The organism is Brevibacillus sp. JNUCC-41, assembly GCF_014844095.1.
Lineage (GTDB): Bacteria > Bacillota > Bacilli > Bacillales > DSM-1321 > Peribacillus > Peribacillus aracenensis.
On the sequence record NZ_CP062163.1, the window covers coordinates 4,829,020 to 5,059,705 of the forward strand.

At 39.3% G+C, this 230,686-nt stretch carries 212 protein-coding genes, 11 pseudogenes and 3 riboswitches (2 of these 226 running past the window's edge); of the genes and pseudogenes, 56 read left to right on the forward strand and 167 right to left on the reverse strand.

The window, feature by feature from the left end:
- On the reverse strand, positions 1–7 hold the 5' portion of the coding sequence (locus JNUCC41_RS23310; protein WP_192205066.1) for a YkuS family protein. Its footprint begins 245 nt before the window's first position; only the first 7 of its 252 coding nucleotides appear in the window; the start codon lies at positions 5–7; the stop codon falls past the left edge of the window.
- Between the two features lie 98 nt (positions 8–105).
- On the opposite strand from JNUCC41_RS23310, the gene JNUCC41_RS23315 reads away from it, so the two are divergent.
- Positions 106–240: a YuzL family protein gene (locus JNUCC41_RS23315; protein WP_098369432.1), complete on the forward strand. Its 135-nt coding sequence runs from the start codon at positions 106–108 to the stop codon at positions 238–240.
- 124 nt (positions 241–364) lie between these two features.
- Here JNUCC41_RS23315 and JNUCC41_RS23320 read toward each other — a convergent pair whose 3' ends face one another.
- Complete coding sequence (locus JNUCC41_RS23320; RefSeq protein ID WP_192205067.1) at positions 365–529, reverse strand: hypothetical protein; 165 nt, start codon at positions 527–529, stop codon at positions 365–367.
- A 95-nt stretch (positions 530–624) separates the two neighbouring features.
- On the opposite strand from JNUCC41_RS23320, the gene JNUCC41_RS23325 reads away from it, so the two are divergent.
- Positions 625–816, forward strand: coding sequence for a hypothetical protein (locus tag JNUCC41_RS23325; protein WP_260286457.1), 192 nt, complete (start codon positions 625–627; stop codon positions 814–816).
- Between the two features lie 186 nt (positions 817–1,002).
- Here the strand turns inward: JNUCC41_RS23325 and JNUCC41_RS23330 are convergent, their stop codons facing one another.
- The 3 genes from JNUCC41_RS23330 to JNUCC41_RS23340 all read right to left on the reverse strand — a co-directional run bounded on the left by JNUCC41_RS23330 (position 1,003) and on the right by JNUCC41_RS23340 (position 3,668).
- The gene (locus JNUCC41_RS23330; RefSeq protein ID WP_192205068.1) at positions 1,003–1,941 is read right to left on the reverse strand and encodes a magnesium transporter CorA family protein; all 939 of its coding nucleotides are present in this window, start codon (positions 1,939–1,941) and stop codon (positions 1,003–1,005) included.
- A 310-nt stretch (positions 1,942–2,251) separates the two neighbouring features.
- Positions 2,252–2,524, reverse strand: a complete 273-nt coding sequence (locus tag JNUCC41_RS23335; RefSeq protein ID WP_192205069.1) for a hypothetical protein — start codon at positions 2,522–2,524, stop codon at positions 2,252–2,254.
- 61 nt (positions 2,525–2,585) lie between these two features.
- Positions 2,586–3,668 carry a nitric oxide synthase oxygenase gene (locus JNUCC41_RS23340; RefSeq protein ID WP_192205070.1) on the reverse strand — a complete coding sequence of 361 codons (1,083 nt, stop codon included), beginning with the start codon at positions 3,666–3,668 and terminating at the stop codon, positions 2,586–2,588.
- A 260-nt stretch (positions 3,669–3,928) separates the two neighbouring features.
- Between JNUCC41_RS23340 and JNUCC41_RS23345 the strand changes: the two genes are divergently transcribed.
- Both JNUCC41_RS23345 and JNUCC41_RS23350 read left to right on the forward strand, forming a co-directional pair.
- Positions 3,929–4,252: a catDE operon transcriptional regulator CatR gene (locus JNUCC41_RS23345; protein ID WP_048678030.1), complete on the forward strand. Its 324-nt coding sequence runs from the start codon at positions 3,929–3,931 to the stop codon at positions 4,250–4,252.
- 137 nt (positions 4,253–4,389) lie between these two features.
- The gene (locus JNUCC41_RS23350; protein WP_192205071.1) at positions 4,390–5,307 is read left to right on the forward strand and encodes an NAD(P)/FAD-dependent oxidoreductase; all 918 of its coding nucleotides are present in this window, start codon (positions 4,390–4,392) and stop codon (positions 5,305–5,307) included.
- A gap of 93 nt (positions 5,308–5,400) precedes the next feature.
- On the opposite strand, the gene JNUCC41_RS23355 is transcribed toward JNUCC41_RS23350, so the two are convergent.
- Positions 5,401–5,547, reverse strand: coding sequence for a lmo0937 family membrane protein (locus JNUCC41_RS23355; protein ID WP_192205072.1), 147 nt, complete (start codon positions 5,545–5,547; stop codon positions 5,401–5,403).
- A gap of 254 nt (positions 5,548–5,801) precedes the next feature.
- On the opposite strand from JNUCC41_RS23355, the gene JNUCC41_RS23360 reads away from it, so the two are divergent.
- A complete protein-coding gene (locus tag JNUCC41_RS23360; protein WP_192205073.1) occupies positions 5,802–6,122 on the forward strand; it encodes a DUF2680 domain-containing protein in 321 nt (106 codons plus the stop codon).
- Between the two features lie 169 nt (positions 6,123–6,291).
- On the forward strand, positions 6,292–8,265 hold the full coding sequence (locus JNUCC41_RS23365; protein WP_228467430.1) for a S9 family peptidase: 1,974 nt from the start codon (positions 6,292–6,294) through the stop codon (positions 8,263–8,265).
- Positions 8,266–8,305: 40 nt separating this feature from the next.
- Here JNUCC41_RS23365 and JNUCC41_RS23370 read toward each other — a convergent pair whose 3' ends face one another.
- From JNUCC41_RS23370 to JNUCC41_RS23400, 7 genes are all read right to left on the reverse strand, one after another.
- Positions 8,306–8,737 (reverse strand): CBS domain-containing protein, encoded by a 432-nt coding sequence (locus JNUCC41_RS23370; RefSeq protein WP_192205075.1) that lies wholly within the window; start codon positions 8,735–8,737, stop codon positions 8,306–8,308.
- Positions 8,738–8,816: 79 nt separating this feature from the next.
- Entirely contained in the window at positions 8,817–9,653 is an 837-nt protein-coding gene (locus JNUCC41_RS23375) for an MBL fold metallo-hydrolase (protein WP_192205076.1), read from the reverse strand.
- Between the two features lie 306 nt (positions 9,654–9,959).
- On the reverse strand, positions 9,960–10,940 hold the full coding sequence (locus JNUCC41_RS23380; protein WP_192205077.1) for an ABC transporter permease: 981 nt from the start codon (positions 10,938–10,940) through the stop codon (positions 9,960–9,962).
- A complete protein-coding gene (locus JNUCC41_RS23385; RefSeq protein ID WP_192205078.1) occupies positions 10,933–11,847 on the reverse strand; it encodes an ABC transporter ATP-binding protein in 915 nt (304 codons plus the stop codon). Before JNUCC41_RS23385 ends, JNUCC41_RS23380 begins: the two co-directional genes overlap by 8 nt.
- Positions 11,844–12,635 (reverse strand): SGNH/GDSL hydrolase family protein, encoded by a 792-nt coding sequence (locus JNUCC41_RS23390; RefSeq protein WP_192205079.1) that lies wholly within the window; start codon positions 12,633–12,635, stop codon positions 11,844–11,846. The genes JNUCC41_RS23385 and JNUCC41_RS23390 overlap by 4 nt, the downstream gene beginning before the upstream one ends.
- Before the next feature lie 356 nt (positions 12,636–12,991).
- Positions 12,992–14,239 (reverse strand): MFS transporter, encoded by a 1,248-nt coding sequence (locus JNUCC41_RS23395; RefSeq protein ID WP_192205080.1) that lies wholly within the window; start codon positions 14,237–14,239, stop codon positions 12,992–12,994.
- Between the two features lie 9 nt (positions 14,240–14,248).
- Positions 14,249–16,384: a PAS domain S-box protein gene (locus JNUCC41_RS23400; protein WP_192205081.1), complete on the reverse strand. Its 2,136-nt coding sequence runs from the start codon at positions 16,382–16,384 to the stop codon at positions 14,249–14,251.
- Positions 16,385–16,756: 372 nt separating this feature from the next.
- Here JNUCC41_RS23400 and JNUCC41_RS23405 point away from each other — a divergent pair, with 372 nt between their 5' ends.
- Positions 16,757–17,671, forward strand: coding sequence for a YitT family protein (locus JNUCC41_RS23405; protein ID WP_228467431.1), 915 nt, complete (start codon positions 16,757–16,759; stop codon positions 17,669–17,671).
- A gap of 85 nt (positions 17,672–17,756) precedes the next feature.
- Here JNUCC41_RS23405 and JNUCC41_RS23410 read toward each other — a convergent pair whose 3' ends face one another.
- The 4 genes from JNUCC41_RS23410 to JNUCC41_RS23425 form a co-directional block, all read right to left on the reverse strand.
- Positions 17,757–17,951, reverse strand: coding sequence for a cold-shock protein (locus JNUCC41_RS23410; protein WP_034307294.1), 195 nt, complete (start codon positions 17,949–17,951; stop codon positions 17,757–17,759).
- 848 nt (positions 17,952–18,799) lie between these two features.
- Complete coding sequence (locus JNUCC41_RS23415; RefSeq protein WP_192205082.1) at positions 18,800–19,006, reverse strand: cold-inducible protein YdjO-related protein; 207 nt, start codon at positions 19,004–19,006, stop codon at positions 18,800–18,802.
- 126 nt (positions 19,007–19,132) lie between these two features.
- The gene (gene recQ / locus JNUCC41_RS23420) at positions 19,133–21,262 is read right to left on the reverse strand and encodes a DNA helicase RecQ (protein WP_192205083.1); all 2,130 of its coding nucleotides are present in this window, start codon (positions 21,260–21,262) and stop codon (positions 19,133–19,135) included.
- 154 nt (positions 21,263–21,416) lie between these two features.
- Positions 21,417–22,268 (reverse strand): LysM peptidoglycan-binding domain-containing protein, encoded by an 852-nt coding sequence (locus JNUCC41_RS23425; RefSeq protein WP_192205084.1) that lies wholly within the window; start codon positions 22,266–22,268, stop codon positions 21,417–21,419.
- Between the two features lie 257 nt (positions 22,269–22,525).
- Here JNUCC41_RS23425 and JNUCC41_RS23430 point away from each other — a divergent pair, with 257 nt between their 5' ends.
- Genes JNUCC41_RS23430 through JNUCC41_RS23440 form a run of 3 tightly spaced genes read left to right on the forward strand, consistent with a single transcriptional unit; the run spans position 22,526 to position 23,609 of the window.
- Positions 22,526–22,759: a spore coat associated protein CotJA gene (locus JNUCC41_RS23430; RefSeq protein WP_048679115.1), complete on the forward strand. Its 234-nt coding sequence runs from the start codon at positions 22,526–22,528 to the stop codon at positions 22,757–22,759.
- The gene (locus JNUCC41_RS23435) at positions 22,760–23,026 is read left to right on the forward strand and encodes a spore coat protein CotJB (protein ID WP_192205085.1); all 267 of its coding nucleotides are present in this window, start codon (positions 22,760–22,762) and stop codon (positions 23,024–23,026) included.
- 13 nt (positions 23,027–23,039) lie between these two features.
- Positions 23,040–23,609 (forward strand): manganese catalase family protein, encoded by a 570-nt coding sequence (locus JNUCC41_RS23440; RefSeq protein WP_192205086.1) that lies wholly within the window; start codon positions 23,040–23,042, stop codon positions 23,607–23,609.
- A gap of 45 nt (positions 23,610–23,654) precedes the next feature.
- Here JNUCC41_RS23440 and JNUCC41_RS23445 read toward each other — a convergent pair whose 3' ends face one another.
- From JNUCC41_RS23445 to JNUCC41_RS23460, 4 genes are all read right to left on the reverse strand, one after another.
- On the reverse strand, positions 23,655–24,527 hold the full coding sequence (locus JNUCC41_RS23445) for a CvfB family protein (protein WP_192205087.1): 873 nt from the start codon (positions 24,525–24,527) through the stop codon (positions 23,655–23,657).
- Between the two features lie 121 nt (positions 24,528–24,648).
- A complete protein-coding gene (locus JNUCC41_RS23450) occupies positions 24,649–27,486 on the reverse strand; it encodes an ATP-binding protein (protein ID WP_192205088.1) in 2,838 nt (945 codons plus the stop codon).
- Positions 27,487–27,514: 28 nt separating this feature from the next.
- Positions 27,515–27,898 carry a response regulator transcription factor gene (locus tag JNUCC41_RS23455; protein WP_192205089.1) on the reverse strand — a complete coding sequence of 128 codons (384 nt, stop codon included), beginning with the start codon at positions 27,896–27,898 and terminating at the stop codon, positions 27,515–27,517.
- Between the two features lie 117 nt (positions 27,899–28,015).
- Positions 28,016–29,638, reverse strand: a complete 1,623-nt coding sequence (locus JNUCC41_RS23460) for a diguanylate cyclase (RefSeq protein ID WP_192205090.1) — start codon at positions 29,636–29,638, stop codon at positions 28,016–28,018.
- A gap of 313 nt (positions 29,639–29,951) precedes the next feature.
- Here JNUCC41_RS23460 and JNUCC41_RS23465 point away from each other — a divergent pair, with 313 nt between their 5' ends.
- Positions 29,952–31,142 carry an alanyl-tRNA editing protein gene (locus JNUCC41_RS23465; protein WP_192205091.1) on the forward strand — a complete coding sequence of 397 codons (1,191 nt, stop codon included), beginning with the start codon at positions 29,952–29,954 and terminating at the stop codon, positions 31,140–31,142.
- A gap of 369 nt (positions 31,143–31,511) precedes the next feature.
- Here JNUCC41_RS23465 and JNUCC41_RS23470 read toward each other — a convergent pair whose 3' ends face one another.
- Entirely contained in the window at positions 31,512–31,925 is a 414-nt protein-coding gene (locus JNUCC41_RS23470) for a hypothetical protein (RefSeq protein WP_192205092.1), read from the reverse strand.
- Positions 31,926–32,002: 77 nt separating this feature from the next.
- Entirely contained in the window at positions 32,003–32,194 is a 192-nt protein-coding gene (locus JNUCC41_RS23475) for a hypothetical protein (RefSeq protein ID WP_098369411.1), read from the reverse strand.
- Between the two features lie 141 nt (positions 32,195–32,335).
- Between JNUCC41_RS23475 and JNUCC41_RS23480 the strand changes: the two genes are divergently transcribed.
- Positions 32,336–32,857, forward strand: a complete 522-nt coding sequence (locus JNUCC41_RS23480) for a GNAT family N-acetyltransferase (RefSeq protein WP_192205093.1) — start codon at positions 32,336–32,338, stop codon at positions 32,855–32,857.
- A gap of 38 nt (positions 32,858–32,895) precedes the next feature.
- On the opposite strand, the gene JNUCC41_RS23485 is transcribed toward JNUCC41_RS23480, so the two are convergent.
- Entirely contained in the window at positions 32,896–35,145 is a 2,250-nt protein-coding gene (locus JNUCC41_RS23485; protein ID WP_428833999.1) for a HelD family protein, read from the reverse strand.
- A gap of 1,068 nt (positions 35,146–36,213) precedes the next feature.
- Between JNUCC41_RS23485 and JNUCC41_RS23495 the strand changes: the two genes are divergently transcribed.
- On the forward strand, positions 36,214–36,453 hold the full coding sequence (locus JNUCC41_RS23495) for a hypothetical protein (protein ID WP_192205095.1): 240 nt from the start codon (positions 36,214–36,216) through the stop codon (positions 36,451–36,453).
- A 396-nt stretch (positions 36,454–36,849) separates the two neighbouring features.
- On the opposite strand, the gene JNUCC41_RS23500 is transcribed toward JNUCC41_RS23495, so the two are convergent.
- Positions 36,850–37,251 carry an RDD family protein gene (locus tag JNUCC41_RS23500; protein ID WP_192205096.1) on the reverse strand — a complete coding sequence of 134 codons (402 nt, stop codon included), beginning with the start codon at positions 37,249–37,251 and terminating at the stop codon, positions 36,850–36,852.
- 343 nt (positions 37,252–37,594) lie between these two features.
- Here JNUCC41_RS23500 and JNUCC41_RS23505 point away from each other — a divergent pair, with 343 nt between their 5' ends.
- Positions 37,595–39,214, forward strand: coding sequence for an ABC-F family ATP-binding cassette domain-containing protein (locus JNUCC41_RS23505; RefSeq protein WP_192205097.1), 1,620 nt, complete (start codon positions 37,595–37,597; stop codon positions 39,212–39,214).
- Positions 39,215–39,816: 602 nt separating this feature from the next.
- On the opposite strand, the pseudogene JNUCC41_RS23510 reads toward JNUCC41_RS23505, so the two are convergent.
- From JNUCC41_RS23510 to JNUCC41_RS23525, 4 genes and pseudogenes are all read right to left on the reverse strand, one after another.
- Positions 39,817–40,147 (reverse strand): annotated as a pseudogene (locus JNUCC41_RS23510) (flotillin domain-containing protein); the annotation flags it as partial.
- A gap of 90 nt (positions 40,148–40,237) precedes the next feature.
- Positions 40,238–41,854 (reverse strand): FMN-binding glutamate synthase family protein, encoded by a 1,617-nt coding sequence (locus JNUCC41_RS23515; RefSeq protein ID WP_192205098.1) that lies wholly within the window; start codon positions 41,852–41,854, stop codon positions 40,238–40,240.
- 47 nt (positions 41,855–41,901) lie between these two features.
- Positions 41,902–42,519, reverse strand: a complete 618-nt coding sequence (locus tag JNUCC41_RS23520) for an NAD(P)H-binding protein (RefSeq protein WP_192205099.1) — start codon at positions 42,517–42,519, stop codon at positions 41,902–41,904.
- A 444-nt stretch (positions 42,520–42,963) separates the two neighbouring features.
- Positions 42,964–43,146: a YolD-like family protein gene (locus JNUCC41_RS23525; protein WP_076369858.1), complete on the reverse strand. Its 183-nt coding sequence runs from the start codon at positions 43,144–43,146 to the stop codon at positions 42,964–42,966.
- Positions 43,147–43,842: 696 nt separating this feature from the next.
- On the opposite strand from JNUCC41_RS23525, the gene JNUCC41_RS27190 reads away from it, so the two are divergent.
- The gene (locus tag JNUCC41_RS27190) at positions 43,843–45,231 is read left to right on the forward strand and encodes a M28 family peptidase (protein ID WP_192205100.1); all 1,389 of its coding nucleotides are present in this window, start codon (positions 43,843–43,845) and stop codon (positions 45,229–45,231) included.
- Positions 45,232–45,752: 521 nt separating this feature from the next.
- Here the strand turns inward: JNUCC41_RS27190 and JNUCC41_RS23535 are convergent.
- From JNUCC41_RS23535 to JNUCC41_RS23550, 4 genes and pseudogenes are all read right to left on the reverse strand, one after another.
- A pseudogene (locus JNUCC41_RS23535) lies at positions 45,753–46,223 on the reverse strand (IS66 family transposase); the annotation flags it as partial.
- Positions 46,224–46,702: 479 nt separating this feature from the next.
- Entirely contained in the window at positions 46,703–47,974 is a 1,272-nt protein-coding gene (locus JNUCC41_RS23540; RefSeq protein WP_192205101.1) for a dicarboxylate/amino acid:cation symporter, read from the reverse strand.
- A gap of 130 nt (positions 47,975–48,104) precedes the next feature.
- Complete coding sequence (locus JNUCC41_RS23545) at positions 48,105–49,766, reverse strand: thiamine pyrophosphate-dependent enzyme (RefSeq protein ID WP_228467432.1); 1,662 nt, start codon at positions 49,764–49,766, stop codon at positions 48,105–48,107.
- Positions 49,767–49,825: 59 nt separating this feature from the next.
- Entirely contained in the window at positions 49,826–50,998 is a 1,173-nt protein-coding gene (locus tag JNUCC41_RS23550) for an LL-diaminopimelate aminotransferase (protein ID WP_192205102.1), read from the reverse strand.
- Between the two features lie 282 nt (positions 50,999–51,280).
- Between JNUCC41_RS23550 and JNUCC41_RS23555 the strand changes: the two genes are divergently transcribed.
- Positions 51,281–52,054, forward strand: coding sequence for an IclR family transcriptional regulator (locus JNUCC41_RS23555; RefSeq protein ID WP_192205103.1), 774 nt, complete (start codon positions 51,281–51,283; stop codon positions 52,052–52,054).
- 672 nt (positions 52,055–52,726) lie between these two features.
- Here JNUCC41_RS23555 and JNUCC41_RS23560 read toward each other — a convergent pair.
- From JNUCC41_RS23560 to JNUCC41_RS23600, 9 genes and pseudogenes are all read right to left on the reverse strand, one after another.
- Positions 52,727–53,125 (reverse strand): annotated as a pseudogene (locus tag JNUCC41_RS23560) (flotillin domain-containing protein); the annotation flags it as partial.
- A gap of 47 nt (positions 53,126–53,172) precedes the next feature.
- Entirely contained in the window at positions 53,173–54,471 is a 1,299-nt protein-coding gene (locus JNUCC41_RS23565; RefSeq protein WP_192205104.1) for a (Fe-S)-binding protein, read from the reverse strand.
- On the reverse strand, positions 54,468–55,868 hold the full coding sequence (locus tag JNUCC41_RS23570; protein ID WP_192208308.1) for an FAD-binding oxidoreductase: 1,401 nt from the start codon (positions 55,866–55,868) through the stop codon (positions 54,468–54,470). Before JNUCC41_RS23570 ends, JNUCC41_RS23565 begins: the two co-directional genes overlap by 4 nt.
- 118 nt (positions 55,869–55,986) lie before the next feature.
- The gene (locus JNUCC41_RS23575) at positions 55,987–56,514 is read right to left on the reverse strand and encodes a gamma carbonic anhydrase family protein (RefSeq protein WP_192205105.1); all 528 of its coding nucleotides are present in this window, start codon (positions 56,512–56,514) and stop codon (positions 55,987–55,989) included.
- A gap of 41 nt (positions 56,515–56,555) precedes the next feature.
- Positions 56,556–57,728, reverse strand: coding sequence for a CaiB/BaiF CoA transferase family protein (locus tag JNUCC41_RS23580; RefSeq protein ID WP_192205106.1), 1,173 nt, complete (start codon positions 57,726–57,728; stop codon positions 56,556–56,558).
- Between the two features lie 67 nt (positions 57,729–57,795).
- Complete coding sequence (locus JNUCC41_RS23585; protein ID WP_192205107.1) at positions 57,796–58,764, reverse strand: aminopeptidase; 969 nt, start codon at positions 58,762–58,764, stop codon at positions 57,796–57,798.
- A gap of 38 nt (positions 58,765–58,802) precedes the next feature.
- Positions 58,803–59,567, reverse strand: a complete 765-nt coding sequence (locus tag JNUCC41_RS23590) for an enoyl-CoA hydratase/isomerase family protein (RefSeq protein ID WP_192205108.1) — start codon at positions 59,565–59,567, stop codon at positions 58,803–58,805.
- Between the two features lie 15 nt (positions 59,568–59,582).
- Complete coding sequence (locus JNUCC41_RS23595; RefSeq protein ID WP_192205109.1) at positions 59,583–60,704, reverse strand: 2-keto-3-deoxygluconate permease; 1,122 nt, start codon at positions 60,702–60,704, stop codon at positions 59,583–59,585.
- Positions 60,705–61,047: 343 nt separating this feature from the next.
- Positions 61,048–62,832 carry a sigma-54 interaction domain-containing protein gene (locus JNUCC41_RS23600; protein ID WP_192205110.1) on the reverse strand — a complete coding sequence of 595 codons (1,785 nt, stop codon included), beginning with the start codon at positions 62,830–62,832 and terminating at the stop codon, positions 61,048–61,050.
- 146 nt (positions 62,833–62,978) lie between these two features.
- Here JNUCC41_RS23600 and JNUCC41_RS23605 point away from each other — a divergent pair, with 146 nt between their 5' ends.
- Positions 62,979–63,209 (forward strand): hypothetical protein, encoded by a 231-nt coding sequence (locus JNUCC41_RS23605; protein ID WP_192205111.1) that lies wholly within the window; start codon positions 62,979–62,981, stop codon positions 63,207–63,209.
- A gap of 159 nt (positions 63,210–63,368) precedes the next feature.
- Here JNUCC41_RS23605 and JNUCC41_RS23610 read toward each other — a convergent pair whose 3' ends face one another.
- The 4 genes and pseudogenes from JNUCC41_RS23610 to JNUCC41_RS23630 form a co-directional block, all read right to left on the reverse strand.
- On the reverse strand, positions 63,369–64,148 hold the full coding sequence (locus JNUCC41_RS23610) for an HNH endonuclease family protein (protein WP_192205112.1): 780 nt from the start codon (positions 64,146–64,148) through the stop codon (positions 63,369–63,371).
- Between the two features lie 186 nt (positions 64,149–64,334).
- A pseudogene (locus JNUCC41_RS27405) lies at positions 64,335–64,744 on the reverse strand (DUF262 domain-containing protein).
- A gap of 791 nt (positions 64,745–65,535) precedes the next feature.
- Complete coding sequence (locus JNUCC41_RS23625; protein WP_192205113.1) at positions 65,536–67,068, reverse strand: flotillin lipid rafts scaffold protein FloT; 1,533 nt, start codon at positions 67,066–67,068, stop codon at positions 65,536–65,538.
- 21 nt (positions 67,069–67,089) lie between these two features.
- Positions 67,090–67,608 carry an NfeD family membrane protein gene (locus JNUCC41_RS23630; protein WP_192205114.1) on the reverse strand — a complete coding sequence of 173 codons (519 nt, stop codon included), beginning with the start codon at positions 67,606–67,608 and terminating at the stop codon, positions 67,090–67,092.
- Positions 67,609–67,931: 323 nt separating this feature from the next.
- Here JNUCC41_RS23630 and JNUCC41_RS23635 point away from each other — a divergent pair, with 323 nt between their 5' ends.
- Positions 67,932–68,504 (forward strand): biotin transporter BioY, encoded by a 573-nt coding sequence (locus tag JNUCC41_RS23635; protein WP_228467433.1) that lies wholly within the window; start codon positions 67,932–67,934, stop codon positions 68,502–68,504.
- 284 nt (positions 68,505–68,788) lie between these two features.
- Here the strand turns inward: JNUCC41_RS23635 and JNUCC41_RS23640 are convergent, their stop codons facing one another.
- On the reverse strand, positions 68,789–69,274 hold the full coding sequence (locus tag JNUCC41_RS23640; protein WP_192205115.1) for a YusW family protein: 486 nt from the start codon (positions 69,272–69,274) through the stop codon (positions 68,789–68,791).
- 97 nt (positions 69,275–69,371) lie between these two features.
- Positions 69,372–70,016, reverse strand: a complete 645-nt coding sequence (gene trhA, locus JNUCC41_RS23645) for a PAQR family membrane homeostasis protein TrhA (protein ID WP_192205116.1) — start codon at positions 70,014–70,016, stop codon at positions 69,372–69,374.
- A gap of 159 nt (positions 70,017–70,175) precedes the next feature.
- Here trhA and JNUCC41_RS23650 point away from each other — a divergent pair, with 159 nt between their 5' ends.
- Positions 70,176–70,763: a DUF2087 domain-containing protein gene (locus JNUCC41_RS23650; RefSeq protein ID WP_192205117.1), complete on the forward strand. Its 588-nt coding sequence runs from the start codon at positions 70,176–70,178 to the stop codon at positions 70,761–70,763.
- Positions 70,764–70,824: 61 nt separating this feature from the next.
- Here the strand turns inward: JNUCC41_RS23650 and JNUCC41_RS23655 are convergent, their stop codons facing one another.
- From JNUCC41_RS23655 to JNUCC41_RS23665, 3 genes are all read right to left on the reverse strand, one after another.
- The gene (locus tag JNUCC41_RS23655; protein WP_228467434.1) at positions 70,825–71,424 is read right to left on the reverse strand and encodes a cell wall hydrolase; all 600 of its coding nucleotides are present in this window, start codon (positions 71,422–71,424) and stop codon (positions 70,825–70,827) included.
- Positions 71,425–71,531: 107 nt separating this feature from the next.
- Positions 71,532–72,107, reverse strand: a complete 576-nt coding sequence (locus JNUCC41_RS23660; protein ID WP_192205118.1) for a GNAT family N-acetyltransferase — start codon at positions 72,105–72,107, stop codon at positions 71,532–71,534.
- 39 nt (positions 72,108–72,146) lie between these two features.
- Positions 72,147–72,551 (reverse strand): secondary thiamine-phosphate synthase enzyme YjbQ, encoded by a 405-nt coding sequence (locus JNUCC41_RS23665; protein WP_192205119.1) that lies wholly within the window; start codon positions 72,549–72,551, stop codon positions 72,147–72,149.
- Between the two features lie 673 nt (positions 72,552–73,224).
- Between JNUCC41_RS23665 and JNUCC41_RS27490 the strand changes: the two are divergent.
- Positions 73,225–73,399, forward strand: a pseudogene (locus tag JNUCC41_RS27490) (IS5/IS1182 family transposase); the annotation flags it as partial.
- A gap of 164 nt (positions 73,400–73,563) precedes the next feature.
- Here the strand turns inward: JNUCC41_RS27490 and JNUCC41_RS23670 are convergent.
- From JNUCC41_RS23670 to JNUCC41_RS23720, 11 genes are all read right to left on the reverse strand, one after another.
- On the reverse strand, positions 73,564–75,456 hold the full coding sequence (locus JNUCC41_RS23670) for a PTS fructose transporter subunit IIABC (RefSeq protein ID WP_192205120.1): 1,893 nt from the start codon (positions 75,454–75,456) through the stop codon (positions 73,564–73,566).
- A 4-nt stretch (positions 75,457–75,460) separates the two neighbouring features.
- Positions 75,461–76,381, reverse strand: a complete 921-nt coding sequence (gene pfkB, locus JNUCC41_RS23675) for a 1-phosphofructokinase (RefSeq protein WP_192205121.1) — start codon at positions 76,379–76,381, stop codon at positions 75,461–75,463.
- A complete protein-coding gene (locus JNUCC41_RS23680; RefSeq protein WP_192205122.1) occupies positions 76,381–77,133 on the reverse strand; it encodes a DeoR/GlpR family DNA-binding transcription regulator in 753 nt (250 codons plus the stop codon). Before JNUCC41_RS23680 ends, pfkB begins: the two co-directional genes overlap by 1 nt.
- A 228-nt stretch (positions 77,134–77,361) precedes the next feature.
- Positions 77,362–78,630: a 2-oxoglutarate dehydrogenase complex dihydrolipoyllysine-residue succinyltransferase gene (odhB, locus tag JNUCC41_RS23685; RefSeq protein WP_192205123.1), complete on the reverse strand. Its 1,269-nt coding sequence runs from the start codon at positions 78,628–78,630 to the stop codon at positions 77,362–77,364.
- Between the two features lies 1 nt (position 78,631).
- Positions 78,632–81,484 carry a 2-oxoglutarate dehydrogenase E1 component gene (locus JNUCC41_RS23690; protein WP_192205124.1) on the reverse strand — a complete coding sequence of 951 codons (2,853 nt, stop codon included), beginning with the start codon at positions 81,482–81,484 and terminating at the stop codon, positions 78,632–78,634.
- Positions 81,485–81,861: 377 nt separating this feature from the next.
- Positions 81,862–82,632, reverse strand: coding sequence for a dioxygenase family protein (locus JNUCC41_RS23695; RefSeq protein ID WP_192205125.1), 771 nt, complete (start codon positions 82,630–82,632; stop codon positions 81,862–81,864).
- Positions 82,633–82,707: 75 nt separating this feature from the next.
- Positions 82,708–83,475, reverse strand: a complete 768-nt coding sequence (locus JNUCC41_RS23700) for a polysaccharide deacetylase family protein (RefSeq protein ID WP_192205126.1) — start codon at positions 83,473–83,475, stop codon at positions 82,708–82,710.
- A gap of 103 nt (positions 83,476–83,578) precedes the next feature.
- A complete protein-coding gene (gene metH / locus JNUCC41_RS23705; protein WP_192205127.1) occupies positions 83,579–87,028 on the reverse strand; it encodes a methionine synthase in 3,450 nt (1,149 codons plus the stop codon).
- The gene (locus tag JNUCC41_RS23710; RefSeq protein ID WP_192205128.1) at positions 87,021–88,868 is read right to left on the reverse strand and encodes a bifunctional homocysteine S-methyltransferase/methylenetetrahydrofolate reductase; all 1,848 of its coding nucleotides are present in this window, start codon (positions 88,866–88,868) and stop codon (positions 87,021–87,023) included. The genes metH and JNUCC41_RS23710 overlap by 8 nt, the downstream gene beginning before the upstream one ends.
- Before the next feature lie 103 nt (positions 88,869–88,971).
- A riboswitch (SAM riboswitch) is annotated at positions 88,972–89,070 on the reverse strand.
- Positions 89,071–89,181: 111 nt separating this feature from the next.
- On the reverse strand, positions 89,182–89,832 hold the full coding sequence (locus JNUCC41_RS23715; RefSeq protein ID WP_192205129.1) for an MOSC domain-containing protein: 651 nt from the start codon (positions 89,830–89,832) through the stop codon (positions 89,182–89,184).
- A 503-nt stretch (positions 89,833–90,335) separates the two neighbouring features.
- The gene (locus tag JNUCC41_RS23720) at positions 90,336–91,178 is read right to left on the reverse strand and encodes a non-homologous end joining protein Ku (RefSeq protein ID WP_192205130.1); all 843 of its coding nucleotides are present in this window, start codon (positions 91,176–91,178) and stop codon (positions 90,336–90,338) included.
- A 152-nt stretch (positions 91,179–91,330) separates the two neighbouring features.
- Between JNUCC41_RS23720 and ligD the strand changes: the two genes are divergently transcribed.
- Positions 91,331–93,178, forward strand: a complete 1,848-nt coding sequence (ligD, locus tag JNUCC41_RS23725; RefSeq protein ID WP_192205131.1) for a DNA ligase D — start codon at positions 91,331–91,333, stop codon at positions 93,176–93,178.
- A gap of 201 nt (positions 93,179–93,379) precedes the next feature.
- On the opposite strand, the gene dapF is transcribed toward ligD, so the two are convergent.
- From dapF to JNUCC41_RS23750, 5 genes are all read right to left on the reverse strand, one after another.
- Positions 93,380–94,366, reverse strand: a complete 987-nt coding sequence (dapF, locus tag JNUCC41_RS23730) for a diaminopimelate epimerase (RefSeq protein WP_192205132.1) — start codon at positions 94,364–94,366, stop codon at positions 93,380–93,382.
- A gap of 183 nt (positions 94,367–94,549) precedes the next feature.
- On the reverse strand, positions 94,550–95,851 hold the full coding sequence (locus JNUCC41_RS23735) for an NCS2 family permease (RefSeq protein WP_192205133.1): 1,302 nt from the start codon (positions 95,849–95,851) through the stop codon (positions 94,550–94,552).
- 156 nt (positions 95,852–96,007) lie between these two features.
- Positions 96,008–96,580 (reverse strand): beta-class carbonic anhydrase, encoded by a 573-nt coding sequence (locus JNUCC41_RS23740; RefSeq protein ID WP_192205134.1) that lies wholly within the window; start codon positions 96,578–96,580, stop codon positions 96,008–96,010.
- 89 nt (positions 96,581–96,669) lie between these two features.
- Positions 96,670–97,464 carry a hypothetical protein gene (locus tag JNUCC41_RS23745; RefSeq protein ID WP_192205135.1) on the reverse strand — a complete coding sequence of 265 codons (795 nt, stop codon included), beginning with the start codon at positions 97,462–97,464 and terminating at the stop codon, positions 96,670–96,672.
- A 226-nt stretch (positions 97,465–97,690) separates the two neighbouring features.
- Positions 97,691–98,011 (reverse strand): DUF4870 domain-containing protein, encoded by a 321-nt coding sequence (locus tag JNUCC41_RS23750; RefSeq protein WP_192205136.1) that lies wholly within the window; start codon positions 98,009–98,011, stop codon positions 97,691–97,693.
- A gap of 225 nt (positions 98,012–98,236) precedes the next feature.
- Between JNUCC41_RS23750 and JNUCC41_RS23755 the strand changes: the two genes are divergently transcribed.
- The 4 genes from JNUCC41_RS23755 to JNUCC41_RS23770 all read left to right on the forward strand — a co-directional run bounded on the left by JNUCC41_RS23755 (position 98,237) and on the right by JNUCC41_RS23770 (position 101,159).
- Positions 98,237–99,016: an undecaprenyl-diphosphate phosphatase gene (locus JNUCC41_RS23755; RefSeq protein WP_192208313.1), complete on the forward strand. Its 780-nt coding sequence runs from the start codon at positions 98,237–98,239 to the stop codon at positions 99,014–99,016.
- A 332-nt stretch (positions 99,017–99,348) separates the two neighbouring features.
- The gene (locus tag JNUCC41_RS23760) at positions 99,349–99,903 is read left to right on the forward strand and encodes a GNAT family N-acetyltransferase (RefSeq protein ID WP_192205137.1); all 555 of its coding nucleotides are present in this window, start codon (positions 99,349–99,351) and stop codon (positions 99,901–99,903) included.
- 205 nt (positions 99,904–100,108) lie between these two features.
- Positions 100,109–100,501, forward strand: coding sequence for a CidA/LrgA family protein (locus JNUCC41_RS23765; RefSeq protein ID WP_192205138.1), 393 nt, complete (start codon positions 100,109–100,111; stop codon positions 100,499–100,501).
- The gene (locus JNUCC41_RS23770; RefSeq protein WP_192205139.1) at positions 100,476–101,159 is read left to right on the forward strand and encodes an LrgB family protein; all 684 of its coding nucleotides are present in this window, start codon (positions 100,476–100,478) and stop codon (positions 101,157–101,159) included. The genes JNUCC41_RS23765 and JNUCC41_RS23770 overlap by 26 nt, the downstream gene beginning before the upstream one ends.
- 43 nt (positions 101,160–101,202) lie before the next feature.
- Here JNUCC41_RS23770 and JNUCC41_RS23775 read toward each other — a convergent pair whose 3' ends face one another.
- The gene (locus tag JNUCC41_RS23775; RefSeq protein ID WP_192205140.1) at positions 101,203–101,346 is read right to left on the reverse strand and encodes a DUF2639 domain-containing protein; all 144 of its coding nucleotides are present in this window, start codon (positions 101,344–101,346) and stop codon (positions 101,203–101,205) included.
- Positions 101,347–101,398: 52 nt separating this feature from the next.
- The gene (locus tag JNUCC41_RS23780) at positions 101,399–102,487 is read right to left on the reverse strand and encodes an undecaprenyldiphospho-muramoylpentapeptide beta-N-acetylglucosaminyltransferase (protein ID WP_342614020.1); all 1,089 of its coding nucleotides are present in this window, start codon (positions 102,485–102,487) and stop codon (positions 101,399–101,401) included.
- A 193-nt stretch (positions 102,488–102,680) separates the two neighbouring features.
- Here JNUCC41_RS23780 and JNUCC41_RS23785 point away from each other — a divergent pair, with 193 nt between their 5' ends.
- The 3 genes from JNUCC41_RS23785 (at position 102,681) to JNUCC41_RS23795 (ending at position 107,040) form a co-directional block, all read left to right on the forward strand.
- On the forward strand, positions 102,681–103,793 hold the full coding sequence (locus JNUCC41_RS23785; protein ID WP_228467435.1) for a mechanosensitive ion channel family protein: 1,113 nt from the start codon (positions 102,681–102,683) through the stop codon (positions 103,791–103,793).
- 300 nt (positions 103,794–104,093) lie between these two features.
- Positions 104,094–105,452 carry an IS1182 family transposase gene (locus JNUCC41_RS23790; RefSeq protein ID WP_192205142.1) on the forward strand — a complete coding sequence of 453 codons (1,359 nt, stop codon included), beginning with the start codon at positions 104,094–104,096 and terminating at the stop codon, positions 105,450–105,452.
- A gap of 232 nt (positions 105,453–105,684) precedes the next feature.
- The gene (locus tag JNUCC41_RS23795; RefSeq protein ID WP_192205143.1) at positions 105,685–107,040 is read left to right on the forward strand and encodes an MATE family efflux transporter; all 1,356 of its coding nucleotides are present in this window, start codon (positions 105,685–105,687) and stop codon (positions 107,038–107,040) included.
- Positions 107,041–107,104: 64 nt separating this feature from the next.
- Here the strand turns inward: JNUCC41_RS23795 and JNUCC41_RS23800 are convergent, their stop codons facing one another.
- Positions 107,105–107,878 carry an SDR family oxidoreductase gene (locus tag JNUCC41_RS23800; protein ID WP_192205144.1) on the reverse strand — a complete coding sequence of 258 codons (774 nt, stop codon included), beginning with the start codon at positions 107,876–107,878 and terminating at the stop codon, positions 107,105–107,107.
- A 159-nt stretch (positions 107,879–108,037) separates the two neighbouring features.
- Between JNUCC41_RS23800 and JNUCC41_RS23805 the strand changes: the two genes are divergently transcribed.
- Positions 108,038–108,505, forward strand: a complete 468-nt coding sequence (locus JNUCC41_RS23805; protein ID WP_192205145.1) for an Hsp20/alpha crystallin family protein — start codon at positions 108,038–108,040, stop codon at positions 108,503–108,505.
- A gap of 182 nt (positions 108,506–108,687) precedes the next feature.
- On the opposite strand, the gene JNUCC41_RS23810 is transcribed toward JNUCC41_RS23805, so the two are convergent.
- The 7 genes from JNUCC41_RS23810 to JNUCC41_RS23840 form a co-directional block, all read right to left on the reverse strand.
- Positions 108,688–110,021, reverse strand: a protein-coding gene (locus JNUCC41_RS23810; protein WP_192203596.1) for an IS3 family transposase whose coding sequence is annotated in 2 segments (ribosomal slippage) — positions 108,688–109,649 and positions 109,649–110,021 — 1,335 coding nt in all. Because the reading frame shifts where the segments join, the coding sequence is not laid out codon by codon here.
- A gap of 127 nt (positions 110,022–110,148) precedes the next feature.
- The gene (locus JNUCC41_RS23815) at positions 110,149–110,871 is read right to left on the reverse strand and encodes a CAP domain-containing protein (RefSeq protein WP_192205146.1); all 723 of its coding nucleotides are present in this window, start codon (positions 110,869–110,871) and stop codon (positions 110,149–110,151) included.
- 446 nt (positions 110,872–111,317) lie between these two features.
- The gene (locus JNUCC41_RS23820) at positions 111,318–111,755 is read right to left on the reverse strand and encodes a FixH family protein (RefSeq protein WP_192205147.1); all 438 of its coding nucleotides are present in this window, start codon (positions 111,753–111,755) and stop codon (positions 111,318–111,320) included.
- A gap of 19 nt (positions 111,756–111,774) precedes the next feature.
- Positions 111,775–113,190, reverse strand: coding sequence for a sensor histidine kinase (locus JNUCC41_RS23825; protein WP_192205148.1), 1,416 nt, complete (start codon positions 113,188–113,190; stop codon positions 111,775–111,777).
- Positions 113,187–113,873 carry a response regulator transcription factor gene (locus tag JNUCC41_RS23830; RefSeq protein ID WP_098369359.1) on the reverse strand — a complete coding sequence of 229 codons (687 nt, stop codon included), beginning with the start codon at positions 113,871–113,873 and terminating at the stop codon, positions 113,187–113,189. Before JNUCC41_RS23830 ends, JNUCC41_RS23825 begins: the two co-directional genes overlap by 4 nt.
- 5 nt (positions 113,874–113,878) lie before the next feature.
- Positions 113,879–114,841 carry a YncE family protein gene (locus tag JNUCC41_RS23835; RefSeq protein ID WP_192205149.1) on the reverse strand — a complete coding sequence of 321 codons (963 nt, stop codon included), beginning with the start codon at positions 114,839–114,841 and terminating at the stop codon, positions 113,879–113,881.
- 117 nt (positions 114,842–114,958) lie between these two features.
- Positions 114,959–115,228, reverse strand: coding sequence for a hypothetical protein (locus tag JNUCC41_RS23840; protein WP_192205150.1), 270 nt, complete (start codon positions 115,226–115,228; stop codon positions 114,959–114,961).
- Between the two features lie 109 nt (positions 115,229–115,337).
- On the opposite strand from JNUCC41_RS23840, the gene JNUCC41_RS23845 reads away from it, so the two are divergent.
- A complete protein-coding gene (locus tag JNUCC41_RS23845; RefSeq protein ID WP_076366082.1) occupies positions 115,338–115,580 on the forward strand; it encodes a DNA alkylation repair protein in 243 nt (80 codons plus the stop codon).
- A 57-nt stretch (positions 115,581–115,637) separates the two neighbouring features.
- On the opposite strand, the pseudogene JNUCC41_RS23850 reads toward JNUCC41_RS23845, so the two are convergent.
- From JNUCC41_RS23850 to JNUCC41_RS23880, 7 genes and pseudogenes are all read right to left on the reverse strand, one after another.
- Positions 115,638–115,784 (reverse strand): annotated as a pseudogene (locus JNUCC41_RS23850) (DUF2188 domain-containing protein); the annotation flags it as partial.
- A 66-nt stretch (positions 115,785–115,850) separates the two neighbouring features.
- Positions 115,851–116,777 carry a CobW family GTP-binding protein gene (locus JNUCC41_RS23855; RefSeq protein WP_192205151.1) on the reverse strand — a complete coding sequence of 309 codons (927 nt, stop codon included), beginning with the start codon at positions 116,775–116,777 and terminating at the stop codon, positions 115,851–115,853.
- Positions 116,778–117,214: 437 nt separating this feature from the next.
- Positions 117,215–117,748, reverse strand: coding sequence for a cupin domain-containing protein (locus JNUCC41_RS23860; RefSeq protein WP_048686713.1), 534 nt, complete (start codon positions 117,746–117,748; stop codon positions 117,215–117,217).
- A gap of 24 nt (positions 117,749–117,772) precedes the next feature.
- On the reverse strand, positions 117,773–118,402 hold the full coding sequence (locus tag JNUCC41_RS23865) for a methylthioribulose 1-phosphate dehydratase (RefSeq protein WP_192205152.1): 630 nt from the start codon (positions 118,400–118,402) through the stop codon (positions 117,773–117,775).
- Entirely contained in the window at positions 118,399–119,058 is a 660-nt protein-coding gene (locus JNUCC41_RS23870) for a 2-hydroxy-3-keto-5-methylthiopentenyl-1-phosphate phosphatase (RefSeq protein WP_192205153.1), read from the reverse strand. Before JNUCC41_RS23870 ends, JNUCC41_RS23865 begins: the two co-directional genes overlap by 4 nt.
- Before the next feature lie 5 nt (positions 119,059–119,063).
- Complete coding sequence (gene mtnW, locus JNUCC41_RS23875) at positions 119,064–120,296, reverse strand: 2,3-diketo-5-methylthiopentyl-1-phosphate enolase (protein ID WP_192205154.1); 1,233 nt, start codon at positions 120,294–120,296, stop codon at positions 119,064–119,066.
- A 105-nt stretch (positions 120,297–120,401) separates the two neighbouring features.
- A riboswitch (SAM riboswitch) is annotated at positions 120,402–120,552 on the reverse strand.
- Positions 120,553–120,685: 133 nt separating this feature from the next.
- Positions 120,686–121,858, reverse strand: a complete 1,173-nt coding sequence (locus JNUCC41_RS23880; protein WP_286182210.1) for a pyridoxal phosphate-dependent aminotransferase — start codon at positions 121,856–121,858, stop codon at positions 120,686–120,688.
- 99 nt (positions 121,859–121,957) lie between these two features.
- Between JNUCC41_RS23880 and JNUCC41_RS23885 the strand changes: the two genes are divergently transcribed.
- From JNUCC41_RS23885 to mtnA, 3 genes are all read left to right on the forward strand, one after another.
- Positions 121,958–122,740 (forward strand): carbon-nitrogen family hydrolase, encoded by a 783-nt coding sequence (locus JNUCC41_RS23885; protein WP_192205155.1) that lies wholly within the window; start codon positions 121,958–121,960, stop codon positions 122,738–122,740.
- 71 nt (positions 122,741–122,811) lie between these two features.
- Positions 122,812–122,965, forward strand: a riboswitch (SAM riboswitch).
- Between the two features lie 80 nt (positions 122,966–123,045).
- Positions 123,046–124,248, forward strand: a complete 1,203-nt coding sequence (mtnK, locus tag JNUCC41_RS23890; protein ID WP_192205156.1) for an S-methyl-5-thioribose kinase — start codon at positions 123,046–123,048, stop codon at positions 124,246–124,248.
- A 14-nt stretch (positions 124,249–124,262) separates the two neighbouring features.
- Positions 124,263–125,309, forward strand: coding sequence for an S-methyl-5-thioribose-1-phosphate isomerase (gene mtnA / locus JNUCC41_RS23895; RefSeq protein ID WP_192205157.1), 1,047 nt, complete (start codon positions 124,263–124,265; stop codon positions 125,307–125,309).
- 158 nt (positions 125,310–125,467) lie between these two features.
- On the opposite strand, the gene JNUCC41_RS23900 is transcribed toward mtnA, so the two are convergent.
- The 12 genes from JNUCC41_RS23900 to qoxA form a co-directional block, all read right to left on the reverse strand.
- Positions 125,468–126,355: an LCP family protein gene (locus JNUCC41_RS23900; protein WP_192205158.1), complete on the reverse strand. Its 888-nt coding sequence runs from the start codon at positions 126,353–126,355 to the stop codon at positions 125,468–125,470.
- Between the two features lie 116 nt (positions 126,356–126,471).
- Positions 126,472–127,929, reverse strand: a complete 1,458-nt coding sequence (locus JNUCC41_RS23905) for a lmo1851 family serine protease (RefSeq protein WP_228467436.1) — start codon at positions 127,927–127,929, stop codon at positions 126,472–126,474.
- 271 nt (positions 127,930–128,200) lie between these two features.
- Positions 128,201–128,905: a purine-nucleoside phosphorylase gene (deoD, locus tag JNUCC41_RS23910; protein WP_076366058.1), complete on the reverse strand. Its 705-nt coding sequence runs from the start codon at positions 128,903–128,905 to the stop codon at positions 128,201–128,203.
- A 232-nt stretch (positions 128,906–129,137) separates the two neighbouring features.
- A complete protein-coding gene (locus JNUCC41_RS23915; RefSeq protein ID WP_192205160.1) occupies positions 129,138–129,308 on the reverse strand; it encodes a YozD family protein in 171 nt (56 codons plus the stop codon).
- Between the two features lie 178 nt (positions 129,309–129,486).
- On the reverse strand, positions 129,487–130,194 hold the full coding sequence (locus tag JNUCC41_RS23920) for a hypothetical protein (protein WP_192205161.1): 708 nt from the start codon (positions 130,192–130,194) through the stop codon (positions 129,487–129,489).
- Positions 130,195–130,329: 135 nt separating this feature from the next.
- Positions 130,330–132,096, reverse strand: coding sequence for an ATP-binding protein (locus JNUCC41_RS23925; protein WP_192205162.1), 1,767 nt, complete (start codon positions 132,094–132,096; stop codon positions 130,330–130,332).
- 14 nt (positions 132,097–132,110) lie between these two features.
- Positions 132,111–132,353 carry a YozE family protein gene (locus tag JNUCC41_RS23930; RefSeq protein ID WP_192205163.1) on the reverse strand — a complete coding sequence of 81 codons (243 nt, stop codon included), beginning with the start codon at positions 132,351–132,353 and terminating at the stop codon, positions 132,111–132,113.
- A gap of 901 nt (positions 132,354–133,254) precedes the next feature.
- Positions 133,255–133,473, reverse strand: a complete 219-nt coding sequence (locus JNUCC41_RS23935; protein ID WP_192205164.1) for a hypothetical protein — start codon at positions 133,471–133,473, stop codon at positions 133,255–133,257.
- A gap of 137 nt (positions 133,474–133,610) precedes the next feature.
- The gene (gene qoxD / locus JNUCC41_RS23940) at positions 133,611–133,895 is read right to left on the reverse strand and encodes a cytochrome aa3 quinol oxidase subunit IV (RefSeq protein ID WP_192205165.1); all 285 of its coding nucleotides are present in this window, start codon (positions 133,893–133,895) and stop codon (positions 133,611–133,613) included.
- A gap of 2 nt (positions 133,896–133,897) precedes the next feature.
- Positions 133,898–134,494, reverse strand: a complete 597-nt coding sequence (gene qoxC, locus JNUCC41_RS23945; protein WP_098369342.1) for a cytochrome aa3 quinol oxidase subunit III — start codon at positions 134,492–134,494, stop codon at positions 133,898–133,900.
- On the reverse strand, positions 134,485–136,440 hold the full coding sequence (gene qoxB, locus JNUCC41_RS23950) for a cytochrome aa3 quinol oxidase subunit I (protein WP_192205166.1): 1,956 nt from the start codon (positions 136,438–136,440) through the stop codon (positions 134,485–134,487). Before qoxB ends, qoxC begins: the two co-directional genes overlap by 10 nt.
- 50 nt (positions 136,441–136,490) lie before the next feature.
- A complete protein-coding gene (gene qoxA / locus JNUCC41_RS23955; protein WP_192205167.1) occupies positions 136,491–137,432 on the reverse strand; it encodes a cytochrome aa3 quinol oxidase subunit II in 942 nt (313 codons plus the stop codon).
- A 195-nt stretch (positions 137,433–137,627) separates the two neighbouring features.
- Here qoxA and JNUCC41_RS27195 point away from each other — a divergent pair, with 195 nt between their 5' ends.
- A complete protein-coding gene (locus JNUCC41_RS27195) occupies positions 137,628–137,759 on the forward strand; it encodes a hypothetical protein (protein WP_286182211.1) in 132 nt (43 codons plus the stop codon).
- Positions 137,760–137,946: 187 nt separating this feature from the next.
- A complete protein-coding gene (locus JNUCC41_RS26970; protein WP_228467437.1) occupies positions 137,947–138,345 on the forward strand; it encodes an APC family permease in 399 nt (132 codons plus the stop codon).
- A 211-nt stretch (positions 138,346–138,556) separates the two neighbouring features.
- Here the strand turns inward: JNUCC41_RS26970 and JNUCC41_RS23965 are convergent, their stop codons facing one another.
- The 11 genes from JNUCC41_RS23965 to JNUCC41_RS24015 form a co-directional block, all read right to left on the reverse strand.
- On the reverse strand, positions 138,557–138,838 hold the full coding sequence (locus JNUCC41_RS23965) for a YokU family protein (protein WP_192205168.1): 282 nt from the start codon (positions 138,836–138,838) through the stop codon (positions 138,557–138,559).
- A 1-nt stretch (position 138,839) separates the two neighbouring features.
- Entirely contained in the window at positions 138,840–140,243 is a 1,404-nt protein-coding gene (gene ablA / locus JNUCC41_RS23970) for a lysine 2,3-aminomutase (RefSeq protein WP_192205169.1), read from the reverse strand.
- Between the two features lie 118 nt (positions 140,244–140,361).
- On the reverse strand, positions 140,362–141,741 hold the full coding sequence (locus JNUCC41_RS23975; protein WP_228467438.1) for a sigma-54 interaction domain-containing protein: 1,380 nt from the start codon (positions 141,739–141,741) through the stop codon (positions 140,362–140,364).
- 82 nt (positions 141,742–141,823) lie between these two features.
- Complete coding sequence (gene ablB, locus JNUCC41_RS23980) at positions 141,824–142,672, reverse strand: putative beta-lysine N-acetyltransferase (protein WP_192205170.1); 849 nt, start codon at positions 142,670–142,672, stop codon at positions 141,824–141,826.
- A gap of 78 nt (positions 142,673–142,750) precedes the next feature.
- Positions 142,751–144,022, reverse strand: coding sequence for a peptidase (locus tag JNUCC41_RS23985; RefSeq protein WP_192205171.1), 1,272 nt, complete (start codon positions 144,020–144,022; stop codon positions 142,751–142,753).
- Between the two features lie 9 nt (positions 144,023–144,031).
- Positions 144,032–144,697, reverse strand: a complete 666-nt coding sequence (locus JNUCC41_RS23990; protein ID WP_192205172.1) for a 3-oxoacid CoA-transferase subunit B — start codon at positions 144,695–144,697, stop codon at positions 144,032–144,034.
- Positions 144,664–145,353 carry a CoA transferase subunit A gene (locus tag JNUCC41_RS23995; protein WP_228467706.1) on the reverse strand — a complete coding sequence of 230 codons (690 nt, stop codon included), beginning with the start codon at positions 145,351–145,353 and terminating at the stop codon, positions 144,664–144,666. Before JNUCC41_RS23995 ends, JNUCC41_RS23990 begins: the two co-directional genes overlap by 34 nt.
- Positions 145,354–145,376: 23 nt before the next feature.
- A complete protein-coding gene (locus JNUCC41_RS24000) occupies positions 145,377–146,741 on the reverse strand; it encodes an aspartate aminotransferase family protein (protein ID WP_192205173.1) in 1,365 nt (454 codons plus the stop codon).
- A 182-nt stretch (positions 146,742–146,923) separates the two neighbouring features.
- The gene (locus JNUCC41_RS24005) at positions 146,924–147,253 is read right to left on the reverse strand and encodes a hypothetical protein (protein WP_076366028.1); all 330 of its coding nucleotides are present in this window, start codon (positions 147,251–147,253) and stop codon (positions 146,924–146,926) included.
- Positions 147,254–147,475: 222 nt separating this feature from the next.
- Complete coding sequence (locus tag JNUCC41_RS24010) at positions 147,476–148,450, reverse strand: S66 peptidase family protein (RefSeq protein ID WP_192205174.1); 975 nt, start codon at positions 148,448–148,450, stop codon at positions 147,476–147,478.
- 321 nt (positions 148,451–148,771) lie between these two features.
- Positions 148,772–148,930, reverse strand: a complete 159-nt coding sequence (locus tag JNUCC41_RS24015) for a YjcZ family sporulation protein (RefSeq protein WP_098369332.1) — start codon at positions 148,928–148,930, stop codon at positions 148,772–148,774.
- A 305-nt stretch (positions 148,931–149,235) separates the two neighbouring features.
- Here JNUCC41_RS24015 and JNUCC41_RS24020 point away from each other — a divergent pair, with 305 nt between their 5' ends.
- Positions 149,236–150,324, forward strand: a complete 1,089-nt coding sequence (locus JNUCC41_RS24020; protein WP_192205175.1) for an SGNH/GDSL hydrolase family protein — start codon at positions 149,236–149,238, stop codon at positions 150,322–150,324.
- Between the two features lie 54 nt (positions 150,325–150,378).
- On the opposite strand, the gene msrB is transcribed toward JNUCC41_RS24020, so the two are convergent.
- Both msrB and msrA read right to left on the reverse strand, forming a co-directional pair.
- Entirely contained in the window at positions 150,379–150,807 is a 429-nt protein-coding gene (msrB, locus tag JNUCC41_RS24025) for a peptide-methionine (R)-S-oxide reductase MsrB (RefSeq protein WP_192205176.1), read from the reverse strand.
- Positions 150,797–151,288, reverse strand: a complete 492-nt coding sequence (gene msrA / locus JNUCC41_RS24030; protein WP_430624080.1) for a peptide-methionine (S)-S-oxide reductase MsrA — start codon at positions 151,286–151,288, stop codon at positions 150,797–150,799. Before msrA ends, msrB begins: the two co-directional genes overlap by 11 nt.
- A 238-nt stretch (positions 151,289–151,526) precedes the next feature.
- Here msrA and JNUCC41_RS24035 point away from each other — a divergent pair, with 238 nt between their 5' ends.
- Positions 151,527–152,276, forward strand: coding sequence for a DUF4397 domain-containing protein (locus tag JNUCC41_RS24035; RefSeq protein WP_192205178.1), 750 nt, complete (start codon positions 151,527–151,529; stop codon positions 152,274–152,276).
- Between the two features lie 476 nt (positions 152,277–152,752).
- Here JNUCC41_RS24035 and JNUCC41_RS24040 read toward each other — a convergent pair.
- From JNUCC41_RS24040 to JNUCC41_RS24095, 12 genes and pseudogenes are all read right to left on the reverse strand, one after another.
- Positions 152,753–153,737 (reverse strand): annotated as a pseudogene (locus JNUCC41_RS24040) (helix-turn-helix domain-containing protein); the annotation flags it as partial.
- A 135-nt stretch (positions 153,738–153,872) separates the two neighbouring features.
- Positions 153,873–154,457: a YpmS family protein gene (locus tag JNUCC41_RS24045; RefSeq protein WP_192205179.1), complete on the reverse strand. Its 585-nt coding sequence runs from the start codon at positions 154,455–154,457 to the stop codon at positions 153,873–153,875.
- The gene (locus JNUCC41_RS24050; protein ID WP_192205180.1) at positions 154,454–155,296 is read right to left on the reverse strand and encodes an SGNH/GDSL hydrolase family protein; all 843 of its coding nucleotides are present in this window, start codon (positions 155,294–155,296) and stop codon (positions 154,454–154,456) included. The genes JNUCC41_RS24045 and JNUCC41_RS24050 overlap by 4 nt, the downstream gene beginning before the upstream one ends.
- A 295-nt stretch (positions 155,297–155,591) precedes the next feature.
- Positions 155,592–156,182 (reverse strand): SCO family protein, encoded by a 591-nt coding sequence (locus JNUCC41_RS24055; RefSeq protein WP_192205181.1) that lies wholly within the window; start codon positions 156,180–156,182, stop codon positions 155,592–155,594.
- 152 nt (positions 156,183–156,334) lie between these two features.
- Positions 156,335–157,177, reverse strand: coding sequence for a DegV family protein (locus JNUCC41_RS24060; RefSeq protein WP_192205182.1), 843 nt, complete (start codon positions 157,175–157,177; stop codon positions 156,335–156,337).
- 226 nt (positions 157,178–157,403) lie between these two features.
- Positions 157,404–157,667 carry a DUF2535 family protein gene (locus tag JNUCC41_RS24065; RefSeq protein ID WP_306804680.1) on the reverse strand — a complete coding sequence of 88 codons (264 nt, stop codon included), beginning with the start codon at positions 157,665–157,667 and terminating at the stop codon, positions 157,404–157,406.
- A 136-nt stretch (positions 157,668–157,803) separates the two neighbouring features.
- The gene (gene tatC / locus JNUCC41_RS24070) at positions 157,804–158,550 is read right to left on the reverse strand and encodes a twin-arginine translocase subunit TatC (RefSeq protein ID WP_192205183.1); all 747 of its coding nucleotides are present in this window, start codon (positions 158,548–158,550) and stop codon (positions 157,804–157,806) included.
- An 85-nt stretch (positions 158,551–158,635) separates the two neighbouring features.
- On the reverse strand, positions 158,636–158,827 hold the full coding sequence (tatA, locus tag JNUCC41_RS24075) for a twin-arginine translocase TatA/TatE family subunit (protein WP_192205184.1): 192 nt from the start codon (positions 158,825–158,827) through the stop codon (positions 158,636–158,638).
- Between the two features lie 194 nt (positions 158,828–159,021).
- A complete protein-coding gene (ilvA, locus tag JNUCC41_RS24080) occupies positions 159,022–160,290 on the reverse strand; it encodes a threonine ammonia-lyase IlvA (RefSeq protein WP_141994643.1) in 1,269 nt (422 codons plus the stop codon).
- Between the two features lie 152 nt (positions 160,291–160,442).
- A complete protein-coding gene (locus JNUCC41_RS24085; RefSeq protein ID WP_192205185.1) occupies positions 160,443–160,928 on the reverse strand; it encodes a dihydrofolate reductase in 486 nt (161 codons plus the stop codon).
- Entirely contained in the window at positions 160,925–161,719 is a 795-nt protein-coding gene (locus tag JNUCC41_RS24090; RefSeq protein ID WP_098369320.1) for a thymidylate synthase, read from the reverse strand. The genes JNUCC41_RS24085 and JNUCC41_RS24090 overlap by 4 nt, the downstream gene beginning before the upstream one ends.
- A gap of 57 nt (positions 161,720–161,776) precedes the next feature.
- Positions 161,777–162,487 carry an anthrax toxin lethal factor-related metalloendopeptidase gene (locus tag JNUCC41_RS24095; protein WP_192205186.1) on the reverse strand — a complete coding sequence of 237 codons (711 nt, stop codon included), beginning with the start codon at positions 162,485–162,487 and terminating at the stop codon, positions 161,777–161,779.
- Between the two features lie 223 nt (positions 162,488–162,710).
- Between JNUCC41_RS24095 and JNUCC41_RS24100 the strand changes: the two genes are divergently transcribed.
- The gene (locus JNUCC41_RS24100; RefSeq protein WP_192205187.1) at positions 162,711–162,953 is read left to right on the forward strand and encodes a hypothetical protein; all 243 of its coding nucleotides are present in this window, start codon (positions 162,711–162,713) and stop codon (positions 162,951–162,953) included.
- 263 nt (positions 162,954–163,216) lie between these two features.
- Positions 163,217–164,575, forward strand: coding sequence for an IS1182 family transposase (locus tag JNUCC41_RS24105; protein ID WP_192205188.1), 1,359 nt, complete (start codon positions 163,217–163,219; stop codon positions 164,573–164,575).
- Positions 164,576–164,724: 149 nt separating this feature from the next.
- Here JNUCC41_RS24105 and JNUCC41_RS24110 read toward each other — a convergent pair whose 3' ends face one another.
- The gene (locus JNUCC41_RS24110) at positions 164,725–165,492 is read right to left on the reverse strand and encodes a TerC family protein (protein ID WP_192205189.1); all 768 of its coding nucleotides are present in this window, start codon (positions 165,490–165,492) and stop codon (positions 164,725–164,727) included.
- Positions 165,493–165,696: 204 nt separating this feature from the next.
- Positions 165,697–166,314, reverse strand: a complete 618-nt coding sequence (locus JNUCC41_RS24115) for a YpjP family protein (RefSeq protein WP_192205190.1) — start codon at positions 166,312–166,314, stop codon at positions 165,697–165,699.
- Positions 166,315–166,750: 436 nt separating this feature from the next.
- On the opposite strand from JNUCC41_RS24115, the gene ggt reads away from it, so the two are divergent.
- Complete coding sequence (gene ggt, locus JNUCC41_RS24120) at positions 166,751–168,439, forward strand: gamma-glutamyltransferase (protein WP_228467439.1); 1,689 nt, start codon at positions 166,751–166,753, stop codon at positions 168,437–168,439.
- Here the strand turns inward: ggt and JNUCC41_RS24125 are convergent.
- The 9 genes from JNUCC41_RS24125 to JNUCC41_RS24165 form a co-directional block, all read right to left on the reverse strand.
- Entirely contained in the window at positions 168,427–169,218 is a 792-nt protein-coding gene (locus tag JNUCC41_RS24125) for a class I SAM-dependent methyltransferase (RefSeq protein WP_192205191.1), read from the reverse strand. The genes ggt and JNUCC41_RS24125 overlap by 13 nt on opposite strands.
- A 67-nt stretch (positions 169,219–169,285) precedes the next feature.
- Positions 169,286–169,723, reverse strand: a complete 438-nt coding sequence (locus tag JNUCC41_RS24130; protein WP_192205192.1) for a BrxA/BrxB family bacilliredoxin — start codon at positions 169,721–169,723, stop codon at positions 169,286–169,288.
- Positions 169,724–169,897: 174 nt separating this feature from the next.
- Positions 169,898–171,568 carry a dihydroxy-acid dehydratase gene (gene ilvD, locus JNUCC41_RS24135; RefSeq protein WP_192208319.1) on the reverse strand — a complete coding sequence of 557 codons (1,671 nt, stop codon included), beginning with the start codon at positions 171,566–171,568 and terminating at the stop codon, positions 169,898–169,900.
- A 358-nt stretch (positions 171,569–171,926) separates the two neighbouring features.
- On the reverse strand, positions 171,927–173,063 hold the full coding sequence (locus JNUCC41_RS24140) for a conserved virulence factor C family protein (protein WP_192205193.1): 1,137 nt from the start codon (positions 173,061–173,063) through the stop codon (positions 171,927–171,929).
- A 130-nt stretch (positions 173,064–173,193) separates the two neighbouring features.
- Positions 173,194–175,071 (reverse strand): ABC-F family ATP-binding cassette domain-containing protein, encoded by a 1,878-nt coding sequence (locus tag JNUCC41_RS24145; protein ID WP_192205194.1) that lies wholly within the window; start codon positions 175,069–175,071, stop codon positions 173,194–173,196.
- Entirely contained in the window at positions 175,068–175,712 is a 645-nt protein-coding gene (locus tag JNUCC41_RS24150) for an HD domain-containing protein (protein ID WP_192205195.1), read from the reverse strand. The genes JNUCC41_RS24145 and JNUCC41_RS24150 overlap by 4 nt, the downstream gene beginning before the upstream one ends.
- Positions 175,713–175,766: 54 nt before the next feature.
- Positions 175,767–176,612, reverse strand: coding sequence for a DegV family protein (locus tag JNUCC41_RS24155; protein WP_192205196.1), 846 nt, complete (start codon positions 176,610–176,612; stop codon positions 175,767–175,769).
- Between the two features lie 136 nt (positions 176,613–176,748).
- Positions 176,749–177,225 carry a glutathione peroxidase gene (locus JNUCC41_RS24160; RefSeq protein ID WP_192205197.1) on the reverse strand — a complete coding sequence of 159 codons (477 nt, stop codon included), beginning with the start codon at positions 177,223–177,225 and terminating at the stop codon, positions 176,749–176,751.
- Between the two features lie 77 nt (positions 177,226–177,302).
- Positions 177,303–177,836 (reverse strand): hypothetical protein, encoded by a 534-nt coding sequence (locus tag JNUCC41_RS24165; protein WP_192205198.1) that lies wholly within the window; start codon positions 177,834–177,836, stop codon positions 177,303–177,305.
- A gap of 168 nt (positions 177,837–178,004) precedes the next feature.
- On the opposite strand from JNUCC41_RS24165, the gene metA reads away from it, so the two are divergent.
- Complete coding sequence (gene metA / locus JNUCC41_RS24170; protein ID WP_192205199.1) at positions 178,005–178,913, forward strand: homoserine O-acetyltransferase MetA; 909 nt, start codon at positions 178,005–178,007, stop codon at positions 178,911–178,913.
- Between the two features lie 106 nt (positions 178,914–179,019).
- On the opposite strand, the gene JNUCC41_RS24175 is transcribed toward metA, so the two are convergent.
- The 4 genes from JNUCC41_RS24175 to JNUCC41_RS24190 form a co-directional block, all read right to left on the reverse strand.
- A complete protein-coding gene (locus tag JNUCC41_RS24175) occupies positions 179,020–179,715 on the reverse strand; it encodes an AIM24 family protein (protein ID WP_192205200.1) in 696 nt (231 codons plus the stop codon).
- Complete coding sequence (locus JNUCC41_RS24180) at positions 179,715–180,410, reverse strand: class I SAM-dependent methyltransferase (protein WP_192205201.1); 696 nt, start codon at positions 180,408–180,410, stop codon at positions 179,715–179,717. The genes JNUCC41_RS24175 and JNUCC41_RS24180 overlap by 1 nt, the downstream gene beginning before the upstream one ends.
- 181 nt (positions 180,411–180,591) lie before the next feature.
- Positions 180,592–181,020: a transcriptional regulator MntR gene (mntR, locus tag JNUCC41_RS24185; protein ID WP_192205202.1), complete on the reverse strand. Its 429-nt coding sequence runs from the start codon at positions 181,018–181,020 to the stop codon at positions 180,592–180,594.
- A 102-nt stretch (positions 181,021–181,122) separates the two neighbouring features.
- The gene (locus tag JNUCC41_RS24190) at positions 181,123–183,297 is read right to left on the reverse strand and encodes a DNA topoisomerase III (protein ID WP_192205203.1); all 2,175 of its coding nucleotides are present in this window, start codon (positions 183,295–183,297) and stop codon (positions 181,123–181,125) included.
- Positions 183,298–183,863: 566 nt separating this feature from the next.
- Here JNUCC41_RS24190 and JNUCC41_RS24195 point away from each other — a divergent pair.
- Complete coding sequence (locus JNUCC41_RS24195) at positions 183,864–184,484, forward strand: cell wall hydrolase (protein WP_228467440.1); 621 nt, start codon at positions 183,864–183,866, stop codon at positions 184,482–184,484.
- Between the two features lie 481 nt (positions 184,485–184,965).
- Here the strand turns inward: JNUCC41_RS24195 and JNUCC41_RS24200 are convergent, their stop codons facing one another.
- The gene (locus tag JNUCC41_RS24200) at positions 184,966–185,712 is read right to left on the reverse strand and encodes a polysaccharide deacetylase family protein (protein WP_192205205.1); all 747 of its coding nucleotides are present in this window, start codon (positions 185,710–185,712) and stop codon (positions 184,966–184,968) included.
- 325 nt (positions 185,713–186,037) lie between these two features.
- On the opposite strand from JNUCC41_RS24200, the pseudogene JNUCC41_RS26975 reads away from it, so the two are divergent.
- Positions 186,038–186,213: pseudogene (locus JNUCC41_RS26975) on the forward strand (IS110 family transposase); the annotation flags it as partial.
- 214 nt (positions 186,214–186,427) lie between these two features.
- On the opposite strand, the gene JNUCC41_RS24205 reads toward JNUCC41_RS26975, so the two are convergent.
- On the reverse strand, positions 186,428–187,138 hold the full coding sequence (locus tag JNUCC41_RS24205; RefSeq protein ID WP_192205206.1) for a DUF421 domain-containing protein: 711 nt from the start codon (positions 187,136–187,138) through the stop codon (positions 186,428–186,430).
- A gap of 538 nt (positions 187,139–187,676) precedes the next feature.
- Positions 187,677–187,838: pseudogene (locus JNUCC41_RS24210) on the reverse strand (cupin domain-containing protein); the annotation flags it as partial.
- Positions 187,839–188,062: 224 nt separating this feature from the next.
- On the opposite strand from JNUCC41_RS24210, the gene JNUCC41_RS24215 reads away from it, so the two are divergent.
- Both JNUCC41_RS24215 and JNUCC41_RS26980 read left to right on the forward strand, forming a co-directional pair.
- Positions 188,063–189,463: a cytochrome P450 gene (locus tag JNUCC41_RS24215; RefSeq protein WP_228467441.1), complete on the forward strand. Its 1,401-nt coding sequence runs from the start codon at positions 188,063–188,065 to the stop codon at positions 189,461–189,463.
- A gap of 87 nt (positions 189,464–189,550) precedes the next feature.
- A pseudogene (locus JNUCC41_RS26980) lies at positions 189,551–189,780 on the forward strand (3-hydroxyisobutyrate dehydrogenase); the annotation flags it as partial.
- A gap of 466 nt (positions 189,781–190,246) precedes the next feature.
- On the opposite strand, the gene JNUCC41_RS24220 reads toward JNUCC41_RS26980, so the two are convergent.
- Positions 190,247–191,101 (reverse strand): helix-turn-helix transcriptional regulator, encoded by an 855-nt coding sequence (locus JNUCC41_RS24220; RefSeq protein WP_192205208.1) that lies wholly within the window; start codon positions 191,099–191,101, stop codon positions 190,247–190,249.
- Between the two features lie 121 nt (positions 191,102–191,222).
- Here JNUCC41_RS24220 and fabF point away from each other — a divergent pair, with 121 nt between their 5' ends.
- Both fabF and JNUCC41_RS24230 read left to right on the forward strand, forming a co-directional pair.
- Positions 191,223–192,458: a beta-ketoacyl-ACP synthase II gene (fabF, locus tag JNUCC41_RS24225; RefSeq protein WP_192205209.1), complete on the forward strand. Its 1,236-nt coding sequence runs from the start codon at positions 191,223–191,225 to the stop codon at positions 192,456–192,458.
- Positions 192,459–192,738: 280 nt separating this feature from the next.
- Positions 192,739–193,260, forward strand: coding sequence for a hypothetical protein (locus tag JNUCC41_RS24230; RefSeq protein WP_192205210.1), 522 nt, complete (start codon positions 192,739–192,741; stop codon positions 193,258–193,260).
- Between the two features lie 347 nt (positions 193,261–193,607).
- Here JNUCC41_RS24230 and JNUCC41_RS24235 read toward each other — a convergent pair whose 3' ends face one another.
- Positions 193,608–194,468 carry a CPBP family intramembrane glutamic endopeptidase gene (locus JNUCC41_RS24235; RefSeq protein ID WP_192205211.1) on the reverse strand — a complete coding sequence of 287 codons (861 nt, stop codon included), beginning with the start codon at positions 194,466–194,468 and terminating at the stop codon, positions 193,608–193,610.
- A gap of 86 nt (positions 194,469–194,554) precedes the next feature.
- On the reverse strand, positions 194,555–195,112 hold the full coding sequence (locus JNUCC41_RS24240) for a hypothetical protein (protein WP_192205212.1): 558 nt from the start codon (positions 195,110–195,112) through the stop codon (positions 194,555–194,557).
- Between the two features lie 440 nt (positions 195,113–195,552).
- Here JNUCC41_RS24240 and arfA point away from each other — a divergent pair, with 440 nt between their 5' ends.
- On the forward strand, positions 195,553–195,690 hold the full coding sequence (gene arfA / locus JNUCC41_RS24245) for an alternative ribosome rescue factor ArfA (protein ID WP_192205213.1): 138 nt from the start codon (positions 195,553–195,555) through the stop codon (positions 195,688–195,690).
- A gap of 19 nt (positions 195,691–195,709) precedes the next feature.
- Here arfA and JNUCC41_RS24250 read toward each other — a convergent pair whose 3' ends face one another.
- The 7 genes from JNUCC41_RS24250 to JNUCC41_RS24280 form a co-directional block, all read right to left on the reverse strand.
- Positions 195,710–196,258, reverse strand: a complete 549-nt coding sequence (locus tag JNUCC41_RS24250; protein WP_228467442.1) for a hypothetical protein — start codon at positions 196,256–196,258, stop codon at positions 195,710–195,712.
- Between the two features lie 142 nt (positions 196,259–196,400).
- Entirely contained in the window at positions 196,401–196,628 is a 228-nt protein-coding gene (locus JNUCC41_RS24255) for a hypothetical protein (protein ID WP_192205214.1), read from the reverse strand.
- A 631-nt stretch (positions 196,629–197,259) separates the two neighbouring features.
- Positions 197,260–198,201 (reverse strand): sporulation protein, encoded by a 942-nt coding sequence (locus JNUCC41_RS24260; protein WP_192205215.1) that lies wholly within the window; start codon positions 198,199–198,201, stop codon positions 197,260–197,262.
- 403 nt (positions 198,202–198,604) lie between these two features.
- The gene (locus JNUCC41_RS24265) at positions 198,605–199,033 is read right to left on the reverse strand and encodes a MarR family winged helix-turn-helix transcriptional regulator (protein WP_192205216.1); all 429 of its coding nucleotides are present in this window, start codon (positions 199,031–199,033) and stop codon (positions 198,605–198,607) included.
- Between the two features lie 247 nt (positions 199,034–199,280).
- Complete coding sequence (locus tag JNUCC41_RS24270; protein ID WP_192205217.1) at positions 199,281–199,913, reverse strand: fumarylacetoacetate hydrolase family protein; 633 nt, start codon at positions 199,911–199,913, stop codon at positions 199,281–199,283.
- A gap of 590 nt (positions 199,914–200,503) precedes the next feature.
- Positions 200,504–201,733, reverse strand: a complete 1,230-nt coding sequence (locus tag JNUCC41_RS24275) for an NAD(P)/FAD-dependent oxidoreductase (RefSeq protein ID WP_192205218.1) — start codon at positions 201,731–201,733, stop codon at positions 200,504–200,506.
- Between the two features lie 548 nt (positions 201,734–202,281).
- A complete protein-coding gene (locus tag JNUCC41_RS24280) occupies positions 202,282–202,917 on the reverse strand; it encodes an FMN-dependent NADH-azoreductase (RefSeq protein ID WP_192205219.1) in 636 nt (211 codons plus the stop codon).
- Between the two features lie 239 nt (positions 202,918–203,156).
- Between JNUCC41_RS24280 and JNUCC41_RS24285 the strand changes: the two genes are divergently transcribed.
- Both JNUCC41_RS24285 and JNUCC41_RS24290 read left to right on the forward strand, forming a co-directional pair.
- Positions 203,157–203,975, forward strand: coding sequence for a histidinol-phosphatase (locus tag JNUCC41_RS24285; protein ID WP_192205220.1), 819 nt, complete (start codon positions 203,157–203,159; stop codon positions 203,973–203,975).
- A gap of 383 nt (positions 203,976–204,358) precedes the next feature.
- Positions 204,359–204,529 (forward strand): hypothetical protein, encoded by a 171-nt coding sequence (locus JNUCC41_RS24290; RefSeq protein WP_192205221.1) that lies wholly within the window; start codon positions 204,359–204,361, stop codon positions 204,527–204,529.
- Positions 204,530–204,906: 377 nt separating this feature from the next.
- On the opposite strand, the gene JNUCC41_RS24295 is transcribed toward JNUCC41_RS24290, so the two are convergent.
- Positions 204,907–205,896, reverse strand: a complete 990-nt coding sequence (locus JNUCC41_RS24295) for an MBL fold metallo-hydrolase (protein ID WP_192205222.1) — start codon at positions 205,894–205,896, stop codon at positions 204,907–204,909.
- 270 nt (positions 205,897–206,166) lie between these two features.
- On the opposite strand from JNUCC41_RS24295, the gene JNUCC41_RS24300 reads away from it, so the two are divergent.
- Both JNUCC41_RS24300 and JNUCC41_RS24305 read left to right on the forward strand, forming a co-directional pair.
- On the forward strand, positions 206,167–206,337 hold the full coding sequence (locus JNUCC41_RS24300) for a hypothetical protein (RefSeq protein ID WP_192205223.1): 171 nt from the start codon (positions 206,167–206,169) through the stop codon (positions 206,335–206,337).
- Positions 206,338–206,562: 225 nt separating this feature from the next.
- Positions 206,563–207,183: an NAD(P)-dependent oxidoreductase gene (locus JNUCC41_RS24305; protein ID WP_192205224.1), complete on the forward strand. Its 621-nt coding sequence runs from the start codon at positions 206,563–206,565 to the stop codon at positions 207,181–207,183.
- Between the two features lie 202 nt (positions 207,184–207,385).
- Here the strand turns inward: JNUCC41_RS24305 and JNUCC41_RS24310 are convergent, their stop codons facing one another.
- Positions 207,386–208,126, reverse strand: coding sequence for a VCBS repeat-containing protein (locus tag JNUCC41_RS24310; protein WP_228467707.1), 741 nt, complete (start codon positions 208,124–208,126; stop codon positions 207,386–207,388).
- A gap of 430 nt (positions 208,127–208,556) precedes the next feature.
- Between JNUCC41_RS24310 and JNUCC41_RS24315 the strand changes: the two genes are divergently transcribed.
- Both JNUCC41_RS24315 and JNUCC41_RS24320 read left to right on the forward strand, forming a co-directional pair.
- On the forward strand, positions 208,557–209,138 hold the full coding sequence (locus JNUCC41_RS24315) for a TetR/AcrR family transcriptional regulator (protein ID WP_192205226.1): 582 nt from the start codon (positions 208,557–208,559) through the stop codon (positions 209,136–209,138).
- A gap of 25 nt (positions 209,139–209,163) precedes the next feature.
- Positions 209,164–210,369 carry an MFS transporter gene (locus JNUCC41_RS24320; RefSeq protein ID WP_192205227.1) on the forward strand — a complete coding sequence of 402 codons (1,206 nt, stop codon included), beginning with the start codon at positions 209,164–209,166 and terminating at the stop codon, positions 210,367–210,369.
- A 174-nt stretch (positions 210,370–210,543) separates the two neighbouring features.
- On the opposite strand, the gene JNUCC41_RS24325 is transcribed toward JNUCC41_RS24320, so the two are convergent.
- The 10 genes and pseudogenes from JNUCC41_RS24325 to murQ form a co-directional block, all read right to left on the reverse strand.
- Positions 210,544–211,281: a GntR family transcriptional regulator gene (locus JNUCC41_RS24325; RefSeq protein WP_192205228.1), complete on the reverse strand. Its 738-nt coding sequence runs from the start codon at positions 211,279–211,281 to the stop codon at positions 210,544–210,546.
- A gap of 127 nt (positions 211,282–211,408) precedes the next feature.
- Positions 211,409–212,275, reverse strand: coding sequence for a MurR/RpiR family transcriptional regulator (locus JNUCC41_RS24330; RefSeq protein WP_192205229.1), 867 nt, complete (start codon positions 212,273–212,275; stop codon positions 211,409–211,411).
- A 25-nt stretch (positions 212,276–212,300) separates the two neighbouring features.
- The gene (locus JNUCC41_RS24335) at positions 212,301–213,197 is read right to left on the reverse strand and encodes an N-acetylglucosamine kinase (RefSeq protein ID WP_192205230.1); all 897 of its coding nucleotides are present in this window, start codon (positions 213,195–213,197) and stop codon (positions 212,301–212,303) included.
- Between the two features lie 34 nt (positions 213,198–213,231).
- Positions 213,232–214,341 (reverse strand): DUF871 domain-containing protein, encoded by a 1,110-nt coding sequence (locus tag JNUCC41_RS24340; protein ID WP_192205231.1) that lies wholly within the window; start codon positions 214,339–214,341, stop codon positions 213,232–213,234.
- Between the two features lie 15 nt (positions 214,342–214,356).
- A pseudogene (locus JNUCC41_RS24345) lies at positions 214,357–214,686 on the reverse strand (PTS lactose/cellobiose transporter subunit IIA).
- 71 nt (positions 214,687–214,757) lie between these two features.
- Entirely contained in the window at positions 214,758–216,104 is a 1,347-nt protein-coding gene (locus tag JNUCC41_RS24350) for a 6-phospho-beta-glucosidase (protein ID WP_192205232.1), read from the reverse strand.
- Positions 216,105–216,144: 40 nt separating this feature from the next.
- Complete coding sequence (locus JNUCC41_RS24355) at positions 216,145–216,429, reverse strand: hypothetical protein (RefSeq protein ID WP_192205233.1); 285 nt, start codon at positions 216,427–216,429, stop codon at positions 216,145–216,147.
- Between the two features lie 70 nt (positions 216,430–216,499).
- Complete coding sequence (locus tag JNUCC41_RS24360) at positions 216,500–217,789, reverse strand: PTS sugar transporter subunit IIC (RefSeq protein ID WP_192205234.1); 1,290 nt, start codon at positions 217,787–217,789, stop codon at positions 216,500–216,502.
- A 49-nt stretch (positions 217,790–217,838) separates the two neighbouring features.
- A complete protein-coding gene (locus JNUCC41_RS24365; RefSeq protein ID WP_061463755.1) occupies positions 217,839–218,144 on the reverse strand; it encodes a PTS sugar transporter subunit IIB in 306 nt (101 codons plus the stop codon).
- A gap of 40 nt (positions 218,145–218,184) precedes the next feature.
- Positions 218,185–219,069 carry an N-acetylmuramic acid 6-phosphate etherase gene (murQ, locus tag JNUCC41_RS24370; protein WP_192205235.1) on the reverse strand — a complete coding sequence of 295 codons (885 nt, stop codon included), beginning with the start codon at positions 219,067–219,069 and terminating at the stop codon, positions 218,185–218,187.
- Between the two features lie 328 nt (positions 219,070–219,397).
- Here murQ and JNUCC41_RS24375 point away from each other — a divergent pair, with 328 nt between their 5' ends.
- Both JNUCC41_RS24375 and anmK read left to right on the forward strand, forming a co-directional pair.
- The gene (locus JNUCC41_RS24375) at positions 219,398–221,008 is read left to right on the forward strand and encodes a glycoside hydrolase family 10-like protein (RefSeq protein WP_192208320.1); all 1,611 of its coding nucleotides are present in this window, start codon (positions 219,398–219,400) and stop codon (positions 221,006–221,008) included.
- Positions 221,009–221,170: 162 nt separating this feature from the next.
- Positions 221,171–222,331, forward strand: a complete 1,161-nt coding sequence (gene anmK, locus JNUCC41_RS24380; RefSeq protein WP_192205236.1) for an anhydro-N-acetylmuramic acid kinase AnmK — start codon at positions 221,171–221,173, stop codon at positions 222,329–222,331.
- A 319-nt stretch (positions 222,332–222,650) separates the two neighbouring features.
- On the opposite strand, the gene JNUCC41_RS24385 is transcribed toward anmK, so the two are convergent.
- The 6 genes from JNUCC41_RS24385 to JNUCC41_RS24410 all read right to left on the reverse strand — a co-directional run.
- Positions 222,651–224,090, reverse strand: a complete 1,440-nt coding sequence (locus JNUCC41_RS24385; protein WP_192205237.1) for an NAD-dependent succinate-semialdehyde dehydrogenase — start codon at positions 224,088–224,090, stop codon at positions 222,651–222,653.
- Entirely contained in the window at positions 224,087–225,475 is a 1,389-nt protein-coding gene (locus JNUCC41_RS24390; RefSeq protein ID WP_098370666.1) for a solute carrier family 23 protein, read from the reverse strand. Before JNUCC41_RS24390 ends, JNUCC41_RS24385 begins: the two co-directional genes overlap by 4 nt.
- Before the next feature lie 14 nt (positions 225,476–225,489).
- Positions 225,490–226,641, reverse strand: a complete 1,152-nt coding sequence (locus tag JNUCC41_RS24395) for an iron-containing alcohol dehydrogenase (protein ID WP_192205238.1) — start codon at positions 226,639–226,641, stop codon at positions 225,490–225,492.
- A 131-nt stretch (positions 226,642–226,772) separates the two neighbouring features.
- Positions 226,773–228,377 (reverse strand): sigma-54 interaction domain-containing protein, encoded by a 1,605-nt coding sequence (locus JNUCC41_RS24400; protein ID WP_192205239.1) that lies wholly within the window; start codon positions 228,375–228,377, stop codon positions 226,773–226,775.
- A 715-nt stretch (positions 228,378–229,092) separates the two neighbouring features.
- The gene (locus JNUCC41_RS24405) at positions 229,093–230,586 is read right to left on the reverse strand and encodes an aldehyde dehydrogenase family protein (protein ID WP_192205240.1); all 1,494 of its coding nucleotides are present in this window, start codon (positions 230,584–230,586) and stop codon (positions 229,093–229,095) included.
- 50 nt (positions 230,587–230,636) lie between these two features.
- On the reverse strand, positions 230,637–230,686 hold the final stretch of the coding sequence (locus JNUCC41_RS24410) for a PDR/VanB family oxidoreductase (RefSeq protein ID WP_228467443.1). Its footprint extends 916 nt past the window's final position; the window shows 50 of its 966 coding nt (coding positions 917–966); the start codon falls outside the window, past its right edge; it ends in the stop codon at positions 230,637–230,639.

Consider the following 230,686-nt stretch of genomic DNA (forward strand, 5'->3'; position numbering starts at 1 on the left):
TTGACATCAACACACACCTCCTCTACCTTCTAACCTGTCCTTTTCACCTTCAATATATGTATAGGATGCACAGGAAATAGGGAAAGTAATATCGAGGTGATAAACATGAATGGGAAAAACAAGAAAGATGCTTCACAAACTCGTTTAGGTTCTTCTCAGATAGAGGGGCAAGGTACCACTACGAAAGAAACCGGGGCCTTCACTCAACCTTCTTCACTTAAAAAGCAAAAACGCTCCTGATAAAAAAGAATTCTAAATCAATCATGGAACTCCGCCTTCATGATACGCAAAAAAACGCTTGGTTTAACCGCCAAGCGTTTTTCCTCTGAATGACCCTTTCTTTGCCATACATTCAATAAGGGTCTTATATATTTTGTTTTCTGATTTCCCTTTGAATTTTTAGATCATTCAATTGATCTCCATCAATTGTTTTTGAATCCATTTTTGCATTTTCGGCTTCACATGGGTTTAAATCACTTGCCCTTAAATTATTATTAGGCGCTGCTTGCTCGTTCCATTTGGTCATCATGATCTCCTCCTCAGTCCTTTATTCTTCCCAAACCTAAGAATATTCATGAATACACCCCATCATTTATTGCAAAGATAGGAATGGAGGTGGTTTTATTGGAACCAAACAAACCCGGCAATAAGAATGTACCGGATTTTAAAGAGTTGAACGATCGTATCATCAGAGAAGCATCACAGAGTCCCCGTTTAGTGATTCAAACAAATTTGGATGCAAAGAATGTAAAGGATGAGAACCCTTATGCGGATCGGATAAACAGTGAAGGATTTTCTGATTTTTTTGAGGAATAAAACAAACCACTTTGTACAATTTGGACGTTGATTTCCGCTCCAGGCACTCGCTTTCCGCGGGCTGTCCGGAGCCCCTCGGCGCCTTTGCGCCTGCGGGGTCTCGCACACCCTCTCCAATCAACTTTGTTTTAAAATATAAAATCCCTTTTTCTACATAATTAAACCGGCTTAATAAGCCGGTTAATTTTAAAAATATTTTTTCTTCCAAAAAATGAAAGCCGTCGTCCCAGCTAATGTGATGGCAATTAATAATGTAAAAATGAAAGCAAACCGATTATGTTCAAATGGTAGTTCGACATTCATTCCGTAAAAACTTGCCACCATCGTCGGAAGTGTTAAAATAATGGTCACTGAGGTTAGAAACTTCATGGCATTGTTGACATTATTGGAAATGATCGAAGCGAATGCATCCATCATACCGCTAAGAATGGATAGATACACTTCCGCCATTTCGATTGCCTGAGCATTTTCGATGATTACATCCTCTAGCAATTCTTTATCTTCTTCATACATTTTCAAATAATTAAAACGGAGGATCTTATCAAGTACTACTCGATTGGATTTCAATGATGTCGTAAAATAAACCAGGCTTTTTTCCAAAGCAAGGAAAGTGTATAATTCTTTATTTTTCATGGACTGATGCAATTCACGTTCCGCTTCATTAGTCATCTTGTTAATCTGTTTGAGGTAACGTAAGTAATAGGATGAAATCTCAAATAATAATTGTAACGCAAACCTGGTTTTCTTATTGGTGAAAAACCCTTTGATTTTATTGTTTTTGAAATTCGCCAATATCGGTGTTTCTTTCAAAGACACTGTAATGAAACAGTCTTTGGTAAAGATCATACCGATGGGGATCGTTTCAAAGATCGGTAAGTCGGCTTCGTCCCTGGTCAAATATGGGAAGTCGACAATAATTAAGACATTATCATCCTCTTTTTCAATTCGTGGCCTTTCCTCATCGTCCAGTGGGTCTTTCATGAAGTTAATCGGTAATTGCAAAGTCGTGCATATATAATCTATTTCAGCTTCTGTGGGCGCAACAATGTTCACCCAGGAACCTTTTGTCATTTCCTCGATATTGATTAGGTGACGGTTTTCATCCGTCTTGTAGATTTCAATCATTTCTTGACCTCCTCTTCTATAGAGAAAGCCTTATTTACCTTCTTCGAGCGGATACTCAGGGAGAATAACAGTCTCGACTTCTAGCATCATATCGGCTTCCTCTTTCTTTCTGGGTTCAGGATCATAAGAACTGCTGCTCACTTGTATCCACTTCCTTTCGATTCTTTAATCTTAATCCTTATTCATTTAAAGCACAATAAAGAATTTAATACCATGAATCCATCTGTGAAATTCGCAATTATCTGATTTTTATAATTTTAAAAATATAATAAAAAAAACGCTTGGGTATCCCCAAGCGAGTCTGTTTGCATTATCCATGCTTCGCATTATTATAATAGTGAACACCATACATGGCGCCTTCATCAACCATTTTATTATCGTCATGATCATATGGATCAGGGTGACCTGCCTTTTCAATTACGGGATCCAGCTCGGAAGCCTTCCTATTCCAAAAACCTACTGTTTTTGCTTTTGCATTGGACCATATGTCCTTCACTTTTCCTCTGTTCGCTTTATTCGATAAAAATGAGACTCCGGCAACTCCGACTCCTATTAATACAACGTTTTTTCCTAATGCCATCATTACCTTCCCCCTTATTTATTGACTTGCTATATCTATACCCCACGCCAGTTAATTTAAACCTTTATTTATATGGAGGAATTTGATAAAAGAAATTAGGTTTCATTATTTCATTGTTATATGGCTGATGAAAAACGTGTGTCGTCGCTGGGGACACCGGTGGTATCAACCAGGTCCAGTCCCCCGTTACTTTCCTGGCACAAGAGGCTTCTTTTTCCTCGAATTTCTTGAATTGTTTGGCTGCTGTATGGTGATCTACGATGCTGACTCCGTGTTTTTTATATGAATGAAGGACTGCTTCATTCAGTTCGATCAGGGCTCTATCTTTCCATAAATTCGAATCACGCTTAATATCCAAGCCCATCCTCTCCCCGATTGCCGGCAGCATATTGTAGCGTTCTTCGTCCGCAAGGTTCCTGGCACCGATTTCCGTTCCCATGTACCACCCATTAAATGGCGCAGCAGAATAAGTAATACCGCCAATTTCCAATCTCATGCCGGAAATGATTGGAACCGCATACCATTTGATTTGAAGATCTTTGAACCATTTTAGCTTAGGGTGGGTGATTTGGACTTCTTTAACGAGGCTTTCAGGTATATCATGAAAACTAGGGGGGTTACCGTCCAATTGGACTACAAGGGGTAAAATATCGAAAGGTCCGTTTTTCCCTTCCCATCCTAATGCCATACATTGCTTGGTGAATTCGATTGAACTTGAATCACCGATCACGCCATGTTCCGTCTCATATCCTGCATATCGAATGAGCTGATGATTCCAAATATCCACTTTTCGATCATGATCTTTCTGTTTGAAAATTGTAATCACAGGCCTGATGCTCCCATTATTCGTAGCATATTCGATATGCTCAAAGAGAGCCGATACTATTCCTTCTTCGCTTTGAATCATCCTTTTATCAATCACCCTCAGCGATTCCCAAAAAAAGCGCCCAATGCAACGATTGCTATTACGCCAAGCTAATTTAGCACCATATACCAATTCTTCATATGTATGTTCATATTTGCCTGTTTCATTTATTTCCTCGTTAATTTGTTCGATCCTGCCATTTATGTCCTCTTCCGTTTTCAATAATTCAGGATAACTTGTCCTGATAAAGGATACGGCCTCTTGCAGTAAATCATTCATCATTTCCACGGATCCTTCCATTTGCAAAACTTTGACTATAATATTAAAATAACATATTTTTCATGGTATCTCTAAAAAACACAATTTTTTAAAAGCGCATTTTTTTAAAATGTGGCAATTCAGAGGCGGATTACTTTTCATAATACTTAAAGTAAGTTCATAAATTTCTTATACTATAACATCTCTAGTAACTAAATAATTATCGGTAAAGTTGTTACATATGAGGTAAATGGATTATAATATATTAATAATGAGGTGATATGATGAATAATACGACACTTTGTCCACGATTTGAAAAAGGAATGCAAATCTTGAGTAAACGCTGGACTGGATTGATTGTCAATCAATTACTTAATGGCCCTCAACGGTTTTGTAATATTGAATCTGCATTCCCGATAAGCGGCAGGATTCTTTCTGAACGTTTAAAGGACTTGGAAATTGAAGGTATTGTTAAAAGGGACGTATATCCAGAGACACCGGTCAGGATTGAATATTCCTTAACTGAAAAAGGAAAGGCTCTTGCACCGGTAATGAACGAAATTCAAAATTGGGCACAAGAATGGCTTGAACCAATACAGAATCAATGACATAGGAATTAAAGGAAGGAGGAAGTTCCGCCAGCTGCGGACTCCCTCCTTTTTTGTTTAAGCGCCAGAGACTGGTGGTATATTTTTTACAGATAGAATAACACTAGGTTTATTCCAAATTTATGGGCGGTGAATTCATGAAACAAGCAGATTGCATTATTATTGGTGGAGGGATAGCCGGTATTCAGGCAGCCATCCAGCTCGGAAGATATAAACATGATATTATCGTCATTGATTCTGCTCAAGGCCGATCTTCCATTGCCAAGGCTTACCATAACATTCTTGGATGGCCTGATGGGGTAAGCGGCAAACAATTAAGGACGCTTGGCAGGCAGCACGCTGAAAAATTCGGTGTCGAATTCCTGGATGATACAGTGAAATCTCTTGAAAAAAAGCAGGACAAGTTTTTTATCCGAACAAAGAATGACATGGATTATGAAGCCAAAATGATTTTTCTTGGTACTGGCATTACTGATAACATTCCTCCAATCAAAAACATTTATCCGACCCTTGGGACATCCACATATATATGCCCTGATTGTGATGGGTATGAGATCATGGATAAGCAAACCGTTGTCATCGGAGGCGGAAATGCGGGAGCGGGCATGGCGCTTACTCTATTATATTGGTCAAAAGATATCATTTACGTAAATCATTCGAGAACAAGAATTGATGATGAGTATAGGGAAAAGTTAAAGGAAAATCAGATTCCTGTAATTGAAGAGGAAGTTTGTGAAGTTCATATTAATGCCAAACAGCAGTTGAAAGCCGTTCAATTAACATCCGGTAAAATAATCGAAGCTGAAAAAGCATTCACGGCATTTAAAGGTAACAAACTTAATAATGAGCTAGCCTTGCAATTAGGTGTGCAAGTAAATGAAAACAATCATGTGGTGATTCATCCACGGACTAAAGAAACGAATATTAAAGGAGTCTGGGCAGGCGGCGACCTCGTTGCCCATTCCGAACAAGTCACCATTTCGATGGGGGATGGCACCCAAGCAGCGATATGGATTCATAAAAGGCTGTTAGGCCAGCCACTTCCATACGATTGACAACCTGATGGAAAAACACAAGGCGACCTGTCCACCAGGCCGCCTTTTACATTGGTATTTATAAAGTTTTCCACGTTAGCCTTCCATACACATCTATATTCGATTCCTTCCCTTAAAAACTTTAACCAAAATGAGAATGACCGCAATGATAAGCAAGATATGTATAAATCCTGCAGCCACTTTAAAGACTAAACCAAGAACCCATAATAATAATATTATACCAATAATTGTCCAAATCATGATAATCCTCCTTCTTCCCTTCTTTAAATGATTTTTTATTAATAAGAAGCTACAACGAAATTTTTTGCTTACATTTAAATTACCCATATCTTTCTGTAACAAACCCTCACCCTATTTTTTACATAAAACTGTAAATGCTGTAAATGATAATAAAGAAATAAGGAATCTTCCATATTGAAAAACATCCACCATCAGGAAGAGACTTACAAGCTTTATAGGTACCGCAAAAATCAATTAGAAGGAGTCGTTCATTCATGAAAAAGTTTTTAGTCATCTGTCTAACAGCCTGTTCCCTGTTCTTGGTTAACCTGAATCATCCGGCTGCACAGGAAAATAAAGTAAAACAGGAAAGTGTCCAATTCACTGAAGCCCAAAAATCGGAAATCGCTAAGATCCAAAAGCAGATACTCGCTGACAAAAAGCTATTGATCGAAAAATATGTCGAGTATGGCGCTCTCTCGAAAGAAGAAGCAAATAAAATGGTTTCACATTTTGAAGAACATTATAAAATGATGGAAGAACATAATTTCCAAATTCCGCCGCACCTCCCACATGCTCGGCACATGCATAAGTAATTGTATGTTTTTTGCCTATATAGCCTAATAATCCGACCTGATGAATAGGCCGGATTATTTTCATTCTTTTGTCCTTGATAAATAAACATTACGCGTTTACCATTTACTAAAGGATTTATATTTCTCTTTAGCGAAATACATAACTATGAGAAATGAAAGGGTGAAAAGGATGAACAAAATAGGCATTACAGCAAGAGACTTATTTCACTTGAAATCAGTAACCGATCCAAAGCTATCCCCGGATGGCAGCATGGCGATTTATGTCCAAACCAGAATAGATGAAAAAACGGAAAAATACATTTCCAATCTGTATATGTTCAGCCTGATTACGAATGAAACTAAGCAATGGACGTTTGGGGATAATCGTGATACATCACCAGCCTGGTCCCCCGACGGCAAGCATATCGCCTTCATATCGGACAGATCAGGTAAAAAACAAGTTCACATTATTGGGAGCATTGGTGGGGAAGCTCGACAGCTGACACATTTCGTTAACGGCGTAACAAAGCCTATTTGGTCTCCTTGTTCCACAAAGTTGCTGCTTTCAACCGGTTTAAAGGTGGGCGAAAACCTTAATACGGTTAAGGAAAATGATTTGTCCAAAGAAGTTCATAGGTATGACCGTATTAAGTATAAATGGGATGGGAGAGGCTATTTTGATCAGTTATATCAGCAGCTGGTTATAGTAGGAATTTTTAAGGGAGATTCCACATTGCTAACAGAAAACAATATTGATCATCATCCGAATGCATGGTCCCCAGACGGACAGCATATTGCCTTCATAAGCGGAGATGCAGAAAGAAGTGATGATGAACTTTTTTCCGATATTTTCATCATGGAACTAGAAACGAAAGCTTTAGAGAAGATAACGGATGGCAAAGGTTTCTTTAGAGATCCGAAATGGTCACCAAATGGTGAATATCTATCATTCATTGGCCATAATAAAGAATTTGCCGGTGCCACCTTTTCAAATATCTGGTTATATTCCATATTCGATCAAACGACTCAGTGTTTGACCGATGGATGGGACGTCCAAATTGGAGATTCCGCAATTGGGGATTTCCAAATCGGAGCTGTCGACCCAGGTATCTTATGGACAAACGATAGCCAAGGCTTTTATTTTTTAATAAGCGATTACGGAAATACCGGAGTTTATTATGGTTCCATTGAAGGAGCCATGTATCCATCGATCCTTGACCCGCAGCATATATACGGCCTGACTATAGATCCCCAAAGCCATCGTGCTGTCGTGGCCATAAGTACACCTGTTCATCCCGGGAATCTCTTTGCTTATAACCTTACCAATGGCGATAAGAAACAAATCAGTTTTGTTAATGAGGATTTTTTGAAGGATAAACATTTGTCCATGGCTGAACCCATTACATTTCCATCTGTTGATGGACTTACCATTCACGGCTGGCTCATGAGACCGACTGATTTTAAAAGTAATCAAAAATATCCGCTCATTTTAGAAATCCACGGCGGTCCGCATATGATGTATGCCAATACATATGTTCATGAATTCCAGACCTTGGCTAATGAAGGGTATACTGTTTTGTTCACTAACCCGCGCGGAAGTGTTGGATATGGCCAAGATTTCGTAAATGCCTGCCGGGGCGATTATGGAGGCATGGATTATAAGGACTTAATGGCTGGAGTTGATCACGTTTTAGCTACGTATGATTTTATTCAGCATGAAGATTTAGGTGTATCCGGAGGAAGTTATGGAGGGTTCATGACAAATTGGATCATCGGACAAACCAACCGCTTTAAAGCCGCTGTGACTCAGCGTTGCATCAGTAACTGGCTAAGTTTTTATGGTGTCAGCGACATTGGTTATTATTTTACAGAGTGGGAAGTAGGCGGCGATATCGTTAACTCTGCTGAAAAATTATGGCAGCACTCTCCTTTAAAATATGTTTCCAATGTGAATACCCCTTTACTTTTACTTCACGGTGAAAAGGATTTCCGATGTCCCATTGAACAGAGCGAGCAATTTTTTGTCGCTTTAAAACGGCAAAAAAAAGAAGCAGTGCTTGTTTCATTCCCAGATGAAACTCACGAAGTATCCCGAAGCGGATCTCCAAAAATGCGCCTGCAACATGTTGAGGAAATCAAAGGATGGTTCAATAAGTATCTTTAAAAACAAAACTCTGTTAGCAAAAGCTAACAGAGTTTTGTTTTTAGTGTTGAATTTGGTCCCTGTCTTCGGAAATTGAACTTAAAGCATTTCCCGCCATTGAATTTGTCTGATGGTGTACAGCAAGATCACCTAATGCCACGACTCCCACCAGCTTGTCATTCTCAATGATAGGGAGCCTTCTGATTTGCTCGGTAGCCATTAACTCTTCAGCTTCCTCCACTGACATACCTGGCGTGCCTGTTACAAGGTTCGTGGAAATGACATCAGTAATTCTAGTTGAATTCGGCTTTTTCTCTGCCACACAGCGAATGACGATATCCCTGTCCGTGATGACACCAATTAAATGGTTATTCTCCAAAACAGGAATGACACCAACATCATCATTCTTCATTTTGACTGCTGCTTCATATATATTATCTTCCGCAGTGCAACAATTCACGTCTGTTGTCATGATATCTCTTAATGTAGTCACGGATATCCCTCCATTTTCATAAGTTGCTTGTTTATTTTTGACTTCTGAAGAGAAATTATTCATGAAACATGTTCATGTTTCATTCCACATATTTCCCATGGTCCGGCTTAGCTAATGAATCGAATTCCTTTGCAAGCTTTGATAAACCCATTTCCAGCTCATGCCCTTCAACAGGATACCCGTGCCCCGTTATGGCAACAGCCGGCTTCATACTTTCCAATAACTTTACAGATTCTTTTGCAGCCTCCCAATCGGTTGTCAAATACCGCGGTGGGCCTGCTATTTCTTTCTCCTGAGTGATGACCTTGTATAGTGAATCTTGCCTGACATTCACAAAAGCATCTCCAGCAATCAAACTTCGGTCACTATCACGGAAAAGTGAAATATGTCCTTTTGAATGGCCAGGAGTGTGAACCCATTTCCAATCACGAAGTCCGGGAACACTATGATCATCAGGCAATGGCTGAACTTTTTCATCAAGGTTGATTCCCTCATTCGGAAATATCCATGAAATTTTTGCGACCATCCCTCCTTCAACAGTAGGGTCCGGATGGGGGTAATCTTCCTGTCCCGTTAAATAAGGCATTTCTTTTATATGGGCATAAACTGGAACTCCCCAATGCTCCATTAACTCAATCAGTGCTCCAACATGATCGAAATGTCCATGTGTCAAAATAATGGCAGCAGGTGGATTTTGCGGTCCATATATTTCTTCAGCAGTTTTCTTTATTACCTCTGCTGAGCGTGGCATCCCTGCATCTATCAATACCCATTGATCATCTTTGGGTGACCCTACAAATATTACATTAACGATTTGGACGGACAGACAATATATATCCTCATTTATTTTCTGTACATCACCATTGGAGACTGAAGTCATTGGCATGAATTTTTTATTCAAATGATTATCATCCATTTATAATCCTCCTAATTTTGAACATTCTTTTTTAAAAGGATACCCTGTACAAGAAAATAAAAAACAACCTATTATTTATATAGGCTGTTTCAGACAGAAGACAAATTCAAAGTAAAAAGCGAGTTTGCCTTCTGTTTTTTCATTTTTAAAAATGAAGATGATTTCAGAAATCCGCTCGCTTTCCGCCGGGGGTCTCGGCTAGCCATTAAACCGATTCTTCTTTTGAAATCCGGTTCGGGGTGCGACACTTCCGGAAGCCCTTTTGTCAACAAACTGAAACATCCAATAATCTATATAGGCTGTTTCTCAGAATACATCCCTCCGGGTAAACACTGTAAAAGATACAATTAAAGCAAGAGCCCACCAAACGAGCAAGGTAATGACAGATGATAATAAAGTCATCCCTTCTATCGGTGGAGCCGTGCCGCTAATATAAGCGGTCAACTTCAAATTCACCATAAAGAAATACTTCGCTGATTCCCATGATGAAACCATATTGTTCAATATAGCCCCGGAAATTAATGCAGCCAGCATGATGCCCATGCCTGCAGGAGTGCTCCTTACTAAAACCGAAAGCATGAAAGAAAGAGTCCCTACAACAACCGCCACCAGCCAGACAAGTCCCAAATCCATCAATAGGAATTTCCATTGTTCAACTAACCTTACTTGACTGACATCTACATCAGCACCATTCAATTCAAATCCCGTTATTATGGGGGCCCCCCAGCCTTGGTACCCGAAAACGATTCCTGATAAAAGGTAAGACAATAAGGCTGTCATCGCCACGATAATCGAAACCGATAATAATAATGTTACATATTTGCTCAATAAGATTTTCCAGCGCTCCACTGGCCTTGTCAACAGAAGTTTGATCGTGCCTTGTCCATTTTCGGAAGAAACCAAATCACTGGCCACAATCATGATCAACAGCGGAATGAACAAATCAATTGCATTTTCCAAAAACATGCGTGTAAAAGTAGCTGCGCCTGGTTCTGAGGGATTAATATCATGATCGAGATAATATTGCTGCTGCTTCAGACTTACTTGCAGCTGTTCACGCCACTCATCCAGCATCCTATTCGAGCCCAACCGATTTTGAGTATCAATGATTTGCTGCTGAAGAGCCGCACGCCAATCATCAGTTCCCAACTTCTCCCGTTGCTCTTCCACTTGTTTGTATTGGGCATATGTAAACATCAACACTAAAATTCCAACGATAATACCGATTATGATCAGCCGTTTTTTTGCCAACATCTTCATCATTTCATTTTGGACCAATTTATTCAATGCCTGCACCTCCGACACCGGTAACTTGTAAAAACAACTCTTCCAATCCTGGGAGCTTTCGATTCATTTCATGCACCCTCACCCCTGCTTGGTTAAGTGCTGCATTCCATTCAGGCGTTTCGGATTCATCATAAGCTGTAATGATATATTTTTGATCTAAGGTAATATCGGTGAAGCGGCTAAGAATTTCCGCTCCCTTTTGAATAGGTTCCACCCGCCAAATTATCCGCTCCTGCTGGGATAATAAGCTTTCCACTGTATCCGTTTTAATAATTTCCCCGCCTTTAATAATTGCGACCCGGTCACAAAGTTGCTGTATTTCACCTAATAAGTGTGAGGAAACCAGCACACTCATACCCTTTTCTTCAGCCAGCTTCCTGATGAATTGTCGCATTTCACGGATTCCGGCAGGATCTAGACCGTTAGTCGGTTCATCCAATATTAATAGCTTAGGACTGTTCAGCATTGCCTGCGCGATTCCTAAACGCTGCCTCATACCTAACGAATAGGTCTTCACTTTATCGTGAATTCTTGCTTGCAGACCGACGAGTTCAACAACCTCGATCATTCTTGTTTCATCGACTTCAGGTAACATTCTTGCAAAGTGGAGTAAATTATCCCACCCACTCAAAAATGGATATAATTCTGGATTTTCAACGATGCAGCCCATTTGCTTCATGGCCTTCGTAAATTCCTGACGAACATCATAACCGCATATATGGATGGAACCCGAGGATGGCTTAATCAATCCGACCAACATGCGGATTGTCGTCGTCTTACCTGCCCCATTCGGTCCTAAAAAGCCGAAAACCTCACCTTCATTCAACTCAAAATCTATTCCTTTAATAATTTCCCGTTTGCCAATCTTTTTTCTCAATTCCCTAACAGACAATGTCACCTGTTTCATCGTTCCACATCCTCCCATTTTATTAAAGGAGCAACTCTATCAGCAATTAAACGATACCCTTTCTTATTAGGGTGAAAATTGTCCGAATACAAATACTCATTTACCGACAATTGAAATAAATCGAATGTTGGAACAAAAATTGCATTTTCATAATGAGCCACGACTTCCGCCGTTGCATTATTCCAGTCCCGTACGATGCGGTTCGTATCTATGTCTTTATCCAAATCTATAAATGGATTATACAGACCAAGTAACAAAATAGTAGCTGAATCATTGACTTTATTTATATCTTTAAAAATTTCATGTAAATTTCCCAAGAAATTCTTTTGTGAAACGGATATAGCTTCATGATCATATTCAAGCAGGGTCTGCCCTTTTTGAAATAAATCGTTCCCCCCGATTGTAACTAAAATAACATCAGCTGCCTGGATTTGGCGCTTAACTTCCGGTTGTTTCACTTGCTGCACCAATTCTTTAGACACTTGTCCATTAATTCCGAGGTTATGAATGATTGGTTTTCTTTTATATTGACTCTTCAACTCTTCAACAACAAGTCCAACATAGCCTTTGCCTGTTTCATCACCTGTGCCACGTGTTAATGAATCGCCTAATGCCAATACCGTAAAATCAGCAGGAAGGTCACTTTTAATGGGGGTTTCTTCAATTACTTCCATATCGGACGTTCCTTTTCCATAATGGTCCATCATCGCCCATCCTAGGCAAAATACAAAGAACAGGCTGATTAGGGCTGATACGATGGTAGTAGCTAACACTTTTGGTTTACTCAAAAACACTCACCCTTCCATTCATTCTCTATCTTCCATTAAATCATATTATTTCCAAAAATAAAAAAACGTTTACTTATGGATAACTTATCAAAAAAATAAAGGCAGAATGGGACATATGTATTCCCTTTCTGCCTTTTTGAATGACTGTTTAATCGATTCCTGACCCTTCACGTAAGTCCCTTTGATTTTGTCTACTCCCTTTTGACTTGAGACATGATGCCACGCACTAAAGAAGGCACTCGGGGGTCGCTAGTGATGAGAAATGAACAGTTGTTAATGCAGCCCTAGACCTGAGTTTTGCATGCCCACTTCAATTGAAATCATTTATGATCTTCCTTATTAGAACTGTTCACTCATCAATTTTCCATTATACCTATGGGTTTCCCCATTACTTTTACATTCTTTTCTACCTTCATGAGCCATATTGTAAGCAGGATCCCGATCAGTGTGAGTAATCCATAAAATAAATAGACTGAATATATCCCTGATTTTTCCAATATTATCCCGCCGCTGAAGGTACTGAACCAGTTCCCCAATCCGTTGCCAATGGCGGAATAAAGCGTTATTGCTGTTACTGTTATACGTGCTGGGACAACTTCCCTGATATATTGTAAAGCTGCTGGAATGAATAAGCCAAGTGAAAACCCTTGAATGATCGAAGTCACATATACGGTAGCCAAACTTGGTTCAGTGAAGTATAAACCCCAGCGGAGCAATGAAGCCGTGCCAGCCAGTAAGGTAATTGGCAGCAAGCCTATCTTATGGATCCAGGCACCTGCCATTCTCATAAAGGGGATTTCCGATAATACAGCTAATAGGAACGCGATGCCAATTCCTGTATATGTACCGCCTCTTGCCTCGACAAACAAACCATAGTATACATTATTTGCAAGATTAGGACCAAAAAGCAAGAACGTTATAGCAAGAAAGATAAGAAATCGTTTCATGGTAATCAATTCTTTCATACCACCAAAAAGTTTCACTTTCCCCCCTGGTGGTTCTTCGGGCAAACGAAGAGCCAGACCAGCCGCTATCAGCAGGCCGAAGAAAAAGGCATAAAATATAACGGAAGGACCCATGAAGGATTCAGATAACTTGCCCATTACAAAAACAGCCACACCGTAACCAAGTGATCCGAATAAACGGATTTTCCCATAATTCGATTTGATTTTTGTTGTATATTGAAGGGTGATGCTATCAGAAACTGGTATTATCGCACTTTGAAAGATGGCCAAAGCGATTGCGACGGATACGAAAAGGAAATAGTGTTCGAACAGCAAGTAGCCTAAACCGAATAGACCAGCAAGAAACGATGTCATTGCGAGTATTTTTGCTGGTCTCCCGCTCCAATCACAAACAATTCCCCAAAAAGGTTGAAAAACGATCATCACTATCGGTCCAACAGACATGATCGTCCCTATCTCAATACCTGATAAACCTGCCTCATTGGCCAAATAAACGCTTAATAGCGGTGTTAAACTTCCCACTGCAAAAAAAGAAAAAAGGTAAAATACCTTCAAGCTAATAATATTGACATGCTTTTGTTTTTCCAAATCCCGTTCCCCCACACAGACATCTTCTAAAAAGTTGATGATTTTTTTCATTGCTTCCTATTAGACATTAGGGAGCACGATATTAAAGACTGTTCCTTTATTGACTTCGCTCTCGACATAGACATTTCCAGAATGGCTTTCTATGATTTTAAAGCTGATCATGAGACCTAACCCATTACCAGATTTTTTCGTTGTGAAAAATGGTTCTCCCAATCTCTTAAGCTGCTCTGGCGGCATTCCAATTCCTGTGTCGGTTATGGATATATGCACATTATCCTCTTTAAGTTCAGTAATGACTTTTATGAATCCACCATCAGGCATAGCTTCCATACCATTTTTAATGAAGTTCAACATGACCTGTTTTAACCGATTCTCATCACAACGAACGAGGATTTCTTCGTCATTACATTCCGAAATCAGCGTGATGTTCTTCTTCCTGGCTTCAAACTCCGTCAAAGATACAACATTTTGAATGATCGACACAAGGTTCTTCGTTTCCAATATCAATGCCTGGGGTTTGGCCAATTGTAAGAACTCTTCAACTATCTCATTCACACGATTGATTTCATCCATGATTATTTCTAGATATTCTTGTTTATTTTCGTCCGTTTCATCCAATTGCAAAAATTCCGTATACCCTTTCATGGAGGTCAGCGGATTCCGTATTTCATGCGCCACCCCAGCAGCAAGCTGACCGACAGCGGCTAATTTATCCTGCCGATGGAGCATCTCTTCAGATTGTTTACGCTCAGTTATGTCATATCTCAGTGCCAAAAACTGAAACGGCTTTCCTTCTTCGCTGAAAAATGGAACAATCGTTGTATCGACCCAATATAAACTGCCATCTTTCGCCTTGTTTCTAATTTCACCTTTCCAAACTTTCCGGTCATGGACGGTCTTCCACATTTGTTCAAAGAATTCCTTTGAATGGTATCCGGAATTAACCATTCTATGGGTCTGGCCTATCAATTCACCTTTGCCATAACCTGAAACCTCCGAGAACTTTTCATTCACTTCAATAATGACTCCTTTATCATCGGTTATCGCCACAATCAAAGATTGGTTGATTGCATATTGCATATCTTCTAGTTCCTTGATTGACCCCTTTAAAGCATTTTCTGCTTTTTTACGAGCGGAAATGTCCGAACGGATGGAAATATATTGATATGGTTTCCCCTTTTTCATAAACGGAACGATAGTTGTATCCACCCAATACAGATTACCATCTTTAGCCCGATTGCATATTTCACCGTGCCATGTATTCCCTTGACTGATCGTTTGCCATAAGTCAGTGAAAAATTCTTTTGCGTGATAACCAGAATTGATTATCGAATGATTTTTTCCAATTAGTTCATGTTTTTCAAATTGTGATATTTCCAGGAATTTTTCGTTAACATATGTAATGATTCCTTTTGCATCCGTGATGGCGACGATTGCCGATTGATCTAAAGCATAACGGATATCACTCACAGTATTATCACTTTTTGCTAACCTACGGCCCACGATCGTACTTGAAGCTATCAAGCTAGCAAGGTTGAATATTGAAACGAAGCATGTAAGATAAAGCATAAATGGAGTGAGTGGAACAAATTCCTCCGTTTCATTTTTCACATTCATCGGTAACACTCTCACAAAAAGGTAATAGCCTTCAATGATTGCGCCACTCATCATGAGCGTACTGACTGGCTTTAGTGAAGATTGACTTAATTTGTTAAAATAAAATAATATTGCAAGCGCTGCTACAAATAATACAAAGATACTGAAAAGCGTACTGAGAACCGACAATGGGCTAAAGTGCAAGGAGTGATTTAAAGAAGATGTTCCCATTATATAATTAGATAAAATGGCCATCGTAAACATAAAGCCGCAAAATACGATTTGCAGCACTTGGGTTTTATACGATATGGCCAATAACCCAACCCCTGCGAGCGCTATCGCTAAAGCTAACGAAAAAATTATTGTAGAAAAGTTGGATGCTGCCATTCCTGAATTATCGAGGGTATATATGACCACAAAATTAAGCGTCCAGATTGCCACTCCCATAGAGCAGCTGCTCCCTATATATACCAGGCGTTTATATCTCTCTATCGTCAGTAATGTTGTCAATAAATCCAATGCCGTATAACACGCCATTATTATCAATAGTACTGCAATCATAAAGAGGACAGGATTTGATGCCACAATTGATTGTTCCATTTTTTTACTTGATCACCTCTAACGTTCTATTCTCCTATATTGTAATGTAAATTCATAGGACCTCAAAGGTTTTTTATTTCCTTACTCCTGTATATTTACACTCTGATTCTTTCGGCGCAACCCCTTCCTCAAGAAAATACAGGTTTTTTCATAAAATCAATTAAATGAGAAATACTATTGTTTTATATGGAGTAGAATATGAATACATGGTATTGACAAGCATTCACAACCCTGCTTCATCATTCCAGGGAATGATAAATAATACCAATAATTATTCAGGAATATAATAATTAGGAATGTTAATTTCTTTATTTAATTATACCTATAGGTTTATAATTAAATAGAACTTATATAGAGAGAAGGAGTGGGGGCATGATTATGTCAGACCTGGCAGGTGCAAGTACAACAGAAATTATGCAAAAGAAGACCCAGCATAAAAGATTAACACTTAGACAAATTTTACAGAGAGGTCTATTAATTACAATCGGTGCAGTTTTAATGGCTGTCGGCCTCGAGATTTTTTTAGTGCCGAATAACGTAATCGACGGGGGCATAACGGGTATTTCGATTATGTTATCTTACATCACTGGATGGAAGCTTGGAATCTTTCTTTTCATTTTGAATCTTCCTTTCTTTTTTATCGGTTATAAACAAATCGGAAAAACCTTCGCATTCTCTACCCTTTATGGAATTTTAGTCCTTTCCATTACCACTGCATTGCTTCATCATGTACCAGCTTTCACTCAGGATATCCTTCTAGCGTCCGCTTTCGGCGGTATGATTCTTGGAATTGGTGTTGGAATGGTCATTCGATATGGCGGCTCGTTGGATGGCACAGAAATACTTGCTATTCTCGCTAGCAAGAAGCTCCCTTTTTCCGTTGGGGAGATCGTCATGTTCTTTAATTTATTCATCCTTGGCAGTGCGGGCTTCGTATTCTCGTGGGATCGTGCCATGTACTCGATCATAGCCTACTTCGTGGCATATAAAACGATGGATATCGTCATCGCAGGTTTAGACGAATCTAAATTTGTTTGGATTATCAGTGATGAATTTAATGATATCGGCGAAGCGATAATGAATCGTCTTGGACGGGGCGTAACCTTTTTAGCTGGAGAAGGTGCTTATTCTGGTGATGATAAAAAAGTCATCTTTTGTGTAATAAACAGGCTTGAGGAAGCAAAACTTAAAGAGATAGTCAAAAGCTTCGATCCATCTGCATTTCTTGCCGTAGGGGATATCGCGGAAGTTCGAGGCGGTCGATTCAAGAAAAAAGATATCCACTAACCTCACCTGCTTTTTGCTTCATCCAATTGGCAAAAAGATAAAAAAAGCTGAAGGGAGAATCCCCTTCAGCTTTTTTTATCTAGCCTTAATAGTTCCTTGGATTGTTGATTGCTTGAAGCATTCTGGTGCCGGGTTTCATCTCGCTGCTACATAACGGACAAACATGTTCATCATTACTTGTAAAGTTATCGCGAATCCAACCTTTGCAATCTTCTGATGTACATTCCCACACCTTAGTTTCTTCAGGAATGATTTCTTCCGTATTATTTCTTCTATACATATATCTCACTCCTTAGAATTGAATTGACTCCGTCCTGCATAACAGATCACAAGCCATAAAGATAAAAGAAAGAATAGATGGCGTTTAATCTAAATTGTGAGTAAATAACCATTCGCAAATCTAAGTATGATTATTGTTTTCTTTCAAACAAACTTTTGAATGGTAAGAACTTGAGATTACGACATGAATTTTTCATATCTCAGTACCCATTATATCATATATATGCTTTTTTTATTTGAAGAAAAATTCTAAAAAAGAAATGATTCCCCAAAATGAAACACAGTCCCTGACTTACCCTTCGAGATAATCGAGACTGCGCTGTTCAAGAATCCATTCCATATGGTTCTTCCTGCTCGTTCAATGAACATTTCAAAGCGTATCGAGCATGAGAGTAATTTTTAATGCCAAAACCTAAAACAATGAAAGCCCTGCCTCTCTCCCATCCATACGGTTCCTAGACCGTGCCTGCGAGAATCAGATAAAAGCTTGTAAGTACATGTTTATTAATTAAAACCGTCCGTAATTCCAATTGGGTAGATTAAATTCCAAAAGACAAATGGTACATAGAAGTAAGTTAATGAAGAACAGAAATGGATCGAGGAAAATAATTACATGTAGTTCTTTTTTCTAGATGTGTTTAACTTGTTTCTACTTCATCATTAAAATGATGAAAAATTATTTTATTAATAAAAATGTTACTTTAAATTACCCTCCAGTGCTTTATTTCCATAACACTGAAACTTAATAATACCATAAATATTTTTATATGTAAAGCGTTATTCAAAATGAAATCACTCGTCATACTTCTTTCTTAAAATAAAAAATAAAGAGGCTATGATTCACCTCTTTTATTTAAACGCATTATACTCATTTTCAATTTTTGGAAGTTCCCTGACTTCCTCAATTAATTGACTTCCGCACATTGGGCAATCATAGTTTTCCGAAGCAAAATCTTTTCTCATCCAACCATTGCAATCTGCTGATCCACATGCATATACTATCGTATCTTCCATAACGATTTCTGGTTCCTCTGAATTCTTTTTACCAAAATACATGAGCAACCTCCTCTTTTTTATATAAAGACTCTGATTAAAGGCGCAAAATTCCTCCTTTTTATCATTCCTAGTATACGCAATAAACTAAATTCTTATTTATTCAATGAAAAAATTATCCAAAAAACCTTATCGCCTTTCGTTTTCCAACCCTGCTTTAACCAAGATCGCTTTAATCATGAAGTAGGAAATATGCTCAGGCAAGGCTTCTTTTAGCGGTTTCAATTTTTCAGAATCCAATTGTTTCGCAGTTTCCAAAACAAGATCAAACTCTTTATCCGAGAAAATCTCATCCCATTTGATATCCAAATGTTCTTCTGCACACTTTAATAAATGATTTTCAATTGAAACGGAAGACAGCCCTCTCAATGTTCCTATTTCCTTGATTGATTTGCCTTCCCGATATAAGCGGTAGCTTTCTAAATGAGATGGTTTAGTAGCTCGCTTTACCGTTTCCTTTGTAACCATAGTATTCGTTTCTATTTCAGGATGTGCCTGTACATACTGGGAAATACCTTGTAAGAACACAGATCCGAAGCGTTCAAATTTCTGCATCCCTACGCCTTTAACTTCCAGGAATTCCTCTTCTGTCCTCGGCAATTTGACAGCCATATCTTTCAAAGATGCATCGGAAAAAATAATGAATGGAGGTACATTTTCCTTACTTGCCAATTCTTTTCTTAACTGTCTTAAATCTTCGAACAACCCATGATCTGCACTGATGCTGCTTACTTTTTTCATTTCCTTACGCAGGACTTTTTTCTGTCCCAGTAACACTTCCCTGCCAGCATTGGTGACCTTGAGGACCGGAAACTGGCCGCCCGTCATTTCGATGTACTGTTTTGCAGTCAGGAAATCAATGAAATCACCTACATCCTTCGCAGATTGATCATTGATGATACCATAGGTTGAAAGCTTCTGGAATCCAAACTCTTCAATTTTCTTATTGCGTGATCCCGTAAGCACTTGGGAAATCATCGTTTTACCGAATCGCTCACCCATTCGCAACATGCATGAAAGGACCATCTGTGCCTGAGTAGTTACTTCAACAGAGTCACGTTTATCTGTACAATTTTCGCAATGACCGCAATCTTCCGGGTTTTCTTCTCCAAAGTATCGAAGGATGAAGGCTTGCAAGCACCCTTCTGTAAAACAATAATCCTTCATTCTGTTCAATTTCTTTAATTCCTGGGATTGCCACTCCTGCGAGGGATTAGATTGATCAATCAAGAAACGCTGTATCTGCATATCCTGAGGGGAATATAAGAGGATACATTCACTTTCCAATCCATCCCTCCCTGCACGGCCGGCTTCTTGATAATAACTCTCCATGTTCTTTGGAGTTTGGTAATGGATGACGTATCTGACATTCGACTTATCGATTCCCATCCCAAAGGCGGATGTTGCCACCATCAAGGGAACGTCATCCCGAATGAATTGGTCTTGCTGTTCCGACCGGTCTTGTTCATTCATGCCAGCATGGTATCGACCTGTTTTGAACCCGGCTTTAATAAGTTTGGCATACAAGGTATCGACTTCTTTCCTAGTGGCTGCATATATGATACCGGATTCACTTTTGTTTTTCTCTAAATAGCGCATTAAAAACCGTCCGCGATTTTCTTCTTTCACAACGGAAAAGAACAGGTTATCCCTGGAAAATCCCGTTGATACTGTATGCTGCACTGATATTCCTAGTGACTGACATATATCATCGGTCACATGCGGTGTGGCTGTTGCCGTTAATGCCAGGACAGTCGGAGCTGATGGCATGTTTTTCAATAAGGTTTTGATTTTTAAATAACTTGGTCTGAAGTCATGTCCCCATTGAGATATACAGTGGGCCTCATCAATGGCAACCAATGAAATTTCCACATTAAATAGATCCTGTTGAAATGCAGGATTTTCCAGCCGTTCAGGTGCAACATAAACTAGCTTATATCTCCCCTGCTTAATATCGTTCATTCTATTGGATGATTCTATCCCAGAAATGGAGCTATTAAGAAATGTGGCATCAATCCCATTTTGTTCGAGGGCATCTACTTGGTCCTTCATCAAGGAAATAAGTGGGGATATCACGAGTGTTACACCTGGTAACAGAAGGGCTGGAATTTGGTAACATATTGATTTACCTCCGCCAGTAGGCATGATTCCCGCCGTGTTTATTCCTTCTAAAACTTGTTCGATAATCTGTTCCTGACCTTTTCGGAATGATTCATAACCAAAGTATTCCTGTAAATAATCACGAGCTTTTTCCATCAATTTACTACTCCTCCAATTTTCCTTGTTAGGATTCATAAGGATCTATTTCTTTCATTGTACCTGCTTTTCCCTTGAACCAAAAGGACAAAAAAAGCAGACACATTATGTCTGTGTCTACTTTTTTCAATATATAAACATGTTTTGTATGGTTTAATTAATTCAGGATTTGAACTTTGACGTTTTTAACGCCCCAATTCACGGCATCTTTTTCGTTAGGTACAAAAATGTCCACTCTATTCCCTTTTATGGCACTGCCTGTATCAGCTGCGGTCGCGTAGCCATAACCCTCTACATAAACTTTAGATCCAAGCGGAATGACTGATGGGTCCACTGATATTACCTTTGCATCAGGATTAGCTTTCAGGTTAACTCCTGTGGCTGTAGTACCGCTGCAGCCTTGACAATCAGCCGTATAGGCAGTTGCCCTAACAGTGATTTCCTTTTTGATTCCTGCTTGATCGTTGGATTCATTGTTTGTGTCTGCTTTTTCAGATGATTCTGCTGGTTCCGATTGTTCAACCGGCTTTGTTTGTTCTGCTGGTTTCGATTGTTCCACTGGCTTTGATTGTTCTGCTGGCTTTGATTGTTCTGCTGGTGCAGCTTGCTTTGATTCCTGCGCTGGCCCTACACTCGCAGCTTCTACTTTATTAGCTGCAGGTTTAATGACCAGTTTCTGGCCAGGATGGATTGTATCTGAATTTAAACCGTTCCAAGATTTAATATCATTTACCGCTACATCATATTTGTCTGCAATTTCCGATAATGTGTCCCCTGACTTTACTTTATAATGCTCCTCTTGAGAAATATGTATGGTTTCTCCGGCATAAATCACGTCTGAAGACAAATTGTTCCAAGACTTAACATCTTCTATTGATACTTTATATGTTTGAGATATCCCCCATAATGTGTCTCCATCTTTCACTTTGACATCTTCTGCTTGTACCGGAATTGTAAATGCACCGGATATTGCAGCCGCTGCCGCTAACGATAAGATTGATTTTTTCATATGTTTGTTACCTCCTTGTGAGCTGCTTTATAAGCTATGAGTTAAATCTTAACATAGTATTCTTCTATACAAAGAACAAACAGATAAAGAATAGATGACAAACATCACAGCAAGATAACGGGACTATAACAAGATTTTATAATATTCTGAAAAAACATCATTTTCCAGATAATTTCCTTTCCAGGCCAGAGAAGTCATATTATGCATTATCCAGGCATAAAAATTAAAAGCTATATCTTTACAAAGGAGGTATTTTTTTGACTCGCGAAAAGACTTTTACATTAGTTAAGTCATATAAACCTTTCCATAGTAAATTCGATCCTTGTCCGCCTATTGGGAGAAAGTATTACAGGACACCTCCTAATTTGTATATTAATTTTCAACCGCCTAATATGGAGCAGTTCACACCGGAAGAAGCTTTGAAATACGGTACACTTTGGAAGTTCTTTTATGATTTTTATGATAATCCATATCGGGAAAGGGAGACGTAAATGAATAAGAACCTGGATGATGAATATTATCAGCTGCTTGAACAAATACAGGCTGCCGATTTCGTACTTGTCGAGTTGACTCTTTATTTGGATACACACCCTAACGACCAGCAGGCCTTACAGCAATTTAATCAATTTCATGAATATTCCAAACAGTTGAAATCAGTTTTTGAGCCTAAATATGGTCCATTATTGGGATTTGGAAACAGTCCAGGCGGTGAAAATAAATGGGAATGGGGCCAAGGCCCTTGGCCATGGCAGGTATAAGGAGAGATGAGCTATGTGGGTTTACGAAAAGAAGCTGCAATATCCAGTTAAAGTCAGGGACTGTAATCCTCGATTGGCTAAATTTTTAATAGAACAATACGGGGGTGCTGATGGTGAGTTGGCTGCAGCACTCCGATACTTAAATCAACGATATACAATTCCGGATAAAGTGATTGGCCTGCTGACGGATATCGGAACGGAAGAATTCGCTCATCTGGAAATGATTGCCACAATGATTTATAAACTTACAAAAGATGCCACACCACAGCAGATGGCAGCAGCCGGCCTAGGTGAACATTATGTCAATCATGATAGTGCTCTTTTTTATCAAAACGCGGCAGGAAGTCCGTGGACTGCCACATATATTCAAGCTAAAGGCGATCCGATTGCTGATTTATATGAAGATATTGCCGCTGAAGAAAAGGCCAGAGCAACCTACCAGTGGTTGATTGACATCTCGGATGATCCTGATATCAATGATTCACTCAGGTTTTTACGTGAAAGGGAAATTATCCATTCGATGAGGTTCAGGGAAGCTGTGGAGATTTTAAAAGAAGAAAAAGGTAAAAAGAAGTTCTTTTAATGAAATTCACATAAAAAAAGGCAGCGGAGAAAATCCGCTGCTTTTTCATTTTCTGTCTGAAGAATATGTCCATCCATCTTCCTGGTAAATCTTTTCTTCTTTCATCAGTTTGCCGAGAGCACGCTTGAACGCTCCCTTGCTCAAACCGAAGTGAAACTTAATATCATCAGGTGGCGTTTTGTCACCATAAGGCATTGCACCGCCGCGATTCATTAAGTAAGTGAAGATGACATCAGCATCTTCCCCCATTAAATCTTGTTTAAAGGGGATTAATGAAACGTTAAGCGTTCCATCTTCTTTACTATCAATGACGCGCCCTTCAACTAATTCACCAAGACGGGGCTCTTCCTTGCGTTCACTCTCGTGAATAAAACAGCGGTACCCTTCTTGTGAAATAAAGAAAGATCCAACCATAAGCAAACGATAGACATTTCCCTTAATACTGGTATTACGGACTCCTTTTAAAGGAGCTTTCACTGCAATCTCCTGAATTATATCTTCCGTTGCAAGTTTACCAAACAGGCGATCATGACGATCTGTCTTCAGGGATACAAATAAACGATCACCAACCTCGGGCCATAAGCGATCTATATTGGGAAGGTCATCCAGGGATACAAGAATATCTTTGGAAAGACCGATGTCCACAAAAACACCCAGTTTCCTTTTCACATTGACAACTTCCGCCCAGCCATATCGATCAATCTGAATTTCGGGTATCTTCATTGTCGCTGTTAGCCTTGCTTGTTTGTCATGGTAGATGAACACAGTTACTTCATCGCCAATCTCAAGTTCCGTTCCTTCATTCATTTCATTATGATGAAGTAAGACATCTTCTGAACCATCCGTTAAAAACCATCCAAAATCAGCCTTACGTTCCACTTCTAACTCTACAGCCATACCGGCCTGAATTTTTTGCATGAATAAAAATCCTCCTGTAACTTACCTTTACCTACAATTGTACCCAATTATTTATTTTTCCAACATATTTGAATTTATCATTTTTTTGGTGTTCTGTATACCTATTACGGTTTTTTATTTTTTAACCCTTCTTTTCTTCATGGAATACTTGCGGGATCAGAATCTGCCCTTGTTTACCGTTACTTAACAAGGTATGCATGATCACTTTGGATAATTGGCTCGGTTTATAAGGTTTAACTAAATAATCCTTCGCTCCCAAGGAAATTCCCTTCTCCCTTTCGTCAAGTGCAGTCGATACAAAAACGGGAATCTCATTCAAGTGAGCAGATCCTTTTAATTCCCTTAGGATCGTCCAGCCGTCCATCTCTCCCTCTTCAAGAAGGATATCCAGTACAATGGCATCCGGAGGTGAGGTTTTCAGTTTTTGAAATGCCTTTCTACCACTGTTGAAATAGCTAACGTGGAAGCCACTGTCCATCAATTCATATTTTAGCAGTTCCGCTAAGTTTATATCATCTTCAATGACCATGATTTCATGGTTAAGTTTTCTTGGCTGTCCTTCATGGTTCTGCCCCAATTCTTTCAGAGTTACTCTAGGTAAGGATATGGTAAATGTACTTCCATGTCCATAATTGGAAACCACCGAAACATTTCCGCCGTGTGACTTTATGATTTCATCAACAATGGCTAATCCAAGGCCCGTTCCTCCAATCCGCCTGCGATCTGAATTATCGACCCTATAAAATTTCTGGAATAAATGCGGCAGTGATTCTTTTGGGATGCCTAAACCCTCATCCTGGATATCTATGAAAAGCATATGGTTCCTGCTATATACTCGGACAGAGATCCCGCCCCCATCAGGAGAATATTTGATTGCATTGCTTAAAAGGTTTGAAAACGCTTGTTCGATTTTTAAGCGATCCCCTAGGATCATTAAATCCTTGGTTTCGATATTGAGCCGAATATCGTGCTGTGCTGTATTTATTTCCAAATGTTCAATTACCTTTTGAATTAATGGAATGATTTCCACATATTTTTTTTCATATATTTGTTTACCGGACTCCATTTTTTGAACATCCAGGAAATCATTGATAAGTGCGGTAAGCCTTTTTGCTTCATTGTAAATTGTCTGTAAATATTTTGTTTGTCTTTCGGGTTTCAATGGTTTGTTCAGCATCAATTCAGTAAAACCAAGGACGCTTGCAAGCGGTGTCCTTAATTCATGACTAACTGTACTGACAAATTCGGACTTCATTTGATCCACTTCATATTCTTTTGTAATATCACGATAAACCAAAATTGTGCCATAGCCTTCATCGCGATAATGCAGTGTTTCAAGATATACCTTTATGACCTGATTCGTCTCTTCCTTTTTAAATGTAAAACTTCGTTCTTCATAATTCACTCCCTCCGGATTATTAATCGCTTCATCCATTGCATGTAAAAACCTCTCCCCCTCCATTTGAGCAGCCATTTCAGCACTCCACGTTTCCCATGGCATGTCAATTATTTGCTCAGGAAAAGAACCTATTTTAAAAATATCGCAAAATGGCTGATTGACCTGAATGATCTTTCTTTCCTGATCAATCAATTGGATGCCTTCCTGAATCGTGTTCAGGATATCCTGATTCAGCTTCCTATTCTCTTCTGTCTGTTCGTAAAGCTTGATCTTGTCAAGCGACGTTGAAATTTGCTTAGCCAAGGTTTCGCATTCTTCCACTTCCTGATCGGTAAATGGTGTCCCGTACCTGCTGAAAACCATGATTGCATCCACTTCTTTAAACGTGGATAAAACGGGAAGATATAAATCATAACTGTAATTCTTATTTTCGTGATACCCTTTCTCAGCCACATCTTGTTCTCTCTTTATAGTGAAGGGTTTCTTCTCTTCAAGGAGACGATGATTCAAACCGCTGTGGATATTATTCCGGAATTGCCGTATTCCATTTTCCGATATTCCGAATGATGAGGAGACATCCTCATGTACTAAAGCAATCATCCCACGATCAGCAGAAATTAACCTGCTCATATTAAAGACAATGCTTTTTAGCACTTCCTTTTTATCTAAAGTCGATGATATACCATTGATCAGTTCATTTCTCCTCGTGAGCTTCTGCTCATTATCAGAGATGATTCCAAGTGTTACTTGAAGTTCATTTTGCTGGGCTTGAAGTTCATCCTGCTGTGCAAGCAGTTCTTCATTATGCGCCATCAATTCCTGCTCTTTTTCCTGAACGCTTGTAAACATTTTTTTGAATGCAATCGACAATACCCCTAGCTCATCCTTCCGGTTCTCCTTGACGGAAATAACAGCCTCCCGTCCGGCTGCAATTTCATTCGCCGCTATTGAAAAATCCGAAAGAGGTCTTCCTATGTTCCGGATGATCGATCTGACGATGAATAAGAAGATGAATAAGAAAATAAGAACGAACCCGACAAAGGCTCCTTGAATATAGGACTGCTCTTTCGTGAGATCCTTCACATTTTTATCGAGCCTTTCCGTTAAAGTGCCCGAGTATGATTTAATAGTACTGCGAAGACTCGTAATTTGTGCCGTAATTTCAGTACTATCCATTTTTTCAACCTCTAACTTCCCCCCTTTTTTTTCGGAATCAAATAAGGATGGAAGAACCCCACTAAAATAATATTCAGTAAAAGTCCCAAGCTCATTGGAGATATTCTTATCCTCTTTTGTATTGGCAATCTCCTTAAACGCTTCAATATTTTCCGTGATTGAAGTTTCCTCATTTAATGCTTTATCCTTTAATGCATCATTATTGAAAGCTATATATCCCTTAATATCTAAAAAGACGGTATTATATTGATCGAATATTTCATCCATCAGCAATTGTTTATCCACAATGCTTTGCCTCTGTTGGATATATTCAGCATTCAAAGACTGCAAAAAATAAAATAAAACCCCTGTTCCGACAATAAATAAAATGATGCAACCCGTCATTAAAGAAACTACTTGCCTAGAAAGGCTCTTAGTAAAGTAAGGATTCAGTTTCATGCAAAATGACCTCGATTTTTTCTATTAATTTTAACGGACTAAATGGTTTGGACATGAAATAATCCGCACCCGCTTCCAATATCCTTTCTTGTTCAAATTGTTGGCTTTTTGCAGATAACATCAAGATTTTCCCTTGGTTTTTAATTTCAGACGACTGGATTTTTTCAATGATTTCCAATCCGGTATATCCGGGCATCATATAATCAAGAATTATAAGGTCGTACGTATTGCTTTCGAGAAGCTGTATGGCCTCCATTCCATCCGCTGCTTTATCAACCTCATAATCTTCATCTTCTAAAGTGTCAACTACTAGCATACGTAACACTTCCTCATCTTCCGCTAATAAAATACGCTTCATCATTCATCCTCCTAATTAACCTTCATGCGATTGGTGACTTGACTCCTGAAGTGTTCATGCTCCATTTTGCAGATGGTATTCCATCGCAATATGTGACCGTAAAATCCCCTTGCCCAGTTAAATTAACTTCGTCAATAGACGTTCTATCCTAGCCTGAAGTTCCCTAATGCTAAATGGTTTCGTTACATAATCATCCGCACCAAGTTTCAAAGCATTTGCAATAGCATTTGTACTTTTCCTTCCAGTTAGCATTAAAACGGTGAAAAACTCAGCATTACTGCTTTGTTTCACATTTTGCAGCACTTCAATTCCATCCATGATGGGCATCACTCCATCCAGGATTAAAAAATGCCCTACATCTTCTTTTGCTCGATTGGATTTCAAAAATGATGGACCATCTTCATATACAGCGATATTCAAATCAAAATGCGGAATTTGTAGCGAATGCAAGGCTTTAGTTAAGATGGTCCGGATAATGAAATCATCATCGATAACGGACACATTGAGGGATTTCTTGTTATTTCCCGCTATTTGCATGCTTCCAACTCTTCCGCGACCTGAGCGTTTCGCTTCATATAAAGATGTGTCGGCTTCCTCCAATGCCTTCTTGGGCGTAACATCTTCATTATCAACCGTAAAAACACCCGCAGAAAATGTAACCGAAAATGTGTGACCATTCTGGTTGAATTTCTTTGCAGAAAAGTCCTTGATTAACTTTGTTAACTTGTGTTTAGCTTCATCATTCGATGTATCGGGGAAAATAATGATGAATTCCTCCCCTCCATACCGGCAAATCAAGTCCGAATTCCTTATATTGCTTTTCATGAATCGGGCAAACTCAGCCAGTACAAAGTCGCCCACCGAATGTCCATATTGATCATTCACCCTTTTAAAGTGATCTAGATCAATGATGCTTATCGAAAAATGACGCCCTGACCGCTTATAATCATTAAAATAGCGTGGCAGTGTATCTTCTAGGAATCTTCTATTATATACCTGTGTCAACTCATCAATAAGCACCGATTGATCAAAGATTTTCTTCCGCTGTATATGCCTTTCCATCTTTACGATAAACTCATCGATATCAATCGGCTTACCAATAAAATCATCCGCACCCATCTTGAATGCTTTTATCCGGGAATCTTTATCGTTCTGTATGCTGATCATGATCTTCGGTATGAAATATTTCTCGTTATGTAGATGAATCTCTTGAAGGATTTGAAAACCGTCCTTTGCAGGTAACTGAATATCAAGAATTAGGCAATCCGGCTGCATTTCAAAGTATTGATTTGTCGCTTTGACAGGGTCGGCGTTCGTTATGACCATCCATCCCTTATCCTCCAATAGATCTTTCAATAAAATCAACATGGAAATATCATCATCAATGATCTGGATGAGCGGGGCTTGTGAATCGCGGACAGGTTTTGCTTTTATTTCAACTTCATCAAAATGCTCATATTCATATGTATGTTCAATGAGCTCAAAAAGGAAATTCCTAAGTTCCGTCCGATTCCAGACCTGCTCACTATCTTCATCCATCCCTTCCAATAGCTGTTCGGTGATGGCCATAAGTCCACACAATTGCAGGGTACCAGCCGTTCCTTTGATTGAATGCAGAAAACGGAATATCTCTTGGGCAGGAATGGTCTCCTCTGCATCCAGCTCTAACCAATCAGATAGTTTGTTTTTTATATTTCCAAATAAGCTATTTTTGTATTTTTCCATATTTACAAGATTCACTTCTTATCACTTAACCCTTTCCACCTAAACGACCCTACGGTCATCCTACTCCCAACAATTTCAACAATGACTTTTTGACTACTAAAATCTGTTTAATTCACTTTAATTAGGTCTAAAGTATATGCTTTCAGGAATATTTTACATCATAAGGGTTAGTCTGATAAATAGAATATTGCCATCTTGCACAATTTATTTAAAATTTGTCATAAAGTTTACTTATTTACCTGGCTTTTTCTTCTAAATCCGCAATTTCATACTCAGGTATTTCGATGATATAATTTAATGATCAACAGAAAGGAAAAAGAAATCATTCATGACAAAAAAATTGTATTACACATCCACAAAGACTTCCCAATGGGCTACCAAAATTCAGGAGAGCTTTGAAGAAGATGGCTTTTATTACATCACTCTTGAAGAAACCGCTTTTTATCCCGAAGGGGGCGGTCAGCCTGCAGATACTGGTTTAATAGAAGGAATCACCGTTCTTGACGTTAAAAAAGGCAATGATGGAACGATTCTGCATAAGACGGAGAAAAGGCCAGATTCAGAAATCGTACACTGTGAACTTGATTGGTCCCGTCGCTTCGATCATATGCAACAGCATAGCGGTCAGCATTTACTCTCTGCTGTCTGCAGGGAACTGTTCGACTCTAATACGGTCAGCTTTCACCTTGGAAACGAATATTTAACGATCGATATAATGTCAGGAGTTCAATGGACTGAAGAACATACGGCTGCTGCTGAAAAGCTAGTTAATCAATATATCATCGAGAATCGCGAAATACTTATCTATTACGTGACAAACGAGCAATTACAGACACTTCCTGTCGTCAAAATGCCTAAAGTTTCAGAGAATATCCGTATTGTCGAGATTGAAGGGATTGAATATAACCCTTGCGGTGGAACCCATGTAGAGCGTACAGGTGAGATTGGCTTAATAAAAATTTTCAAAACGGAAAAGCAGAAAGAGCATACCCGTCTCTATTTTAAGTGCGGCTTCAGGGCATTGAACGATTATTCCGAAAGTCTAGGCATTCTTTCAGCACTATCGAATAAGTTCAATACCGGACGTACAGAGATTCTGAATAGGGTGGAGAAACTGGAGAATGACTATAAGCAGTTACTATCGGCAAATGAAAACTTAAAACTTGAAAATGCAAATTTTCTTGCTGACTCTCTGCTTGCAGAAAATGCAGGGGGATTCATCTCTCATATTTTCGAAGATAGATCAATGAAGGAACTTCTTTACCTTGCAGGTACGATTGTAAAAAAGGAAAAGGTTACCGTATTATTAGCATCACGTAAGGAGCAAAAGGTCATCCTTACGCACAGTGGGGCCATGCCCTTACACTGCGGACAATATTTCAGGGCCGAACTCGGTTCTTATAACGGGAAAGGCGGAGGGAACGAACAGACTGCACAAGCAGGTTTTGCGTCACAAAATGACTTAATTGAATTTTACCAATACACAGTTGAAAAATTAGGCCATAATCTTGGTGTATAAAACCTTTGCGTAGTGGTTGAAGACATTCGTGATGAACAAGGAAATCATGACTTCCAAGAACGATAAGAAAGAGGACAAATTAAGTCCTCTCTCGAGTTTGTAGACAAAAAGGGCTTTACCTAAAATTTCAAAACAAAGTTGGTTGGAACGGAAGGTGCGAGACTCCTGCGGGAAAAGCGCGTCGAGGGGAGACCCCGCAGGCGCAAGGCGCCGAGGAGGCTCCCGGACCGCCCGCGGAAAGCGAGTACCTGGAGTGGAAATCGACGTTCAGGATTTTATAAATAAACCCACATAAAAACTAGACAAACTTGATTTTACATCGAGTTTGTTTACAGTCTGAAGAGAGGACAAATTATGTCCCCTCTCTTTTTATTCTTCAATTTTCAATTTCACTAATCCGTGTTCTTCAATATGAAGATGATATTTTTCTTCAAGCTCCATGATACGTTTAAACGCTTCCTCCTGATTGTATTCATGTTTTTCCGACTCCTCGGCAAACTCTTTTCTAGCTAAATGGTAAGCAAGCTTATCCCTGAACACTCCTTCTTCATACTCATTTATGACTTCATGAAGTTGCTCCTCCAATTCCCTGCTTATATCATAAATTTCATGTTCCTTCACAAACTGGACACCTTCCATGCCGAAATCTTTGGCAAAGGAATTGAGATACTGTTCCACTTCACTGAACTCTTTATTATTTTCAGTATCGGAAGCAACCCAATATCCGTACTGAACCATTTTGAATAATGTCTCATACTGTTTCTTGGTAAAATTGATTTTCATGTCGATACTCCTTTTCCGGTTTCCTTACAACAAAAAGAATAAACCGCAATGGAACAAAAGTCCAATGCGGTTTATTCTCAATCCAATATTTCCGTTACTGAAAAATAAGCTGCTTTTTCCGTATCTACGACATAATGGCAATCGCCTTTAACTAAATTATAATAGCGGTGCTTTTGAATATTTGAAATCATTTGAGTTGAGTCATCGCCTTCAACCTCATGCTCTAGTTCTTTGCCACCCGGAAAATAAAAACTAACTTTCAATTTCATCTTTCTCATCCTTCCCCTCATCTGGTTGAATCACTCTTTTATTTCTTATCCTTTCTCATGCAGTTTTAAACATAAATAAAATGCCAATTCACTTTTTCCATGATATTCTAGGGAAAAATACGAAAATCAGAAGGTGTTTTCATGAAGATAAGGAAAGCCAAAGAAAAAGATGTAATTGGAATAGCAAATGTTCATATTAACAGCTGGAAAACGACTTATAAAGGAATCCTCCCGGACCAATATTTGTCCTCCATGAATCTGGAAGCCAAAAAGAAAAACTGGCTAAGAAATTTAAAGATGCTGCATAATGCCACCTTTGTAGCGGAAAACGCCAATGGGAAAATTATCGGTTTCGCTGCCGGCGGGCCTGAACAAACGAAGGATCCGCATATTCAAGGTGAAGTATATGCGATTTATTTTTTAAAAGAATATCAACGGCAGGGACTCGGCCGAAAAATGATAAAAGCGGTCATACATGAGCTTATTGAAATGGGACATAAGAATTTAATAATCTGGGCACTAAAGGATAATCCTTCATGCGGTTTTTACAAAGCCCTTGGCGGTCAAGTGATAGCTGAAAAAACCGTTAAAATGGCAGGCATCGAGCTCATCGAAGTCGGTTTCGGGTGGGAAGATATTCAGGATATCCTTTTGCATTTGTAAGCGTATCTCAAAGAGGGTGTTACACCCCACCCTCTCTTTCATGTCTCGATAAGGAAAGCATTTTTCTCATTACCTAAAAAATAAAGCCTGTGCAATGGCCTTGTCATTGTTACGTACAGCAATTTGATATCAAGTTCATTTCCATGGCAATACGCTTCTTCCAGGGATATTGCAAAAACGACATCGAATTCGAGACCTTTGGCTTGATAGGAAGGAACAATCAACGTTTTATCCTTAGGGATGTTTCCAGCTTCATCAATTAAATGAAAGCCTTGATGGAATCCCTTTAGTTTCTCGTTTGCCAGTTTGCAATCTTTCATCGTTTTAGCAATAACGGCAAACGTTTTAAATCCTTCTTCTTTAAGGCTTGCAATAAGTTCGATAAGTTCTTCTTCCCAACCTTCCTTTTCAATGGAAACGAATTCTGGATCTTTACCATGACGGACTACAGGTTCAACTTCCGGGAAATCATATGTTAACAACTGAAGTATTTCATTAGCTTGTTTCATTATTTCAACAGTAGTTCTGTAGCTTTTTTGTAATTCAGTATACGTTGCCCGAGGGAAAATACGACTGTGAACCTCTTCCCATGTTTGAAGTCCGCGGTATGAATGGATGCCTTGTGCAAGATCGCCTACAAGAGTGAACATATCGGTTTCCACTGCCGTCTTTAGTGCCTGTAACTGCATGAAGCTGTAATCCTGTGCCTCATCAATGACGACATTTTTTGCTTTGTTTTCTTTATCGACACCAAAAAGCCGCTCCTGAAGATATAACAATGCTCCTAAGTCCTCCAGCTCATAACTTTTAACAGAAAATAATTTATGATTATACTCACATAATACACTGGCATCTTCAACAGTAAGTTTACCGTTGCTGTAAGAGGCAAGACGCTCCGGATCTTCGTATAACTCCTTATAGTAATCCAAGAGATCTTTACTTTTGAATTGCTTAAAATACCCTTTTACGGAAGTACGGATCGCCTTTTGGATCTGACCAATCCTTTCCTCCTTTTTATCGAGGCATTTTGTAACAAAATCCTTACGAATGACTGGATCAATATTTCTATAGAGAGCTTTCTCAATTTTGGCATCATAAAGATCAACAACACGTTCAAGCATTATTTTCTTTTTCAATTTCACTTCATTTTGTAAAATGGCCTTCAGTTTGTCCAGCCTGCTGTATAATGGTAAATACCAATAATCCTCTTCCAATAATCTAATGAACTTCTTAGCGGAATAGAGGCGATATTTATCACAATAAAAATCAGCATTAGGATGGAAACCCTTGAAAATATCCTTTACATATTCGTCCAATATATATTTAAAGACAGGGGAGCCCTTCAGACCTGATATCCAGACCGCTGAATTAATTTCTTGATCATCCTTTTCCAGCAATCGAGTTAATTTATCATCCGCTACAAGCTTCACCTGCTTTCCTATCGCTGCCTGAACATATTCGGAAAATGTGAATTGTTTTACCTTTTCCACACCCAATTCAGGTAAAGCTTCAGATATGTAATCAATGAAAACCCGGCTCGGAGCAAGAATCATTAATTGGCGCGGATCGAACAGGTCTTTATAGTGATAAATGAAATAAGAGATCCTATGTAAAGCAATTGTAGTTTTACCACTGCCCGCTGCGCCTTGGACAATGATAGGTTTATTCAAATCTGCACGAATGATTTTATTTTGTTCTTCCTGGATCGTGGTAATGATATCTGTCAGTCGATTGCTGGAACTTTTGGAAAGGGATTCTTGCAATAATTCATCCGTCGTTGTCAAATCAATGTCCCTTATCTCCTCCAAGACACCTTCTTCGATCATTAGCTGTCTTTTTAAAGTGATATTCCCGCTGAATGTCTCTCCTTCGGCTTCATATTCTATTTCACCAATCCGTCCCTCATAATAGAGGTTTGCAATCGGCGATCGCCAATCGACGATGATCTGTTCCTGGCTTTCCCTCTGATAAAGCGATGTTTTTCCGAAATAAAGGACTTCGCCTATATCACTGTCATTCCTTTCGAAATCCACTCTTGCAAAATAAGGCTTTTTACTTGCTTTGCGTAAACTTTCAAGTTCGGTTTTGGACATCTCAAAAAAGTTGGCCGTCGTCAGTAACTGTGAATATAAGCCCGATTCAGACCAATCGGCATCGCCAAAAGCTTCTTGCATATTCCGCTGAAACTGATCTTTGCTTGTTTCTGATGTTTTGATGACTACATCGATATAACGTTTCGTAAAATCCAGCCGCTGCCGTTCCTGTTCAAAATCAGGGTGATTACCCAATGAAACCACCTCCCCTTCCTTATTTAGTTATCACACTCATTAAAATGCCGATGCTAAGACGAAATGGACATTTATACTATCAGAAAAGCCAATGGTTGACAAATCTGGAGACATAGAATGATATAGTTGAAATTTTACCTTCCCTGATACTTCATATAATTTGTAGAATGCGCTAATAATTCCAGATTGGATTTTGCTATAATATGTTGACTTATGAAGGAACATTCAAACTTCCAGTAGGAAAATCATTTAATGCTTTTTTTACCATTCTGGGAATGGGAAGTTTATTTCCATTTCATCAGTTGGATATCACATGATCCGATGCAATGACAATTATACTATCCTCTTTATACATAATGATATGCAATGAATTCATGTATATCAAAAAAACAACTGCCCCCCTCCCCTATCAAAACTGCTATAAGATTGCACAACAGTTATTGCATGTATTAGGGGGCAACCATACCACAGTTTTACTTGTTATTTTATTATTCATATATTAGGAAAGGCTTAATTCAGGCACTTTGGCAGCATTGGATTGATCATTAGTGTAGTTATGTATGTGATGCACGCTTTAATGACTTTTTCTTATCCATGAAAGCCGTCCCCTGAAAAGGAATTCAATCAAATAAAGTTGGCCGAGGTAAAAGGGGCGGACATCATAGAAAGCTACAATTTGTGCGGGTATAACTGCGACCGTGCATTAGGCATCATCATGGGTATGTTGGATTGGGATATCCCAATGGACTGGCGGGGGGTGACATACCTTTATTCGGCAAGGAATTTACTTCAAGATACATTTTTTTCAGATAGGGTCTGACTAAAAATATTATAATGTTTCTCCTACGGCTATAACTAATCAAGTCTCTGGCTTCAATAATGTATGGTCCTCATGATTCTCTGGAATGACCCAGCACTTCCATTAGGATAAAGTGCTCGATTATACTTTCTTCTACAATTGTCATCATCTCTTAACATAAATAACGCTAATTTAATATTTTTATTGGAAACTCCCATTATATACTTACATTACAATTAAATAATTTTTTTAAGAAAGTGGGTACTGTCATGGAAATGAATGAAAGACAACCAATGCTATCCCCTAAATTAATCCATGAACTTGAAATTTTATCAACCAAAACAAATATGCCTATCTCCGAAATATTGGAAATATCTGTAGTGTCACTGCTGGAAAAGGTGAATAATACTAAAGAACTGAATGTTGGACTTAATAATAAGGAAATGATCTTAAGAAATAAAATCATCATCAATCAAAATAAAGAGGTTTTGAATAACCAAAGCACTTGACCATATAGGTGAAGTGCTTTTTGCTTCCTAACTGCCACTGTTTTAATGGATAAATATTCTATCGTGGTTTCCAATATAATATTTATTAAAAATAGCCCTATAAAATATTCAGCAAAATCCCCTTCATATTTGATTAAGATACCATGTAGGGTTCCTGAAAAAATCATATCGGTTTGATAATTACGCATAAAAAAAAGCAGCTATTAGCTGCTTTTCAAAAGGATGGCTATCTAAATGTTAAACAAAGTGACTCCCGCATAGAAAAGTTCGAACAAGCGAGTGCCCTCCGTTCCAATCAACGTTTGAATTTTTAAAAACCCTCAAAAAACTATAGACAAACTTGATCCTCCAAGTTTGCCTACAGTCTGAAACAGCTATTAAACTCTTATCATTGAATCATGGTCTATTTGATGTCACGTATGTACCAGCTATGAAATCATGTATCGCTCTATGGTCTTTCCTTAGGCCGACCATGAATGCACTAACAATAAACCCTATCCCCAATGTAATGGCATAAACCAAAGCAGCAACTAAATACCTCAATAGCATTGTGCCGATTCCTAATTTTTTGCCGTCCATCCTTACTATGCGTATTCCCATAATCCGTTTACCTACTGTATAGCCATACCATAATATCGGGACAAGCAGCATGTAAAGAAAGTCGAAGAGCGTTGAATAGTTTTCATTTTCCCAATCTCCAGTAATCAACCCGAAAATTATCGCTAATGGTAAAGATACTATTATGCCATCCAATAATCCTGCTAAAAAACGTTTCCAAAAACCTACTGAATCACTCATTTATGATCCTCCTGTCGTGTTAGTTACAGTTACCTATATTACCAATTAAAAGGGTGATGCGTAACGAGTCTTTATACCTATAATCATTTTTGTTTAAAAAATAAAACATACTTTATACGCTACAATTTTAAAATAAAATTTAATCCTTGTGTAATTTTTGCCTATAAACGTTTGTTTTTGCTAATCTGCCTTTAATTTTCATAAGAAATAAGATACAATTTAAATGATGCACAGTTTAAAACATACAAGACCGTAAACTGCTGTTTGTGTGAATCAGCGTATAACTAATGAAACAAAGTGTTGGACACGTTGAAACAAAAGTATTTTGGAGGAATGTAAATAAATGATTACAGTAAATAATGTTGGTTTACGCTATGGCGATCGTAAACTGTTTGAAGATGTTAACATAAAGTTCACGCCTGGTAACTGCTATGGCCTGATTGGGGCGAATGGTGCGGGTAAATCCACTTTCTTAAAAATCCTTTCAGGTGAAATTGAAGCGCAATCCGGCGATGTCCATATGGGCCCTGGCGAACGCCTTGCCGTTCTAAAACAAGATCACTTCGCTTATGAAGAGGAAGAAGTCCTTAAAGTTGTCATTATGGGACATGAAAGATTATATGAAGTCATGCAAGAAAAAGATGCCATCTATATGAAGGAAAACTTCACGGATGAAGACGGAATGAAAGCGGCCGAACTTGAAGGTGAATTTGCCGAATTAAACGGATGGGAAGCCGAACCTGAAGCTTCAATCCTCTTAAAAGGCCTTGGCATTGCAGAAGACCTGCATACAAAGAAAATGGCTGAGTTGACTGGTGGCGACAAAGTTAAAGTATTGCTTGCCCAGGCACTATTCGGTAAACCGGATGTTTTATTACTGGATGAGCCTACCAACCACTTGGACTTAAAAGCGATCAAATGGCTGGAAGAGTTCTTGATCAACTTTGAAAACACTGTTATCGTAGTTTCCCATGACCGTTACTTCCTTAATAAAGTTTGTACACATATCGCGGATCTTGATTTCGGTAAAATCAAAATTTATATCGGGAACTATGACTTCTGGTATGAATCAAGCCAGCTTGCCCTTAAATTGACTCAAGATGCCAATAAGAAAAAGGAAGAAAAAATCAAAGAGCTACAAAATTTCATCGCGCGCTTCAGTGCCAATGCATCGAAATCGAGCCAGGCGACATCCCGTAAGAAATTATTGGATAAAATCAGCTTGGATGACATCGAGCCTTCTTCGCGCCGCTATCCATATGTCGGCTTTACACCTGATCGTGAAATCGGGAACGACCTGCTTCGTGTAGACGGACTCTCGAAAACGATCGATGGTGTAAAAATATTGGATAACGTCAGCTTCACGATGAATAAAGGCGACAAGATTGCATTTGTCGGTAAAGATGAGATTGCTAAAACAACAATGTTCAAAATCTTGGCAGGTGAAATTGAACCGGATAGCGGCTCATTCAAATGGGGCGTTACGACATCCCAGGCATACTTCCCTAAGGATAATGCTGAATTCTTTGAAGGTGTCGATTTAAATCTTGTCGATTGGCTCCGTCAGTATTCTCCTAATGACCAGAGCGAAAGCTTCCTGCGCGGTTTCTTAGGCAGAATGCTATTTTCTGGCGATGAAGTAACGAAAAAGGCAAGCGTACTTTCAGGGGGCGAAAAAGTCCGCTGTATGCTTTCCAAAATGATGTTAAGCGGATCGAACGTCCTAATGCTTGATGAACCTACCAACCATCTGGACTTAGAGTCGATTACGGCATTGAACAACGGTTTAATCAGCTTTAAAGGATCTATGATCTTCTCTTCTCATGACCATCAGTTCATCCAAACTATAGCGAACCGGATCATTGAACTTACACCAAAAGGTACAGTCGATAAGCAAATGAGTTATGATGAATACCTTGAAAATAGCGAATTGCAAAAGCAAGTAGCTGAAATGTACAAATAATGCTTTATGAAAGCACATCCTTAGTTGGATGTGCTTTTTTCGTTCCCGATTCTTCTGCTCCATTTATTAATGTATTGAAGGTATAAAAAACACGCTGCATTAAATATAATAATATTTCCCGAAAGATGGGCACTGAATAATTTCATTGATAAAAAGGTATATTGATAAGGAAGGAGTGAGTTAGAATTGGATGCTCATACAGTGAAAAATATTTTTGATGATACAGGATACCTTTTTTTATATGATAAATTCAGTTATCATTTTTATGTATCCGGATTGTTCGACTTAGTGGATCAAGAAAAAACGATCTCGGATTTTTTAAATTCCTATGGATTCGATGATAAAAATCCTCTTTTTTTTGACGACTTTTCCTTTCATTTTAATTGCTTTCATTATTCCCACCAAAAACAAAAGATGATAAATTACTTGAAAACCGAGTATGACGAACATATATGTTAAGTATAAAAGGCCAGATAAACTGATCCTGCCTTCTTTAAACGAGGACTATTCAAAAAAGGTAAGAGCATATAAGTGCTCTTACCTTTCTTCATTTTATTCTTCTCCGTTACTCTTCCTTGCCTGCTGCCCTATTCATGTTTTCCTCAGCATTTTCTTGTTTTATGGCTGGTAATGGTATATTGCGTTTCCCTGAGAAATTCTGAAAGAAAGTCTTTGACATCAATGCCCGAAGATGCCTTTAATGGCTCCTGCAATGTGGCCATTGAATCCGTTGCATACCCAGGCCCCGCCATTCGCACCGCTTCCAGCTGTATCCACTACAGTGATTTTGTCGATATTACTAAGCGGGCTTGCCGCTTGTTTTGCATCTTCCGGAAGCATTTTCAAGATCATATCCATGACGGCTGCCTAACCGAACTGTTCAAATGATTCGGCAATCTTCTGCTTGACTTCGACATCTGCCTCCCCTGTCATCGACCCAAGAATGGAACGAAGATGTCCCTCTTTGTAACAGGGTTAAAGAACTTATATATGGAATATGGAGTATCCATTAAACCCAACCCTTTATTTCTCCACTTTTTCCTTATTTCTTAACTTCTCCACTTTTTCGGGAGTGAGGGTGATGTCCCGGACAGGTGAAACTCTTCCCCATTCATCCTTGTGAACGATGTGTTTTCGTTCAAATTTGGTCGGAGTATCTATACCTGCGGCAGCTGCAAGGTTAAACAGCCCCTCGCGGAGTGAAATCACGTAATTGGCGACCCGGTATTGTTTTTCCTCAATAACCAGCCCTTCCTGCAACTTTGAATCAGTCGTGGCTACGCCGGCGGGGCAGTGGTTTGTATGACAGATTTCAGCCATGATACAGCCAACGCTTATCATAAAACCACGGGCAATATTGACCAAATCTGCCCCCATCGCTAAAGCGACTGCCACTTTATCTGGAGAAGTCAGCTTGCCGGATGCAATCAGCTTGACCCTGTTACGTACATCATATTTTTTTAACATCTCGTCTACAAGTGGCAAAGCTGACATAATTGGAAGTCCGACTGCATCAGCAAGCTCCTGATAGGTTGCCCCAGTTCCACCTTCTCCACCATCCACGGTGATAAAATCCGGCCCTTTACTTGTATCTCTCATGGTTTTCGTCATTTCCTCAAGTGCATCAAGATCCCCCACAACAATTTTGATACCGATTGGCTTTCCGCCTATATCCCTCATTCTTTCCACAAATTCGAACAATTCATTAAAATTCTTGAATTCATAGAACCGGTTAGGGCTGTTGATCGTTCGGCCAGGCTCTACCAGGCGGATTTGGGCAATTTCTTCAGTCACTTTTTGTCCTTCAATATGCCCACCTCTGATTTTGGCACCTTGTGCCAGCTTAATTTCAAATGCCTTTACTTGCTCGATTTCACTTTTCTTCTTGAATTCTTCCCAGGAGAACTCCCCACCTGGTGTCCTTACTCCAAACAGTCCCGGGCCGATCTGCATGATGATGTCGGGATTTCCGGAGAGATGGTATTTGGAAAGACCGCCTTCACCGGTATTCATCCATGTTCCTCCTGCAAGGCCTAATCCTCCCGACAGTGCAGTGATGGCATTCTCTCCGAGTGCACCGTAGCTCATTGCAGACTGTCCTATGAGCCCCTTTAATTTAAATGGATTCTGGCATGTATCCCCTCCGATTATGACAGCATCCTCGTCTCGTAAATAGTACGGTTCTATTTGTCTATCTTCCCGCTTCTCCTTTCGGGTCAATAGTCCTTCATCAACTACTTCATATACCTTTGTATTGATTTTTTGGCTATTATCTATTCTCAATTCTTCCCGGAGTTTGGGAAACATGCTATTACGAATATAGTATCCAGCTTCATTGAAGTCACGTTCCGATCCAAATCCGATTAGACGCTCCTTATATTTACCTGCTTTTACAACATCCTCGAATTCCTTTCTTGAGAAAGGGGTGCCTTCATTATTATTTTCAAATAAATACTGCCTAAGTTCAGGTCCTATTTGCTCTGTCATGTATCTAATTCTACCGATTAGGGGGAAATTCCTCAGGATTGAGTGTTGTTTTTGTGTATCATCCTTACGGTAAAAGTACGCTGCGGCCACAGCTGTCCCTAAAACGGCAGATCCTTTTAAAACTGTAGGAAGGTATTTTTTCAACTTGGACATTTTATCACCCTTTGTTTCTTATTTTTTGTGCAAGTTATTCGAGCTGTCTATAATCTTTGGAGTGCTTCATGAATCAGAATTTCTCCAGAAGTTACATTGATCGTTTTATTAAATACTTCTTTAGTATCCAGCGCTTCGACCAATACGGAAGCAATATCCTCTTTTGGGATCTCGTCTTTGTCATGCTCAATTGATAGTCCAGCTTCTACCTTACCTATTCCTGGCTTGTCCACAGGCATGCTTGTCCGTATAACCGTATATGTAAAATTTTCCTGTCTTAATAGCTCCTCTGAGTTGAAACGGATTGCACTAGCATCTCCCATTTCATTTGCTCGCATGGCGCTCATGAGAACAAAGCGCTTCACCCCATGTTTCTTGGCAGCCTCAACTGAGTCTATTACTGACTGATGGTCAACCAGTATTGGTTTGCCCTCCCCAGTCCGAGGGCTGGCGCTACTCAAGTAGATTACTGCTTCACAGTCCGAAAAAGCACTCGAAAATTTCCTTCTCTCCAAAGAGACCACTGCTGATGCTCCAAGTTTAACCATTTCTTCAACTTTATTTTCAGCACCCACTAGTGCTACCGGGTTATGGTGCCTGTCTGCCAGCTGTTTTACAACGTGCTCTCCCGTCATATCCTCTGTTCCTATTACAAGTACTCTCATTTTAATACCTCCCTGCTAGCTTCATACTATCTATTTACCACTTTAAAGTTTAATAAAACACTTAAGCTTCTTCTGCCGTATCGTTTATTTTAACGATACTTTGAAAGTTAATTATTAGGGAAATTCCCGTTTCATCAGTGGAAGCAATTATACTTTTTTTACTTATATTGAACGTATGTACTCAAGATTTTATTTCGTAAACCATAGAAGAAGCATGGAAAAATAAAAGAGACTGTCTTTTCAAGTAAGGATACTGCCATCTACAAAGAATAAAACTAAATTTATCAATTCAAAAATGAGGAGCCCTATTTTTTCAAAACTGAAAAATTACCAAATACAGGAATGCTAAATGACCCTTTAGCTTTCCATATATGAAAAAAGAACCTCTAGTAAAATACTAGAGATTCAGGATTAATAAATATATTGTAACTTTAATTAATTAAGTTAATATATTTCCATAATTCGAGATAAACGAATAGAGAAAATCTTTTGATTTTCATCCTTTAAGGAAAGGGTTTGTTCATGAAGGTTGAGTTTATGCAATTGACCCTTACATGTTTTTAATACTCCTTCTTTATAATAAATGATGGTCGTTATGCCCTTTTTTTTCAACGATTTCAAGATCATCTGATTATCTCCTTTCTGTCTTTTCAATTATTTATTAATATTTGTATGATAATTGGTGCAATACTATGAAATCAGTTAAGATACTTATATTATATACTGAAAATCGTAAGCGTTTTCATTATTGTTGTGAACAATTTGTGAAACTTTGAACATTAGCGTATTTTGGGAAAATTAGAATAGGCTAGGAAATGGTAAAATCCATGATAAAAAAATGAATATCAGGTGAATCTGCATTAAATTTTCGTCTAATTTGGATAAAATTTCAATTTTTGTATAGGTGGATATATTTAGTTAGAAGTTCTTGGTAAGTGTCCACTTGTGAAAACCATATTAGGTAAAGCTCATCAGCTCTATATTTTCATTCAAATCTCCCCTTGCCTGCCGCCTGCTCTACTGCATAACGGTCGGCATCCGCCTTTTTCTTCACTTCGGAATCATATTCCTTTTCAAAAGTTAGATTAAAATGAGGTTGATAGATTTGAATGTTTGATATTTTTTTACAATACTATATATTGACGGCTTCAATACATGATGCGATTCTTCATTAAGAAGGATCGCTTTTTCTTTGCGGCATAATCTTAAGGGAGAGCGGGTGTCAGACACCGATTGATAGATGGAATTTAAAGACTAACGACTCATTTACAAACTATTCAATTAAATGCATAATTAGGAATATTATGAATAAGGAGGGACTATATGTATAAAAAATCACTAACAGCACTATTAGCTGCGAGTATGGTTCTATCAACTGGTACAGTATTTGCACAAATAAACGGGGCAACAAATGCCCAGTCTGACACAGCTTTTGATAACAAAGTTATCAAAAAAATTAGTGCGGACAATATGTATAATACGATTGCCTATCTATCAGAGCAACCGAGGGCTGCTGGTACAGAAGGGGAGCTCCGTGCAGTCAAATACATAGAAAGTCAGTTTAAGAGTCTTGGCTTTGAAACAAAGATTCAGCCTTTTCCCATCTATGATACGGTGCAAAATGTAAAAGTGAAAATTGGTGACAGTGATATAGGAGGAACACCGCGTGCCCTTAGCGGCAGTATCAGCGGAAAGGTAACGGCCGAACTTGTTAATGTTGGAAAAGCAAAGCCAGAGGAAGTTGGAGAAAATGTATCTGGGAAAATTGCACTAGTTGAACGTGGAGACATTACCTTTGTTGAAAAGGTTCAGAATGTCCTAAATAAAGGAGCGGTTGGCGTTTTAATGTACAACAACTCACCATCAGGAAATAATTTCGGACAAGTATCAGCGGGGCAAAATATACCTGCTGTAGCCATTACCCAAGCCCAAGGATTAGAGTTGGTCGAACAGCTTAAAACTAAACAAATCACGTCCACTCTGGAAGTGGGAAAAGCTGAAAGGATCGAAAAGACATCCTACAATGTCATCGCTTCCCTAAAACCAAAAGCCAATAAGGATAATGGTCAAATCGTGACTGTTGGAGCCCACCATGATTCTGTCCCGGGCGGCCCTGGTGCAAACGATGATGCTTCGGGTGTATCAGCTGTGCTGGAACTGGCAAGGATCCTGGCCAAAACGCCAATTGACACTGAAGTTCGCTTCCTCACGTTCGGATCTGAGGAAAGAGGGCTAGTTGGATCATCCTTCTATGCAGATTCCCTTCCCAAAGAGGATGTAGACCGCATGGTGGCTCACTTCCAAATGGATATGATAGGCGGACGTGATGCTGGCGAGGATAATCCTGCAGGTGGTTTGATTATGTATACCATTGATGGAATGAAAAACCTTGTGACGGACCTGGGTTCCTCAGCAGGGGCCAGAACGATGGATGTTGCGATTCCTTATGGACAGCTGGGCAGGAGTGACCACCAACCATTCCATGAGCTTGGCATTCCATCCGCCTTGTTTATCCATTCCCCTGTAGAGCCTTGGTATCACCAGCCTACAGATACACTGGATAAGATATCGAAAGAAAAATTGCAGCAAGCAGCTGAAATTGTCGGTGCCAGTGTGTATCAAATTGCCCGTCCGGAAACTCCGGCATTAACAAATGCACGTGTAGCTCCTGGCACGGTAGACTATGATTTTGATGATCGTCCGGTAGATTAAATACTTCATTGTACAGAATTACGAGATTAATAATGGATCTTGGAGAAAATCAGGAGGGCACCTGTGTAGTTTACAGATGCTCTCTTCTTTTTATCGGCCAGCGCCTCGTGCTTAATTTTTTCACTATTTCTAAGCTCTAAGTCTAGTGAAAATCCTATATGAAATATGTAATAAAACATACATGCTTATCCAACTCCAATACCATTCCCACTGTAAATACTCAATATTATCAGAGTACCTCTCCAATACTACTTCACAGAAATAATTTCAACAATCAATAGATAGAAATCCAAAAACAGCTCAAACATTAAAGGATGAGCTGTTTTTTGGAAATTTTATGTTACAAACTAAATTCATAACGCTTTCTAAGTCGCAAGTAATATAGCCATGTTCTAACTGTGAATGAACTAAAGATAAAAATGAGAAATACAAACATAACATTAATCAGCTGTCCAACAGCTGACCCCATAAGAAAGTGAACAAGTAGTCCCGAAATACTACATGGGTGGTGTATTTCGGGACTATGTTTTGTTTGCTTCACATTTTATCGGTACTCTGCATGCCGAGGATAAACTAGATGACCACGGCAAGACTTATCTATTTTATTTTATTCGTTAGATCCATATTTATCAGCATCTCAAACAAATAGCGAAGATAATGATAGGGACTCAAATCCTTCTCTTTTGCCGTTACAACCACAATATACATGATGGCACTCCCTCTAGCACCTCGCAGTGTAATATAAGAAAACATCCAATTTTTTCTCCCAATCACAAACGGCTTAGCTTAATGGCACGTTCACTTCTGTTGTTGTCGATTTCTAAATACCCGTCCAATAAAAAAGCTTCAAGATGCTTCCATTGATTCAAACAATAAGTGATAGCTAATCCTAGCGCACTTTTTGGTAGAACGAAATCTTTTTGTTCATAAAGCCATGCTGGAAAAAGGTCCAGAATGGGCCTGCTTTTTTCCAGTCGCTGGTCATGCCGTTCTGTAGGGTCGAAATGTAACTTCATATTAAGGTTCCTCCTTAGGGTTTAAGTTAAAGTGGTGTCTTACTCATATCTTACTGAGGAGTCCTATTTTTTTCAAAGCTGAAAAATAACGAACTACAGGAATGCTATCCTGCTGGAGATGGTTGTAACCCCTGGATCTGCTTTCGGTGACGTTGGAGAAGGGTATTTCTGAATCTCCCTCTCTGTTCCAACAGTAAGACTGACACCAAATCTATAAAAAGAAGCAGCCACAACTCCTTCAAATCAAACGGACGATGATAAATAAAATGACTGTCCGTTCTATTTTTCTATCTATTCATCATCCCCCTAGCACTCTTCCTCTCCATGCAAACGCATACAAAAAAAGATCTAACCCCTTTATGGTTAGACCCTTTTGTCTTTTTCATTTTTTAAACAACTTTTTCTATGCAACCTTCTGTGTCAATTCTTCAACAGGTTAATGAGTATGTTTCTTTTTAATCAACTGAAGTTCCAGTTCCTTTTTCAACTATGACCGGAAAATTTTTGAACAATACGGCTTTTCTATGATCAAAACATCCTTCCCATTTGGATATGGCGATAGTTGCTAATGCATTCCCAATAATATTGACGATTCCGCGTGCCATATCCATAAGCCTATCGACTGCAAGAACCAGAGCTAGACCTTCGACCGGCAATCCAACAGCGACAAGCGTTGCGGATAAAACAGCAAATGATGCCCCAGGTACAGCTGCAATCCCCTTTGATGTTAGCATCAATACTAGAAGTATCGTAAACTGCTCCATAAGTGTTAAATCAATACCATATAACTGTGCGATAAACGGAACAACCATTGCCTGATACAAAGCTGAACCGTCTAAATTAAATGTGTATCCAGTAGGAATGACAAAAGATACTACAGAGCGATCACATCCAAATCGATTCATTTTATCCATAAGCTGCGGCATTACAGTTTCCGTACTGTCAGTAACGTAACCAATAATTAATTCCTCTTTTAGGTTGCGAATCAGTGTCCACAAATTTACTTTTAAAAACCATGCGAGGGAACCAAATATAATTACAATAAATACTATAATCGTAATGTGGTTAACGATTAGTAATTTGCCCAACGGAATGAGAGATTTAAATCCAAAGGTTGCAACGGTATTAGCCATTATGGCAAAAACACCGAACGGAGCAAATTTCATTACAAGGTGGACGAAATTAAACATCGTTTCCGAAACCCCTTGGAAAAATTGCAGCACAATTTTTCCTTTGTCTCCTGTGGAAGCCAGCGCGATACCGAACATCACAGCAAAGAATATAACAGGAAGTATTTTTCCTTCTGCTAATGATTTAAAAAGATTAGGTGAAAAAATACCGATTAAAACGTCAATAGGTTTGGTGTCTTCTGCTGTTTGCGTATATTGCTGAATATCGGCCTTTTCCAATTGGCTACTATCGATACCTACACCAGGTTGAGCCAAATTAGTGGCAACTAATCCTACAACTAGGGCTATCGTCGTTAAAATCTCAAAATAAATGATTGTTTTGAATCCTATTTTGCCCATCCGTTTCAAGTTCCCCATGCCGGCAATACTTGAAACAATAACTGAAAATACAAGAGGGATAATAACAATTTTAATCATGTTAATAAAAATCTCACCAAGAGGCTTTACGGCTTGACCATATTGCTTAGACAAAAATCCCAATAAAAGCCCCAACACCATACCTGCGACAATTTGCCATATTAAACCTTTTTTATTCATAACTTACCTCCTTAATAGTTTTAATATTAGATACCTATGAGGTCCAGCCGTTTTTGGGGAAATTATACATTAAGACTGAAAGTCCTGCTCTACTAGGGAAGAATTCCCTTCTGTATATGAGTGTATTTGTTTAGGCTTTTTGCGTCGACTTTTCACGTATAGAGTTAATGGTTGCTTGTACAGAAATACGCTCAGGATTTGTCATGATTTCAATGAGTGTTACTCCTTTAGATTTAAGTGCACGCTCAAGCGTATCTTTAAATTCTTCATCCTTTGTTACCCTAAAAGCTTGGGCTCCTAGGGCAGCCCCTAAAGAAGAAAAATTCACATCACTTAACTCAGTGCCGATCACTCGCTCCGGATAATGTATTTCTTGATGCATGCGAATCGTTCCATACATACTATTGTTAAATACAAGTGCGATCACTGGAATATTGTAACGGACTGCCGTTTCTAACTCTTGTGTCGTCATCATAAAACCACCGTCACCTGATAATGAAACGACCGTTTTATCTGGATTTGCCAGTTTGGTACCTAAAGCCGCTGGTAAACCATATCCCATCGCACCAGATGTTGGGCCAATATATGTTTTAGAACGGTTAAAGGAATAAAAATTGTGTAACCAACTTGCAAAATTACCGGCATCATTCGTAATAATTGCATCCTCTGGAAGTGTTTCCTGAAGAATTCGAATAATTTCCTTATTATCTACACTATGCTCCTTCTCCGAGTCCACTCCGTCTCCAGCATGCTTATATATTTCATTCCTCTCTTTTGCCCATTTAGACCAGCTTTTGTCCACATTCATCTCAAGTAATTCTTCTAGTGCTTCTCTCGCATCAGCAACAATACCAACATGTGGACTATACACCTTACCGAGTGTCTCCTCTTCAATATCGATATGAACCAATTTCTGTTCCTGGTTTAGAATGCTATAATCCTGTGTTGTAACCTCCGATAAACGTGTGCCAATTGCCAGCACTAGGTCAGCCTGACGAAGCGTACCGAGTATAGGCGCAAATGTGCCAAGTCCAGAGTGACCGACATACAACGCATGATCATTAGGAAACACATCATGACGACGGAATGACGACATTACTGGAATCTCAAATTTTTCTGCCAGTTTACGCAACGCCTGTTCTCCATTTGCTGCAATTACGCCTCCTCCAGCAAGAATAACTGGACGCTCTGATTGTTCCAGTAGTCGTTGAACGGATACGATCTCTTGCGTACCTGGACGTGGTGCCGGAACTGGAGTAACAGGTCCGAAGCTCATTTCCGCTTCTGCTACGAGAACGTCTTCCGGAAGAGCAATGACAACAGGTCCCGGTCGCCCGCTCTTTGCGATGCGGAACGCCCGCTGAACAAGTTCTGGCATACGTTCTACATCTTTAATTTCCACGGTCCATTTGGCAATATGACCGAAAAAACGATCCAAGTCTACCTCTTGAAACCCTTCTCTGCCCCGGAATTTACTATGGACCTGGCCTAAGAAAACAACCATAGGCGTGGAATCCTGGTAAGCAGTATGAATACCAATAGCTAAATTGGCACCACCTACCGCCCGCGTCGCCATGGCCACACCCGGTTTACGCGTCGCTTTCCCGTATGCCTCAGCCATAAAAGCGGCACCGCCTTCATGACGTGTAGAAATCAATTGAATGCTTTCTGTTTCATAGATGCTATCCATTAAAGGTAAATAACTTTCTCCGGGAACGCAGAAAACATGCTCAACACCTTCTAATTTCAAACATTCTACAATAGCACGTGCTCCGTTCATCGATTTTCCCATTGTTTTACTCTCCTCCATAATTTCAATATTTGAAATAGCATTTCATATATATCGCAGAACTAAACAGTAATCGTTACTTTTGTTTTAATTCGATGTATTGCTTCATACAGTCTTTCGGTTGGTACGGATAAAGAAATTCTGAAATATCCCTCTCCGTATTCTCCAAATGCTGCGCCCGGCGTTACAATTACACCGGCTTCTTCAAGCAACTTGGTTGCAAATTCGCTAGAAGTGTATCCTTCTGGTACAGATGCCCAGATAAAAAAACTTCCTTTCGGTGTATCGGATTCAATTCCTATTTCCCGAAGCGCCGCAAGCATTCCTTCCATCCGCTCTCTATATATCTGATTGTAATCTTCTACGTAATATTGTTCAGACACAAGTGCAGTGGCAGCAGCTTTTTGAATGGGAAGGAACTGGCTTGTATCCATATTACTCTTCACAACGGATAGCGATTGAAGAGCTTCTTTGTTTCCTACTGCGTACCCAATTCTCCACCCTGTCATGCTATATGTCTTTGAAAGAGAACCAAACTCAACGGCAATCTCCTTTGCGCCTTCTACCTGCAGAATGCTTGGAGCTGTATATCCGTTAAATGTAACCATTTGATATGCAGCATCATGTGCAACGACCATTTGATTACGTCGAGCAAAATCCACGGCTCCCTGGAAAAAAGCTAAATCCGCTGTAGCGGCCGTTGGATTTCCCGGATAATTCAAAAACATTAGCTTCGCTTTTTCGACTTCTTGCACGGGAATTGATGAAAAATCCGGTAGAAATCCATTTTCTTTTAATAGCGCCATACTATAAGGAATGCCATTGGCCAGATAAGTAGCCGTTCGATATGTGGGATATCCCGGGTCTGGAAGCAATACAACATCCCCTGGATCAATCGATGCAGTAATAAAATGAGAGATTCCCTCTTTTGAACCGATTAGCGCAAGAATTTCCGTCTCTGGGTCCAAGTCAACATTAAAACGGTCTTTATAAAATTGGGCCACCGCTTTTCTGAATTCTAGACAACCACTGTAACCAGGATATTTAAAATTATCCGGGTCTTTCATTTCCTCAATTAATCGATCTACAATGTGCTGTGGAGTAGGCAGATCTGGACATCCAATGCCTAAATCAATTATATCTACTCCTTGCTCAATTAAATTTTGTTTCTTTTTATTAATCTCATTAAACAAATAAGGGGGGACATTCTTAACACGCTTCGGTTTTATAAACATTTTTTCTCCTTTCTGTGCAATCCCAATTCAATATTCAAAAGGGAATTTCATATTGCGTTTCAACTATTGAAACGGCATTTCTTTTTTTATAATCTAATATTAAAACAAATAAACTAAATATTCAAAAGTTTTGTAAAATAATGTTATATATTTTTGTTCTTAACCTTTTTTAATAAATTTATATTTATCATAATATTACAAAAAAATCGTTTCGATATTTGAAACACCATTTAAAATATGATTAAATATTTGATAGATATGAACCGTTTAAGGGGGGGAAATATGAACCAAAGTGTAATTAAAGCACTCAAGTTGCTGGATTTTTTTTTAGAAGAAAAAAAAGAGTTAACACTTAGTGAAATAGCAACAAAATCTGATATGCCAAAGCCATCAGCCTATCGATTCCTTACCTCTCTGGAGGTATGTGGTTTTTTGGTAAAGACAAAGAATACCGAACAAGATGTTCGCTACCGTTTGGGTCTAAAACTGCTTGAATTAGGAAACATAGTCTCAGAACAATTAGATTTACGTACCATTGCTTTACCCTGGATGAGAGAACTTTGTGCTGACATTAATGAAGCTGTACATCTGGTTATACTCGATGGAGATGAAGCTGTATACATCGAAAAAGTAGAAAGCAGCCAAGCGGTACGGCTGCATACAAGGGTTGGGAAACGTTCTGAGTTATATATCGGTTCCGGTCCAAAATTGTTGCTTGCTTATTTGCCCGAGACAGATCGGGAAACTCTTCTGGAAAAAATGACTTTTACTAAATTCACGCCGTATACAATTAAAAATAAAGAAATTCTGTATAAGGAAATTGAACAAATACGGTGTAATGGATATTCCATTAGTAAGGGTGAGCAGGATGAAGAAACAATAGGTATTTCCTATCCTGTACTTGACTATACGGATAAGGTTGTCGCTGCGCTTACTGTAAGTGGTCCGAATACGAGAATGCAGGAGAAAGTTGAAGAAACTATTCGTAAGAAAACAAAAGAAACTGCCAGTCAAATTTCTCATGAACTAGGATATATAGAAACGGACGTTCTATAGAACAAGATATACTAACCGCTGTTATTTAGAAGAAGTTTTTTATACGGTGGAAATGACATTAGTTTCATGCTAAAAACGATCGTTTTTGATGAACATTTAGCATACACGAAAATAAAACGGTTAAATCACCTGACCCAAAATCTTATTACAATACGTCTTTGTCAGAAAAGGTATTTAATTTAACATTAAAATCTCAAGATTTTACACAGAATATGTTAGAGGTTAATGAAGAAAATTATTGAAGTTGCTATAGTGAGGAATCCAAATGTGTTGGATGAAAATAAAAGTGAAATATAAGTGAATATTATATTGCTGATAGTGTCATTTACGATGATGAATCTTATTTTGTCGATAAAATGTATGATTTTGCATTGAACTAACCATCCTACCTAGCAAAAATAAAACGAGATTTCTCCGCATAGTTGATTTAAATACGTTGACTAAGTAGGTTTAAAGAAAAGACTTGTCTTAAAATATGTTACTAAGTTTAAGTAATATGTACATCCAAATATCGGTTTCAAACATTTAATAATAGCGAAAACTAAAAACGAATTTAGGCTTAAAAAGCAAAAAAATAAACAACCAATCATCCTTGGTTGTTTATTCTCTATAAGTAAGTCCAATAACCTCAGCTTTAATATCAGTATAATTTACCATGTATTTTCTTAATCGTTACTCTTCCTTGCCTGCTGCCATATTCATGTTCGCTTCGACATTCTCCTGACTGGTGGTTGTAAATGGTAAATTTCTCTTTCCAGAGAAATTCTCAAGCAAGTCTTTGACATCAATGCCCGAAGATGCCTTTAATGACTCCTGCAATGTGGCCATTAAATCCGTTGCATAGCCAGTCACTTTATTGGCCCCGCCATTCGCACCGCTTCCACCTGTATCCACTACAGTGATTTTGTCGATATTACTAAGCGGACTTGCCACTTGCTTGGCATACTCCGGAAGCATTTTCAAAATCATATCCATGACGGCTGCCTGACCGAACTGTTCAAATGCTTCGGCAATCTTCTGCTTGGCTTCGGCCTCTGCTACCCCTGTTAACCGGATGATTTCCGCTTCTGTCGTATGAATAAGGAACCCTCTGGAAAGTGCAGAATTTTTTGATTTTCTTATTTAGTTACTGCTCCTGCTTCAACTAGTAATTCTACGAGATGAAGGGCCCTTATACTTCCTTCTAGACCTTCCCTTTTTATCCCCAATTTCATTTGTAACAAGCAACCAGGATTTGTCGTTACGATTATAGAGGCTTTAGTATCCTTTGCTTTTCCCATCTTCAAATCTAAAATTTCCATGGATTCTTCGTAATTAACTAAATTGTAGATTCCTGCTGATCCACAGCACCTATTATAGTCTTTCATCTCTTGGTAACGTATACCTGGAACTTGATTTAGCAGGAGAAGTGGTTCCTCTGTAACTTTTTGCACATGTGTCATATGACATGACGTTTGATAAGTCACAATTGAATTCATTTCTTTGGTAAAACTCAAACCATCTAATTCACATAAAATCTCTGAAATATCCCTTACCTTATTAACAAAGCTTTTAGCACGTTTTTTCCAATCTTCTTCATTATGAAAAAGATGATCATACTCAATTAGAGTTGCACCACACCCACCGGCATTATTAACAATATAGTCCACATTTTCATTTTCAAAGACTTCAATGTTAATTTTAGCAAGCTTTTTTGCAGAATCCATTTTCCCTGCATGCGCGTGTAGGGCCCCACAACATGTTTGAGTTTCTGGTATAATAACTTCTGCCCCTGCCAAGGTTAATAAATGAATAGTTTCATTATTTATATTTTGAAAGATAGCATTCATTACACACCCTGTAATAAAACCAACAGTTATTTTCTTTAGTCCTTTTACATAGTAATGTTTAGACATTTTTTTACGAGTCAAAGGGGAAGAGATATCTGGAAGAACCGCTTCAAATGTCCCAAGATGAAGAGGGGCCATTTTTGTAATTCCCGTCTTTTGGGTGATTTTTTGCAGTCCTGATATCTGATACAACCATGTTGCATTACCGATAAAATCCATCCATTTCTTCGAGGGGAATACTTGTTCAAAAATTATTTTTTCAGTAATTCTTTGTTTTTTTGTTTTCTCTTCTGATGAATCCAACACCTCTTTCGCCCCTTCTAAGATCTTCCCATATTGGACATTCGTCGGACAAGCTGTTACACATGCGCGGCATCCAAGACATTTTTCTATTGGCTCTCTTAGGTCATCTATTGTGATTCTATCTTCTGCAAACATCTTTACGAGATTAATACGTCCCCTTGGAGAATTGGACTCATTTTTCATAGTTTCGTATGTCGGACAAGCTGGTAAACAATATCCACACTGGACACAATTGAAGGTTTCATCATAGTTTAACTTTCTTTGGAGTTCAGAAATCATACTCATTCTCTTAACACCAACTTCTGTCCCTTTTCCGGGAATATTTTCCCTGGATTTAATATATTATTGGGATCCCAAGCTTGTTTAACCCTTCTCATCATATCTAATCCATAATGTCCTAACTCCATCTCCATAAAGGGAGCTTTCAATGTTCCAATTCCATGTTCTCCTGACAAAGTCCCTCCTAATTTAATCGCAGCCTCAAATATTTCTTCAACCGCTTTTTCCACTCGTTTCATTTCCTCTACATCTCGTTTGTCACAAATAATATTAGGATGAAGATTTCCGTCCCCTGCATGACCGAAGACAACAAGATGAACTTTATATTTTTCACCGATTTCTTTTAACCTTTGAAACATCTCCGGAATCTTACTACGTGGTACCGTGGCATCTTCTGAAACCTTTGTAGGTTTTATTTTGACTATAGCTGGAGAAACCAACTTTCTTGCCTTCCAATATATTTCTGCTTCTTTCTCGTTTCCGGCAATCTTTACACTTACAGCCCCAATCTCTGTAAAAACCTTCTCAACAGTATTCATTTCTTCTTTAATGGCTATTGGATGGCCATCAAGTTCGATTAACAGTATCGCTTCAGATTCGATAGGAAGGCCTAATGGCTGATAATTTTCAACGGCAATCATAGAATGCTGATCCATTATTTCCATTTTTGAAGGAAGAATGCCTGATGTTAAAATTTTAGATATAGCTTTTCCTGATAAAATGAGATCATCAAACACAGCCATCAAGGTTAAAGTAGCAGGTGGTTTAGGAACCAATTTTAACGTTGCCTCAGTTATTATGCCGAGTGTCCCTTCAGATCCTACAATTAGCTTTGTTAAATCATAACCAGTTACATTCTTAATTGTTCGCCCCCCTGTTTTAATAATTTCTCCTTCAGGGGTTACAACTTCTAGGCCAATAACATAATCCTTTGTCACTCCGTATTTTAGCCCCCTGGGCCCTCCCGAATTCTCGGCTAAATTGCCTCCAATCGTAGAAACATGGGAACTGCTTGGATCAGGTGGGTACATGAGTCCGTACCTCTCAGCTGCATCATTAATCTTAGCTGTAAGAACTCCAGGTGAAACCACTGCAATTAGGTCATCAGGCTCAATACTTAAATAACTATCCCATTGAGACATATCTAAAACAATCCCTCCTTTTACAGGTAATGGACCTCCACTTAGAGAAGTCCCTTGCCCACGAGGGTAAACTGGAATCTTATATTTATTTGCCAATTTTAAAATAGATGACACTTCTATTTTATTCTTCACCTGAATCACCATATCAGGGAGAAACGTACCAAAAGAAGCATCGTAACTATAACTATGTCTATCAGATAAACTCGTAAAAATTTGGTTAGAAGGAATGATTCCTTTTATTTCATTCAATTTCAAGTCCATTTTATTTGGCTCCTTCTCATGCAACGCCGCTTCCATTAATTCCTCCGAATGGGGCTTGAGCAGTTGTAGGCTGTTGGTTGCAATACTTTTGTCGCCAATTCCTATAAGCATTTGTACTTCAAATTTCATCCTCCACTTCCTTGGAATACTCGCGCTTCCAAAGTTCAATATATTCCGTTGCATTATGAATATTTTCATTCTTCTCTGCTTCCGTCAGCTCCCTGACCACTTTAGCAGGAATTCCTATAGCTAGCGCTCCTTCTGGAATAATCCTACCTGGTGGTACAACTGCCCCAGCTCCTACTTGTGCTCCCTTTCTAACGGTAGCACCATCTAAAACTTTCGCTCCAATGCCGATCAAAGCTCCATCCTCAATTTTACAGGCATGTAGGATAGCACCGTGTCCAACAGTTACCCTTTTCCCTATATGTAAAGGGAAATCGGGTGTAACATGACAGATACAACCATCTTGCATATTGGTACCTTCCCCTATTTCAATAAAATTTTTATCATCTCCCCTTAACACGGCTTGTGGCCAGACGCTCACATCCTTTGCAATCCTAACGTCTCCAATAATTTGCGCTGACTCATGTATAAAGGTTTCAGAATTAATGGATGGAACTCTTCCTCTTAAACGATGAATCATCAACACCATCCCCCTATCACTCTCGTAATTAATATTAGATGTTATATATTTAACTCTTTATAAGATTGATCAGATTTTTCTAATCCTAATTCTTTTAATATTTCCTCAGTATGCTGCCCTAGCAAAGGAGCTGCATTTCTTATTTGACCAGGATTTTTTGATAATTTGATAGGAATACCTAACGCCTTAATTTTTCCTGCAATAGGATGTTCTAACTCTTCAACCATTCCCCTGGAAATAGTATGTGAATCAGTTAATGATTCTGGATAAGAATTAATTGGTCCGGCAGGTATCCCTACTTCTTCAAACTTCTCTAGCCAATAACTTCTTGGGCGTTTACTTGTTTTTTCTTCAATTAATTGTATAAAAACCTTTAAATGCTTGATCCTTGAAGGATCATCGATAAATCTTACGTCATTTAGGAGTTCGGGTCTCCCTATGATATGACAAAATACAGGCCAATGATGTGGTGTATCTGCTCCGACAGTGAAATAGCCATCACTCGCTTGAAAGGCTTGATAGGGTGCCGACAATCGGTGTCCGCTCCCAGTAGGTTCTGGGGTTTCACCATTAACCCAATATTGCGTGCTTTCCCAAACAGATAATGCAAGGCCGGTATCAAATAAAGAAGCATCTATAAATTGACCTTCATTTGATTGAACACGTGCATACAAAGCAGATAGTATTCCATAGGCAGCGAAAAGTGCTACACCCAAATCTGTGATAGGCAACCCACACTTTACTGGGTTTCCACCTCGTTCTCCGGTCACACTCATGATTCCCGTCATTCCCTGCGCAATTAAGTCATAGCCCCCGCGGGATGAATAAGGTCCATATTGACCAAAACCGGAAATAGAGCAATAAACTAATCGAGGATTAATCTTGTTCAGGGTGTCATAATCTACACCCAATCGCTTAACTACACCGGGACGATAATTCTCAACTAGTACGTCTGCTGTTTCAATTAATTTATAAAATATTTTCTTGTCTTCATCATCTTTCAAATTCAGCGTCATGCTCCGCTTATTTCGATTAATAGCCATAAAAGCAGCACTTTCTCCATCGATGTGAGGTGGCCATCTTCTAGTATTCTCACCAGTGGGTGGTTCAATTTTAATTACATCAGCTCCCATATCCGCTAGTAACATACTGCAATATGGGCCTGCCATTACCTGACTGAGATCTACGATACGGATGCCATTCAAAGCACTCATCAAATCAATCCCTTCTAACTTTTAATAAATATTTATTAATCTATCAACACAGTATCCTCCATAAAAATCATAAATAAAGTTCATTGTTCCGAAGAATAGTTACACCGTCTATTTCCACCATAGCGTCTTTAACAACCATATCGTAATGACCTTTTGCCTTAATTACCCCACCAATATAAGCATTCGTACCTAAAGCAACGTGAATGGTGCCAAACACACCTTCATCACTTAACATACTATTTTCTAACTCACATTCCGGGTTCATACCTATTCCAAATTCACCTGCATGATAGATGTTCCCATCTTCATCATTTCGTTCAAATAATATTTTTCTAAATAAATCAGCTTCCTTTCCCCCTGTAATGGAAACAGCCTTCCCCCTCTTAAACTCAACAACCACAGGAGTATCTATAAGGCCAACTCCTGGTATACTTCCATCTACCACTAAGACACCTTCTGCTGATCCTTCAACAGGTGCGATACTGGATTCGATGCAATGCACAGCAGATATATCCTTGGTATTAGCAAAACCTGTTAATGCTCGCCCTTCCCTTCCTTTAATGGATAGTCGTAAATCCGTTCCTTGAGAAGTCGTTATCCTAACTACATCACCGGTGGTTAATAAATTTGCTACCTGTTCCACTTGGGGTCTAAGTGAAATAAAATCAGCTTGTAATCCTTTACTCAGCAAAATGTTATCATGGGATTCTGGCAAGACTAAAACTCTAGCACCAGCTTCTTGTGCCTCATGACGAGCATTTGTGTGTGCAATGTTATAAGTAGTTGGAGCAATCACAACATCTACTTCTTTCATAGCTGCAGCGACTGGATCGGGTAGCGCATCACCATGCCCCTTTCTTGGTGGCATGGACATCGTGATCGGTTCAGCACCTAAAGAGTAGGTTACAGTTGCTAATGTTTTAGCAATACTTTCTGTTTGAAAATCCGTTAAGATCAACACTTTCTCTCCTTCTACAACTCCTGCCAATACTTTTATCAACGCAATAGCACCTGGATACATCATAACTTCCTTCATCGCTTGTGGATCCTCCCCTTCGTCTATTAATTTCTTAATCATCTTCCTTGGAAAATTGGTATTTGTTTATTAAAAAAAGACTCAATGGCATGTTTGTGATCTCGTGTATCCTGGCAAGTTATGAAAGCATCTAACTCATATGTCATAGCTTCCTTCCAATTTAAATCCATTGTTTTTTGAATTGTCTCTTTCGCATTCCTGACAGCTATTGGTGCACGTGAGGCAATCATTTTTGCCCACTCTAAAGCTTCATTCATTAATATAGTATGAGGAACAACTTTACTAGCCAAACAACGTTGAAATGCTTCATCAGCAACGACGGTTTTTCCCGTTAATATAACTTCTTTTGCGTAAGCCTCTCCTACTAACCTTACAAGTCGGGTAGGTCCGACAACTAATCCTACCTTCACTCCTGCTGCACACAGCTTAGCTCGCTCGGACATAATTCGAATATCACAAGCTAAGATCAGTTCAAATCCCCCACCAAAAGCATATCCATCAACAGCAGCAATCACTGGCTGTGGCATTTCATTAACAACATCATAAATGCGGCAATCTTCTTCAAGAAAGTAGCGTACCGTCTCAGGGGTCAATTCACCTTCTTCATTTAAATCAGCTCCTGCACAGAATGCCCTGTCACCTTCTCCTGTCAAAATAATGACTCGAACATCAGTACGAGACTTTAGATTTTCCATATACGGCACAAATTCTTCACGGAATTCCTTCGTCAAAATATTCATTGGTGGGTTATTAATCGTTATGGTGCAAATCTGATTTTCAATATTGGCCTTTATCCACTTCATCGTTCCATCTCCTTTCTAACCTTGCTGATTCACTTCCAACGACTTCTCATTTCTCTTAGAAAAATCCTCCAATCGACCGTCAATCCCTTTGCTTCTTTGATATTTATCCCAAAAAATTACCGCTATTGGACAAAGAATTGAAGAAGTAATAGTAGAGATAGAAATTTGAATTGTGGCTAGATTAGCTATTTGCTGAAAACTTTGTGCCTCTTCTAATGACATAAGTCCTGCTCCTGCAGCAACTGAAGCAGCTGCTGCTATGGCCGCTGGTGTTCCCACTGCATTCCCTGCGGTTGATGCCTCGGCAACGGGACCAATTGTACTTTTCTCTCCAAATATACGATAAACAAGGATTCCTGTTAGACCGGTAATAATGACCGTTGCAAAACCCAAGACAAGACCGCCCCAAACAGCTTCAGCATTAAAGAAACTCATGAAGTTCATTCCTGCTCCTAAACAAAAGGCAAAAAAGGGAACAAGTAACGTTTCACCTGGCTTTAGAAATTCTCTAATGTCCTCATCCAAGTTTCCTAATAGCATCCCTAATGCAATTGGTAACAATACCGCGATGAATGCAATAGCAGGGAAGTTAATTCCTACTATTCCCAATGCCATCATGGTAAAGAATGGACCATCATTTAATGTCAAAACAGAAATTGCTCCAACATCTGAACGGTTACCATATTGTCCTGTGAGAACGGCATACATTCCTTCATTTCCATTTGTCATTGCAGCAATAATGGCAAGAGTGGATAATCCAAGGAGCCCGTTCATAGGATCAAAAAAGTAACCGAATAGAAGGCCAATTGTAATTCCAGTCAAACACTTACTAGAAGTTAATAGAATCCCTTTTTTTAAGGCTTTTCCACCCACTCGTAAATTCATCTGACTACCTGCACAGAACAAGAATAAACCGATAAGTGTCAATGTCCCGTTTTTAAAGAGAGCTTCCGTAAACCCTCCAATTCTCATAAACTCATAAATGCCTTCTTCGACAGGTGTTACTCCTAATGATTTAAGAAACTCCATAACAAGTGGAATATGGAGCTGATCAATCGTATTAAAGAGTGCCCCCAACATGAGTGGGATCACCATAAGCCCCCCTGGTACTTTTTCAATCCTTCGCTTGATCCTCATAAAATCACTCCCAAATGGAATTTTCATGGAAAACGCTTACAATTTTCGAAAGATTATTTTTGTTATGGAAATCGAAAATACATTAGTTTTTCATAAGTCACCCTCACCTTTCATTTTCTTTTTCATCTATTACTAATGCAATTACTGTACCAAGTTGTTAGAAATATCGAAAAATTAAACAAACCTTTATTCTAGACGAATTTAGCTTTACTTTTCAGAGAAACAATCAGTAGCAAGACACTTTTCATTTCGCAAAATGCAAATTAAAAAAAGAGGTTAGCCCTAATAAATATTAAAAAGGACTAACCTACTACCGATTTCTTCATTAATCGCAAAATGCAAACTACATTTGCATTTTGCGATTAATTTCAAACTTATTGATTTTCCTATAGAGAGTAGCTACGTTTATTCCTAAATCCTTCGCAGCCTTCTTCTTTCCATTCAATGTTTCACCATGTTTTTTTAAAGATTCGATAATCATTTTTTCTTCCATATCTGCTAAGGTTAATCCTTGGTCTAAAACACTTTGATTGGCTTTGACCCTAACTCTAGTGGGTAAATTTTCTAATGTAATCCAAAAAGATTTTGCCATATTGATAGCGTATTCCACCGTATTTTGTAGCTCTCTAATATTTCCTGGCCAATTATAAGAACATAGACATGCTTCGGCTTCTGGAGTAAAGCCCTTTACTTGCTTTCCAGTAATATTTACATAGTGATTAACAAAATGGTGAAGAAGGACGGCTACATCTCCCACTCGCTCTCTTAATGGAGGAATATGAAGAGGAATAACATTTAATCGATAAAATAAATCCTCTCTAAACTCTCTATCCTTTACCATTTGCTCTAAGTTTTTATTGGTTGCTGCCAGCACCCGCACATCAATATCTATAGTCGAATTAGAACCTATCCTTTCAACCCTTCTATCTTCTAAAACCCGCAAAATTTTAACTTGTAGATGAAGTGGCATATCACCGATTTCATCCAGAAAAATAGTTCCGCCATTGGCCATCTCAAATTTTCCAGGCTTCCCTTTTTTCCTCGCCCCAGTAAATGCTCCTTCGTTATATCCAAATAATTCACTCTCTAGCAAATGTTCTGGAATTGCGGCACAATTAATCGCCCTAAAGGGTTTGTTTACCCTTTGACTTTCTTGATGCACGGCCCTTGCGAAAAGTTCTTTACCAGTCCCACTTTCACCTAAAAATATTATGGTGGAGTCAGAGGTTGCGATTTGTTTCGCTATATCTTTCACTTGTAGAATCGCTTTACTTTTCCCTACGATAATGTCAAAGGTTGAATCATCTACCTCTGACGTAATCGAATATGCTAATTTTTGCACATCTTTTAAATCCTTAAATGAAATGGCCACTCCAATAATACGATCATCATGAACAAGTGGGATAACACTACCAATGACCTGAATCATTTTTTTATGTATTTGAAGTGAAAATTCAATGTCTGTATATCCTTTCGCTGTTGATAAAACTTTCGTAATAGGCAAATCAGGGATGATATCCGAGACATTAAGAGTGAGGATTTCATTTCTTTTCATCTTTAGTGTTTTTTCTGCAGAACGATTTAGCTCCAAGATATACCCATTTTGATCTACTGCGATGATTCCTTCATACATCGATTGCATAGCCACTTGAAGCATTTGAAACATATGTAGATACTTTCCTAACAACGTTTTTGCATTTATTTTACTGCTAATTAAGTCAGCCATTTTCCCAAGGTAATTCGATAAAACAAGCTGTCTATCTTTAAACTCTGCCTTCTGTTCTTCAGAAAATGCGGTTAAACTAATCACCCCAACGTTTTTCCCTTCATGTTTCAGGGGAAAGGACACATCTGCTTTTTCGGGGCAGTTTCCATGGAGAATGCAGCTTTTACAAACATCATGAAAACCTGGTTCAAAGTTATAAACATGCTTCCCTGTTTCTATCACTTCTTTTATAATATGTCCTCGAACTGGCTCACCCACAACAGCATGATGACCACCACCTGTAGCAGCAACCACCACTTTATTCTGATCATAAACAATGACTTCCAAATCTAATACTGACTTAATTGCTTCTGCTACCAAATTCACTTCTTCTTGCACTTCAAAAAGGATCGATTTTCCCATCTTCCTCCCCCTATTTAGTAAGACATAGATCCTTAATAATTTTCGTTATATATAATTCTTCTGCTTGTTAAAAGGAAAACCTTCTTTTTATAAAATGAGTTTATAAAAAGAAGGTACTCTATTGATCTTTAGTCGGGAATCCAGATATGTTGGATGAAAATATAAGTAAATATTACATTACTGATAATGTCATTTACGATGATGAATCTTATTTTGTTGATAAAATGTATGATTTTGCACTCAACAAGGCATCTTATCTAGCAAAAATGAAACGAGATTTCTCCGCATATCTGGATCTTAACACGTTAGAAAAGAGGGTTGGACCAAATAAGGGCCACGGCTTTAAAAACTCGGCTAAGTTTAGGGTTAGAGGCTAAAAGAATCGATGTTCTATCTGCGAGTAAATTACCTAACAACAGTAAAAACTTATTCTTCTAAGTTAAAAAAAGCATTGCTAACAGCAACGCTTATTTTAATACTTAATATTAAAGCCAACACCAACAACAAAGAGGGATAATTCTTTACACCCCTCTACTTTAAAGATTATTGAAATTCCAAATCTTCTTAGCTATACCCGCAAGATACACACTCCTTATATTTATTTCTTCGAAGGTCCATTTGTCTTCTTGGCAAATTTCTTTGGTTAACATTATGATGGATTGCTCATATTTTTTTTTCTTTTCAAGAAAAGGATAATTAGATGCAGTAATATTTAATTCGCTTCCAAGCAGCGTAAGGTTCCCAATTCTATTAACGAACATTGAATATTCAGAAGCTCTTGTTCCTAGTTCTTTTTGCCAAGAATTATCAATGACTTTATTTCTTTTCCTTAGTAATTCCCTTGGCATAATATGTTCGATGTGAACATCATTCCGACCACTTATCGTTTTTTCTCTTGTGTTGTTTGTTAGTGCATTTTCTATCATTTCTAAGATATATTTCGTTTGTGCTGACCTTGTAAAGTCCCGGTTCTGAAAGTTTAAATAAAATTCAGTATCAGATGGGGTTCTCCTCTTAAGATAATCAACAATATAAGAAACTGGCATTTCTTTATTGAACGATTCTAAAGCCAAATGATTGTAAATTCTATCTATGTCTCGGATTGAAATATTACATATACTTCTTCGCAATGTAAAAACTTCGATAGCCTCCAAAATTGCCATCAATTGTTCTTTATTAAGGTTCTCGGAGAGGCACTTAATTACAAGCGGGTAGCACGTAGTTGCTTCTATACGTACTAACGTATTTAGCCGATCATCCACCTCCTTTATGCCTAATATTCCATTATACAGCTTTAAATACATTTCAAATTTCAACCATATATCTTCGACTAAACTCAGTAGGTTATCAGACCAATCAACTTTTATATTTCGAATACAGTTTAGGTATTGGGACTACACCATATTCACCCAATAACTTTGTATAGATGTGCTGCCATTGCAGTTTACTATCTTTTAATTTTTCTAAAAAGAAATTATAAGCTTGAATGATTTTTTCATTTTTTATTTTTCCCTTTTAATACTTTTTTCAACTAATTTTTTGAATAATTTGTTATCCTTCCTTCCTAATATTATCTTGGCTTCAGTTTCATCTATTGTAGAACTTTTTAAAAAGTAATTATTTATGTAGGCCGCTCGTTCCTTATCAATTTTCTCTGCTAGATCACGAATTGCAGTTAAAAGTATTAGAATTGTTGTAATTCGTTGTTGTCCATCAACTACCTCAAAATACCCAAAAGCTTTTTGCCGTTCTTGGCTTATGGTAATAATAAACCCCAGAAATGTGTTTGGTCACCATCTAATTTGATTAAATCTTCCCATAGATCATTCCATTGATCTTTACCCCAATTATATGGCCTTTGATATAGGGGGATTCGAAAGACTTCATTAACACTCCCTAATAACTTTCCAATACTGAGTCATTTGTATCTATTGACATTTTATCACCTCCAAGAACAATTCCAAACGCGGCTTTGGCGTCTCGCTTCCATTGCAACCGCTTCAACTTCTCAATATAACGGCGATAAAAAGCATATAACATTGGGCGCACAGCATAAGGAAGGTAGTCCACTCCTACATGAGACTGAAAAATTTATGCGCAGCACCTAAAGGTAATTCATCCCCCCTAATAAATCCCTTAATGATGATTTCTATGAGTCCTACTTGGAGGATAAAAAAGCCATAAAACAATACTAAATGCATAAGACCACTTTTCTTGTCTTTATACAATTTTCGCTGGCCAAACCCATTCACTAACACAGCATTGATTCGTTCTTTTAGGTTCGGCTCGAAAGCGGATTTCTTACCAAGCTTTACAAACAAATACCGGCTGTATACGAGGTGAGCAAATAACTAAACTGCATATCCTGTCACAGCTAGGAAGGAAGAAAGTTCAGTAGTAATAACATCTTATTCATTCCTCCATTGCCGATTCTTTTGAGTTTTCTTACGTTCAGAATAAATAATAATAGCTACTAAAAATGACGTATGAATTGACATACGTCATTTTTCAATCTACCTTATAAACACAAATTTTTAATAACCGATGTGATAACCGCCTGAAATATTCAGTACGTGTCCTGTAATATAGTTCGCATCGGAAGATGCATAAAAGGCCAGATAAACCAATCCTTCCTTTTTAAACGAGAACTATTCAAAAAAGGTAAGAGCATCTCTGTGCCCTTACCTTTCTTCATTTTATTCTTTACTCTTCCTTGCCTGCTGCCATATTCATGTTCGCTTCGACATTCTCCTGACTGATGGTTGTAAATGGTAAATTTCTCTTTCCTGAGAAATTCTCAAGCAGATCTTTGACATCAATGCCCGAAGATGCCTTTAATGACTCCTGCAATGTGGCCATTAAATCCGTTGCATAGCCAGTCACTTTATTGGCCCCGCCATTCGCACCGCTTCCGCCTGTATCCACTACAGTGATTTTGTCGATATTACTAAGCGGACTTGCCACTTGTTTGGCATACTCCGGAAGCATTTTCAAAATCATGTCCATGACGGCTGCCTGACCGAACTGTTCAAATGCTTCGGCAATCTTCTGCTTGGCTTCGGCCTCTGCTACCCCTGTTAACCGGATGATTTCCGCTTCTGTCGTACCTTGTGCCCTTTGTGCGTCCGCTTTAGCAAGACCGTCCATGCGAACGCGTTCCGCTTCGGCTTTAGCCATGGCTTCGATTTTATACTTATCGGCATCCGCTTCCGTAATCTGTTTCATCTTGTTTGCGGAGGCTGCCTGCTCTACCGCATAACGGTCGGCATCCGCCTTTTTCTTCACTTCGGAATCATATTGCTTTTCACGGCGGAGGATTTCTTTTTCCTCCAGCTCGATTTGCTTTTGCCGTTCGATGATCCTGATTTGCATTTCCTGCTCGGTTACTTCCTGTTTGGAGCGGGCCGTTTCCAGATCGTAAGCTTGGTCAGCTCGTGCTTTGGCAATATCCTGCTCTCGACGGAATTCCGCTACCTTCAGCTTGTTGATTTTCTCGGCTTCGGCTATTTCTGTTGCCCTTTCAAGTTCGGCACGCTGCGCTTCCTTCGAAGCTTCGGCTCGCTTGATTCGCGTTTCCTTCTCTGCTTCTGCGGTAGCAATATCGGCATCCCTTTTCACTTGAGCGATTCTTGGCTTACCAAGGGATTCAAGATATCCATTTTTGTCCCGAACATCTTTTATTGTAAATGATACGATGATGAGTCCCATTTTTGCTAAATCCTGCGAGGCTACCCTCTGTACTTCCTGTGAAAACTTTTCGCGGTTTTTATAAATTTCCTCGACTGTCATCGATCCAAGGATGGAACGAAGATGTCCCTCCAAGACTTCCCGCGCTTCCTGTTCACGGTCATCTTTGGATTTTCCAAGGAATTGCTCCGCTGCTGTGGCAATATCGGTGATTGAACCGCCAATCTTGATGATCGATACACCATCAGCCATGACTGGAACTCCCTGTTCCGTATATACTTCAGGAGTAGAGACCTCAAGTTTGCTTGACAACAAGCTTAGTGGTTCCGCTTGCTGGAACACAGGGAGAACGAAAGCACCACCTCCGCGGACGATTTTAATTTTATTTCCTGATTCGTCGATGTGAACATTTTTGCTTCCTAAGTAGCTTCCGGTCACGATCAATGCTTCATCAGGACCAGCCGTGCGGTATTTCGTAATAAAGACAGCAATAAGTGCGATAAGTAAAAATGCAACAATGGCGACGACAACCCAAATCAAATTAAACATAAACTACCTCCTACCCTTTTTTTAATCCTGATGGGGCATAACATAGACAACCCCGTTTTTAACTTCGATGATCAAGACCTTTGAATCCGAAACAATTCCTTCATTTTTATAACTGGCCGCAGTTTTCGCGATGCTTCCACTGATGCTTTCAATCAGGACTTCCCCAAACCCGTCAACCGGGATTGATGTCAGAACCCTGCCGACCCTCCCTCTCAGATCATTATCATGAAATGTCAAACTTTCTTCCGCTGATGAGATGGGAATCAAAACAAATACATTCAGTAAAGTGACGATGGTAAATGAAATGATCAGGGAAATGCCGGCAATCAACCCAGCATGAAGTCCTGAAAGAGATTCAAGTAAAAACCCACTCGCAAAAAACACGGTCAAAAAGCTAAAAATGAGTGTAGGATTAAATATATCCGGTAATTCAAGTCCGGAAAATATATCATTAAACAAGATAAATAAGAAAGTTAGCCCCCCGAATATAATTAATCCATATAAATAGACTGTTTCTAATGGAACCCCAAATAACTCCATCTCTTTCATCCTTTAAATTCGATTTTTTCCAGGCCGCATACTATTTTAAGGACCTGGGATAAGCGTTTTACCAACATTGATAGTCTTTGTTATAATCCCCTCCATTTTCTTCGCTTACCATTCATACGAATGATGCATTAAAAAAGTTTCATTTATTTTCCAAGTTTTGAATTTTACCCTTGTGTTCACTTACAAACAATGTAGTCTAATAAATCATTAATGTATTAAAATACATAATTTCATTGACAGTGTTTAGTTAACATATTAAAATTCTTTATATGTTAACTCGTCATACAAATAGGTTTACATTAGGAGGAAGCACAATGAAGGAGCGTCATGAGAAGTTAAGAATGATGATGGTTACAGCTTTATTTGCAGCACTTATAGGAATACTTGCCCAAATTACAATTCCACTGCCCTTAGTACCGATTACAGGACAGACTCTAGCCGTCGGATTGGCAGCAACGATACTCGGTTCACGTTATGGAACTTCTTCCGTTTTATTATACTTGTTCATAGGAGCAGCGGGAGTCCCGGTATTCGCTGAAATGTCTGGAGGATTAGCTAAGATATTCGGTCCGACAGGCGGTTATTTATTATCCTATATCCCGACAGTATATATAACGGGGCTGATATTGGAAAAAACCCGTTTCACAGTTGCAATGGCTTTCCTTGCTAATACAATCGGGATGATAATTACTTTAGTCATCGGTACGGTTTGGTTAAAATATATGAGTTCATTATCTTGGCCAGTGGCATTTGCCAGCGGTTTTGCTCCATTTATAATCGTAGGCGTTTTAAAAGCATTCCTTGCATCATGGCTTGGCATCACAATCCGTTCAAGGTTAGCCTCGGCTAATATGCTGCCAAAAAAAAATGCACCACTTTCCCAATGATGGGTAAATGAAAGAGAGGGTACCGCTTGTGGTACCCTCTCTTTCATTTATATTCAACTTCCCGAAAACTTGCACAAAAAAAAGACTCTTAAAAAAGAATCTTTTTTACAAGTAATTATTGCGGTCCTATCCCCATAAGTCCGAATATAAATAGCAAATGTATATGATCCCCTTTGCTAACCGTAATCATTTTACTATAGTAACCGTCATTTGACAACTATTGAAGATACACATGAACTTACTGCCATTTTATTACTTAAGGAAGAATAAAATAACTGATTTAATTACTTATTATTCACTTTATATTCTTTTTTCGTACCATCTTCGAAAACGACCTCTAAATCAAATTCTTGATAGTCATCCTTCAAATTAAAAGCTTTTGTCACTTCTTGAATGACTTCCTCCTCTGATGAATCTTTGGTGAATGTCAATTTTTCCAGAATCGGGGTCAATTCTTTCATTGCTTCATCACCGTAAACTTCATGTTTGTTAAGTTTGTCCTCGATCGAAGCTTCTGTTTGAGCACCCATGGTATCATATTCAGCTTCGTATTCGTTATCATTGCCTGTGTAATCTACTTCCAATTGAAAATCCTTATAAGTGAATGGCAGTTTTTCATTATTATCCGTTCCTGTTTCAGGGTTATTTTCAGCTTGATTTTCATTCTCCTGAACCGGCGGGTTTTTCACCTCATCGTTTTCTTCGCCGCATCCCGCCAAAACAAGCATAGCGGCAAACGGAACTGATAATATTTTGATTGATCTTCTCATGAGTTTTCCCTCCTATAGTCTGTATACCTTATCTATTTCCTAATAGTGGTTAAATAAAACTCAAGATTTCCTCATATACATCAAATCGGCCAAGTGATCATAGTGGAAGGATATAAAACAATACCGCAAAAAAGTGTGTGACAGATCCCCCAAGCACGAATACATGCCAAACCGCGTGATGAAACGGAAAACCGCGCCAAACATAAAATATGGCTCCAAACGTATAAAGCAATCCACCTGCAATCAGTAGCTGGATACCAGCTGTTGGCATCGTTGCTGTAAGTGGTCCCCAAACGATAACGATCATCCACCCCATTGCAATATAGAGAATCGTCGAAAGGAAGAGGAATTTTTTCACATAGAAAGCTTTGAAGACGACCCCAACTATGGCAACTCCCCAGATTATACCCAGCAGTGTCCAGCCCAGTGACCCTTGAATCACAAGAAGCATGATGGGCGTGTATGTTCCTGCAATGAATATATATATGGCTGAATGATCAAAGATTTCGAATATATCCTTTGTTTTGCCCTCAGGAAAACTATGCACTAATGTGGAAGAGACGTATAAAAGTAGCATGGAAACACCATAAATGACTGAAATGACTATATGCCAAGGCGATTCTGTTTGGGCTGAGAATATGATTAAAAACACAAGTGCTGCAATACTTAACAAAACGCCGACACCGTGGGTTATCGCATTGACCACTTCTTCTTTTTTTGTATAAACATGTGTATTGGCCATGTTACAGCTCCTTAGTTCCGAATTAATTTTTTAGTATCCAACCAAAGTATACAACAGATTTTCCAAGCAATATAGAAAAGTGAATATTAACTTGATTATCACCTTGTAATTAGATTATTATCTAATTAGATGATAATCTAATTACAGGGAGGAGTAAAAGTGCAATTAGAAAAATTGGTCGCATTCCATAAAACGATTGGTGATGTTACAAGGATTAGAATTATATCCATCCTGGCAAATGGTCCAAAACACGGACAAGCACTTGCCGGAATATTAAAATTGACGGCACCGACCATCTCGCACCATTTAACTAAATTGAAGGACATTAATTTAGTGAAGGATCGAAGGGAAAAAAATACGGTGTATTATTTTTTGAATGAAGATGTCCTGAAGCATTATTCGTCAGCATTACCTAAACTCGTTTCAACTAAGGGGGATTCCAATAAAATGGATAATCAAAAGCTTAATATAGAACACAAAAAGATCCTTGAAAACTTTTTGATGCCAGATGGTCGACTAAAAACCATACCTGCACAGAGAAAAAAGAAAATGATCGTTCTTCATCATATAGCCAGCCTTTTGGAAACGGGACGTAAATATCCAGAAAAAGAATTGAATGAATTCATCCAGACTTTCCATGATGATTATGCAACAATAAGGCGTGAACTCATTATCGGGAGTATCATGTACCGTGAAAACAGCATTTATGAATTGAATCCCCGCGAGATGTGGGCTGATATCGTTTAACGGAAGGTTTCAAAATTAAAAACCAGCCTCCCATTTGGAAAGCCGGTTCTTGAGATGTCGTTTATATGGCAAAATGATGGCCGCCGATAATTTTTATTACCTGTAATTGTTTCATCCATTCGCTATCCGAAATACTAGGATTCCAAAAATACAAGGCATCATTTGTATAGCCATGAATCGCCAATGCTTCATTGACAGCTTTCTTCGCATCATCTCCTGCTGGTTTATTTATACTGCCGTCACCAACAGGCGAGAATTGGTTTTTTTGATAAATCACTTCCCGTACCGTATCAGGAAATTCATCGCTATCAAGGCGATTCAAAACGACTCCTGCCACCTCGACCTTACCTCTGTATGGCTCCCCTTTAGCTTCTGCATGCACAAGCCTTGCTAATAATTCTTTATCTTTTTCATTCATTACATGTGGAATAATCAATGTTTTACCTGGTTCGGCAACATTATTTACATTATTATTGACTTCTTTCAACTTTCCGATAGGAACACCGTACTGCTTCGCAATATCCCATATCGATTCACCTTGTTTAATGACATGTTTGGTTGCTCCATCCGAAGCTTTACTGGTCGTTCCCTTAGGAAAAGCTATCCCAAGTATGATGACACTTAGAGTCATTATCACGGTTATTATAACTGATAATTTCATCCTGTAACCTCCTCGTTAAGCATCTTCCAAGGATAACAGACCATATGGGAGAAAACAGTGCTAAATTTTTTCCAAGGAAATGAAGGAAAAATTTTCACAGGGGTCTATTAACTTCGAAATTTTAATGATTCCCATTCTTCCCGTAGCATTCCCATTCTGACTGAATCATAATAATAACCATCATGATAACGGCATTTCCTCATCCTTCCCTCTACTTGCATACCTACCTTTTCTCCTACTGTGATCATGCGTTCATTACCTGACCATGTCGTCAGTCCCACCCGCTCAATCTCCATTTTTTCGAATAAATAGCCTATGAATAACCTTAACGCTTCTGTTCCATAACCGCCATTCCAATACTTGGGCTCAAATATCGTAATTCCGATTTCAAGCCAACGTGAAGGTTCATGTTCCCAGTAATATACAACAGATCCTATTATTTGATCGTTCTTTTCCATTAATAGCTCAGAGTAAGCCCCCATTTTTTCATCATAGGTTCTATATTTCGTTTCTTTATCGATATACGTTTGGAAATCAATGAGTTCAAGAGGATGATAAGGTGCATCCCACTTTTTCCATTCTGGATCGGCTTCTCCATATTTCAGGCTCCATAAAAGTTTTAAATCGGCTTGTTTAACATTCCTTAATATTACTTTACTTCCTTCAATCCAAACATCGTCCAATCCGCTTCCTCCCAATTCAACCTTGCCGTACTTTCCATTTTACCTGTCGACACATAATTTAATAAAATATTGCCTTTCTCTGGGACCATCGAATTCACAAAAATATACACCTTGCCAGGTACCAAGGATCAAGCTCCCTTTATGGATGATCACCTGCTGTGAAGAACCAACCGCACTTGATTTCAAATGGGCTGCCGTGTTTCCTTCCATATGTAAATCCAATGTATGATTCCATGGGTATTGCTCATCCAGTCTTCTTAACATATCCTTTTTGACATCAGGATCAGCATTTTCATTAATCGTGATCCCTGCTGTCGTATGTGGACAATATATAAGAGCTACTCCCTCTTGAATCCCGTTTTCCTTGATGAACGCCTGTACTTCTGTCGTGACATCAATCATATCATCCCTCTTCGTCGTTTTTAAGGTATTTTTCTTCAGCATGTACGTTCACTCCTTTTTTTGTTCGTTTTTATATTCCTTTACCCATAAACATAAAGGTTCATGCTTTATTAAACCAGTCGATATTAAGATTAACAAACCTTTTTATAATTATTTTGTTATCATATTGGATTTATAAGGAATGAGGTTGCAATACTTTTAAGGAATGATGGTGTTTTTATGTATTGTTTCTTTTACAGGACTTGCAATCATCTTTGCTGTTTAGAGATGTTAAAAGGTGATTTTTAAATTTTCTTCTTGACTAACGGGTGCGTTCTTATCATATTTGGAGGACTTTACAAAGAATAGGGATAATAGGCTGTTGGAACATCTTAAGGAGTTTCAAAAAAGGAAATGAAGCAAATGAATGAGTAACTAGAACAAATTGCCGAAACAGAAAAAGGCTTTTTTGTTCGACTTTTTTGAGAGTGAACACAATGGAGCATATAAGCTCTTTTTCTATGACCAAATAAAAAAGGAGAATGACCAATCCTGCATAGATTGTCATCCCCTAATTATACATACCCGATAGATATCCTGACAGAATGACTTTTCGAGGTCCTACCGCATGCCCATCAGTTAACAACGACGGATACTAATAGTTTGGCCTTTTCTACAATTGAGTTGGTTTTAATTATTAGATATAGTGAAACATCTATCATAAGGTAACACTTACCATCAAGGACACATTCAAGAAGAAATAAATCAAGATCTCAAAAACAGTGTAAAGAAGCCCTTTCCACCAGATAAGTTTAACTTGGAAGAAAACAAGGAGATTAAAGAAAGTTCAACTGTTCCTGAGAGCAGCTACTATGCACAAGAGAACAAATCAGTTTGCCTATTCATTTCATGTAAAGCAGTAGATATGCCTGATAGTCATCTTAGACCCTCAATTTTTTACTGCTTCCATCCAATAAAATTGAAAAAGGTTACGGAATGATGCCATTCCGTAACCTTTTTGTCTACAAACTGAAAGCGGACCCACTGTATTTGGATCCGCTTTCTTTCAGTTTTTTTATATCCGTTTCTTTTTCCAGAACCCCAATAGTAAGGCGGTGATGAGGGATCCTATTAAAATGGCCAATAAATAGAAAAATGGGTGATTGACAAGTGGGATGACAAATATTCCACCATGTGGTGCAGGGAGAGTCACGTTAAAAGCCATTGACAGTGCTCCCGCTGTCGCTGCCCCGACAACACTGCTGACGATAACACGCAATGGATCCGCTGCCGCAAAAGGAATCGCTCCTTCTGTAATGAACGAAGCACCCATGAAATAATTAGTGAATCCTGATTTTCTTTCCATTTCAGTGAACTTGCTTTTAAAGAATGTAGTGGCCAAGGCAATCCCTAGAGGAGGAACCATTCCACCAGCCATTACAGCAGCATGCGGTCCGAAACTCTGAGCTTCAATGGCCGCTAGCCCAAATGTGAAGGCAGCCTTGTTTAGGGGCCCCCCCATATCTACAGCCATCATCCCACCAAGAATCAAGCCAAGGAATATTGCGTTCGTACCAGATAAACCTTGCAGCCAATTGGTCAAGCCCATGTTTATTGCGGTTACTGGTTCATTTATGAGAAATAACATGATAAACCCTGTAATTAACATACCGAATACAGGATAGAGTAAAACTGGTTTAATGCCATCGAGTGTTTGCGGTAATCTGGAAAACAATTTTCTTAAAAGTAAGACGACATAACCTGCAAGGAAACCGGCGATCAGTCCGCCAAGAAAACCGGCATTAGCCTGTGCTGCCAATAATCCCCCTACCATACCAGGAGCAAAACCCGGACGATCGGCAATACTTGAAGCAATGAACCCAGCCAGGACAGGGACAAGTAAGAAGAAAGCACCATTTCCCCCGCCAATATCACTTAATGCTTTGGCAATGGGATTATAATCCGGATTTGCCGGATCGGCCGCCTCGATTCCAAAAAAGAAAGAAAGCGCAATCAAGATTCCGCCACCGACAACAAATGGAAGCATATTACTTACGCCATTCATTAAGTGCTTGTAAATCCCCAATCCTCCTTTTGCTGAATCCCCTTCATCACTTTTATCGTTTCCTGTTCCGTTGTAAACAGGGGCGTCCTGATTCAGGGCTCTGGTTAACAGCTCCTCGGTCTTCCGGATTCCATGGGCCACTGGGACAATAATGACATGTTTCCCGTTAAAACGATTCATTTCCACCTGCTTATCAGCTGCAACGATAATTGCATCCGCCTCATCAATTTCTGCGGCGGTTAAACCATTTTTGATTCCTGTGGAGCCATTTGTTTCGACTTTGAAATCGATTCCCATTTCCTTAGCTTTAGCTTTTAACGCATCGGCTGCCATATAAGTATGGGCAATTCCTGTTGGACAAGCTGTAACGGCTAGGATTTTACCTCCTTTATTTTTACCAATGGCAGCATTACTTGATTGCTGCTCTTCCATTTCTTCTTCATAAGCTTCCATTTCTTTTTGATTGATTATCTCCAACACTTCCTCACCAGAAGTAGCAGAAATCAATCGGGCTCTGAATTTATCATCCATCAGTAATGAAGAAAGCCGGGAAAGGGTTTCCAAGTGATCTGCATTCGCTCCTTCACTTGCTGCAATCATAAAGAACAAATGAGCTGGCTGCCCATCAAGCGATTCATAATCCACACCACTGACAGATTTGCCGAAGCAGATGGCAGGTACCTTTACAGCATTTGTTTTTGCGTGTGGTATGGCTATTCCTTCACCAATCCCAGTCGTGCTTTGCTCTTCACGTTTTAAGATGGCAGCTTTAAAACCCTCCACATCGTTTAACCTGTCTGCCTCGGCTAGCTTTCCTGATAGTTCGTCAATGACTGCTTGCTTTGTAACGCTTTGCAGATTGATGATGATTGTATCCAATTTTAACAAGTCTGTAATTTTCATAGAGTCAGCCTCCTGTTAGATAATTGATGGCAATTTGCGGTAATAACTCTTCAATTTTATCCAATGTACCAAGATCGGATGAAAAGGCCGTAGCACTTCCTGCTGCAAGACTGAAGCGGAATGCAGATAGAATGTCCCCTGTACTTTCATATGTCCCAATGAAACCTGCGACCATGGAATCACCGGCACCCACTGAATTGATGACGTTCCCTTTTGGAACATTTGCGGAATATGACACTCCACCGGAGCAAAGCACGGCCCCCTGTCCCGCCATTGATACAATAACGTTATGTGCTCCTGCTTCAACCAATTTAGCGCCATATTCCCTAGCATCATCAACCGTTCTTATTTCGGTTGAAAAAAGCTCACCCAGTTCATGATGATTGGGCTTTATTAAAAATGGCCGGTGTGGAAGGACATCCAGTAATTCCTTGCCACTCGTATCCACTACCACTTTAATGCCGTTATGGGAACATGACCTTGCCATGGCTTCGTATACATCCGAAGGAACGCTTGGAGGGATGCTTCCTGACAAAATGAGGATATCATTATTATTCAACTGTTCGATCTGACTAATTAATTGTTGATAATTCCCTTTTGAAATGATTGGCCCTTGACTATTTATTTCAGTCTCCAGCCCTGTTTTCAATTTAATGTTTATTCTTGTATCTCCAGCTATCTCTGTAAAGTCCGTGAAAATCTCTTCTTGTCTTAAAAACCTTTTTACAAATTCACCAGTTTGTCCACCGATGAATCCTAACGCTGTCGTACTATTTCCCAGCCTTTTTAGCACTCTGGAAACATTGATTCCTTTCCCTCCTGGGAATTTTGCATCATAACTGGTTCGATTCACCTTGCCCATTTGAAAACTCTCCACCTCGACCAGGTAATCGATGGATGGGTTTAGTGTCACTGTATAAATCATTAAATGGTCACGACCTTTATCTTTGGATTTTTTTTGAGTTGAGCAATTGCCTCTTCATCATTGCTGTCAGTAAGGATTATGGCATCGCTTACATCTGCCACCTTAGCGAAAGTAGCTTCATTCAGTTTTGAACTGTCAGCAAGTACGTAGGACTCGTTAGAGAGGCGTAATGCCATCTTCTTCAGTTGCGCTTCTTCCGGGTCGGGTGTTGTGAAACCCAGATCTTGATGGATTCCGTTCATTCCCAAGAAACATTTATCAAAGCGGTATTCATTCAGGAACTGTACAGCATTACTTCCAATAACAGCATTTGTCGAAAATTTTATCGTCCCGCCCACTAACACTGTTTTGATTTCCAATTCGATGAGTTTTGGTATATGCATAAGACCATTCGTCAGCACTGTTATATTTTTATCCTTTAAATAAGGAATCATTTCCGCAGTTGTCGTGCCTGCATCAAGATATATACAATCATTTTTCTCTATGAATGAAACCGCCAGCTTTGCTATAAGTTGTTTTTCAGCTCTTGCTTTGTATTGCTTTTCCATAGTTGTTGGTTCAAGGCCTTTTCTCTGAAGTAAAGAGGCCCCACCATGCACGCGTTTCAAGAGCTTCATTTCCTCGAGTTGCACTAAATCTCTCCGAATGGTCGACTCCGAGGCTTGTAACTGATCTACAAGCTCTTGAAGCTTTACCGTTCCTTGTTCTTTAAGGATCGATAAGATGAACTGGTGCCTTTCAGTTGTCAACAATTCGCCCACCTCACTTTAATATCATCATCATATATGAAAACAAAGCAATAATCAATCAAAAACGTTTAAAAGTAACCAAATTCATTCAAAAATACCTCCAAAAACATTCATATAGTTAGAGATGACCTTTCTTCAATACCATTATCTTTTTTCTATGAAAATATCCTTTCAGTTCTTCACGCAAAAAACCCCCATGTCATGATGACATGGGGGTTCGTATTTATTTTATTAGCCTTGAAGTAAAAGTTGTTCTGGATCTTCCAGCATATCTTTGATGGCTACTAAGAAACCAACAGCTTCTTTTCCGTCAACGATACGGTGATCATAAGATAATGCAAGGTACATCATCGGTCTGTTTTCGATTTGATCTCCAACTGCGATTGGACGAGTCTTGATTGTATGCATGCCCAAGATCCCAACTTGAGGGGCATTCAAGATTGGTGTAGATAATAGGGAACCGAAAGTCCCGCCGTTTGTGATAGTAAAAGTACCACCTGATAAATCTGAAAGTCCCAATTTGTTGTTACGCGCTTTAACAGCTAAATCCGAAATGTTCTTCTCGATTTCAGCAAAGCTTTTGCGGTCAGCATCCCTTACTACCGGAACGACAAGACCTTCATCAGTGGATACAGCTACACCGATATCATAAAAGTTCTTTTTCAGGATATGGTCGCCTTGGATTTCAGCATTCAATAATGGATATTTCTTCAATGCGCCAATGACCGCTTTAGTGAAGAATGACATGAAACCAAGTTTAACATCATTTGTTTTCACGAAAGAATCCTTATGGCGGCTACGCAATTCCATGACTGCAGAAAGATCGACTTCGTTAAAAGTAGTAAGCATGGCTGCTTCGGATTGTACTTGAACTAGACGTTTGGCAATGGTTTGACGACGGCGTGTCATCTTAACCACTTCAATGCGGTCATCATTCACTTCAACAGGAGCTGCTGCCTTTTTAGCTGCAGGAGCTTGTTTAGGAGCTGCCGCTGGTGCTGCAGGTGCATTGCTTGCTGCTTCTACGTCTTGTACACGTACACGACCAAGTGGATCGGCTACAGGCACTTGAGTCAAGTCAATACCTTTTTCACGAGCCAATTTCCTTGCAGCTGGTGATGCAATAACTTGTTGAGTGGATGATGCTTCTTTTGCTTCTGATTTAGGAGCTTCTTTAGCAGGAGCCGCTTGTTCAGCCTTAGCTGGTTCTGCTTTAGCTTCTTCAACCTTAGGAGCTTCCTCTTTTGGAGCTGCTGCAGCTGATCCATTTTCATCAACGATGGCAATAGCCTGTCCAACTTGGACAGTATCGCCTTCTTCTGCTAAATGTTCCGAAAGTGTACCAGTATAATCTGAAATGATTTCTACGTTCACTTTATCCGTTTCAAGTTCAAGGACATATTCTCCTTTTTCAACGTGATCACCGGGTTGTTTTAACCATTGCGCAATAGATCCTTCAGAAATTGATTCTGCTAATTCAGGTACTTTTACTTCAGCCATTTTATTTCTCCCCCTCATTATTGCGTGTAATTGCTTGAGTCATAATCCGTTGTTGTTCATTTTTATGGACAAGTGGATCTCCCTCAGCCGGGCTTGATCTGCGCTTCCTTCCTATATATGTTACTGAAAGATTGCCAGGAGCCGCAGCATTTAGGCGAGGTTCAACAAATGTCCAAGCACCCATGTTTTTAGGTTCTTCTTGAGCCCAGAAGATTTCTTTAAGATTTGTATATTTTTTCAGGGCTTCTTGAACTCCAGTGAATGGGAATGGATAAATTTCTTCGATACTGATGATTTGCAACCAATCTGTATTTTTTTCAGTTGCCGCTTTTTCACGAAGTTCAACCGCCAATTTACCTGATGCAAATACAATGCGTTCAACCGATTTAGGTTTTTTGCCCAAAGCTTTGGTTTCTACGAATGATTCAAAAGAGCCTTCACTGAATTCTTCTGCTGTAGAAGCCATCACTTGATTACGAAGCATACTCTTCGGTGTCATGATGACAAGCGGACGTACTTGCTCTTGATCCAAAATCTTCGCTTGTCTTCTAAGGATATGGAAGTATTGAGCTGCCGAACTCAGGTTGGCAACTGTCCAGTTATTTTCCGCCGCTAATTGGAGGAAACGCTCCAGGCGGGCACTTGAGTGCTCTGGTCCTTGTCCTTCATAACCGTGTGGAAGCAGCATGACAAGACCTGATTTTTGACCCCATTTTGCACGGCCTGCCGCGATGAATTGGTCAAAAATCACTTGTGCTGTATTAGCGAAGTCACCGAATTGGCCTTCCCATAATACCAGTGTCTCAGGTGCAAATACATTATAACCATATTCATAAGCCAGAACTGCCGTTTCAGTAAGCGGGCTGTTATGAACAGCAAATGATGCTTTGGCAGTTTCTAGTGTGTGAAGTGGTGAATATGTTTTTCCGTTAACACTATCATGTAACATGATATTGCGTTGTGCGAATGTTCCGCGCTCTGAATCTTGTCCTGTCAAACGGATTGGAGTGCCGTCACTTAATATGGATGCGAATGCCAATGTCTCAGCATGAGCCCAATCAATTTTTCCGTCAGCACCAAAGGAATCCAAGCGACGTGATAAGATCTTTCCTAACTTTTTATTAGGAGTGAATCCTTCCGGCCACTTAACAAGTTCTTCGTTAATTGAAACAAGTTCTTGTTTAGGAACTGCCGTATCAATGGCTGGAAGTCCTTTTTCAATAATCCCAGGAGGATTACATTCTTTAGAAGCTTCCGGTTTATTTCCGGAAATTTTTGCATATGCATCTGCAAGCCTTGTATCCACTTGCTCAGCAATCGCTTTAACTTCAGCTTCAGTGAACTCACCGGATTGAATCAGTTTTTTTCCATAAAGCTCTTTAACGGTTTGGTGCTTATGAATTAATGCATACATTTCAGGTTGAGTCACCAATGGCTCATCCATTTCGTTATGGCCGAAACGTCTGTAACCGATCAGGTCGATCAAGAAATCCTTGTTGTATTTTTCACGATATAGGTTAGCAAGGTTCACAGCAGCCATACATGCTTCCGGATCATCTGCATTCACATGCACGATCGGCACTTCAAAGCCTTTGGCCAAATCACTAGCATATAGGGTTGAACGTGAATCTTCACTTTCCGTTGTAAAACCGATCATGTTATTGGCGATGATATGGATGGCGCCGCCAACTTGATAACCGCGTAAACGGCTTAAGTTAAACGTTTCAGGTACAATTCCTTCACCTGGGAATGCTGCATCACCATGAATCAGGATTGCAAGGGATTTGGAAATGTCTTGAACCGGGAATCCTTTTTCTGAACGGTCTTCTTGTGCCGCACGAGAATACCCTTCCACGATTGGACCGACTACTTCCAAGTGACTTGGGTTATTGGCAAGTGTAATCCTTGCTTTTTGTATATTTGATTTAGTTATCTGTTTATCCAGACCTAAATGGTATTTAACATCACCGGTCCATCCATTGTTAATGCCAGTTGAACCCTCTGAAGGAACCAGATCTTTATTCGGTGAATGTTGGAATTCAGAGAAGATGACCTCATATGGCTTTCCTAATACATGTGCTAGAACATTCAAACGTCCTCGGTGAGCCATGGCAATATTCACATTCCCAGTACCGCTTTGAACAGTTTGTGAAATCATTTCATCTAAAATCGGAACCAAAGCATCCAGTCCTTCAATAGAGAAACGTTTTTGCCCTACATATGTGCGGTGAAGGAATTTCTCGAAACCTTCGACTTCATTCAATCGTTTAAGTAATAGTTCCCTTTTCTCTTTAGTCACTTCCGGGAACATGTTTCCGGATTCGACCATATCAGTAAGCCATTGCTTTTCATCCAAGTCATTAACATGGTGAAATTCAAAGGCTATCGTTTTTGTATAGAGTTGTTTTAGGTATTGTACGGCTTCGTATCCGTCTTTCACGTCTTCAGGTGATTCCGGGCAAATAAAGTCAGCCGGTATTTTCCTTAAATCATCTGCAGTCAAGCCATATTTTTCAAAGTGAATTTGTTCAGTGTCCAGAGCTTCTTCTTTTAAAGGATAAATATTTGCAGCAAGATGTCCGTATGCACGGATATTTTCAGCTAACTTGACTGCAGACATAATTTTCTTCATCGGAAGAACTTCTCCAGCTTGTACAGTTGGCGCACTTCCAGTCGTTGTTTCTGCCGATACATCGAATGAAGGAGGACCTGCTACTTCAAAAAAGTTTTTCAGTTCCGGATCCACTTCTTCCGGGTTGGCTAGGAATAGATCGTATTGCTCCATGACATACCCAAGGTTTGGACCTGAAAAAGCTTTCCAGTGGTCTAATACCTTAGAATCATTGATGGTCATTTTGTAAACCCCCAAATTTTTCTCATAATTTTTTTCATTACGTTTTATCCATCCCCAAATTTCTTTCTTCTAAATTTCCCCCAAATATATGATATATATTAAGATATACAATAAATAACTTTGGTCATTGAATAATAAAATTTTAAAGGATAAAACGTTTTCAGATGTTATATTAACATGTTTTTGTCGAAATATCCAAAGGTTAAACTACTTTATGCAACCTTTTTGCAACTATATTTCTGTTTAATTCGTCAAAATACGCTTTTAATTGACTTTTTTGCTCATTTAAGTCTTTTTTTCGCTAAAAAAAGATTTTTGTATTTTTGTATAATGATTATTTTTCAGGTAAATTTAACTAGTCTGAAAGCCCTTTCAGCTCAATCAAACTTCCAAGCTGATAAACTTAGATTGCCATATTGAAAGCTCCTATGCAGGAGAGCTGCCTTTTTTTTGTCATCCCCTGACCCCATTGCGATGACCAATGGAACGAAATGCTCTTTGGAGGGCACAGCTTCTGTACTGTATGGGGCGAATCTTTCATACTCAAACAAGGATTGCAAATCCCAATTCATGATTTTCTCTTCGACCCAGTTCTCAAACTCGATTGCCCATCCTTCTGCAACATGCATATCCTCCTGTATTTGGGCGAAATTATGGACAATTCCACCACTCCCGATAATCAGGACATTACTTTCCTTTAATTCCCTCAATGTTTTCCCAATTTCATACTGCTTGTCCAATGGCAGTGCAGGACTAATGGACATAGATACGGTCGGGATGTCAGCTTCGGGATACATGATATGCAAAAGCCCCCATGATCCATGGTCCAGGGGGCGCCTATCATCAAGTTCCCCCAATACACCTATCCTGGACAATAAGGTTAAAATTCGATCTGACAGCTCAAGACATCCCCTGGCTGGATAAGTAATCTGAAATATTTCTTCAGGATACCCTGCAAAATCATAAATGACTTCATGCTTCCCTACTGCTGAAATCATTTGATCTTCGCTTTCCCAATGTGCTGACAAAATTACGATGGCAGCAGGTTTCTTCATAGTTTGCATATAATCCTTCAAAAAAGAAGTGTAGCCATTCTTTTCCAAAGCCAATAGCGGTGTTCCATGTGATAAAAACAATGATGGCATCATAGAAACGATAAATCCTTTCGCATTGTAATCTCAATACCCTATACCTTAATTTACTATAGATAAACATTGTGTTCATCAATTAAATTGCAATTTCGGGGTTGTCTCATCAATAGTATCGAAGGTATACCCTTCTTTTTTAAGAAATTCAATTATATCAGGCAATGCTTTCACTGTATTCTTCATACTATTGATATCATGCAATAAGATATTAACATGCTTTTGATTTTTCGTCCCTTTTTGTACGGCAGTAATGATTTGTTGTTCACTTATTGACGGACTGAAGCCATCTGTCGAGTCAATGGACCAATCAAAGTAAATATACCCTTTTTCCTTTAATTGTTGAAGGATTCCATTGATGATGGGTTTCGTTGCAGCCTGATGCCGCAGACGATTATTCGAGCCGCCAGGAAGGCGCACAATACGGCTTTTTATCCCATATTCCTTTTGCAGCATGGTTTCAAGCCTATTCAAATCTTGAAAGAAACTCTCAGTCGATCGATAAACGATGGAATAATCATGTGTATAAGAATGAAGGGCAATCGCATGACCCCGGGAAACCATTTCCCGATAACTTTCCTTTGCGTATGGTTCTTCATTCCCTTTAACGAAAAATGTGGCCTTAACATGATAGCCGTCCAAAATATCCAATATCTTCATGGTATTCAAAGATGGTCCGTCATCGAATGTCAAATAAGCGATTTTCTGATTTTCCTTACTTTTCAGGAGCGGTGTGATCTCTTCGGGAACCATTGCATGTACTTGAATGTTCTGGACATCCACAGCCAACAAAATAATAATGAAAGAACCCGCCATGAAAAGAAATAATTTCAGGAAATTATTCATAGGTGTTGCATCCCCTTCCTTTTGACCATTAAGATGTACCAATTAAGGGGTTTCATGCACTAAAAGGCAGCGGTAAAAAATACCGCTGCCTTTATTAAATGAGTTATCGATCGACATTGAAGTAACGGGCTTCAGGATGTGCAAAAACAATGGCTGACACGGAAGCCTCTGGTTCCATCATGAATCCTTCTGTCAATTCCACGCCAATATCCTGAGGTTGTAACAAGCGGAATAGCTTCTCCTGGTCTTCCAGATTAGGACAAGCAGGATAACCAAATGAAAACCTTTGCCCGGTGTACTTAGCGGCAAACCGCTCTTTCATGGACATTTCAATCGGATCGCTTATACCTAAATCATCCCGCATTAATTGATGAATTCTTTCTGCGAAACCTTCAGCTGTTTCGAGAGCAAGTGATTGAAGTGCGTGATTTTTCAAGAAATCGCCTTCAAGCTTTAGTTTTTCTGCCCATTTTCTAATCCCTTTTCCGGCAGTGACAAGGAAGAAACCAACATAATCCATTTGCCCGGAGGAGATTGGTTTCGCGAAGTCCGCTAAACAAAGATGCGGATTCGTATCTTGCCGGGGGAAGTCGAAAGTTTCCAAAACCTCGTTATGGTTTTCCGGGTTGTATACCAATAGCTTATCTCCTTCGCTTTGAGCAGGGAAAAATTGATAAACTGCATTCAAACCATAATCCGGTTCCATCTTTAGAAATTCAATCAATTCATCAACGAGATCATTAAGTTGCACTGCTTTTTCATTCCCTTGCTTAAGCAATTCGGACACTTTACCTTTTAACCCCAAATGATGTCCAATCAGCATTTGCCTATTAATATACGGCTGGATGACATCCAATGGATAGTTTTTCAGGACGTGACGCTTGACGTCACGCGGTATTTGAACAGGAGCATCGCTTAAAGGGGCAGCTGTGGACTGCTTCCGAACAGGTTTTTCCATCGTGGCAGCAATGGCGGCATTCGCTTTCGCTCTTTCCCGTTTCTCGACTAACTCTTCCAAGTACACCACTTTTTTGTCAGAGTCATGTAAAATATTCGTTACAGCCAAACCATCCATCGCATCTTTGGAATATAAAACCGGTCCTTCATATTCAGGTGATATTTTAAAATCGGTGAATTTACGGGATAATGCTGCCCCTCCCACTAAAATTGGGGTATTTATTCCCGCTTGCCTTAAATCCTGTGCTGTTAAAACCATTTGCTGTGCAGATTTGACAAGTAACCCAGATAGGCCAATGATAGTTGGCTCATGTTTTCGAACCTCTTCTATGATTTGTTGCGGTGCGACCTTTATTCCCAAATCAATGACTTCATAGCCATTATTGGATAGGATGATATCCACTAAGTTTTTCCCGATATCATGCACATCTCCCTTGACGGTCGCCAAAAGGATTTTCCCTTTCTTAGCACTATCTTCTGAGTTTTCCATTAGTGGTTCAAGGTGGGATACAGCCGCCTTCATCGCTTCAGCACTCTGGAGCACCTCTGCGACAATAAGTTGGTTGTCATTAAACAACCTCCCCACCTCACTCATGCCATCCATCAATGGTCCATTGATGATTTCCAATGGGTTGTCACCGCGCTCAATCGCTTCATTTAAATCATCAACCAATCCTTCTTTCGTTCCCTCGATAATATAGTTACCTAAACGTTCATCCAATGGCAGGATCACACCATTATCCTTCTTCTCCGCTTTTTTCCCGCGATAAAACTCGGTAAAAATCGCTAAAGTTTCAGTTGAAGTCTCAAATAGCAGTGCCTCAGCCAATTTCACTTCCTCTTCCGGTATCAGAGCGAAACGTTCAAGTTTTTCTGTATTCACGATAGCATAATCGAGACCCGCTTTTGTACAATGGTAAAGGAAAACTGCATTTAATATTTCCCTTCCCCTCGCTGGCAGACCGAATGAAACGTTAGAAATGCCAAGTATCGTTAGGCATTCCGGAAACTTTTCTTTAATCGCCTTTATTCCATTCACCGTTTCCAATGCAGATCCAATATATTGTTCATCCCCTGTGCCTACAGGAAATACAAGCGGATCAAAAATGATGTCACTTTTGTTCAGACCGTACTTATTAACGAGCAAATTCACAGACCGTGTAGCCACTTCCAATTTCCGTTCAGCATCGACTGCCATCCCAGTTTCATCAATGGTTCCTACGACAACGGCAGCACCATATTGATGGACTAATGGCACTATTTTTTCAAAGCGCTCTTCACCATCTTCAAGGTTTATGGAATTAATGATCGATTTTCCTTGTGAATGTTTTAATGCTTGTTCAAGCACGGCTTCATCCGTAGTATCGATGACCAATGGGACTTTCACTTTTTTGACGACCTCTTCCACAAATTCCTTCATATCGCCAAGCTCATCTCCATCAGGATCAGCAAGACAGATATCAATGACATGGGCCCCTTTTTTTACCTGGGAGCGTGCAATTTCGGCAGCTGGCTCATAATGCTTTCCGCGTATCAGCTCCTTGAATTTTCGGGAACCGATAACATTCGTTCTTTCACCTACGAATAAAGGCCGCATTGAATCATCATAAATTAGCGGCTCTATGCCCGATACGGCATGACCATGGGCTGTTTCCGTAATTGTACGGGGTTTCATGCCTTCGAGGACCCTGGAAAGTTCTTTAATATGTTCTGGTGTCGTACCACAACATCCGCCAATGATATTGATCCATCCCTTTTCGGCGAATTGCTTCATTTTCTCTGCCAGTGAAGTAGGTGACTCATGATAGTGGCCTTCTTCATCAGGGAGCCCGGCATTCGGATAACAGCTGATGGCGCTATTTGATATATCTGCAAGTGTCCTGATATGGTCTATCATGAATTCCGGCCCTGTTGCACAATTAAGGCCAACCGCAACGGGCTTCATATGTTCAACCGATAAATAGAAAGCTTCTATGGACTGGCCAGCAAGTGTAGTGCCCATCGGTTCGATTGTCCCTGATATGATGACAGGCACATCTTTTCCTGTTTTAGCGAATGCTGCTTTGATTCCGGAAAAGGCTGCCTTGACATTAAGCATATCCTGACAGGTTTCCACCAATAACAAGTCTACCCCGCCATCCAAGAGACCCAGTGCCTGTTCTGCATAGGAATCGGTTAAAATATCAAAAGTCGTTCCGCCCGTTACGGAAAGCGTTTTTGTAGTTGGACCCATCGAGCCAGCTACATACCTTGGCCATTCATCATTGGAGTACTTTTCACAAGCTTTAACGGCAAGCTCAGCTGAAATCTTATTAAGCTTGTAAGCAATAGTGCTTATTTGGTATTCCTCCAGTACGATGCTGGTCGCTCCGAAGGTATTTGTTTCAATGATGTCTGCACCCGCCGCTAAATATTTTTCATGAATGGATTGGATGATTTCCGGTTGCGTCAATGATAAATATTCATTGCAGCCCTCAAATTGTTCCCCTCCAAAATCCCCTGCCGTCAAATTCTCCGCTTGAAGCATGGTTCCCATCGCCCCGTCAAGAAGGAGTATTTTAGAATTCAACTGATCTTGAATCGCTTTTTTATTCATGTACTGCCACCTCTGATGTATGTTTACTATCGACTTTTCTAATATATTTCGTAAGTTCCGCCGTCATTTCATAGCGAAGGAACGGAGTGATTAAATATATGCCCTTGAATTTTTCCCTTGCCGCGTCCACTAGCTCTCGCGCTATATTCACTCCTTCAATCCTCGACTTTACAGGGTCATCCCCCGCTAACGCCATGGCTCTTCTAACGTTATCAGGCAATTTGATGCCTGGGATTTCATTATGGATGAATTCGGCGTTCCTGGTGCTGGTCAAGGGCATGATACCGATGAAGATCGGGGTTTCTAAATGTTTTGTAGCTTCATATACTTCTTCGATCTGCTCCACGGAATAGATTGGCTGTGTCAAGAAGGATTGGGCACCGCAGGCAATCTTCTTTTCCATTCTCAGTACCGCTTTATCCAGATATTTCACATTGGGATTAAACGCTGCAGCAATTTTGAAATTTGCCCGTTGGCCCAAACTTTGCCCCGAATAGGAAAGACCTTCATTAAATTGTTTGACCATACTTATTAGGTCAAAGGAAGATAAATCATAAACCGAAGTGGCGCCCGGGAAGTCCCCAATTTTTGAAGGGTCTCCGGTGATGATCAATATTTCGTTCAGGCCCACCGTCTGCAGACCCATTAAATGTGACTGCAGTCCAATCAAATTTCGATCACGGCATGTTATATGCACCATCGGCTCTATATTCAATTGGTTCTTAAGTAAATTAGCCAGTGCATCATTAGATATCCTTGGTGAGGCAAGCGAATTATCCGCTAATGTAACGGAATCGACCCCTGCTTTTTTCAAAACCTCGGCACCAGTCATGAAGCTCGCTATACCTAACTTTTTCGGTGGATCAAGTTCAACTAGAATCGTCCTTTCTGTTTTGGCCTTTTCGAACAGGGGACGTTCCAATTCTCTATCATTCACTTCAATTATTTCTATTTCACGGGATTTCGTGAATTTCTCTTTCACAGGAGCCAAACTTCCAATCGCATTCTTTACAGCTTGAATATGCAGCGGAGTCGTTCCACAGCACCCTCCTATGATCGCGGCACCCTGCTCACGAAGTTCTAGGGCACTTGAACCGAAGTATTCCGGCACAGCTTTATAGACGAGCCTTCCATCCACATAATCCGGGAGGCTGGCATTTGGGTATATGGCAATTGATGCTTGCTTTGGCAAACTCACTTCTTCCAAGGCCCGAATCATATGATGTGGACCGAGACGGCAATTCACCCCCACAACATCGGCACCCAATTGCTCAAGTTTTTGAAAGGCTTCATTTAAATGGATTCCATTTTGAAGATTTCCCAGTTCATGCATCGAAACATTTGCGATGATCGGCAGTCCAGTTTCATTTTTAACGATTTGCAGGACGGTTTCCAGTTCTTCCAGGTCATAAAATGTTTCCAAGAGAATTCCATCAGGGTTTTCCATCAAAAGACTGTATAGCTGTTCACGAAAACCCCGTTTTATCTCTTCCATGCTTAAATCCGATTTCCTGATGCTCCGCTGTGCCCCTATGGTACCGAAGACGTATGCCTTTCCTTTTGCCGCTTTTTTAGCAAGAATGACTCCCTGGCGATTGATTCTGCTTACCTCATCTTCCAGTCCATACCGTTTCAATTTGTTGAAATTGGCTCCGTATGTATTCGATTGAAGGATATCTGCACCAGCTTCCAAATAGGCACGGTGGATGGATTCTATTTGATCTGGGTTCGTGCAGTTTAATTCCTCATAGCATTGATCGATGCCATTTGAATATAATAAGGTCCCCATTGCCCCTTCCCCAACCAGTATTCTTTCTTTCACGTCTTTACGAAAATTCATCATTACATCCTCTCTCAAAAACAATCCTGTTTTTGTCGTATTCTATGAGTATGAGAGAAAAGGAAAAAAACCTTCTCAAAGAAGAAGGTTTTTTGAAACATTCTCCTCATCTATCAAGCTCTGCTTGCTGGATTTAGCACCTTTGCCTAAGCTGGTTGCTGAGGTTTCTTCGGGCCAGTCCCTCCACCTCTCTCGATAAGATCCATTTATATAATTTTCACAAGATTTCAAAATTTGATTATACTTAATTTACATTAATAATCTGTCAATTTCAATACCTGATCGACATTTTTTTCACTTTTGCAAAAATCATTCAACCTTTTGCAGCTTGAACCCTCTTCAGGATCCTTTGTTTCCAGTCTTCCGCTAACGAGTCTAGTGTAAGTAAAGCCTTTGCGCCTTCCAGCCCATCTCGTTTATGAAGGATTACCTCTGCTGCATAATGAACTGAAATTTTTTCCTGCAAACGATCTATCAGCACAATCTCGTTTTGTTTATTTATCGTTCCTTCTTGAAGTACTCGTGCAAAATAACCAGTTAAACTCGTTTTCAGCACGAGTTCCAAAAACTTAGGTTCTTGATTGAAATGGGAAATGGTCGAACAAGGTATCCTCCCCTGGTTAATTTGAACAATCACTTCGCCTATTTGATAAATATCGCCAATATATGTTGTTTCTTCTCTCATCCCCGCTACAGTTAAGTTTTCACCGAATGCAGGGATTTCCAGTTTTTTAGAGAATTTTTCATTCCATAATGAATAATGCTCAAAGGGGTAAAAGCACAAAACGCGATCAGGACCTCCGTGGAACTTTACATTACCAACCCCATCACCAATTATACCTGATTTAGTCACTGTCACATTTTCCTGTGCTTGTTTATCCATTGCTGAAAAGATTTCGATATTCGAAAAAATTTCATGCTTCGGCTTCCCGGCATGAAGTGCTTTGATTTTTCCATTTTCCATTTTGCATCTTCCATTCAAATATATTTTTTATCATCCTGTATGTATAAATTATACTAAAAATCCATTTATTCTGTAGTTATTTATAAGAATATGAAAATGCAAAAGCCTCATGAGCCGTTAAATGGGGGAAATATCATTGATTTCCAGAAAAATTCATAGGTTAGTTCAGTAATTTTGTTGCTATTTCAGAATTAAATATGGTAGAATATGAACACAATATATAGTCGAAAACTACAACCGTTCGCCTATATGTTGATTTTCACGATTGAATTCCTCATTGTCGCTCTTTAGGGAGCGAATTTTTTTGCCTTCATTTCCATCCACCATTTTCTATTAATCCCATTTTGTTTCTTACATCGTGATCCACTTACATATTTGCACTTTCCTTACCTATGTAAATCTCCCCTATTAATTCACTTTCCTTACCATTTAGAAAGCAAATTACCTTGCTAAAACAAGCAGAAAGCCGAGCGACATCATGTGTCTTCCGCTCAGCTTCCTGTTTAAGCTTGTTTCTTTTTTTTCGGTGCCACTTTCTTTCGGGTCGTCTTTTTCATTTCCGTTTCATCATGTTTCGTACGGTCAATGGATGCCTGTAAAGCCTCCATTAAATCGGTTACATTGTTGGAAACTGGTTCTTTTGTTTTGGCTGTAATCGTCGTCTGTCCTGCTTTCTTTGATTCAATCAATTCAAGCAACGCGGTTCGATAGTCATCGGTGTATTTTGCCGGATCGAAAGTAGTCGTTAATTGATCTATCAATAAAACGGCAGTATCGATTTCTTTTTTTTCAATCGTATCGTTGGCAGGAATATTCGGAACATCCGCTGTGGGGCGAACTTCATCCGGATAATGAATCGTTTCCATCACCAAGGTATTATCAACGACTCGGATTACTGCCATTTGTTCTTTAGAGCGGATGATGATTTTCGCTAACCCTACCTTATTCGATTCCTTGAGGGCCTGTCTCAAAAGGGAATAAGCTTTTATCCCTCCGTCATTAGGAGACATGTAATAACTCCGGTTAAAATAAATGGGATCTATTTCTTCAATTTTAACGAAATCCACGATTTCCACGGCTTTTTCTTCGTTTTGTTTTTTCAGTTGTTCTAGTTCATTGTCTTCCAATACAACAAACTTTCCCTTTGTATACTCAAAAGCGCGGACTATATCATCCTTCCCCACTTCTTTCTGGCATACCGGACAAACCTTTTCGTATTTAATCGGTGAATGACATTCCTTATGCAACGTCCTCAAAGAAATATCCTTATCCTCCGTAGCAGCATGAAGTTTGATCGGAATGTTCACCAAACCGAATGATATGCTCCCCTTCCACATCGTATGCATATTCGTCACCTCATAACTTATTTTTAAAGAGAAGAACGATTTTATTATTCCCCTTTGTTCAAAAAAAACCGAAAAAATAATTGCCAACTCTAACACTTCGTTTTTTTGGCAAAATAATCTTAACCAATTATTTGCGGAGGTAAATACAAAAAATGAAACCGATGCTGCCTACCTATTACCCTGAAGCCCCCAATTCCAAGGATTGGCGTTATGAAGTCAAATATGACGGCTTTAGGGCTATTTTAACGATAGACTCCGATACCATTAGCATTTCGAGTCGGAACGAAAAGGAATTATCACCACAATTCCCGGAAATCATTGCTTACATCAAAAATCTGCACCTGAAAGACTATCTCCCGCTTCGGTTAGATGGCGAATTGGTCTGGCTTACCAATCAGGCGAAAGCCGACTTTTTTCAAATACAGTGGCGAGGACGCCTTGGGAAACAATCCTTAATTTCAGAAAATGCCCGTTTTTCCCCATGCCGGTTCATAGCGTTTGACCTGCTTAGCATCAGCGGAAAAAACGTAGCAGCTAAACCCATGGAAGAAAGAAGGGAATTGATGTTGAATATGGGGGCAAATCTTGGCTTTCCTATGCCCCCTGATCCCAACGATAAGGCTTTGATACAATTAATAGAGAGTTTTGACATATTGGATAATGCCTTGAATAAGGTCACCCTATTAGATGGCGAAGGGGTTGTCGCCAAGGAAATTCGTGGGACTTGGCAAGAAGGGAAACGTACTGCCTCATGGATCAAGGTGAAAAATTGGAAGACCGTTTCTTGTTTCATTACAGCATTGCATAAAGAAAATGGTTACGTTTCCCTCGCAGTTTTCAAAGAAGGTGCCGTAACCAAAATCGGAAGTGTTAAAAATGGACTGAGTCCTCAAGATAAAAGGATATTGCATGAACTGATCAAGCAAAATGCATCAGACGAGGACACACAATTTTTTTATATCCATCCATCCATTTGCATCGAAGTCCAATTCTTGCACGTGTATGAGGAGAATGAATTGCGTGAGCCTCAATTTTCACAATGGCTTTTACAAACGGCTCCCGAAGAATGTACCTGGGAGAAATTCGTGCTAGGTCAATATACATTTCCAGATTCTGTGCAAATAACTTCCAGGGATAAACCGCTTTGGATAACAGGAAATAAAAAGGTGATAAAGGTTGAATACCTCCATTATTTACGGGAGGTTTCAGCTTTCTTCTTACCCTTCTTGAAGAATAAACTGCTTACGACGATCCGCTATCCTCATGGCACTTTGGATAAAGAAAGATTTTTCCAGAAAAACAAACCTGATTATGCACCGTCCTTTATTAAAACGTTCATTGATGAAGATATCGAGTATATGCTATGTGACGATATTGAAACGCTTCTTTGGTTCGGCAATCAACTTGCATTGGAATTCCATGCGCCATTTCAGAAAGCGGGTAAAACACGCCCCGACGAAATCGTCCTGGACTTGGATCCTCCTTCCATCGAATATTTCTCCTTAGCGATAAAGGCCGCACAGGAAATAAAGAAGGTGATGGATTCATTAAGGATAAAAGCTTTTGTAAAAACTTCAGGTAACAAAGGACTGCAAATACACATCCCACTGCCTGTAGACACATTTACTTATCAGGAGACACGCATTTTCACTGACTTTCTCGGTGACTACTTATCAAGTTCCAACCCAAATGATTTTACAACGGAAAGGATGAAAATAAATCGGCATAATCGACTTTACTTGGACTTTGTGCAGCATAGTGAAGGAAAAACCATCATCCTTCCTTATTCCCCGCGGGGAAATTCTTTCGCTGGTGTGGCTACACCTTTGTTTTGGAAGGAAGTGGACGAAAATCTCCAATTAAAGGACTTTACGATTGAAACCATACCAAGCAGAATAAAAAAGGAAGGGTGTGCATTTATGGATTACAGACTCATCGATAATGGACCAGCCTTTTTGGAAGTATTGTCGTTCCTAAAACAAAAAAAGACCAACAGCTGATTGGTCTTAGCGAGTTTAAAATGAACCGTTGATCCCCCTCACCAGGCACTCTTTCTGGGACGCACTTTTCTAAGTAGGAGTCCCCTGACTTCCGGTCCGGATCAACTGGAATGGTCTTTTGATTACATTACTAAGAGGTTTTTAAATGAGAAAACTGCAGGCAAACTCTCTTCTTCGAGTTTGCTGCAGTCTGGAAATTTTTTATAATTTTGTTTTCAAATAACTTTGAACTTCATCCTGAAGCTTGGCATATAAGCTTGTTTCCAATTCAAAATCCTCTTTTTCAAGCACTTCAAATTTTTCAGGCTGATCTAGGTCCATTTCAATCGATACCTTGAATTCATAGGTTGCGTTCCCGATTAAATCAATTGAATACTTTTGGCTTTCATCATCATGGTGGACCACGCATTTAACTTTTCCGCCGTTATTGTAGACAGATATTTCACTTTCCAACGCATTTAATCCAACAGAGCATGTTACTAGGCTTGAAGCTGACATCGCCGTTCCACACGCATTCGTGAAGCCTACCCCCCGTTCGAATGTCCGCACATAAATGCTCCCTGGTTCCAGCTCTTTCACGAAGCTGACATTGACACCATCAGGGAAAAGCTCATTCGGTTGATTGACCTTTGTTGAAAGTTCATCCTGCAAACCACTTTGCAAAACCTCACTATCAACCAGCGTGATCAAATGTGGATTAGGAACCGCCAATGCCGAAAATAATAGGGTATCATGAAGTTCCGGCAATAATTCGTTTTGCAACTGTTCTTTAGCCAATACAAGAGGTAGATCCTTCACATTAAAACTCACCGGTGAAATTTCCACCTTGAAAGTCGGAATTCCCTCATAAATATCTTCCGTTTTTTCCACGAGTAGATTTGCCTTCATGGTTTCCACAATCATTTTATCGAGTCCTAGAACGTCGTTCGCGTAACGTGCAACACAGCGAAGTCCATTGCCGCACATCGAGGCTTCCGATCCATCCGCATTAAAAACACGCATCCGGCAATCAGCATGTTCACTTTTCATTACGAACAAAATACCATCCGCCCCAAGCTTTTCCCTATTGCATAGGGCCTTCGCGAAATTTTTCCGCTCTTCTTCAGTAAACGTCAGGGTCGTAGTCAATTCATCAATGATTAAGAAATCATTTCCTGAACCATGGCTTTTTAAACCTTCAATAATCATCCTGTCACATCCTCTAATATGCTGCTTGTCATTTATCATTTTTTTAATATTCTATATCATAGCATTTTCAAGATGGATGTGTCATCGCGTAAATCACAATATATCTATTTTTTCCGAAGAAAAAACCAATAAGAAGAGCGGTTGGAATGAGAATTAACTCCTTCCAACCGCTCTATTGAATTATTAACCGATCATACCAATGATGAAATAGACGATAAACATTCCGGCACTCACATACATCGGGGCTGACACTTCTTTCGCTTTTCCGGTTACCAGTTTCAAGAACGGGTACAGGATGAAACCGAATGCCATTCCATCGGCAATACTGTATGTGAAAGGAATGATCGTGATGATCATGATTGCAGGTATGCTCTCGGTTAAATCGCTGAAATCCAGCTCTTTTATATTTCCGAGCATCAAAATGCCAATGATGATTAAGATGGGGGCAATGGCGCTATCAGGGATTACTTTAATCACCGGTATAAATAGAAGTGATAGAATGAATAGCACGCCCGTCACCACGGAAGTAAAACCAGTTCTGCCTCCTGATGCGATTCCAGCTGCCGTTTCAACTGTAGCAACGGTAGGACTCGAACCGAATATACCTGAAAACAGAACGGACACACTTGTCGCCTGCAGCGACTTTTTATAGGCATCCTGGCGGTTTATGCTATCTACATGCCCGTGTACAAGACCAATATTTTCAAAAACAAGAACCATCGTCATTGCAAATACACTTATCCAGAATTCAATCCGGTTCGCTTCCAAGAACGATAATGAAAAGAAGAGATCGCCGTAGGAAGCTGTGTCAATGCCTGAAAAATGGATTTTTGAAAGTTGAACCGTCCCGAACCAATAAGCAATGAGGCTGCCTGCCAGGATGGTAATCATGAAATTACCGGGGACATTTTTGATGAACAGAGTGATTGCCAGCAAAAAGGTCAACACCGTTGCACACACCGCTGGATCGCTTAAATCTCCCAGTGCGACGATAGATGATGAACCTCTCGTGATTATCCCGCCCTTTTCGAGACCGATTAGCATCAAGAATAAGCCAAGACCGACAGATATGGCTTCTTTTATCGACCTTGGAATCGAATCACTGATTAACTTAGAGTATTTTGTAAAAGCGATGACTACAAAAATGACCCCTGAGGTAAATACAGCACCCAATGCCGATTGCCAAGATAGACCCATCCCTTGAACCATTGTATAAGCAAATAGGGCATTTACGCCCATTCCTGGAACGAGGAGGATTGGGACATTCGCCCAAAGTCCTATCATGACACAGCTTAAAGCAGATAAAAGAATCGTCGCAATCACTGCACCATTAATCGGAATGCCCGCTTCCGATAAAATCAGGGAATTCACGATGAGAATATAGACTATTGTAAAATAGCCGACCACTCCAGCAAGGATTTCACGTTTTCCATTCGTTCCATAGTCGGAAAAATGAAAAAACGTTTCCAAGTTTAATTTCTTCATGATGTATCCTTATTAAATTTGTCCCTCGCCCACCCGTTTGTATTAGTGACAAACTACACTTGGCGATTTTAACAAAAAAAAGGATAAAAATAAATAGTAAAGATCAAAATTTGAAAAAAACTGTCGGAAATAATCCCGACAGCCTTGTTGAATATATTATTTTTGTCCTTCCGCATACCCATCGACTACCAATTCCAGCTTCCCTGTATCAGGTGAAATGATAAGACCATGAACAGGAATATTTTTAGGAATCAAAGGGTGTCCTTTAATCACTTCCACACTTTTCTTACAACTTTCATAAACATCATCAAATCCGCGAAGCCAACTGCGAATATCTATTCCTGAAGCTCCAAGGGTATCGATGGTGCTCTGTGGAATATCACGTTCGAGCATCTTCCCTACTACAGAATCAGCATCCACTGATGCCATCCCGCAATCATGGTGAGGAATGACCAATACTTCATCTGCCTTTAGCTCATAAACGGCAACAAGGATACTCCGCATGACACTTCCGAAAGGATGGGAGACGATTGCCCCGGCAGTCTTCAGGATTTTGACATCGCCATTTTTGACATTCAAGGATTTTGGCAATAGTTCAACGAGTCGTGTGTCCATACAGCTTATGATGACCATACGTTTCTCAGGGAACTTATCCGTTCTATACTTGACATATTCGCCTTTTTCTACAAACTGTTCATTAAAATCAAGAATCTCATTAAGTAAACTCATATTTACCACCTTTAATTTAAGTATTTAATCTATGTATTCCACTAAGATTATATCAAATATTTAAAAGATTTGCTAAAGAGTAACCTTAGTCAATTTGAACGATGATTTAAAGTGGCTGCACAGAAGCCCAAGACGATGATTTTAGGAATTTTATCAACTTTTGATGAAAATGAAAGTATGGGTGTATTTGTCTTGAATCGTTTCCCCCACTCCAAAGGCATCCAGCCCTCTTGGTATGAAACGATTTTTTCCCCTTCTTTTGTGGAAATCTCGAATGAATTCACACTTCCCGGCGTTTCAATGGGCATCCATTCCGTACCATCTTCCTTATATATCATTCCATTAATCTTTAAGAATGACCGATTTTCTTGATACGATCCAATAATGCCACCCTGATCATCCATGATCGTCAATTTATTGAAAAGTCCCCTTTTAATATGGTACTTAGCCAACAATCGCCCCTCATGGTCCACCAGTTCATAACGCTTGGCCAGGAGCATCGACAAGAAATTGGGTATCATCCACATGAACCACTTCATATTCAAATCCCGTACCTCGCCCATTAGAGACCCATCCGGTGCAAAAAGAAGGAGGCGCAATGTCGGTGCTGGCATAAAGGTCAACAAAACATGTTCATTTTTAAATAACCCGGGATTTGTCCCGATGTGTTCATCAGGCAATTCCTTCAATCTATTTTCATATATACGATGACTGACAAATTGGGCAATGCTAATGAAAATAAAAGGAGACGTTATCAATAATATATTGCCCGGAATCATTTTAAAAATATGACAAATGAAAAATACAATGGCCAAAAGAAGTGATATCCAAGATGCATGAAAATTTGAATTGCTTGTTTTCTGATAATATTCACGTATATTCATATCCTGCTCTGCTCCTCACTCCTTACAAGAAAGATTGCCGCAACGAACATTGATCTGCAGTACCACAAACCGCCCGGCATCCACTTCCTAAAAGTGCATTGAAGTAGTTATCATAATACTTTATTCGCTTTAATGTGATCTATTCCTTTTTTAATGTAGGTCAATTCCCAACTTGGTTCATATAAAAAAGGACTCCTAATTGAACGGAATCCTTTTTACATCATTACTATAAAATCCTGAAAATCAACGGGAACCTATAATCCGTTCCTTCATAAGCCCTAATGGCAGCGATGATGGTGAATACGACTAAAGCTATCCCGATAACCGGCAATAGCAAGAATCCAACCAATACTATAGTGAGTATCCCTGCAACTATTGAATATACGGTGTAGGAAATGAAAAAATTCAGGTATTCCCTTCCGTGATAATCCACAAATTGTGACGAGTCCTTCTTCAATAACCAAATCACTAAAGGACCGATAAATGCTGTAAAAAAGCTGATCACATAAATAAGGGCAGCAAACACTCTTTCATCTTTAGTAGGCATAGTGTCTTCTCCTCCTTTCTCATATGAATAATTACGAATCAAATGCAAAATAGTTTCATTTTTCCTCTCATTATATTCGAAAAAAGTAAATTAGGACTGCCTTTTCTTTATAAAACCCAAATGGCAATACATATGACAAAAAATCAGAATATGTTCATCCGTCTTGTGCATACAGTTTAAATAATGGATGTCCCATACCTTCTAGAATGGAGTGATGTTTTTTTGCTGAACGAATTTCAAGCCTTCATCCTTGGGATCATTCAAGGCTTGACTGAGTTTTTACCTATTTCAAGCACTGGGCATTTATATTTAGGACGGCATATCTTCCATCTTGACGACGCCGGCATTTTTCTGGATACCATGCTCCATATCGGTACCTTGCTAGCGTTATTGGTCGTCTATAAGAATGACATTATTGCCATTTTGAAAAAACCTTTCTCTAAAATGACCCTACTTCTCATTGCCGGGACAATCCCTGCAGTGATTGCCGGCATTTTACTCGGGGATTGGTTCGATGGCCTTTCAAAAACAGGCGTGACCATAGGCTGGGAATTTTTAGCGACCGGACTGATTTTATGGGTAGCGGACGGAGTAAGAAAAGGCGGTAAATCCCTTAATGAAATTTCGATTAAAGATGCCTTGATCATCGGTACCTTTCAAGCTGCTGCCATCATGCCTGCCCTTTCGCGTTCCGGCCTGACGATAGCCGCTGGCCTATTCTGCCGGCTGGATAGGGCCACTGCAGCCTATTTTTCCTTTTTGCTATCAATTCCTGCCATTACCGGGGGCATTGTATTTCAGATGAAACCGATTTTTACAGGAGAAGTTGAACGGCTGCCACTCACTGCACTTTTCGTCGGAACCCTTGCAGCAGCAATCTTTGGTTATATAGCCGTAGTATGGATGATCGATTTCTTAAAAAAGCGATCACTGAAAATATTCTCCATTTATGTATGGGCCCTAGGCGCGATCATTTTATTCATGCAATTCACAGGTGAATTTTAACGAAAAAAGCAGGCGAAAAACCAGTTTTTCATGGAAAAATGCATACGTTTGCCTTTCAAATTCACCCTTGTTGAAAAAGTTGAAATTTGACGAAAAAAAAAGGCAAAAAACCTATTCCCAAACTGTTTTTTTTTTAGTATTATACCTTCGTAAGGTTCTTTTGATTTGCATATTTTCTGACAATAAAAATAGGGAAGGCAAATGGTGCGCCACCGGTTTCCGGTTCTAGTGGGTTCGATTCCCACCCCGAAATTTTTTGATGAACGACTTAAAAAATTTCGAGGGTGGGCAGCGACTACGCATAAGAACTGCCCTCAAACGGAGGGACGGAAATGTTAAAAAAGAGAGATTTCACAGATTGTTTTTCTCTTTATGAACAAATGACGCATCCAGATGTCTTCCCTTTCGTGCGCCAAAAGGTAGATTCATATGAAGAATATGTTTTCATTACTAAGCAAACGATCGAAGCCGAAGATGCTGGGCAACTCATATCACGAACAATCTTGGATGAATGGGAAAATCCCATCGGTTGTATTTCTTTATACGATATTGAAAATGGTGCAGGTTTCTTAGGCACATGGCTTGGCAAGCCTTATCATGGAAAAGGGTATAATGCCATCGCAAAAGACGCTTTCTTTAAAGAGCTTTTTTTCGAGCTCGGTTTGGAAACGGTATTCATGCGTATCCGCAAAAAAAATATCCGCTCTATAAAAGCCGCAGAAAAGCTTCCCTATGCCGTCAATGCCAACGAAACAAGAAAATCCCTTTATGATCAAATCAATCATGAAGGAGATATCTACGATTTGTATGAAATCCCTAAAGATTTATACACGTTTCATATCCTTAGACAGCATGATGATGACGAACAACAGTTACTTGAAGCATAGAGCGAAGAACATTTCAGCATGGCTTTGTTTTTCTTTTCATATAATGGCCGGAGCTTCCAAACCTGGAAAGCTCTTTTTTCCATTTTCACAGGATGTTTAAGATCGATTGCTGCAAATCCCTATTCTTTTTAGGGATATTTTTTTATAATGAATACAATTGACCAATTCAACAATATATTCAAAGCGTCATTGAAAGGACTTAATCATGAAAAAAACATTTGCTTTTATCGTGCAGCTCATCTTCCTGCTCATCATTTGCAAGCTCGGCTATTATTTAGCCAATTTACTACATTTACCGATACCAGGCAACGTCATCGGCATGATTCTATTATTCGGTTTATTACAGACGAAGGTAATAAAAGTAGAATGGATTGAACTTACTTCAGGATTTTTGGTAAAGCACTTAGCCTTTTTCTTCATTCCCATTTCAATCAGTTTAATGACCATGGGATGGCTTTTCATTGAATTCGGTTTACCATTGGCACTGACATTGGGAGTCAGCCTGGTTTTTGGATTTATCGTTTCGGCTTGGACCGTCCAGAAGCTATCCCATAGAGAAGAGGTTAAGCAGCATGACAGAGCTCATCACAACTTATAGCATCTTGATAACCATCCTTGCCTATTTCATTGGAAGGAAAATATATGCTAAACATCCATCGCCTTTTACGACACCCGTATTTTTCAGTACGATTACAATTATTCTCGTACTGCTGATCAGCGGTTTGGACTTCGAAGATTATTCACCAGGAAAGGACATCATCACCTACTTCCTGGGACCGGCTACCGTTGCTTTGGCCGTACCTCTTTATAAAAATAGAAAAATAATCGTTAAATATGCAATGCCGGCAATTAGCGGCATGGTTTTTGGTCTTCTGGTCACATTGTTCATTGCCTTTGCCATCGCTAAAGCATTTTCACTTCCGCAAATCATACTCCAAGGATTGGCGGTTAAATCCATTACAGTGCCCATCGCTGTTGAAATCACCGAACTTTATGGCGGAAATTCCAATATATCAGCAGCCTTCGTCATTTTGACTGGGGTACTGGGTACGATGATCGCTCCAAAAATGATGGATAAACTAAACATTACGATGCCCTTCGCACGCGGTATCGCTTATGGTACGATCGCCCATGGTCTCGGAACGGCTCAAGCTGCCCAGGAAAGTGAGTTTACCGGGGCTGTCGCAGGTGCGGCAATGGCTATCGCAGGTATCCTTATTTCCTGTTTCTTTCCTTTTATAAGTAATTTCCTATAAAAAGAACCGCAGCGTCAACGACGTTGCGGTTCTTCTTTATGATTTATTTTTTTTGCAGATCGTCGTATAGACGCCTTAAAATATAGGTTTTATACAGTTCCAGCTTTTTTTTCTCAATTGGATGATAGCTAATCCCTGCTGCTTTCAGCTGCTGAATGAACCACCCTTTGGAATATTCATAAGCCATTCTACCCCCTCCTCTGTTCGAAAAAGATATGCTTCATAGAGGGGAATGATACTTATTTTTTTGCACCCATTACTTTAAGTAGTAATTCATACATTTCAGCTGCCGTTTTGAATGGGCGCTTTTGACGCATTTTCTCCTGATATTCATCTGATTGTTTCACTAAATCCGCTAATGTAGCATTAAAAATCCGGTCATTTAGCTCTTCTTCTTCGATGACTTTACAAAAACCCTGTTTTTCAAAGCTTGACGCATTCAGGATTTGATCTCCACGGGATGCATTGGCACTTAGAGGGATAAGCAACATCGGCTTTTGCAAAGCAAGGAATTCAAAAATTGAATTTGAACCTGCCCTTGACACAACGACGTCAGCAGCCGCCAAAAGATCGAACAATTCTTCATGTACGAACTCAAAAGGAGCATATCCCCTTTGTTTCAATTCCGTTTTCACATTTCCCTTCCCGCAAATGTGAATAATCTGATAATCCTTTAATAAGGCATCAAGGTTATCTGTAATCAGATTATTGATTTTAACGGCCCCAAGGCTTCCTCCCATAACGAGCAATACCGGTTTGTTATTCGTGAATCCACAAAATGTCTTTCCAGCAGAAGCGTTTCCAGTAAAAATCCCATCGCGCAATACAGCGCCAAGATACATGGCCTTCTCTTTAGGAAGATCCTTTTCCGTTTCCTGGAAAGTAGTGAAGATTTTAGATGCAAGCGGCATGGCAATCTTATTAGCCAGACCAGGCGTATAATCCGATTCATGTATCGCGATCGGTATTCTTAGCATCCTGCCTGCCAAAACGACTGGAACCGAAACGAATCCACCTTTAGAAAAAATGAAATCCGGCTTGGTCTTTTTTAATATTTTTCGTGCATCAAAAATCCCTTTTATGACCCGGAAAGGATCTTTCATATTTTCAACAGATAGATAACGCCGGAATTTTCCAACGGAAATCGTTTCATAACGGACCTCGGGAAATTCCGTTTCGATGATATTTTTTTCAATGCCTTTTTTTGATCCAATATAAGTAACATCCCAATCATGCTTTAAAAATTCCGGGATGATTGCTGCATTAACAGATACATGACCGGCAGAACCGCCTCCGGTAAATACTATTTTCTTAGTCAATATTTCCACCTTCCAAACTTAAAAAATCACTTTGCATCCATATTACCATATATCCTTGCCATTAATAACTTGAAAAAGTATTCAGTGAATCGCTAAATCCCAATGATGAATGTAATCATCGATTATTTTTCCTTTTTCAGCATGAATATATTATAATCTTAGTATTCTACAATACTACAAGATACATTGGAGGAGTAATACATTGCAAGAAGTTTCTGAATCACTCGATCAATTTGATGGAATCGAAGCCTGGACCGAATTAGGAATTTCCATTGGCATTTTTCTAATTTTCCTTTTGCTTCGAAAAGTATTTACTACATATATATTCAAGTTCTTTCTACGAATTGCAGAAAAACGCAAAGTAGAATTTGCCGCCAACTTAATGCTCGCTATTGAACAACCGGTAAGATTGCTTATCGTTTTGATTGGTGTCATTATATCCATGCACTATTTTCCGATCGACTCACCTTCGATTGAATTCAGATCGAAAATATATAGATCGTTTTTTGTTTTCTTATTCTTTTGGACGATTTTTAATATCAGTTCGAGCTTTACTATATTATTTCCGAAATTGGTAAGTAAATTCGGACTTGAAGTCGATCAAATCGTCATGCCGTTCTTTACGAAAATCATAAAATTAATCATCATTGCTTTTGGTGCCTCCATCATTGCGGAAGAATGGGGATTTAATGTCGATGGATTTGTTGCGGGGCTTGGTTTGGGTGGTTTGGCTTTCGCTCTTGCCGCTAAAGATACCGTCAGCAATTTCTTTGGGGGTATCGTCATCGTTACCGAAAAACCTTTTACCATAGGAGATTGGGTCAAAACTCCAAGTGTGGAGGGAACTATCGAAGACATCACATTCCGAAGCACCAAAGTCCGGACTTTTGCCCAAGCTTTAGTTACAGTCCCAAATGCGACCCTTTCGAATGAACCGATCATCAACTGGTCCAAGATGGGCAAAAGACAGATTGCCTTTCATTTGGGCGTGAATGTCACGACACCGAAAGAAAAATTGGAAAATGTCATTAGGAAAATTGAAAAAATGCTCATTGATCATCCTGAAGTGCATCCTGAAACGATTTTGGTTAAATTTGATGAGTTCAGTCATTCCGGTTTCAACCTTTACCTTTATTTCTTCACGAAAGCGACGGACTTTGGGGGATATTTATCAATAAAAGAAGATGTGAACTTTAAAATAATGGAGATATTGGACCAGGAAGATGTACAAATTGCCATTCCTTCACAGGCATTCATTCTTCAAAAAGACTCAAATTTTGAAGCCATGAATGATTTTGAATCCATGCGCGACTGACAAAAGGACTTGCCCATACGGCAAGTCTCAGACTGTAGACAAACTCGATGAAAATCGAGTTTGTCTATTTTTATGGCTTGTACAATTTGGACCTTGATTTCCACTCCAGGCACTCGCTTTCCGCGGGCGGTCGGGGAGCCTCCTCGGCTTTCGCCTGCGGGGTCTCTCCTAGACGCGCATTTCCCGCAGGAGTCTCGTACCTTCCGTTCCAATCAACTTTGTCTTACCTTTTAGATAGAACCTTTTGCCTGGAGTCATTTTTGTTTTAAAATAGAAGTATTAAAACTTGAGGTGATGAGGATGCTTTCTAAACATGATTCTATTCAGCGAGATCAACTTGAAATGATTACTTTAGATCAACTGGTGCCACCGAACCATTTGGTTCGTAAAATAGAGGCTGCCATTGACTTCACTTTCATTTATGACTTGGTGAATGATATGTATTCAGAGATAGGACGCCCAAGTATTGATCCCGTTATTTTAGTTAAACTGACTTTCATTCAATATACCTTCGGTATTCGTTCCATGCGTAAAACGATTGAAGAAGTTGAAACCAATATGGCTTACCGTTGGTTCTTAGGCTATGGTTTCCATGAAAAAGTACCTCATTTCTCTACATTTGGGAAAAATTATGAACGACGCTTTAAAGATACAGACCTGTTTGAACAGATTTTCTATCGCATTTTAATGACAGCTGCTAATAAAAAGTTAATAAGTGCTGAACACGTTTTCGTGGATTCCACACATGTGAAGGCCAGTGCGAATAAACGGAATTTTGAAAAGAAAATCGTTCGTAAAGAAACACGAGCGTATCAAGGACGTCTTCAAGAAGAAATCAATCAAGATCGTGAAAACCATGGAAAAAAGCCTTTTCCACCAGATAAATTTGATAAAGAAGAGACCAAAGAGATTAAAGAAAGTACAACGGATTCTGAGAGTGGCTACTATGTGAAAGATGAACGAACAAAACAGTTTGCCTATTCATTCCACGCGGCCGCAGACCGCAACGGTTTTGTATTGGGAACGATTGTAACACCTGGAAATATACATGACAGCCAGATCTTAGAGCCACTAGTTGAACAAGTGATTGAGAAAGTTGGAAAACCGGAAGCCGTTGCCGCAGATGCAGCTTATAAAACACCAGCGGTTACAAGCTACCTATTTAACAAAGAAATCATACCGGCTTTACCTTATACACGTCCTCGCACTAAAGAAGGATTTTTCCGCAAACAGGACTATGTATACGATGAACATTTTGATTGTTACCTTTGCCCTTCGGGCGAGCTATTAAAGTACTCAACAACAAATAAAGAGGGCTATCGCGAGTATAAATCCCCCAAACACATCTGTGCAACGTGCTCATTTTTATCTCGGTGTACAGAAAGCAAAGACTGTCAAAAAGTGGTGACACGGCATATCTGGCAAACACATGTGGAAGAAGCAGATCATCTGCGTCATCATCAAGATGTAAAACCTATATATGCGAAGCGTAAAGAAACGATTGAGCGTGTATTCGCAGATGCAAAAGAAAAGCATGGTATGCGTTGGACTACTTTAAGGGGACTTAAAAAATTGTCGATGCAGGCGATGCTTACTTTCGCTGCCATTAATTTAAAGAAGATGGCCAATTGGACATGGCGAGGTCCAAAAATGGCATAACATAGTGGGCTCGAAGAGCCCAATCTCTTAACTTTAGGCGAAAATTTAAATGAAATTTCAAAAGGGGTTCAGAATTTTTAAATTCCGAACCCCTTTTGTCTACAAACTGGGACTTGCCCATACGGCAAGTCTTTTTTAGCCTCTAATAAAAACTCTTAAAACATCACATGGTTATGTGATATAATTCTTTCATTGTGTTGAAAATTCCAAATATTGATATTGAGGTACTTTGATGAACCAGACTTATACTAAATCACAAAAGATCCGCTTGTTATTTTATATATTGATACCTATCCTGATCACCCAAATCAGCATGTATGCCATGACTTTTTTTGATGTGATGATGTCGGGACAATACAGCACCCAGGACGTTGCTGGCGTCTCCATCGGCAGTTCGCTATGGACACCAGTGTACACGGGGCTGAGCGGGATATTGATTGCCTTGACGCCAGTGGTTTCACAGCTGGTAGGTTCAAGGAAGTCTAAATCCGTTTCCTATTCCGTGATGCAGGCCATTTATTTAGCAGTAACTTTAGCCTTGATCATTTTAGTCATTGGGGCGTTTTCTTTGAACCCCGTATTGAGTGCCATGGACCTTGAAGATGGTGTTCACATGGTGGCCCATGATTACTTGATCGCCCTTTCACTCGGTATCCTTCCTTTATTCGTTTATAATGCGTTGAGAGCTTTCATCGATGCTCTGGGACAGACTAGGATTTCCATGATTATCACCCTATGTGCACTCCCGGTAAATGTCCTTTTTAATTACCTGTTAATATACGGGAAGTTTGGATTCCCTGAACTTGGCGGGGTGGGTTCCGGTTACGCCACTGCCATTACGTATTGGTTAATTGCCCTTGTGGCCATCATTGTTGTAATAAAAATCAACCCATTTTCGACATATGAGGTTTTCAGTGAATTTTTCCGGGTTTCCTGGAAAGAATGGAAGGCCTTATTATTGATCGGGGTACCCATCGGACTGGCAATCTTTTTTGAAACCAGCATTTTCTCGGCCGTCACCCTTTTAATGAGTAAGTATGATACCGTGACAATTGCATCGCATCAGATTGCCATGAATTTTGCGTCACTGCTTTATATGATCCCGCTAAGTATTTCCATGGCATTGACGATCGTCATTGGATTTGAAATAGGAGCAGCCCGTTATAAAGACGCCAAAGAGTATAGCTGGATTGGCATTTCGATGGCATTGACGATGTCGCTCGTTTTGTCTACCATCCTATTCCTCTTCCGCGAACCTGTGGCCGCTTTATACACCAAAGACCATGAGGTAATGATGCTGACATCACATTTCTTGATATATGCCATCTTCTTTCAGATATCGGATGCCCTGCAGGCACCTATTCAGGGTATTTTGCGTGGATATAAAGATGTAAATGTCACATTTGCGATGTCACTTGTCTCCTACTGGATTCTCGGGCTTCCCATTGGCTATATCTTTGCAAAGTATACGGATATGGGAGCCTTTGGGTACTGGATCGGCTTAATTTCCGGCTTGGCTCTCGGAGCTATAGGCTTGGCGGCTCGCTTACGGTTCATACAGCAAGTAAAATATAAAAAAATGACGTAAAAAAAGGTGGGGCTGGATTATACCGGCCCCACCCTTTTTCATTCTGAATTAAACCCCTAAACCACTAGGCTTTATATATTTTCCCAAGAACATCCTTACCGCCTGTTACCGGTATGATGCTGCCGGTAATGAAATCTGATTTTTCATCACAAAGGAACGTGATGACCCTCGCTATATCTTCCCCTGTTCCCGGTCTGCCGACTGGAACCGTATCATCCTTTTCTTCTCTCGCGACCTTTATTTCCTCCTCTTTCCAGTCACCTACGATATCACCGGGACAAACCATATTCACGGTGATGCCATGTGCAGCTTCTTCGGCAGCTAAAGTTCTTGTCAAGGAGGTCAAGCCGCTCTTGGCAGCAGCAAATACAGAACGATAGATCCAACCTGGTGCAGTTTCACACCGTTCAAATCCCAACGTAATGACTCTACCCCAGTTTCTACTGCGCATTTGTGGAATAAGCTCTTTCGCAAAATAGAAAAAACCATTTAAATTTCCATCCATGATGTATTTCCATTCATCACTGCCATATTCAGTCATGGGCTTACGATCATGCATATATGGCCCTGCATTATGAATGAAAATATCAACATGGCCAAATGACTCCGAAATCTTTTGTAAAATATTCAGGCAATCCTCCTCACTCGACGAGTCACCTTGAATCGCAAGTGCCTTAACATGGTACCTATCCTGTAATTCATCCACTAATGCTAAAGCTGCCTTTTTACTTTTTCGATAAGTAATGATAATGGACATTCCATTATCCGCGAGTGAAAGTGCCATCCTTTTGCCGATTCCCGTTGCTCCACCAGTAATAAAAGCTACTTTGTCATCCACAGGCTTTACCCTCTTTATCTAATGGATTTTACTTAATTATACATAAGTTTATTCCATTTTCGATAATTTAGTAATTATAAAAAAGAACCTATGGGCTTTAACTGCATAAAATATAACAAATAAACCTGTCAGACCAAAAGCAGGAGAGAGGAATCCAATATGTTTCCCTGGAATTCACTTTTTTCTTTTAAGAATAACTCGAACCAGAATGAATTCATGAAAAATATGCAGCAAAGTGATGTACAATCGTTCATCGAAAAAGTATTTTCACAAGTCATCCCTGACAATATGCAAGGTATGATGAACCAAAAAAATGATGGCGGCTCACAAGTAAATGCCAGATCTGAACTTCCTTTACATGCAGAAGTATTTGATACCCACTTATATGTCTTTGTAAGAATTCCCATAGAAGATGAATCTTGGTTAAAAAAAATGAAACTTTACCATACATCTAACCAATCCATCATCGAGGGGATTCCTGAAGAGTCAGATCGGCATGTCATTACACTCCCCGCACTTGTTAAGAAAAAAGGGGCATCGGCCCAATATAAAGAATCAACATTGGAAATACGTCTTCAGAAAAGTTTCAATACCCAGTATTCAGAAATCGATGTATCCGAGATATAAGCTGCTACACACCGGGACCTCGCTGATAATAAAGTGCGGTTCCTGTTATTTTCTTGGGTCCCAACCCTTTTTAGATTTCGATGTATTTTATTTCATGGAATGGAATGATCCATTCCCGCAAAAAAAAGAGCACCCCATATCAATGAACTATGCCCCATTTTTCGGACAGTATAAAAAAGTGCCTATGCGGCTAATAGGTGGTCCCGGTATTGTACCGGGGCCATTTTCTTTAGTCCCCATTGATAACGACACTCATTGTATTCTTCTATAACTCGATCAACTTCTTCCTTCACAGCCGTTAGATTAGTACATGTTTTATATTCTGCTAAATCTTTAAAGTGGCCAAAAAAACTTTCCATCGGCGCATTATCCCAACAGTTTCCCTTACGGGACATGGATTGGGTTAGCCCAAGTTCCTTCACTTTGTTTTGAAATAGAGGATGGGTGTAATGGAATCCTTGGTCAGAATGCAGGATTGCACTCGTATGGAACTCGTGATTCACAGCCTGCCTTAGCTTGTTTAACGTTTCATAAACGATATTCATATCTAATGACGTGGATAAATGATACGTAACTATTTCTTTTGTAGCCGCATCTTTTACGCATGACAAATACGCTTTTTGACCCTTTCCATAATAAAGGTAGGTAATGTCAGTAAGCAGAACTTTTCCTGGCTCCTTCTGTTTGAATTCACGATTAAGAAGATTTGGACAAGTAAGGTGCTCCTGGGTTGCCTTAGCCAACTTTCGATACGGATTGGCCCTTCTGATTTTTGCGAAGAGATTATATTTTGCCATCAACCGTCTGATTTTCTTATGATTCATGACGGCCGAATAATCATTTTCCATAACCATTTTAATTTGGAGAGCGCCTACTTTTTCCTTTTTAGTGAGGAATATATTTTTAATTAAGTCTATGTCCAAAACATCCTGTTCCTCGCGTAACTCACGGCTTGGAGCTGCCTTTAACCAATCGTAGTAACCACTTCGACTTACACCAGCCAATTTGCATAGATAGGAAACAGCCTTCTTTAACTGGTATGTCCTGATCGTTCTTTCAATCAGATAGAACTTCTCAGCTGTAGTTAGAATTATTTCTTTTTCAACGCCCGCCTTTCTAACTCTTCCAGCTTTTTTAGAAAGTCATTTTCTGCTTCAAGGAATTTGATTCTCGCTTCGGCCTTCCTAAGTTGATCCTCTACAGACTGTGGCTTGGAAGAAGGGCGGCCTGTACTTCCTTTTCCACGGCGTTCCGTAAGGAAGCCTTCCTCACCAAACCTTTCAAAGGTATCACGCCAGCGCTGTAGACAACGCTTAGGTTGTTCCTTACCAATTATTTCGAGATTAAATCCCTGTTCTATGAAAATTTGAGAGGGGGATTTCCCCTTTTTATATTCCTTAACAGCTTTTGTTTTAAATTCAGGATTATATGAAATAGAACGCTCTGAAGCACTTATGATATTTGGATTCTTTTCAAGTTCTTTAATCTGAAATTCAGTATATATTTTCTTACTCATAGAAACCCTCCGTCCATACTCATTACACCTATTGAAACATAAAAAACCCCGGATAAGGGACACTTTTTTATGTGTGTCCGTTATCCGGGGTATAGTTCACAATGGGAAGCTCTTTTCTATTAATCTATTATTTTCCGATGAATTGTTGAGTCCAGTAGTTACCAGATTCTACATAACCTACTCCGATATGAGTAAAGCTAGGGTTCATGATGTTTTCACGGTGTCCTTGGCTATTCATCCAAGCCTGTACAACTTCTTCAGGTGTTTGTTGACCTTGTGCGATGTTTTCGCCAGCTGTTGTATAGCTGATTCCGAATTGTTTCATCATATCGAATGGTGAGCCGTAAGTAGGGCTATTGTGATCAAAGTAGTTTTTATCTTTCATGTCTTGAGACTTAATACGTGCAACTTTGCTCAACTCAGTGTCGATTTTAAGAGCTGCCAAACCTTGTTTTTCACGTTCTGCATTAGTTAATTTAACAACTTGTTGTTCAAAAGCACTTAATTCAGAGTTTGTCTCTTGTTTTTCATCAGTTGATTTATTAGGTGTAACTGGTTTTGCTTCAGGTTTTGCTTGGTTCGTTGTTCCAGCTTCTTGCTGAACTGGTTTTTGAACTGGTTTTTGAGCTGGCGTTTGAACTGGCGTTTGTTGTGCCTGCGCTGCAGGTAAAGTCATATTGTATTTAGCTAGGTATTGGTTAAGGGCTTTTTGCATATCCTCTTTATTAGTAGATTTAAAAGTTACTTGTTTCACAGTATCACAGTTGGCTGCTTCAGCTTGGTTAGCTCCTACTCCTGTGAATATAATAGCTGCAGCCGCTGCTGCTGACATAAACATTTTCTTTTTCATTCGTAATTCCTCCTGTGATGTTCGTTTTTTGTTGTGCTTTGCTTCTGGAATCATCATAACATGCGTTTTTTGTAATAATGGCTCCATCAATTTCCATCAAATTCACAGGAAGGGAATGAAAATATATTTATGATTCAAGTTTCAGAGTACTCTTGCAAAAATGCTTTAACTATCTATGTTTCTGCCAGTAGTATAAATACTCATATTTTCCCATTTATTTCTTGTCAATGGTAGTTACATAGAACCATTTCCATTGAATACTAATAAATTTTATTTGACATATCATTTCCAACCTGCTTTTTATGACTTTCTTTACTTTTATGTTACAAATTTTTCGGTTTAACTTCGACATTTCGTCATTCCCCCCTATTGTCTTGAACATTTTTCCAAACAAAAAAACAATCCGGTTTTAAACCCGAATTGTCTTGATTTCGATCGTACATTCTTCATTTCATTTCTTCATCATTCATCTCGTCCATTTCCTTTTTTTCGCCATTTTGTTCAGGAGTGCTTGGTTTTCCTATTACGAATTCTTTCTTTGGCATGTTGTGCATATCCCTTGCCGTTACATGGGCATATACATAGTAGGTTCCTTCTTCATCAAAATTCTTTTCCAATTCATATATGCCGTTCCCTTTATGTTTCACTGCGATTTTTTCATGATTATCGCTATTCGCAAGCCAAATTTCAAAACTGACATCATCCGCATCTGTCACGGCTTCGTCCCCATATGTTACTTTTGCCTTAAATTTCACAGGCTCATTCACTTTACCCTGAATTGGATCGACAGCTAAATCGACATTTAACAGTTTCGGAATTTCCTCTTCCTTGCCGCATCCAGCCAAAAAAATTAACGCCATGCAAAATAACATGATTTTTTTCATTTTTGAACGTATCCCCTTTTTATGAATTCCATTCTTCTTTTATAATCGGTAGGATGACCCTAACTGTTGTTCCCCTTTTTTCCTTGCTTTCTATTTCGATTTTACCATTTTGTATTTCCACCAATTTTTTGACAATGGACAGTCCAAGCCCTGACCCGCCATCAAAACGGCTGCGTGCCTTGTTCACTCGGTAAAAACGATTCATGATATATGGCAGATCGGCTTCCGGAATCCCATTACCCGTATCAGTAACCAGCAGTTCGCAATCATCTTTATGCTGAATTAGGGCAATATGGAGCGCCCCTCCGGAATCCGTGTACTGAATGGCATTATCAATAATGTTGTGCAGGATCTGTTCCATCCTTCCTTCATCCCCAAAAATAATCGGGTCTGGATCCAGATCTAGCTGCAAGCCCAAATGCTTTTCTTTTATTATCGGTTCATATTTCACTAGTACGTCTTCAATGAATTGCGCATAGGCAATCGGGGTTTTATTTAACAAGAATGGATCACTTTCCATTTTTGATAAGTCCATCAGATCTCCGACAAGCCGCTGCAGCCTAAGAGCCTCCCTTGAAATGAGTTGAAGGTATTTCCGTTGCTCTTCATCATTTTTCACGACACCATCCAATATAGCCTGCGTGTAGCCCTTTACGTAACTAAGCGGAGTTCTGAGTTCATGTGCAACATTTTCAAGAAATTCCTTTTTTCTTTCTTCTTCCATTTGGATGGAATTGGCCATATCATTAAAGGCCATTGCCAGTTTCCCTATTTCATCCTGACTCCTTACCTCGACCTGTATGTCATAATTCCCCTCTGAGACACGATGGGCTGCAGTCTCGATTTCCTTAATCGGACTGACTAGCTTTTTCAACCATTTCGTAGTAAACAAAATCGCTACAATCAAAAATAATAGAACGGCCGCCAACCATTTTGCGGCAAATTCCTTAAGTAAGACCGTAATGGAATCTACAGGAATATATGTATAGATGATACCTTCGAGCCGATTTTCGTCAATCAGGGGTATGATCGCCGCTACGATGTTCTTTTCAAACCTTTTCTCATATCCCTCTTTTTCAACGGCTTTCCCATCTAAAAGCATTTGCCGTTCTTCTTCAGAAATAAGGGTGTCATAATTGATTTCAAAAGGCAGACAGGCACTCAATTCCCTGGGATTGTTGACGACAAAGATCTCGCTGTCATTCTTACTGTTAAACCATTCAACTTTTTCCTTGAAATCTTCGCTGATTTCACCGCCGGAGTAATCCGCCCCTAGCAATGACGCTTCATTGACTAAATCTGTTTTAAGCTTCTCCACATATAGATTTTTATAATAATATTGAGAAAGTGAATAAGCGAACAGCACGGATAGGATGATGGCGGTGATGATGGTGAGCCATAATTTAAAAGAAAGGGTCCGCCATTTATTGATCATTTCTTTTCCTCTATCTTATAACCGATTCCCCAGACGGTTTGAATGTAATCGGCCGCTCGTAATTTCATTCGTAACGTTTTGATATGGGTATCCACTGTACGTAAAGATCCTCCATACTCCCCGCTCCATACATTTTCAAGCAGTTGTTCACGACTGAGTGCCTGGCTTTTATGACGCATGAGGAATAACAGCAATTCGAATTCCTTCAAAGTTAAATTGATCGGCTTCCCTTCGACCAAAACCGTTCTGGATTGTAAGTTCAAGCTAATTTTACCGAACCGGACATGGTTTTGACTCTCTTCATTCAATGATAATTTCCCTGTCCTTCGCAATACCGCTTCGACCCTTGCGACCAATTCTCCTGGATTGAACGGTTTGACGATATAATCGTCGCCGCCAAGCTTCAGCCCTTTCACCTTATCCCATTCTTCACCTTTCGCACTGACAAATATCACAGGGATTTCCCAATTTTCTCGAATTTCTTCACAAACGGAGAAACCATCCATACCTGGCATCATGATATCCAATAGGATTAAATCCACTTCCTCTGTTTCAACCATACTAATAGCTTCTTTTCCATTCGCAGCTTGAAGGCATCGATAACCTGAGTTCAGCAAATACATTTCAACTAGATTTCGCATATCCTCCTCATCATCCACGACTAAAATGGTATAAACATGCATGTCATCTACTCCCTCAACATCAATTGGAACGGACCTTCGCCGACTTTGATCGTTTTTTTAACATCGACTGTTCCAGCATCCATTACATACACTTCATCACTATCATAACCCGCCACGATCACATCTTCGTTGAAGTTCGCCATTTCAAAGGGGTTAACGCCGACCACTTTGCTTTTCACTACTTCATATTGATCATTCAATTTATATAAAGAGCTTGTACCATGACTAAGGACAAATATGCCTTCAGTATTTTCAAGGAACTTTATCGGCATGGTTGGAGCCTTCAGCTTATTCTTCAACTCTCCAGTTTTTGCCGAATAAATATATAGATCTTCTTCCACTTTGTCCCCATCACCGTGTCCTCCGATCCATATTTCATCCTTTTCTTCCCTTAATAATGTGCCTGTGCTGGAACTATGTACGGGAAATTCAAAATCGACCTTTTTCGTTTCAAGGTTTATCACAGAACATTTGGTATCACCAAAATTAATAACATACAAACGATTCTCTTGCACCCCCTGAAGAACGGTCAGGGGTCTTTTACCAACCTTGACAATATCCTGTTTCTCTCCATCTGTATTTAAAAAATAAATGGATTGATTCGATTGGTTGACCGCCACGATGCTTTTTCCATCACGTAACAACTGCATATTAACGATCCCTTTGCCAATTTCCCAACTGTTTATCAACTTTCCTGCTGATAAAGAGTACACTTGGACTTTCTCCATCTCTTTTCCATAAAGCAGGAGAGTATCTTTGTCTGCCAGGAGCAGGGCTCCGGTAAATGGTTCTGAAATATCCCATTTTGCAAATGGATGATAGTTTTCATCTATGAAAGTCAGTGAGGTATCCTTGATATTGACAGTCGCAAGGAAGGATTCATTTTTATTGATTTTAGTAAATGCATTACCGCTATTACACCCAGTAAGCAGTACGATGGCAAGAAAAAGCCCAATGCCCCACTTCATATTCTAAGCTCCTTATTCATTAAATATCTATTTTTTAAAGATTTTAACAATGATTTGTGAAAAAAGTATGAAGCTGAAAAGAATATTTGCTAACAAGCATCCGTAACACCTCGGAAATCATAATCTTTCCAATTCAGTGATATAGGCCATGACGATCGCATTTTTCATTTCTTCTGAAAGCGATGATTCCATCACTCGTTTAATACAGAGGTAAAATTTCTCCAATACTGGTTTTCGGGCACGGGGATGGGCATTTTCATCCAAAAGCTCACGGCGGATGAGTTCCGACAACACTTCCCTTCCATCTCCATCATTGGTCATCTTACGATTATTCCATATGCTTAAATAAGCCATCAGTAATTCTTCTTGCCTGATATTTTCTTTCATATTATCCCTTCCATCCATTACTAATTTATACATATTAATGTTCAAGTTTGTAAAGACTATCTTAATAATACGATCACGCTTTTTAAAATTCAAAAAAGGAGTGAGTACAATGTCTCAAGTATACCGCTGCCCGAATTGCCGGACAAATAAATCTCGCTTCAATCTCATTCAGCAAGTAGCGACCCCCATTAAAAAGGATCCGCAGTCAGGTGAGATCATTGAACAATATTCGAACGATTCCCTTCAGCCATTCCATCTAGCCTATAATGGTCCTGAAGTTCGGGTTCAATGTGCTGCTTGCGGATTGATAGAAGACGAAAAGACATTTGCCGCCTTTGGAATGCAACAATAAAAATGGTCAGACCCCTAAATGGGTCTGACCATTTTTTCAATCTTTTCCTACCGACATCTTAGCCCGGTCTATGGCGATTGGAATGGCTTTTCCATCCTCATATCCTTCATCCAATAATGCATTGGCGATTTCTATAGCCTTTTCCCTTACATCTTTATCTAGATTCTTCATCGAGTTTGGGTAATCGTTCTTATTCCATGGCACTAAAAACGCCTCCTTGATAAGAATGTCTCCTTTTTATGTTTCCCTTCTTTAATGGGCGGTAAACTTTTATCGGGCAGCTTTCAATTCCAAAGCTTTCAACTGACCGATCAACATTTCCTTATCCAACTTTTCCCCGATTATGACGATATTCAATGGCATTTTCATCATTTCATTCATATACATCGGCATTCCGTATGAGTATTGGAATAAATGGGGGTATTGTGAATGTGTAAAGGAAATGTACCCTTTCATCCGATAGACCGTTTCCGGCAAAGCCCTAAGCCACACTTCAAAGTCGGTTTGTGCCACGGCACCTTCGAATGTATGAACGACTGCAGTTAAATGCAAATGGTCATGTACATCAAGCTTTTGATGGCCATTATGCCGCTTTCTTTGCATTTGCTGCAATGTTGCCAAGGATACGGCTGCATACTCCGTCAATAAACATACAGCATCCGGATTCAGCGCCTGTATCGTATATATCAGCTGTGCGGCATCCATCTCACTTACCAAATCCACTTTATTCAATAATATGAAATCGGCATGGTGGATTTGCTCGGCAAGCAACTGCCGAAGCAGTGGAGACAGTTCCTCCCGATCACGCCACCTTAATAAATCGACGACCGTGATAATTCCTTTATACTCCAGCCTTTTGGCGAAGATCGGCGACATGATGCCATCCAATACTTCAACTGGATGAGCTGCGCCCGTCGTTTCAATATAAACCGCATCCAGTTCATTTTCCGTTAACAATTCATGGAGCTGAACCTCTAGTTTATCTTGAATTGTGCAGCAAATGCACCCGTCAAACAGCTCCTTAAGAGGCACTCCATCACCAATGAGTCCGCTGTCAACCGATACACTGCCGAGCTCATTTAACAGCACGGCCACTTTTCTACCAGCTTCACTTTCCTGTTTTAAAATATTTCGAAGAAGCGTCGTTTTCCCGCTGCCGAGAAAGCCGCCCAATATGTACACTTCGGTTGTTTTCATTCTTATCTGCTCCTATGATCCGGTTAAATTCGATTCCGTTAAATTTTATCATACTTATCTTACTAAAGCACTTGCCGGATCGACATAAAAAAACCAGCCTGTAAGCTGGTTTCAAACATAGACAAATTCGAAGAAAAGCGAGTTCGACTGCAGTTTTTTATATAAAAAACTGCAGTCGATTTCAGAAATCCGCTCCCTTTCCGCCGACTGTCTTCCGAGCCTCCTCGACGCAAGCGTCTGTGAGATCTCGGCAAGCCAGTTATTCGGCTGGAGTGTCGCAATTTTCTTTAATCTTGCGAGATTTCTTTCCTATAAAATAGAAAAAACACAAAGGATTAATCATGTTTTTTTAAAAAATCAAGGTTAGGTGGGACCATTCCGACTTCCCTTTTGTTTACAAACAGAAACCAGCCTGTAAGCTGGTTTTTCAACAATGATTATGCTTGAACTTCGTCTTTTTCGTAAATCGGCACCCATCCTGCCGCTGTAACGAAAATACGGACAGCAACAGTTTTCCGATCTTCTGCGAGCGTGAAATAATGTCTTGTTGATTCTGGTACACTAATAAGATCGCCTGGATTAAGACGTACATCAAACCACTGTTTATCATTGCCTTCTATGGCAAAGATACTAGTACCGCCTGCTATGAAACGCACTTCATCATCTTCATGGTGATGTTCCTGCTTAAAGTTTTCAAGCATTTGATCCAAGTTCGGATTTGCATCTGATAATGTGATGATATCATGCGCTTTATAACCTCTTCTTTCAGAGATTTCCGCTATCTCTGATTGGAATGTTACAAGGATTTCCTCCTTGTCAGCATCTGTTAAATCGTATTTTTCCACAAGATGGGCCGGTAATTTAGAAATGTCCCATTGTTCATAAATAACCCCTTGTGTTTCTAAAAATCCCTTTACCTGTTCACCGTTTTCAATAACCTCGTTTGTTTCATGGAATCTGATCGTCGCCATCATTCATTCCTCCTCTATGAGTGTTTATCTTAAAGAAACTGCAAACGCCTTTTGTTGATTAAGCAATAGTTGGTATTGAAATAAAAATTCGCAAGCTTCAAGTATTCTTTTTGCTTCGAGTCCGCTTTTACCCCAAACCGTAATGCCATGATTGCGGATCAGCACCGCGCCAGAGTCTGATTCGACATGTGGCTTGAACTTATCGGATAACAGCGGAATGTCAGCATGATTATATATGATTGGAATCCGAAGCTCCGAATCTTCCTCCCACCGATCGGTCGCTTTAATGATTTCATGGTTACGAAAGGAAACCTGGCCTTCATCTCCGTACAATTCTGATATCACATTATTTTCAACAGTATGGACATGGAGTACACAGTTCGCATTGGTTTTCCGGTAAATGACTGTATGAAGTAAAGTTTCGGCCGATGGTCTTAGGTTCGTTTCTTCAACTGGTTTTCCTTTTAAATCCACCAGTAAAAAGTCCGAATCCGTTTGCTTCCTTTTATCCTTACCGCTTGCTGTAATATAAAAGAAAGCGCTTTTGGGCTCGCGGATGGACAGGTTCCCGCTCGTTCCCATAAACCAATCCCTTGCGGCCAGTTCAGCTTTAATATCTGCCAACTCCCGCCATTCTTTAGAATGATTGTTCACGCTTTAACCGCCTCCTGCCGCTTTAAAATGTCAATTACATCAAAAAATGTTTCAAACCCTTGATGTGGAATCCCTTCCCTTTCACATTTTTCAAGCAGTATGTCACGGGCTATGACAAAATTGGCCTGTTTGGCCGCTTCAAAATCCGTTACTGAATCTCCAATAACGAATTTAAAATCTTCCGCCCCCGCTATTTCCCTCATAATGGATGGCTTGCAGCAACCGCAATCATTATTACATTGATCATCACAATCATGCGGCCACTCAATATAAATCTTTTCCTTATCAAAAAATGCTTGGTTACAATAAACGGACTCTGTTGGCAAGATATCATTTAAAAGCGGTGCAATGAAAAAATCCATGCCCCCGCTTACTATATATAAAGGGATGTTGGCTTGTTTCGTATACTCAACGAATTCATAAAACCCTGGACGAATGCCGGCCGTCTTTCTTACATATTGGATGATGTCATCCTTCATGCCACTATCAAGCAGCGAAAACATCTCCCCAACTCCTGAAGATATACTGATTTTTTGCTGGAGGATACCGTCTTTCAACTTTTCCCATTCCGGAGGAGCAAATTTTTTCATGATGGAAATGATATTATCCGTGTTGGTGATCGTTCCGTCAAAGTCACAAAAGATGATCGGTTTCATTATTCTTATAGGCCTCCCCATAACAAAAGAGCTTTTTTTAGTGTTTCTTCCTCAGCAGCCGCTTCAGATAGGTTCTTTCCTGCTAGAACGGCTTCCACAGCAGAACGGAAAGCCTTGGCCCCGCCATTTGCTCCGTCAGGGTGCCCATGAACTCCCCCTCCTGCATTAATCACGCTATCGAGCCCAAAATCCTTGATCAGGTCCGGAACCATGCCCGGATGAATGCCTGCAGAAGGAACAGGGAAGGCTTTTTTCCATGAAAGTTCATCTTTTGTCAGAGCTTCAGCAATCGCCAAGGTCTCCTTTTTTTCCAGTGCGACATTTCCATAAGGGGATGGGAACAAGGATAAATCCGCACCTGATAACCTTACTAATTTACCAAGTAATAATGGATAGCCGATTCCATAAAATGATGAAGCTGCCAATGCCCCGCTAAAGGCGGGGTGCGCCATGATCGGCAACTTGATACGATCATGTTCACTCAAGGCCTGCAATACATCCAAACCATATGTATGAACGTTGAACAATAAGGCATCTGCCCCTGCTTCAGCCGCCTGCTCTGCCTTATCCAGCAATTCAAATGTTTTCCCTGATAGATTGACTGCATATAAAGTACGGTGGCCAGTGGTTTCATGGACTTCATTCAATATTCTTTTTCCCGTTTTTATTCTATCGAAAAATGGAGTCAGTTCCTGGTCGAAGAGGATCTCATCATCTTTAACTAGGTCGACGCCCCCTAATGCTTGTTGTCTCAGTTGCTCGTTATGGAATGTCAGGTCTCTTCCTAATACACCTTTAAAGATGCTCATTACCAGGGGCCGGTTAAATACGCCAATCTTCTCCCTTATGCCTTCAATGCCAAATTGCGGTCCGGGAAAAGCTTTTTGAATATCACCGACAAAATCCAGATCGATGAGTTTTATTTCTCCGTCCAATGAAAGTTTGCCGAAGACAGTCGTGAGGATTGCAGGTAAATCAATGGAAAAATTCCCTGCCGGATAGGTAATTTTAATAAGCGAACGGTATACTTTACGATTAAAGTAGCTGTTTGCCCTCTCTTCTTCAGAAAGTGGTGTCACCGATACAACGCGCCCCTTATGTTTTTCCAGTTGTTTCTGGACTAAATGTGGCAGGTCCGTCCATGTCCCGACAGTCAAACCTAGGGCAATGCTCTCTGCTTTTTTCTCATGATTTCCAGTGAAGTCATGAATTAAATAAGTAGCGACTATCTCGCTCATCTGATCACTCCTATAACACGTTAGTAAACTCCCGATGTCATTAACCTGAAATGGTCCCAAAATGGCAAAAGCCCCTTCATAAAGAAGAGGCTTTAAAAAGCCATCTTCTTATCTCCCAGCCATTGGCTGCAAGAATTAGCACCGTGCCTTGTGGATTTCAGAAATCCGGCGAAGAATTCCGCCCCATTTTACAATGGAATTACGGTCGGTTGCTGGGCTTCATAGGGCTAGTCCCTCCACCTGCTCAAAATAAGAAAACGCTGATATATAAATTGCATTCAAGTATCGAAAGATTAAGAATTTATTTTGTATTCTGACAGGTAATCCCTACTTTGTCAATAAGTTTTAACTATTTTAACGGTGAATAAATCGGATATCTCAATTGATCGTTAAAATAAGTTTAATTTACGTATTCGTTCCACAGCCTCTTCAAGTCGTTCTTCCGAGGTCAGCAGCCCTACCCTGACGTAACCTTCGCCAATTTCACCGAATCCATTCCCTGCGGCAACAGCTACGTGGGCATGCATTAATAAATAGTCTGCAAAACTCTCTGACGTAAAACCATTAGGTACCTTGAGCCAGGCAAAAAACGATGCCGCAGGCGCTTTGACATCCCAGCCGATTGCCCTCAATCCCTCAATGAAAACATTCCTTCGTCTTTCGTACATCTGCACTAACTTCTCTACACAGCTCTGCGAATCAAGCAAAGCACTTGCCGCAGCTTCTTGTATCGCCGGGAAAAGACTCACATAAAGATGGTCTTGCAATAGTTCAAGAGCTTCTATTACACTCTTATTCCCCACTGCGAAGCCGACTCTCCATCCTGCCATATTGTAAGTTTTCGATAGTGTGTATATTTCTATTCCAACATCCTTCGCTCCCTCAGATTGGAGAAAGCTTATCGGTTTTTTCCCGTCGAATCCGATCGCGCCATAAGCGAAATCGTGGACCACACAAATGGAATGCTCTTTTGCGAGGGAGACGGTTTCATCAAAGAAACTATCAGTTGCAGAAGCACCTGTGGGATTATTCGGATAGTTCAAGAACATCATTTTGGCTTTATCAAGTACTTCTTTATGTATGTCATCATATTTCGGAAGAAAATCATTTTCTTCTGTCAGAGGCATGAGTTCGGTCTTTGCCCGGGCTAAAACAACTCCGGAAAGATAATCGGGATAGCCGGGATCTGGAACAAGGATCGTATCACCTGGATTCAATAAACACTGCGGCAGTTCTACAAGACCTGCCTTCCCCCCGAAGAGAATCGCCACTTCACTATTCGGATCCAGCTTGACACCGTATTCTCGTTCATAAAAGACGGCGGCAGCATCTTTTAAATATTGATGTCCCCGGAATGGCGAATATTTATGATTAATCGTTTTTTCTGCGGCCGACTGCAAACTTTTCACGATATGTTCTGGCGTCGGCTGATCAGGGTTTCCCTGGCCTAAATTAATGACATCATATCCTTGCTCCGTGATTGCATTGACTTTTGCGACTAGTGAAGCAAAAAACTGCTTGGGCAGGTCCTGAAGCTGACCGGATTTTTCGAATTGCACCATTTATACACCTTCTCTGAAATTTCTTGAAATTCTAGTCACAAATGATATATGTTTATCATAGTCTTGTAAAGCATTTTTTACATGTGGAGGTTTTAATCGATGAAATGGAAAATAGCTTGTATTCAAATGGATATAGCTTTTGGTCAACCGGATATCAATTTTCAGGTTGCAGAACAATGGTTGGAAAAAGCAGCACGGTCAGAACCCGATATCGTCATTTTACCGGAGCTTTGGACAACAGGATACGACTTGACCAGGTTAAATGAGATTGCTGATCACGAGGCAGAAAAAACGATTGAATTTTTAAAAACACAGGCACAAAAACACCAAATTCACATCATAGGCGGTTCCATCGCGAAAAAGACAAGCAAGGGAATCTATAACACGATGATCATTATTGATAAACATGGGAATCTCATTAAAGAATATGATAAACTTCACTTATTTCAGTTAATGGATGAACATCATTTCCTGCAGCCAGGAGAAAAAGATGGTTTATTTACTCTTGATGAAAAAATATGTGCTGGATTCATTTGTTATGACATCCGTTTCCCTGAATGGCAGCGTGCCCATACCGTTCAAGGTGCCGAAGTTCTATTCGTAACGGCGGAATGGCCAAAGCCGAGACTCGATCACTGGAGAGCCTTATTGATTAGCCGTGCCATCGAGAACCAAGCCTATGTTGTAGCCGTTAATCGTTCAGGTTCGGATGTCAATAATACATTTGCTGGTCATTCCTTGATTATTGATCCATGGGGGAATCTCATTAGTGAAGCCGGAGAAGGAAACGAACTCTTGACAGGCACCTTGGATTTCAATAAAGTTACGGATGCCCGAAACAAAATACCTGTATTCGAAGATCGCCGCCCTGATTTTTATTAATTTACCCATTGACAAACTATTCAAAAGGTTGTTATTATTTTCCCGAAGATTAAAATTTCAGAAAACATTCACTCTTATCAAGAGCAGGCTGAGGGATAAAGGCCCTATGAAGCCCAGCAACCGACTGTAATACCATTGTGAAATGGGGCGGATTCACCGCCGGATTATAAAATCCACAGAGCACGGTGCTAATTCCACCAGAATTCATTTTCTGGAAGATAAGAGGTCCGAAGCCAAAACTTCTGCCTCTTTCTATATATGAAAGAGGCTTTTTTATTCTTATTTTGAATCTGGAGGGAAAAAGAATGACTCAAAACCATTCAAATTTTAAGAGATTGACAAACGAAACAGCTATAAGCCTTGTAAAAAAACTTAGGTTGGTCAATGCGGATGCAAGTTTAAAGTGTAAAGAAATCGGCGATGGAAACTTAAATTATGTTTTTCATGTTACAGACACACACACAAATAAAGGAATAATCATCAAACAAGCGGTCCCTTATGCCAAGGTACTTGGTGAAAGCTGGCCGCTGACATTGAAAAGGGCTGCCATTGAAGCGAATGCGCTGATTCATTTCAGAAGTTATTGCCCTGAATTCGTACCGCAAGTCTATTATTCGGATGAACAGCTTGCCATCACGGTCATGGAGGATTTATCTCACTTGAAAATCGTTAGAACAGGATTGATCGATGGCGATTCATATCCATTGCTTTCACAGCATATTGGTGAGTTTGTTGCGAAGACGGCATTTTATACATCCGATTATCATCTAGAACCATCTGCGAAAAAGGAAGTGGCCCGACATTTCACGAATCCAGAACTCTGCAAAATCACTGAGGTCTTTATTTTTACGGATCCATTTTTTGAGGAACTCCCAGGAGACTTCGAAGTGGAATTGACTGATGCCGCCAAAAATATCTGGAATGATCAAGAAGTGATACTTGAGGTCGCTAAGCTGAAACAAAGCTTTGAAACCGAGCAGGAAGCCTTGCTTCATGGAGATTTACATACTGGAAGTATATTTGCAAGTGAAACTGAAACAAAGGTTATTGATCCGGAATTCGCTTTTTATGGACCTGTTGGTTTTGACCTTGGTCAATACACCGCCAACCTTCTCTTCCAGGCAGTCACACGCAATGGCGCTGGAAAGGAAGAGATTTTCACACACCTTCATGAATTTTGGAATGCCTTTGAAGAAACTTATACCGACTTATGGGAAGGTCAAAATAAAAGCCCATTCCGCCATGTGAAAGGTTATCTGCCTTACTTACTGACAAAATTCAAAAAAGATGCCTTCGGTTTTGCCGGATGTGAACTGATTCGGCGAACCATCGGCCTTTCCCATGTTGCCGATTTAAACGTCATTGAAAATAAAGAGATAAGGATTGCTGCCAAAACGGCAACGTTGGAAATTGGTGCATTTTTAATTAAAAAACGGGATGAATTAGATGTTCAAGCTGTCATTGAAGCGTTGAAGCAACGTACACTTCCATCTTATTCAACCATTTAAAAGGAGCCCTGCAAATGACTACACTAGCACCCTTACCCTATTCGGTACACTGGGATGATACCCATATTACATTATTAAATCAACAAGCCCTACCTTCCATAACTGAATTTATTGAACTTCATTCAGTTAATGATGTATATGACAGCATTTTGACATTAAAAGTTCGCGGTGCGCCAGCAATTGGACTGACGGCAGCATTTGGTGTTGCACTTGGTGCCAAACAGGAAACAACCGCTGAATTAGGGGATTTCAAGAGAAATGTAACGAGGCATATTGAAAAACTCGCCTCTTCAAGGCCAACTGCAGTAAACCTTTTTTGGGCGTTAAGGAGGATGGAGAACACCTTGCATGCTGCGCAAAGCATTTCAGCTGCAAAGGAAGCACTTGTATCGGAGGCTAAAGCCATCTTTGCTGAAGATGAAGAAATGTGCAGGAAAATCGGGGAACATGGTTTAACCTTATTCACTAGAGGAGATTCCATACTAACCCATTGCAATGCTGGGGGAATTGCCACAGCTCGGTATGGCACAGCCTTGGCTCCTTTCCACCTGGCTAAAGAAAGGGACTTTCCGTTAAAAGTATATGCATGTGAAACCAGGCCTGTCCTGCAAGGTGCGCGTTTGACGGCTTGGGAATTGATGCAAGCGGGGGTTGATGTCACCTTAATTTCAGATAATATGGCTGCACATACAATTCACCAGAAACGAATAAATGGAATTATCGTCGGGGCCGACAGGATTGCGGCTAATGGAGATACAGCCAATAAAATCGGGACATTGGGATTGGCCATATTAGCCAAGCACTTTGGCATCCCCTTTTATGTGGCCGCACCATCAAGCACATTCGACCTTTCCATCAAATCAGGCACATCCATCCCGATCGAAGAACGGAATGAAGCGGAAATCACCTCCATTCAAGGTGTAAGGATCGCTCCGGAAAACGTGAAGACTTTCAATCCAGCCTTTGACGTTACACCAAATCATCTTATTACGAGCATCATTACCGAAAACGGTATCATAACACAGGATTTCATTAAAAACATTCCGCATTTTGTTAATTGATCCAGGTTCCTTTATTGGTGATAAAAAACGAGAAGGATTTTTATCCCTCTCGTTTTTTATAGATGATTATGATTATTCTTACGAGATCTATAATACAATAATTCAAGTGAATTCGAACATTTTCACTTACTATAAGGTTGTTTCCATAATAGTTCTTATTATTTTGAAAAGAACTCCCGAAGTGCCTTTTTATTTTTAGTGAAATCTATTTGCAAAACCGCTCCGGATTTGGGATATATTTCATCTTTAAAGCTTCCTTCCACTGGAACCCTTAAGGTTTCGACGGTGTCCGGTGTATGGAAGACGACTTTTGGACCCATTTCCATTAATGTTTTCAGACCAATATCTGTATCCAGGTACGAGAGTCCTTGTTCGATGATACTAGGAAGGGCTGCCATCCCTTCGAAGGATGAGATTTGATTTACGAACGCTGTTTTTAATTGAACCATGACTTCTTGTTGACGCTCCACCCTTCCAAAGTCACTTTCTTCGTCATGCCTAAAACGGACATATTTCAATATTTCCTCACCATGTAAAACATTTTTGCCAACACTTGCTTGAATGCTCATATCATCAATGATTTCCTGATCTATATTCACCGCTACCCCCTCAGGGGCAAGTAAATCGACCATTTTCACAAATCCCTGGAAGTCGATTACCGCTACATGATCAACCTTGATATCGAAATTCTCCTGTATGGTTTTCTTAAGCAGTTCCCTTCCACCATAATAATAAGCTGCATTTATTTTGTTATATCCTGATTTATTCCCGGGCATTTTCACATAACTATCACGCATGATGGAAGCCAGCTTCAGTTTCTCCTGCTCAGGAAAGTATTTTGCCAATATAAGCGCATCTGATCGGGATTTTTGCTCTCCCCTTGTATCAACACCGATTAACAGAAATGTTTTCACGCTTTCCTGGTCGTCTTCTTTGGTAAGTTTTTTTTCCGTACCTGCATTTCCATTTTGTTTGGGTAAAGGGGCATAAGTGCAGCCTGCCAGAATCAAGATCAATAGATATATGAAGAATACCTTTTCTTTCATTGCCTCACCTCATCGGAAAATTATCCCTATTATCTGTCTAATACTGGAATTTTATGCATTTAACGACAAAAAAGCCTGCCAACGATATCGCTGACAGGCTTTTCGTGCATAATCATTTATTTAATTTCTTTCTTTAATACTTCTACTGCCTTTTTCACCTGTGTGTCGTTTTTAAGGATCTTCTCGCGGATGACCTGCATTAATTTCACGGTAGTATCATCTTTAATTGTCCCAGTTTCTTTAATTTTTTGTTCCTTCTGGAACTCTATGACCGCATTTGTGGTTGCTTCATCAAAAAATCCATCTATCTTTCCTGGATCATGGCCTGCTTCCTTCAGCATCTCTTCAGCCGCTTTCACTTCACTCGAAGAATCGGATGCTTTTAATTCCTTATCAGGTGAAATGTACGGAAGGCTGGCATAATCAGGAAGCTTTACATTAATATCCGGCTTGATCCCTTTCTTATGAATCCAATTGCCTTCAGGTGTCAACCATTTAGCTGCCGTATATTTAAAGTTAGATCCATCTTCAAAGTCTTGGGCAGTCTGAACTGTCCCCTTCCCAAATGACTTGACACCGATCAATGGAATGTCCGCAGACTCACTGACAGCCGCTGCAACGATTTCAGAAGCACTGGCACTTCCGTCATCAATCAACACGACTACCGGGATTTTCAGTTCTCCATCATTCTTCGATTTATAAACTTCTTTTTTCCCGCTGCGCTCCTCAACTTGAAGGACCACTTTCCCATTAGGTATGAACAGGCTCGCCATTTCTATTGCTTGGTCAAGAAGTCCCCCTGGGTTTCCGCGCAAATCCAATACGAGCCCCTTCATGTCCTTCTTCGACATTTCTTCAAGCGCCGTTTTCAGCTCTTGGACAGTATGTTCGGAAAAACTGGTCACTTGAATTTTTGCAACTCCATCATCAAGCATTTCCGCATATACCGTTTCAATCGGAATTGTATCCCGTTTAATGGTGAGTTCCATCGGTTCCGGCTCACCAGCTCTTGAGATGGATAAATTCACTTTCGTTCCCTTTTTGCCCCTGATTTTCAAGACAGCTTCAGAAGAGCTTAGTCCTTCAACGCTTTTACCGTCGACACTTAAAATGATATCATTCGGTTTTACCCCTGCTTTTTCTGCTGGGGACCCTTTTATCGGTGAGACGACCATGATTTGTCCATCCTGCTCCTGAATCTCAGCACCGATTCCTTCAAAAGATGAAGAGATGCTCTCATGGAAACTCGATGCTTCCTTTTTATCCATATAAGCAGAGTAGGGATCATCCAATGCTTTGATCATTCCATTAATTGCCCCGTCAACCAGCTTATCTTGATCAATCTCTTCATAATAGTTGTCTTTTATCGTATCATATGTAGAATACAGCTTTTCAAATTCCGAATGTTTATCCGGTGCTAATGACTCTACTTTTTCATCTCCAAAGGTCAAGGCTATTGTAGTAATCCCTGCAGTTAGAAATATGACTAAGAAAATCCCCATAATGAATGTAAACTTCTTTATTTTAATGAATTTCCCTGCCTCTTTTGGCTGTTTTTGATTTTCTTCTTCCACTGAAGCCTCACCACTTTCATTCTTCATGACGATATAAACGATTTCATTCCTATTTTATCAGCTTTCATGCCAATCGAAAAATAATAGTTATCAAAAATAACAATTTATGACCATATGTATTTTTTTACCTCTTCGCAAACGTTAATATAGAGAAAGCTCCAAGGGCAACAGCCAGCTCCCGACATAATAAAAATACGGATACCAAGGAATAAAGCGTCATTATACTGCACCACTTATTCCTGGTAACCCGCCTGACATTTACCTCCAATTATCAATCCTTGATAGCTGCTTCCAATGCCACCTCAACCATTTCGTTAAAAGTTGACTGGCGCTCATCCGACGTCGTTTCCTCACCGGTTAAAATGTGATCGGAAATGGTTAATACAGATAAAGCTTGGCGGCCAAATTTAGCGGCAAGCGTGTATAGGGCAGCTGATTCCATTTCTATTGCAAGTATTTGGTATTTTGCCCATTTTTCCAATTCACTATTATCGTTATAAAACTGATCGGCCGTAAATACATTACCGACCTTCAATTGCAAGCCCTTAGCCGTGCCGGCGTCATAAGCTTTTCTTAATAATTCGAAATCTGCTGTTGGGGCAAAGTCCACCCCGCCGAAAGTCATGCGGTTCATTTGGGAATCAGTGGAAGCACTCATGGCAAGGATCACATCCCTGACTTTTACATCTTTTTGAATCGCTCCTGCAGTTCCCACACGAATCAGCTTCTGGACATTATAGCTATTCATCAATTCATTCACGTAAATGGAAATGGATGGAACACCCATGCCAGTACCTTGTACAGAAATTCGTTTCCCTTTATATGTCCCTGTATATCCAAACATGTTTCGAACTTCATTATAAAGTTTAGCATCCTCTAAAAATGTTTCAGCAATATATTTTGCACGCAATGGGTCCCCTGGTAGTAAGACCGTTTCCGCAATTTCATTTTCTTTTGCCCCAATATGTACGCTCATACGACTATGTCCTCCTTAACTTGTGGTTGAATGATATTCAAAAACTACTATACCATATCAACCACAAGTTAGGAAAATTGAACCTTATCCTAGAACTTGAAAAACTGGAAATCACGAAATGACTTATTGCACCCTTACTCTAAACCGCAAACAAAACGGCGGAGGTCCGCCGTCTTTTTTTAATCGTTAATAAAATTAAGGGAAAGGAAGCTGCTAACCGTCTTATGACCGGTTACTCATCGACTTCTTCATCAATTATGCATTTTTCTAGAAGATATTCGAATGTGATGTCAGCAAGATCTTCAACTTCAGCTTCTGATGGAAGATAGCCCCGTCTTATCAATTCTTGAAAAAAGAATTCCGCTATCTCTTCTGTATCAATAAAAACCTCAATTTCTCGCAAATCATCGCCCCCTTATTTAAAGGTCTATGAATGTGTAGAGTCAAATATACCAATAAGGCACCCCATAATGGAAAATCATATGAAGGACCTAAAAATATCATGGTCCATTTCTGTTCAATTTGAATGGAAGCTTCTATAGGGAATTTGGAAATTGCCCTTTAAAAGTTTGGGATACCTTTCACTTCGTTTGCTTCTTTTTATGATCTGGATAAATTTCCTCTGCCGCTTTTTCAATTTTCGCAAGGGCAATCTTCATGATATGGCGGTATTCATCATCGCCAAAATGTTCGTAGAGCTTACAATAATCATTATATAAATCCAACAGTCCATCAATCATTTCCTTTTTTTCATTTTTTGTCATTGTCATATCTCGCTCACCTTTACCAGGGTTGTTTTGTTTAGCAATGATAGCAAGCTCATTTTTCTTTTTAGGAAGTAGCAGACCCAACTTTTTTATAATTCCATCTGCACGTTTAGCATCGGCTATCAAAGTCAGTTCTTCTTCATGCGCTTCAAGCCATTCACCATCTGAGATTCTTGATAACTCATAGATTACATCCTCCCAGGCATTTTCCTTATAGCGCCAAATTTCCGTTCGATAGCCGATAATCTTGAAATAATCCTGTTCATATCCATCCACTTGGACCAAGTCACCTAATAAAAATTTATATTCAATATCGATCTGTTCTTTTGGATAAAGGATTTCTCCTTCATATTCATTTATCGATTGCAATGTTTTTTCGATATATAGGCCTTCACTATAGTTCACTTCATACACATAAGCACCATCGAGAAATTTCACATCGGTTATATTCCCGACTGTCCCATACATTGTTATTACGACTGTATCGCCTAATTTAAATTTTGGCTGTTTTTTTTTGCCCATAAGAGACATCCCCCAATATGGTCCTTATCGTTTGATTAGTAAATTATATGCACAAACAAACATGGAGGTTAATGGAAATGCGAGGGCATTTTGCTCAATTAGCTTAAAGGGCACTGCAACCAACCAAAAACCGCCTCATTTAATGAGACGGTTCGTAGTGGGGATGATGAGGGTCACTTTCGTTCCTTCGTCGCGGACGCTCTCCATTTGGAATTTACCTTTTAATTCCTCCATTATCTGAATACACGTCGCCACACCTAATCCGTTACCATCCGGTTTGGTGGTGTAAAAGGGCATACCGATATTTTTTAAATCCTCGGGACTGATGCCTTTTCCATCATCGCTGATCACTAATTTTACATATTGGGACACGGAAGTCTGTTGCAGTTCAATCTGCCCCCTTGCTTCGATGGCTTCACAAGAATTATTCAAGACATTCAAGAGAACCTGCCTTAACCGGTTTCTGTCAGAATAAACAAAGATGGATTGTGTCACTTCATTAATTATTCTTACATGATAACTCGGATTTGAGGGGGTATAAGTATCTAAAATTTCTTCAAGGAAATCCTTTAAATCGAATTTCTCCCATTCCAGTTGATGCGGTTTTGCCAAATCAAGAAGTTGTGTCACGAATACATTGACCCGATCCACTTCATGAAGCATGACATCACTATATTTTTCTATTAATGTTGTATCATGATCCTGGCTCTTCAATAATTGGAAAAAGCCCTTTATTGTCGTCAACGGGTTCCTGATTTCATGGGCGACACCGGCAGCAAGCTGGCCAACATATTTCAATTTTTCCGTTCGGACGATTTCCTTCTCACGATCTTCTATCGTTTCCATCATTCTTAGAAAGGCAAGGTTCAATTTTTCCATTTCCTCGAAGCTTCTTTTGTCGGAAATGATGAATTCCTTTCCTCCAATGAAATCCTCTGTAGCTTCTACAAGTTCTTGAACAGGCCGTACGATGGTCTTTGTTAGTAAATAGACAGCCAGAATGATAGAAACTAAAACGATGCTGTAGATTGTCAGGTACCTTGTTAATAGGTCATTCAAAGGTTGAAACACTTGTTTCTTATCAGCACCCACAACAACAAACCATTTATTCTCCGTTTCTGCAATCGTATGGACAGGCTGGATGGAATATATTTTTTCACCATTCTCTGAACTGTACAAATCATCCGATAACGAAGCTTCCATCAGCTTTCCTTTCGTTAATCCCATTTCTTTCAAGGCAGAACCCTGCATGAGGCCATGCGGGTCTTTTTTCGAAATCAAGATGCCTTCTTGATTGATCATGAAAAAGTTCACTGGGTATTTATCGCTAATTTCATTAGCCTTTTTCTCCATCATCTCCCAAAGCCCTTTTAATCGGAAAGCTGGAGATACGACTCCGATCATTTCCCCTGCATCATCATATACTGGCGCACTTAGAACCATTATGGGTTCTGAGAATGCCCTGGTTTTATAAACGTCAGAAAGGAATTCATGACCTGCTATGGCCTCTTTGAACCATATTCTCTTCGCGAGGTTTTCCCCGATCATTTTATTTGATGTATCTGCAATGACATTGCCTTCCATATCCAAATGCAAGACACCGTAATAATTTCCTTTTGCATCAATAAACTTTCTTAGTTCATCTGACTTCTCTTCTCTTGAATGGCCAGGATTGATGATTACCGAATTTGCACTCATAAACTTCACATCACTGACCCGTTCGTTCAAATAGCTATATGTTTCATTTACCATATTCAGTGAACCTGCATTCAAGGCATTTCTTGCTTCCTTCTCCAGAAGGGAACGTTGTGATCCATAGGATATGATTCCCAATATCAGAAGAGGCACACTTGCAATAAGTAAAGAAAAAAGCAAAATTCGGGTTTGAAGGCTTTTAAACATCCTTCCGATCCTCCCTATTCCTGATCTCCCAATAAGAGCCCTTCTTCTATTTGGACATACTGTTCCCACGCTTGATCGAATACGGACATACTTTCGAGATAGTCTGCATTCAATTCTAAATAACTGCTCAGTTCATTATAATCTGTTGATTGTTTTGGGAAACCATGATCCTCATAGGCATGATTGGCAAATTTAGTGATAGCATCAATTTCCTTCGGTTGTCGAAATTTCATTAAATATAAATAAAATGGTCTCATGATGTCGAGCCCCCCTAAAATAACTATGATTTCTGCTTTAATATATCGGAAACTTTCGCTTCCGTCCACTTTTTTAAAAATCAATTTGGTTTTTTCTTCCTCATTTTAAGAAGTTCATGATTTTTCAACACAAAATGCATTCGTTATATTACGGAATTACACTGATATCGTACTCCTTCCATATTGATTACATCCTTTTAAAGAATTTTTTTCCTTTAACGACTTAGTTCTTCATGATTCGATATAGGAAACGAAGTGCTTCAATCTTGTTTAACCTAATGCCCAGGTCCCTTAACAAATACGCTAAGCATGTTCTGACGTGCCGCTTGAAGGATGGCGGAATTTCTTCAAAACCTCATTATCCAGCAGGCTTTCATTTTGCAAAAGGGAAAAAACCCCTTCATCTAAGAAAGAAATAGTGGTTTTCACTGTTCTGTCTAAAATGAGGGGATATTTTTATTTATGGAAGCGTGAATACAACCTGCCGCTAAAAGTTAAAGTATTTACGTTTCAGCAGTCTTTTCATGTTCATTAGCTCACTATACAAAGGTAGGAACGTGGTCTTTATAGTAGTCTTTTCTAAAGAAAGCATGCGAAAAGACCAATGGACACATGGTTGTTCCAATGCCTACTTAGTTATTTTGCTAGCACACTTTAATAATCAAAAAATAAATGAAAAAGCAAGTAAAGAATAATCATCTCTACTTCCTTTCAATTGAACTCTATTGTTAGTTATATTATTTTTTCCTTTTATTTGCTGTAAAGAATCCAGTCCTTTCACTATCGCCTTACACCTACCCATTTTTTCTCAATGATATTGGGGTTCTTACGATTAGTATGAAGAAAATATAACTCACGAGTAGGATTTTCACGATGAAGTTCTTGATAAGCTTTCATTGCATCAGGAGAAATAGGAAATTTCTTTTTGGTACTCTTCCCACCCATCAAACACCTTTCCATTACTTTTACTTAATGGTTTATTAAACATTTTTTCACTTAGATGGCCACCTGAATCCGCACTTTCAGTGGCTATTTCCCCTAGCAATTCGCTTGTATCTGTCTCTAAAGAATCGATTTCTCCGTTAGAAAATGAAAGAATCATTTTACTTTTACCACTCATTAGTTAGATTCCAAAAGATTTTATCAGCAGTTATATTGCGATAGGGCATTATAAGCTTTTCGCTATTCATAGCTCATTGTCCCTATTTCAACTTCAATTACTCATCATACGCCTACTGATTCCCGAGCTGTTTCATATCAATAAAAACCCCAGACCATACATAGTATTGTACCGAAGACAGTTATTAGAGCCAGTAATATAGCGCAATATAGAGTCATAAAAATTGATTTGCTATCATCAGTTTCACGAGCATGCATAAATACAACAAGTTGAACAGCTGCTTGTATGAATGCTGTCAATATAAAAATCGTCATGCCTGTTGCTTTTGACATATTGAAGAAGTAAACCAAGAGAGCTACAAATGTCAAAATCAATGAAAATACAAAACCCCATATTTGTTTAGCCGGGAATAATTCCTTCATGTTTATGTCATTCCTTTCATGTAGATAAAGGTGAAGATGAAGATCCAAACGATATCTAAGAAATGCCAGTAAAGAGAGAAAATGAAGGATTTATTGGCTGTTTCAGGTGTCAACCCGCGTTTTTTCACTTGAAGGATAATAAATAACCCCCAGAAAAGCCCTAATGTAACGTGTGCTCCATGTGTTCCTAATGTTGTAAAGAGCATCGATGTAAATGCACTAGTTTGCAGTGTAGCTCCTTCGCGATAATAGGTAATGAACTCAGTAATTTCAAATCCTAAGAATCCTAATCCAAGAAGAAGAGTGATTACGAAGAATGTCAACATGGCTTTCTTGTTGCCAAGTCGCATGGCATGAATTCCAAGTCCGATGACAAAACTGCTTGTTAAGAGCAAGAATGTTTCAGCAAGTACTGGAGTGATTTCAAAAATTTCTGCTCCAGTAGGACCGTTACCCGTACGATCAACTAATGTAAAATATGATGCAAAGAGTGTTGCAAAAAGCATAATTTCGGCTCCAAGGAAAATCCAGAAGCCTAAAATATTTAGACGATTTTGTTCCGTACTATATTCAAGAGGTTGCGAGTGATCTATTTCCATTTATTAACACCCCCAAATTTTGCTTCTGTCTCTTTAATTTCTTCTACAGAAATGTAATGACCATGATCTATTTCGAATGAACGATGAGCCATGCAAACAAAGATACCGATTAACCCAATAATCGCAAGAAACCAGATGCTGAATACTAACGCAAATCCAAAGACAAAGAAGATACAGGACATGATAAACGGTACGCCGCTGTTATTGGGCATATGAATTTTTTCATACTCACCCTTGAATAATTCATGACCTTTATATTTAGCATCCCAAAACGTTTCCCTTGAGTTCACTTGTGGAATAATAGCAAAGTTATATTCTGGTACTGGATTATGAGTAGCCCATTCAAGGGAACGTGCATCCCACGGATCATCACCAACATCTTTTGGAGCATGGCGAATGCTATAGTAAATCGTATATACGATTAATACAAAGCTGATTGCCATAAAAGCTGCCCCGATAAACGAAATCATATTCAATGGTCCAAATCCAGTCGATTCAGAGTATGTGTATATACGACGTGCTTGACCATCTAAACCAGTGATATACATAGGGAAGAATGCTAAGCAAAAACCAATGGTTAGAAACCAGAACGCCCATTTCCCAATCCTTTCATTCAACATGAAACCAAACATTTTCGGCCAGTAGTAAGTTCCGGCACCAAGTACAGCAAATACAACACCCGGAATGATGACATTGTGGAAGTGAGCTACTAAAAACATTGTATTATGGTATTGATAATCCGCCGCTGACATCGCAAGCATAACCCCGGTAACTCCACCGATTGTAAAAAGAGGTATGAAACCTATTGAATAAAGCATAGGTACGGTAAATCGGATTCTACCTTTCCACATCGTGAACAACCAGTTAAAGATCTTGATTCCAGTTGGAATAGCAATTACCATCGTTGTAATCGAGAAAATACTATTAACATATGCTGCTTGCCCCATCGTAAAGAAATGGTGCGTCCAGACGAAGAATGAATATATAGAGATAAATACCATTGAAGCAACCATTGATCGATAGCCATATAGGTTACGTCGCGAAAAGGTTGGGATAATCTCACTAAAAAGACCAAATGCAGGCAAGATTAAGATATATACCTCAGGATGTCCCCAAACCCAGAACAGGTTAGCCCAAAGCATATCCATACCGCCATCAGTTATTGTGAAAAACTTGGTTGCGAATAGTCGATCCATTGTTCCCATGATCAGCGCCACTGTTAATACAGGGAATGCAAAAATGATAATAACGCTTGTGACTAAAGAAGACCATGTAAACATTGGCATTTTCATTAATGTCATACCGGGTGCTCTCATTTTAAGAATAGTCGTCAAAAAGTTAATCCCCGTCATTAATGTACCTATTCCGGCTATTTGAATACCAATCATATAATAATTCGTTCCAACATGCGGGCTAAATTCATTTCCTGCAAGCGGGAAATAAGATGACCACCCTGCATCAGGCGAACCACCAATTACAAACGAGATGTTGAATAGCATCGCACCCATAAAAAATAACCAGAAACTTATGGCGTTTAGACGTGGGAATGCTACATCACGCGCTCCAATTTGTAATGGCACTACGAAATTCATTAAGGCCATAATGTATGGCATCGCCATAAAGATAATCATCACAACCCCGTGTGTTGAAAAAATTTCATTATAGTGCTGTGAATCTAATAATTTGTTATCCGGTACGGCAAGTTGCGCACGCATCATCACAGCATCTACCCCACCACGAAATAGCATCAACAAAGCAGATATTAGATACATAATACCTATTCTTTTATGATCGACAGTTGTTAGCCAGCCACTCCATAAATAAAACCATTTTTTAAAGTGGGTTAAACCAACAATGATCAAGAGAACAGTAACAACAATGGCCACCATTGATGAGTAAATGACGGGACTAGGATTAGGTATAAGAAATCTAGAGAAAAAACCCATACTTTTGTGTTTCCTTCCTGAAAATATTTTTCTTGAGATAGATTAAGAAATTATTCATGATCGTGTGCTGATTTTTCTTTACTATTACTTGACTTATGTTCATGCTCCATATGTTCACCTTTTGAATTCGCGTTAGAGTCAATTGAACCATGATGATGTCCAGCATTTTCACCTTCTGGAGCTGGTGAGAAGTCCAAATGATTTCCAGTAAACGTTAACTGTCCCTCATGACCCGGTTTTAATAATTCATTGAATCTTACTTCAGTAATAGGTTTCGCAGTTTCTTTAACTTCCTTTACCCATTCATCAAACTTATCTTGAGACATCGCTTCGACGTGGAACGTGTTTTCAGCGAATCCTTTCCCACTAAAGTTTGCATTTCGTCCCATCATTTCCCCTGATTCGTCCGCTGCTAAGTGTAATGTTGTCACCATGTTAGACATGGCATATTTTTGACCGCCAAGTTGTGGAATCCAGAAACTCGTGATAGGCCCGAATGAATAAAGTTTAAATTCAAGTGGTCGATTTGTTGGAATATACAAATAGTTTACTGTCTCGATATCGTTTTCTGGATAACTAAAATGCCACTTCCAGTCAGATGACGAAGCGTAAATAACTAATGGATCTTGTCCTTTGTACCCTTCAGGAGTGGCTTCCACTTTATTGTTGGAAATTACAGTAACAACGGAGAAGAAAATGACGATTAAAATCGGCACCCCAACAATAATCGTTTCAACAACGTGATTCCCTTCAATGTAGGGTGGTTCATATTCTTTAGGTAGTTTAGAGTCACGGTATTTCGTTAACACAAAGACTAAAATAGCACAAACAACAATAACAATAACCGCCATGATCGCAATTGATAGCCAAATCACATTGGCTTGCGTTTGGGCTTGAGGCCCTTTAGGATCTAAGACCGCTAATGATTCACAGCCAGAAAGCACATTGACTATGGTAGAAAGAATGGCTAATGAAACCCATTTTGTTTTCATATATTTATCCTTTCTTTTAAGATTTTATTTCTAAGTTATCCCAAAAAATGTTTATTAATAGTGGTAATTTCTCACAATCACTTTTAGAGGGGGGGATGAATATGTATGAATTCATTTGGGGAATGTTCAGAGAAACAGGTTATCTAAATACCTACTTGCTTTGAAAAGGAATTTGAATATGTGAGGAGATACTGCATGGATTTTTTTAATCCTAGTGGTCAAAGTAAGGGTAGTGAAGATGAAAATTTAACATGGCTGCAATTGGCCTTAATAGGGGTGGCTGCACTATTGGTACTGGATTTTTTCTTGGATCGGCCATTGGTATAAAAAAGCATTATATTTTCTTATTCTTGCAGCGGCTGCCGTGTTCGGATGGATTCACGGGGATGTAAAACCCGCTGGGTTTCCTAATTCAGTCAATGAACTATTTCCCGAAGATTGGAAAGGGTTTTGGTTTTCCTTAATCTATGCCTTTTACGCATATTGAGGAATAAAAGTAATTGGACTTATGGCCATGAAAGAAGATGCTCCCAAAGCGGGAATCATTATGTTAATAGTACTAGTGGTGATTTATATCATTTCACTCGGACTTGCAGTTTATTTGGCTGCACTTGAGGCGTTTAATGAAAAGGAAAATCCTTTTGTAACGGCATTAGATAAATATCATTTTTCTTTTTTTCCACATGTATTTACTGCAACTATTATCTTAGCTGTTTTTTCAACAATGACCGTTTCATTATTTGGGGTAAAAACACTCCTTGTGACCCTCGCAGATGGCGATGATGCTCCAGCTTTGTTCTCTAAAATGCTAAAAAAGTATAAGGAATTCCCTCTTCCTTCATTTTGTCTAGCAACGATTGGATTAATTGCATCTATTGTCCCTGCGTTGCTGTTACAGCCGCAGGGTTCTTAATTTTTGTTTCAATAGGTCTTTTTATTTCTGCTCTTCCTATTTGGAAAAAAAATTAGTTGTTTTAACGTACTTTTTCATCTACCCTAATACCCAATGAAGAAATTTCCATTAATGCCTTCACCGTTCGAGATGTTCACCATATAGACCACACCTCCGGGCGCACAGAAAAACCTCACCAAAAAAGTAGATGAGGCAACTTCTAATCATTTTGTTATTTTCCAAAATCAAAATAATTCCGCTTTAACACCCGCTTCATCTTCAATAGCTCGTCATACGTCGTCTGTTTCCCTAGCTGTTTCGAATCAATTAAAAATAGTTGATTTTCAATTTCGTTCACAATTTCATCACTTTGAAAAAAGGCATCGCAACTCTCACAATGGGATGAAGGGGTTTCAGTAATTTCAACCGCCCTCGTACCATCCGGCAGTTCCCAATACACAGTCCCCTTTACTGATGCAAGCTTCCCTTTCTCACACCATGGACACGTCTTCATGCTATTCATCCCCCTTTTGAGTGCCCTTTTTTTGCTGTGCCTGGAATTTCTTTTCTTTTAACAGATCTCGCTTTACACGTTGGTTTTTCAATGAAGCATGCTCTGGGTTGGTCACGTAATTTTCCCGTCTATTCATTCGCCTCAGCCCTTCAGGCACTAAATTGAATTGCTTGTCGTTCATTAAACCCGATACACCTATATCTGACTGTTTTCCTTCCATATCAGGATATACCCCTTTGAAATAATCATCGGCAAGTCCTGGTGTATATTGCTCAGGTTCAGGATATGTGGTTATCACACCTTCAAAATTGCGCAGCACCGTTTTTGTTGGAGATTGTGAAAGGATATAATTCGGCTGCAGTGTGATCTTCCCTCCCCCTCCTGGAGCATCGACGACGAAGGTAGGGACAGCATACCCGGATGTATGGCCTCGGAGCCCTTCGATTATTTCAATCCCTTTTGAAATGGGCGCCCTGAAATGGCCAATGCCCTCCGAGAGATCGCACTGATAAATATAGTAAGGGCGGACACGGATCTTAACAAGATCATGCATCAGCTTTTTCATGATTGCGACACTGTCATTTATCCCCGCTAAAATAACTGCCTGGTTGCCCACAGGTACACCTGCATCGGTAAGCATCTCACATGCTTTCTTTGACTCTTCGGTAATTTCTATCGAGGTATTGAAATGAGTATTCAGCCAAACCGGATGATATTTTTTTAAAATGGCACATAAATTTTCAGTGATTCTTTGAGGAAAAACAACCGGAGCCCGCGTACCTATCCTGATTATTTCAACATGCGGAATTTCCCTTAAGTTTTTGAGGATATATTCAAGGATCGTGTCATTAATCAATAATCCGTCCCCTCCGGAAATAAGGACATCCCGAACTGCCGGCGTGTCACGTATATAACCGATTGCAGCGTCCAATTGTTTTTTGGGAACGCCCATGCCAATTTGGCCTGAAAAGCGTCTTCGCGTACAATAACGGCAGTACATGGAGCATTGATTCGTCACCAAAAAAAGAACGCGATCCGGATATCTATGGGTCAGTCCCGGTACTGGAGAGTCCTCATCCTCATGAAGGGGGTCTTCCATGTCATATTTGGTTTTATGCATTTCTTCCGAGATTGGGACCGATTGCATTCTGATTGGACACCTTGGGTCATCTTTATTCATTAACGAAGCATAGTATGGGGTGATATTCAATGGAATGGTTTTTGTGGAAATCCTCACACCTTCCTCTTCATCCGGAGTCAGGTTTATCACTTTTTTCAAATCATCAACAGTCCGGATCGTATTCGTAAGCTGCCACAGCCAGTTGTTCCATTGTTCTTCGGTTACATCTTTCCAAAGTTCTATATCTTTCCAATTTCGATCTGGCTTATATAAGTCAAATAACATGGTTATACCTCCTGAGTTATGATAGTAGTATTAAATGCAAGAAGGGTGCCAAAATGACCCGAAAATTCGAATGCCCATAAAAAAAACCGGACTGCTGGGTGCATCCGGTTTTTTCCATTCAAATATGCCTTTTTATTTTATATTGCAAGGTCTGTCTTGGAATTTGCAATAGTTTCGATGCCTGGAAAACATTACCGTTCGTTTGAAGTAGCGCCTCGGTGATCAATTTTGTTTCCATCTCAATCATGGCCTCACGAAGCGGAAGGATTTTTTCTGATGGGGTGGGCTTTTTTAAAAATTGGGGCAAATCTTCAAGATTCAAAACATCATTCTCCGTATGGTTCATCATGAACTCTATCGTATGTTTAAGCTCCCTTACGTTTCCAGGCCAATGATATTTCCGAAAAAAAGCCTTAGTCTTCTCATCCATGCCTTTTATCGACAGTCCTAATTTACTGTTAAATGTGGAGATGAAATGTTGAGAAAGAAGCTCTATATCATCAATCCGCTCCCTTAACGGAGGCAGCTCGTAGCTCAATACGTTCAATCGGTAAAACAAATCCGGCCTTAGCCTGTTTTCCGATACCTCCTTTTTCGGATCCATATTCATCGCTGCCATGATCCTGACATCCACCTGTACACTCTTTGTGCCGCCTATCCTCCTGATGAACCCATCTTCTAGCACACGCAGAAGCTTTGCCTGCAAGTCAATCGGCATCGATTGCAATTCATCCAAAAACAAAGTTCCGCCGTTTGCTAATTCAAACAATCCCTGACGTTCAACAGCACCAGTGTAGCTTCCTTTTGCCGTACCGAATAGAAGCGATTCCAATAAACTTTCTGGTAGGGCAGCACAATTTTGCGCTATGAAAGGTTCTTTACTGCGGCTCGAATCTTGGTGGATGCTTTGAACAAAAAGCTCTTTTCCTACACCGCTTTCCCCATAAACCAATACCGATGAGGAGGAGCGGGCAGCCTTTTTACCTTGTGCTATCAATCCTTTAAACCCATTATCTTTTGTCAGGATTTCCGCAAAAGAATACAATCCGCCGTTTGCAGGCATTTTCCTTTCAGGACTTTTGATCGTCTTGAGCGAGCTTTCCAGATCAGCTAACCTTTCAGATAATTGCTTCAAGCTTGAATAATCCTTGGCAATTTCTATTGCACCTATCATAAACCCATCAACATATATGGGGAGCGTCGTATTTAGCGTCTCTATGATTCGTCCATGTGCATTTACATACGATTGACTATAGTTGTAGATTGGTTTTTCAGATTTAATGACCCGGAGTAAGGTCGATGATTTGTGATTCAAAGAAGGAAAGGCCTCAAGCAACGGTTTCCCAATGACCTCACTTCTTTTCATCCCATCATGATTGGCTGCCACTCCGTTATAAAAGATGGTCATTCCTTTTGGATCTATCACATGAATGCCTTCATCAATGGTTTCTAATATCGCTTCCAACACTTCACTTGTATTAAAAAATTCACTTGGCAAAATATCCCCCCTCAAGCCCTTCTTGCTAAATGTATATGAGGAAATGCCAAAAACTTGTCATCAACCGCCTAAAAATGAGCATTCAAGTTAAGTTTTTCACCCAAAGGTTCATATCTTCCAGTTTATCGAAGATATAACAATTATTAGCCAAACGTCCGCGGTACGAGTAACCATGCTGATGCAATGCAGCATTCATGCCGAATGAGAGCGACCTGGCAATCGAATAGATACAATAAATGCCATGTGAAATAAGATAGTCTTCAAGCGCGGAAATCAAGTGTTTCATCAAGCCGTACTGCCGGTGTTCCGGCAATGTCGCACAATCGGTGATTTCTGCATTATGGTAAAAGGAATTAATTTCTGCGGACGCAGCACTGACGATCCTCCCTTCATGGACAAAAACATAAAAAACCGTTCCCATTTCCATGCACTTTTCTACATATACCGGATCATTCATCGGTGTGGGATACACTTCGAAAACCTTACCATACAATTGGGCCAGCTGAAGTGCATCGGTAACTTCTGCTTTACGGCCTTGATAGGCTGACGGCGGATCATCCAGACCGGATTTTGCCGGCAGGCTCTGAACATCGGTAAGGATTTGATCTTCCTTCTCCCACTCTGCACTGTTGCGCCTTTCATTCCGGTTATATTTAACAAGGAAGAAACAATCGCTTCCCAAGAAGAATTTATCGATGCTTCCTTCATATAGAAAGCCTTGAGCAAGCAATGCCATAACGTTTTCCCTGCGTGATTTGAAGATGATTTTTTCTGCTGATACGCCTTTAGCCACCTTCAAAGATTCCTCCAAACAATCTTGAAAATGACCTAGATAATCATCAACCCTGATTCGCTTATTAAAATGGTCGATCGTAATATGTATGGTGCACCTTGGCTTTTGAATTCTTTTTTCAATGATTTTAGCCTCCATTTGTCCGCTCCTTTCACAGCTTCGAAAATTGTTGCGTAAGGTCTGACCCTTCCTGGAATCAGACCTTGGGAAAAATGATTATTCCTGTTCCACCCCACACCATTCAATAATGGTCAATGCGATGATTTCCGCTACCTCGATCATTTTGTCCACCTCTATATATTCGTTCGAATCATGGGCCATCTTTGTTTCCCCTGGTCCAAACACAACTACTGGGGTAGAGCCAACCGATGAAAGATACCCTCCATCCGTCGCCCAAGGGGACGCTTCGACAAGCGGTTCTTCCCCTACCACTTTTTCATAGTATGTGCCAATTGTCTTCATAAGCGGGTGATTTATTTCGAGATTGCCAGGCAGCCATCTGGCCCCAAACCATTCTAATTCAATAGGTTTTTCTTTGAACCATGCATCAGTCCGGTTTAAAGCATCTATCCGCTCCTTCAGCGACTTTTGTGCCTCTTCCATGGTTTCTGTCGGGGCGATGCCGAATCTACCTTCTAGAACGGCTGTATCCGGCACGGAGGAAGGCCAGTTCCCGCTTTGAATGCTACCTATGTTAATTGGAATCGGGATAGGGACATTTTTATAGAGTGAATGACGGAGTGACTCATTTCGTTCTTGTTCAAGCAACTTGATTTCATTCATTACACCAACCGCTTTATCTATTGCACTGACTCCTTCATACCTCGTGCCTCCATGTGCAGACTTGCCTTTTATTCTCAGTCGAAACCACATCGAACCTTGTTGTAAAGGGAATAGTTTCATATTTGTAGGCTCCGGAATGATTGCACCATCAGCTTTGTACCCCCGTATGACTGCCGCAAGTGTGCCGGCACCACCGCTTTCTTCTTCAATCACACTCTGGAATATGACATCTCCCTTCAATTGGATTCCAGATTCGACAATCGCTTCGATTGCGAGCAATAAAGATACATTGCCGCCTTTCATATCCGTCGTTCCCCGCCCGAAAACTTTCCCGTCTATCAACTTGCCGCTATATGGTTCATCGTGCCATGCTGCATGATCTCCTTCAGGAACTACATCAATATGCCCGTTTAAAATAAGGGATTTCCCATTGCCTGTTCCTCTTTTAATAGCCACAAGGTTCGGATTTCCTTTAAAATCCCTGCGGTCGCAATAAAAATGGGGATGTTTTCTTAAGTGTTCATCCCCGATTTCCCAAAGATCAATTTCTAGTCCAAGTTGTCTGCACTTCTCAACCACTATTGCTTGTGCACTTCCTTCTTGCCCCCTTTTGCTCGGTTCCTGAACCAGTTTTTGCAAAAGCTGAACCCCATTCAGCCGATGTTCCTTTAACCATGTTCTTATTTTTTCCTCATACATATCCATTCTCCTCTCTCATTCTTTTAAAATATGGATGTTTTCAAAGACGGTAAACGAGGCTTCGGTCCGATTCCTGATTTCCTGTATGCTGGACGTATCAAATACATCAGTTAATAGAAGGCCCTCCGAAGTTACGGAAAAAACGCCTAATTCGGTGATGATCATATGTACGCATTTCTTGGCAGTTAACGGCAACGTACATTTTTTGACTAATTTAGACATGCCCGCTTTATCGTTATGTTCCATCAAGACAATGACCTTTTTTGCCTTCGCAGCCAGCTCCATTGCACCGCCCATGCCTGGCACCCGCTTTCCCGGGACAATCCAATTAGCGAGGTCCCCCGCTTGACTTACTTGAAGGGCTCCTAGAATCGTGATATCCACCCTGCCTCGCCGTATCATCCCAAATGCAACAGTACTGTCGCAGTAAGAAGCACCGGCTCTAATGGTGATCGGCAGTCCCCCAGCATTGCAAAGATGCGGATCTTCCTTCCCCATTTCAGGAGTACTGCCAATTCCCACAAGGCCATTTTCTGCATGAAACATAACTTTATGATCATTCAAAAGATGATTCGGTACAAGTGATGGAATGCCAATTCCCAAATTGACAAGCATCCCATCGCTTATTTCTGCTGCTGCCCGTTTCGCTATTCTGTTTCTATCTCCGGCTGCCAAACCCATTTCCAATCGACTCCTTTTGATGGAATGATATAATCCACAAAGGCACCGGGTACAATGATGTCCTCTGGATCCAAAGTGCCAAGCGAAACGATTTGCATGGCTTCGACTATAGTGATTTGACCGGCCGCAGCAACGATTGGATTCGTGTTCCTGGCACTTTTATCAAATATAAGATTTCCATAAGGATCTGCCATTTCTGCGTAAACAATGGCGATATCCGCAGTTAATGCCGGTTCCACCAGATAATTTTTCTTACCTATCTTGACGGTTTGCTTGCCGTCCCGGACGATATCGGCGTCAATTCCAATATCAGTCAATACCCCGCCGAGTCCCATCCCTCCGGCCCGGATGCGTTCGACAAGTGTCCCTTGCGGAGAGAACTCCACTTCGAGTTCTCCATTGTTCATTAATAGTCCTGCATTGGGATTCGAACCGATATGGGAAACGATGATTTTCTTCGCACGGCGTTGGGTGACCAGTTTTCCGATTCCGATATCGGGGAAACCTGTATCGTTCCCAATCAAGGTCAAATCCTTAATACCTGATTCCAAAATCAGGTTGATCAATCCCGGAGGCGTCCCTATGCCGCCGAATCCCCCAAACAGGATGGACTGTTTATCTTTAAAGTGATGGCGGACATCCTCCAAACGACAAATCTTCTGGAATGTATTTTCCGCCACTATGACTCACTTCCTTGTTGTAATGGCCGTTTACCTATCGATTCTTTAAATTGTCTAAAAGTTATATCGACCCTCATTAACAGTTCAGCACACTCCTCTTCCGATATCGTTAACGGCGGGGAGATGATGATCGCTGACCCTGTTACACCGTCAAGGCCTGCAGCTGCGGGATAAAGAAGTATTCCATTCCTCATTCCCAATTCAATGATTTCATTAGTCACGTCTGCCTCCTTCGGAAATGGGGCCTTCGTTGCTTTATTCTGGACAAATTCGATGCCAATCAATAAACCTCTCCCGCGTATATCACCGATAAAGGAATACTTCCCTGCCAACTTTTTCAGGCCCCTAATCAGGTAATTCCCTCTGTCGGCTGATTTTTCGACAAGTTCATTCCTTTCGACATATTCTAAAACGGCCAAAGATACCGCACACGATAACGGGTTTGCACTTAGAGTATGGCCTCCTATAATTGACTTCGACCCTTTCATTATGGGCTCCATCACGTTTTTGGTCATTACTGCGGCCGCGATCGGTGTATACCCTCCGCTCATACCTTTACCAAATGTTACGATATCAGGCTCCACATTCCAATATTCAGAAGCAAGCATCTTACCGGTGCGTCCAAATCCGGTCATTACTTCATCCGCAATGAATAAAATTTCATTCTCTTCGCAGATTTTCTTGAGTTTCCGAAAATAGCCATCAGGAGGAACAATGGCCCCTCCGGCTGCGCCGATAACAGGTTCTGCAATGAAAGCCGCTATATTTTCACTGCCAATCCGCCGGATTGATGCTTCCAATTCCGAAGCACAGGACATTCCACACGTATGTGGATCAAGTTGAAGTGGACATCGGTAACAATATGGAGGAGATACAGAAGGATATGATTCAAGCATAGGAGTAAATCTTTCCCGGCGTATCGGATGTCCAGACATTGAAAGAGCTCCCATCGTGATGCCATGGTAGCTCATCCATCTCGATATGATTTTTTGTTTCTTGGGCTTCCCTTTTTCCTGCCAATGCTGGATGGCAATTTTCAATGCCGTTTCAGTCGCTTCGGAGCCGCTGTTTACAAAAAAGCTGTATGTCAGTTCCCCTTTGGTCAATTCCGCAATTTTTCCGGCAAGTTTCTCCGCAGCATCGCTGGTAAATTGGGAACGATACACAAATGAAACCTGTTTAGCCTGTTTTATCATCGCTTCAATGATTTCCTGGACTCCATGGCCAATATTGGCTGTAACTGCACCGGAAGAAGCATCAAGGTATTCCTTTCCATCTTTGTCGTATAAAAACACTCCCTGACCATGACTGATAGTCGGGTAGGCTCCTCCCAGGACCGGTTTGATCAATGAAGACTGCTCCATAAGCCCACACACCCCTTCTCTTTAAAAACAAATGCAATATAGTAAAGTGTATGTCCAGATGAAAGCAATCTTGCTAAAGAAATTGGCCTAAGCATGTTAACGGATAAATTTCTTGCTTTCATGAGTGATTGTCCAAAAAAGGCGACAAAAAAAGTGTATCCCCGAGAGATACACTTTTTTTCTTACAATGCGCTATTTAGTTTTTCTTCACGAATTGACTCCAAAAAACTTTCATCCTTTAAAACAGCCAGCACATTTTTATAAAAAGCAGTTTTATCGATAACTGAAGTATGCACATATTCATACTCTTTTAAAGACGGATGACGCAAAACATTTTTCATGCAGGAATGACAAACTTTTTTAGTTCCTAACTTATAATAGTTCAAGTTACTTGCATCCCCATTAGAAGTATCTTCGTTACAAACGAAACATGTATGGCTCACACGGCCTTTTTTATTATACTCGGCCAAAGCCCCTTCTAAACGAATGGATGCTGGAATTGTTAATAACACATAATCACCTTTTCTATTTTAAATCTCTTAGTATTATATCAGAAAAATATAGAATTTGAACTATTAGACTCATATTCCCTAATAATGCTTGTAAAATAGGACTATTTCCAGGGCTGACAAGAGGAAAGACTCCTAAAAATACACCCTAATGTAAAATATATTCATGCATATTCCGAACAGATTAAAACACCGTTCACTTTTGAACGGCGTCTTCACACTTTGTCATGGATGGATTTGGATCGTCGCTTTTCCGTTCTTCACCTTCATTACTGCCTCTGAACCAACCGGCACCGTTACAAATGGATGAACATGACCAAAGTTGGCATTAGCGATCACGGGTATGCCATTTATCTCCTTTTTGGCGGCGATGATTTCCTGCAACGCATATTCCGTCATTCCTGAATCCTTTTGGAAACGGCCGATGACGATTCCTTTAATCCCACTTGCACCTGGCTGATGGAGCAAGGATTGTAAATCCCGGTCAAAACTGAATGGGTGGCTTTCTTCGTCATCTTCTATGAAAAGAATACTGTCCTTTAAAGAGGGCATGTACTCTGTACCTTGTAATAGATTGAGTGTACAAAGATTTCCCCCAATGATTGTCCCAGCAGCTTCACCTTCCTGAATGACCATGTATCCAGCATTCGGGTGGAAGGTGCGGTCATCCTGTTCTAAATGCCATGAATCATCACTCCACGTTTCACTTGGATCAAGATAAAAGCCTTCACTTTCAATTACAGCCTTTTTAAAATATTCAATCGTATATTCCAGACCAGCCTTCATCCCGAACGTCGAGAAATGAGGACCTGAATATGTAGTTAAGCCTGTTTTATTATATATGGCCAATAAAATTGCAGTTATATCACTATACCCCATCAACACTTTTGGATTTTCCTTAATCAAATCATAGTCGATATACCGTAACAATTGGTTAGCATTATATCCCCCGATGGCTGTAAAAATCCCCTTCACATTCGGATCCCTAAACGCATCATGCAAATCCTCGATCCGGTCTTCGATCGAATTCGAGAAAAAGTCATCATGGAACAAAACCGTTTCACCATACGTCACTTTAAAACCAAGCTCAGTCAATCTTTCTTCTGCCAATCTGCGTTGTTCCCCTTTGACAATCGCCAAGCTTCTTGAAGGAGCGATTACGCGTATTTCATCCCCTGCTTTTAAACGGGAAGGTTTCATATCTTTATCCCCCTAAATTAATTACATTCTGTCGTTATTTTAGCAGAAATGGTGAACAAAGAAAAACCAAGACCCTTAATGGCATTCACACAACTCATTTTACTTCCTGATTGGCCTAATTTACCTCCTCAATGAGATTCTCTCGTCATTCCCGACGTGCCATAATCAGGATTGGAAAAAGGAATGGTTATGCATCTCCTGTCTCATTTGGATTACATGTTTTTTCAATCAGAGACCTGGAATCTAAAAGGTCCACCGTCCCCCACCAATTTCCTTACATAAAGAAAAGACCAGCTATCAACTGGTCTTTGGGTTATTGCCTTAGCAGCAGAATGAAGCGCCGATGATGATCAATAGAATGAACAAGACAACGATTAATGCGAAACCTGATCCAAATCCGCAGCAACCGCCGCCGTATCCGTATCCACCTCCACCATAACCGTACCCTGGTCCTGCAACATTTCCACCATATCCGTACATAAAGTTTCACTCCTTTTAGAATTCTGATTTCTCTTTACACCTTACCATATGTCAATACGCCCGCCTCGGTCTGTGCATTTGCCCATTTTTCTGGATTTTAGAAAAAACTTCAATCGACACCATCTTCACCGCTAATCATTCAATGTCTGAAATACCACAATTAACCATGAAAAATGTCAAAAAACGTTTTATATTTATTGTGTTACTTCAAAATTGGGATATAATAAGGAAAAAAACAATTCTTAGCCTTTTTAAGCTATCTCATACCAGCATGGATACATAAAAGGCAATACGGGGGAACATAATTGAAAACGAACGCAAAATCCTTCATCCCTTTCGCTGCAATTGCCACGATCCTTCTAATCAGCTATATCCTTCAAAAAGTCCCAAAAACTTATGGATCAGATGATTCGATAAATGTTTATCAAAAATTCCAATCAGGCCAGCCCATTCAGTATCTTGTCATTGGTGACAGTATCGGAAGAGGGTCCGGAGCTGAAAATCCTAATCTAACATGGTTCAAACAGTTGGAAAATAAGATGAATGATGCCAATGATATACCTTTACACGGTGATTATGTGGTCCAAAGCGGATCCACTGCTTTTGAAGGGCTATTCAAGCTCTCCCAAAGAAGGGAGCATGATCATAAAGATCTGATTTTCTTCGTTTTTGGTGAAAATGACCGCAAATATATGAATGTCGATGATTTTACCATGACATATGAAGCGTTAATGAGGAAGGCAAAACGCCTCCACCCTAATGCTGAATTATTCACAATAACAGAGAGTTCCTTGAAATATGAAGAATTTGCTTCAGCGATCGGACTTTTATCCAAACACTACGGTGCAACGAATGTGGATATGCGACCAATATTCAAAAATTCAGGATATACGGAAAAACAGCTGACCAGAGATTTGATTCATCCAAATGGGCTTGGTTATAAATTATATGCTGATGCTATTTATGAACGGTTCCTTGATAACATCAAACAGGAAAAGGCTGTAGCAGGCCTTCCATCTAAGCTGCATGCCCGTTCTGAATTTGAATTATCGGAAATTGACCACTATGAAAAAATGAGCGGGTTCCGTCCAAGGGGCGGCTATTTCACTAGCAGTGAAAAGGGCAGTGTGATTGAATATACCTTCAAAGGGAGTATGCTTGGTGTGAAACTGCTTAGAAGTCCTGATGGCGGGGAAGTGAATGTATGGATCGACGGAAATGAAATCACGACTTTGAATACGTGGTGGCCATTTGCCCGTGAAAGATATTTATTTGTCACAAATGGGCTCCGTCCCGGTTCACATACTGTCCGGTTTGAGGTGACTGGCAGGACTAAGGCAATGGAACTTACCACCATTCCATTTGTCCGGATCGCATCAATCATCACGGATTGAATCCCACCCAATATTAAAATAACCCCCTATCCTTTCTGATAGGGGGTTTTCCAATCAATCAAAAAGCTTTTTGTATTCTCCGTATCCTTCTCTTTCAAGATCTTGGAGCGGGATGAACCTTAATGAAGCAGAATTGATGCAATAACGTAAGCCCGATGGTCCCGGTCCATCATTGAAAACATGCCCCAGATGGGAATCGGCCGTTTTTGAGCGAACTTCGATCCTTCTCATACCATAACTCGTATCGAGGTTTTCCACCACTTCCTCTTCTTTAAGCGGTTTAGTGAAGCTTGGCCAACCGCAGCCTGAATCGAACTTTTCCTTTGAAGTGAAAAGAGGATTACCTGAAACGATATCCACATATAATCCTTCCTCCTTCATGTTCCAATATTCATTGTTAAAGGCGGGTTCCGTTCCATTATTTTGTGTAACTTCATATTGAATCGGAGTGAGTTTCTTTTTTAATTCTTCTTTACTTTTCATTTTTTTCCCCCCAGTGATGTTGTATGAATGCTTTGCGTCCTGAGCCGATCGAATATCTTTCATAATGCTCAGGTTGCTTTTTATAATAATGCTGGTGGTATGTCTCAGCCGGATAGAATGTTTTGGCTGGTATTATCGGAGTTACGATCGATCCAGAAAATTTCCCGCTCGCCTGCAGCTTGGCTTTGGATGCTTCTGCAATTTCACGTTGGTTTTCGTCATGATAAAAAATCGCCGTTTGATAGGAACTTCCCCGGTCATAAAATTGCCCGCCAGCATCTGTCGGGTCAATTTGCTGCCAAAACAACTCGATAATCTTCTCATATGGATATACGCTTGGATCAAAGGTGATCTGAACGGCTTCATAATGTCCCGTGGTTTCAGAACAAACTTCTTTGTATGTGGGATTTTTCGTAGTCCCGCCTGTATAGCCTGAGATAACGGATTCGATGCCAGGCTGTTCATCGAACGGTTTCACCATGCACCAGAAACATCCACCTGCGAATGTTGCTTTCTCTAATTGCTTTGTCAAATGAAAATCCTCCTTTTTTACAAACCATCCATTGAATGCATTTTAACGCTTTTATTTTACCCTGTAAAATAATATGCCGATCGAACCTCTTTACGAAAATGGTCCATTCCCTTTTAAAAAATTAGACACACGCCCAAGCATAATTACATATGTTAAAAACATAATGGAAAAATGAGAGGTGTTTGAAATGAGCGATAAACAATCATATTCACAAAAATCGGTAACATATGATTTACTATCGTCTTATAATAAAAACAGCGATCCGCAATTCCAAGATTATTATTACCATAAGCATTTGAAAAATCTCGAAAAAGCAACAAAACAATTGGGATTTGCACAACTGGATATCACACTGCCGGCACAAGTTCGCTTTTTACACGCTGTCCCGACAGCTCCCTCATTTGATGTTTATGCAAATGAAATGCTTATCCTCAAAAGTTTCTCATATAAAGAGAACAATGGTTATTTACCACTGCCTCCTGGCAAGCACCAATTGGATATATACCTCAGCAGCCAAAGCACCTTACCTCTTTTAAGCCGTAAATTGGCCCTCGAAAGCGGGAGCTCCTATACCATTGCTCTAGCGCCTCCACAGGCTAATGAATCGTTGAAAATGTTATCTTTCGAGGATAATCCATTTGTTCCTCCGAATGAAGCGAAGGTTCGATTCATCCAGCTTTCACATGATTTACTCTCGGTGGATATTGCCGTCAAAGATGGAGATGTCGTTTTTGATCAACTCCATTTCAGGAAAGCAAGCGAATATCTTAATATTCATCCAATGATAATTGACTTTGAAGTGAGGATATCGGGAACAAAAGAGATCGCACTCCCTTTGCCAAACAAGGCTTTCCAAGATAATACACCATCCACCATTTATATAATCGGATCGAATCGGGAATCATCTTCACTAGAATCCCTAATGCTCTCTCCATAATGGATAAAAAAACAGGGTTCATCGAAATACTTAGATAACAAAACATAGGATAGTTAGTCTATAAGGGCTAATCATCCTTTTTTCATATTCCACCAAATAATAATGCTGATCAATATGGATAAAAAGAATTGATATGGAAGGCTCTTTTAGTAAAGATTGTTGTTTTTAAAAACTAAACGATTTAAGGATGATTGGAGCGCAAGTGCGAGACTCCTGCGGGAGCAGCGGGACAGGTGAGACCCCACGAGGATCACTTGCCCGCCCCGCGGAAAGCGAGCATCTGGAGGGGAAATTAACCACACCGCTTTACTTGGGAATAGCAACAAAGTACGTGAAAACAGCCATATGGAAATAGTAAGGTAACTCCCCATTTGTTCACAACCAATATTTAGCATTTTAATCAAATCTCCAAGTCCCCTGTATTTAGACTTGATGATTCATAAGAACAGATACTCGTTCCTTCTAGGAGAGGGCTGTTATTTAATTTTACTAATAAGTTTTTTAAACTGTAAATCACCATATCCTAATGTTGGGAAGTGGATAAATAACCTGTTAATCAATTGTGGTTCTGGCAGGCCTTTATTTTTAGAAATATAATTTGTAACTGGATTATCTTCTTTTAACATTTCTAAATATATGTCTATTGCCTGATACATTACTGGCAATACTTCAATTGATGTTTTTGTATGATTTAATAATACATCTTCATATACCGTTAAATAGTTGCCTAATTTAAGTTCAGTTTGCCTTACTTTAAATTCATCCTCTCTAAAACTGTTCAAGAACACTCTACCGCTATAATCGCCCTGTTCAAGGTGAGCAAGAATTGTAAGAAGATTCATTTGGCAAAACATATCTTCACCAAACCACAAAACGATGCATTCATAATCTTTGTTAAATAGATTATTTAATGGATTAATTACCTTGTCGATATAATTTTCAACTAATTCATGGTGTCCTATCGCTCTTGTTTTTATGAATTCCTCATTAAAAATGTTCTTAGTAGTTGTATTTACACACATAGCTTCGTTAAATGGAGCATAGTCTGTATTCCTCATTAGTTTTTTATCTTTAAACTCATCATACATAGCTTGGCCATTCAATATATTGAGTACATATTCGTCAAACAACTCTCTTTGTTGGTTGTGTATTTGATCAATCTCGATTTTTCTCGAAAAATTCATTCTGCACCACCCTTTTTTTATGAATAGTGAGCTTATTGAATGATTGAACCGGCATCCTGTTAAGTTGAAATTCTCTAGGACTAATGCCAAAAACAGTTTTAAACGCCCTACTATATGCTTCTTGCGAAGAATAATCATAATCAAAAGCAATATCAATTATTCTCTTACCACTTACTAAATCATTTGTAGATAAGTAAAGCCTTCTAAGGAGCATAAAACACTTATACCTGTCATTTGGTGGAATTTAGTACACGCAATAATAAGGCGAGTATCCCAGATCAGGGTTTTAGGTTTTTTTCAACCAAAGGGGGCGTAAAAAAAACCACACATTTTAGACATATCTAAAATGCGTGGTCCTTTTACATCAAATACTTAACACATCTAACCTGGTCTTTCTTCCATTTACTCGCTATCACTGTAAAGATGATGGGATGGTCAATAAAAATGAAATGTCATCATTTTCAAGGTCGAATTCTTTCGCCTTCACCCTAATATCACTTTTCAGTTCCATATCCTGTAATGACACATAAATACTTTCGTCATTGGGACTGATGCTAACCCAATCCGGCATGCTATAACGCTCATTTATTAAATTCATTACATATGAAACAGGAAGGTTCATTTTTCCGACTGCAATTGATTTTTGCTTTAAGATCAAATCCCCATTTTTTTGGGCAATTGGTTCAAAAGTCAATTTCATTTCCACTTCACGGTTGAAAAATGGCATCGTTCCATATAACTCAACTTCATCCGTCAAATACACTTCATAGTGAATGGATCCCGTGAGCCCTTCTTTATCCAAATACTGGTTGATTAATCTCGTCAAATCTTCCCGATTCGTGTGAACTTGAAATTGGATATCTTCTTCATGGCTTACTTTCGGTATCAGCTCTTTATCTTTAGTCGGCAGATTAACTAAAATCGTTACAAACAGGATGACCAGGATGTTTAGGGCTAATAGGGAAATAAACAAAGTCTTCCATTTGACATTTGTCATTCTTGGTCATCATCTCCTTTGGCACTCGCTTCCAATGTGTCCTTTCCGATAGTGGTAATATCCATATCATTATAAATTCTTGTCGCGATTAATTCATAACCGCGGTCATTTGGGTGAAAATAATCCTCGGCATACAGCAAATCTTCTTCGGAATTCTCGAAAATGTCTGCTATTTCAATAAAATAGGCTGAATCATATTCTTCGATAATCTCTTTCCCGCTTTCATTCCAATCATTCATGATCATATCAAGTTCGTAAAAATCTGCGAACCATTTGGAAAATGGATTATAGACGCCCACAAGATAAATTTGCGCATGATCATTTTCGGAACGAACCTTATCAAGTATCTGCCTTAATCTTTTTTCATACCCTATTTTCGCAGAATCAAACTGATTCAGTTCCAAGTCCGAGAAATTCTGCTTAAAGACCTTCATGATATCATTTCCACCGATCGTGACGACAACCGAATCAGCTTGCTTTATGTCTTCTTTAATCCTAGCTTTATCCAGTCTTTTCAATAGTTGGTCGGTCCTATTTCCACGTATGCCATGATTAATCATCTCAACGGAAGTAATCGATGGTTCTTTTTCCAGCTTATTTTGTAAATAAGGCAGATAGCCGCCATTATCTTTACTATCGCCGACACCTTGAGTCAAGGAATCGCCAATCGATACGATTTTCACAGGGTCCGGAAAAAAGCTGGCAGGAATGGTTTCCTTTTTACTCAGCTCAACTATGCTTTTCTGCTGAACAGATGGCTGATTTGAGGCTGTTTCACTTTGGCCGCAGCCCGAGATCCAAACTAAGCATATGAAAAGACAGGTGATTCTGTACCTCATGACCCTCACCTTCCTACCCATATATTATATCATGCAGAAAACGAATGATTGCAAACAATATATCTTCTTTTTCATTGTACTTTTAGCTTGAGCCTTCCTTACTATACCATATGAAAAATGCAGTGAATTAAAGCTAGTCCTATAAAAATTAGCATGTTACTTAGCATGCAAAATCATTCTTCACTTCCGCTGTTTCTTCAAAAACAAATTGCCATTTTTTCACCATCTCTTAAGCCCTAATGAAGCCATTGTAAAATGATGGATGAAAACAGAAAGAACAGGTCATTTAACCTGTTCAATAATTCTGTAAAATTTTAATATGCTTAATGATTTCATCAAAGGGAATATCTTGCAGACCTGTATAATCCATGATGATCTTTCCTTCTTGATCAATTAGAAAAAAGCTGGTCCCATGAATCACCTGATCTTCTGCTTCAGGTTTTTTGACGATCGTTTTAAAGTTATCCAATGCAAACTGCTCGATTTCTTCCTGACCATAACCGGTCAGAAAGTGCCAATTTCCGTAATCTACATTAAATTGGTCGCCATACCTTTTTAAAACATCAGGTTTGTCAATTTCCGGGTCCACGGAAAATGAAACGAACTCAACATCCGTAATACCTTCATCCTTCAATTGCTGCTGAAGCTTCGTCATATTAGAAGTCATGGGGAGGCAGACAGTCTCGCAGCTTGTGAATATAAAATCCGCTACCCAAACCTTTCCTTTTAGATCGCTTTTTGAGAAAGGTTTACCCTCCTGATCAATGTAACTGAAATCTTCAAGGTCCCAATTTTTAGCATCAGGTACACCATTGGAACCGCATGCTGCCAACAGCAAAAAAATTGATGCTCCCATAGCTGCCATAAGCAAATGCAGCTTTCTCATCCCTACCCCGTCCTTTATGTATAAAATATTCTGTTACTTCATTTATTCTAACAGACCAATCGTAATGAGAACAGCAACTATTTCTACGAATTAAAGACAATTGTAAAGTGACAAAACCTCCGCCATATGCAGTTTCATATGTTTCGTCCATATCAGTCCCAATAATACATGATTGCCATGGCGCCTTCACCTGTATGAGTACTGACAACGGCCGTTGTTGCTTCTATCTTTATATCTTTATATCCTGTTAAGTCTGCAATGGCCTGGCGGACCTTATCCGCTATTTCGAGTCCATTCGCATGTACAAAACCAATGCCACTAATTTTTTTTCCTTGTGTATCTTCTTTGAATTTCTTGACGATGAACTTCACGACCTGTGACTGGCTCCTGGCTTTGGCTACAGGATTCAGTACACCATCATCCAGAAGTGCAATCGGCTTTATGTGCAGCAATGAACCGATAAAAGCAGAAACTTTGCCAATCCTTCCACCCTTAACGAGGTTATCAAGAGTTTCTATGACAATGATTAAACTTGACTGCTTTTTAATATGTTCCAATCGTTCAATTATCTCGGCTACGGACTTCCCTTCCTTCGCCATCTTCGCTGCCTCGATCACCTGAAATGACATCGCTTTTGAAATGAATTTAGAATCAAGAACGGTAACCTTCACTTCAGACATGCTAGCTGCGCTTTCCGCTGAGCGAACGGTGCCGCTCATGCCTCCTGTCATATGTATGGAAATAATCTCGCTGCCGTCTTTTCCGAGTTCATCATATACCTCCACAAAGGTACCTACGGCTGGTTGTGAGCTTTTTGGCAGTTCTTTTGACTGGTTCATCCTTTTCAGGAATTCTTCTTGTTCGATTTCAACCTTATCCAAAAAGGTCTCCCCATCTATAAAGATGGATAAAGGGACCATTGTTATCTCATAAAATTCCAGTTCCTCTGGTGTCATATCCACTGTCGAGTCTGTTACTATCTTTACTTTATTCATCATTACACATCCCTAACTTAACATATCTATTGTATTATACCTATTCAAGGTACTCATTCAAACCAAAGGTCTTCTTTTTCAAGTGAAGTGATACTATTCTATTGAAATGATTACACAAAAAAAGACCGTTCCATGAGCTAACCTGAACACATGCCCGATTTATTCGATATTGCTTGGCATTGTGTCATCTCTTTTAACGGAGAAGTTAGCTATGGAACAGTCCGCATTAAGCATTATTGAGTAAACTTCCAAAAAAAAGCTTGTTATAGACGGGCCATTTGAGTACGGATGCTAAATAATGCTTAAATGAGTAATTTTCTTTATGATCTTTATTGGCAAAAACCTTCTTAACAAACACTTCCAAACGCACGGTCAACATAAAAAAATTCGGATCACTAGGCAGTAAGACAGGTATTTCTGAAATTGTAACCTTATGTCCAAAACAATCTTTGAATTCCAAGCATTTGAACATCAAAATATCAATCCTCATTTTTAACCGATTGCTTACATTATACACAATAAATCCAAAAGTATAAATATTCAAATGTGGAAAAAAACAGAGAAATCAGATTGACTTTCATAAAAAAAAAGACCCATAAGGGCAAAATGCCATTATGGGCCTCTTCTTATAAACCTTCCTCGTAGGTGTCTTCCCGCAAGCTTTCACGTTTCACCCTTCGTTTATAAACGAGTTTTGATAACGATATACTGATTTCATATAATAACAGCAATGGAACCATCACCATGAAGTCTGACATAAAGTCAGGCGGCGTAATCGATATCGCTATGACAACCAGTACAAAGTATGCATACTTCCTTAACTTTTGAAGCACGTAAGGATTTATTATGCCAATGGAAGTCAAAAACATGGTAACGACAGGAAGTTCAAATAGTACAGCAAAAGGTATCGTCATATTAAATACGAATGAAAAGTACTTATCTGCTGTAAAACTGGTTATGAACATCCCATCTCCCAGTTCAATCAAAAATTGAAGAATGGTCGGGAAGATGACAAAATACCCGAAAGCCAGCCCTCCGATAAAAAGCAGGAAAAGTGCCGGAATATAAGCAAGGGTCGCCCTTACTTCATTTGGCATCAAAGCGGGTTTGACGAATAGCCAGATTTGCAAAGCAATTACAGGTATGGTTGCCGCAATGGCTACGACACCTGAGAGCATAAAGTAAACCCAGATAATATCACTCGGTCCCAATACCATCAGATCAAAATCAAGATCTTTCACGAACCAATTATAGATCTCCTCGACATAAATAAAACTGGCGATAAAAAAGATCAAAAAAGCAACAGCAGTAATGATGAGCCGTTTTCTCAATTCATCGAGATGATCGATGATATTTAATTCTTTATCTTCCAAAGTTGATCACGCCTTCATCTGAAAATCCGTATCTTTGTTCCAGCATAAAGGCGCAAGACGATTGCATCTTACGCCCAGCATTCAATCATTCATGATTTTTTTGTTGTATCTTCTTATCTTCTTCATAATCACCTTTTGTTAAATCACTCGTGGACTTTTTAAACTCACGAAGTGTTTGTCCAAAAGCACGTCCAATTTCCGGAAGTTTCTTCGGACCAAAGATAATTAAAGCCAATATTAAGATGAGAATTAGACCAGGTACTCCAATGTTTGACATGGATACATCCCCTTTGGTGTTGTAATTAGACCTACTCCGATTATAATACCATTTCCAACCAATTGAAAGGGAACTGGCAATTCGTCATAGAATGGTAACAATTATCGACAGTTTGCCCATATACGCCTGAGCCGGCAGAATAAAATGTAAAAACATAGGTTTTATTCTATCCTAATTTAACATTTAATCCATGATTAAATCAATAAGTGAAATAAATTACTGTCTTTATTGACCTCTACGAAAGAGAATCCTTTCTTGTTCATCCTCTGAATGAGCCCTTCATAATCATTTTTATCTTTCAGTTCTACGCCAACCAAGGCCGGACCGCTTTCTTTATTATTTTTCTTCGTATATTCAAAACGGCTTATATCGTCATTCGGTCCTAACACTTCATCGAGGAATTCCCTTAAAGCTCCAGCACGTTGTGGGAAATTCACGATAAAATAATAAAGCAGCCCTTCATATAATAAGGATTTCTCCTTAATTTCCTGCATACGCCCAATGTCGTTATTCCCTCCGCTGACCATGCATACAACCGTTTTGCCTTTGATTTGTTCCTTGTATAAATCCAACGCAGCTACAGATATAGCCCCTGCCGGTTCAGCGACAATCGCATGCTGATTATATAAATCGAGAATCGTCGTACAGATTTGGCCCGAAGGAACGACAACGATATCTTCCAGGTTTTCCTTACAAAGCTGGTATGTCAATTGTCCCACACACTTGACCGCTGCCCCGTCAACAAATGTATCGATGTTTTCAAGTTCAGAAACTTTTCCTTCCTTGAAGGAGTACTCCATCGAAGCAGCACCTTGCGGCTCAACACCAATGCATTTCGTATTTGGGGAAACCGATTTGAAATAACTCGATACTCCGGCCATTAAACCGCCACCGCCCATAGCGGCAAATACATAGTCGATTCCATCTTCACAATCATTCAGGATTTCTACAGCCGTTGTACCCTGCCCGGCGATTACCTTTTCATCGTCAAATGGATGGATAAAGGAACGCTCTTCTTTTTCACAGCATTCCATCGCCATGGCAAATGCATCATCGAAAGTATCCCCGACAAGGATGATTTCCACATTATCCCTGCCGAATAACTGCACTTGATCGACTTTTTGCCTTGGAGTTGTAGCAGGCATATAAATTTTCCCATGGATACCTAATTGGCTGCAGGAAAAAGCTACTCCTTGTGCATGGTTTCCTGCACTGGCACAAACGACTCCATTCTTCGTCTCTTCCTCGGTCAGGCTTTTCATTTTATAGTAAGCCCCTCTTAATTTAAAGGAACGTACGTGTTGTAGGTCCTCACGTTTTAAATAAACATTACAATCATATTTTTCAGAGAGCCTCTGATTTTTTTGTAAAGGAGTATGCAAAACGATTTCTTTTAGTTCTCTATAGGCAATTAGAATATCTTCCAATTGAATCCCCCTATTCTTAGATGCAGTCTGATTCATAACAATCCCTCATTTCCTTCCTTAATGAATTCAATCATTATAGCACTTTACTGTTATTAATGTAATTGATTTTTCTAAAAATTCTTTCTTTTGTTCGTTCCATACCAAAAAAAATCCGATTACGGTCATTTCCCCATAATCGGATTAGCACTTTATTTTTTTTGTAGAATAATAAAATCATGTGCATAACGATTTTTTTCATCGATGCTGCCTGGGTTCGATGAGATTTTATCCCATTGACTTTCATCAATCACGGGAAAGAACGTATCACCTTCAAAGGTTTCATGAATTTCCGTTATATACAGGCGATCGGTAACAGGAAGGATCTCCTTGAAGATTTCGGCTCCGCCAATAACGAAAACTTCCTCATCACGGTTATCTGCAAACGTTTTGATTTGTGCAATATCATGTAAAACTACGCAGCCTTCCGCTTTAAAATCCTGATTTCGGGTAACGATGACATTTTCCCGGCCAGGCAGGACCCTGCCGATCGATTCAAATGTTTTTCGGCCCATTACGATCGGATGGCCCATCGTCACTTTTTTAAAATACTGTAAATCTGCCGGTAAATGCCATGGCAGTTCATTGTTTTTACCTATCACACGATTTTGATCCATTGCCACTATCAACGATATCATATGCTAACCTCACCTTTTATATGGGGATGGGCTTCGTAATTTTCCAAAACGAAGTCCTCGAAGCTAAAATCAAAGATATTTTTCACATCTGGATTGATTTTCATGATTGGCAATGGTTTGGGATCACGGGTCAACTGCAGTTCCACTTGTTCAAGGTGGTTAGAGTAGATGTGGACATCCCCGAAAGTATGTACAAATTCGCCAACTTCCAGATCACACACCTGGGCGATCATCATCGTTAAGAGCGCATACGAGGCTATATTAAATGGAACACCTAAAAAGACGTCCGCTGAACGTTGGTATAGCTGGCATGAAAGCTTTCCATCAGCGACATAGAATTGAAAGAAAGCATGGCAAGGCGGCAAGGCCATTTCGTCCAGTTCCCCAACATTCCAAGCACTGACTATCAATCTTCTTGAATTTGGATTCGTTTTTATTTGTTCGATCAATTCACTGATTTGGTCGATTTGCCTTCCATCGGCCGTTCCCCAAGAACGCCATTGATGACCATAAATCGGACCTAATTCCCCATTTTCGTCAGCCCATTCATTCCAAATCCGCACGCTGTTTTCCTGAAGGTAGCCAACGTTTGTATCACCCTTCAAAAACCATAATAATTCATGGATAATCGCTTTTAAACTAACCTTTTTCGTTGTAAGTACAGGGAATCCATCTTTTAAGTTGAATCTCATTTGATATCCAAAGGTGCTGATCGTTCCTGTTCCCGTACGATCGCCTTTTTGCGTTCCATTTTCGAGTACATGCTTACATAAATCTAAATATTGCTTCATGATAAACCACCTTTTCTACTTTCATTCTCCTTATTTTAACGTATTATTGCCCAATGTTTAATCTAATTGTTTAATAAAATTATAAGTCTCGGGGGCTTTTTTTCTAAGCAATTGATTTTGTTCATTGTTCACATAAAACATGGCAAACGTTTCTGCAAAGTATTCCTCAGGATAATTGGAAAAATACGTAATCCCCGGAAACAGCCCATCCACTTCCTTACCCCAAATCTTCAAATAATCCATGTCTTTACGGATTCCACCAAACACTATATTATCAATTGAATGCCCTAGCTCATGCAGTTCCAAATTAACGGAGCCATGCCCGTTACCCTTGTCACTTGCTCCGATTTTAACCAATACCGTATGTGATCCGCCCATACCAGGCACATCATCCCAAGTTGTTTCTTTATTCAAATAACCACGCGGAGTTTTCCCCTTTAATTTGGCCGCGGATTGATTTTCTGTTATATCACCATCAAATAGTTTGATCCTCACACCACTTTCTGCAGTTTTCACCAAAAGGGAATGAGGCAGTTTATTAATGGTTCCAGCAATTTTGAGTGCTTCCCTTTCATCGAACTCCTCTTCCGGAAATAAAAATATCCTTTGTAATTCTTTATTCCCTTTAAAAAGTTCAGCTTGTCTTAAAAGATTATCTTTGTTTAAATTGCGCCATTTTACCCCTTCATCCTTCGCTAACGTATAGGAGAGCATGGAGAGTAAAAAGACAAATAATGCAAGTATGGATAACCATTTCTTCCTTTTCACACTCTTCTCCCCTTTCTTCATTTCTTATTATCGTTAAGAAAATATAAGTAATTTACAATCTCTAAATCTTACATACTATTATATTAGTATAACATATTGATCTAGTGTAAAAAATCTATGTTTTTTTGGTATTTCCGGTTGCACATTCATTCGAAGAAGAACAATCGATCCAGTCTTTTCATATATCAACAATATATAATCGTAAAAGGTTTAAGGTGATCGCATGGAAACCAACAATAAAAAAGCCATTTTGGATGAACACCGTGAACTTGCAGAAGAAGTCCTTGATATCTACAGTTTAAAAGTGTTCATCATTCTCGACCTTTTTCTATTCTCCATTTTCTTTGGCATACTGCTGCATCCGCTAATGTCTTCTCTTTGGCTTAACTTTTTATTGCCTTTTCTTTTCTTCACTACATTTACCGGCCTTCTTCACTTACTTGAAATTTTCCTAAAAAAAAGCTGACATCATCTTTGATGTCAGCTCAGACTGTAGACAAACTCGATGAAAATCGAGTTTGTCTATTTTTATGGCTTGTACAATTTGGACGTCGATTTCCACTCCAGGCACTCGGCTTTCGCCTGCGGGGTCTCCCCTAGACGCGCTTTTCCCGCAGGAGTCTCGTACCTTCCGTTCCAATCAACTTTGTCTTACCTTTTAGATAGAACACTTTTGCCTGGAGTCATTTTTTTTTTAAAATAGAAGTATTAAAACTTGAGGTGATGAGGATGCTTTCTAAACATGATTCTATTCAGCGAGATCAACTTGAAATGATTACTTTAGATCAACTGGTGCCACCGAACCATTTGGTTCGTAAAATGGAGGCTGCCATTGACTTCACTTTCATTTATGACTTGGTGAAAGATATGTATTCAGAGGTAGGACGCCCAAGGATTGATCCAGTTATTTTAGTTAAACTGACTTTCATTCAATATACCTTCGGTATTCGTTCCATGCGTAAAACGATTGAAGAAGTTGAAACCAATATGGCTTACCGTTGGTTCTTAGGCTATGGTTTCCATGATAAAGCACCTCATTTCTCTACGTTCGGGAAAAATTATGAGCGACGCTTTAAAGATACAGACCTTTTTGAACAGATTTTCTATCGCATTTTAATGACAGCTGCTAATAAAAATTTAATAAGTGCTGAACACGTTTTCGTGGATTCCACACATGTGAAAGCCAGTGCGAATAAACGGAAATTTGAAAAGAAAATCGTTCGTAAAGAAACAAGAGCGTATCAAGGACGTCTTCAAGAAGAAATCAATCAAGATCGTGAAAACCATGGAAAAAAGCCTTTTCCACCAGATAAATTTGATAAAGAAGAGACCAAAGAGATTAAAGAAAGTACAACGGATTCTGAGAGTGGCTACTATGTGAAAGATGAACGAACAAAACAGTTTGCCTATTTATTTCACGCGGCCGCACACCGCAACGGTTTTGTATTGGGAACGATTGTAACACCTGGAAATACACATGACAGTCAGATCTTAGAGCCACTAGTTGAACAAGTGATTGAGAAAGTTGGAAAACCGGATGCCGTTGCCGCAGATGCAGCTTATAAAACACCAGCGATTACAAGCTACCTATTTAACAAAGAAATCATACCGGCTTTACCTTATACACGTCCTCGCACCAAAGAAGGATTTTTCCGCAAACAGGACTATGTATACGATGAACATTTTGATTGTTACCTTTGCCCTTCGGGCGAAACTTTAAAGTACTCAACAACAAATAAAGAGGGCTATCGCGAGTACAAATCGCCAAAACAAATTTGTACTACATGCTCATTTTTATCTCGGTGTACAGAAAGCAAAGACTGTCAAAAAGTGGTGACACGGCATATCTGGCAAACACATGTGGAAGAAGCAGATCATCTGCGTCATCATCAAGATGTAAAACCTATATATGCGAAGCGTAAAGAAACGATTGAGCGTGTATTCGCAGATGCAAAAGAAAAGCATGGTATGCGTTGGACTACTTTAAGGGGACTTAAAAAATTGTCTATGCAGACGATGCTTACTTTCGCTGCCATTAATTTAAAGAAGATGGCCAATTGGACATGGCGAGGTCCAAAAATGGCCTAATATAGTGGGCTCGTAGAGCCCCAATCTCTTAACTTTAGGCGAAATTCAGAGGGAATTTCAAAAGGGGTTCAGAATTATAAAATTCTGAACCCCTTTTGTCTACAAACTGAGCTGACATCATCTTTGATGTCAGCTTTTTTTAATTGTGCTCAAACATGTTTCTTGAGCTTTTTCCCTTTCTTCAAATGAAATACTATCGTAGTGCCGAAAATCAGCAAAATAAAGGCAAAAAAGATTGCAGCCGGGATTTCGATACCTGCAACGGCCATCAGCATTTTTATAGCAATGAATCCGATAAGGACATATGCAGCAGTTTCCAATTCAGGAACCTTATCTATCAATTTTAGAAATAACCCCGCCACTCCCCGCATCATCAAGACACCAATCATACCGCCTGTCAAAAGGACCCAGACTTTTTCACTCACCCCGAATGCGGCCAAGACACTATCGACGGAAAATGCTATATCCATCAATTCCACTGCCGCAACCGTTCCCCATAATGTACCAAACATACGAATCAGAATGCTGTTTTTACTCATTCCCTGGATATCTTCGTCAGTCCCAGCTTGCTTTTTTTTATTTCTAAAGTATTTAAACGAAAGCCAGCCAAGGTAGGCGGCTCCAATCACCTTCACCCACCAAAGCTTAATGAGGAAAACACCGATTCCTATCGCAAAGAATCTAAAAGCGTAAGCACCTAATAAACCATAAAAAAGTGCTTTTTTCCGTTGTTTTTCAGGAAGGTGCCTGACCATTACAGCTAATACCAGAGCGTTATCCGCTGATAGTAATCCTTCCATTAATACGAGCGTTCCAATCAATCCCCAGCTCACCGGGTCGGATAAAACCTCCACCCACATATGCCAGTCAAAAAATTGGGCATACGTTTGCATGATGTTATTTAACAACTCTGACATGATAAAGACTCCTCTGCTACTATAACAGCAAAATTAGAAAACCTTTTAAAAATAACCTTGTTCCCCGTTATGATAAAAACTCTACTTTTATTTAAACACAAAATAAATACGTTGCATTTACAACGTATCATTTCGATGATTATTAGAAATCCATTTACATTTCATCATACTCTTACAACTAAATAAAATCAACGAAACCAACCACTATGAGAGCCTTTGTTTACTCGTCCACTCTGGCGGCGTATTTTTATCCCAATATATTTTCCCGATATTATAATGGGTGGCAAATGAATCATGATGGGTATGATAGTGAAAATCGAACCAATATCCTTCCAGTGGGGGATTTTCCTGCCTGACATGGAATCTGATGATATCCTTCCCGCTGATTGAATCAAAAATATGAAATATCTTCTCGGCCCTGCCAGCACTCGGCTGCTCAGTGATGGTTAATTGCTGTAATTTTTCATCTGGAAATTGTTCAGCCATTTCTGTAATGGCTTCTTCCATTTTTGGTAAGATGGCCATTTTGAACTCATCGCCAATTTTAGGATTGATCTTTTCGCCAAACTTCATAAATGCATTTTCCTCTGCCTTATTCAGAATGCCCGATAAAAATTCTTCCCGATTGAATTCTTCCTTAAGTTCAGTTGAATTCTGCGAAGGAAGATAGGCTAATCCCTCTTCTTCCACTAATCCCTTTTTAGTATCCTTTAACGAATCGGCTTCCGCTAGCCACGCCAGATCTGAAGGAGTGACAAAACCAAACGTCAAAACGGATACTAAAATGACGAGACTTTTCCTGAACCAAACCGTTGCTTTCAACTCACACTCCCCCTCCTTTTTTGTATTGTCTTTATATTTAGTATACTTTTATTTTTTGGTAATTACGAATATATAGTTACCTATGTTTTGAAAATCAAAAAAAAGGATAAATACCTATATAAACTTCATGAACCAGAACTTTTTTAGTAAATTTCAACAATTTTACTTTTTAATGAAGGATTTTGACGATTATTGGAGAAATTAATTAGATTCAAGTCTTTTTAAGGAGGGGTCTTATATGGCTTCGACTGCCATGTTGGCTTTATGTCTTGTAACATTAGCATTTTTCGTATATTTATCATTTGCTGATTAAGAATAGATGAATACCTACGAAAAATCTCCTTGTCATTTTTCTACAATGACAAGGTTTTCTTTTCACTCAAACATAAGCCTAACCTTTTGGCAGATAAAAGGACTGAATAATGGAGGAATCATTTTGGAAAACAACAATGAAATCATTAAAGATAGGGATTACAAAAGGGAAACAGATAAAGGGAACGCTGGAATGGTCGTTACAGCCCATCCTGTAGCCACTTCCATCGGGGAAAAAATATTACGTGAAGGTGGAAATGCTGTCGATGCGGCTGTTGCCATCCAATTTGCCCTAAATATTGTGGAACCCATGATGACTGGTATCGGGGGAAGTGGTTTCCTTATGGTATATAACGCTAAAGATAAAGAAACGAAAATATACGATGGCCATGTAAGGGCACCTAAAGCCGCACATCGAGACATGTTTCTTGATGATAAAGGGGAAGTCATCCCTTTTAAAGAAAGATCAATCAAAGCTACAGCAGTTGGCATCCCCGGAATCTTGAAAGCTATGGATGAAGCACTCGCCGCTAATGGCAGCAAGCCATTAGCGGACCTCATCGAGCCATCCATTGAATTTGCTGAAAAAGGAGTTCCCGTCAATTGGGTTCTTTGCGATGCACTTAAAAATTTTGAATATCGATTGGGTGCTGAAGCGCGTAAGTTCTTCATGCCAAACGGAAAACCGTATCAAGATGGTGATCTGCTCAAAAAAGAAAAACTGGCGAATACCTATCGGATATTACAGCGTGAAGGCATTTCCGCTTTTTATGAAGGTGAAATCGGAGAAGGCATCATTTCCTGCATACAGGAACTTGGAGGGTTCATGGAGCTTTCTGATTTAAAGGACTATAAAGCTACCATCGATGTTCCCTTGTATGGGACATATAAGGATTATCAAATTGCATCATCGAATGCCCCAAGTGCTGGCGGATTCACGGTCATCCAAATCCTGAAAATATTGGAGAGCTTCCATATAGAACAATATGATGTCCGTTCTTGGGAAAAATATTATTTAATAGCAGAAGCGATGCGGCTGGCATTTACAGATAAAAAGGCATTCCTCGCTGATCCTGAATTCGCCGAATTGCCATTGGCTGGTCTCATGCATGATGAGTATATAACTAAACGCCGCTCCTTCATAAATTTCAAAACAAGAAATAATGCCATTGACTTTGGAAACCCTTGGATTTATGATTCCGTAAAACAAAGGGAAGTCGTTCCGCAGCCTAATGAAGAAGATATCAGTGAAACGACACACTTCACTGTCCGTGACAGATGGGGGAATATAGCAGCATGCACTTCTACAGTGGAACATCCATTCGGATCAGGGATCATGGTTTCCGATTATGGTTTCATGCTGAATAACGAACTGACTGATTTCGATTCCATTCCAGGCGGCATGAATGAAGTGCAGCCCAATAAACGCCCAGTCAGCTGTAAAAGCCCGACCATCATCTTTAAAGATGGCGAGCCGATCTTGACGTTAGGTTCACCTGGTGGACCGACCATCATCAGTTCAGTCGTACAAACGATCATTAATGTACTCGATTTAAAAATGGATTTGAAAGCAGCCATCGAGGAACCTAGAATTTTCACTCCAATGGGCCCTCATATTGAATGGGAGCCTGGAATGGATATCACTAGCAAAGGCCACTTGGAAGCGATGGGCTTCGCCTTTAATGAAGTTCCCCACTCTATAGGGAATGTCCAAGCGATTCAAATCAACCCTGATGGCTCGAACTATGGTGCTGCCGATTCAAGCCGAGAAGGCTGTGCCATTGGTCTTGATGAAACAGATTATAAATCGTGATCACTGGATTGAATGAAGCCAAAATGGAATTTGGATGTTTTTCTCTTTATTACCTCAAATCCAAATTCCTCAAAGCGGGAGCTGCGAAAATGGTCTTTCAACACGACTCTCTTGCGTGCAACCCGCTTGGCTTCATTCATTATTTCCACAGATAACTCCTTACCTACCGCAAAATGAGTAAGTCCCCTGATTCCATTCGATTCCTGAATCGTTTCTTCAAACATGGGATCGAAATATACGACATCAAAATGATTATCCGGCAATGTTTTCAATATTTCGTAATGATCACCGTGCATGACCTCAACTCTTCGCATCGCAGAAACCATCTTTTCTTCTGCATTCTCCCATGTCTTCATCCCGTGTCCCACGAGCAATGCCAAATATTGATTTCCTTCCAATGCGACAACCTGTCCATGTTCACCCACTGCGAAACTTGCGACTATCGCATCCGAGCCCAAGCCCATTGTACAATCAAGCACAGCGTTCCCTTTGTTTATATCTCCGGCAATGAGAAATGGGTCACTCTCGCCGCGCATTATTCTTTTAATACGGATCATCGCCAGGTTCGGGTGAAAAAAGAATGGTTCTTCTTCCTGGTATCGATATAACTCCATCCGCTTATTACCAAAAACAAGGCAATCATCTTCATTCTGTTCCGCTTGAATATCTCTGACCGATCTTTTTCTTCTGGCTATAAAGGGGATTTTTAATTCTTCAGCTAACCTTTTGGCTAATATCATCGTTTCTTTACCGGCTCTTCCTACTGTTGTGACAAACATGTATCCTACCCCTTCATACTCTCTAAAATTTGAAAAGAATGCCCTGTTTCCAGGGCATTCCGCTTCATCACTTATTTATTTGACTGAATGCTGCCAATAAATTTTCCATGATAGCTTCCATTGGCTGTCCTTCTATATCATGGCGAGGAATGAAATGTACGACCTCTTTGCCCTTTAAAAGAGCCATGGATGGTGAAGAAGGTTCTATTCCATCGAAGTATTCCCGCATTTTAGCTGTCGCTTCCTTATCTTGGCCAGCAAATACAGTTACCAAATGATCTGGCTTATTGTCTGCTTGAAGTACCGCTTGAGTAGCAGCTGGACGGGCTAACCCGGCTGCACAGCCGCAAACTGAATTCACGACCACAAGTGTCGTACCATCTACCGATTGCATAAAGCTTTCTACCGCTTCTGCGGATTCCAACTCATCAAAACCTGCTTGCACCAGTTCCGCCCGCATTGGTTTCACCATTTGTTTCATATATTCATCATATGCCATAGACATAAAAAAACCTCCTTGGTTACAATTCTTCAATTAGTCTAATCATACTATATTCTTAAGTGCATATGCAAAAATGACGCTTAAAGCTTTGTAAAATTTCATTGTTCTTCACAAAAAAACATGGTGACAGAATCCACTTTCATTCTGTCTCCATGTTTTTTTAAGCTTCCTTTTAGCTTAAACTTTCATCACGCCGCCTGAGCTGGCATTCGTCACAAGTTTGGAATAACGTGCTAAATAGCCTGTCCTGACTTTTGACTCGAAGCCTTTCCAATTGGCTTTGCGTTTTTCGAATTCTTCATCGGAAATTTCCAATTCGATTTTACGATTATTCAAATCCAATTCGATGATATCTCCATCTTCAACAAAGGCAATCGGTCCTCCCTCAGCTGCTTCGGGGGATATATGACCAATGCTGATGCCTCGGGATGCGCCTGAAAAGCGGCCATCGGTGATCAAACCGACTTTCGCTCCAAGTCCCCTCCCGACGATTTGGGAAGTGGGTGCCAACATTTCCGGCATACCCGGCCCGCCTTTAGGGCCTTCGTAACGAATGACCACTACATCCCCTTCTTTGACCTTCCCAGTAATGATCCCTGAAAGTGCATCTTCCTGGGAATCGAAACAAATGGCAGGACCCCTGTGGTAGCCACCAACTGATGCGTCAACCGCCCCTACTTTTACAATGGAGCCTTGAGGAGCAAGGTTACCAAATAATACAGCAAGCCCGCCACGCTCAGAATGCGGATTATCTAACGGATGGATGACATCCTTGTCCAATATTTCACAGCCGGCAACATTTTCACGGAGCGTTTTACCTGAGACAGAAAGGCAGTCCCCATTAAAGGCACCTGGTTTTTTGAGTAACTCATTAATGACGGCACTTACACCACCGGCATTATGGACATCTTCAATATGATAATCGGATGCCGGTGCGATTTTCGCTAAATGCGGTACTCGGTTAGCTATTTCATTTATGCGTTCCATTGGATATTCAAAACCTGCTTCATGTGCCAATGCAAGTGTATGAAGAACGGTGTTGGTCGAACCGCCCATCGCCATATCCAAGGCAAAGGCATTATCAATAGCTTCAATCGTTACGATATCACGAGGCTTGATATCCTGTTTGATTAACTCCATCAACTGTTTAGCGGATTTCTTAACGAATTCCTTACGTTCTTCGGCTACGGCCAAAATCGTTCCATTTCCCGGAAGTGCAAGTCCTAAGCCTTCCGCCAGGCAGTTCATGGAGTTCGCCGTGAACATTCCTGAACAAGAACCGCAAGTAGGGCAAGCAACTTGCTCGATTTCCTGCAAATCTTCTTCATTGATATTACCTGCTTGATAAGCGCCCACACCTTCAAACACGGATGTTAGTGAAAGAGATTTACCGTTTTTGTCTTTACCTGCTTTCATGGGTCCGCCACTTACGAATATTGTTGGAATATTGACACGAAGTGCTGCCATCATCATTCCCGGCGTTATCTTGTCACAGTTTGGAATGCAAACCATCCCGTCAAACCAATGTGCTGATACAACAGTTTCCACGGAATCCGCAATGATTTCACGACTTGGCAACGAATAGCGCATACCAATATGACCCATTGCAATTCCATCATCCACCCCAATCGTATTAAATTCGAAAGGAACACCGCCAGCCTCGCGAATCGCTTCCTTCACTATTTTTCCGAATTCCTGAAGGTGGACATGACCTGGAACGATGTCGATGTAAGAATTACAAACCGCGATGAACGGTTTACCGAAATCTTCTTCTTTAACCCCTGCTGCCCGCAACAGACTTCTATGTGGAGCTCGATCGACCCCTTTTGTAATCATGTCACTTCTCATATTTGATGTAGACATTTGTTGTACCCCCAATTTCCACTAAATGTTTAATGATTCAATATAATATAATTTTTAGTATACTCTAAAAATTCTAACATATTTACATCCAAATGCAACCATTCAATACAAAATATCTACAAAAATCATTTTACTAAAATAATAGCGATCAAATTTATATCAGAAAAACTTCTGTATAACGAAATATTAGCCATTTTGAATGTTTTGGATTTCGACCTAGGGGAACGATTGTCAAGTGACTTGAAGATCCGCTTCAAGAATAAAAAGGCATACGGATTAAATCATCCGCATGCCTTTTGCCTGTAACCTTTACAGGTTCCATTAAGTAATTCCCCATTAAATCTCACTTGTCATTTGCTTGTCTTGATTCTGTCATTTGCTTCCAAACCGAACCTTTTGCTTCTTCCCCATTTTCTATACGGTCAATGGCCATCTTGACTTGCAGGGCCACTTCGAATTCAGGGTCCTGTTCCGCTTGCTTTAGATAAGGGAGGGTCGTTTCATTTCCCACTTCATATAAAAACATCGCCGCCCTCCATCTAACCAATTTATTTTTATCCGAAAGTGATTGAGACATTTCTCCCATCGCTTCTTCAAAGCCAAGATCGGATAAACAATCCCCAGCCGTACGTCTTACGGCTGCACTTTTATCTTTCAATGCTTTATACAAGCTCGGAAGCACTTTTCTATCTTCGATCATACCCAAGTATACTACCGCGAGCCGTCGAATCGAGACCTTACCATCGGAGAGTGCCATGTCCAATACGGGTATATCATCAACCGTTGGATCTTCCATTTGTTCTAAAGCCTGATATCGCTTTTCCCAGCTTTCGTCCTTCAGCATTTCTGCAGTCAGTTTAATTTTTGGTCGTTTCAAAATTGCTTCCTTCGCATCCACCATTTCTTTTGCAGCGGCTACCAGCCGATTAATTCGTTCTTCCGGGTAAGCTGCAATCAACTCATCGGATACTTCCTTCACGATATCTTCCATATCACCATACCTTACGCCATAATCCTTCCATTTTCGAAGCAGGACTACATTGTCCTCTTCTTTTTGGGCCGCTGAAATGCCCTTTAAGAAATAATCCGGTAAGGCAAAACGTTTTTCGTGTTGGCTATCACTTGCTTTAATTTGCATCGGAATGCCCTTGAATTGTTGAATGGCAACAGTTACTTCACCGTAATGTTCATTTAATGCCGTTTGTTGATTTTGTTCTTCGGTTTTTTCCCCGAAAACCTGACGGATTTGGACCAAAATATCTTTCCAATCATATTTCGCATTTCGCTCAACGGCTAAGAAGTCCGCAACATGATATACCCCTTTCACTCCCTCGATCGTAAATAAATCTCTAATCAGCTGGGGTGCTTGGTCAGCTTGATCTTTCTTATAATTATTGCTTTTACCAGCTAATAGCTCTTCAGTTAAATTGATTTTCATTGTATTCGGACTTGGTGTAGGTTCTATCGACTTAATTTTCAATGCATTTCTCTCCTTTAACAAGACGTTTCCATGTACTAGATATTATCACATCGGCAACAGATTCTCATGCAATTGAGATTGGCCAAAAAAAGACCGGTCCAGGCTTGTTCCCTTGGACCGGTCATCCCGCTCATTCCTCTTCCAATTTTTCCGCTAAATACGTCCATCTTTCCATCAAATGGTCTAATTTATCCGTTAGTTCCTTTTCTTCTTCAAGCAGCATGCGGACTTTTTCAAAGTCGCTTCCCGCTGCAGACATTTCTGATGTTATGTCTTTCAGGCGCAACTCGACCCTTTCCATGTTCCCTTCTATCTCTTCCCATTCCTTACTTTCCGCATAAGTTAGTTTTTTCTTTTTCTTTTCGGTCCGGTTCATCTGAGGTTCTGGTGCTTTTACTGTCACGGCCTCTTCAGTCTTTTCTTCCAAGAACTCTGAATAACTGCCGTAATAGAAATCAATTTCAGCTTTATTCTTGAAAACAAGAAGCTGATGGCACGTCTTATCCAGGAAATACCTATCATGTGAAACAGTAATGACTACACCTGAAAACGTTTCTAAATAATCCTCCAGAACGGTCAAGGTTTGTGTGTCCAAATCATTCGTCGGTTCATCCAAAAGCAGGACATTAGGTGCCGACATCAAAATGTTAAGAAGATATAAACGCCTTTTCTCCCCACCGGAAAGCTTGCGAATAGGCGTCCCATGAGACCCCATTGGAAACAAGAACCTTTCAAGCATCTGTGCAGCCGATATGAAACTACCATCTTTAAGGGCAATTGAATCCGCCGTTTCCCGAATATACTCGATCATGCGCAAATTCTCATCCATATCGACGCTTTCTTGCGTATAGTACCCTATTTTCACGGTTTGCCCTTTTTCCAGGTTTCCTTCATCTATCGATTCCCGTCCGGCCAGGATATTTAACAAGGTTGATTTTCCACTGCCATTATTACCGACGATCCCAATTCGATCACCCGGTTTGAAGAGGAAGGAAAAATGGTTGATGATGGTTTTATCACCGAAGGATTTAGAAACATCCTGCATCTCGAGTACCTTTTTCCCAAGGCGGGCACCGCTTAATTCCATTTCCAGGTTCTCGGTTTTCTGCTTATCCTTTACACCTGATTCCAATGTTTCGAAGCGTTGGATCCTGGCCTTTTGTTTCGTTGTACGGGCCTTTGCGCCTTTACGGATCCAGGCCAGCTCTTTTTTGAATAGACTTTCCTTTTTCGATCTTTCAGCCGTTTCGTTCTCTTCACGAATGGCCTTTGATTCTAAATAATCCGCATAATTTCCTTTGTATTCGAAAAGCTGCGTTTGGGCAATTTCCCAAATCTTATTGGACACGCGATCAAGGAAATATCGATCATGGGTCACAAATAAAACGGACTTTTGATATTTCCCCAAATATTCTTCAAGCCAAGTGATGCTTTCAAAATCGAGATGGTTCGTCGGCTCATCCAAAATCAGTAAATCAGGGGTCTCAATCAAGGTTTTTGCCAGGGCCGCACGTTTTTTTTGGCCACCTGACAGTTCCCCCAATTTCCTCGAGTGATCAGGAAGACCAAGTTTGGTCAGTATCGTTCTGGCATTGGCACTTGTATCCCAGGCACCAAGCGTGTCCATATCCTGTTGCTGCTTTAACAAACGGTCCTGAATTACGCTATTCTGTGGATCTACCTGTAGTTGAACGAGCGTCTTTTCATACTCCTTAATCAACGAAAATACAGGAGTTGAACTTTCATACATATATTCCATGATCGTCAATTTCTCATCAAAATGCGGATCTTGGGATAGATAGGAAATCGTGTAATCATTCGGATGATCCTTCGTTCCTAAATCACTGTCTTCCAAGCCTGCGATGATATTCAATAATGTCGATTTGCCGGTGCCGTTTATGCCAACGATCCCGATTTTTTCCCCTTCGGTAATGGAAAAAGAGACATCTTTAAAAAGCAGCTTTTCCCCTTGGGTTTTCATTACATGTTCCATGCTAAAAACTTTCATAATCGTACATCCCATTCCTTATTAAATTCCTCTAAAAACCCAACCATATATTCATGCCTATCACTTGCAATCTTCTTGGCTGTACAAGTATTGAGCATATCTTGCAAACGCAATAATTTTTCATGAAAATGATGAATGGTTGAGCTTTTGCCACTCCTGTATTCCTTCTTGGTCATGTTTTCCCTTATGGGCAATGAAGGATCATACATAAGTTGTCCCTTTTTTCCGCCATATGCAAATGTCCTGGCTATGCCAATGGCACCAATTGCATCCAAGCGGTCAGCGTCCTGAACAATTTCAGCCTCAATCGAAGGAAGCTTCAACTGCCCTGCACTATATGAAATTGTATGGATGATCCGTTTGACGGCATCAACACTATCAATATCCAACTTAATTTCATCAAACCAAACGTCAAGCTTTTTCCAGCCTTCATCGGCTTCATGGTTTAGTTTATCATCCGGGATATCATGAAGCAAAGCCGCCATTTCAATGATAAACTCATTTCCTTTTCGTTCTTCTTTAGCAATATGTAAAGCCAGCTTACGAACACGATCGATATGGAACCAATCATGGCCGCTGGCATCGGAATTCATTTGGTCATATACATACTTCTCCGTCAGTTCAATCATCGTTTGTTTCATATCACCACTCCATGTCCCTTCTATTTTACCATGGTTCTCATAAAATGGTGTGCTTTAATCTTCATTGAACCAACTGATTCCAATCGTCTGTTCACCGGTATGCACCCCGATGGCACTGCCAAGTGGGGATACATGGATCGACACATGAGGAAATTCTTCGGTAATCATCTTTTTCCATCTTTGTGTCTGCTCAGACACTGCACCATATAATATGGTGCATTCTTTCACTTTTCCTGCTTCGACTGATCTGCGAAAATCAGTGAAAATCTGTTTTTCCGCTTTTTTAAGGTTCCGAGGTTTAGATTTAGTATGGAGCACACCATTTTCGATTGAAATGATGGGCTTAAAGCTCAATAGGTTTCCAAGAATATACTGTGCGTTCGTTAACCTGCCGCTGCGATGCAGCTGATCTAAAGAACCAATTAATACATAGGTTTCATGGTTATCCGCATACATTCTCGTTTTGACGAATGCCTCATCGATGGAATCCCCATTATCCATATAATGCATGAGCCTTTTCAAGATTAATAGCATTGGAAAGGAAATAAGTAAAGTATCAAAAACGTCAACGGGGATCGCAACCATTTGTGCAGCTTGCCTGCTCGCGGAAACGGTCCCGCTCAATTCACTTGAAAGATGTACGGCTATGATTCGATCATAGCGTTTTTCAAGCTCCATATATAACTCTTGGAATCTGCCAACCGAGGGCTGTGACGTAGTGGCTGTAATTTTTTCCTCACTCATCCGCCGGTATAATTCCTCAGGTAATAGGTCGACACCATCTTCATATTCCTTCCCATCAATGATGACGACCATCGGAACGACGTATACATGTTCATTCAATGATAATTCTTCGTCCAAAGTTCCCGTACTATCTGTTACCCATGCAATTCGTTCCATGGTTTCCCCCCTCGTTGTGTCTTCTATTATATTCAACATCCCACCCATCTGTCCCCAATTAAATACAGATGCATATAAATATCTTACTTCATAAAAAGAGCCCAACTGGAACTTCCGTTGGACTCAATATCATTCTTCATAATAATTTTTTTATATCCTCTTCCATTTCCAGAGGTTTTGTTTTAGGTGCATACCGGCTCACTATATTTCCATTACGATCAATCAAGAACTTTGTAAAATTCCATTTTATTGATTTGGACCCCATCACTCCAGGAGCATTTTCAGTCAAGTAATTGAATAAAGGGTGGGCTTCCTTGCCATTGACATTCACTTTTGCAAACATCGGGAATGTTATGCCACGATTCAATTTGCAGTATGAATCGATTTCCAGATTATCACCAGGCTCCTGATTCAAAAACTGATTACAAGGAAAACCAAGCACGACAACCCCATCCTCTTTATATTGCACATACAGGCTTTGCAAATCATCATACTGTGGCGAAAAACCGCATTTGCTTGCGGTATTCACTATAATCATCACTTTCCCTCTATATTCCTCAAGCGAGATGGTTTCGCCATTGATTTTATTGACTTCAAATTCGTAAATGGACATGTATGATCTCTCCCTATAGTATGATGATTCATTTTACCGTATTTAAAGGTAGGTTTACCAACTTTTATCCTTCCCTTTCATCCCTGAATCTTCACTGCTTGAATGGATTGAATCAAATACTCTACCATGTCTTCCAAATCATCCATTTGCTCTTCTTTTACAAGCCTTCCAAATGAAACTTTATATATAGAAGAAGTAACGAGTTGCATTTTTTTACTGACCGTATCGCTGGTCGTCACTGTAATGATTCTCTGATCTCCCCAAATTTTTTCCAGATCATTCAACAATTGTTCAGCATTCACTTCATCGAGTTTTTTCGGGAAAGTTATGAAAATATCGACGGTGCAGCCCGAATGCGTATCATCAATAGCTGCATCGAGTAACTCCGAACTTAGGTTTTTAAGTGAAGCCTGTAACTCAATGGCACCGCTAATCGAAATGGGCGCGATTGGCTTTTTCAATTCCATCTCAATCTTATATGATCTGGACAAAGTCGAGAGATTCACTATATCATCACGTTTTATGACCAATATATCTCCAATGAAGTCACGGTCGTAAACCGCTCCTTCCAATACCACTTTCATGTTCTCAAATGCTGTAGGATCAAACAATCTCCAAACACCTCTCCAACTTCATAGTTTATGTATTCATGATCTTCCCATTTTACCATTCCCAGGCCATTTCCTTTGGGATTTACAAGAAATTATTAAAATAGCTTTTCTATTCAATAATTTTCTATATAATTAAAATATTATGATTTTTGAAGAAGGAGGCTAATCATGCCAATCAGAATTCCGGGACAACTGCCAGCAAGGGAAATTTTAGAACAGGAAAATATCTTCGTAATGGATGAGGAAAGGGCTACCAATCAGGAAATCCGTCCATTGAATATATTAATTTTAAACCTAATGCCAGAGAAAGAAAAAACGGAGGCCCAGTTACTGCGCTTTCTCGGCAATACTCCGATTCAAGTAAATATATCATTCCTGCGCTTGAGCACACATGAATCAAAAAACACAAGTAAATTTCATTTAGATCAATTTTACAAATCATTTAATGATATCCGCACGAAGAAATATGACGGCTTGATCATTACAGGCGCTCCAGTAGAAAAGCTGGAATTTTCAGACGTTAATTATTGGGAAGAACTGCAGAGTATCATGGATTGGTCAAGCGAAAATGTCACATCCACCCTACATATTTGTTGGGGGGCACAAGCTGCCCTTTACCATCATTATGGAATAGGCAAATACGAACTTCCGGAGAAATGCTTCGGGATATACACCCATGAGGTCCTTGAACCGAATGAAAATCTAGTCCGCGGATTCGATGATTATTTTATGGCCCCTCATTCTCGCCATACGGATATTGACTATCAAAAATTAGTTAACCATCCGGAACTGAAGGTTCTTGCACAGTCCGATCAAGCCGGTGTATTGATTGCTGCTTCAGTTGATGGAAAAAGAATTATGGTTACCGGCCATTTCGAGTATGATGCCGATACCCTTGGTGAAGAATACAAGCGCGATAGGGAGCGTGGAATCAATACACAACTCCCTGAAAATTACTTTCCTGATAACGATCCGACCAAGGTTCCTCTTCACCGATGGAAAAGCCATTGCAGCCTGATGTTCTCGAATTGGCTGAACTATTATGTCTACCAATCAACCCCTTATGAGTGGGATTGAAAGGGTAAGAGAAAAGAAGCTTTCACTTTTAAGTGAATCGTTTATTGGGCAGCCACTTCCGATTATCATGGGAAACAACCTGAGTTTCTGACTCAGGTTGTTTGTTTCATGATTCCTTATTGCCGAAATAAACCTCTTCAAAAGGTTGGACGACCACAAATCCTTGACCTTCGAATTTCATTTGAACGGATTCGCCGCTTCCCCTTCCAAAAAACGACTTCAGTGAAACATCCGTTACGAATTCAGGCTGCAAATCCCCTGACCAAGCCACTGTGGCATTCGGGTCCGTATAGACCGGATTCCCATGTTCCACCATTAAAGTAAGCGGCTCATAATGGGAAGTGAAGGCAACCATGCCTCTCCCCTCGAGCCTTACGTTGAACAACCCACCCGCCAATAACCCGGCAATGCGCCGCATCATTTTTATATCCCATTGAATCCCCGGCTCAAATGCAAGTAAATCATTTCCGTTAACACAGATTGATTCACCATTTAACTGTAAAATGGAAATCTTCTTTCCTTGATCCGCGACGTACAGCTTGCCGCTTCCAGTCGCCTTCATCAAAGATGCACCCTCACCTGTCAAAGCCTTTTTGAAGAGTTTACTAAGGCCATGCTCCAAGATGCCTTCCCGCTCGAATTTAATATGGCCGCGATAAGAAATCATCGTCCCCATCTTTGCCCAGATCTGCTGTTCCAAATTAATTTCCAAAATTCGTTCCGTTTCAAGTTCGAATAAACCTTGCCCTTTATCCTGCTGTTTCGTCTTTTCAACGAATTGATCGATTTGATACTTCTCCATCACTGCCCCACCTCTTTTTGAAGGAGGAAAAGCCACATGAACGATACAGCTTGCTTTAACTCCTTTGAAAAATGCCCCAGTTTTGTATAGTCCACCCCTCTCTTTGCAACGCCGGTATCTACCACTGCCTTCCATCCGGTTTCTAAAGCCATCTTTTCAAATTCCCAAGGCTGCATTGTATTCATGATGACCTTATCTCCTAATAACCGTTGAAAACTGAATTTTTTTCGTGGTTCAGCTGTTGGACCAAGTATTCCAAAACAGACATAACCGCCAGGCTTTATTACCCGTTGAATTTCCTTCATCACCATTAATGGTTCACCCGTATATTCCAAAGAATTAATGACCATTGCCGCATCCATTTCTTCATCTTTGAATGGAAGATTATAAAAATCCCCTTGCAGGAAAGAAAGTTCTGGTTGTTGAGCGGTTTTCCCCTTTGCAAAATCGATCATCACATTGGATAAATCAACTCCGGTTACTTCAAATCCCGCTTCGGCCAATTTCAAGGAACCAACTCCATCTCCACAGCCAATGTCAGCCACCTTCACTCCCGAAGGTACATATTCAGAAAAGAAAGGAATAATGTTTTTCCGGCTTCCCGTTTCCCACATTTCTTGCGAATTCTTCACCCACATCGGTGCAAAAACATCCCATTCCTTTTTCGATTCATTATGCCATGTATGTAAATTCATCAGAAATTCCACCCTCCTAACTGGCAAGTTCCTACTATATTAATACCCTCAGTTTCCAGAATCAAATTACCGGGGCTTCTATATAGCTATTCTGCTCAAAGTTAAAAAATCCTCTTTTATAAAATTCGTTCAGGAATACAGGTGATGTGCAAATACATAAAAAAAAACTGCCGACGGCAGCTTATTTCGAATTTTCTTCATTTCTTTTTTGTATCTTTCGTAAATCCTCGACACGGTCAGGGGATTCTTCAAAGAATTCAACCAGGTCTCCAACCCTATCGATGGCATTCCAACTAAGATGGTGTTCGATTCCCTCTACATCATGATAAATATTTTCTTCCTTGACCCCAATCAACCTTAGCATCTGTTCTAAAAGTTCATGACGGTATACGAGCCGTTTACCAACTTTTTTCCCATTTGCAGTTAAAACGAGCCCCCGGTACTTTTCATATATCAAATATTTTTCCTGATCAAGTTTTTGAACCATTTTTGTAACAGAAGAAGGGTGGACGGAAAGGTTTTCGGCAATATCGGAAACTCTTGCATATCCTTTTTCTTCGATAAGTAAATAAATTTGTTCTATGTAATCCTCCATGCTTGGTGTAGGCATTCGGAATCCTCCCATTCAAACGCATATCTAAAAATTTTACTATATAAACGACCCCGAAACAAGAAGATATAAGTCTCAGGGCGCCTTTAATGTAGTTTCTTCTCAAGTTTGCTTGACGTTTTGTTCTGTCGGAAATGTAAAACTGATTTTCTTTTCAGAGTCGGACCAGGATAAAATGGCATCAAAGGTCTTTTCCCCTTTTTTAAAACCGCTTATCAAATCCGTTTCACCGCTCGCCAACAGCTTTTTTATATTTGCTTGACTGATTTTCTTATTAAGGATTTTTTTGGAGATAGTGAAGTTACACTTTGTTTTTTGATAACTAACACATCCATAGAATTCCCCTTTATCGACAATCTTAGAACCGCATAGTTTACAGCTGCCCACAGATGCTGAACTTCTCTTTTTTGGGCCGCTTCGTTGAATCGACTCTGTGTCCAGCCCTTGAAAATTCCAGCTTTCCGATGATTCCACGGCATCACTGATAATTTTAGCTGACATCTTTTTAACAGCTTCCATAAATCCGCCAGCTGATGCCTTCCCTTCACCGATTTCCCTTAAACGCTGTTCCCATTTGGCTGTCATCTCGGGTGAAGCCAGGATTTTCTCCCCAATCGCAGTAATCAGCACTTTCCCTTTATCTGTCGCAAACACCTGGTTTTTTTTAACATTGATGTATTTACGGTCTTTGAGCATGGTAATGATGCCAGCCCGGGTTGCTTCGGTTCCAAGACCCTCGGTTTTCATCAGCACCTTTTCTAACTCTTCATTATCCAGATGCTTTCCGGCAGTCTTCATTAAAGTGATCAGCTGACCTTCTGTATAGCGCTTTGGAGGCTGGGTTTTGCCTTCTTTCACCTTTATATTGGCGACCTTTCCAGAATCCCCTTTTGAGACGGACGGCAAAATGATATCATCGTCTTCCTTGTCATTTTGGAAAATCACTTTGCGCCATCCCTCTTGAATCTGCTGCTTTCCTTTAGAAATGAATTCGGCACGCTTATCGACAAGCGTTTTAATGGTAGTGTAATCGAAAATGGCTTTCTCATAATGGGCCGCAATCAAACGGCGTACCACCAAGTCATAAATATTCCGTTCTTCAGCTGAAAGGCGCTTTGGATCGGTTACCTGCTCCGTCGGGATGATGGCATAGTGATCAGTCACTTTCTTTTCATTCACAAACCTTTTATTATTCATGATGTTCGGTTGTGGCAAGGGAAACAGGGATTCATATTCCGAAAATCCGCTTAGTTTTTGCAAAATATCGGGAAATGTTTCAGCTTCCCCCTCCGTCACATAATTGGAATCTGAACGTGGATATGAAACGATTCCTTTTTGATATAAACTTTGTACGATATCAAGCGTCTGTTTCGGAGAATATTTATAAATCTTGTTAACTGTCGCTTGCAATGACGATAGATTAAATAATAAAGGCGGCTGAAATTCTTTCCTTTCTGTATCCATTTCAGCTATTTCAGCTTCCTTATCCTTGCAAAAAGCGGCAATTTTATCAGCCATTTCTTTTGTCTTGATTCTCGAATCATTGTTCTGCTGCCATTTTCCCTTATATTTCTTTCCATCCATCTTGAAGTCAGCGAACACTTCCCAGAACGGTTCGGACTTGAATTGCTCAATTTCCATTTCCCGCTTCACAATCAGGGCGAGTGTCGGTGTCTGAACCCTTCCAGCTGAAAACACATCCGAAACGCCCCTTTGTTTCAATAAAATACTATACGCTCTCGACGCATTCATTCCCACAACCCAGTCCGCGCAAGCTCTAGTATACGCTTCATAATAGAGCGGCCTGGTTTTTTCCTCACTCTTCAGATTTTGGAATCCCTCATAAATCGCTTTTGGGGTCAAAGAGGAAATCCATAACCGTTTCATCGGTTTATTGACATTGCATAGATTAACGATATTGCGTACAATCAATTCTCCTTCACGCCCGGCATCACCTGCATGAATGATTTCATCGACTTCCGGTTTCCTAAGCAAAGTCTTCACAACATTGAATTGCTTTGCCTTTTGTCGGGTCACTTCATATTGAAATTTCTCAGGAATCATCGGCAACGTTTCCATCGACCATTTTTTCCATTTTGAATGATAGGTTTCCGGCGAAACGAGTTGACATAAATGCCCGACGGCCCAAGTTACATAAGCTCCATCGGGAAAAAGTTCATTCGGCATGATTTCTATATAGCCTTGCTGTTTCTTCTTTTTAAATTGAGCCGCAAGCGTTGAACCTTGATCGGGTTTCTCCGCAATGATTAGCTTCATGTTCATCTTCACCTAATCCGTTAAAAAATATCTTCCCCTATCATTATACCTTAATTATCACAATCGGCTAGATATGACATCGTTTTTACTGAACTGTCCCGGAAAAGCATGAAATGATTTCTTTACTGCTGCGAAGATTGGGAATTTCAGGCTGATGATAAAAGCCGTCGAATAGGCAGTTTAATTTGCAAAAAAAACATTAATGGATGGCCAAAATAGTTTCGGAGGAATTGAGCTATATACAAAAACAACAAATTCAATGTTAAATGTTCCTTTTCTTGCCTTCCATTGGTTAGATGAAGGTGAGGAAATAATTTTTTTTGATTGCAACACAGCTAATTATTGACCCTAACAGCCCCTTTTATTATAAAGGAACGTTAATTGGCAAAAGAACTAAAGAAAAGCATATTACTTTACAAAATGTATATAACTTTCTTTTGTTATTCCAAATACGTCTAAAATCCCTTCAATTTTTGGTTTAAAATAGGAATAATGTAAGATAAATCTATTTTTCTTGTATGATAAGGTAGAATAGTAGGAAAATAAATCGAGGGATGTGGTATTATTTGAGGTTAAATGTAAAAAAAATGTCGTTTGTTGTTTTTATTTGTTTCTTGTTTTTTATACCAAATTCAATCCTTGCTCAAGAAATTTTACACAATGGAAGTCAAGGACAAGCAGTTTATGATTTACAAGAAAATTTAAGGAAAATGGGTTACTTTAACAGACAACCAACAGGGTATTATGGTTCAATTACTGATCATGCAGTTAAACAACTTCAACAAGATTCTGGAATATTACCAGATGGAGTTTTTGGATTCCAAACACAACAAAAATTAAATAGTATTGAAATGATGGCCAGGGTTGTTTATGGAGAAGCTCGAGGAGAAACTTATGAAGGAAAAGTAGCTGTCGCTGCAGTAATTTTGAACCGAATGTCAACGCCAGGTTTTCCTAAAAATACTTACGATGTTATTTTCCAGACAAATGCTTTTACTGCTGTACATGATGGGCAATATTATTTGACCCCAAATAGCTATTCTTATCGAGCTGTTATTGATGCATTACAAGGTTGGGATCCTACTCATGGTTCTGTTTATTATTATAATCCGTTCTTGGCAACAGATGAATGGATTTTCACAAGGAAAACAGTCATTAGAATAGGCAACCACTTATTTGCAAAGTAAAACTAATCTACATACATATTGAGGAATGATATTTTTATAGTTTCGTATTATAAATATCCCATTAACTATGTCGTGTGGTATAAAAGGCCGGGCAGTATTTGCCCGGCCTTTTTGGTGGCACCCCCATAAGAAAAAACTGCCTTAAAGACAGCTCCGATCTTCAGCTAACGCACCCGATAGTTGAAAAGGGTGAAAGTTAAATTGTTCCTTTCATTCTAATTACTTTCGCACCTCACTCAAATTTAAGTTCTAGCATTGCTTTTTTTAAAAGCTATTGCTTGCTTGTTACTAGGTGACATATGAAGGTGATATTCATCAACTCCATTGTTTTTAAAGAACTTGAATCATAAATCAGCCATTTAGTTCAATATCTATCTCCTTAAACTTTTGATTATATTTGATGTTTCCCCTTATTTTCCGTACCCATTTGCTTATAAACAATAGTAAGTACTTTTCCCTTGGTTCCAAAAGAAAAAAGCGATTACCTGGTATAGGAACCGCCTTCAACAATCTTTGCAAATTCATCAAGAGTAGTCGAATACTTGATATAAATTCGTGGTAAAAGATAAAGTTCATCTTTAATGCCCTTCTCAGAAAATAGTTCAGGAGTTGTCGTAAGTCCAAATAAATAATATTTCTTCGTTTCTTCTACGACTTTGTCATTGAAATTTCCGTATGGATACGCAAGAGCATTTACTGGTTTGCCTGTTATTTTTTGAATTTTATCTTTGGACCCTTTCAGTTCATATTCATAATTTTTTATTTCCGTCAAATTAGGATGTGTAGCAGTATGAGACTGGATTGAGATTATACCCGAATCAGCCATCATTTTTAAATCCGATTTAGATAATCGGTTTGAACGACCGATAAAGTCAGAAATTACAAAAATGGTACCACTTGGTTTAAAACGTTCGTCTTTAAGTTTTTGAAAGATAGCGAATGCATTCAGATTGTTTTTGTATCCGTCATCAAAGGTAATGAAAATGGGTTTATTTGCTTTATAAATGTCTTGCCAACGATCAAAAGTTAATAATGTGTAGCCATGTTCTTTTAAATAAATCATTTGTTTCTGGAAATTATCAGGAGTTACATATAGCTCCTTAGAACCATGCCCAGTAAACTCGTCAATCGAATGATAAACTAAAATAGGTACTTTTCGTTGAGCAAAAACTTGTGATGGAAGAATTAAGATAAGAAGACATAGGAAAAACATTACAAGCTTTTTCATAAAATTCCTCGCTTTGCATCATTTTTTATATCTTTTCAATTTATTGTGCCTCAAAAGCAAGGTTCTATTATGATTTCTCCCATATTTAATTTTATCTCCCATTGATCAATGGTGACTTTGATAATCCCAAATGAAAAACTAATTTCTTAAAACACTATAGAATCAGACTAGCTCTATAAGAAAAAAAGCTGCCAAAGCAACTCTAAATATCAGGTTTAAAAAAATAGAACCCCTCAGTAAGATACGAGTATAGAGACCCATTTAACTCAAAGACTTAAGGAGGAAGCCCTACTATGAATTTTAAAATGTAAAACAAAATCAACTAATTGAGAGAATTACGGATCAACATCTAGTTGTTGGTGTGGATATTGCCGAACACGTACACGTGGGCCGTGCTGTAAACTTTCGGGGCATTGTGGTCGAGAAACCCTATCTTTTGAAAATAACGAGGAGGGTTTTACTATCTTACTAAACTGGATTCAGGAACTAAAACAAATGAAAGAAATTGTGAATTCTTAAATAATTACAATATTTAAAATATAAGAACAGCGCTAATATATATGGTTTTCGCTGTTCTTGCATTACGCAACTACGCAATGCCACTTTAAACCTTCTATCAGCATTTTGAAAGAGGGCTTGCTAGAAAAAAATTTTACTCTCACATGATTACGTTGTCCCTATTATTTTTATCCTTTACTTTTGTGTAAAAAAATAATTATTCTTTATCAATAGGAGAATGAATATGATCTCTATATGTATCAACATACATATTACCATTGGCAGCCAGTACTGCATAAACAACATCATATTTTGATAACTTACGCTTTTTTAACTCTGATTCTAACCAGGAAAACGTTATATTATTTTGTTCTAAATTCTCTTTAATTATTTCTCCATCCATAATAAGTTCAATAGGTAACTTATGTTCAGGCATTACTGCAATCATCAAATCCTGTTTTGTTACGTTTCTAAATTGCGGCTTTTTTAGTACTGTTAACGTTCCATTTGTTTCTACTATTGCAAATAGAACCTCTTCAATGTTAAAAATATCTCTTTCCCTTAGTTGTTGATTTAAATAATCTAATGTATATCGCATTTTATTCATGTTTCCTTCCAATACTTTTCCATTTTGCATCACAATTGTGGGATCTCCAGCCAGAAATTTTCTTCCTTTTCTATTTTTTAATGAAATAACTGCAATCATGAAAAGAATTGCTACATATATAGTAAATGCAATAATTGTATGATGTACCTTAACAGAAGTATTAAAGGCTAAATTCGCTGAAATTGCACCTAGCGAAATTGCTGCAACAAAATCAAACATTGTCATTTGAGATATCGTTTGTTTACCTAATATTCTTGTTCCAATTAGTAATAAAGTGAAAGAAGTAATTGACCTCAGAATTACTTCGATATGTTCAGGCATTTCCCCACCCCAATTTTATCTATTGTTAGTCATATCATATCCTTGATTTTAATTAATTATTTATTTCATATTGTATTATCCGCTTTCACGATATATAAGAAGAAGACAGGTTTCCCTGTCCTCAACATTAGTATATTTCATATTAACTTTTGGATTCATTCATTATTAATAACAATTTCCGCCCTCGGTTTTACCACTATTTGTGATCGGTTCACCATGATAATTCTAATCCTACTCTCGGCCTTAAAAAGGGATAAGAGAACTGTCCTCGCTTGCAGCAAGATAGGTTTCACTCTATTTATACATATTTTTGCTTTGCTGAAGAAGTTGGGATTCTCCGGTACGTTCCCATTCTTCTACTTTTTCACATGCTTTTTCAGGAGAATATCCTTACCCTACAAGAACTCCCATTAGAATAAATTCTTGAAGAATATGTGTAGCATTTATTCCTCTTTTAACATCCTCTAATCCTTCATTCACCAAAAATTCCATGTGCTTTATCCATTCATCTGGATTCCTGCCAGGAATAACTGTATTACTATTGCCATGGACCGTAACCTTCTTCCGAAGCCACTGCATCTGCTTTAGTTTCATGAACAGTACCAAATGGATGGTTAGGATGAGCATATATCGAGTAAAGTTTTAGCGGAACATTACCTGTATTGGTTACATTATGCCATGTGCCAGCAGTCAACAAGATTAACTTTTGTAAGTTAGTTCCATACATACCTGCTTTCCTAAAAAAGTGACAACCAAGGGATAGATGCCTTTACCATTTCATAAACACTTTGAATTCAAATTGATTAACTATCTTTAAAAAATATTGTATTTATTGGTCTTCTTATTAACAACCTGTCCAAACCAATCGATACTTTCATCATAGAATGAATACAAATGATTATAAGATATGGAGGAAACAAACCAGTGAGTGACACAGATTTTTCAAATGATTCTCCCAAGGGCCCAAAAGGAAGACTAATTACTGGCCATTCAAAGGAGTTTACTTCAGATACACTTGGCTTTCTTACCCGTTTAGCAAATGAATATGGAGAAGTTGCTAAAATTCGTTTTGGACCTTTCCAAAATGTTTACTTCATTTCAAATCCAGATTTAATTAAGCAGGTACTTGTAACAAAACAAAAATCCTTCTTGAAATCAAATGACTTCCAAGCTTTAAAACCATTACTTGGAGAAGGCCTTCTTACAAGTGAAAAGGAAATTCACATGCGCCAAAGAAGGCTTATTCAACCTTCTTTCAAAAAGTCTCATATTAGCAATTATGCCCAGGATATGATTGATATAACAATGAACTATATTTCCACTTGGAAAAACAGGGAAGAACGGATTATTACGGAGGATATGATGAGCCTTGCTCTCGGTATCATCAGCAAGACCATGTTCAGTTTGAACCTCAAAGAAGGATATGACGAGCTCGGGGAACCTATAGAAGCATCTATGAGAATTGCTGTTAAAAGGATGAGAACACTTCTTCAATTGCCACTATGGGTTCCGACTAAAAATAACCGTGAATTTAAAAATTCGATACTAAGACTTGATACAGTGATTTATAACATTATTGAAAAACGTAGGGCAGATTCAGAAAGACATGAGGACATGCTTGGGATTTTAATGGATGCTCGAGATGATGAGGATGGCTTAGGTATGACAAACCAGCAGGTACGTGATGAGCTAATGACCATTTTCCTTGCCGGTCACGAAACAACTGCAAACGTGCTTTCCTGGACCTTATACTTGCTTTCACAACACCCTGATGTGGAAACTAAACTTTTCAATGAAATAGATAGCGTAATCGGCAATCGTAACCCTACTCCTGGCGATTATATGAAATTAACGTACACACAAAATATTATCAATGAATCAATGCGCATATACCCTCCTGGCTATATCATATCAAGGAAGGTGGAGGAGGATGTGGTAATAGGAGGATATCATTTTAAAAAAGGCGATATGATCATGTTAAGTCAGTATGTGATGCACCACAAGCCAGAGTATTTTGATAATCCAGAGTCTTTTAATCCAGAGCGATTTGAAAACAACTTTGTGAAAACTCTACCTCAGTTCGCTTACTTTCCGTTTGGCGGAGGGGCAAGAGTTTGTATCGGTAATCATTTCGCAATGATGGAAGCTGTGCTTGTCCTAGCGTGCATTGCTCAACGATATCGGATAAGGCTTGCGCCGGACCATCATGAAGTAAAGCCGCTTCCGTCTATTACACTCAGACCGAAGCGTGGATTGCGCATGGTAGTCGAAGAAAGAAATATAGGAGGTATCCCACCAGAAGATTCTGAAATTCAAAGGAATTAATGAACAAAATTGTCACTCTACACCTAAGGAAGATCCCCACTTAGTTCCATAAAAAGACTGCAGCATCAACCCTAGTTTTTTGAAGTAAACCAGCTAGGCTTCGACACAGTGGATATTGGTTCTTTAAGTGATTCGTGGAGACAACAGCCAGGAACTCCTGCATACTGCACAGAACTAACAAAAGCATTGGAAAAAGCAAATAAAGAAAAGCCCCATACCTACGGGATAAGGTAATAGAAAAGTTATCAGCTTCTAACCTCAAACCCCTCTCAAGTAAAGATATTGTGAATATGAACAGAGAAATATATAATTCATAAAACAAAAAGGTGCACTCAGTTTAAAGTGTACCTTTTTGCATATCCATATATATCCCCATAAAGTTTTGGAAAAATATGTTTACCTCTTTCCTTTATGCCGCCAAACAATCCAGAATATTATTGGTAATTCTGAGAGATTACAAAAGTCCTTCCAGTCCGATCTAATTTTTTTCAAAACAGAATCTAAGTATGATTGTGTTTAAATCTCTCTTCTACTAACCTCCCTCTATAAACATTGTGTATCAACGAGGAAAATGAAGCAGAAGATTTAAACAGAGTATTAAATTCGAACTGTTCCGGAAAAGCATGAAATGACTGCTTTACTTCGGCGAAGATCGGGAATATCAGGCCGATTATAAAACTTGTCCTAAAGATTAATCGGCACCAAGAGCTTTACTAAATGTTGATTAGTTTGGGTAAGGTTTAACCATGATAATCTATCTATAAAAGACAGTGAATATACTGGTTATGAACTTTCAATGGAGATTTTCTTCATTAATCTTTTTAATTTATCTTCTGTAGCTGTTCCCTCTACTGGTGTATAGATACTGCACCTTAAGTCCATGTCCCCCTGGACTTGGAGAGAAGTTAAATTAAACAGCATCTTTCCGGCTTTAGCATGTCTAAATTCAATCATCATTTCTGGAGCTTTGCTCACTTGACTTTCTTGCCATAAAGATTGAAATTCCGGGTGGGAATCACTCATTTCTTTAATGAATAGGTTATACCATTCATCCCCTAAGTAGTGACCATAATAGGCACGAAAAATGGCAAGAAACCCTTTAACAAAATGCTCCCAATTCACAGCTAATGCTTTTAATTCTTTTCTTGTAAATATTAGATGGATCAAATTTCGTTGGTCATCCGGGAGTTGTTCAAAATCTAAAAATACATGAGCAGCAGCATTGTTCCAGCCTACAATATGACAATGTCGATCTGTAATGATAGTAGGACAATACGTTAACTCAGCTAAAATTCTTTCCAAAGAAGGACTTAGTTTTGGCTGATCCTTCTTTCGATGAATAATGGATGATTTCACTTCTAAAGCTAAATCATATAGATACTCCCGTTCATCATTATTTAATTGTAGAGCTGTAGATATGCAATCCAATACGCTTGTGGAGACCTTTATATCCCGTCCTTGCTCTAGCCACGTATACCAAGTAGTACTGACTCCCGCCAAATGTGCAACTTCTTCTCTTCGTAAGCCAGGTGTTCTTCTCCGTGTACCAGCAGGTATACCTATAGATTCAGGCTTTATTTGGGATCGCTTCGATTTCAAAAATGAAGACAAAGCTTCAAGCCTGGTTTTATCATTCATTTCTAAAGCCCCCTTCATAACAATTTAACCTAGTAGTTATTATACCAGGATAAACACTCACTTGTAATAGGATAACCCCGAAGTATAATACAAGTATACTATTCATTTGGAGTGATGAAAAATGGAAAGAGTCGTTATTACAGGAATGGGAGTAGTCTCTCCTATTGGAAACAACGTAGAAAAATTTTGGAGGAATCTGACTGAAGGGAAGTCTGGCATTTCCACTATTGATACATTTGACGTAAGTAATCATAAAGCAAAAATTGCAGGAATTATTCGTGATTTTAATGCAGATGAGATCTTAGGAAAAAATGAAGCACGACGTCTAGATCGCTTTACTCAATTTGCTTTGGCTGCTGCTGAACAAGCTTGGACTGATTCTGATTTAGATATTGATGATGTCAATCTGGAAAGACTTGGCGTATATGTTGGTTCGGGGATAGGAGGAATTGAAACATTTATTGATAATGTGGATACTCTTCGAGAGAAAGGTCCAAGAAGAGTCAGTCCAACCCTGGTACCAGCCATGATTTCAAATGCTGCCGCGGCCCAAATTAGTATTAAGTGGAACGCAATGGGACCTACTATGTCACCTGTTTCTGCTTGTGCGATCGGTAATACAGCTATTGGTGAAGCATTCAGACTTATTCGATTTGGAGAAGCTGATGCCGTTTTTGCAGGAGGAGCAGAGGCAGCTATAACAGATTTATCTTTAGCTAGTTTTGGCAATGCTACAGCATTATCAACGAGAAACGATAATCCAACTAAAGCTAGCCGTCCTTTTGATGTAGATCGAGATGGATTTGTCATGTCAGAAGGAGCAGGAATTTTAATCTTGGAATCTTTGTCTCACGCTTTACGTAGAAACGCAAAAATTCACGCTGAAGTCATTGGGTATGGTGCAAGTTCTGATGCCTATCATATGGTGGCTACACACCCAGAAGGTAAAGGAGCCTATCTTGCAATGAAAATGGCTTTGAAAAGCGCAAATATTTCTCCTGAAGAGATTGATGTCATTAGCGCTCATGCAACAAGTACAGAAGTTGGAGATCGTTCTGAGACACTGGCAATCAAAAAACTATTTGAATCAAAAGCTTATCAAATCCCAATAACAGCTAATAAATCTATGCTTGGCCACATGTTAGGAGCAGCTGGAGGCGTGGAAGCAATTGCTTTGGCAAAAAGTTTAAAGGAAGGAATCATTCCTCCAACCATCAACTTGGAAAAGCCTGACTCATTATGTGATTTAGATTATGTACCGGGTATTGCCCGTAAGATGGAAATAAATACTGGTCTATCCAATTCATTTGGTTTTGGAGGCCATAATGCAGCAATCGTTTTAAAAAAATACGAGTGAATTAACTCTCGCATCGTATTTTTAAATGAAAGATCCTCAAGAGAAACTATGTTAGTTACCATAATGGGTCACTACGAAAAAGCCCTTTTTTCTTGAGGGCTTTTCTTATGTTCATAAAGCCATATTTTTTAAATACCTATTAGCAACATCGACTAATTTAGTTAACAAAACAGTTAAGGTAAACAACAAACGTGTTTTTAAGCAAGAAAATGAAGGTGTTAATTATTTATTTTTATCAAAGGAATGTATTGCTCAATACTATTACTTCTACAACGATATTTTGATTAAAAAAGGCGACCTTCTTTATCCAAGTAAGTGGATCAAAAACGATGGTTTCACTCTCTATCCAATAGCTAATTTTGATCCAGATGATTATGAATATATATTTTATCCCGATTTCCATACAATAGATATGCAAGAGGTTCTAAATACATTTACAGAAATAAAATTGGAAGACGATTTTCGATCACTGTTGGCATTAGATGAATTACCTGCATCAGTGGAAAAGATGATTAGAGAAGTGATTGAGCTCCTAGATCGAATTACTGAACTAAGGTATGCATTACAAGACTGGAGTCGCTTAGACTTCTTTTCAATGAGTAAACCATTACCTAGAGTGAAACGGGATTACCGGTTTGTTTACAAATACGACTCAGACGACACTTCATTTTATAAATTACCAGTTGGTTTAAGAAATGCTAAAGGTGTAGGTGGAGAAAGCATTTATCATAAAGCAGAAAAAGGGACAAGTCTGAAGAAGTTTGGGAAAAAGAAGAATAGATTTATGCAATTGATAAACTAATAAAGTTATATACATATTGCTCATTATGCCAGGGTTTTTCCTGTTTTTTTATTTATCTACATCACTCTTTCAACTAAATTGATATTATGTTGAAAGAGTGGATTTCTTTTTAAGACCCCTACTCCGCTGTTAAAATACAAATACATTAGGATAAAATATGTAAGCAGCATAAGACGTGTTTGTATACTACGAAAAGGGCAATCTAATGATTCCCCTTCTGCTCATTTCTTTTAAACTTGTGCTTTCGCTTTCTCATACTATTTAGCGTAGGCGCAGGCTATTGACTCCACGGTAGGTGACATACCAAAATGCGCAGTAATCATTTACCCGTTTGTCTTTGGTGAAATTTATTTTATTGTTAGGAAAATAACATACATCAAAAACAACAAAATAATATACCTATCAAAGAATTTGACTTTTTCACTTTGAAAATGATTATTTTTTATTACTTTTATAAATAAGAAAGTTAATATAGCTAGAAAAAGTATTAAACCAGTTATGGTATTAATTGGAGACACCATTACCTTAAAATAAGTTTCAGTAACCTTTTCTGGGAAATGCATTAAGATCCTCAATGTTTCATTCACTAAAAAGTGAAAAAAGATAGCCGGAATAATACTTTCAGTATAGATAGTTACTAGTGCAAAAGAGATACCCATTACAAATGCAAAAACCAAATTCCCAACCGTCATATGGTAAATGCTAAAAATAAGAGCACTTAAAATTATTGCCGGTTTTATGTTCATTCTCTGATATTCTTTTAATAATATGCCTCTAAAAAGAATTTCTTCACTAATAGCTACTGAAAAGCCAATCATAATAATGCTGTAAAAACTTATGTTTTTACTACTCTCCATAAGTGTACTAACAATTTTTTCAGCAGAAAGCCATTCGCCAGTTAGTAGATAATATTGAATCCTACCGAATATCACAGATAGCATGTGAACTACAATACCCATTAAAATACCAAGAAGAATATATTTTATATGTACCTTTTTAAGCCGAATGCTAGATAAGGTTATTTTCTTCTTTTTTAAGAAAAGAAAAAGCACATAGATAATTACCAGTTTACTTAAAAAGAAAAATAATTGTTTGTTTATTTGTAAAGAAAGTTCTTGTAATACAATTTCCACAAGAGGAAAAATAACCATAATTAGTATTGTTATATAAAATATAAAGCGATGAGTTTGCTTAATATTAGTACCCATTCTTACCCCTTTGTTATACGAAAATTTCAAATTCTAAAATGCAAACCCTTATTCTAAAAAGGGTTTGCATTTTCACTATTTTTAATTTATTTTGTTGCTACTTTTTTATATTTAATGTAGGTTTCATTTCTTTTTTCTGTTTTTATCAAATTACCAGTTGGGTTATAGGTTTTTAGTGTTCCAGTCAATTTCCATGTTTCTTTGTATTGGTCCCATTTTTTCGTTGCCGAGTATACCCTTTCTCCACCACCAGAAACAGCTATTATATCTTTTATTTCCACCTTAAAGCTAAGGTTAATACTCCATGTTGTAGTATCAGTTATTTTTTTGTGAAAGACTCTTGATTGTCTTGTATCTGTGGCTGTTTTCCAAGTATATTGATTACAAGTAGCACACATTATAGATATACCATTTTCAATATTAGTCATTTCTCCTGTTTTCTCATCTACAAGAACGGGTATTTCTTGACCTAAAAGTACATCAGTACCTAATAGAGTTGTATCTTCTGTCGGAAACTCACCTGGTTGGCTTCCCTCTTTTGTTAAATCAACCTCTTTAGTAGGAGAACTTGCAAAGGTTGATGTTGGATTAAATCCAAACAAAAACATAGGAATTATTAATATAAGATATAATAACTTCTTCAATTCCTCACCCCATCTAATATTTTTTTAAAAGACCTACAATGATTTTGCATAAACATTCGTCTTTTTTAAATTATCAATTAATCTCGCGTATATATTTCTAGGTATTAATTGCAATTTAATATAAATTAAAAGACGCCACTCACTGCTCTCCCTCATTATTGTAAATTTTACCATATAAGTATTTATTTTTTCACTTAATTAAAAAGTATACTAAGTCTTGAAATAATGAAAGTAGTAGTTTGCATTATAAGATTTAAAAGGTTTTATTAAGAATGTAAGTTACCTCACAAGTTTTACCTTCACACCTCCCGTGAATCCAACCTGATTAAACCTACCTTTACCTTAGTTCGACATTTTATTTTCCTCCCTCACACATCGAAAAAGACAGCCACCCCCGGCTGTCTTTTTCATTTCTATTAATTTATGAAAGCAGGTATCTTATGAACAAAACAAAAAAGAAGACAATTGGTGAAATGACAAATAGCCGGATGCGCTGGGCCTTTGACCCCTCAACTCGTGTTATTAAAAACAAAAAAGGAAAAGGTTCTTATAACCGGAAAAAAGAGCAATCCTATTGAGGATGCTCTTATTTTTTTCTTATTCGATTATTTCTTCATGGCGGTAAGGTAGCTCAATTTCCCGTAAGATAGGTACTTGATCTCCTGCTGTTTTTAGTATTGTTTTTACATACACAGCTTGTAGTGGTTGGAAGATATCAGTTGAAAAATTAAACTTCTCAGATAGGCCTTCGTCAAAATACAATTCGTGTTTAACCGTATAATCATTGAATGGTGGGCACCCTACTGGTGTTGTAACCTTTGGAGAATCAATATTGGCAAACCTTCGATCTGTTCCCTCTAAAGAAAACTTCGTTACAAATTCAGCGGTATCTTGTGAATACTCTCTGTACTCAACAATGATATCTTGGAACCCATACATAAACACCCTCTTATTATCATTGCGGAACCAGTACGGCTGCTTAACTTTGATTTGCAACTCTGTCACTTCCCTTTTAGGAAATGAGAATACCAGCTTCCCTGCTTCTGCAATTTCTTCCGGGACCTCCGTATTGTTCACTTGTTTTGTAGGGTATGTTTCTATCCTACGCCACTCCCCATTTTGATTCTTATATTTTTCCTTGTCCACGATAGTTTTCCGAAGTAAACAAATATAAGCCTTATCGCTCTTATGGTATTGCACCACAAGTTATCTTTTATCATCAAAATAAACAAGGTTAAATTTTTCTTCGATTAAGAAAGTGACCATAAAAAAGATCTAGTGCAGATGACTAGATTCTCTTTTTAATATCTTCCCTTATCGATTCAATGATAGTACCTGATAAATTTGCTGGAAGAGATGAACCATCCTCAAAAACCCATGTATTTATTATTTCAAGATCTTCTTTTTTAAAAGTAATGCTATAATCTTTATGATTGTGAGTAAAATCGGCTGTAACCGATTCTTCACCATCAAACTCGTCATCAATAATCATATTTTTTATTTCAAATGGTTTCACGATGTAATCTCCTTTTTATCGTTCTTGTATATAGAATTGGCTTTATATGATTGTTTATTCATTTTTTACAGCAAATTAAAAACCGAAGGGTTATTTCAGGAGATGAAAGCATTAAAACCATTCAGAAATCAAAATGTCGGTACCATCAAATAAGCGTCAAGAAAAGAAAAAACATGTAGGTAACTAATTCATCCTTAATTAAAGATTGCGTTTAATATATAAAGTCAATAAAACATAAAATCCACATAAAATGATTAGCTTCATGATCACCTTCACCTAATCCGTTTATCACAATCGATTAAATATGACTTCGCTTTCACTGACTGTTCCGGGAACACATGACGTGATACTTTACCACGGTGAAGAATCGGAATTTCAGGCTGTTGATATAAAACTTGTTTTAATATAGGAGTATTAATAGGCAAAAAACTACGGATTAGAGGAAAACCGGAGCAAATATAAAAGGAAATAAATTGCACTATTAAATGTGCCCTCCTGGCAAAACAACATTAAAACAAGCGTTACTTACTGATCAAAGTAAGTAACGCCTGTCTTCCAATCCTTACCCAAGCAATGATTAGTGGGTATTTTTTCTTTCTTACGTTAACACAGGAACTAACTAATGGCCTTATTAGGATTCCCCATCTCCATTATCAAAAAATGAATCAAATCCCCCATCAAAATCCTCTGTTGCCTCTTCAAACATTTCCTCAATATCAAAACCTTCCAACATCTCAGTAAATAGCATCGTCCCTAAAACACCCACTGCCAATCCACCAACCATTCCAGGTATAGCGTTAAATTGGGAAGCGCGAACATTATGCTGGTTTGCGGAATAAGAGAAGGGCTGTGTAAAAGCATAAGGCTGATCAATAGCTTCCGTTATATTTTTTGCTAGTAGTTTTTCAAGTCCGGCTTCATGTTCAAGAACATTTTGATTTAAATGAAACTCACGTTTTGCTTCAATTTCCTTGTAGCCGCTTTTACAGTCAACTTCCATCCAGACCCGGATACCTGATTCTTCATTGGCAAAACGCATTTCAACTTCATTTACTTGTCCCATGAATTGTTGAGTGGGGAAAAAAGCAAATTCCTGTCCATATTGGTCGAGTTTACCCGAGTCGGCTGTCTCGCGAAAACCTAATTGAGCCATTGCATTAAAAATGGCTTGAATAGAATTCTGGGGTTGGATGACTAGCCGGTCTACATCTTTGCGGTCAACCCCACCCTCAATATCAAGATGTGTATCCAGATAGTATGAGACAGTTCCCCTTGAAATAGGTATATTCGTAGGCAGGACGTAATGAAAAGGAATGACCTTACGTTCTTTGGGGTGAATACAATCACGATTAACTAATGGTATATGGGCAACTTCCTTAGAAACGCTTCCTTGTTTTAATACCACATTCATCATAAGCCGGACAGTCAATTGATTAATGTTCTGTTCCACCTCACCACCTTGAATGACAACCTCCCCTTGAATGCTTTCTCCCGCTTGATAATTACGATTATCACATTGTAAGTCTACAGTTGCGGCTCCTTTTCCTAAACTTGCTAAAATCTTTTTGAACATGCTACCTCTTCCCTTCGAAATTATCTCAAACCGTCTTAAGAATATGTAAATAAAAAGTCGCGTAATAAGAAATAGCAAGAAATCTATTCGCATTTAAGGAAACTTCTAAATTACACCTATAGAAATACGTCGAAATATGAAAATAGTTTCAAATGAATTTACTGCCGTAGGTGATTTTGATAAAAGGAGTAAGTAAAACACCCCCTTAAATGCATGCGCTTACATTTAATTCCGCATTGACACTTCTCTTTTTGTCAACAGTTCCGTTCATAATAAAAACGAAAGGCAACACTAAGATTTAAATAATTTCAGTTCATTTAAATCTTACTGGGGCAAAGTAATAGTCCTTGCTAATATATAGTAATAATAGACTTCACTTACAACTAAATAGATGCAAGAACCATTACAATTTCTGGATTAAGGATTGTAACTCATCTTGAAGGTTTCCTTTCGAAAAAGCAGAGTGCAGAATTTCATGAACAGTATTTAAGGAAATTTGTAGTTTTTCTTCACCTATTCTAGTTAAACGTGTGTAAATACCTCGTCGATCATCTTCGCATATTTGTCTTTGTAAAACGCCGCAGCTTTTTGCTTCCAGTCTGACTACCAGCCTAGATATAGCACTTTGACTTAATCCTACCATCTCTTGTAATTGTTGTAGCCTCAATTGTTTTTCGCTTGTTTTGGATAAAAAGTATAGAACGTAAAACTCTTTTAACGAAAGGTTATGATTTTTTTGCAAAGCACTTTCCAGTTCATTCGTAATGCTCATTTGAATATTAGTAAGAGATAGCCAATTATCTAAATACTTCTTTTCTTGGTTGTTTTTCATGCACATTCCACCCTGTTCTATCCTTTATAATTAAAATTGATAATCTTCATTCAATTAAATTGTTCTAATTCATTAAAAATTAATTTTCCCAAGCCGAAATTTAATGATTTAACTTTTTGAAAAGTACGTGCCATATTGGCAGTTTCCATGTTGTTAAATTGTTCTCTTCATTTTAGACGAGTTTCTTCTTTTTGTCTAAGTTTGAATTATTCCATAAAAAAAACAGTCAAAATGACTGCTCCTTTTTTCATGAGTTCAGTGTAACTGAACAGGATCCAATTTCATTTCCACCCCAGTTTAGTGAAAGCTTGTCTTGGTCTGAAAGAGGTCCTACACCACTTGGAGTACCTGTAAAAATAATATCTCCTTTCCCAAGTCCAAAATGCTCTTCTGTAAATTCTATAATCGTTTGCAAATCAAATAGTAAGTCTTTAATATTTCCGACTTGTACACGCTCTCCATTCTTTAACAAGGAAAAATCTAATTGTTCACATGCTTCGACACCTGGAAATGGAATGAAATCACTAACAACAGCTGAATTTTTGAAACCTTTAGCCAAAAGCCAAGGGTGCTGTTTCTGTTTTAACTGTGATTGAACATCTCTAAGTGTTAAATCCAACCCAATTGCCATCGCATCAACCATTTCATCTACTTTCATTCCTGGTTCGTACTGCTTTGCGATATGTATGACAAGTTCAGTTTCAAAATGAACGGAACCCTGATTACCCGGCAAAGCAATTGACTGACCTTTTGCTTCAACAAGCGAATGAGTTGGTTTTGAAAATAAAAAAGGGGACGTTGGGATTTCATTATTCAACTCTTTTGCATGCAAGGCATAGTTTCGACCTACACAATAAATATTTTTAATGTCTTTCCTCATAAAACTCACTCTTTTCTTTTTAGAAATTAAAATTAATGAATGGCTCTTTTCGTAAAAATTGTTGTTTTTAAAACAATACGATTTAAGGTTGATTGGAGCGCAAGTGCGAGACTCCTGCGGGAGCAGCGGGACAGGTGAGACCCCACAGGCGTTTAGCCGAGGAGGCTCACCGCCCGCCCCGCGGAAAGCGAGCATCTGGAGGGGAAATCAACCACACCGCTTTACTTGGTAAATAGCAACAAAATATGAGAAAACAGCCTAATGAATAGTAAAAGGTAAATATTAAGAAATGATTGCCACTTTCCCTAGTCATGACAATCGTCGTTTAATAGTCAGCCAGATTAATAATCACAAATTCAAATAAGAAAAAATCCTCAGATTTAAGTATATTTTATATTTTTCTGACTCTTTATACAACCGTTATACCTGTTAAAAGAAAATCCATTTCGATAACATGATTTCATCTCCGTACAATATGTAAACATAATCATAACGGATTAGAAGAATCGCTATAAAGAAATTTTTCACATTCTTTGGGTGAACATACCAGATTTATTGCGTTCTCTTCTTTTGCCTTTATAAAGTGTTTCCTAGTTCGACTGCATAATTCGTGCGAGTTCTTTTTCTAAAACAGCGGGCTCGTTTGCGTAATTGTAAATACCTAAAAACTTCTCTATAGCCTCTGGATGGGAACTGATCAGCTTGTTGACAGCTTCCTGTTGTTCAGATATGCGTTCATTCTTCGAAATTTGGCATCCCATGTGAAACCGAACCATAAACTCATCTTCTATTGCCTTTTGATATTCTTTAGACATTTGATTTGATGTATTGGATTGCCCCTTATATTTTAATAGAATATTGGATAATATACGTGCTCCACATATAGCATCATGGATCCCCTGCGCCATGCCAGGATCTTTAAAACAAACCGCATCACCAACCAACGCCCATCCTTTTCCCATTCCCTTATACCAGTAATTATCATATCCCAGTATACCTTTGACAGGTTCAGCGATTTCAGCATCTTCCAAGCGAGCTCCAATTGTTGTATTAGGAAAGTTATCTGTCAAGAGATTGCGCAGACAGCTTTCCGGATTTAATTTCAACCGTTCTATCAATTCCTTATTTTCTAATGAGAAAATGCCGACAATAACATATAAATCATCATTCGTCGGAAAGAGAATGGCTGTGTTATCTTTTCTCTTGTATACTTCAAATTTAGGGACATCATCGTGGCGAAATCCAGAAAAATACCCAAAATAGATGCCGACTGTTGCCGGAATACTTGTTTTGAGTTCACTTTTTACCAGCTTGCGAATAATTGAGGATCGGCCGTCTGCCCCCACTACCAGGCGAGCTAAAAATTCTTGCTTCTTGTTGTTTCCGTCTAAACCTTTCACGCCTATTACTGTTTCGTCATCACGGATGACATCCGTCACACGAAATCCTTCTAAAACGGTAACATTCATTTGAGATTTGGCTTGTTCAAGTAAGATATGATCGAGATAAGTTCTCCTAATGCAATAACAACTGTCCTCACCGTAAACCACAGGGATGAGTCCTTCTATCACTGTATCCTCAAATTGAAATTTAATATCCCGTACCGGTGGGGCATTTGTTTCCAGTAACTTGTCCATTACACCTATTTCCCGAAGAAGAGCGACAGTATTATTGAAAAAGGTATGGGTTGATAATGTGTCCCTTGGAAAAGTCGATCGGTCAACTAACAACACATGGAAACCTGCCTTAGCAAGATAAATTGCCAGAGCAGAGCCGGCACATCCAGCACCGGTAATGATGACGTCATACATCTTATTCATCGTATCACTCCTTTTTCAAGTACCATGATTGACTTGCTTATCCATTAGTAGAGCTTGATAAAAATATACTACATACATAAAATATGGAAGTTAAAACTAAAAAAGTACAGAGAATTCCAAAGTCGACCCCGTCTATGTGAAGAATCGAATTTTTTACTTCATCTTATAGAACTCCCTCATTTAATTCAGGATTTCATCCCACTGGGTAAAGGAATTACAAAGGCATCTCATCTACCACACTATCAAAACAGAAAAGCATTGGTATATCGTTTGCATCTTTAAACCATCAAGTGTTAAAAGCAGACTTTTTCGTTAATATTCTTCCAAATCGGTTTCAAATAAAGTGAACTAAAGAGTGCTACTTCTAGAATTACATAGTATGTATTAATCAGGGGGAATTTTAAAAAGCCAGAATACAAAAGCAACAATAATGAATAGCCGCACATAATAAAAAAACATAGTTCTTTATTAGAGATGTCCTTGATTGGTAAGAATAAATCCATTTATTTTGACAAAAAAAAGAGCCAACAAGTTGTTGACTCTTTGATTTAAAAAGTAGAAGCTAAATCTTTTGATCGTGCTATAGCATTTTCTTTTATTTCTTGTGCTTTATCAGGCATTGCTGCATGTCCTTCAACGAATACACCTTCAAAGGAAGGCACTCCGAAGAATTGCATGATGATTTTTAGATACCGGTGACCCATTTCCATTTCAGCAGCTGGCCCTTCTGAATAAATACCACCACGAGCTTGAATATGCAAGGCTTTCTTATCAGTTAAAAGACCAACTGGGCCTTGATCGGTGTATTTAAATGATTTACCTGCAACAGCTACAGAATCTATATATGCTTTCATTACTGGCGGGAATGAAAAATTCCATAAAGGTGTTACAAATATATATTTATCGGCAGCTATAAATTGCTCACATAACTCTGAGAGTCGACTAACTTTTGCTTTCTCATCCGCCGAAAGTTCTTCAAAGCCCTTTCCAGATTGAAGTTTCCCCCAACCACTGAAAACATCTACATCAATTTCAGGAATATTTTCTTTATAAAGGTCAATATTCACTATTTCATGGCTAGGATTTACTTCTTTGTAAGTGTCAATAAATGCTTTTCCAACAGCCATACTGTAAGATTGTTTATCATCATGAGGATGAGCTGTGATGTACAATACCTTAGTCATTTTGTATCTTTCCTTTCTTTTTACATATTTGAACATTCTAGTTTGTCTTGGAAATTCAACATTTATACATTTACTCTAACTAAAATAACTTTAATTGATATGTATAAAATTATTCGTTACCCGCCCATAAAACGCAGATTTAAGGAAGGTATAAATCTTCTTTCAAGTTTTGAGAAAGAATGCGAATTTGGGATATGATATAACAAGACAAACCGGTTATTTTTAGGAGGCTTTAGAAAATGACGAATTCAATAAAATTTGACCTGCACACTCACCATGAACGATGTGGACATGCTATCGGCACAATTGAGGATTATGTAAAACAAGCCATTGAATACGGCTTGCAATATATTGGGATTTCTGATCATTCTCCATATTTCTATAGTGAGGACGACCATCTCTACCCAACTATCGCAATGGCAAAAAGTGAACTTGTCCCTTATATTGAGGAAGTTCTTCGCTTAAAAGAAACATATGAAGGTAAAATTCACGTGTTATTAGGAATGGAAAGTGATTTCTTCCCTGATCACATTGAAGTCTACCGTCATCAATTTCTTTTACACCCTTTTGACTACATAATTGGATCTGTTCATTATGTTCAAGACATTAGCATTTTTAAAAAAGGGCGTTGGAATGGTTTAACTTCTAAAGAACAGTCAAAATTAAAGAATGAATACTATGAATTAATACAGAAATCTGCAAAAAGCGGAGTGTTTCAAATCTTAGGCCATATTGATGCAATGAAAGGGTTTTATCCTGCCTTTTCATCCATTGAAACAGACAGTATTGAAAAAACGTTAAAAATCATTAGTCAAGAAGATATCGCCATTGAGATTAATACCTCTGGTAAAACAAAAGAGTGTGGTGGGTGGTATCCAGCAGATGACATTTTAGAAAGAGCTCTTTTCTATAATGTGAAGGTAACATTTGGATCAGATTCGCATACACCTGAACGTATTGGCGATGAATTTGAACAAGTAAAAAAAAGACTAAAGGAAATCGGCTTTTCTGAGTGGGCTTACTTTGTTAACAAGCAAAGGATTCTCACTCCACTTTAACCTTCCAGTCAATAGGGTTAGAACTTGTCCAATCGCTTGAGTATCCATTAACAATGTGTATCGTAGGGATGGTTTTTTCAACCCTTTTGCTGCTAAGAAGGGCGATGCAAAAAAAATTCGTGTCCAGGTATCGGTTATGATCCTGCTTCGAATCTCATTAAACCCCTCATCTGATCAAAGAATCGGTACCAATCTTTTTTATGAACATAAAATAATCATTAAGCATTCTGTAAAAAAAATTTTAGCACGGTTGCTTACAAGTTCTTACCCGTTCATTTCAACTAATCCCAGTCATCATCTTATTTTTTAGCATAAAATCAAAATATTTAGGGAAATTAATAACTTACCATTCGTTAATCTTATAAAAAGGAGTTGATTTGGGTATGATTGATAACCCATTGCATAAAGAGAATGACGAAAACTCTGTAGAGTCAGTTGAAGGTAAGGATGTTTTTAACTCTTCAATAGGGAGATCCGAAGCCCCTCCAATAACACCGTCAAAAGATCCTGAATTCGATCTTTTTGGCACAGTATTAAACGGGTATCCGTTTTAATTAAACTTCCTTTTTCAATTTACCTTCAGAACCTTGTGAATGGTATTAGAGCATTAGATTTCAAACCTACATTATAATTTCCTATATAATAAAGAAGAGCACATATTAGTCACGTATAATATGTGCTTTACTTTTTTAAAATTCAAGCGCCCTTTTCTGGATTTATGCTAGTGTACCTAATAATAATAATTCATTTGCCTCTTCGGTTAGTCTATCTCACCTGGTTCTTCACCTGGAATTAACACTTCTCCAATTTTATCGATTGAGTCAACTATCGGCACTTTTTAAACTGCCTACATAAGAAAAAAGGTTGCAACAGCAACCTCCCTTTGAAGTAAGCCCTCTCTTTCATGAAATAGCTGAAGCTGGTCTGTTTTTTAATTCCCCGGGGTCGCCTCGTTTCCTGGCTGCTGTACTTGAACCTTGTCCCCTATTTCAATGGACAACAAATCCTCACCTACTAAAACAGTTCCTCCATATGTTTTTTTAGTTCTTTCAAGCAAATTAGCTTTTTCCTCTGTTAATCCACCCAATAATACTATATGTGAGTACACAGCAAGTTTTGGTTGTATTTGGCTAAAGACTTTACCTGCTTCCTCCGGTGTAGTGTGAAGATCAAGTATATTGGCGATTGTTTCTGATTCATTATCAGGTTTTGCAGCTGCAACTTCATGAATAACTACGTCGGCACCTTTAGCAATTGTAATTAGGTTTTCATTATAGCGGGTGTCACCTGAGATAACTACTGAATGTCCTTTGTAATTAATCCGATAACCGAAAGCGGGCTCAATTGATTTATGGTCTACCTTGAAGGCCATCACTTCAATTCCTTTTCTTTTATAGACGATCCCCTCCTTGATATCATTTGCGGCGATACTTGCTCCTTCTACATTTCCATTTCCAGAATCATCTCTTGCATCCAAATCGGCTTTAAATGCTTTATTCATATGTAACATCATTTTCTCGGTTCCCTTAGGTCCCCAAATGTTAAATGCTTGGTCTCTTTTCCCTCCTGTTGGTAAAGAACCTGTAAGCCATACGTCTGGTATGCCGATTGTATGATCCGAATGTAAATGAGTAAGAAATAACTTGTCAACACTGCCAGGTAACAGATTCGCTTTATATAATTGTAAAGCAGTACCACGTCCAGCATCAAAGAGAAGTTTTTCATCACCAACTTCTACAAGTGTAGATGGGCCGGAGCGGGTTGTACTTAAAAGAGGAGAACCTGTTCCTAATAGCGTTACTTTAAAGTCGGTTTGCTGTTCAGCTGTTTGGCCAAATGAAGGAAGAAATAATGATAATGATAGAACTATTGAAGCTCCCAACAAAAAAACAAAAGAAATATTCTTTATTCTTTTCTTCATATCAAAAACCTCCTTATTTTTTCTTTACTCATGGAAGAACAATTTAATTGTTTTTAATATAAAACATAGTTTTATAAATACTTCCACAAACTGAATGTTACAATATTTATAATATTCGGTCAATAACTCCCAAAGTAAAATCCTGTATACTAATTCAACCTTCCATCAAGACAACAGGACCCAAGCTGAAATAATCGTACAGAATATTGGATTTCTTATTGGAACAATTGTTCATACTAAAGAAAAGTATCTGTTAAAGAAGGAGTTTATATGCCAAACAAAAAAAAACATAATCCAGCTCAACATAAAAGTCAGGTTAGTAAATTACATTACAACGGAATGGAAGTGGATACTGATGTCAATGAAGATCCCATTCGCGAAAAATTATTAGATGACTCAGTTGATTCTTATCTAAAATTGAAAGAAGGACAGGAATATTAAGGAGAAACTCTGGTCGCTAATATCTTGTTTAAGAAATGTTGTTATTCTAATTCAATCGGGCCCCTATTAAGCTTTTGAGGGGGCCATTTTGTATTTTCATCAACGTACATTTCCTTAACAGTAAGACTCTGAATTATGATGTCTTAATGCACTAACGTTTCATTAATTGAAAATGACGATATAATGTTAGTGGAATGATTGTATTCGCAAAAGGAGGTTCGTTTCTTGAATATTTTAATTTTGGGTGGAACTGGACGAGTTGGGGGGCAATTAGTTACTTATAGTCTCCAAGACAGACATCATGTTACAGTTTTGGTTCGCACTCCAGAGAAGATTGGAATGAACGATGACAATTTAACCATTATTCAAGGTAATGCTTTAAATAAAGATGATATCAGACGTGCCATGCATGGGATTGATGTAGTTTTTAGTGCACTGAATACTGATGGGACAACCACTTTATCAGCAAGTATGCCACTAATTATTGATGCAATGGAAAACGAAGGTATCCAACGAATTATTACCATTGGAACAGCAGGTATCCTGCAAAGTAGAACAACCCCAAATACTTTGCGTTATCAGTCACGTGAATCTAAGCAGAAGTCAACCCGCGCAGCGAAAGAACATCATCAAGTTTACGAAATGCTGAAACAATCAACACTTCAATGGACTATTGTCTGCCCTACATATTTGCCGGATGGAGAAAGTGTTGGTACATATCGTGTGGAAGGTGACTTTTTACCGGAGAATGGGGTTGAAATATCCGTGCCGGATACAGCGGAATTTGCATTTAGCCAAATAAAAAGTAGTGATTATTTAAAATCACGAGTAGGTATTGCCTACTAATAATTCCAATTATTGATACTCCCCTTTGAAAAAATATTTGTTTAATCTTAGATGAAGTAAAGAAACCATCTCGTCCTTTTAAAGCCGGTACAATTATTGTAAATGCACACAGTCAGCTGAACCATTGCCAAGAATATTTTCCGGTTTCATTAGGGCGAAGATTTCGCCCGTACCTTGTTCATGAACCTTCCATTCCATTGTGCTATATTTCCCCTCCAAAAATAGCCACATTCTGCCTGTCAGGAGCAAACTCTAGCCCGTTCCATTTAAATACAGTCTGTACAAATCCTAGTGAGTCAGCATTGTACCTCCCTGCGATCTTCTGATACGCTTCGAGCTCATATATGCCATCCCTATTGTAATCAACCGGATATAAACCAGATAAAGGATTGACCCATCCATCTATCGGCGCCTTCAATACACCAACCTTGTTATAAATTTCAGATAAATATTCCTCACCCTTATAAGTAAGGTCAAGAATGTACCTTTCTTTAAGGTAATAACTGTTCACCTTTGCCTTGTATTGGTCTTCATAATTAACAGCATATTTATAGGTTTCATTGAATGCGTCTGAATTAAAAATGGTCATGAGTTGACCGTTAAGATATGAAAAAACATACGCATAAATGGAACCACCGCTTCCTCCTGTATCAATGACCACTAAAATGTCATCCCCTTTGTTACCTGTAAAATCACCAAGAAAAAGGGTCGGATTATATCCTCCGTTATTTTTCATGGGAACATGTTCATATTGATCAGTCCTCCCCTTTTGGATAACCAAAGTTACATTCCTCCAAAAGGGGCTATCAGGGGTTTTGTTTGCGGTAAGAAAAACATTGTCCTTTATCCCATCCCCATCAATATCGCCTTGCTTTGAGGTCACTGTGACTGTTCTGTACAAGTTCATTTCCCTTGAAAGAGCAGATTGGAGGCTCAATTGCATGTCTAGCAGTTCCTGCTTTGAAGGATAAGGATTTGGAAACGACAAGGCGTTATCGATTGTTTGCACCGCTTCACTTGTTAAACCGGCTCTTCTTTGAGTCTCAGCCAAACAGTACCAATAATAGGGATCATTCGTTTTTTGTATTTTTGTGTAATAGTAATGAATCACTTTTCTGATGTCATACGTATCCAACTTCATCCCACCTGTCTCACTTTATTATCCATATGAATTGTATGCGGGAATTTAGTGAATAATCTTGAGTACATATCTATTGCTGGAAACAACAATATTGTCCTTTTCAAATTTAGTACCCTTATTATGAATGATTTCTGTTGCCTAATACCTTTTTATGAACTTTTTTCGCTTGCATATATTTATTTAATTTGCTATTATAACTGACGAACGTTCGTTAAATTATGAGGTGATATTATTGAAAAGTAATGAAATTAAGGAAGCCGCTCTAAAATTTTTCACGATTCATGGTTATGAAGGAGCGTCCCTTTCTCTAATAGCTGAAGAAGTCGGCATGAAAAAGCAATCCATTTACGCCCATTTTAAAGGCAAGGATGATCTTTTTCTGCAAGTTTTACGTGATGCGAAAGAGACGGAGCTATCTTCGAAACTCCAATATTTCAGTAAAGTCGATTCAAAAAATCCTGAAAAAGATTTATACGGATTCCTGCAATTGGTCATCGATCTTTTCCAAAAAAATGAGCATATAAAGTTTTGGCTGCGTATGTCCTTTTTTCCGCCAGCGCATCTTGAAAAAGAAATCGAGCAGGAAGTCATAGATATCGAGGAAAAGGTGCAGGCAATTCTGGAATGTAAATTCCAGGATTGGATTAATGCCAAATTAATCGTCGAAGATGCAGCCATAACTCCGACCTATGCTTTCTTGGGAGTAGTGGATTCCATTTTGCTTGAGCTTGTATACGGCAATGATGAGAAACGGCTGAAGGAAAAATTGGCAGCCTCTTGGAAAGTGTTTTGGAGAGGTATTTCACAAGAATGATTCACAACGAAAGTGGTGTTAACACATGAATAAACCAATTAAAGAACAAAAGGCGGTATTAATTATTCTTCTAAGCAATATATTCATTGCTTTTCTGGGAATTGGACTCATCATCCCCGTCATGCCGTCATTTATGAATATCATGCATTTATCAGGAAGTACGATGGGCTATCTTGTTGCCGTATTTGCGGTATCACAGCTTGTTATGTCTCCATTCGCAGGTCGTTGGGTTGACCGTTATGGGAGAAAGAAAATCATCATCATCGGCTTATTCCTTTTTGGTGTTTCAGAACTTATCTTCGGTGTAGGGACAAACGTATCGGTGTTTTATTTATCAAGGGTCCTAGGGGGAATAAGTGCCGCCTTTATCATGCCAGGTGTTACTGCATATGTTGCGGATATTACATCCGTTCAGGAAAGGCCAAAAGCAATGGGCTATATTTCAGCTGCCATTAGCTTGGGCTTTATAATTGGGCCAGGGATCGGTGGCTTTGTTGCAGAATATGGTATACGCTTGCCCTTCTTCCTTGCGGCGGCCATTGCTTTTGTAGCATGCCTTTCATCAATATTCATTTTAAAAGAGCCGATGACAAAGGAACAGCTTGCAAAAGTTTCTGCAAATATTAACCAAACAAACTTTATGGGCGATTTAAAAAAATCACTAAACCCGCTTTACTTTATTGCGTTCATCATCGTATTTGTACTCGCTTTTGGTTTATCAGCCTATGAAACTGTTTTTAGCCTATTTTCTGATCATAAATTCGGCTTCACGCCGAAGGATATTGCAATAATCATTACAATAAGCTCTATTTTCGGAGTTATTGTGCAAGTATTCATGTTTGGAAAACTGGTGGATATTCTCGGCGAAAAGAAGCTTATCCAATTATGTTTAATTGTCGGTGCCATTTTTGCGGTAGCGTCCACTATGATTTCCAGCTTTTTGGCAGTTCTAGTGGTAACTTGCTTCATCTTCCTTGCATTTGACCTGCTTCGTCCGGCATTGACGACATTTTTATCAAAAGCTGCCGGGAAAGAACAAGGATTCGTTGCTGGAATGAACTCCACCTATACGAGCTTAGGAAATATCGCCGGGCCATCCATGGGAGGATTGTTGTTTGACGTAAACATTCACTACCCTTATCTTTTTGCTGCTGTCATTATCGTCATTGGCCTTGGCATTACAGTCATTTGGAAAGAAAACCGATTGACAGAAAGCTTAGCGAAATATTAATGTCCCGGATCGAATTCCTTAGATTTTAAATGCACCTTTCCTTTTCGGGCTGGAAAACTCTCAAACTTGAAAAATGATATTCTACTAAAAAACCCCTTGTCCATATTGGCCAAGGGGTTTAACTTATCCAGATTAATCATTTTTGCTATTATTATTTAAAAGTGGGATTCTGTTTTATATTACTGGTGGTATACGCTCCAAATTAATTCTGAATTTATATCGATCTGCACGGTAGACTGATCTGACAACCCCAAGGGGTCGATTCGTATCCAGGATAATTCTTCGTTCTATCAGCAATATAGGGGAACCTTCGACTACCTCGAGCATTTCCGCCTCTTTTTTTTGAGCGATGGAGGCTTCAATTATCTGTCTGCCATGCTGGATTTGTAAGCCGAAGGTTTTTTTAACATAGTCATGTATGGAACTCACGGCCATTTCTTCCGTTAGATCCGGGGCAAGATCTTTAGAGATGTATAGCCTTTCAAATGCCATCGGCAACTGATCAGCAAGCCTTACACGTTCCAGTTCGAAAATAGGAGTTCCTTCTTCAATCTCAAGCTTTGCAGCAAGTTCATGATCAGCATTGACCTCTGTAAAACTGATGACTCGTGTACTTGGTTTATGTCCTCTTGATATCATATCCTCTGAAAAGTTTGTTAATCCTTGCAAGGGCTGCTCCAATATTTGTTGGGCAACGAATGTTCCTTTTCCGCGCTGCCTGTATAAATAACCGCCATTTACGAGGTTAGAAATCGCCTGTCTCACCGTCATCCTGCTTATTCCATATTTTTCAGTATATTCTTTTTCTGAAGGAATCATCTCTCCTGGCACCAATTCAAGGTTTTGAATCGCTCCTTTAATCTCCTCTTCAAGTTGATGATAAATGGGACTCGGGGAATTCTTTTGGATCATTTAGCGTACATCTTCCTTTCATCGTGATGTAAATTTTACAAGGCATCCTGTTCGGAAACATCTCAAGCTAAAATTCCGTTCGATGATCCCTATCCATGCTAATAAACACGATAAGACAAACTTATATTTAAGTATCCAAATTCCTTTTTGTGAATTTCAATACCGATTCCCTTGAACGTTCAATTTCATTTTTATTTTCATTATAGAATTTTGAAACGTACGCATAGAAAATAATGCTGACCGTTAGAAATTGTGCAAAAAGCGAACTTGTTGCAGCACTTCGGAATTTTGCCTCAGGAGCACGTACATGATTTAGGGACATATCAACTTTTTTAGTTAGCCCATTGTTCCCCAATCGTGATAAACCAATTGTTTTAATTCCATATGCTTTAGCAATATCAACGAGTTCCAGAACTTCTTCAGTTTCGCCACTATTGGAAATACAGAAAAAAACGGTATTCTTTGATGATGCAGCGAGTGCTGTGGCCGTAATATGCGGGTCTTGATTAGCACTTACAATTTTTCCTAACCGTAACCATTTCTGTGTAATATCTTCAGCAACAAGCCATGATGCCCCTAATCCATAAACATAAATCACATCTGCACTTCTCATGGTTTCAATGATATTGTCTAGAACGGTCTCATCCAAATAATGTGCCGTTTCCTGGATAGCTTGGACAGAGTTGGACACTATTTTATTTTTGATGGACGCTATTGTTTCATTAGGCTCAATGTCATGGAAACCTTTTTTCTCCGGTTGCGAAATCAGTGATGATAGGGATACCTTCAGTTCTGAAAAACTGTTAACTTTTATCGAATGACAGAATCTCGTTACTGCAGAACTGCTGGCATTGGCATGGTCAGCTAATTCATGTATCGTCATTCTTATAATATCTTGTGGATTTTCTAAGATATATTGGGCAATTTTCCTTTCTGAATTAGGCAACTGGTTCAATAAACTTTCAATTCTCAATAAAATATTTTCAACGGGCATATCGTTTACTCTCCTTGATCTTTACTTACTTTAACTGCTTCATTGCTATGTAGTAACCACCCAAGGTAGCTGATACGTCATCCAAAACAAATTTCACTTTTGGTTTTTCAAGTTTAATATGATTGATGAAAGAGCTTTGCACCAATGGTATATTTGTCAATATGCTACCTTTTATCGCAATTGTAACATTCTCACTTAACATTAACTTCTTGATAACCTCAAGCGTTTGTTTTGAAAGGTGGTACCCAGCCTGATTCAGAATATTTTGCGAGAAACCATCGCCCTTCTCCGCATGTTGGACAATTAGGGGAACAAACGCGGCAATCTCGGATTTCGTGGCGGAATAAATGAATTTCTTCAGTTGCATTACACTATGAAGCCCAAGTTTTTTAAGTATTGTCTCGGTTAAATGGCTATATTCATATCCCTCATCCTCTTCTTTCGTCATTTTTATAAAAGCCTGCATGGCGATCCAGTAGCCACTTCCTTCATCCCCAAGAATGTGTCCCCAGCCTCCAGAAGATTTCTCGATACCTTTATGGATGCCGATACTTAAAGATCCAGTTCCGGATATGGTCAAAATGCCATCATTTCCTTTTAGTAAAGCAGCATGAGCGATAATTCCATCATTTACAATCGTGAACGGGGCATTAAATGCCTTGCTTAATGCACGTTTTATGCCCTGCGGATTTTCAACTCCTCCATACCCGGCTAGACCTAAGCAAATGTAATGGCAGCTTCCATTATCAATAGGCGTTATGCATTGTTCAATTGCCTGTATAATGTTAGCGATGGCTTGTTTTTCATCTATAAGCAGGTTACCATACCCCGCTTTGCCTACACTTATTTTATTTCCCTTTAAATCATAGGCCATTGCTTCAGTTTTAGTGCCACCGCCGTCAACACCGATAATATAATTCATATCATTCTCCTATTCAGTAAAAAAGGGAAGGAAATTACCCTTCCTTCCCTGAAGATTCTCCATTAACATCGAATTGGAATTTCCCCCATGGTTCCAAATAATCGAGGAGAAAGATTTCCTCTTCCGCTATTCGGCCAACTACATTTGTTTTCCCCGAATTCTTCATTTCCTTCAATGCAATCTGCAGTTCCCCTTTATATTGTCCATAGAGCTCATTTTCAATTAAAATATCACCACGTCTAATATCAGGGGTATATGTTGGTTTAAATTCTTCGCCCTTATATTTCACTCGTGATTGAGTCGAGCGAATAAGGTAATCGGAAACATCACCACGGTAAAAATGGAATTCTTCCAATACTATTTTTTTCTCTAAAGCTGTTATGGTGTCGTGAAGGTTAACATTAAATGTTAACAGACCGCTGTTTAACAGGCTAAGCTCCTTCAATTCATCTTCGGATGCGTAGGCATTTGCAATAATTACATCATCAATCAACCCTGTCGCATACAAGTGTTTCGCTTGTGTCGTAATGGGCAATTCCCGGTGCATTTCCAATGTACATAGCCCTTCCATGATAGGCCAAGGTCCGTACGTTGCTGCATGTGAGCTTATGAAAGCTGCCGTGCGTATATTATGCTTTTTGAATGACTCACAGCATTTTATAAAATGAGGATAGCTCAGCCCTGCATAGCGATGAGGATAGAAGTTATGCGATCCTACTAAATTCTCTTTATTTGGTTTGTAATCGATAATATTTTCTAAATATTTTGTTGCATTGCTCATATTTATTTCAATTTTGAGACCATATGGATTATGTGTCATAATCGACTCTTCGTTACCTGTAAAGCCCATGTCCAGTCTGATCCCATACGCACCTAATTCTGCAAAAAACGATAAGTCATTATAAGAAATGCCTAGCGAACCGAATACTCGGGGAGCAATATCGACCATCACTTCCATATTCAATTGATTGGCATAACGAATCGTTTCTTTAAATTCTTTTAAAATCTTCTCTTTGTCACCTTCGACGGATAGCAAGCAAGTAAAGATCTTTTTGAATCCATATTTGTGTGCAAGTGCAATGTATTCCATGTCTTTTTCAACGGTTGAATGCTCTGGATAGATAGAAATACCGAGTTTACCCATTATTTAATCACCTCTTTACTGTTGTGGAGCTAGCTTTTTTACAATGCGAATCATATGTTCAATTAGCTTTTGTTCACTCATTGCCGTCATTAAGTGATCCTGAGCATGAATCATTAATAATGTTTTCTCACTTGGAACTCCATTCAATTCTGCCTGAATCAGTTTGGTTTGTGTTTTATGGGCCAAGTTCAATTCCTCCTGACCCTATTTAATTAGATCCTCTGCCTTTTCAAAATTGAATTCTTCCGCTTCTTTCAGTGCGTCAAATGCTAAACCCCTCGCATTTCCACTATGTGATATTATCTCAAAAATTTCCATTTCATTATTGTTCATTTCAGTTGACATATCATTACACTCCTATTTTATGTTAGATTTTGAAGGTTCATTGGAATACTGTAATCCGTTTAAAACACCATTCACTTGATGTTCGGTACAGCATTTTCACTGAAAAATCGTGGTAAGTATTCTTGATGCGCTTTTAAAAGTTTTTGTAAAACAATTTCCGCCAAGTCATCACTTGGAATAAGCGGGTTAATCGTTAAAGCTAATAACGCTTTATCATAAGAACCTGTAACGGCTGCCTCAGCACCAATTCTTTCAAATGATTTAATTTGTTGAATTAAGCCAAGCACTTGTATGGGTAATTTTCCCATAGTCAAAGGAATTGGTCCATTTTTGGTGACGATACAACTTACTTCGACTGCTGAATCATGATCTATATCCGTAAGCGATCCTTTGTTTTGTACATTTAGCACTTGAATGTCTTTTTTATCATTATAAATGGAAGAAATAACATTACATGCTGCATCGCTATAGTAAGCTCCACCACGTTGCTCTAATTGTGGAGGCTTGATGTCAAGGGTTTCATCCTTGTATAGGTCAAACAAACCTTCTTCCAGTTTTTTTACAACTTCTGCTCGAGTTTTCCCTGATTTGAATGCTTCCAACTCTTCTTCTAAAATCGTTTTTGTTTTGTAATAATAACGATGGTACGGGCAAGGCACCACTCCTAAAGATTTCAAAAATCTTCTGTTCCAAGCCAATGGGGCAATATTCTTCATCGTCAGTTGAATTTCAGGATTGCCAAGCATTTCAAGCACTTTATCCGTGACTTCTTCATCATCAACGAACACATGCATCCCGAATACCATATGGTTTAACCCGGCGAAATCCATGTGCACTCTCTTCATATCAACACCAAGCATGTCGGAAATAGACATATGCATATTAAATGGAACATTGCATACCCCAATGACTTTTTTATGCTTGCTGTAGCGGAGAAGGGCTTCCGTTACCATCCCAGCTGGATTTGTGAAATTAATTAACCATGCATCCGGGCAGAGCTCCTGCATTTCTTCTGCAATTTCCAGAAGAATGGGGATAGTTCGTAATGCTTTGGACAATCCTCCTGCGCCATTTGTTTCTTGACCAATTAAGCCTAATTCCAATGGGATCCGCTCGTCCTTGATTCGTGCATCAAGTAAACCCACTCTCATTTGCGTTGTGACAAAATCCGCATTTTGCAAGGCTTGACGGCGATCTAACGTTAGATGTATTTCCATTGGAAGTCCTGCTTTTTCAACCATACGTTTTGCTAATGTTCCTACAATCTCCAGTTTTTCTTTTCCTGCCTCAATATCCACTAACCACAGTTCTCTAATGGGCAACTCATCATATCGTTTAATAAAACCTTCTATTAATTCTGGTGTATAACTGGAGCCTCCACCAATTGTGGCAATCTTCAACCCGTTTTCCATTTCCATTCCCATAACACCTCATTGTAAGCTAATCTGAATTCTTCATTTATTTATAGATGATTGCATAACAAACCAATGCGCTTACCGCTAATAAAGACAAGAATAATAGTGCTGCTTGTTTCTTGTTTTTAAACTTACCTTCAACAAAACAAACAACCATCGTCAATCCTGCGCTTATGGCAAAGGTATTTCCCATGTATAGTGATAATTGTTCATTTATCTCAAAGGCATCCATTAATCTGTTAAAGATAAAATTAAAAACAAGAATGAAGCTAAAAAATAGAAAGGCACTTTTGTAACTAAAAAAGTGGATTCTGGAAGTTGAATTCATGTTCTTTCCCCCTCTCAATTCATAAAAGGAGTTTGGAGCATTTAGTCCCAAACTCCCTTTTAGGTATTCCTTATAAAGCGATATTTTTTTGATCCGTTGTTTCTACCATGTTTTCCTGCGCTAAAAGCTTTTTATCGTACATCTTAAAGAATGGCAGATAAATAATAACGGAAATGGTTAAATTCACCATCACTAGAACAATGGCTCTCCAATCACCTCCTGTTGAAAGGTAGGCACCTATTGGAGCGGGCAGTGTCCAGGGAACCATTACATAAGTCGGATTCACCAGTCCGATGGACGTTGCTATATAGGCAAGTGTTGCACCAATTAGCGGTGTAATGATAAATGGAATGATCAGTACCGGGTTGAGTACAATTGGCATCCCAAATATTACAGGTTCATTGATGTTAAAAATGCTTGGTACGATTGTTGCTTTCCCCATTGCTTTACTATAGGTGGACTTTGCCGTTAAGAGCATGGCAATTACTAAACCCAATGTTGCACCAGACCCACCAATCCAAATAAACCATTGGAAAAATGTTTCAGGAGCGATGTGGGGAATTGCCTTTCCAGCAGCAACCGCAGCAGAGTTATTCCCCAAGTATACTTCCCAAACCGGACGAGCTACGGCACCTACGACTGATACGCCATGAATACCAAATGACCAAAAGAATGTAATCAAAAATACTGGAATTAATACACCTGGCAATGTATCGCCTGCACTGATGAGTGGTGCAACCGCTTTATCGACAAGTGAGTGTAAATCAACAGCAAAAACGACTGTAATTAAAGTCATAACAAGCAGAACAATTGAAACTGGTATTAATGCTTCAAATGAACGGGCCACTGAAGTTGGAACAGAATCCGGCATTTTGATTGTGATATTTTTTGTCTTACAAAGACGTAAAATTTCGACAGCAAAAATGGATACAATCATTCCTACAAAAAGACCATGTCCGCCGAGATTTGTCATTGGCAGAACAAATCCCACATCATCCATCGTCTTTACACCAATTGTGAACAAGAAGGCTGCTAATGATAGTAAACCTCCAGATAGAGGATCAAGTTTATAGCTTTGAGATAAACTGTAGCCTATACCAAAAGTAATATATAGCGTCATGATGAACATCGTTAATCGATATGGTATTAAAATTTCAGCTATATGTTTTGCAGACCATTCACCTAATGCAGTATCTGCTGCAACGGGCGGAAATGCGATGATCAAGAATAAACTGCCAAAGATGATGAAAGGTAACGCAGAAACCACTCCATCCCGAATTGCGCGTAAATGTTTTTGCTCAGACAATTTAGCCATAGGTGTTGAAAGATTATTTTCTAAAAAAGCTACAAACTTGTCCATTCGTGTTTTCCCCTTTTACGTTTAGTGAAAAGAAATAGTAATTAGTTTATTATTTTGCTAGTTCCGTTACCAACTTTAGTAGTTTAGGTCCGCCAAGAGGGCTGTAAGCTTGCGCTGGTATGGCTTCACAAGGGACGCCCGCTTCATCTGCCGATGCCTTAAAGCCATCGAAACGATGTTTGACTTGCGGAGCTACCATTGCAACATCCCAGCCATTTCGTACTTCCGCATCAAATTCTTGAGTGCCGACTGCCAATACTTCTATGGTTACACCCTGTTTTTCCCCTTCCTTCTTTAAAGCGCTTACAACGATTGCACTAGACATTCCACCTGAACATACGAATAATACTTTCATTCTTTTTTCCTCCAATTTTTCATTTTTTTTATAAAAAGCGTTAAATCGTTTTTCTTATGAATCCTTGTGCCTTCACTAAACGATTTGAGGCTTCTTCATATGATACATTCGTTAAAATCATGACAATTGCAATCTTAGGCTGGGCATGTGCCTTTTCTAAAAATTCACCTGCAATTTCATAGCTACAGTCAGTAGCATCCATGATAATACGTTTTGCACGTTCAACTAGCTTTTCATTAGTTAACTGTAAATCTACCATTAAATTTCCATAAACTTTTCCAACTCCAACCATTGAAGCGGTGGAAAGCATGTTACATACTAACTTTTGCGATGTTCCAGCTTTTAAACGTGTAGAACCCGTCAGGACTTCAGGCCCGTTTACAACTTCAATCGCAACTTTTGCAATCTTACCTATCTCAGAACCTTTGTTACAGCTTATCGACACAGTTCCTGCACCAACTTGATTGGCATATTCCAATCCAGCAATAACATATGGAGTGCGACCACTGGCTGCAATGCCCACTACGACGTCCCTGTTTGTTAATTCGATTTTCTTCAAATCTTCAGGACCTAATTCAAAACTGTCTTCAGCACCTTCCACTGCCTTAATGAAAGCCTTTTCCCCACCAGCTATAAGACCCACTACTTCACTAGGATCGGTATTGAATGTCGGGGGACATTCTACTGCATCCAATAATCCGATGCGCCCGCTTGTTCCTGCACCCATGTAAATTAATCTGCCGTTTTTTTTCATGGCTTCGACGATCATCTCCACGGCTTTAGAAATTTGCGGAAGTTCTTTTTTTACACAATGGGCAACTTTGATGTCTTCTTCGTTCATTACCTCTAAAAACTCAAGTGTTCCCATTTCATCCAAACTCATGGTCTTTTCATTACGACGCTCTGTCGTTAAATGCTCTAGCATACATATCATCCTTTTTTATTTCAGTGGTGAAAGTGGTGAAACTTTTTTAGCTATAGAGAATATATCATTATTAAAAATTAATTTCAATATTGTGTATACATTTTTAAAAATTAATTTTAAAATAAACGGAGATAGCTAAATGATTATTATCTTTCTACTAAAATTGGAATGTAAACTGACTAGCCATCTTATGAACCAAACCTCCGATTCTTTTTATTGTTTAGATCTTATCTCACTATTCATATGTAACAAATTCATATATTCATTATTTGTTAACGCTTACAAATAATTAAATATAACTATTAAATGAAATGAGGTTTTACTATTGATGAATGAAAGAATTACAAAGACAAGATTTGGTTCACTGGCGCTAGCCGCTTTAGTGGGAGGATCACTTCTCCTTCCATCCGATTTGATTGCACATGCAGAAACGGGGACGATCCCTCAGCAAACTACTTATGTAAAACAGGAACTGCGCGCAACTTGGATTGCAACTGTGTTAAATATTGACTGGCCGTCCAAACCAGGTTTATCCATATCAGCACAGAAAGAAGAATTCATAAAATATTTGGATGAACAAAAAGCAATGGGGATGAATGCTGTCGTTATGCAAATTAAACCAACTGCAGATGCTTTTTACCCTTCTGAATACGGCCTTTGGTCAAAGTATTTAACAGGAATCCAAGGAAAAGATCCTGGGTATGACCCTCTTGCATTCATGGTAGAAGCAGCACATGATCGTAATATGGAATTTCATGCATGGTTTAATCCATATCGCATTACTATGCCTTTAGGTAAGACAGCTGAATTATCGGATATTGATAACCTTCCAGAATCTCATCCTGCTAGAAAACACCCTGATTGGGTCATACCTTATGGGCAACAGTTGTACTTTGACCCAGGCATTCCTGGCGTACAACGGTTTGTGATCGATGGAATAATGGAAGTTGTTAAGAATTATGATATTGATGCAGTCCATATGGACGATTATTTCTATCCTTACAAGATTGCAGGAGTACCTTTCCCGGATGAAATTTCCTATCAAAAATATGGAGCAGATAGATTTACAAATGTGGAAGATTGGCGAAGGGATAATGTAAATAACCTTGTTAAGAATATAAATGAAGAAATCAAGGCTGAAAAATCATATGTGAAGTTTGGTATTAGTCCATTTGGAGTTTGGCGCAACAAAGCAGTTGATCCCACAGGGTCTGACACTGCCGCTGGACAAACGAATTACGATGATTTATATGCGGATACCAGGACGTGGATCAATAATGGATACATTGATTATATTGCACCTCAATTATATTGGAATATAGGATTGCCAGTAGCTGACTATGCCAAACTTCTTGATTGGTGGACAAAAGAAGTCGAAGGTAAAAATGTTCAACTCTATATTGGACAAGGAGACTATAAAATTAATACAGAGTCCAATGGTGTCCAAAACTGGTTCAATCCTGAAGAAATGCCAAACCAGTTAAAACTGAATCGAACATATAAGGAATTTGATGGAAGCATGCATTTCAGTGCCAAAGATTTACGGAAAAACCCCCTTGGGATAGTGGATCGTTTAAGTGAGGATATTTATAAGCATCCCGCATTGGTTCCTGCCATGCCTTGGATTGATGATCATGCCCCAAAGGCTCCAAAGGTGAGCAAGGCAACACAAGCTGGTGATGGAATACAATTTGAAATTCACGATCACAAGCAATCAGATGCATCCTATTATGCCATTTATCGTTTTGATGGGAAGGAAAAAGGAAATATAGAAGACTCAACGAACTTACTTGCCACAGTGCATAAAGAAAATAAACGTCAATTATATATTGACGGCAGTGTAGAAAAAGGAAAGACATACACATATGTTGTGACTGCCTTAGACCGAACCCACAATGAAAGTAAACAAACTAAACAGATTAATATAAAAGTAAAATAAACTTCAAGAAATAGCTTTACGGTTCAAGAGGCATGTCAGTGAACAATGGACGTAAGGTATATATTAAACAATATGTTAGAAATGGTATTACCTTAGTATCATATACTGTTTCATATGATGCTAAATTAGGATTTTAAAAGAATCGAAGTAGGTGGAATGACGATGTACATAGTTGGATTAATGTCCGGAACATCACTGGATGGAATTGATGCCGCACTTGTTCGGGTGAATAATAGTGGACTCGAGACTGAAATGGAAATGATTGAGTTCATGACATGCCCTTTTCCAAAAGATATTGAAAAAGAAATAATGCAGTCTTTATCTGCAGACACATCCAATGTTCAATTAATATGCAGTTTGAATTTTAAATTAGGAAAATTATTTGCCAATGCGGTAAAGGAAGTTTGTCATAAAGCTGGACTTCCCCTTAATAAACTGGATCTTATTGGATCCCATGGACAAACCATTTACCATCAGCCTTTAAAGGACCAAAATTATATACCCTCCACTTTGCAAATTGGGGAAGCCGCAGTAATTGCTCATGATACAAACACACTTGTTATCTCAAATTTTCGTACGATGGACATGGCAGCTGGTGGACAAGGAGCTCCTCTTGTTCCTTTTACCGAATACATTCTTTATAGAAGTGAAGGGAAAGGAAGATTACTTCAAAACATAGGTGGCATTGGAAATGTTACCGTTTTACCCAAGCAAGCATCTCTTGATGACATGTATGCTTTTGATACAGGGCCTGGGAATATGATCATTGATGAAGTATGCCGCCAATTGTTCAATATAAGCTATGACGAAGGTGGTAACATAGCTAAACAAGGCAAAATCAATGACGAACTTTTATCTTATTGCATCAGTCATCCTTATATTATGAGCCCTCCGCCAAAATCCACTGGCAGGGAATTGTTTGGCAAGGAGTATGTAGTAAAACTATTAAAGATGTTTGAATCACTTCCAAGTCAAGATATTTTAGCAACAGTAACGATGTTTACAGCAAAGTCCATTGTGGAGAACTATCGAAATTTCATCTTTCCGAAAGCCAATATAGAAGAAGTGATTATTGGCGGCGGTGGAAGCTATAACAAAACGTTATTAAATATGATTCAATCACTGCTTGGAAATTCCATACAAGTCTTGACTCAAGAAGATTTGGGATACTCTTCCGAAGCGAAAGAAGCGGTGGCCTTTGCATTACTTGCAAATGAGACTTTCCATGGTAATACAAGTAACGTTCCCAAGGCTACCGGTGCTGACTTCGATGTCATCCTTGGAAACATGACCTTCCCTCCTTTACATCGAATCAATAAGTAAACATAAGATAAAAGCCTCCCTTCCCCCTTAGATTTCTTAGGGGGTTTTTTCATTTGATCGTCATAAATTCACTATAATGGCAATCACCTAGTATGATAGCGATGCCCCCCGTACATAACTGTATATGGACCACCCACTTGGTTTATTTATCCTAAAAGCAGCTATTTGAAGAAAATAACGTCACGATTTGGATTTGCCATGGAAGGTATGTATGCTTTTTAACCATTGGAAAAAAGCAGAAGGCACATCGATATTTGATGTGCCTTCTGCTCTTTTTTGAATACCTGAAAATCATGGTGGACTATTCCATTCTATTTATTTACTGGCCTAGCAGCATGGAGACATATTTCACTTCTAAATATTCATCCATGCCGTAGTGTCCCCCTTCCCTGCCTAATCCACTTTCCTTCATCCCTCCAAAGGGTGCTTGGGCAGTGGATGGGGCACTGTCATTAATACCGACGATTCCATATTCAAGACTATCCGAATAGGCAACTGCCTTATTCAATGACTCTGTATACACATAAGCTGCCAGGCCAAAATTCGTGTTATTGGCCCGATCGATCGCCTCTTGATCGGTTTTGAATGTACTGACCGGTGCAATTGGCCCAAACGTTTCTTCCTGCATGCACAGCATATCATCCGTTACATTGGAAAGTATGGCTGGTGCGATAAAATAGCCTTGTTTTTCATCGACTTTTGCGGTTTTATGGATGATGGCCCCTTTACTTGCAGCATCCTCTAATTGATGCTGGACTTTTTCAACTGCGGCTCCATCTATCAATGGACCAAGGTCGGTCCCTTCCATTCCATTTCCAACCTTCAAAGTTAAAACGGCTTCTTTAAAAGCTTGTAAAAACGGCTGTTCAATTGTCTCATGGACGAATATTCGGTTCGCACAAATACATGTTTGTCCCGCATTCCTGAATTTCGATTGAATCAAACCGTTTACTGCTTCTTCAATATTCGCATCTTCAGCAATGATGAACGGAGCCAATCCACCGAGTTCAAGCGAGACTTTCTTTACTGTTTCTGCCGCCTTTTTCATTAAATGTTTCCCTACAGGAGTGGAGCCAGTAAATGTGATCTTTTTAACACGTGAATCATTCATCCAGACGTCTGACACATCTCCCGGTTTTTGTGTTGTCACAATATTTATCACACCGGCCGGAATGCCTGCTTCCTGGGCACTTTCAACTAATAGCAAAGCGGTCAAAGGCGTTTGTTCCGCTGGTTTGATGACCACGGTACATCCTGCAGCAAGGGCTGGCGCCACTTTCCTCGTGATCATGGCAGCAGGAAAGTTCCACGGGGTAATGGCAGCGACGACACCGACTGCCTGCTTTTGCACAAAAATACGTTTTGAAGCAACAGACGCTGGAATGATCTCCCCATAGTTACGCTTTGCCTCTTCAGCATACCATTTCACGAAACTTGAAGCATATTTCATTTCACCTTTTGCTTCAGCCAATGGCTTTCCTTGTTCCAGTGTCATGATCGTTGCGATTTCATCCAGCCTGTTCTCAATGATCGTGTACCACTTCTCAAGTAATTCCGCCCTATGGTAAGCACTGGTTTTCGACCAAGTCAGAAAAGCAGCTTGAGCTGCATCCACAGCAGCCTTTGCCTCTTTTTCGTTAGCGTCCGGAACATAACCCACAGGCTCCAATGTTGCTGGATTTTCCACTACAAAATGATGCTCTGTATGAACAGGTTCTCCGTTTATATAAATTGGCCATTTTTCCACTACTTTTTTCATCCTGCTTTAATCTCCTCTTCTTCTGCATGATCTGTAAAAGTCTTATCATTCTCGCCTTTGAAAAAGTCCTTGCCATATAGAAGGACACATAATAAAATTCCCGCTGCAAACGCCATTCCAGCACCTTTTATTACAAGGATGGCAGCGACGACCCCTGCAATTCCCAGGTCGCGTTGGCTCTTCGCCTGCATCACACCGACGCGTACGCTAACATACCCTTGAACCAAGAGCGTTAGGGCCAAGGCCACACCGAGAATCGGTTCAACCAAGCTGACTACCGGCAATAAGAATAACCCTGTATTTGTACCCCAACGGAACGAGCCAGCACCGCCGAAGAAAGAATTCATCGCTTTCTTGCCATTTTTGAACCGTTCCACAACCACGACCTGCATGGCTGCCCACAACGGACCGCACATCGTTATATCAGGTCCGATAAAACTCATGATCACATTTCGGCCACCAAAAATTAAATGAGCTCTGTTTGGATTATAGTCCACTTTTTCATCCTCCCTGACCTCATCGGATTCAGAAAGCAACGCTTTTGTTTTCAGCACATCCCCGAATACAACTAAATAAGTGGCAAAAACAGCTGGAATCGCACTTAAAAAGAAGGTCAAGGCAGGGAAACCTAAACCGAACACAGTATAGTCCGACCAAAGCGTAGCAAAGTCCGGACTGCTGAATCCCCATTGAATATCAGGCCATTTTGCTTCACCAAAAATAGGGGCTACAAAAACAGCAAGCAAGATTGCTGGCAATATCCCTAAATTGCCTATGAATACCCAAACTTTATTTCGCATTTTTAACTTTCCGAAATTTTTCGAAAAAAGCAAGTAAAAGGCAAATCCGATACAAATGCTTATTGTATAAGGAAATAAATCGAACTTTCCACCCACTTCGAAAATGGATACGACAGCACCAATTCCTGCCCCTAAAATGATGCCTGATTTAATTGCATTCGGCACTAATCGTACGACCTTACTCGCAAGTCCGGTCATTCCAAGCACTATTGATAAAATACCTAATGTTAATTGAAATGCAACGAGTGCATAGACTCGATCAGGTCCTTCCGGAAATTGCCCGACGAACAATACAAGCAGTGGAACTGCAGGTGTAATCCAACCTGGTATTACTGGGTCCCCGAGTAAATGATGCGCTAAATACAATAATCCATTCAAGACAACGACGGCTAGAGCTACATCAAAAGGCATCCCCAGATGGTCTGCAAGCAGTGTAATCGCTCCAAGGTCAACTGCACACATCAATAACCCTTGAACATAGTCAGGCCACTCGAAACGATAATGGACAAATGGAAGTCTAATCTTAAAAGGTCCCGCAGGTATATACGATGTCTCATCTCCGTAGCGACGGTTTTTCCATTTCATATTGTTTCCTCCACTTAAAAGCCATAGGCTGAACGGTAAATTTTTTCGATATCCCGAACGTTTAATGCACGGGGATTATTGCGAAGTAAACGGACTTGTTTGATGGCCTCAGCAGCCATTTCACTTAAAGCCGATTCAGGAATGTCAAATTCTCTTAGTGACTCAGGTATATCTACGTAACGGCATATTCTGGTCATCGCTTCTATAGCTTTATCCGCTGCCTCATCGTCATTTAAATGATTGACTTTCTCTCCAAGTGCTTCAGCAATGTCTCGAAACCTTTCCAAACATGCAATTTTATTCCACTTCATGACAAATGGCAGTAATAATGAATTGCTGACTCCATGTGATAGATGGAAGCGGCCTCCAAGAGGATAAGCTAAGGCATGGACAGCTCCAACACCTGCATTTCCAAAAGCTAACCCTGCCATTAGGCTTCCCGTGATCATGGCTTCACGTGCTTCCAGATTATCTGGTGCAGCATAAGCCTTTGGTAAATTTTTTGCGATCAACTTCATGGCACCAATTGCCAAAGCATCTGTAACGGGCGAAGCAAATTTGGAAATATAAGCCTCTACCGCATGGACAAGTGCATCCACTCCGCTCGCAGCCGTCACACTTGGCGGGCAAGTCAGCGTCATGACAGGCGATACGATCGCTACATCCGGTAAAAGATATGAACTAACAATTCCCTTCTTCACCTGTTCCTTTTTGTCCGATAAAATCGAAATATTCGTCACTTCAGACCCGGTTCCGGCCGTCGTCGGTATGGCTATTAAAGGCAGACCCTGAACTTCAATCAAATTCGTACCGAAATATGTCTCGATGCTACCTGAATTTGTAGCCATGACGGAAGAGGCTTTCGCAATATCCATCGCACTACCCCCGCCTACCGCAATCAGTCCATCATGATTTCCCTCCCTGATAGACTGTACACATAGCTCAACGATTTCAATTTCCGGTTCAGGATTCACATCCGAGAAAATACCGTATGCCGATGAAAGCAGATCCTCAACCTTTTGCACTACCCCGGCATCCAGTAAAATTTTATCTGTAACTATCAAAGGATTCTTCATCCCTAATCGCGTGACCTCATCAGTCAGCTGCTGTAAAGAATCTGATCCTGTCACCAATTTGTTAGCCATTGAAAAAATAGAAATATTCATGGTCATCTCCCCTTTCATGTATTTACTAATGCAGGAATCATGCCAAAGTGAAAACGCTTAATTTATAAGGGGGATAGCCTTTTTTTCATGGATAACAATAGAAATTACGAGTAGAAATCAAATCAAAAAAACTAATTCGATTCGTTTTCTAATCGAATGTGAAATTTTTTCATTTTTTGCACTAAAGCGCTTTGACTGATATCCAACGAGATGGCCGCAGCCCTTGTAGTCCCATATTTTTTCATCGCATTCAGGATCAAGGATCGCTCCAGCTCGGAAACGGCATCCTTCAATGAATGTTTTGTAGGTTTTTTTGATATGACCGGCTGGATGAAAGATGGTAAATTAGGCAAATCAATCGTATCATCATAAGTTGTGACGACCAGTCGCTCTGCAAGACTCGCGAGCTCACGTATATTACCAGGCCACGAATAGTTCGTCAGCCATTCATAGCATTCCGGTGTCATCTTTTTCTTTTCATTATATTTTTCATTGAATTTTTTCAAATACATTTCTAAAAGCGGGATCGTTTCTTCCTTTCGCTGGCGTAAGGGCGGGACTTCAAATGATACGATATTAAGCCGGTAATATAGATCTTCGCGGAAAGACCCTTCTTGAACGAGCGAGGCAAGATCCCGATGGGTGGCTGTAATTAACCTGACATCCACCTCTTTCATTTCGGTGGAACCTACTCTCATGAACTTGTTTTCTTCTACCACTTTCAAAAGTTTCACCTGTAACTCTAAAGGTAAATCCCCAATTTCGTCCAAAAATAAAGTGCCACCATTCACTTTCTCGAAAATCCCCATTTTCCCATTCTTAAGGGATCCGGTAAATGCCCCTGGTTCATATCCAAAAAGTTCAGATTCCACCAAACTCGCAGGGATCGCCCCGCAATTTAATTCAAGGAAAATTTTTTCCTTCCTGGAGCTTTTGGCATGTATGTACTTGGCGATTAAACTCTTCCCTACTCCCGTTTCCCCCTGTAACAAGATCTTCGCATCCGTTTTAGCTACTTTATCTGCCAGTTTAAATAAGGGAGTTGTAGAAGGCCCAATGATTATTTCTTGTAAATTGACCTGTTCCGAGCCAGGCAATAATTGAGAAATAGGCTGGAAAGATAGCTTTTGACTGTCGATCGTGTACTTCATCCGGATTAATTCAGTTATATCCCTTACACTATTTATGACAAATATGACTTCGTTCTGTGGCGATAGAATAGGTGTGGCCGATACGATAATCTTTCTTCCATTTCGGATTCTTTGCGTCAAAGTAACTTGATTCTTCGTCAGTATAGATTCCAATGAAGCGGAAACGGATATCATACCCTGCTCAATTAAATAACTCATCGGTTTTCCGATGATTTCCTCTTCTCTTATTCCGGTAATACGCTGATAAGCTTGATTGATAAATAATGTCGTTCCAGCACCATCCGTGATATATACGCCATCATACAGGGCATTAAATACAACCCTGCATAAATCACTCTCAAAGAATGCTTGAAATTGTTCATATGGGATGGAGTAATTGCGTAAATTTTGCAGTGGTGCATTCACAGTAATGAAATGGGAAATAGGCTTCGTCAAATCACTCTGCTGCACTGCGGCAGATAACGCCTCTATTGTCAAAAATCCGATGAAAACTTCTGAATCATCCAAAACTTCCACTTCTGTGCTTCCTATGGGAAAACATGATATTGCTTCCTCCACTGCCATATCCGAATAAAACTTAGTCATCAATATCCACTCCTAACCTGATTCCTTTATGATACTACTTATAAGTGCTACACCGATAAAACAAATCAATCCATATATGCTATTTCTGATTAAAGCGATAAACATGCACCGGAATGACACTTTAATCATACCAATGGTGTTTTTTATGCTCAAATCCATTTTCACTCACCAAAGGAAAACTCCTCCTTTTGTTGTACGAAAAAGCCAGTTCCTTTGGATGCTCAACTCTCCGATAGAAACCATATCTAAGGAGTTGAAGGTGTCAATATGTATTCCGACCCTCTTTCCACATATGGCTTTTACAATTAGTCCGTTGATTTCCGCTCCAGGCATTCGTTTTCCGCGGGCGGTCCGGGAGCCACCTCGGCGCTTTTGCGCCTGTGGGTCTCCCTTGGACGCGCTTTTCTAAGCAGGAGTCTCGTACCTACCTCCCCAATCAACTTTGTTTTAACATTTAGACTATAATCTTTTTAAAATAGAAGGATTAAGACCTGAGATGATGAAGATGCTTTTTTAACATATTTCTATTCAGCGAGACCAACTAATGCAAGCGAACCATTTGGTTCGTAATATTTAGGCGGCCATTGATTAACATAAAGGGGTTCGGATTTTTTATTTCCGCACCCTTTTGTTACAAACCAAAAACCTAATCCGTATTGGATTAGGTTTTTGGTTTGATTAAAGAAAGTAAGTTGCTTCATCTCCAATCATATGCTTAATTTGGGAACCAGCCTACAGGTTTTACATCGAGATTAATGTTGATTTGCTTAATTTCCTGGTATTCATCCAAGCCGTATTTTCCTAAACTGCGTCCAATCCCGCTCTGTTTGTAACCGCCCCATGGCGCCTCGACATATGTTGGATGATAATCATTCACCCATGTAATCCCCGCCCGAACTTTCTTGATCACACGCAATCCTTTTGCGCCATCGTTAGTGAAGACGCCTCCTGCAAGGCCGTAGTCTGTATCATTTGCAAGTTTAATAGCTTCTTCTTCGTCTTTAAACTTTTGAATGACAACGACCGGACCAAAGATTTCCTCTTGTACGATGCGCATGTCAGGTGTTACATCGGTGAAGACAGTCGGTGCAATGAAGTATCCTTTGTCAAGGCCGTCATCAACAAGACGGTAACCCCCTGCTGCAAGTGTCGCCCCTTCCTGTTTGCCGATTTCAATATAATTTAAAATGCTATTCATTTGCGCTTCGCTGACAATTGCCCCCATGTTGCTGTCTTCTGCAAGGCCAGGTCCAACTTTGATTTTATTTGCGCGTTCCACATAGCGTTTTACATATTCATCATAAATGCTTTCTTCAACCAGGATGCGGCTACCTGATGAACATACTTGGCCGGCACCGAAGAAGATGCCAAATAATCCGTAATCGATGGCTGTCTCTAAATCTGCATCGGCAAAAACGATGTTAGGTGATTTACCGCCAAGCTCTAGTGAAATTTTCTTTAAGTTGCCCGCGGCCGCTTTCATGATAGTGCGGCCAACATCCGTACTTCCCGTAAATGATACAATGTCAACGTCCTTGCTTTCTGCAATGGTTTGACCGACAACAGTGCCGCGTCCCATCACCATATTAGCCACACCTTTAGGGATGCCAACTTCCTCTAGGATTTCAAATAATTTCATTGCGGTTACAGGTGTCACTTCAGCCGGTTTATATACAATGGTGTTACCCGCCGCAAGGGCCGGTGCGATTTTCCAGACACTCATTAGAAGAGGGAAATTCCAAGGTACTATCAAACCGGCAACACCTACTGGCTCACGAACGACCATCGCTTGCACGGGAGCGGGAACTTGATAAGTTTCCCCTTCCGGATGAAGGACCAAACCAGCGTAGTAACGGAAACATGCGGCGGCATCGGCAATATCGAAACCGGCCTCTGCTTTAAGTTTCCCGTTGTCCATTGTTTCGAGAATCGTTAACTCTTCCGCATGTTCATCAATTTTATCAGCGATTTTATATAGGTAGGAAGCTCGCTCCTGTGCCGTCAGTCCTGACCAGATTCCACTTTCAAAAGCTGCTTTCGCAACTGAGATTGCCTTTTCAGTATCTTCCTTGGTGGCACGAGGAGCCCTTGCAATGACTTCCTGTGTTGCAGGATTGATTACCTGGATTACTTCATTTGAAGATGAGGACTGCCACTTACCGTCGATGTAATTTTTAAGTTCTATAACTGCCGTTTCTAAAATTGTCATGTTTTTTGCCTCCGGTTTTTATTATTTTTTTGTAAGCCTGTACGGTATCGTTAAAGTTTTAATACAAGTCTGTCGTCCTTCGCACGTGAGCAGCATGTCA

Coding starts and splice junctions, on each gene's coding strand:
- JNUCC41_RS23315 (WP_098369432.1), top strand. CDS start 106: ATGAATGGGAAAAACAAGAAAGATGCTTCACAAACTCGTTTAGGTTCT.
- JNUCC41_RS23320 (WP_192205067.1), bottom strand. CDS start 529: ATGATGACCAAATGGAACGAGCAAGCAGCGCCTAATAATAATTTAAGG.
- JNUCC41_RS23330 (WP_192205068.1), bottom strand. CDS start 1,941: ATGATTGAAATCTACAAGACGGATGAAAACCGTCACCTAATCAATATC.
- JNUCC41_RS23335 (WP_192205069.1), bottom strand. CDS start 2,524: ATGATGGCATTAGGAAAAAACGTTGTATTAATAGGAGTCGGAGTTGCC.
- JNUCC41_RS23340 (WP_192205070.1), bottom strand. CDS start 3,668: ATGATGAATGATTTACTGCAAGAGGCCGTATCCTTTATCAGGACAAGT.
- JNUCC41_RS23345 (WP_048678030.1), top strand. CDS start 3,929: ATGAATAATACGACACTTTGTCCACGATTTGAAAAAGGAATGCAAATC.
- JNUCC41_RS23350 (WP_192205071.1), top strand. CDS start 4,390: ATGAAACAAGCAGATTGCATTATTATTGGTGGAGGGATAGCCGGTATT.
- JNUCC41_RS23355 (WP_192205072.1), bottom strand. CDS start 5,547: ATGATTTGGACAATTATTGGTATAATATTATTATTATGGGTTCTTGGT.
- JNUCC41_RS23360 (WP_192205073.1), top strand. CDS start 5,802: ATGAAAAAGTTTTTAGTCATCTGTCTAACAGCCTGTTCCCTGTTCTTG.
- JNUCC41_RS23365 (WP_228467430.1), top strand. CDS start 6,292: ATGAACAAAATAGGCATTACAGCAAGAGACTTATTTCACTTGAAATCA.
- JNUCC41_RS23375 (WP_192205076.1), bottom strand. CDS start 9,653: ATGGATGATAATCATTTGAATAAAAAATTCATGCCAATGACTTCAGTC.
- JNUCC41_RS23385 (WP_192205078.1), bottom strand. CDS start 11,847: ATGAAACAGGTGACATTGTCTGTTAGGGAATTGAGAAAAAAGATTGGC.
- JNUCC41_RS23395 (WP_192205080.1), bottom strand. CDS start 14,239: ATGAAAAAAATCATCAACTTTTTAGAAGATGTCTGTGTGGGGGAACGG.
- JNUCC41_RS23400 (WP_192205081.1), bottom strand. CDS start 16,384: ATGGAACAATCAATTGTGGCATCAAATCCTGTCCTCTTTATGATTGCA.
- JNUCC41_RS23405 (WP_228467431.1), top strand. CDS start 16,757: ATGATTATGTCAGACCTGGCAGGTGCAAGTACAACAGAAATTATGCAA.
- JNUCC41_RS23410 (WP_034307294.1), bottom strand. CDS start 17,951: ATGTATAGAAGAAATAATACGGAAGAAATCATTCCTGAAGAAACTAAG.
- JNUCC41_RS23415 (WP_192205082.1), bottom strand. CDS start 19,006: ATGTATTTTGGTAAAAAGAATTCAGAGGAACCAGAAATCGTTATGGAA.
- JNUCC41_RS23425 (WP_192205084.1), bottom strand. CDS start 22,268: ATGAAAAAATCAATCTTATCGTTAGCGGCAGCGGCTGCAATATCCGGT.
- JNUCC41_RS23435 (WP_192205085.1), top strand. CDS start 22,760: ATGAATAAGAACCTGGATGATGAATATTATCAGCTGCTTGAACAAATA.
- JNUCC41_RS23440 (WP_192205086.1), top strand. CDS start 23,040: ATGTGGGTTTACGAAAAGAAGCTGCAATATCCAGTTAAAGTCAGGGAC.
- JNUCC41_RS23445 (WP_192205087.1), bottom strand. CDS start 24,527: ATGCAAAAAATTCAGGCCGGTATGGCTGTAGAGTTAGAAGTGGAACGT.
- JNUCC41_RS23450 (WP_192205088.1), bottom strand. CDS start 27,486: ATGACGGGTTGCATCATTTTATTTATTGTCGGAACAGGGGTTTTATTT.
- JNUCC41_RS23455 (WP_192205089.1), bottom strand. CDS start 27,898: ATGAAGCGTATTTTATTAGCGGAAGATGAGGAAGTGTTACGTATGCTA.
- JNUCC41_RS23465 (WP_192205091.1), top strand. CDS start 29,952: ATGACAAAAAAATTGTATTACACATCCACAAAGACTTCCCAATGGGCT.
- JNUCC41_RS23470 (WP_192205092.1), bottom strand. CDS start 31,925: ATGAAAATCAATTTTACCAAGAAACAGTATGAGACATTATTCAAAATG.
- JNUCC41_RS23475 (WP_098369411.1), bottom strand. CDS start 32,194: ATGAAATTGAAAGTTAGTTTTTATTTTCCGGGTGGCAAAGAACTAGAG.
- JNUCC41_RS23480 (WP_192205093.1), top strand. CDS start 32,336: ATGAAGATAAGGAAAGCCAAAGAAAAAGATGTAATTGGAATAGCAAAT.
- JNUCC41_RS23495 (WP_192205095.1), top strand. CDS start 36,214: ATGGAAATGAATGAAAGACAACCAATGCTATCCCCTAAATTAATCCAT.
- JNUCC41_RS23500 (WP_192205096.1), bottom strand. CDS start 37,251: ATGAGTGATTCAGTAGGTTTTTGGAAACGTTTTTTAGCAGGATTATTG.
- JNUCC41_RS23505 (WP_192205097.1), top strand. CDS start 37,595: ATGATTACAGTAAATAATGTTGGTTTACGCTATGGCGATCGTAAACTG.
- JNUCC41_RS23515 (WP_192205098.1), bottom strand. CDS start 41,854: ATGTCCAAGTTGAAAAAATACCTTCCTACAGTTTTAAAAGGATCTGCC.
- JNUCC41_RS23520 (WP_192205099.1), bottom strand. CDS start 42,519: ATGAGAGTACTTGTAATAGGAACAGAGGATATGACGGGAGAGCACGTT.
- JNUCC41_RS23525 (WP_076369858.1), bottom strand. CDS start 43,146: ATGATCTTGAAATCGTTGAAAAAAAAGGGCATAACGACCATCATTTAT.
- JNUCC41_RS27190 (WP_192205100.1), top strand. CDS start 43,843: ATGTATAAAAAATCACTAACAGCACTATTAGCTGCGAGTATGGTTCTA.
- JNUCC41_RS23540 (WP_192205101.1), bottom strand. CDS start 47,974: ATGAATAAAAAAGGTTTAATATGGCAAATTGTCGCAGGTATGGTGTTG.
- JNUCC41_RS23545 (WP_228467432.1), bottom strand. CDS start 49,766: ATGGGAAAATCGATGAACGGAGCACGTGCTATTGTAGAATGTTTGAAA.
- JNUCC41_RS23550 (WP_192205102.1), bottom strand. CDS start 50,998: ATGTTTATAAAACCGAAGCGTGTTAAGAATGTCCCCCCTTATTTGTTT.
- JNUCC41_RS23555 (WP_192205103.1), top strand. CDS start 51,281: ATGAACCAAAGTGTAATTAAAGCACTCAAGTTGCTGGATTTTTTTTTA.
- JNUCC41_RS23565 (WP_192205104.1), bottom strand. CDS start 54,471: ATGAGTATGATTTCTGAACTCCAAAGAAAGTTAAACTATGATGAAACC.
- JNUCC41_RS23570 (WP_192208308.1), bottom strand. CDS start 55,868: ATGGACTTGAAATTGAATGAAATAAAAGGAATCATTCCTTCTAACCAA.
- JNUCC41_RS23575 (WP_192205105.1), bottom strand. CDS start 56,514: ATGATTCATCGTTTAAGAGGAAGAGTTCCATCCATTAATTCTGAAACC.
- JNUCC41_RS23580 (WP_192205106.1), bottom strand. CDS start 57,728: ATGAGTGCTTTGAATGGCATCCGTATCGTAGATCTCAGTCAGGTAATG.
- JNUCC41_RS23585 (WP_192205107.1), bottom strand. CDS start 58,764: ATGAAGGAAGTTATGATGTATCCAGGTGCTATTGCGTTGATAAAAGTA.
- JNUCC41_RS23590 (WP_192205108.1), bottom strand. CDS start 59,567: ATGAAGTGGATAAAGGCCAATATTGAAAATCAGATTTGCACCATAACG.
- JNUCC41_RS23595 (WP_192205109.1), bottom strand. CDS start 60,704: ATGAGGATCAAGCGAAGGATTGAAAAAGTACCAGGGGGGCTTATGGTG.
- JNUCC41_RS23600 (WP_192205110.1), bottom strand. CDS start 62,832: ATGGGAAAATCGATCCTTTTTGAAGTGCAAGAAGAAGTGAATTTGGTA.
- JNUCC41_RS23605 (WP_192205111.1), top strand. CDS start 62,979: ATGTTGGATGAAAATATAAGTAAATATTACATTACTGATAATGTCATT.
- JNUCC41_RS23625 (WP_192205113.1), bottom strand. CDS start 67,068: ATGTTTAATTTGATTTGGGTTGTCGTCGCCATTGTTGCATTTTTACTT.
- JNUCC41_RS23630 (WP_192205114.1), bottom strand. CDS start 67,608: ATGGAGTTATTTGGGGTTCCATTAGAAACAGTCTATTTATATGGATTA.
- JNUCC41_RS23635 (WP_228467433.1), top strand. CDS start 67,932: ATGAAGGAGCGTCATGAGAAGTTAAGAATGATGATGGTTACAGCTTTA.
- JNUCC41_RS23640 (WP_192205115.1), bottom strand. CDS start 69,274: ATGAGAAGATCAATCAAAATATTATCAGTTCCGTTTGCCGCTATGCTT.
- trhA (WP_192205116.1), bottom strand. CDS start 70,016: ATGGCCAATACACATGTTTATACAAAAAAAGAAGAAGTGGTCAATGCG.
- JNUCC41_RS23655 (WP_228467434.1), bottom strand. CDS start 71,424: ATGAAATTATCAGTTATAATAACCGTGATAATGACTCTAAGTGTCATC.
- JNUCC41_RS23665 (WP_192205119.1), bottom strand. CDS start 72,551: ATGCTGAAGAAAAATACCTTAAAAACGACGAAGAGGGATGATATGATT.
- JNUCC41_RS23670 (WP_192205120.1), bottom strand. CDS start 75,456: ATGAAAATTACAGACTTGTTAAAATTGGATACAATCATCATCAATCTG.
- pfkB (WP_192205121.1), bottom strand. CDS start 76,381: ATGATTTATACAGTGACACTAAACCCATCCATCGATTACCTGGTCGAG.
- odhB (WP_192205123.1), bottom strand. CDS start 78,630: ATGGCTGAAGTAAAAGTACCTGAATTAGCAGAATCAATTTCTGAAGGA.
- JNUCC41_RS23690 (WP_192205124.1), bottom strand. CDS start 81,484: ATGACCATCAATGATTCTAAGGTATTAGACCACTGGAAAGCTTTTTCA.
- JNUCC41_RS23695 (WP_192205125.1), bottom strand. CDS start 82,632: ATGATGCCATCATTGTTTTTATCACATGGAACACCGCTATTGGCTTTG.
- JNUCC41_RS23700 (WP_192205126.1), bottom strand. CDS start 83,475: ATGAATAATTTCCTGAAATTATTTCTTTTCATGGCGGGTTCTTTCATT.
- metH (WP_192205127.1), bottom strand. CDS start 87,028: ATGAATAAAAAAGCGATTCAAGATCAGTTGAATTCTAAAATACTCCTT.
- JNUCC41_RS23710 (WP_192205128.1), bottom strand. CDS start 88,868: ATGAATTTTCGTAAAGACGTGAAAGAAAGAATACTGGTTGGGGAAGGG.
- JNUCC41_RS23715 (WP_192205129.1), bottom strand. CDS start 89,832: ATGGAAAATGGAAAAATCAAAGCACTTCATGCCGGGAAGCCGAAGCAT.
- JNUCC41_RS23720 (WP_192205130.1), bottom strand. CDS start 91,178: ATGCATACGATGTGGAAGGGGAGCATATCATTCGGTTTGGTGAACATT.
- ligD (WP_192205131.1), top strand. CDS start 91,331: ATGAAACCGATGCTGCCTACCTATTACCCTGAAGCCCCCAATTCCAAG.
- dapF (WP_192205132.1), bottom strand. CDS start 94,366: ATGATTATTGAAGGTTTAAAAAGCCATGGTTCAGGAAATGATTTCTTA.
- JNUCC41_RS23735 (WP_192205133.1), bottom strand. CDS start 95,851: ATGAAGAAATTAAACTTGGAAACGTTTTTTCATTTTTCCGACTATGGA.
- JNUCC41_RS23740 (WP_192205134.1), bottom strand. CDS start 96,580: ATGAGTTTACTTAATGAGATTCTTGATTTTAATGAACAGTTTGTAGAA.
- JNUCC41_RS23745 (WP_192205135.1), bottom strand. CDS start 97,464: ATGAATATACGTGAATATTATCAGAAAACAAGCAATTCAAATTTTCAT.
- JNUCC41_RS23750 (WP_192205136.1), bottom strand. CDS start 98,011: ATGCCTACTAAAGATGAAAGAGTGTTTGCTGCCCTTATTTATGTGATC.
- JNUCC41_RS23760 (WP_192205137.1), top strand. CDS start 99,349: ATGTTAAAAAAGAGAGATTTCACAGATTGTTTTTCTCTTTATGAACAA.
- JNUCC41_RS23765 (WP_192205138.1), top strand. CDS start 100,109: ATGAAAAAAACATTTGCTTTTATCGTGCAGCTCATCTTCCTGCTCATC.
- JNUCC41_RS23770 (WP_192205139.1), top strand. CDS start 100,476: ATGACAGAGCTCATCACAACTTATAGCATCTTGATAACCATCCTTGCC.
- JNUCC41_RS23775 (WP_192205140.1), bottom strand. CDS start 101,346: ATGGCTTATGAATATTCCAAAGGGTGGTTCATTCAGCAGCTGAAAGCA.
- JNUCC41_RS23790 (WP_192205142.1), top strand. CDS start 104,094: ATGCTTTCTAAACATGATTCTATTCAGCGAGATCAACTTGAAATGATT.
- JNUCC41_RS23795 (WP_192205143.1), top strand. CDS start 105,685: ATGAACCAGACTTATACTAAATCACAAAAGATCCGCTTGTTATTTTAT.
- JNUCC41_RS23805 (WP_192205145.1), top strand. CDS start 108,038: ATGTTTCCCTGGAATTCACTTTTTTCTTTTAAGAATAACTCGAACCAG.
- JNUCC41_RS23815 (WP_192205146.1), bottom strand. CDS start 110,871: ATGAAAAAGAAAATGTTTATGTCAGCAGCAGCGGCTGCAGCTATTATA.
- JNUCC41_RS23820 (WP_192205147.1), bottom strand. CDS start 111,755: ATGAAAAAAATCATGTTATTTTGCATGGCGTTAATTTTTTTGGCTGGA.
- JNUCC41_RS23825 (WP_192205148.1), bottom strand. CDS start 113,190: ATGATCAATAAATGGCGGACCCTTTCTTTTAAATTATGGCTCACCATC.
- JNUCC41_RS23830 (WP_098369359.1), bottom strand. CDS start 113,873: ATGCATGTTTATACCATTTTAGTCGTGGATGATGAGGAGGATATGCGA.
- JNUCC41_RS23835 (WP_192205149.1), bottom strand. CDS start 114,841: ATGAAGTGGGGCATTGGGCTTTTTCTTGCCATCGTACTGCTTACTGGG.
- JNUCC41_RS23840 (WP_192205150.1), bottom strand. CDS start 115,228: ATGAAAGAAAATATCAGGCAAGAAGAATTACTGATGGCTTATTTAAGC.
- JNUCC41_RS23845 (WP_076366082.1), top strand. CDS start 115,338: ATGTCTCAAGTATACCGCTGCCCGAATTGCCGGACAAATAAATCTCGC.
- JNUCC41_RS23855 (WP_192205151.1), bottom strand. CDS start 116,777: ATGAAAACAACCGAAGTGTACATATTGGGCGGCTTTCTCGGCAGCGGG.
- JNUCC41_RS23860 (WP_048686713.1), bottom strand. CDS start 117,748: ATGGCGACGATCAGATTCCATGAAACAAACGAGGTTATTGAAAACGGT.
- JNUCC41_RS23870 (WP_192205153.1), bottom strand. CDS start 119,058: ATGAAACCGATCATCTTTTGTGACTTTGACGGAACGATCACCAACACG.
- mtnW (WP_192205154.1), bottom strand. CDS start 120,296: ATGAGCGAGATAGTCGCTACTTATTTAATTCATGACTTCACTGGAAAT.
- JNUCC41_RS23880 (WP_286182210.1), bottom strand. CDS start 121,858: ATGGTGCAATTCGAAAAATCCGGTCAGCTTCAGGACCTGCCCAAGCAG.
- JNUCC41_RS23885 (WP_192205155.1), top strand. CDS start 121,958: ATGAAATGGAAAATAGCTTGTATTCAAATGGATATAGCTTTTGGTCAA.
- mtnK (WP_192205156.1), top strand. CDS start 123,046: ATGACTCAAAACCATTCAAATTTTAAGAGATTGACAAACGAAACAGCT.
- mtnA (WP_192205157.1), top strand. CDS start 124,263: ATGACTACACTAGCACCCTTACCCTATTCGGTACACTGGGATGATACC.
- JNUCC41_RS23900 (WP_192205158.1), bottom strand. CDS start 126,355: ATGAAAGAAAAGGTATTCTTCATATATCTATTGATCTTGATTCTGGCA.
- deoD (WP_076366058.1), bottom strand. CDS start 128,905: ATGAGCGTACATATTGGGGCAAAAGAAAATGAAATTGCGGAAACGGTC.
- JNUCC41_RS23920 (WP_192205161.1), bottom strand. CDS start 130,194: ATGGGCAAAAAAAAACAGCCAAAATTTAAATTAGGCGATACAGTCGTA.
- JNUCC41_RS23925 (WP_192205162.1), bottom strand. CDS start 132,096: ATGTTTAAAAGCCTTCAAACCCGAATTTTGCTTTTTTCTTTACTTATT.
- JNUCC41_RS23930 (WP_192205163.1), bottom strand. CDS start 132,353: ATGAGACCATTTTATTTATATTTAATGAAATTTCGACAACCGAAGGAA.
- JNUCC41_RS23935 (WP_192205164.1), bottom strand. CDS start 133,473: ATGAGTGGTAAAAGTAAAATGATTCTTTCATTTTCTAACGGAGAAATC.
- qoxD (WP_192205165.1), bottom strand. CDS start 133,895: ATGAAGGAATTATTCCCGGCTAAACAAATATGGGGTTTTGTATTTTCA.
- qoxC (WP_098369342.1), bottom strand. CDS start 134,494: ATGGAAATAGATCACTCGCAACCTCTTGAATATAGTACGGAACAAAAT.
- qoxB (WP_192205166.1), bottom strand. CDS start 136,440: ATGGGTTTTTTCTCTAGATTTCTTATACCTAATCCTAGTCCCGTCATT.
- qoxA (WP_192205167.1), bottom strand. CDS start 137,432: ATGAAAACAAAATGGGTTTCATTAGCCATTCTTTCTACCATAGTCAAT.
- JNUCC41_RS27195 (WP_286182211.1), top strand. CDS start 137,628: ATGGATTTTTTTAATCCTAGTGGTCAAAGTAAGGGTAGTGAAGATGAA.
- JNUCC41_RS26970 (WP_228467437.1), top strand. CDS start 137,947: ATGAAAGAAGATGCTCCCAAAGCGGGAATCATTATGTTAATAGTACTA.
- JNUCC41_RS23965 (WP_192205168.1), bottom strand. CDS start 138,838: ATGAAGACGTGTCCATGGTGTGAGAAAGGGAAGCTTGCATCAGTAAAG.
- ablA (WP_192205169.1), bottom strand. CDS start 140,243: ATGTTATTTGACTTATATAAGCCAGATCGAAATTGGAAAGATATAGAA.
- ablB (WP_192205170.1), bottom strand. CDS start 142,672: ATGGAGGCTAAAATCATTGAAAAAAGAATTCAAAAGCCAAGGTGCACC.
- JNUCC41_RS23985 (WP_192205171.1), bottom strand. CDS start 144,022: ATGGATATGTATGAGGAAAAAATAAGAACATGGTTAAAGGAACATCGG.
- JNUCC41_RS23990 (WP_192205172.1), bottom strand. CDS start 144,697: ATGGGTTTGGCAGCCGGAGATAGAAACAGAATAGCGAAACGGGCAGCA.
- JNUCC41_RS24000 (WP_192205173.1), bottom strand. CDS start 146,741: ATGGAGCAGTCTTCATTGATCAAACCGGTCCTGGGAGGAGCCTACCCG.
- JNUCC41_RS24010 (WP_192205174.1), bottom strand. CDS start 148,450: ATGAAACCTTCCCGTTTAAAAGCAGGGGATGAAATACGCGTAATCGCT.
- JNUCC41_RS24015 (WP_098369332.1), bottom strand. CDS start 148,930: ATGTACGGATATGGTGGAAATGTTGCAGGACCAGGGTACGGTTATGGT.
- msrB (WP_192205176.1), bottom strand. CDS start 150,807: ATGAAAAGTAAAGAAGAATTAAAAAAGAAACTCACTCCGATTCAATAT.
- msrA (WP_430624080.1), bottom strand. CDS start 151,288: ATGGTGAAACCGTTCGATGAACAGCCTGGCATCGAATCCGTTATCTCA.
- JNUCC41_RS24035 (WP_192205178.1), top strand. CDS start 151,527: ATGAGCGATAAACAATCATATTCACAAAAATCGGTAACATATGATTTA.
- JNUCC41_RS24045 (WP_192205179.1), bottom strand. CDS start 154,457: ATGACAAATGTCAAATGGAAGACTTTGTTTATTTCCCTATTAGCCCTA.
- JNUCC41_RS24050 (WP_192205180.1), bottom strand. CDS start 155,296: ATGAGGTACAGAATCACCTGTCTTTTCATATGCTTAGTTTGGATCTCG.
- JNUCC41_RS24055 (WP_192205181.1), bottom strand. CDS start 156,182: ATGAGAAAGCTGCATTTGCTTATGGCAGCTATGGGAGCATCAATTTTT.
- JNUCC41_RS24060 (WP_192205182.1), bottom strand. CDS start 157,177: ATGAATAAAGTAAAGATAGTAACAGACTCGACAGTGGATATGACACCA.
- JNUCC41_RS24065 (WP_306804680.1), bottom strand. CDS start 157,667: ATGAGGATTGATATTTTGATGTTCAAATGCTTGGAATTCAAAGATTGT.
- tatA (WP_192205184.1), bottom strand. CDS start 158,827: ATGTCAAACATTGGAGTACCTGGTCTAATTCTCATCTTAATATTGGCT.
- ilvA (WP_141994643.1), bottom strand. CDS start 160,290: ATGAATCAGACTGCATCTAAGAATAGGGGGATTCAATTGGAAGATATT.
- JNUCC41_RS24085 (WP_192205185.1), bottom strand. CDS start 160,928: ATGATATCGTTGATAGTGGCAATGGATCAAAATCGTGTGATAGGTAAA.
- JNUCC41_RS24090 (WP_098369320.1), bottom strand. CDS start 161,719: ATGAAGCAATATTTAGATTTATGTAAGCATGTACTCGAAAATGGAACG.
- JNUCC41_RS24100 (WP_192205187.1), top strand. CDS start 162,711: ATGGAAACCAACAATAAAAAAGCCATTTTGGATGAACACCGTGAACTT.
- JNUCC41_RS24105 (WP_192205188.1), top strand. CDS start 163,217: ATGCTTTCTAAACATGATTCTATTCAGCGAGATCAACTTGAAATGATT.
- JNUCC41_RS24110 (WP_192205189.1), bottom strand. CDS start 165,492: ATGTCAGAGTTGTTAAATAACATCATGCAAACGTATGCCCAATTTTTT.
- JNUCC41_RS24125 (WP_192205191.1), bottom strand. CDS start 169,218: ATGTTTGTCACAACAGTAGGAAGAGCCGGTAAAGAAACGATGATATTA.
- JNUCC41_RS24130 (WP_192205192.1), bottom strand. CDS start 169,723: ATGTCTATGGCATATGATGAATATATGAAACAAATGGTGAAACCAATG.
- ilvD (WP_192208319.1), bottom strand. CDS start 171,568: ATGAGAAGTGACATGATTACAAAAGGGGTCGATCGAGCTCCACATAGA.
- JNUCC41_RS24145 (WP_192205194.1), bottom strand. CDS start 175,071: ATGAAAGTTTTTAGCATGGAACATGTAATGAAAACCCAAGGGGAAAAG.
- JNUCC41_RS24150 (WP_192205195.1), bottom strand. CDS start 175,712: ATGAAACAAACGATGATTGAACTGACGGAGAAGTATGTATATGACCAA.
- JNUCC41_RS24155 (WP_192205196.1), bottom strand. CDS start 176,612: ATGGAACGAATTGCATGGGTAACAGATAGTACGGGAACTTTGGACGAA.
- JNUCC41_RS24160 (WP_192205197.1), bottom strand. CDS start 177,225: ATGTCCATTTACGAATTTGAAGTCAATAAAATCAATGGCGAAACCATC.
- metA (WP_192205199.1), top strand. CDS start 178,005: ATGCCAATCAGAATTCCGGGACAACTGCCAGCAAGGGAAATTTTAGAA.
- JNUCC41_RS24175 (WP_192205200.1), bottom strand. CDS start 179,715: ATGGAGAAGTATCAAATCGATCAATTCGTTGAAAAGACGAAACAGCAG.
- JNUCC41_RS24180 (WP_192205201.1), bottom strand. CDS start 180,410: ATGAATTTACATACATGGCATAATGAATCGAAAAAGGAATGGGATGTT.
- mntR (WP_192205202.1), bottom strand. CDS start 181,020: ATGCCTACACCAAGCATGGAGGATTACATAGAACAAATTTATTTACTT.
- JNUCC41_RS24190 (WP_192205203.1), bottom strand. CDS start 183,297: ATGAAGCTAATCATTGCGGAGAAACCCGATCAAGGTTCAACGCTTGCG.
- JNUCC41_RS24200 (WP_192205205.1), bottom strand. CDS start 185,712: ATGAAAAAGCTTGTAATGTTTTTCCTATGTCTTCTTATCTTAATTCTT.
- JNUCC41_RS24205 (WP_192205206.1), bottom strand. CDS start 187,138: ATGCCTGAACATATCGAAGTAATTCTGAGGTCAATTACTTCTTTCACT.
- JNUCC41_RS24220 (WP_192205208.1), bottom strand. CDS start 191,101: ATGAATGATAAAACCAGGCTTGAAGCTTTGTCTTCATTTTTGAAATCG.
- fabF (WP_192205209.1), top strand. CDS start 191,223: ATGGAAAGAGTCGTTATTACAGGAATGGGAGTAGTCTCTCCTATTGGA.
- JNUCC41_RS24235 (WP_192205211.1), bottom strand. CDS start 194,468: ATGGGTACTAATATTAAGCAAACTCATCGCTTTATATTTTATATAACA.
- arfA (WP_192205213.1), top strand. CDS start 195,553: ATGAACAAAACAAAAAAGAAGACAATTGGTGAAATGACAAATAGCCGG.
- JNUCC41_RS24260 (WP_192205215.1), bottom strand. CDS start 198,201: ATGTTCAAAAAGATTTTAGCAAGTTTAGGAAAAGGAGCCGCAACTGTA.
- JNUCC41_RS24265 (WP_192205216.1), bottom strand. CDS start 199,033: ATGAAAAACAACCAAGAAAAGAAGTATTTAGATAATTGGCTATCTCTT.
- JNUCC41_RS24270 (WP_192205217.1), bottom strand. CDS start 199,913: ATGAGGAAAGACATTAAAAATATTTATTGTGTAGGTCGAAACTATGCC.
- JNUCC41_RS24275 (WP_192205218.1), bottom strand. CDS start 201,733: ATGAATAAGATGTATGACGTCATCATTACCGGTGCTGGATGTGCCGGC.
- JNUCC41_RS24280 (WP_192205219.1), bottom strand. CDS start 202,917: ATGACTAAGGTATTGTACATCACAGCTCATCCTCATGATGATAAACAA.
- JNUCC41_RS24285 (WP_192205220.1), top strand. CDS start 203,157: ATGACGAATTCAATAAAATTTGACCTGCACACTCACCATGAACGATGT.
- JNUCC41_RS24290 (WP_192205221.1), top strand. CDS start 204,359: ATGATTGATAACCCATTGCATAAAGAGAATGACGAAAACTCTGTAGAG.
- JNUCC41_RS24295 (WP_192205222.1), bottom strand. CDS start 205,896: ATGAAGAAAAGAATAAAGAATATTTCTTTTGTTTTTTTGTTGGGAGCT.
- JNUCC41_RS24300 (WP_192205223.1), top strand. CDS start 206,167: ATGCCAAACAAAAAAAAACATAATCCAGCTCAACATAAAAGTCAGGTT.
- JNUCC41_RS24310 (WP_228467707.1), bottom strand. CDS start 208,126: ATGCAATTGAGCCTCCAATCTGCTCTTTCAAGGGAAATGAACTTGTAC.
- JNUCC41_RS24320 (WP_192205227.1), top strand. CDS start 209,164: ATGAATAAACCAATTAAAGAACAAAAGGCGGTATTAATTATTCTTCTA.
- JNUCC41_RS24325 (WP_192205228.1), bottom strand. CDS start 211,281: ATGATCCAAAAGAATTCCCCGAGTCCCATTTATCATCAACTTGAAGAG.
- JNUCC41_RS24330 (WP_192205229.1), bottom strand. CDS start 212,275: ATGCCCGTTGAAAATATTTTATTGAGAATTGAAAGTTTATTGAACCAG.
- JNUCC41_RS24335 (WP_192205230.1), bottom strand. CDS start 213,197: ATGAATTATATTATCGGTGTTGACGGCGGTGGCACTAAAACTGAAGCA.
- JNUCC41_RS24340 (WP_192205231.1), bottom strand. CDS start 214,341: ATGGGTAAACTCGGTATTTCTATCTATCCAGAGCATTCAACCGTTGAA.
- JNUCC41_RS24350 (WP_192205232.1), bottom strand. CDS start 216,104: ATGGAAATGGAAAACGGGTTGAAGATTGCCACAATTGGTGGAGGCTCC.
- JNUCC41_RS24355 (WP_192205233.1), bottom strand. CDS start 216,429: ATGAATTCAACTTCCAGAATCCACTTTTTTAGTTACAAAAGTGCCTTT.
- JNUCC41_RS24360 (WP_192205234.1), bottom strand. CDS start 217,789: ATGGACAAGTTTGTAGCTTTTTTAGAAAATAATCTTTCAACACCTATG.
- JNUCC41_RS24365 (WP_061463755.1), bottom strand. CDS start 218,144: ATGAAAGTATTATTCGTATGTTCAGGTGGAATGTCTAGTGCAATCGTT.
- murQ (WP_192205235.1), bottom strand. CDS start 219,069: ATGCTAGAGCATTTAACGACAGAGCGTCGTAATGAAAAGACCATGAGT.
- JNUCC41_RS24375 (WP_192208320.1), top strand. CDS start 219,398: ATGAATGAAAGAATTACAAAGACAAGATTTGGTTCACTGGCGCTAGCC.
- anmK (WP_192205236.1), top strand. CDS start 221,171: ATGTACATAGTTGGATTAATGTCCGGAACATCACTGGATGGAATTGAT.
- JNUCC41_RS24385 (WP_192205237.1), bottom strand. CDS start 224,090: ATGAAAAAAGTAGTGGAAAAATGGCCAATTTATATAAACGGAGAACCT.
- JNUCC41_RS24390 (WP_098370666.1), bottom strand. CDS start 225,475: ATGAAATGGAAAAACCGTCGCTACGGAGATGAGACATCGTATATACCT.
- JNUCC41_RS24395 (WP_192205238.1), bottom strand. CDS start 226,641: ATGAATATTTCTATTTTTTCAATGGCTAACAAATTGGTGACAGGATCA.
- JNUCC41_RS24400 (WP_192205239.1), bottom strand. CDS start 228,377: ATGACTAAGTTTTATTCGGATATGGCAGTGGAGGAAGCAATATCATGT.
- JNUCC41_RS24405 (WP_192205240.1), bottom strand. CDS start 230,586: ATGACAATTTTAGAAACGGCAGTTATAGAACTTAAAAATTACATCGAC.